This window comes from Halomonas sp. NO4, from assembly GCF_010994375.1.
Taxonomy (GTDB): domain Bacteria; phylum Pseudomonadota; class Gammaproteobacteria; order Pseudomonadales; family Halomonadaceae; genus Halomonas.
The window spans coordinates 56,410-280,338 of sequence record NZ_WHMA01000003.1 but is presented as its reverse complement, the minus strand read 5'-3'; the positions used below and the strand labels follow the sequence as shown (position 1 = coordinate 280,338).

At 67.2% G+C, this 223,929-nt stretch carries 222 protein-coding genes and 1 other RNA gene (2 of these 223 cut by a window edge); 113 read left to right on the top strand and 110 right to left on the bottom strand.

The window, feature by feature from the left end; genetic code table 11:
* Positions 1–432 carry the 3' portion of an exodeoxyribonuclease III gene (locus FEF15_RS04460; protein WP_163557941.1) on the top strand. Its footprint begins 336 nt before the window's first position, so 432 of the gene's 768 nt are visible here — the last part of the coding sequence; its start codon lies beyond the left edge, outside the window; its stop codon occupies positions 430–432.
* A gap of 260 nt (positions 433–692) precedes the next feature.
* On the opposite strand, the gene rph is transcribed toward FEF15_RS04460, so the two are convergent.
* Complete coding sequence (gene rph / locus FEF15_RS04455; RefSeq protein ID WP_163557940.1) at positions 693–1,430, bottom strand: ribonuclease PH; 738 nt, start codon at positions 1,428–1,430, stop codon at positions 693–695.
* Positions 1,431–1,594: 164 nt separating this feature from the next.
* Here rph and FEF15_RS04450 point away from each other — a divergent pair, with 164 nt between their 5' ends.
* The 6 genes from FEF15_RS04450 to thpR all read left to right on the top strand — a co-directional run bounded on the left by FEF15_RS04450 (position 1,595) and on the right by thpR (position 6,881).
* Positions 1,595–2,476: a YicC/YloC family endoribonuclease gene (locus FEF15_RS04450; protein ID WP_163557939.1), complete on the top strand. Its 882-nt coding sequence runs from the start codon at positions 1,595–1,597 to the stop codon at positions 2,474–2,476.
* Between the two features lie 122 nt (positions 2,477–2,598).
* Positions 2,599–3,231: a guanylate kinase gene (gene gmk / locus FEF15_RS04445; protein ID WP_163557938.1), complete on the top strand. Its 633-nt coding sequence runs from the start codon at positions 2,599–2,601 to the stop codon at positions 3,229–3,231.
* Between the two features lie 67 nt (positions 3,232–3,298).
* Entirely contained in the window at positions 3,299–3,559 is a 261-nt protein-coding gene (rpoZ, locus tag FEF15_RS04440; protein WP_163557937.1) for a DNA-directed RNA polymerase subunit omega, read from the top strand.
* 21 nt (positions 3,560–3,580) lie between these two features.
* Positions 3,581–5,716, top strand: a complete 2,136-nt coding sequence (locus tag FEF15_RS04435; RefSeq protein ID WP_163557936.1) for a bifunctional (p)ppGpp synthetase/guanosine-3',5'-bis(diphosphate) 3'-pyrophosphohydrolase — start codon at positions 3,581–3,583, stop codon at positions 5,714–5,716.
* 79 nt (positions 5,717–5,795) lie between these two features.
* Positions 5,796–6,185, top strand: a complete 390-nt coding sequence (locus FEF15_RS04430; RefSeq protein ID WP_163557935.1) for a RidA family protein — start codon at positions 5,796–5,798, stop codon at positions 6,183–6,185.
* Positions 6,186–6,359: 174 nt separating this feature from the next.
* The gene (gene thpR, locus FEF15_RS04425; RefSeq protein WP_163557934.1) at positions 6,360–6,881 is read left to right on the top strand and encodes an RNA 2',3'-cyclic phosphodiesterase; all 522 of its coding nucleotides are present in this window, start codon (positions 6,360–6,362) and stop codon (positions 6,879–6,881) included.
* A 70-nt stretch (positions 6,882–6,951) separates the two neighbouring features.
* Here the strand turns inward: thpR and FEF15_RS04420 are convergent, their stop codons facing one another.
* Complete coding sequence (locus tag FEF15_RS04420; protein ID WP_163557933.1) at positions 6,952–7,824, bottom strand: NAD(P)H-binding protein; 873 nt, start codon at positions 7,822–7,824, stop codon at positions 6,952–6,954.
* Between the two features lie 80 nt (positions 7,825–7,904).
* Between FEF15_RS04420 and FEF15_RS04415 the strand changes: the two genes are divergently transcribed.
* Both FEF15_RS04415 and recG read left to right on the top strand, forming a co-directional pair.
* Positions 7,905–8,825, top strand: a complete 921-nt coding sequence (locus tag FEF15_RS04415; protein WP_163557932.1) for a hydrogen peroxide-inducible genes activator — start codon at positions 7,905–7,907, stop codon at positions 8,823–8,825.
* Positions 8,822–10,903, top strand: coding sequence for an ATP-dependent DNA helicase RecG (gene recG / locus FEF15_RS04410; RefSeq protein ID WP_240454063.1), 2,082 nt, complete (start codon positions 8,822–8,824; stop codon positions 10,901–10,903). Before FEF15_RS04415 ends, recG begins: the two co-directional genes overlap by 4 nt.
* A gap of 49 nt (positions 10,904–10,952) precedes the next feature.
* Here recG and FEF15_RS04405 read toward each other — a convergent pair whose 3' ends face one another.
* The 3 genes from FEF15_RS04405 to FEF15_RS04395 all read right to left on the bottom strand — a co-directional run bounded on the left by FEF15_RS04405 (position 10,953) and on the right by FEF15_RS04395 (position 13,025).
* Positions 10,953–11,309, bottom strand: a complete 357-nt coding sequence (locus FEF15_RS04405) for a hypothetical protein (protein ID WP_163557931.1) — start codon at positions 11,307–11,309, stop codon at positions 10,953–10,955.
* A gap of 73 nt (positions 11,310–11,382) precedes the next feature.
* On the bottom strand, positions 11,383–11,661 hold the full coding sequence (locus tag FEF15_RS04400) for an HU family DNA-binding protein (RefSeq protein WP_163557930.1): 279 nt from the start codon (positions 11,659–11,661) through the stop codon (positions 11,383–11,385).
* Between the two features lie 206 nt (positions 11,662–11,867).
* Positions 11,868–13,025, bottom strand: coding sequence for an FAD-dependent oxidoreductase (locus FEF15_RS04395; RefSeq protein ID WP_163557929.1), 1,158 nt, complete (start codon positions 13,023–13,025; stop codon positions 11,868–11,870).
* Positions 13,026–13,129: 104 nt separating this feature from the next.
* Here FEF15_RS04395 and FEF15_RS04390 point away from each other — a divergent pair, with 104 nt between their 5' ends.
* From FEF15_RS04390 to phoR, 4 genes are all read left to right on the top strand, one after another.
* Positions 13,130–13,696 (top strand): chorismate lyase, encoded by a 567-nt coding sequence (locus FEF15_RS04390; RefSeq protein ID WP_240454062.1) that lies wholly within the window; start codon positions 13,130–13,132, stop codon positions 13,694–13,696.
* A 71-nt stretch (positions 13,697–13,767) separates the two neighbouring features.
* Positions 13,768–14,658 (top strand): 4-hydroxybenzoate octaprenyltransferase, encoded by an 891-nt coding sequence (gene ubiA / locus FEF15_RS04385; RefSeq protein ID WP_163557928.1) that lies wholly within the window; start codon positions 13,768–13,770, stop codon positions 14,656–14,658.
* A gap of 84 nt (positions 14,659–14,742) precedes the next feature.
* Positions 14,743–15,432 (top strand): phosphate regulon transcriptional regulator PhoB, encoded by a 690-nt coding sequence (phoB, locus tag FEF15_RS04380; protein ID WP_163557927.1) that lies wholly within the window; start codon positions 14,743–14,745, stop codon positions 15,430–15,432.
* Between the two features lies 1 nt (position 15,433).
* A complete protein-coding gene (gene phoR, locus FEF15_RS04375) occupies positions 15,434–16,777 on the top strand; it encodes a phosphate regulon sensor histidine kinase PhoR (protein ID WP_163557926.1) in 1,344 nt (447 codons plus the stop codon).
* Between the two features lie 23 nt (positions 16,778–16,800).
* Here the strand turns inward: phoR and FEF15_RS04370 are convergent, their stop codons facing one another.
* From FEF15_RS04370 to FEF15_RS04340, 7 genes are all read right to left on the bottom strand, one after another.
* Positions 16,801–17,286 carry a copper chaperone PCu(A)C gene (locus tag FEF15_RS04370; protein WP_163557925.1) on the bottom strand — a complete coding sequence of 162 codons (486 nt, stop codon included), beginning with the start codon at positions 17,284–17,286 and terminating at the stop codon, positions 16,801–16,803.
* A 79-nt stretch (positions 17,287–17,365) separates the two neighbouring features.
* Positions 17,366–18,097, bottom strand: a complete 732-nt coding sequence (gene cysZ / locus FEF15_RS04365; RefSeq protein ID WP_163557924.1) for a sulfate transporter CysZ — start codon at positions 18,095–18,097, stop codon at positions 17,366–17,368.
* A gap of 76 nt (positions 18,098–18,173) precedes the next feature.
* Complete coding sequence (gene phoU, locus FEF15_RS04360; protein WP_163557923.1) at positions 18,174–18,902, bottom strand: phosphate signaling complex protein PhoU; 729 nt, start codon at positions 18,900–18,902, stop codon at positions 18,174–18,176.
* A 40-nt stretch (positions 18,903–18,942) separates the two neighbouring features.
* Positions 18,943–19,680 (bottom strand): phosphate ABC transporter ATP-binding protein PstB, encoded by a 738-nt coding sequence (gene pstB / locus FEF15_RS04355; RefSeq protein ID WP_276208188.1) that lies wholly within the window; start codon positions 19,678–19,680, stop codon positions 18,943–18,945.
* Positions 19,681–19,804: 124 nt separating this feature from the next.
* Positions 19,805–21,376 (bottom strand): phosphate ABC transporter permease PstA, encoded by a 1,572-nt coding sequence (gene pstA, locus FEF15_RS04350; RefSeq protein WP_163557922.1) that lies wholly within the window; start codon positions 21,374–21,376, stop codon positions 19,805–19,807.
* Positions 21,373–22,503 carry an ABC transporter permease subunit gene (locus FEF15_RS04345; RefSeq protein ID WP_163557921.1) on the bottom strand — a complete coding sequence of 377 codons (1,131 nt, stop codon included), beginning with the start codon at positions 22,501–22,503 and terminating at the stop codon, positions 21,373–21,375. Before FEF15_RS04345 ends, pstA begins: the two co-directional genes overlap by 4 nt.
* Before the next feature lie 43 nt (positions 22,504–22,546).
* Positions 22,547–23,602, bottom strand: coding sequence for a phosphate ABC transporter substrate-binding protein (locus FEF15_RS04340; protein WP_163557920.1), 1,056 nt, complete (start codon positions 23,600–23,602; stop codon positions 22,547–22,549).
* On the opposite strand from FEF15_RS04340, the gene FEF15_RS04335 reads away from it, so the two are divergent.
* Positions 23,601–24,017 carry a hotdog domain-containing protein gene (locus FEF15_RS04335; RefSeq protein WP_205598471.1) on the top strand — a complete coding sequence of 139 codons (417 nt, stop codon included), beginning with the start codon at positions 23,601–23,603 and terminating at the stop codon, positions 24,015–24,017. The two genes, FEF15_RS04340 and FEF15_RS04335, sit on opposite strands and share 2 nt — an antisense overlap.
* Before the next feature lie 48 nt (positions 24,018–24,065).
* On the opposite strand, the gene FEF15_RS04330 is transcribed toward FEF15_RS04335, so the two are convergent.
* The 3 genes from FEF15_RS04330 to hexR form a co-directional block, all read right to left on the bottom strand.
* Positions 24,066–25,166 carry a TRAP transporter substrate-binding protein gene (locus FEF15_RS04330; RefSeq protein ID WP_163557918.1) on the bottom strand — a complete coding sequence of 367 codons (1,101 nt, stop codon included), beginning with the start codon at positions 25,164–25,166 and terminating at the stop codon, positions 24,066–24,068.
* Between the two features lie 127 nt (positions 25,167–25,293).
* Entirely contained in the window at positions 25,294–27,501 is a 2,208-nt protein-coding gene (uvrD, locus tag FEF15_RS04325) for a DNA helicase II (RefSeq protein ID WP_163557917.1), read from the bottom strand.
* Positions 27,502–27,768: 267 nt separating this feature from the next.
* Complete coding sequence (gene hexR, locus FEF15_RS04320) at positions 27,769–28,632, bottom strand: transcriptional regulator HexR (protein WP_163557916.1); 864 nt, start codon at positions 28,630–28,632, stop codon at positions 27,769–27,771.
* Between the two features lie 247 nt (positions 28,633–28,879).
* On the opposite strand from hexR, the gene FEF15_RS04315 reads away from it, so the two are divergent.
* On the top strand, positions 28,880–29,080 hold the full coding sequence (locus FEF15_RS04315) for a hypothetical protein (protein ID WP_163557915.1): 201 nt from the start codon (positions 28,880–28,882) through the stop codon (positions 29,078–29,080).
* Between the two features lie 70 nt (positions 29,081–29,150).
* On the opposite strand, the gene FEF15_RS04310 is transcribed toward FEF15_RS04315, so the two are convergent.
* The 5 genes from FEF15_RS04310 to FEF15_RS04285 all read right to left on the bottom strand — a co-directional run bounded on the left by FEF15_RS04310 (position 29,151) and on the right by FEF15_RS04285 (position 36,268).
* Positions 29,151–30,497 (bottom strand): sodium-dependent transporter, encoded by a 1,347-nt coding sequence (locus tag FEF15_RS04310; protein WP_163557914.1) that lies wholly within the window; start codon positions 30,495–30,497, stop codon positions 29,151–29,153.
* Positions 30,498–31,098: 601 nt separating this feature from the next.
* Positions 31,099–32,934 (bottom strand): glutamine--fructose-6-phosphate transaminase (isomerizing), encoded by a 1,836-nt coding sequence (gene glmS / locus FEF15_RS04300; RefSeq protein WP_163557913.1) that lies wholly within the window; start codon positions 32,932–32,934, stop codon positions 31,099–31,101.
* Between the two features lie 12 nt (positions 32,935–32,946).
* A complete protein-coding gene (gene glmU / locus FEF15_RS04295; RefSeq protein WP_163557912.1) occupies positions 32,947–34,314 on the bottom strand; it encodes a bifunctional UDP-N-acetylglucosamine diphosphorylase/glucosamine-1-phosphate N-acetyltransferase GlmU in 1,368 nt (455 codons plus the stop codon).
* Between the two features lie 62 nt (positions 34,315–34,376).
* On the bottom strand, positions 34,377–35,447 hold the full coding sequence (locus tag FEF15_RS04290; RefSeq protein WP_163557911.1) for an FAD:protein FMN transferase: 1,071 nt from the start codon (positions 35,445–35,447) through the stop codon (positions 34,377–34,379).
* A 20-nt stretch (positions 35,448–35,467) separates the two neighbouring features.
* A complete protein-coding gene (locus FEF15_RS04285) occupies positions 35,468–36,268 on the bottom strand; it encodes an undecaprenyl-diphosphate phosphatase (protein ID WP_163557910.1) in 801 nt (266 codons plus the stop codon).
* Positions 36,269–36,475: 207 nt separating this feature from the next.
* Here FEF15_RS04285 and FEF15_RS04280 point away from each other — a divergent pair, with 207 nt between their 5' ends.
* Positions 36,476–37,666, top strand: coding sequence for a cation diffusion facilitator family transporter (locus FEF15_RS04280; protein ID WP_163557909.1), 1,191 nt, complete (start codon positions 36,476–36,478; stop codon positions 37,664–37,666).
* Here FEF15_RS04280 and mgtE read toward each other — a convergent pair.
* From mgtE to argC, 19 genes are all read right to left on the bottom strand, one after another.
* Complete coding sequence (gene mgtE, locus FEF15_RS04275; protein WP_163557908.1) at positions 37,653–39,026, bottom strand: magnesium transporter; 1,374 nt, start codon at positions 39,024–39,026, stop codon at positions 37,653–37,655. The genes FEF15_RS04280 and mgtE overlap by 14 nt on opposite strands.
* A 176-nt stretch (positions 39,027–39,202) precedes the next feature.
* Complete coding sequence (locus tag FEF15_RS04270) at positions 39,203–39,631, bottom strand: F0F1 ATP synthase subunit epsilon (RefSeq protein WP_163557907.1); 429 nt, start codon at positions 39,629–39,631, stop codon at positions 39,203–39,205.
* 24 nt (positions 39,632–39,655) lie between these two features.
* Entirely contained in the window at positions 39,656–41,032 is a 1,377-nt protein-coding gene (atpD, locus tag FEF15_RS04265) for a F0F1 ATP synthase subunit beta (RefSeq protein WP_163557906.1), read from the bottom strand.
* Between the two features lie 71 nt (positions 41,033–41,103).
* Positions 41,104–41,988: a F0F1 ATP synthase subunit gamma gene (gene atpG, locus FEF15_RS04260; protein ID WP_163557905.1), complete on the bottom strand. Its 885-nt coding sequence runs from the start codon at positions 41,986–41,988 to the stop codon at positions 41,104–41,106.
* Between the two features lie 68 nt (positions 41,989–42,056).
* On the bottom strand, positions 42,057–43,601 hold the full coding sequence (gene atpA, locus FEF15_RS04255; RefSeq protein WP_163557904.1) for a F0F1 ATP synthase subunit alpha: 1,545 nt from the start codon (positions 43,599–43,601) through the stop codon (positions 42,057–42,059).
* A gap of 16 nt (positions 43,602–43,617) precedes the next feature.
* Entirely contained in the window at positions 43,618–44,154 is a 537-nt protein-coding gene (locus FEF15_RS04250; protein ID WP_163557903.1) for a F0F1 ATP synthase subunit delta, read from the bottom strand.
* Positions 44,155–44,165: 11 nt separating this feature from the next.
* Positions 44,166–44,636, bottom strand: a complete 471-nt coding sequence (locus FEF15_RS04245; RefSeq protein WP_163557902.1) for a F0F1 ATP synthase subunit B — start codon at positions 44,634–44,636, stop codon at positions 44,166–44,168.
* A 72-nt stretch (positions 44,637–44,708) separates the two neighbouring features.
* Entirely contained in the window at positions 44,709–44,936 is a 228-nt protein-coding gene (gene atpE, locus FEF15_RS04240; protein ID WP_163557901.1) for a F0F1 ATP synthase subunit C, read from the bottom strand.
* Between the two features lie 70 nt (positions 44,937–45,006).
* Positions 45,007–45,834, bottom strand: coding sequence for a F0F1 ATP synthase subunit A (gene atpB / locus FEF15_RS04235; RefSeq protein WP_163557900.1), 828 nt, complete (start codon positions 45,832–45,834; stop codon positions 45,007–45,009).
* Positions 45,835–45,851: 17 nt separating this feature from the next.
* Entirely contained in the window at positions 45,852–46,250 is a 399-nt protein-coding gene (locus FEF15_RS04230) for an ATP synthase subunit I (protein ID WP_163557899.1), read from the bottom strand.
* A 188-nt stretch (positions 46,251–46,438) separates the two neighbouring features.
* Positions 46,439–47,356, bottom strand: a complete 918-nt coding sequence (locus tag FEF15_RS04225) for a ParB/RepB/Spo0J family partition protein (RefSeq protein WP_163557898.1) — start codon at positions 47,354–47,356, stop codon at positions 46,439–46,441.
* 44 nt (positions 47,357–47,400) lie between these two features.
* Positions 47,401–48,171 (bottom strand): ParA family protein, encoded by a 771-nt coding sequence (locus tag FEF15_RS04220; protein WP_163557897.1) that lies wholly within the window; start codon positions 48,169–48,171, stop codon positions 47,401–47,403.
* Positions 48,172–48,200: 29 nt separating this feature from the next.
* Entirely contained in the window at positions 48,201–48,863 is a 663-nt protein-coding gene (gene rsmG, locus FEF15_RS04215; RefSeq protein WP_163557896.1) for a 16S rRNA (guanine(527)-N(7))-methyltransferase RsmG, read from the bottom strand.
* A complete protein-coding gene (gene mnmG / locus FEF15_RS04210; protein ID WP_163557895.1) occupies positions 48,860–50,755 on the bottom strand; it encodes a tRNA uridine-5-carboxymethylaminomethyl(34) synthesis enzyme MnmG in 1,896 nt (631 codons plus the stop codon). Before mnmG ends, rsmG begins: the two co-directional genes overlap by 4 nt.
* A 523-nt stretch (positions 50,756–51,278) precedes the next feature.
* A complete protein-coding gene (locus FEF15_RS04205) occupies positions 51,279–52,052 on the bottom strand; it encodes an amino acid ABC transporter ATP-binding protein (protein ID WP_163557894.1) in 774 nt (257 codons plus the stop codon).
* Positions 52,053–52,064: 12 nt separating this feature from the next.
* Positions 52,065–52,736, bottom strand: coding sequence for an amino acid ABC transporter permease (locus FEF15_RS04200; protein WP_163557893.1), 672 nt, complete (start codon positions 52,734–52,736; stop codon positions 52,065–52,067).
* Between the two features lie 114 nt (positions 52,737–52,850).
* A complete protein-coding gene (locus tag FEF15_RS04195) occupies positions 52,851–53,618 on the bottom strand; it encodes a transporter substrate-binding domain-containing protein (RefSeq protein ID WP_163557892.1) in 768 nt (255 codons plus the stop codon).
* 114 nt (positions 53,619–53,732) lie between these two features.
* Entirely contained in the window at positions 53,733–54,086 is a 354-nt protein-coding gene (gene erpA, locus FEF15_RS04190; protein WP_163557891.1) for an iron-sulfur cluster insertion protein ErpA, read from the bottom strand.
* A gap of 93 nt (positions 54,087–54,179) precedes the next feature.
* Complete coding sequence (argC, locus tag FEF15_RS04185; RefSeq protein WP_163557890.1) at positions 54,180–55,214, bottom strand: N-acetyl-gamma-glutamyl-phosphate reductase; 1,035 nt, start codon at positions 55,212–55,214, stop codon at positions 54,180–54,182.
* A gap of 143 nt (positions 55,215–55,357) precedes the next feature.
* Between argC and FEF15_RS04180 the strand changes: the two genes are divergently transcribed.
* The 8 genes from FEF15_RS04180 (at position 55,358) to FEF15_RS04145 (ending at position 63,464) form a co-directional block, all read left to right on the top strand.
* Complete coding sequence (locus tag FEF15_RS04180) at positions 55,358–57,133, top strand: chloride channel protein (protein WP_163557965.1); 1,776 nt, start codon at positions 55,358–55,360, stop codon at positions 57,131–57,133.
* 68 nt (positions 57,134–57,201) lie between these two features.
* Entirely contained in the window at positions 57,202–57,633 is a 432-nt protein-coding gene (gene hemJ, locus FEF15_RS04175) for a protoporphyrinogen oxidase HemJ (protein WP_163557889.1), read from the top strand.
* Between the two features lie 10 nt (positions 57,634–57,643).
* The gene (locus FEF15_RS04170) at positions 57,644–58,459 is read left to right on the top strand and encodes a hydroxymethylpyrimidine/phosphomethylpyrimidine kinase (RefSeq protein ID WP_163557888.1); all 816 of its coding nucleotides are present in this window, start codon (positions 57,644–57,646) and stop codon (positions 58,457–58,459) included.
* Positions 58,460–58,637: 178 nt separating this feature from the next.
* Entirely contained in the window at positions 58,638–59,921 is a 1,284-nt protein-coding gene (gene hemL / locus FEF15_RS04165) for a glutamate-1-semialdehyde 2,1-aminomutase (protein WP_163557887.1), read from the top strand.
* Between the two features lie 467 nt (positions 59,922–60,388).
* The gene (locus FEF15_RS04160) at positions 60,389–61,591 is read left to right on the top strand and encodes a hypothetical protein (RefSeq protein ID WP_163557886.1); all 1,203 of its coding nucleotides are present in this window, start codon (positions 60,389–60,391) and stop codon (positions 61,589–61,591) included.
* A 102-nt stretch (positions 61,592–61,693) separates the two neighbouring features.
* Positions 61,694–62,095, top strand: coding sequence for a hypothetical protein (locus FEF15_RS04155; protein WP_163557885.1), 402 nt, complete (start codon positions 61,694–61,696; stop codon positions 62,093–62,095).
* A gap of 14 nt (positions 62,096–62,109) precedes the next feature.
* Positions 62,110–62,802 (top strand): C39 family peptidase, encoded by a 693-nt coding sequence (locus FEF15_RS04150; RefSeq protein ID WP_163557884.1) that lies wholly within the window; start codon positions 62,110–62,112, stop codon positions 62,800–62,802.
* A 26-nt stretch (positions 62,803–62,828) separates the two neighbouring features.
* Positions 62,829–63,464, top strand: a complete 636-nt coding sequence (locus FEF15_RS04145; RefSeq protein WP_163557883.1) for a hypothetical protein — start codon at positions 62,829–62,831, stop codon at positions 63,462–63,464.
* A gap of 76 nt (positions 63,465–63,540) precedes the next feature.
* Here FEF15_RS04145 and FEF15_RS04140 read toward each other — a convergent pair whose 3' ends face one another.
* The 4 genes from FEF15_RS04140 to FEF15_RS04125 form a co-directional block, all read right to left on the bottom strand.
* Complete coding sequence (locus FEF15_RS04140) at positions 63,541–64,626, bottom strand: transporter (protein ID WP_205598470.1); 1,086 nt, start codon at positions 64,624–64,626, stop codon at positions 63,541–63,543.
* A gap of 91 nt (positions 64,627–64,717) precedes the next feature.
* Entirely contained in the window at positions 64,718–65,947 is a 1,230-nt protein-coding gene (locus FEF15_RS04135; protein ID WP_163557882.1) for a sigma-54 dependent transcriptional regulator, read from the bottom strand.
* A gap of 564 nt (positions 65,948–66,511) precedes the next feature.
* Complete coding sequence (locus FEF15_RS04130; RefSeq protein WP_163557881.1) at positions 66,512–67,867, bottom strand: sigma-54 dependent transcriptional regulator; 1,356 nt, start codon at positions 67,865–67,867, stop codon at positions 66,512–66,514.
* A 77-nt stretch (positions 67,868–67,944) separates the two neighbouring features.
* Positions 67,945–68,628 carry a LuxR C-terminal-related transcriptional regulator gene (locus tag FEF15_RS04125; protein ID WP_163557880.1) on the bottom strand — a complete coding sequence of 228 codons (684 nt, stop codon included), beginning with the start codon at positions 68,626–68,628 and terminating at the stop codon, positions 67,945–67,947.
* Positions 68,629–69,004: 376 nt separating this feature from the next.
* Between FEF15_RS04125 and FEF15_RS04120 the strand changes: the two genes are divergently transcribed.
* The 4 genes from FEF15_RS04120 (at position 69,005) to rlmJ (ending at position 72,472) form a co-directional block, all read left to right on the top strand.
* Entirely contained in the window at positions 69,005–69,619 is a 615-nt protein-coding gene (locus FEF15_RS04120) for an XTP/dITP diphosphatase (protein WP_163557964.1), read from the top strand.
* 20 nt (positions 69,620–69,639) lie between these two features.
* Complete coding sequence (hemW, locus tag FEF15_RS04115) at positions 69,640–70,821, top strand: radical SAM family heme chaperone HemW (protein ID WP_163557963.1); 1,182 nt, start codon at positions 69,640–69,642, stop codon at positions 70,819–70,821.
* Between the two features lie 37 nt (positions 70,822–70,858).
* Complete coding sequence (locus FEF15_RS04110) at positions 70,859–71,542, top strand: OmpA family protein (protein WP_163557879.1); 684 nt, start codon at positions 70,859–70,861, stop codon at positions 71,540–71,542.
* An 81-nt stretch (positions 71,543–71,623) separates the two neighbouring features.
* The gene (gene rlmJ, locus FEF15_RS04105; RefSeq protein WP_163557878.1) at positions 71,624–72,472 is read left to right on the top strand and encodes a 23S rRNA (adenine(2030)-N(6))-methyltransferase RlmJ; all 849 of its coding nucleotides are present in this window, start codon (positions 71,624–71,626) and stop codon (positions 72,470–72,472) included.
* A gap of 18 nt (positions 72,473–72,490) precedes the next feature.
* Here rlmJ and mnmE read toward each other — a convergent pair whose 3' ends face one another.
* The 4 genes from mnmE to rpmH form a co-directional block, all read right to left on the bottom strand.
* Positions 72,491–73,861: a tRNA uridine-5-carboxymethylaminomethyl(34) synthesis GTPase MnmE gene (mnmE, locus tag FEF15_RS04100; RefSeq protein ID WP_163557877.1), complete on the bottom strand. Its 1,371-nt coding sequence runs from the start codon at positions 73,859–73,861 to the stop codon at positions 72,491–72,493.
* 99 nt (positions 73,862–73,960) lie between these two features.
* Complete coding sequence (gene yidC, locus FEF15_RS04095) at positions 73,961–75,649, bottom strand: membrane protein insertase YidC (RefSeq protein WP_163557876.1); 1,689 nt, start codon at positions 75,647–75,649, stop codon at positions 73,961–73,963.
* Positions 75,650–75,766: 117 nt separating this feature from the next.
* Positions 75,767–76,138, bottom strand: coding sequence for a ribonuclease P protein component (gene rnpA, locus FEF15_RS04090; protein ID WP_163557875.1), 372 nt, complete (start codon positions 76,136–76,138; stop codon positions 75,767–75,769).
* Positions 76,139–76,151: 13 nt separating this feature from the next.
* A complete protein-coding gene (rpmH, locus tag FEF15_RS04085; RefSeq protein WP_010626003.1) occupies positions 76,152–76,286 on the bottom strand; it encodes a 50S ribosomal protein L34 in 135 nt (44 codons plus the stop codon).
* Between the two features lie 376 nt (positions 76,287–76,662).
* On the opposite strand from rpmH, the gene dnaA reads away from it, so the two are divergent.
* The 4 genes from dnaA (at position 76,663) to gyrB (ending at position 82,896) form a co-directional block, all read left to right on the top strand.
* On the top strand, positions 76,663–78,141 hold the full coding sequence (gene dnaA, locus FEF15_RS04080; RefSeq protein ID WP_163557874.1) for a chromosomal replication initiator protein DnaA: 1,479 nt from the start codon (positions 76,663–76,665) through the stop codon (positions 78,139–78,141).
* A gap of 79 nt (positions 78,142–78,220) precedes the next feature.
* Positions 78,221–79,324 carry a DNA polymerase III subunit beta gene (gene dnaN / locus FEF15_RS04075; RefSeq protein WP_163557873.1) on the top strand — a complete coding sequence of 368 codons (1,104 nt, stop codon included), beginning with the start codon at positions 78,221–78,223 and terminating at the stop codon, positions 79,322–79,324.
* A gap of 21 nt (positions 79,325–79,345) precedes the next feature.
* The gene (recF, locus tag FEF15_RS04070) at positions 79,346–80,464 is read left to right on the top strand and encodes a DNA replication/repair protein RecF (protein ID WP_163557872.1); all 1,119 of its coding nucleotides are present in this window, start codon (positions 79,346–79,348) and stop codon (positions 80,462–80,464) included.
* 11 nt (positions 80,465–80,475) lie between these two features.
* On the top strand, positions 80,476–82,896 hold the full coding sequence (gene gyrB, locus FEF15_RS04065; protein WP_163557871.1) for a DNA topoisomerase (ATP-hydrolyzing) subunit B: 2,421 nt from the start codon (positions 80,476–80,478) through the stop codon (positions 82,894–82,896).
* Positions 82,897–83,060: 164 nt separating this feature from the next.
* Here gyrB and gmhB read toward each other — a convergent pair whose 3' ends face one another.
* The 3 genes from gmhB to glyQ all read right to left on the bottom strand — a co-directional run bounded on the left by gmhB (position 83,061) and on the right by glyQ (position 86,879).
* Positions 83,061–83,615, bottom strand: coding sequence for a D-glycero-beta-D-manno-heptose 1,7-bisphosphate 7-phosphatase (gene gmhB / locus FEF15_RS04060; protein WP_163557870.1), 555 nt, complete (start codon positions 83,613–83,615; stop codon positions 83,061–83,063).
* A gap of 202 nt (positions 83,616–83,817) precedes the next feature.
* The gene (gene glyS, locus FEF15_RS04055; RefSeq protein WP_163557869.1) at positions 83,818–85,884 is read right to left on the bottom strand and encodes a glycine--tRNA ligase subunit beta; all 2,067 of its coding nucleotides are present in this window, start codon (positions 85,882–85,884) and stop codon (positions 83,818–83,820) included.
* 2 nt (positions 85,885–85,886) lie between these two features.
* Positions 85,887–86,879, bottom strand: coding sequence for a glycine--tRNA ligase subunit alpha (gene glyQ, locus FEF15_RS04050; RefSeq protein WP_163557868.1), 993 nt, complete (start codon positions 86,877–86,879; stop codon positions 85,887–85,889).
* 98 nt (positions 86,880–86,977) lie between these two features.
* Between glyQ and rfaD the strand changes: the two genes are divergently transcribed.
* On the top strand, positions 86,978–87,934 hold the full coding sequence (gene rfaD, locus FEF15_RS04045; RefSeq protein ID WP_163557867.1) for an ADP-glyceromanno-heptose 6-epimerase: 957 nt from the start codon (positions 86,978–86,980) through the stop codon (positions 87,932–87,934).
* Positions 87,927–88,979, top strand: coding sequence for a lipopolysaccharide heptosyltransferase II (gene waaF / locus FEF15_RS04040; RefSeq protein WP_163557866.1), 1,053 nt, complete (start codon positions 87,927–87,929; stop codon positions 88,977–88,979). Before rfaD ends, waaF begins: the two co-directional genes overlap by 8 nt.
* Positions 88,980–88,987: 8 nt before the next feature.
* On the opposite strand, the gene FEF15_RS04035 is transcribed toward waaF, so the two are convergent.
* Positions 88,988–90,649: a sulfatase-like hydrolase/transferase gene (locus tag FEF15_RS04035; RefSeq protein WP_240454060.1), complete on the bottom strand. Its 1,662-nt coding sequence runs from the start codon at positions 90,647–90,649 to the stop codon at positions 88,988–88,990.
* Positions 90,650–90,704: 55 nt separating this feature from the next.
* Positions 90,705–91,472, bottom strand: coding sequence for a glycosyltransferase family 2 protein (locus FEF15_RS04030; RefSeq protein WP_163557865.1), 768 nt, complete (start codon positions 91,470–91,472; stop codon positions 90,705–90,707).
* A 97-nt stretch (positions 91,473–91,569) separates the two neighbouring features.
* On the opposite strand from FEF15_RS04030, the gene FEF15_RS04025 reads away from it, so the two are divergent.
* Together FEF15_RS04025 and FEF15_RS04020 are read left to right on the top strand one after the other, a co-directional pair.
* On the top strand, positions 91,570–92,616 hold the full coding sequence (locus FEF15_RS04025) for a glycosyltransferase (RefSeq protein WP_163557864.1): 1,047 nt from the start codon (positions 91,570–91,572) through the stop codon (positions 92,614–92,616).
* Between the two features lie 27 nt (positions 92,617–92,643).
* Positions 92,644–93,615, top strand: a complete 972-nt coding sequence (locus FEF15_RS04020; RefSeq protein ID WP_163557863.1) for a glycosyl transferase family 90 — start codon at positions 92,644–92,646, stop codon at positions 93,613–93,615.
* 6 nt (positions 93,616–93,621) lie between these two features.
* On the opposite strand, the gene FEF15_RS04015 is transcribed toward FEF15_RS04020, so the two are convergent.
* Positions 93,622–94,344, bottom strand: a complete 723-nt coding sequence (locus FEF15_RS04015) for a 3-deoxy-D-manno-octulosonic acid kinase (protein WP_163557862.1) — start codon at positions 94,342–94,344, stop codon at positions 93,622–93,624.
* Between FEF15_RS04015 and FEF15_RS04010 the strand changes: the two genes are divergently transcribed.
* The 3 genes from FEF15_RS04010 to waaA are packed head-to-tail and all read left to right on the top strand — an operon-like array spanning position 94,343 to position 98,152.
* A complete protein-coding gene (locus FEF15_RS04010) occupies positions 94,343–95,440 on the top strand; it encodes a glycosyltransferase family 9 protein (protein WP_163557861.1) in 1,098 nt (365 codons plus the stop codon). The two genes, FEF15_RS04015 and FEF15_RS04010, sit on opposite strands and share 2 nt — an antisense overlap.
* Positions 95,430–96,860, top strand: a complete 1,431-nt coding sequence (gene hldE, locus FEF15_RS04005; protein WP_163557860.1) for a bifunctional D-glycero-beta-D-manno-heptose-7-phosphate kinase/D-glycero-beta-D-manno-heptose 1-phosphate adenylyltransferase HldE — start codon at positions 95,430–95,432, stop codon at positions 96,858–96,860. The genes FEF15_RS04010 and hldE overlap by 11 nt, the downstream gene beginning before the upstream one ends.
* The gene (gene waaA / locus FEF15_RS04000) at positions 96,857–98,152 is read left to right on the top strand and encodes a lipid IV(A) 3-deoxy-D-manno-octulosonic acid transferase (protein WP_163557859.1); all 1,296 of its coding nucleotides are present in this window, start codon (positions 96,857–96,859) and stop codon (positions 98,150–98,152) included. Before hldE ends, waaA begins: the two co-directional genes overlap by 4 nt.
* Before the next feature lie 12 nt (positions 98,153–98,164).
* Here the strand turns inward: waaA and rpiA are convergent, their stop codons facing one another.
* Positions 98,165–98,839, bottom strand: a complete 675-nt coding sequence (rpiA, locus tag FEF15_RS03995; RefSeq protein WP_163557858.1) for a ribose-5-phosphate isomerase RpiA — start codon at positions 98,837–98,839, stop codon at positions 98,165–98,167.
* A 164-nt stretch (positions 98,840–99,003) separates the two neighbouring features.
* Between rpiA and ilvA the strand changes: the two genes are divergently transcribed.
* Entirely contained in the window at positions 99,004–100,518 is a 1,515-nt protein-coding gene (gene ilvA / locus FEF15_RS03990; RefSeq protein WP_163557857.1) for a threonine ammonia-lyase, biosynthetic, read from the top strand.
* Between the two features lie 340 nt (positions 100,519–100,858).
* Here ilvA and FEF15_RS03985 read toward each other — a convergent pair whose 3' ends face one another.
* From FEF15_RS03985 to FEF15_RS03975, 3 genes are all read right to left on the bottom strand, one after another.
* A complete protein-coding gene (locus tag FEF15_RS03985) occupies positions 100,859–101,512 on the bottom strand; it encodes a 5-formyltetrahydrofolate cyclo-ligase (protein ID WP_163557856.1) in 654 nt (217 codons plus the stop codon).
* Positions 101,513–101,521: 9 nt separating this feature from the next.
* A non-coding RNA gene (gene ssrS / locus FEF15_RS03980) (6S RNA) lies at positions 101,522–101,706 on the bottom strand.
* 36 nt (positions 101,707–101,742) lie between these two features.
* On the bottom strand, positions 101,743–102,051 hold the full coding sequence (locus FEF15_RS03975) for a cell division protein ZapA (RefSeq protein ID WP_163557855.1): 309 nt from the start codon (positions 102,049–102,051) through the stop codon (positions 101,743–101,745).
* A gap of 206 nt (positions 102,052–102,257) precedes the next feature.
* Here FEF15_RS03975 and FEF15_RS03970 point away from each other — a divergent pair, with 206 nt between their 5' ends.
* The 4 genes from FEF15_RS03970 to FEF15_RS03955 all read left to right on the top strand — a co-directional run bounded on the left by FEF15_RS03970 (position 102,258) and on the right by FEF15_RS03955 (position 106,764).
* Complete coding sequence (locus FEF15_RS03970; RefSeq protein WP_163557854.1) at positions 102,258–102,836, top strand: UPF0149 family protein; 579 nt, start codon at positions 102,258–102,260, stop codon at positions 102,834–102,836.
* Between the two features lie 37 nt (positions 102,837–102,873).
* The gene (gene pepP, locus FEF15_RS03965) at positions 102,874–104,211 is read left to right on the top strand and encodes a Xaa-Pro aminopeptidase (RefSeq protein ID WP_163557853.1); all 1,338 of its coding nucleotides are present in this window, start codon (positions 102,874–102,876) and stop codon (positions 104,209–104,211) included.
* Positions 104,212–104,276: 65 nt separating this feature from the next.
* Positions 104,277–105,488, top strand: a complete 1,212-nt coding sequence (gene ubiH, locus FEF15_RS03960) for a 2-octaprenyl-6-methoxyphenyl hydroxylase (protein WP_163557852.1) — start codon at positions 104,277–104,279, stop codon at positions 105,486–105,488.
* A 37-nt stretch (positions 105,489–105,525) separates the two neighbouring features.
* Positions 105,526–106,764, top strand: coding sequence for a UbiH/UbiF/VisC/COQ6 family ubiquinone biosynthesis hydroxylase (locus tag FEF15_RS03955; RefSeq protein WP_163557851.1), 1,239 nt, complete (start codon positions 105,526–105,528; stop codon positions 106,762–106,764).
* An 11-nt stretch (positions 106,765–106,775) separates the two neighbouring features.
* Here the strand turns inward: FEF15_RS03955 and FEF15_RS03950 are convergent, their stop codons facing one another.
* The 3 genes from FEF15_RS03950 to gpmI form a co-directional block, all read right to left on the bottom strand.
* Positions 106,776–108,104, bottom strand: a complete 1,329-nt coding sequence (locus tag FEF15_RS03950; RefSeq protein WP_163557850.1) for a S41 family peptidase — start codon at positions 108,102–108,104, stop codon at positions 106,776–106,778.
* Between the two features lie 74 nt (positions 108,105–108,178).
* A complete protein-coding gene (locus FEF15_RS03945; protein ID WP_163557849.1) occupies positions 108,179–109,330 on the bottom strand; it encodes a peptidoglycan DD-metalloendopeptidase family protein in 1,152 nt (383 codons plus the stop codon).
* A gap of 18 nt (positions 109,331–109,348) precedes the next feature.
* Positions 109,349–110,929: a 2,3-bisphosphoglycerate-independent phosphoglycerate mutase gene (gene gpmI, locus FEF15_RS03940; protein ID WP_163557848.1), complete on the bottom strand. Its 1,581-nt coding sequence runs from the start codon at positions 110,927–110,929 to the stop codon at positions 109,349–109,351.
* A 210-nt stretch (positions 110,930–111,139) separates the two neighbouring features.
* Here gpmI and FEF15_RS03935 point away from each other — a divergent pair, with 210 nt between their 5' ends.
* From FEF15_RS03935 to FEF15_RS03920, 4 genes are read left to right on the top strand one after another with little or no spacing between them, the layout of a single operon-like run.
* Positions 111,140–111,562: a rhodanese-like domain-containing protein gene (locus FEF15_RS03935; RefSeq protein WP_163557847.1), complete on the top strand. Its 423-nt coding sequence runs from the start codon at positions 111,140–111,142 to the stop codon at positions 111,560–111,562.
* A gap of 46 nt (positions 111,563–111,608) precedes the next feature.
* Positions 111,609–112,139, top strand: a complete 531-nt coding sequence (gene secB, locus FEF15_RS03930) for a protein-export chaperone SecB (protein WP_163557846.1) — start codon at positions 111,609–111,611, stop codon at positions 112,137–112,139.
* Positions 112,140–112,152: 13 nt separating this feature from the next.
* Positions 112,153–112,884 (top strand): 16S rRNA (uracil(1498)-N(3))-methyltransferase, encoded by a 732-nt coding sequence (locus FEF15_RS03925; RefSeq protein WP_163557845.1) that lies wholly within the window; start codon positions 112,153–112,155, stop codon positions 112,882–112,884.
* 43 nt (positions 112,885–112,927) lie between these two features.
* Positions 112,928–113,677 (top strand): S1-like domain-containing RNA-binding protein, encoded by a 750-nt coding sequence (locus tag FEF15_RS03920; RefSeq protein WP_163557844.1) that lies wholly within the window; start codon positions 112,928–112,930, stop codon positions 113,675–113,677.
* 24 nt (positions 113,678–113,701) lie between these two features.
* Here FEF15_RS03920 and FEF15_RS03915 read toward each other — a convergent pair whose 3' ends face one another.
* The gene (locus FEF15_RS03915) at positions 113,702–114,247 is read right to left on the bottom strand and encodes a VOC family protein (protein ID WP_163557843.1); all 546 of its coding nucleotides are present in this window, start codon (positions 114,245–114,247) and stop codon (positions 113,702–113,704) included.
* A 147-nt stretch (positions 114,248–114,394) separates the two neighbouring features.
* Between FEF15_RS03915 and gshB the strand changes: the two genes are divergently transcribed.
* From gshB to ruvX, 4 genes are read left to right on the top strand one after another with little or no spacing between them, the layout of a single operon-like run.
* The gene (gene gshB / locus FEF15_RS03910; protein WP_163557842.1) at positions 114,395–115,366 is read left to right on the top strand and encodes a glutathione synthase; all 972 of its coding nucleotides are present in this window, start codon (positions 114,395–114,397) and stop codon (positions 115,364–115,366) included.
* A 16-nt stretch (positions 115,367–115,382) separates the two neighbouring features.
* Entirely contained in the window at positions 115,383–116,252 is an 870-nt protein-coding gene (locus FEF15_RS03905) for a TonB family protein (protein ID WP_163557841.1), read from the top strand.
* 19 nt (positions 116,253–116,271) lie between these two features.
* Positions 116,272–116,844 carry a YqgE/AlgH family protein gene (locus FEF15_RS03900; protein WP_163557840.1) on the top strand — a complete coding sequence of 191 codons (573 nt, stop codon included), beginning with the start codon at positions 116,272–116,274 and terminating at the stop codon, positions 116,842–116,844.
* The gene (gene ruvX, locus FEF15_RS03895; RefSeq protein WP_163557839.1) at positions 116,844–117,305 is read left to right on the top strand and encodes a Holliday junction resolvase RuvX; all 462 of its coding nucleotides are present in this window, start codon (positions 116,844–116,846) and stop codon (positions 117,303–117,305) included. Before FEF15_RS03900 ends, ruvX begins: the two co-directional genes overlap by 1 nt.
* Here the strand turns inward: ruvX and FEF15_RS03890 are convergent.
* A complete protein-coding gene (locus FEF15_RS03890) occupies positions 117,302–117,949 on the bottom strand; it encodes a hypothetical protein (RefSeq protein WP_163557838.1) in 648 nt (215 codons plus the stop codon). The genes ruvX and FEF15_RS03890 overlap by 4 nt on opposite strands.
* An 86-nt stretch (positions 117,950–118,035) precedes the next feature.
* Complete coding sequence (locus tag FEF15_RS03885; protein ID WP_163557837.1) at positions 118,036–119,064, bottom strand: aspartate carbamoyltransferase; 1,029 nt, start codon at positions 119,062–119,064, stop codon at positions 118,036–118,038.
* A 207-nt stretch (positions 119,065–119,271) separates the two neighbouring features.
* Between FEF15_RS03885 and FEF15_RS03880 the strand changes: the two genes are divergently transcribed.
* Positions 119,272–119,706, top strand: coding sequence for a hypothetical protein (locus FEF15_RS03880; RefSeq protein WP_163557836.1), 435 nt, complete (start codon positions 119,272–119,274; stop codon positions 119,704–119,706).
* Positions 119,707–119,814: 108 nt separating this feature from the next.
* On the opposite strand, the gene FEF15_RS03875 is transcribed toward FEF15_RS03880, so the two are convergent.
* On the bottom strand, positions 119,815–120,624 hold the full coding sequence (locus tag FEF15_RS03875; RefSeq protein ID WP_163557835.1) for a helix-turn-helix transcriptional regulator: 810 nt from the start codon (positions 120,622–120,624) through the stop codon (positions 119,815–119,817).
* A gap of 120 nt (positions 120,625–120,744) precedes the next feature.
* Here FEF15_RS03875 and FEF15_RS03870 point away from each other — a divergent pair, with 120 nt between their 5' ends.
* Together FEF15_RS03870 and FEF15_RS03865 are read left to right on the top strand one after the other, a co-directional pair.
* Positions 120,745–122,442 carry an FAD-dependent monooxygenase gene (locus FEF15_RS03870; RefSeq protein WP_163557834.1) on the top strand — a complete coding sequence of 566 codons (1,698 nt, stop codon included), beginning with the start codon at positions 120,745–120,747 and terminating at the stop codon, positions 122,440–122,442.
* Positions 122,439–122,636, top strand: a complete 198-nt coding sequence (locus tag FEF15_RS03865; protein WP_163557833.1) for a DUF2783 domain-containing protein — start codon at positions 122,439–122,441, stop codon at positions 122,634–122,636. Before FEF15_RS03870 ends, FEF15_RS03865 begins: the two co-directional genes overlap by 4 nt.
* A gap of 87 nt (positions 122,637–122,723) precedes the next feature.
* On the opposite strand, the gene FEF15_RS03860 is transcribed toward FEF15_RS03865, so the two are convergent.
* The 7 genes from FEF15_RS03860 to FEF15_RS03830 all read right to left on the bottom strand — a co-directional run bounded on the left by FEF15_RS03860 (position 122,724) and on the right by FEF15_RS03830 (position 130,199).
* Positions 122,724–123,947 (bottom strand): multidrug effflux MFS transporter, encoded by a 1,224-nt coding sequence (locus FEF15_RS03860; RefSeq protein WP_163557832.1) that lies wholly within the window; start codon positions 123,945–123,947, stop codon positions 122,724–122,726.
* A 113-nt stretch (positions 123,948–124,060) separates the two neighbouring features.
* Positions 124,061–124,705 (bottom strand): maleylacetoacetate isomerase, encoded by a 645-nt coding sequence (maiA, locus tag FEF15_RS03855; protein ID WP_163557831.1) that lies wholly within the window; start codon positions 124,703–124,705, stop codon positions 124,061–124,063.
* 18 nt (positions 124,706–124,723) lie between these two features.
* Positions 124,724–125,743 carry a fumarylacetoacetate hydrolase family protein gene (locus FEF15_RS03850; RefSeq protein WP_163557830.1) on the bottom strand — a complete coding sequence of 340 codons (1,020 nt, stop codon included), beginning with the start codon at positions 125,741–125,743 and terminating at the stop codon, positions 124,724–124,726.
* Positions 125,744–125,862: 119 nt separating this feature from the next.
* A complete protein-coding gene (gene hmgA, locus FEF15_RS03845; protein WP_163557829.1) occupies positions 125,863–127,173 on the bottom strand; it encodes a homogentisate 1,2-dioxygenase in 1,311 nt (436 codons plus the stop codon).
* 32 nt (positions 127,174–127,205) lie between these two features.
* The gene (locus FEF15_RS03840; RefSeq protein ID WP_163557828.1) at positions 127,206–127,427 is read right to left on the bottom strand and encodes a DUF2783 domain-containing protein; all 222 of its coding nucleotides are present in this window, start codon (positions 127,425–127,427) and stop codon (positions 127,206–127,208) included.
* Complete coding sequence (locus tag FEF15_RS03835; protein ID WP_163557827.1) at positions 127,414–129,153, bottom strand: FAD-dependent oxidoreductase; 1,740 nt, start codon at positions 129,151–129,153, stop codon at positions 127,414–127,416. Before FEF15_RS03835 ends, FEF15_RS03840 begins: the two co-directional genes overlap by 14 nt.
* A 77-nt stretch (positions 129,154–129,230) precedes the next feature.
* On the bottom strand, positions 129,231–130,199 hold the full coding sequence (locus tag FEF15_RS03830) for an MBL fold metallo-hydrolase (RefSeq protein WP_163557826.1): 969 nt from the start codon (positions 130,197–130,199) through the stop codon (positions 129,231–129,233).
* Positions 130,200–130,525: 326 nt separating this feature from the next.
* Between FEF15_RS03830 and FEF15_RS03825 the strand changes: the two genes are divergently transcribed.
* From FEF15_RS03825 to FEF15_RS03810, 4 genes are read left to right on the top strand one after another with little or no spacing between them, the layout of a single operon-like run.
* On the top strand, positions 130,526–131,581 hold the full coding sequence (locus FEF15_RS03825; protein WP_163557825.1) for a TRAP transporter substrate-binding protein: 1,056 nt from the start codon (positions 130,526–130,528) through the stop codon (positions 131,579–131,581).
* Positions 131,582–131,600: 19 nt separating this feature from the next.
* On the top strand, positions 131,601–132,152 hold the full coding sequence (locus FEF15_RS03820) for a TRAP transporter small permease (RefSeq protein WP_163557824.1): 552 nt from the start codon (positions 131,601–131,603) through the stop codon (positions 132,150–132,152).
* Positions 132,149–133,444 carry a TRAP transporter large permease gene (locus FEF15_RS03815; protein WP_163557823.1) on the top strand — a complete coding sequence of 432 codons (1,296 nt, stop codon included), beginning with the start codon at positions 132,149–132,151 and terminating at the stop codon, positions 133,442–133,444. Before FEF15_RS03820 ends, FEF15_RS03815 begins: the two co-directional genes overlap by 4 nt.
* Positions 133,445–133,463: 19 nt before the next feature.
* Positions 133,464–133,955, top strand: coding sequence for a MarR family winged helix-turn-helix transcriptional regulator (locus FEF15_RS03810; RefSeq protein ID WP_163557822.1), 492 nt, complete (start codon positions 133,464–133,466; stop codon positions 133,953–133,955).
* A 16-nt stretch (positions 133,956–133,971) separates the two neighbouring features.
* Here the strand turns inward: FEF15_RS03810 and FEF15_RS03805 are convergent, their stop codons facing one another.
* The 3 genes from FEF15_RS03805 to FEF15_RS03795 form a co-directional block, all read right to left on the bottom strand.
* On the bottom strand, positions 133,972–134,493 hold the full coding sequence (locus FEF15_RS03805) for a DUF1566 domain-containing protein (RefSeq protein ID WP_163557821.1): 522 nt from the start codon (positions 134,491–134,493) through the stop codon (positions 133,972–133,974).
* On the bottom strand, positions 134,490–135,335 hold the full coding sequence (locus FEF15_RS03800) for an IclR family transcriptional regulator C-terminal domain-containing protein (RefSeq protein WP_163557820.1): 846 nt from the start codon (positions 135,333–135,335) through the stop codon (positions 134,490–134,492). Before FEF15_RS03800 ends, FEF15_RS03805 begins: the two co-directional genes overlap by 4 nt.
* A 99-nt stretch (positions 135,336–135,434) precedes the next feature.
* Positions 135,435–136,223 carry an enoyl-CoA hydratase gene (locus FEF15_RS03795; protein ID WP_163557819.1) on the bottom strand — a complete coding sequence of 263 codons (789 nt, stop codon included), beginning with the start codon at positions 136,221–136,223 and terminating at the stop codon, positions 135,435–135,437.
* A gap of 106 nt (positions 136,224–136,329) precedes the next feature.
* On the opposite strand from FEF15_RS03795, the gene FEF15_RS03790 reads away from it, so the two are divergent.
* On the top strand, positions 136,330–137,553 hold the full coding sequence (locus FEF15_RS03790) for an amino acid deaminase (RefSeq protein WP_163557818.1): 1,224 nt from the start codon (positions 136,330–136,332) through the stop codon (positions 137,551–137,553).
* Positions 137,554–137,559: 6 nt separating this feature from the next.
* On the opposite strand, the gene serA is transcribed toward FEF15_RS03790, so the two are convergent.
* Positions 137,560–138,810: a phosphoglycerate dehydrogenase gene (gene serA, locus FEF15_RS03785; RefSeq protein ID WP_163557817.1), complete on the bottom strand. Its 1,251-nt coding sequence runs from the start codon at positions 138,808–138,810 to the stop codon at positions 137,560–137,562.
* Positions 138,811–139,036: 226 nt separating this feature from the next.
* Here serA and FEF15_RS03780 point away from each other — a divergent pair, with 226 nt between their 5' ends.
* From FEF15_RS03780 to djlA, 4 genes are read left to right on the top strand one after another with little or no spacing between them, the layout of a single operon-like run.
* On the top strand, positions 139,037–139,327 hold the full coding sequence (locus FEF15_RS03780; RefSeq protein WP_163557816.1) for an exodeoxyribonuclease VII small subunit: 291 nt from the start codon (positions 139,037–139,039) through the stop codon (positions 139,325–139,327).
* A complete protein-coding gene (ispA, locus tag FEF15_RS03775; protein WP_163557815.1) occupies positions 139,317–140,201 on the top strand; it encodes a (2E,6E)-farnesyl diphosphate synthase in 885 nt (294 codons plus the stop codon). The genes FEF15_RS03780 and ispA overlap by 11 nt, the downstream gene beginning before the upstream one ends.
* Before the next feature lie 15 nt (positions 140,202–140,216).
* Complete coding sequence (gene dxs, locus FEF15_RS03770) at positions 140,217–142,187, top strand: 1-deoxy-D-xylulose-5-phosphate synthase (RefSeq protein WP_163557814.1); 1,971 nt, start codon at positions 140,217–140,219, stop codon at positions 142,185–142,187.
* Positions 142,188–142,218: 31 nt separating this feature from the next.
* A complete protein-coding gene (djlA, locus tag FEF15_RS03765; RefSeq protein WP_163557813.1) occupies positions 142,219–142,980 on the top strand; it encodes a co-chaperone DjlA in 762 nt (253 codons plus the stop codon).
* 17 nt (positions 142,981–142,997) lie between these two features.
* Here the strand turns inward: djlA and FEF15_RS03760 are convergent, their stop codons facing one another.
* A complete protein-coding gene (locus tag FEF15_RS03760) occupies positions 142,998–143,669 on the bottom strand; it encodes a hemolysin III family protein (RefSeq protein WP_163557812.1) in 672 nt (223 codons plus the stop codon).
* Between the two features lie 96 nt (positions 143,670–143,765).
* On the bottom strand, positions 143,766–144,401 hold the full coding sequence (gene ribA, locus FEF15_RS03755) for a GTP cyclohydrolase II (protein ID WP_163557811.1): 636 nt from the start codon (positions 144,399–144,401) through the stop codon (positions 143,766–143,768).
* Between the two features lie 169 nt (positions 144,402–144,570).
* Here ribA and hemE point away from each other — a divergent pair, with 169 nt between their 5' ends.
* Positions 144,571–145,653 carry a uroporphyrinogen decarboxylase gene (gene hemE, locus FEF15_RS03750; protein ID WP_163557961.1) on the top strand — a complete coding sequence of 361 codons (1,083 nt, stop codon included), beginning with the start codon at positions 144,571–144,573 and terminating at the stop codon, positions 145,651–145,653.
* Complete coding sequence (locus FEF15_RS03745; protein ID WP_163557810.1) at positions 145,646–146,020, top strand: VanZ family protein; 375 nt, start codon at positions 145,646–145,648, stop codon at positions 146,018–146,020. Before hemE ends, FEF15_RS03745 begins: the two co-directional genes overlap by 8 nt.
* A gap of 69 nt (positions 146,021–146,089) precedes the next feature.
* Here FEF15_RS03745 and FEF15_RS03740 read toward each other — a convergent pair whose 3' ends face one another.
* Positions 146,090–146,614 (bottom strand): peptidylprolyl isomerase, encoded by a 525-nt coding sequence (locus tag FEF15_RS03740; RefSeq protein WP_240454069.1) that lies wholly within the window; start codon positions 146,612–146,614, stop codon positions 146,090–146,092.
* A gap of 348 nt (positions 146,615–146,962) precedes the next feature.
* Here FEF15_RS03740 and FEF15_RS03735 point away from each other — a divergent pair, with 348 nt between their 5' ends.
* The 10 genes from FEF15_RS03735 to FEF15_RS03690 all read left to right on the top strand — a co-directional run bounded on the left by FEF15_RS03735 (position 146,963) and on the right by FEF15_RS03690 (position 156,878).
* Positions 146,963–148,960: a heme lyase CcmF/NrfE family subunit gene (locus FEF15_RS03735; RefSeq protein ID WP_163557808.1), complete on the top strand. Its 1,998-nt coding sequence runs from the start codon at positions 146,963–146,965 to the stop codon at positions 148,958–148,960.
* Entirely contained in the window at positions 148,957–149,502 is a 546-nt protein-coding gene (locus FEF15_RS03730) for a DsbE family thiol:disulfide interchange protein (protein ID WP_163557807.1), read from the top strand. Before FEF15_RS03735 ends, FEF15_RS03730 begins: the two co-directional genes overlap by 4 nt.
* Positions 149,499–149,975 (top strand): cytochrome c-type biogenesis protein, encoded by a 477-nt coding sequence (locus FEF15_RS03725; protein WP_163557806.1) that lies wholly within the window; start codon positions 149,499–149,501, stop codon positions 149,973–149,975. Before FEF15_RS03730 ends, FEF15_RS03725 begins: the two co-directional genes overlap by 4 nt.
* Before the next feature lie 22 nt (positions 149,976–149,997).
* Positions 149,998–150,876 carry a c-type cytochrome biogenesis protein CcmI gene (gene ccmI / locus FEF15_RS03720; protein WP_163557805.1) on the top strand — a complete coding sequence of 293 codons (879 nt, stop codon included), beginning with the start codon at positions 149,998–150,000 and terminating at the stop codon, positions 150,874–150,876.
* 29 nt (positions 150,877–150,905) lie between these two features.
* A complete protein-coding gene (locus tag FEF15_RS03715; protein ID WP_163557804.1) occupies positions 150,906–151,670 on the top strand; it encodes a Crp/Fnr family transcriptional regulator in 765 nt (254 codons plus the stop codon).
* A 240-nt stretch (positions 151,671–151,910) separates the two neighbouring features.
* The gene (locus FEF15_RS03710) at positions 151,911–153,521 is read left to right on the top strand and encodes a cytochrome D1 domain-containing protein (protein WP_163557803.1); all 1,611 of its coding nucleotides are present in this window, start codon (positions 151,911–151,913) and stop codon (positions 153,519–153,521) included.
* 179 nt (positions 153,522–153,700) lie between these two features.
* Entirely contained in the window at positions 153,701–155,383 is a 1,683-nt protein-coding gene (locus FEF15_RS03705; protein WP_240454059.1) for a NapC/NirT family cytochrome c, read from the top strand.
* A 30-nt stretch (positions 155,384–155,413) separates the two neighbouring features.
* Positions 155,414–155,758, top strand: a complete 345-nt coding sequence (locus tag FEF15_RS03700) for a plastocyanin/azurin family copper-binding protein (RefSeq protein ID WP_163557802.1) — start codon at positions 155,414–155,416, stop codon at positions 155,756–155,758.
* A 73-nt stretch (positions 155,759–155,831) separates the two neighbouring features.
* Positions 155,832–156,380, top strand: a complete 549-nt coding sequence (locus FEF15_RS03695) for a hypothetical protein (protein WP_163557801.1) — start codon at positions 155,832–155,834, stop codon at positions 156,378–156,380.
* Between the two features lie 96 nt (positions 156,381–156,476).
* A complete protein-coding gene (locus tag FEF15_RS03690; protein WP_163557800.1) occupies positions 156,477–156,878 on the top strand; it encodes a copper-binding protein in 402 nt (133 codons plus the stop codon).
* A gap of 71 nt (positions 156,879–156,949) precedes the next feature.
* On the opposite strand, the gene FEF15_RS03685 is transcribed toward FEF15_RS03690, so the two are convergent.
* The 3 genes from FEF15_RS03685 to FEF15_RS03675 form a co-directional block, all read right to left on the bottom strand.
* The gene (locus tag FEF15_RS03685; RefSeq protein WP_163557799.1) at positions 156,950–157,330 is read right to left on the bottom strand and encodes a DUF6164 family protein; all 381 of its coding nucleotides are present in this window, start codon (positions 157,328–157,330) and stop codon (positions 156,950–156,952) included.
* A 58-nt stretch (positions 157,331–157,388) separates the two neighbouring features.
* Complete coding sequence (locus tag FEF15_RS03680) at positions 157,389–157,937, bottom strand: hypothetical protein (protein ID WP_163557798.1); 549 nt, start codon at positions 157,935–157,937, stop codon at positions 157,389–157,391.
* A gap of 113 nt (positions 157,938–158,050) precedes the next feature.
* Entirely contained in the window at positions 158,051–158,389 is a 339-nt protein-coding gene (locus FEF15_RS03675) for a hypothetical protein (RefSeq protein WP_163557797.1), read from the bottom strand.
* Positions 158,390–158,693: 304 nt separating this feature from the next.
* Between FEF15_RS03675 and FEF15_RS03670 the strand changes: the two genes are divergently transcribed.
* The 6 genes from FEF15_RS03670 (at position 158,694) to FEF15_RS03645 (ending at position 166,631) form a co-directional block, all read left to right on the top strand.
* Positions 158,694–160,835: a NosR/NirI family protein gene (locus FEF15_RS03670; protein ID WP_163557796.1), complete on the top strand. Its 2,142-nt coding sequence runs from the start codon at positions 158,694–158,696 to the stop codon at positions 160,833–160,835.
* Between the two features lie 124 nt (positions 160,836–160,959).
* Entirely contained in the window at positions 160,960–162,879 is a 1,920-nt protein-coding gene (gene nosZ / locus FEF15_RS03665) for a TAT-dependent nitrous-oxide reductase (protein WP_163557795.1), read from the top strand.
* Between the two features lie 56 nt (positions 162,880–162,935).
* Positions 162,936–164,246 carry a nitrous oxide reductase family maturation protein NosD gene (locus FEF15_RS03660; RefSeq protein WP_163557794.1) on the top strand — a complete coding sequence of 437 codons (1,311 nt, stop codon included), beginning with the start codon at positions 162,936–162,938 and terminating at the stop codon, positions 164,244–164,246.
* Positions 164,243–165,226 (top strand): ABC transporter ATP-binding protein, encoded by a 984-nt coding sequence (locus tag FEF15_RS03655; protein WP_163557793.1) that lies wholly within the window; start codon positions 164,243–164,245, stop codon positions 165,224–165,226. The genes FEF15_RS03660 and FEF15_RS03655 overlap by 4 nt, the downstream gene beginning before the upstream one ends.
* Positions 165,223–166,053, top strand: coding sequence for an ABC transporter permease subunit (locus FEF15_RS03650; RefSeq protein WP_163557792.1), 831 nt, complete (start codon positions 165,223–165,225; stop codon positions 166,051–166,053). The genes FEF15_RS03655 and FEF15_RS03650 overlap by 4 nt, the downstream gene beginning before the upstream one ends.
* 5 nt (positions 166,054–166,058) lie before the next feature.
* Positions 166,059–166,631: a nitrous oxide reductase accessory protein NosL gene (locus FEF15_RS03645; protein ID WP_163557791.1), complete on the top strand. Its 573-nt coding sequence runs from the start codon at positions 166,059–166,061 to the stop codon at positions 166,629–166,631.
* Between the two features lie 111 nt (positions 166,632–166,742).
* Here the strand turns inward: FEF15_RS03645 and FEF15_RS03640 are convergent, their stop codons facing one another.
* The 3 genes from FEF15_RS03640 to FEF15_RS03630 all read right to left on the bottom strand — a co-directional run bounded on the left by FEF15_RS03640 (position 166,743) and on the right by FEF15_RS03630 (position 168,076).
* Entirely contained in the window at positions 166,743–167,054 is a 312-nt protein-coding gene (locus tag FEF15_RS03640; RefSeq protein ID WP_163557790.1) for a c-type cytochrome, read from the bottom strand.
* A gap of 107 nt (positions 167,055–167,161) precedes the next feature.
* Positions 167,162–167,608, bottom strand: a complete 447-nt coding sequence (locus FEF15_RS03635) for an Rrf2 family transcriptional regulator (RefSeq protein ID WP_163557789.1) — start codon at positions 167,606–167,608, stop codon at positions 167,162–167,164.
* Between the two features lie 39 nt (positions 167,609–167,647).
* The gene (locus FEF15_RS03630) at positions 167,648–168,076 is read right to left on the bottom strand and encodes a DUF454 family protein (RefSeq protein ID WP_163557788.1); all 429 of its coding nucleotides are present in this window, start codon (positions 168,074–168,076) and stop codon (positions 167,648–167,650) included.
* Positions 168,077–168,157: 81 nt separating this feature from the next.
* Here FEF15_RS03630 and FEF15_RS03625 point away from each other — a divergent pair, with 81 nt between their 5' ends.
* The 5 genes from FEF15_RS03625 to FEF15_RS03605 all read left to right on the top strand — a co-directional run bounded on the left by FEF15_RS03625 (position 168,158) and on the right by FEF15_RS03605 (position 174,692).
* On the top strand, positions 168,158–169,288 hold the full coding sequence (locus tag FEF15_RS03625) for an NnrS family protein (protein ID WP_240454058.1): 1,131 nt from the start codon (positions 168,158–168,160) through the stop codon (positions 169,286–169,288).
* A gap of 112 nt (positions 169,289–169,400) precedes the next feature.
* Entirely contained in the window at positions 169,401–170,786 is a 1,386-nt protein-coding gene (gene hemN / locus FEF15_RS03620) for an oxygen-independent coproporphyrinogen III oxidase (RefSeq protein WP_163557959.1), read from the top strand.
* 437 nt (positions 170,787–171,223) lie between these two features.
* Positions 171,224–171,697, top strand: a complete 474-nt coding sequence (locus tag FEF15_RS03615) for an SCP2 sterol-binding domain-containing protein (RefSeq protein WP_163557786.1) — start codon at positions 171,224–171,226, stop codon at positions 171,695–171,697.
* 34 nt (positions 171,698–171,731) lie between these two features.
* Positions 171,732–173,843 carry an adenosylcobalamin-dependent ribonucleoside-diphosphate reductase gene (locus FEF15_RS03610; protein ID WP_163557785.1) on the top strand — a complete coding sequence of 704 codons (2,112 nt, stop codon included), beginning with the start codon at positions 171,732–171,734 and terminating at the stop codon, positions 173,841–173,843.
* Positions 173,844–173,924: 81 nt separating this feature from the next.
* A complete protein-coding gene (locus FEF15_RS03605; protein ID WP_163557784.1) occupies positions 173,925–174,692 on the top strand; it encodes a ribonucleoside-diphosphate reductase in 768 nt (255 codons plus the stop codon).
* A gap of 64 nt (positions 174,693–174,756) precedes the next feature.
* On the opposite strand, the gene FEF15_RS03600 is transcribed toward FEF15_RS03605, so the two are convergent.
* From FEF15_RS03600 to FEF15_RS03590, 3 genes are all read right to left on the bottom strand, one after another.
* Positions 174,757–175,080 (bottom strand): hypothetical protein, encoded by a 324-nt coding sequence (locus tag FEF15_RS03600; RefSeq protein ID WP_205598468.1) that lies wholly within the window; start codon positions 175,078–175,080, stop codon positions 174,757–174,759.
* Positions 175,081–175,116: 36 nt separating this feature from the next.
* Positions 175,117–175,422, bottom strand: coding sequence for a nucleotidyltransferase domain-containing protein (locus FEF15_RS03595; protein WP_163557783.1), 306 nt, complete (start codon positions 175,420–175,422; stop codon positions 175,117–175,119).
* Positions 175,423–175,497: 75 nt separating this feature from the next.
* Positions 175,498–176,259: a DeoR/GlpR family DNA-binding transcription regulator gene (locus FEF15_RS03590; protein WP_163557782.1), complete on the bottom strand. Its 762-nt coding sequence runs from the start codon at positions 176,257–176,259 to the stop codon at positions 175,498–175,500.
* A 118-nt stretch (positions 176,260–176,377) separates the two neighbouring features.
* Here FEF15_RS03590 and FEF15_RS03585 point away from each other — a divergent pair, with 118 nt between their 5' ends.
* The 6 genes from FEF15_RS03585 to cdd are packed head-to-tail and all read left to right on the top strand — an operon-like array spanning position 176,378 to position 182,176.
* Entirely contained in the window at positions 176,378–177,652 is a 1,275-nt protein-coding gene (locus FEF15_RS03585; protein WP_163557781.1) for a NupC/NupG family nucleoside CNT transporter, read from the top strand.
* A 19-nt stretch (positions 177,653–177,671) separates the two neighbouring features.
* The gene (deoC, locus tag FEF15_RS03580; RefSeq protein ID WP_163557780.1) at positions 177,672–178,448 is read left to right on the top strand and encodes a deoxyribose-phosphate aldolase; all 777 of its coding nucleotides are present in this window, start codon (positions 177,672–177,674) and stop codon (positions 178,446–178,448) included.
* Complete coding sequence (deoA, locus tag FEF15_RS03575) at positions 178,448–179,788, top strand: thymidine phosphorylase (RefSeq protein WP_163557779.1); 1,341 nt, start codon at positions 178,448–178,450, stop codon at positions 179,786–179,788. The genes deoC and deoA overlap by 1 nt, the downstream gene beginning before the upstream one ends.
* The gene (locus tag FEF15_RS03570) at positions 179,785–181,023 is read left to right on the top strand and encodes a phosphopentomutase (RefSeq protein WP_163557778.1); all 1,239 of its coding nucleotides are present in this window, start codon (positions 179,785–179,787) and stop codon (positions 181,021–181,023) included. The genes deoA and FEF15_RS03570 overlap by 4 nt, the downstream gene beginning before the upstream one ends.
* Entirely contained in the window at positions 181,023–181,760 is a 738-nt protein-coding gene (deoD, locus tag FEF15_RS03565; RefSeq protein ID WP_163557777.1) for a purine-nucleoside phosphorylase, read from the top strand. The genes FEF15_RS03570 and deoD overlap by 1 nt, the downstream gene beginning before the upstream one ends.
* Complete coding sequence (gene cdd / locus FEF15_RS03560) at positions 181,757–182,176, top strand: cytidine deaminase (protein WP_163557776.1); 420 nt, start codon at positions 181,757–181,759, stop codon at positions 182,174–182,176. Before deoD ends, cdd begins: the two co-directional genes overlap by 4 nt.
* Positions 182,177–182,264: 88 nt before the next feature.
* Here cdd and FEF15_RS03555 read toward each other — a convergent pair whose 3' ends face one another.
* The 5 genes from FEF15_RS03555 to FEF15_RS03535 form a co-directional block, all read right to left on the bottom strand.
* Positions 182,265–182,858 carry a DUF6448 family protein gene (locus tag FEF15_RS03555; RefSeq protein WP_163557775.1) on the bottom strand — a complete coding sequence of 198 codons (594 nt, stop codon included), beginning with the start codon at positions 182,856–182,858 and terminating at the stop codon, positions 182,265–182,267.
* Between the two features lie 216 nt (positions 182,859–183,074).
* Positions 183,075–184,211, bottom strand: a complete 1,137-nt coding sequence (locus FEF15_RS03550; RefSeq protein ID WP_163557774.1) for an AraC family transcriptional regulator — start codon at positions 184,209–184,211, stop codon at positions 183,075–183,077.
* Between the two features lie 30 nt (positions 184,212–184,241).
* Entirely contained in the window at positions 184,242–184,985 is a 744-nt protein-coding gene (locus FEF15_RS03545) for an anaerobic ribonucleoside-triphosphate reductase activating protein (RefSeq protein WP_163557773.1), read from the bottom strand.
* A complete protein-coding gene (locus FEF15_RS03540) occupies positions 184,982–185,902 on the bottom strand; it encodes a U32 family peptidase (RefSeq protein WP_163557772.1) in 921 nt (306 codons plus the stop codon). Before FEF15_RS03540 ends, FEF15_RS03545 begins: the two co-directional genes overlap by 4 nt.
* 9 nt (positions 185,903–185,911) lie before the next feature.
* Positions 185,912–186,907, bottom strand: coding sequence for a peptidase U32 family protein (locus FEF15_RS03535; RefSeq protein WP_163557771.1), 996 nt, complete (start codon positions 186,905–186,907; stop codon positions 185,912–185,914).
* Between the two features lie 201 nt (positions 186,908–187,108).
* Between FEF15_RS03535 and FEF15_RS03530 the strand changes: the two genes are divergently transcribed.
* Complete coding sequence (locus FEF15_RS03530) at positions 187,109–187,537, top strand: globin (protein ID WP_163557770.1); 429 nt, start codon at positions 187,109–187,111, stop codon at positions 187,535–187,537.
* 68 nt (positions 187,538–187,605) lie between these two features.
* Here FEF15_RS03530 and FEF15_RS03525 read toward each other — a convergent pair whose 3' ends face one another.
* The 4 genes from FEF15_RS03525 to ytfE all read right to left on the bottom strand — a co-directional run bounded on the left by FEF15_RS03525 (position 187,606) and on the right by ytfE (position 192,422).
* Positions 187,606–188,217, bottom strand: coding sequence for a hemerythrin domain-containing protein (locus FEF15_RS03525; RefSeq protein WP_163557769.1), 612 nt, complete (start codon positions 188,215–188,217; stop codon positions 187,606–187,608).
* A gap of 105 nt (positions 188,218–188,322) precedes the next feature.
* Positions 188,323–190,551: an EAL domain-containing protein gene (locus tag FEF15_RS03520; RefSeq protein ID WP_163557768.1), complete on the bottom strand. Its 2,229-nt coding sequence runs from the start codon at positions 190,549–190,551 to the stop codon at positions 188,323–188,325.
* Between the two features lies 1 nt (position 190,552).
* The gene (locus FEF15_RS19595; RefSeq protein WP_163557767.1) at positions 190,553–191,692 is read right to left on the bottom strand and encodes a methyl-accepting chemotaxis protein; all 1,140 of its coding nucleotides are present in this window, start codon (positions 191,690–191,692) and stop codon (positions 190,553–190,555) included.
* 73 nt (positions 191,693–191,765) lie between these two features.
* The gene (gene ytfE, locus FEF15_RS03510) at positions 191,766–192,422 is read right to left on the bottom strand and encodes an iron-sulfur cluster repair protein YtfE (RefSeq protein ID WP_163557766.1); all 657 of its coding nucleotides are present in this window, start codon (positions 192,420–192,422) and stop codon (positions 191,766–191,768) included.
* A gap of 166 nt (positions 192,423–192,588) precedes the next feature.
* Here ytfE and norR point away from each other — a divergent pair, with 166 nt between their 5' ends.
* From norR to FEF15_RS03495, 3 genes are all read left to right on the top strand, one after another.
* A complete protein-coding gene (gene norR, locus FEF15_RS03505; RefSeq protein WP_163557765.1) occupies positions 192,589–194,112 on the top strand; it encodes a nitric oxide reductase transcriptional regulator NorR in 1,524 nt (507 codons plus the stop codon).
* Positions 194,113–194,247: 135 nt separating this feature from the next.
* Positions 194,248–194,595 (top strand): hexameric tyrosine-coordinated heme protein, encoded by a 348-nt coding sequence (locus tag FEF15_RS03500; protein WP_205598467.1) that lies wholly within the window; start codon positions 194,248–194,250, stop codon positions 194,593–194,595.
* 73 nt (positions 194,596–194,668) lie between these two features.
* Positions 194,669–195,373: a succinate dehydrogenase iron-sulfur subunit gene (locus FEF15_RS03495; protein WP_163557957.1), complete on the top strand. Its 705-nt coding sequence runs from the start codon at positions 194,669–194,671 to the stop codon at positions 195,371–195,373.
* Positions 195,374–195,445: 72 nt separating this feature from the next.
* Here FEF15_RS03495 and hmpA read toward each other — a convergent pair whose 3' ends face one another.
* Both hmpA and FEF15_RS03485 read right to left on the bottom strand, forming a co-directional pair.
* Positions 195,446–196,615 (bottom strand): NO-inducible flavohemoprotein, encoded by a 1,170-nt coding sequence (gene hmpA, locus FEF15_RS03490; protein ID WP_163557764.1) that lies wholly within the window; start codon positions 196,613–196,615, stop codon positions 195,446–195,448.
* A 110-nt stretch (positions 196,616–196,725) separates the two neighbouring features.
* Entirely contained in the window at positions 196,726–197,289 is a 564-nt protein-coding gene (locus FEF15_RS03485; protein ID WP_163557763.1) for a YIP1 family protein, read from the bottom strand.
* Between the two features lie 208 nt (positions 197,290–197,497).
* On the opposite strand from FEF15_RS03485, the gene FEF15_RS03480 reads away from it, so the two are divergent.
* The gene (locus FEF15_RS03480) at positions 197,498–198,655 is read left to right on the top strand and encodes a cytochrome P450 (protein ID WP_163557762.1); all 1,158 of its coding nucleotides are present in this window, start codon (positions 197,498–197,500) and stop codon (positions 198,653–198,655) included.
* A gap of 80 nt (positions 198,656–198,735) precedes the next feature.
* Here the strand turns inward: FEF15_RS03480 and FEF15_RS03475 are convergent, their stop codons facing one another.
* The gene (locus FEF15_RS03475; protein ID WP_163557761.1) at positions 198,736–199,956 is read right to left on the bottom strand and encodes a cytochrome D1 domain-containing protein; all 1,221 of its coding nucleotides are present in this window, start codon (positions 199,954–199,956) and stop codon (positions 198,736–198,738) included.
* A gap of 27 nt (positions 199,957–199,983) precedes the next feature.
* Positions 199,984–200,334, bottom strand: a complete 351-nt coding sequence (locus FEF15_RS03470; RefSeq protein WP_163557760.1) for a cytochrome c — start codon at positions 200,332–200,334, stop codon at positions 199,984–199,986.
* 250 nt (positions 200,335–200,584) lie between these two features.
* Here FEF15_RS03470 and FEF15_RS03465 point away from each other — a divergent pair, with 250 nt between their 5' ends.
* From FEF15_RS03465 to FEF15_RS03395, 15 genes are all read left to right on the top strand, one after another.
* Complete coding sequence (locus FEF15_RS03465) at positions 200,585–201,073, top strand: Lrp/AsnC family transcriptional regulator (RefSeq protein ID WP_163557759.1); 489 nt, start codon at positions 200,585–200,587, stop codon at positions 201,071–201,073.
* Positions 201,070–201,603 (top strand): Lrp/AsnC family transcriptional regulator, encoded by a 534-nt coding sequence (locus FEF15_RS03460; RefSeq protein WP_163557758.1) that lies wholly within the window; start codon positions 201,070–201,072, stop codon positions 201,601–201,603. Before FEF15_RS03465 ends, FEF15_RS03460 begins: the two co-directional genes overlap by 4 nt.
* Positions 201,575–202,057 carry an AsnC family transcriptional regulator gene (locus FEF15_RS03455; RefSeq protein WP_163557757.1) on the top strand — a complete coding sequence of 161 codons (483 nt, stop codon included), beginning with the start codon at positions 201,575–201,577 and terminating at the stop codon, positions 202,055–202,057. Before FEF15_RS03460 ends, FEF15_RS03455 begins: the two co-directional genes overlap by 29 nt.
* Positions 202,032–202,592, top strand: coding sequence for an Lrp/AsnC family transcriptional regulator (locus FEF15_RS03450; protein WP_163557756.1), 561 nt, complete (start codon positions 202,032–202,034; stop codon positions 202,590–202,592). The genes FEF15_RS03455 and FEF15_RS03450 overlap by 26 nt, the downstream gene beginning before the upstream one ends.
* A gap of 26 nt (positions 202,593–202,618) precedes the next feature.
* Positions 202,619–203,818: a heme d1 biosynthesis radical SAM protein NirJ gene (nirJ, locus tag FEF15_RS03445; protein WP_163557755.1), complete on the top strand. Its 1,200-nt coding sequence runs from the start codon at positions 202,619–202,621 to the stop codon at positions 203,816–203,818.
* 71 nt (positions 203,819–203,889) lie between these two features.
* The gene (cobA, locus tag FEF15_RS03440; RefSeq protein ID WP_163557754.1) at positions 203,890–204,741 is read left to right on the top strand and encodes a uroporphyrinogen-III C-methyltransferase; all 852 of its coding nucleotides are present in this window, start codon (positions 203,890–203,892) and stop codon (positions 204,739–204,741) included.
* A complete protein-coding gene (locus FEF15_RS03435) occupies positions 204,738–206,279 on the top strand; it encodes a nitrite reductase (protein WP_276208187.1) in 1,542 nt (513 codons plus the stop codon). The genes cobA and FEF15_RS03435 overlap by 4 nt, the downstream gene beginning before the upstream one ends.
* Positions 206,280–206,601: 322 nt before the next feature.
* Positions 206,602–207,813 carry an NnrS family protein gene (locus FEF15_RS03430; RefSeq protein WP_163557753.1) on the top strand — a complete coding sequence of 404 codons (1,212 nt, stop codon included), beginning with the start codon at positions 206,602–206,604 and terminating at the stop codon, positions 207,811–207,813.
* Positions 207,814–207,847: 34 nt separating this feature from the next.
* A complete protein-coding gene (locus FEF15_RS03425; RefSeq protein WP_163557955.1) occupies positions 207,848–208,240 on the top strand; it encodes a SirB2 family protein in 393 nt (130 codons plus the stop codon).
* A gap of 71 nt (positions 208,241–208,311) precedes the next feature.
* Positions 208,312–208,629: a carboxymuconolactone decarboxylase family protein gene (locus FEF15_RS03420; protein WP_163557752.1), complete on the top strand. Its 318-nt coding sequence runs from the start codon at positions 208,312–208,314 to the stop codon at positions 208,627–208,629.
* A 233-nt stretch (positions 208,630–208,862) separates the two neighbouring features.
* Positions 208,863–209,315: a cytochrome c gene (locus FEF15_RS03415; RefSeq protein ID WP_163557751.1), complete on the top strand. Its 453-nt coding sequence runs from the start codon at positions 208,863–208,865 to the stop codon at positions 209,313–209,315.
* Positions 209,316–209,363: 48 nt separating this feature from the next.
* Positions 209,364–210,710: a cbb3-type cytochrome c oxidase subunit I gene (locus tag FEF15_RS03410; RefSeq protein ID WP_163557750.1), complete on the top strand. Its 1,347-nt coding sequence runs from the start codon at positions 209,364–209,366 to the stop codon at positions 210,708–210,710.
* A 55-nt stretch (positions 210,711–210,765) separates the two neighbouring features.
* Positions 210,766–211,581 (top strand): CbbQ/NirQ/NorQ/GpvN family protein, encoded by an 816-nt coding sequence (locus FEF15_RS03405; protein ID WP_163557749.1) that lies wholly within the window; start codon positions 210,766–210,768, stop codon positions 211,579–211,581.
* Positions 211,582–211,617: 36 nt separating this feature from the next.
* On the top strand, positions 211,618–213,561 hold the full coding sequence (locus FEF15_RS03400) for a VWA domain-containing protein (RefSeq protein WP_163557748.1): 1,944 nt from the start codon (positions 211,618–211,620) through the stop codon (positions 213,559–213,561).
* 12 nt (positions 213,562–213,573) lie between these two features.
* Positions 213,574–213,795: a hypothetical protein gene (locus FEF15_RS03395; RefSeq protein ID WP_163557747.1), complete on the top strand. Its 222-nt coding sequence runs from the start codon at positions 213,574–213,576 to the stop codon at positions 213,793–213,795.
* 83 nt (positions 213,796–213,878) lie between these two features.
* Here FEF15_RS03395 and iadA read toward each other — a convergent pair whose 3' ends face one another.
* From iadA to FEF15_RS03345, 10 genes are all read right to left on the bottom strand, one after another.
* Positions 213,879–215,054, bottom strand: a complete 1,176-nt coding sequence (gene iadA, locus FEF15_RS03390) for a beta-aspartyl-peptidase (protein ID WP_163557746.1) — start codon at positions 215,052–215,054, stop codon at positions 213,879–213,881.
* Entirely contained in the window at positions 215,051–217,684 is a 2,634-nt protein-coding gene (gene cphA / locus FEF15_RS03385) for a cyanophycin synthetase (RefSeq protein ID WP_163557745.1), read from the bottom strand. The genes iadA and cphA overlap by 4 nt, the downstream gene beginning before the upstream one ends.
* A complete protein-coding gene (locus FEF15_RS03380) occupies positions 217,681–218,529 on the bottom strand; it encodes a cyanophycinase (protein ID WP_163557744.1) in 849 nt (282 codons plus the stop codon). The genes cphA and FEF15_RS03380 overlap by 4 nt, the downstream gene beginning before the upstream one ends.
* A 241-nt stretch (positions 218,530–218,770) precedes the next feature.
* Positions 218,771–219,067 (bottom strand): cytochrome C oxidase subunit IV family protein, encoded by a 297-nt coding sequence (locus FEF15_RS03375; RefSeq protein ID WP_163557743.1) that lies wholly within the window; start codon positions 219,065–219,067, stop codon positions 218,771–218,773.
* A 2-nt stretch (positions 219,068–219,069) separates the two neighbouring features.
* Positions 219,070–219,657 (bottom strand): cytochrome c oxidase subunit 3 family protein, encoded by a 588-nt coding sequence (locus FEF15_RS03370; protein WP_163557742.1) that lies wholly within the window; start codon positions 219,655–219,657, stop codon positions 219,070–219,072.
* 2 nt (positions 219,658–219,659) lie between these two features.
* Positions 219,660–220,208, bottom strand: a complete 549-nt coding sequence (locus FEF15_RS03365) for a hypothetical protein (protein ID WP_163557741.1) — start codon at positions 220,206–220,208, stop codon at positions 219,660–219,662.
* 14 nt (positions 220,209–220,222) lie between these two features.
* The gene (locus FEF15_RS03360; RefSeq protein ID WP_240454057.1) at positions 220,223–220,723 is read right to left on the bottom strand and encodes a hypothetical protein; all 501 of its coding nucleotides are present in this window, start codon (positions 220,721–220,723) and stop codon (positions 220,223–220,225) included.
* A gap of 101 nt (positions 220,724–220,824) precedes the next feature.
* Positions 220,825–222,144, bottom strand: a complete 1,320-nt coding sequence (locus tag FEF15_RS03355; protein WP_163557740.1) for a nitrate/nitrite transporter — start codon at positions 222,142–222,144, stop codon at positions 220,825–220,827.
* Between the two features lie 70 nt (positions 222,145–222,214).
* Entirely contained in the window at positions 222,215–223,720 is a 1,506-nt protein-coding gene (locus FEF15_RS03350) for an MFS transporter (RefSeq protein ID WP_163557739.1), read from the bottom strand.
* Between the two features lie 47 nt (positions 223,721–223,767).
* On the bottom strand, positions 223,768–223,929 hold the end of the coding sequence (locus FEF15_RS03345; RefSeq protein WP_163557738.1) for a universal stress protein. It continues 297 nt past the right edge of the window; the window shows 162 of its 459 coding nt (coding positions 298–459); its start codon lies beyond the right edge, outside the window; it ends in the stop codon at positions 223,768–223,770.

Here is a 223,929-nt window from a genome sequence, read left to right as displayed (position 1 = left end):
AGCGACTACGCCGCCAAGCAGGCCTTCATGGCCCAGTATCAGGAATACCTCGCCAAGATGGCGCGCAAGCGACGCGAGTACATCATCTGCGGCACCTGGCATGTCGCCCACAAGACCATCGACCTGGCCAACTGGGCGGACAACCAGGCTACTCCCGGCTTCAAGCCCGAGGAGCGTGCCTGGATGGATCAGGTGTTCGGCCCCACCGGCTTCATCGACACCTTCCGCGAGATCAACCGCGACGCCGGCGAGTACACCTGGTGGCCCAAGCTCGACCAGGAAGTGCCGCGCTCCCGCCAGGAGGGCTGGCGCATCGACTACCAGATCGTGGGGCCCAACTTCCGCCGTCACGTGGTGGACGCCTGGATCGACTACGACGCCACCTTCAGCGAGTTCGCCCCGCTGATCGTGGAGTACGACCTGCCGCTGTAACGCCTCCCCTACGTCGCCGTTCCGGTCCGCCCGGGACGCAGTGCGCCGGCCTTGATAGGCCGGCGCACTGCTTTAGGGAAACACTGATTTATTGCTGCGCTCGGGCCCTTGCCAAAGACAGCTGGCCGCCGGCGATGCCGGTGCGCCGGCCCGGTCGTCTCCTCATGTAGCAGGCTACACTCCGGGAGCTGCGCTCCGGCGGCGACCAGCCTCTCATCGCTCGCGACATAAATCAGCGTTCCCCTTGCATTAGAATGATCTTAGCGGCGAATGCCCAGCGCCTCGCGCTGATGCTCGAAGAGCGCATGGCCGGCCTTCTCCGACAGGTCGAGCATGGCGCTGAGCGCCTCGCGGGAGAAGGTGCCCGCCTCGGCGGTGCCCTGCACCTCGATCAGCCCGCCCGACTCGGCCATCACAACGTTCATGTCGGTGTCGGCGCCGCTGTCCTCGGGGTAGTCCAGATCGACCACCGGCACGCCCTTGAAGAGCCCCACCGAGACGGAGCTGATCAGCTGCACGAAAGGGTCGCCCTTGATCAGCTTCTTGCGCTGCAGATAGCGTATGGCGTCGACCAGCGCCACGCAGCCGCCGGTGATCGAGGCGGTACGGGTACCGCCGTCGGCCTGGATGACGTCGCAGTCCACCGTGATGGTGTACTCGCCGAGCTTCTTGAGGTTCACCGCCGCGCGCAGCGAACGGCCGATCAGCCGCTGGATCTCCAAGGTGCGTCCGCCCTGCTTGCCGCGAGTGGCTTCACGGCCGCCGCGGGTGTGCGTGGCCCGCGGCAGCATGCCGTACTCGGCAGTTATCCAGCCCTGACCCTTGCCGCGCAGCCAGCGCGGCACCCCGGCCTCGACGCTGGCGTTGCACAGCACCTTGGTGTCGCCGAACTCCACCAACACCGAACCCTCGGCATGGCGGGTGTAGTCGCGGGTCAGGCGAATCTCGCGGGGCTGGTCGGGCGCGCGGCCACTGGGGCGCTTGACGTCGGCTGCCATAGGTCCTCTCCGAAGTAGGGTCGCAAGTCTTCCTCCCCCGGGAGCGGGGCGGGAAGCGGAAAGGGCGCCATTCTACACGGTTGGCGGCAGGAATCGGTTACACTGCGCCCTCGGATCCGTCCCTGGGCCGCCAGCGCGGCCCGCACCGCCCGAGGAGGAGGCCGATGGCCGACACTGCCAATCGCGTTCACAGCATGACCGCCTTCGCCCGCCAGACCCGCGAGGCCAGCTGGGGCAGCTTGCAGCTCGAGCTGCGCTCGGTGAATCAGCGTTATCTCGAGCCCCACTTCCGCCTGCCCGAGACGCTGCGCGACCTGGAACCCGCCTTCCGGGAGACGCTGCGCATGCGCCTGGCTCGCGGCAAGGTGGAGTGCACCCTGCGCTTCGAGCCCGAAAGCCGCGACGACACCCTCACGGTCAACCGCGAGCGCCTGGCCGAGCTGGCCGCCGCCCTCGGCGAGGTGCGCACCGCCCTGCCCCAGGCCGCCATGCCCGACGCCCTGGCGCTGCTCGACCACCCCGGGGTGCTCGAATCCCGCGGCGCCGACCTCGACGTGGTCAAGGCCGAGGCCCAGGCGCTGTTCACGGCCGCCTTGGACGAGCTGGTCGCCGCCCGGGCCCGCGAGGGCGACAAGCTCGCCGCGCTGATTCGCAGCCGCCTGGCAGGGGTGCGCGAGCAGGTGGCCGAGGTGCGCGCGCGGATGCCCGAGATCCTCGAGCGCCAGCGCGCCCAGCTGTTGGAGCGCCTGGAGGCGGCCAAGGCCGAACTCGACCCCCAGCGCCTGGAGAGCGAGCTGGTGCTGCTCGCCCAGAAAGCCGATGTCGACGAGGAGCTCGACCGTCTCGCGACCCACGTCGCCGAAGTCGACCGCCAGCTCGGCCAGCCCGGCCCCAAGGGACGCCGCCTGGACTTCCTGATGCAGGAGCTCAACCGCGAAGCCAACACCCTCTCCTCCAAGTCGGTGGTCGCCGACACCACCCGCTGTGCGGTGGAGCTCAAGGTATTGATCGAACAGATGCGCGAGCAGATCCAGAACATCGAGTAATCTTCAGCCGTGTATAATGTGCGGCCTCGCGAACCGGGCGGCGCTGGGCTGCCGGGTCGCGGACCGCCAGCCGCTTCGTCGTTGCCCAACCCGTCCCGTCGCCCAACCCGAGTTGCTTCGCCATGTCTCAAGGTACGCTTTTCATCGTTTCCGCCCCCTCCGGTGCCGGCAAGACCACCCTGGTGCGCGAGCTGATCGACAGTCTCGACGGCATTCAGGTCTCGGTGTCGCACACCACCCGCCCCCGGCGGCGCGGGGAGGTGGACGGGGTGAACTACCATTTCGTCGACACTGCGACCTTCGAGGGCATGATCGCGCGCGGCGAGTTCTTCGAGCATGCCAAGGTGTTCGACAACCACTACGGCACCGCCCGCCCCGCCGTGGAGGCGATGCTCGAGGCCGGCCAGGACGTCATCCTGGAGATCGACTGGCAGGGCGCCCGCCAGGTGCGCACCCAGATGCCCGAAGCGGTCTCGGTGTTCATCCTGCCGCCCTCGCGCGAGGAGCTGGAACGCCGCCTGGCCAGCCGCGGCACTGACGAGCACGCCGCTATCGCCCGGCGCATGCGCGACGCGGTGAGCGAGATGTCACACTTCGAAGAGTACGACTACCTGGTGATCAACGACGACTTCACCACGGCCCTGCGCGAGCTGCAGTCGCTGGTGATCAGCCGCCGGCTCGCCGTGGCCCGCATCCAGGAACGCCACGGCCCGTTGCTGGCCGCGCTCTTGTCACAGCCGCCAGCGGTCGAGTAATCTATTCTGTCCCGTGATTGTCACCCCGCCCGGCCTTGGCCGGCGCCCAGAGTTCAGGAAGGTCCACATGGCGCGAGTCACCGTCGAAGATTGTCTGGATAACGTCGAGAACCGCTTTCAGCTGGTGATGATCTCCACCCAGCGCGCGCGTCAGCTGGCCCGCGGCTCCCGCGACGCCCAGCTGCCCTGGGAGAACGACAAGCCCACCGTCATGGCCCTGCGCGAGATTGCCGAGGGGCTGGTCGACGCGAGCGTGCTCGATGAGCCCATCGAGGCGCCGGTCAGAATTCGCCGCGAAGGCGAGCCGGGCATCGCCATCGAGGAGTAACCCCCAGTTCAAGGCGTGCCCATGTTCACCATCGACGACCTGGCCGACCGACTCGGCGGCTATCTGCCCGCGGACGAAATCCAGCAGGTCAAGCGCGCCTTCTACTACGCCGAACAAGCCCACGACGGCCAGCGCCGCCGCTCCGGCGAGCCCTATGTGACCCACCCGCTGGCGGTGGCCAATATCCTCGCCAACATGCACATGGACCATCAGAGCCTGATGGCCGCCATGCTGCACGACGTCATCGAGGACACCGGCGTTTCCAAGGAAGCGCTTGCCGCGCAGTTCGGCAAGCCGGTGGCGGAACTGGTCGACGGCGTCTCCAAGCTCACCCAGATCACCTTCGAGGACAAAGCGGTCGCCCAGGCCGAGAACTTCCAGAAGATGGTGCTGGCGATGTCGCGCGACATCCGCGTGATCATCGTCAAGCTCGCCGACCGCCTGCACAACATGCGCACCCTGGGCGCGCTGCGCCCCGAGAAGAAGCGCCGCATTGCCCGCGAGACCCTGGAGATCTATGCGCGCATCGCCAGCCGCCTGGGCATCAACACCATCCGCGTGGAGCTCGAGGACCTCTCCTTCCAGGCACTGCACCCGATGCGCGCCGAGCGCATCAAGCGCGCCGTCTCCAGCGCCCGCGGCCACCGCCGCTCGGCGATCCGCCAGGTGCAGAACGCCCTGCAGAAGAGCCTCGACGACGAGGGCCTGCCCGGCACCGTGGTGGGCCGCCAGAAGCACCTGCTATCGATCTACAAGAAGATGCGCGACCAGCGCAAGTCGTTCGCCGAGATCATGGACGTGTTCGGCTTTCGCATCCTCACCGAGGACGTCGACAGCTGCTACCGCATCCTCGGCGTGGTGCACAACCTCTACAAGCCGGTGCCCGGGCGCTTCAAGGACTACATCGCCATCCCCAAGGCCAACGGCTACCAGAGCCTGCACACCACCCTGTTCGGCCGCGGCGGCATGCCCATCGAGGTGCAGATTCGCACCCGCGAGATGGAGGCCATGGCCAACAACGGCATCGCCGCCCACTGGCTCTACAAGGCCGGCCAGACCGACCACCCCATCGCCGAGGGCAGCCACGCCCGCGCTCGGGAGTGGGTCAAGGGGCTGCTCGAGATGCAGCGCCATGCCGGGGATTCGCTGGAGTTCATCGAGCACGTCAAGAACGACCTCTTCCCCGACGACATCTACGTCTTCACGCCGCGCGGCGACATCATGGAGCTACCCCAGGGCGCCACGGTGATCGACTTCGCCTACAGCGTGCACACCGACATCGGCAACAGCTGCATCGCCTGTCGCATCGACCGCCACCTGGCGCCGCTCTCCACGCGCCTGGAGAGCGGCCAGACCCTCGAGATCATCACCGCGCCCGGGGCCAAGCCCAACCTTGCCTGGCTCAACTTCGTGATCACCGCCAAGGCGCGCTCGGCGATCCGCCACGCCCTCAAGCACCAGCGCCACACCGAGGCCGTTCAGTTGGGCCGTCGCCTGCTCAACAAGGCGCTGGGCGATTTCGAGACGAGCCTGGAGGAGCTGCCGGCGGGGGTCGTGCCCGCACTGCTCGACGAGCTCGAGATGAAAAGCGAGGAGAGCCTGCTCGAATCCATCGGCCTGGGCACCCGCGTCGCCCACGTGGTGGCGCGCCGGCTGGTCGACCTGCTGCGTGGCGACACGGACGGCGCCCGCAAACCCTCGAGCCAGCCGCAGGCCCCCATCGTGATCAGCGGCGCCGAGGGGATGGTCATCAAGTTCGCTCGCTGCTGCCACCCCCTGCCCGGCGACCCGGTGATCGGCCATCTCTCGGTAGGCAAGGGCATCGTGGTGCACCGCACCGAGTGCCGCAACCTCGACGAGCTGAAGAGCGATCCCGACAAGCTGTTCGCCCTGCAGTGGTCCGACGCGCACCACGAGGACTTTCCCGTGGCCCTGCGCATCGAGATCGAGAGCCGCCGCGGACTGGTGGCGGAACTAGCGAGCCTGGTTACCGACGCCGATGCCAACATCGAGCGCATCGGCATCGAGGAGCGCGACGCGCGCCTCTCCATCGTCCATTTGACCCTGGCCGTTCGCGACCGCGTGCATCTGGCGCGCATCATCAAGCGGCTGCGCAACCTCTCCCACGTCGGCAAGATCACCCGCGTCGGCAATTGATCCCCTTTCCCGTCGCCCCGCCGCACCGCGGGGCGACACACCCTTCGTTACGGCACGATCACCCCACAAGGAGGCTCCCATGAGCAACAAGGCCGTCATCAATACCGACAAGGCACCCGCCGCCATCGGCCCCTATTCCCAGGCCGTCAAGGCTGGCAACACCGTCTACCTCTCCGGCCAGATCCCGCTCGACCCGGCCACCATGACGCTGGTGTCGGACGACTTCGAGACCCAGGCGCGCCAGGTCTTCGAGAACCTCAAGGCGGTCTGCGAGGAAGCCGCCGGTTCCCTGCAGGATATCGTCAAGCTCAACCTCTACCTGGTCGACCTGGACCACTTCGCCATCGTCAACGCGATCATGGAGCAGTTCTTCGAGGCGCCCTATCCGGCCCGCGCCGCGGTGGGGGTGAAGGCACTGCCGAAAGGCGCGCAGGTGGAGGCGGAAGCCATCATGGTTATCGGCGACTGAAAAGGCGGATTCACTACTGCGCTCGATATCCTGGCCGCCGGCGGTGCCGGTGCGCCGGCCCGGCCGTCTCCTCATGTAGCAGGCTACACTCCGGCAGCTGCGCTCCGGCGGCGACCAGGCTCTCTTCGCTCGTTACGTGAATCCATCCTTTTCAGGATTATTGGTCTTAAGGTAATGAGACTTTTTCTCGCCCTGGTGCCACCGCCGGCGCTGCGCGAACGGCTCGGCGAGCTGGCCGATCTGGCCCATGCCCACTGCGGCGGGCGGCGGGTGCCGGACGAAAGCCTGCACCTGACGCTGGCCTTTCTCGGCGAAGTGGAAAAAACCCGCGCCGAGGCACTGGCCGACTGGGTGCGCGGCCTGACCATCGCACCCGGCGAGTGGCGGTTGGATGCCTGGGGGCATTTCCGCCGCCCGGGCATCGTCTGGGTCGGCGGACAGCGCCCCGACCCGGCGCTCACCGCCCTGCACCATCGCCTCTGGGAGGCGCTGGAGCCGCGCGGCTTCGCCACCCGCCCGGGGCGCTTCGTGCCCCACATCACCCTGCTGCGCCAGGCGGCCCGACCGGACCCCGACACCCTGCCGGCCCCGGCGCTCTCCTGGGCCTATGCACGGCTCGACTTGATGCGTTCGGTCAGCGGCCACCGCGGGGTGCGCTACCACTGCCTGGCGAGTTCGGCACCCGCTCCAGGCTAGGCGCGCCAGCGGCTGGTCCACAGCAGGTCATCGCGCCATTCACTGGCGCACCAGGCAACCTGGCGTCGACTCACACCGGCTCGGGCAGAAAGCCCCCGGCCTTCATCACCTGGGTATAGCCCGCGCGGAAGTCGGGATAGCGGAAACGGTACCCCGAGGCGAGCAACCGCGCGTTGTCGCAGCGCTTGCTGGCCCGCTTGCGCAACGGCGCCTGGATCACCTCGGTGGGTTCGACCTTGAGCTGCCGGGCCATCCAGCGCATCACATCAAAGAGCGGCGCCGGCTCGCAGTCGCTGGCCAGGTAGAGCTCCTCCACCGGCTTGCCGGCCTCGCTCAGGCCGATCAGGTGGGCCAGCACGCCGGCGCAGTCGTCCCGGTGGATGCGGTTGGAGTACATGGGCGGGGCCGTGGGGGCAATGCGCCCCTCCAGGACCTGGTGGATCAGGCGATCGCGACCGGGGCCATAGATACCCGAAAAGCGCACTACGGTGCCGGGGAGAGGGCTCGCGTGCAGGGCCTGCTCGGCCTCGCGCATCAGCACCCCGGAGAAGCCGGCCGACTCGGCGGGGCTCGCCTCGTCGACCTGCTCGCCCTCCTTCTGGGCGTAGACGCTGGTAGAAGAGACGAACAGCAACCGCTCGGGGTGGCGCTCGCGGCCCTCATAGGCCGCCAGCACGGCCTTGAGACCGTCCGGGTAGGCGGCGCGGTAGGCGCTCTCCTCGAAGCGATCGGCACTCAGCACGTAGACCACGTAGTCGACATCCGGCAGCGCCGCCAGAGCGGCCGGGTCGCCGAGATCCAGCGCCAGGGGCTCAATGCCGGTACCCTTGAGGGCGGCCACGTTGCGCCGCGCCCCGATCACTCGATGACCGGCGGCGATCAGCTCGCGGCCCAGTTGCTGGCCGATATCGCCGCAACCCAGAATCAGTGTCGTCGTCTTCACCTTTCTCTCGCCCCCTGATAAAAAGTCCCTATTGGAAAGCCACTCATCTATCGATCGAGAGGATGCCCGCGGGCACCACCATGACTCTAACAGAACTCCGCTACATCGTGACACTGGCCCAGGAGCGTCATTTCGGCCGCGCCGCCGAGCGCTGCTTCGTGTCGCAGCCGACGCTGTCGGTGGCGGTCAAGAAGCTCGAGGAGGAACTCGGGGTGGCGCTGTTCGAGCGCTCCAAGTCCACCGTCCAGGTCACCCCCATGGGGGAGAAGATCGTCGAGCAGGCCCAGCGCGTGCTGGAGCAGAGCGGCGTGATCAAGGAGCTGGCCACGGCGGGCCGCGACCAGCTGGCCAGCCCTCTGCGCATCGGCGCCATCTACACCATCGGGCCCTACCTCTTTCCGCAGCTGGTACCCACGCTGGCGCGGAGTGCGCCGCAGATGTCGCTCTACATCGAGGAGGGCTTCACCGGCAACCTGCGCCGCAAGCTGCGCAGCGGTGAGCTCGACGCCATCATCGTCGCGCTGCCCTTCACCGAGACCGACGTGGTCACCAAGCCGCTCTACGAGGAAGCCTTCGAGGTGCTGCTGCCGGCCGACCACCCTTGGGCGGAGCGCAGCCACATCGACAAGGAGGATCTGCTTCAGGAGCGGCTGCTGCTGCTCGGCGAGGGGCACTGCTTCCGCGACCAGATCCTCGAGGCCTGTCCGGCCATCAGCCACAAGCTCAACAGCCCCCATAACACCCTGACCGCCGAGGGCGGCTCGCTGGAGACCATCCGCCACATGGTGGCCTCCAAGCTCGGCATCACCGTGCTGCCCCACTCGGCCATCGGCACCGGCCACTACGAGAGCGGCCTGCTCACCAGCCGCCCCTTCCGCGAGCCGGCCCCCTCGCGCACCGTGGCCATCGCCTGGCGCGCCAGCTTCCCGCGGCCCAAGGCCATCGACGCCGTCACCGACGCCATCCTGCAGTGCCACAAGGCCCTGCCCGAGACGGCATGAGCGCGCTCGACGTCCCCGTCACCGAGCTCAAGGGCGTCGGCGAGGCACTGGCCGGCAAGCTCGCCCGGCTGGGCGTGGCTCGCGTGGCCGATCTGCTCTTCCACCTGCCGCTGCGCTACCAGGACCGCACGCGTATCACCCCCATCGCCACCCTGCGCGCCGGCCTGGAGGCGGTGGTGGAGGGCGAGGTGGCGGCGAGCGAGGTGGTGCAAGGGCGTCGCCGCAGCCTGCTGGTGCGCCTGCGCGATGGCTCGGGCATCCTGAGCCTGCGCTTCTTCCACTTCTCGCCGGCCCAGCAGCAGCAGTTCCGGCCCGGTAGCCGGGTACGCGCCTTCGGCGAGGCGCGCGCCGGCGCCACCGGGCTCGAGCTCTATCACCCGGAGTACCGCCTGCTCGGCGGCGGCGCGGCGCCGGTGGAAGACCACCTGACACCGATCTATCCCACCACCGAGGGGCTGCACCAGAGCCGCCTGCGCGCCCTGGTCGAGCAGGCCCTGGAACGCCTCGATGCCGCGCCCGAGGCGCTGCCGGACTGGCTGCCCGGCCCCGTGCGCACGCGCTTCTCCCTGCCCGAGCTGCAGCACAGCCTGCTGGTGCTGCACCGCCCGCCGCCGGACGTCGACCCCGAGCAGCTGGCCAGCGGCCGTCACCCCGCCACCCGCCGCCTGGCCCTGGAAGAGCTGCTCGCCCACCACCTCAGCCTGCGCGAGGTGCGGCTGCGCATCCAGGCCGACGGCGCCCCGGCGCTCCCCTCGGGGCGTGGCCTGCAGGCGCGCTTTTTGACCCAGTTGCCCTTCTCGCTGACCAGCGCCCAGCGTCGCGTGCTCGACGAGATCGGCGCCGACCTGGCCGGCACCACCCCCATGCTGCGCCTGGTGCAGGGCGACGTGGGCTCGGGCAAGACGGTGGTCGCCGCCATGGCGGCGCTGGCCGCCATCGCCGGCGACTGCCAGGCGGCGGTGATGGCGCCCACCGAGATCCTCGCCGAGCAGCACTACCGTACCTTCCGGGCCTGGTTCGCCCCGCTCGGCATCGAGGTGGCCTGGCTGTCGGGCAAGCTCAAGGGCAAGGCGCGCCTCGACGCCAAGGCGGCCATCGCCGACGGCCGGGCGCGTCTGGTGGTGGGCACCCACGCCCTCTTCCAGGGCGACGTGCACTTCCAGTGCCTGGGGCTTGCCATCATCGACGAGCAGCACCGCTTCGGCGTGCACCAGCGCCTGGCGCTGCGCGAGAAGGGCGAGGCCGGCGGGCTCACCCCCCACCAACTGGTGATGACTGCCACCCCCATCCCGCGCACCCTGGCGATGAGCGCCTACGCCGACCTCGACGTCTCGGTGATCGACGAGCTGCCCCCCGGGCGCACCCCCGTGCAGACGGCCGTGGTGCCCGACGAGCGCCGCCCCGAGGTGGTGGCGCGCATTCGCCACGCCTGCGCCGAGGGGCGCCAGGCCTACTGGGTGTGTACCCTGATCGAGGAGTCGGAGGTGCTGGAGTGCCAGGCCGCCGAGGCGACCCGTGACGAGCTGGCCGAGGCGCTGGGGGAACTCGCCATCGGCCTAGTGCACGGACGCATGAAGGCCGCCGAGAAGGCCGAGGTGATGGCCGCTTTCCAGGCCGGCGAGCTGGACCTGCTGGTGGCCACCACGGTGATCGAGGTGGGCGTCGACGTGCCCAACGCCAGCCTGATGATCATCGAGAACCCCGAGCGGCTGGGCCTCTCCCAGCTGCATCAGCTGCGCGGCCGAGTGGGGCGCGGCGGCACCGCGAGCTACTGCGTGCTGCTCTACCACCCCCCGCTGTCGGCTCATTCCAAGGAGCGCCTGGCGGTGATGCGCGAAACCACCGACGGCTTTCGCATCGCCGAGAAGGACCTCGCACTGCGCGGCCCCGGGGAGGTGCTGGGTACCCGCCAGACGGGCCTGGCCCAGATGAAGGTCGCCGACCTGGAGCGCGATGCCGACCTGCTGGAGCGCGTCGCGCCCCTGGCCGAGGCGCTGCTCGCCAGCTGCCCCGAGGCCAGCCGGCCGCTGATTCGGCGCTGGCTGGGCGAAGAGGCCGGACGCTACGGGCAGGTTTGACAGGGGGCGAGGGGCGATGCCCCTTGAACCTTGTAGCTGGCCAAAGGCCTTACAGCTGTTTCAGGAGCTTCTGCAGCTTCTGCAGGTCGGCGGAGTCGCCCACCAGGCGCACGGTGCCGGCCATCATGCCGTCGAGAAACGCCTGCTGGGTGGGTCTACGGAGAATTCTGAGCGCCGTGGCGGCATCCGCGAAGCGCAGTTCCAGATCGAGGTCCACCGGCAGACCGCGACCGGTGTGGATGCCCCGCGGCGACATGCGATAGTGGCGGGCGATGGACAGGTCCTCGGTGGCGATGCCCCAGTCGAGGCCGCGCATTTCGGTCAGGCTCTCACGAAAGCGCGGCTTGCGCCGCAGAGCCCGCTTGAGCATCCATCCCAGCAGCCACAGCGTCAATCGCAGCTTCATGTCGAGTCCGCTTCGCAGAAGGAAAAGGCGGGCGCCGCGGCCTGCCGGCGTGCAGGCCGCGCCAGAGGACGCGTCAGCTCTTGCCGACGGCATCCTTGAGGCCCTTGCCGGGCTTGAAGGCCACCGTCTTGCTGGCCGGGATGGCCAGCGGCTGGCCGGTCTGCGGATTCTTGCCGGTGCGGGCGGCACGCTCGCGCACGGTGAAGGTTCCGAAGCCGATCAGCGACACGTCCTGCCCCTGGGCCACGGTACCGGTGATCTCGTCGAGAATGACATTGAGCACCTGGCTCGCCTTGTCCTTGGACAGATCGGCACGCTCGGCAATTGCCGCGGCGAGTTCTGGTTTACGCATACAGCCCTCCTGGATACTGGCTCTGTTGCCCGGCGATAAGCATCACCGGCGACCTTGTTGTTGAAGTGGGAGTGGTTTCTGCACCACTCGCATGACGCCTTTGGACCGCTCGCAGCCCGGCCGGGCCGCCGCGATCGGAAGGTCACCAGGCGAATGATACCGACCGGAGACGCCGCCGACGGGTGACCGTCGCGGCGATACCGAACCTAGCCTAGCAACGGCGGCGCAGCCCGCGCCAGCTCAACTTTCCGACGCACGCAGCGCCCTGTCAACGCAAAACCGATCAAACGTTCGTCTTGGTCCTCGGCCAGGGCCACCAGATCATGCCCCCCGCCCTCGATGCGCCAGCGTGCCGGCGGCACCGTCGGCGGCAACGCCACCACCGGCAGCAGCGGTGTCTTGACCAGGACCGGCCAGGCCCCGAAAGCGACCTCGGTGGGCGTGCCGGTCAGGGTCCTGGCCAGCGCCTTGGCGCTGGCTTGCAGGGGCTGCACGTACATGGCATTGACGCCGGCCACGCAGGCGACATCGCCCAGGGCATGGACACCGGGGGCCGCCGTCAGCGTCCGATCGACCTGGATGCCGGCGGGACCGACCGGCAGGCCTGCTGCCTCGGCGAGCGCCGTGCGCGGCTTGAGGCCGGTGGCCACCAGCACCAGGTCGGCCTCGAGCCGGGTGGCGTCGTCGAGCGTCACGCCGACAACACCACTGTCCGGGGTCAGGGCCGTCACGCTGCGCCCCGCGTACAGCGCCATTCCCGCCGCCTGGAAGGCCTCGCCCAGGGCGCGCCCCAGCGGCTCCGGCAGCAGCCGCGGCAGCGGCGCCGCCTCGGGCGCCACCAGCGCCACCCGGTGCCCGCCCGCCGTCAGGTCGTTGGCGAACTCGCAGCCCACCAGGCCGAAACCGACGATGACCACCCGGGCCGGCCGGTCATGCGCGGCGAGCGCCGCGTGGAAGGCGCGGTAGTCGTCAAGGTCATTGATGCGAAAGACCCGGTCGCCGAGGGCCGGCGGCATGGTGAAAGGCGTGGCAGGGCGAGCCCCGGTGGCCAGCACCAGCTCGCCCCAGGGCAGACGCTCCTCGCCGATGCGCAGGTGGCGTGCCGCCAGGTCGATGGCCTCGACCCGGGTATGGGGGCGCATCACCACGCCCAGTTCCTCGGCCACGGCAAGCGCCGAGCGCGCGGCGAGCCGCTCCGGCGGCAGGCGTTTGGCGAAGCCGGTGGAGAGCAGCGGCTTGGAATAGTCGTCGCCGCTGTCGGCGGTGATCACGGTGATCGGCCGGTGGTCGTGCAGGGCGCGCAGCTGGCGCACCAGGCCCAGGCCGGCCATGCCGGAGCCGATGATGGTCAGGGGAGCGGTCATGAACGTCTCTACTGCCTTGCGAACCGCGAAGCGGATCGTCGCGGGGAAGCGCTACAGGGGCGCATGGTACACTATGCGCCCCTTGCGTTACCTGGAGAGAGAAGGTGACCTGCCACCGCCCGCTGCCAACCGCCCCCGCCCGTCCGGCCCCTCTGACCCTGTCGTGGCGACCGCTGGCCGCCGCGCGCCCGGCCATGAGCCCCGCCTGGTGGCGCTGGGTGGCTTCGCGGGACTCCCTGACCGCCCGGCTGATCGCCGCCGGCGAGGGGCGCCGCTTCCGGGTTCGCCTGCTCGACCAGCGCCTGGGCCGACCGCGACCCGACGAGGCGCGCGCGCTGGGCCTGCCGCCCGGCCGTCGCGCCTGGCTGCGCGAGGTGGCGCTGTGCCTGGAGGAGCGCCCCTGGGTGGTGGCGCGCTCGGTGGCGCCGCTCGCCCAGCTGCGCGGAAGCCGACTGGCCCAACTGGGCGAGCGCTCGCTGGGCAGCTGGCTGTTCCGCCAACCCGACCTGGAACGCAGCCCCATCGAGGTCACCGCGATGCCGGCCCCCTTTCACCCGAGCCCAGGGCCCTGGGGGCGGCGCTCGGTGTTCCGCCACGGCCGCTTCGCCGTGCTGGTGCAGGAGTTCTTCCTCGACGCCATGGCGGATGACCTGGCGCTGCCGCCGCGCTAGGCTTGGCCCACGACCGGCAGCGCCCCGGCGCCGCCTTTCTCCCCGCCACACCGGCTTGTCACGAGGCTGAGATGGACCGCACCCTGATGCGCCCCACGGGGCTTGCCCGCTTACCCGACTTCCTGCACCTGATGCGCCTGGACCGCCCCATCGGCACCTGGCTGCTCATGTGGCCCACGCTGTGGGCGCTGTGGGTGGCCGCCGAGGGCGTGCCGGGCCGTCGTGTGCTGCTGATCTTCGTGGTCGGGGTCTACCTGATGCGCGCCGCGGGCTGCGTGGTCAACGACTACGCCGACCGCCACTTCGACGGCCACGTCAAGCGCACCAAGAACCGCCCGCTGGCCACCGGCCGCATCACCGAGGGCGAGGCCCAGGTGCTGTTCGCCACCCTGGTGATCGCCGCCTTCGTACTGGTGTGCTTCACCAACCTCTTCACGGTAATGCTCTCCCTGGTGGGGGTGGTACTGGCCTTCATCTACCCCTTCATGAAGCGCTACACCCACCTGCCCCAGCTGTTCCTGGGCGCGGCCTTCTCCTGGGCGATCCCCATGGCCTTCGGGGCGGTGCTCGGCCAGATCCCGGCCGAGGCGTGGCTGCTGTTCGCCGCCAACCTGGCCTGGACGGTGGCCTACGACACCGAGTACGCCATGGTCGACCGCGACGACGACCTCAAGATCGGCATCAAGTCCACCGCCGTGCTCTTCGGGCGTGCCGACCGGCTGATGATCGCGGTGCTGCAGGGGGTCACCCTGGCGCTGCTGGCCTGGGCCGGGTGGCGCCTGGCGCTGGGCGGCTTCTTCTGGCTGGGGCTGGCCGCCATGGCCGCCACCTTCGCGCACCAACAGGCGCTGATCCGCCACCGCGAGCGGGCCCGCTGCTTCCAGGCCTTTCTCAACAACCACTGGTCGGGGCTGCTGGTGTTCGCCGGCATCGCCCTCGCCCTGTGGCCGGCCGCGGGCTGAGGGTGCGTGGCGCGGCTGTCATCTTACTGTCATCATGACGTGATGAGATCGTCAGCGAGCCGCCACTGACCGCGAGGGCCCGGGATGACCGCCAAGACCGTTCTGATCGTCGATGACGAGGCCGCGATCCGCGAGATGATCGCCGTGGCACTGGAGATGGCCGACTACCGCGTGCTGGAGGCGGACAACGCCCAGGACGCCCATGCCATGGTCGTCGACCACCAGCCCGACCTGCTGCTGCTCGACTGGATGATGCCCGGCACCAGCGGTATCGAGCTGGCGCGGCGGCTCAAGCGCGAGGAAACCACCGCCGAGCTGCCGATCATCATGCTCACCGCCAAGAGCGAGGAGGACAACAAGATCCAGGGACTCGAGGCGGGCGCCGACGACTACATCACCAAGCCCTTCTCGCCGCGCGAACTGGTGGCGCGCCTCAAGGCCGTGCTGCGTCGCGCCACGCCGCGCGGCGTGGAGGACCCGGTGGAGGTGGAGGGATTGCGCCTCGACCCGGTCAGCCACCGCGTCAGCGCCCACGGCAAGCCCCTGGAGATCGGCCCCACCGAGTATCGTCTGCTGCAGTTCTTCATGACCCACCCCGAGCGCGCCTACACCCGCGGGCAGCTGCTCGACCAGGTGTGGGGCGGCAATGTCTACGTCGAGGAGCGTACCGTGGACGTGCACATCCGCCGCCTGCGCAAGGCGCTGGGCGAGCCCCACCAGCACCTCGTCCAGACCGTACGCGGCACCGGCTACCGGTTCTCCGCCAAGGGTTGACGTGAGACGCCCGTGGAGCCGTGAACTCTGGCGCCTCACCGGGCTGGCCGCACTCGGCGCCCTGCTCGGCTGGCCCCTCGGCGCCCCGGCGCTGGGGCTCGCCGCGGGGCTCGCGCTGTGCCTGACCTACCACCTGCGCCAGCTGCGCGCCCTGCACCGCTGGCTGACCCGCCACCCCCAGGCCGAGCCGCCCGCCGCCAGCGGCCTGTGGGGGGAGCTGTTCGACCGCCTCTACCGCTACCAGAAGGGCCAGCGCCACACCCAGCAGCGGCTGCGGGCCACGCTACGGCGCATCCAGGAGTCCTCCGAGGCGATGCGCGACAGCGTGGTGATGCTCGACTCCCACGGCGACCTGGAGTGGTGGAACAGCGCCGCGGAGCGCATGCTGGGGCTGCAGTCCGCCCACGACCGCGGCCAGCACATCACCAACCTGATCCGCGACCCGCGCTTCGTCAGCTACTTCAACGCCCGCGACTACCGCGAGCCGCTGACCCTGCCCTCGCCCATTGACGAGCGCCAGGTGCTGCAGTTCCAGCTCACCCTCTACGGCGACGACGAACGGCTGCTCATGGCCCGCGACATCACGCGCCTGCACCGCTTGGAGGAGATGCGCCGCGACTTCGTGGCCAACGTCTCCCACGAGCTGCGCACGCCCTTGACCGTGCTGGCCGGCTACCTGGAGACCTTCAGCGAACTCGGCGATGCCCTGCCCCCGCGCCTCGCGCGGGGGCTCGACCAGATGCAGAGCCAGACCACGCGCATGCAGAACCTGGTCAACGACCTGCTGCTGCTCTCGCGCCTGGAGATCGACCGCGGGGGCGGCGACCACGCGCCGCTGGATGTCGCCGCCCTGCTGGAGAGCATCCGCCACGATGCCCAGGCGCTGGCCGGCGAACGCCAGACCCTGACGGTGGCCGTCGACGAGCCCCGCCAGCTGGTGGGCAGCGAATCCGAAATCCGCAGCGCCATCTCGAACCTGGCCTTCAACGCCGTGCGCTACGCCGGCGACGGCTGCCATATCGAGTTGCGCTGGAAACCCCACCCCGACGGCGCCTGCGTGGAGGTGGCCGACGACGGCGAGGGCATCGACCCGGTGCACCTCCCGCGCCTCACCGAGCGCTTCTACCGCGTCGACAAGGGGCGCAGCACCGCCACCGGCGGCACCGGCCTGGGGCTCGCCATCGTCAAGCACGTGCTGCTGCGCCACGACGCCCGCCTCGCGATCGACTCGCGCCCCGGCCAGGGCGCGCGCTTCTGCTGCGTGTTCCCGGCAACCCGACTGCGTGCAAACGCCGCCAATGACCGCCACACCATCGAGGCCTATCCCGCCTCCCGGCAACGCTGAGGGTCCTTCTGTAGCACTGAGGGTCAGTCATCAATGTGATGCCCCTCGGCCGCCTCGCTGCCCTCCTGGGCGCTCTGCACCCACACTTCCACCTGCACCTCGCCGCGCTCGGCGAACTCCAGGGTCAGCGGGAAGCGATCACCCTCGTTCAGCGGTGCCACGAGGTTCAACAGCATCAGGTGGTGGCCGCCGCCGGGTCGCATGCGCTGGGTCATGCCGGGAGCGACCTCGAGCCGCTCGACGCGGCGCATGCGCATCACGCCGTCGTCCATCGTCATGTCGTGGATCTCGACGCTCTCGCTGGCCGGCGTACTGGCGCCCACCAGCACCGCGGGGGTGTCACCCGTCACGCTGATGTCCAGGTAGGCGGCACCGTGGGGCACGCTGGGCGGCGCCGGCGTGGCGAAGGGGTGGGCGATGCGCACGTCGTCCAGCGGGGTGTCGTGGGCCAGGGCGGGTGCCGCAACCATCAGGGCAGCGGCGCAAAACAGAGACAGGATGGGTCGCATGGGCTCTCCTCGGGATCCGCGATCGACAAGCGGCGCCGGCAGCGGGCGCCCTCGCCATCATAGCAGCCGCACGCCCGCCTCAGGGGGCGGCAAGATCGCCACTGCCGCGATAGTGGTGCTCCCACATCAGCACGGCGGCGGCCACGGCGCCGGGCAGCAGGAAGAGGTTGGCCAGGGGCAGCCAGGTAATCAGGGTGACCCAGCCGCCGTAGCTGAGCGTCGGCCACCAGCGCGCAGCGAGCCGGCGGCGCATGTCGGCGAAGCTCACCCGGTTGTTGTCCATGGGATAATCGAGGTAGGTGATGGCCATCACCCAGGCGGAGAAGAGCGCCCACAGCAGGGGCGAGGCCAGGTTGAGGCCGGGAATCCAACTGACGATGAACAGTACCGCGGCGCGGGGCAGGATATAGGCCAGCTTGACCAGTTCGCGTCCCAGGGCATCCATGGCGCTTCTGGCCAGGCCGCGGTCATCGAGCGGCTCGCGTCCGGTGGCGACGCGTTCCACCCGGGCGGCCAGAAAGCCGTAGAAGGGCGCGGCGATGAGGTGGGTGACGAGGGTGAAGGTGAAGAAGACGATCAGTACCAGGCTGATCACGAAGAGCGGCCAGATCAGCCACTCGAGCCAGCCGAGCCACCCCGGCACCATGGCCATCCAGGCCTCCAGCCAGCCGCCGAAATGGGCCAGCACATAATAGAACATGGCGGCATAGACCAGCAGGTTGACGAGGATGGGCGCGAAGACGTAGCGGCGCAGGCCGCGGGAGTAGACCAGCCGCGTGCCGCGGGTCAGGGCCGTCAAGGCGTCGTGCATGGGGCTTCCTTACAGAGACTGAACGGGCCGTCGCAGGTGGCGACGGCCCGTATTGACGGCCAAGATGCGCGCCGAATCAACCCTTGCGCGTCAGGGCGTCCTCGTCGATCTGGTCGGGGTCCATATGGCGGATGTCGAGGCCCTTGACCAGATAGATGACGTACTCGGCCAGGTTGTCGGCGTGGTCGCCCACCCGCTCCAGGGCGCGCAGGATCCACATCACGCTGAGCACCGGGCCGATGGCGCGGTTGTCCTCCATCATGAAGGTCATCAGCGAGCGCATGGCGCTGCCGTATTCGTCGTCCACCGCGTCGTCCTCGTGCACCACCTTGAGCGCCAGCTCGGTGTCGAAGCGAGCGAAGGCGGTCAGGGCGTCGCGCAGCATCTTGCGCACGTGCTCGCTGATGTGGCGCACCTCCACCAGGCCGCGCACGCCGTTGCCGCTGTCGATCAACGTCAGGGCGTTGCGGGCGATCTTGCTCGCCTCGTCGCCGATGCGCTCCAGGTCGGCGGTGGCGCGGATCACCGCCAGCACCAGGCGCAGGTCGGAGGCGGCCGGCTGGCGGCGGGCCAGCACGCGGGTGCACTCGTCGTCGATCTTGAGCTGCATCTCGTTGACCTGGTGGTCGCCGTCGCTGACCTGCTCGGCGAGGCGACTGTCGCCGTCGAGCAGGGCCTGGATCGCCTGCTGGACCTGCTGCTCGACCAGGCCGCCCATGGTCATCAGGTGGGTCTTGAGTTCCTCCAGCTCCTGGTTGAACTGGCGGGAGATGTGCTGGCTGTGGGTTTCGCTGGTGATATCCATGAGGCTCTCCTCGGGTCGCCGGATGTCGTTTCCTGACCGTTCAGGCCATGCGACCGGTGATGTAGTTCTCGGTGCGCGCCAGGCGCGGGTTGGTGAACAGGGTGTCGGTCGGGGCGTACTCCACCAGCCGGCCCTGCTGCAGGAAGGCGGTGTAGTCCGAGACCCGCGCCGCCTGCTGCATGTTGTGGGTGACCAGTATCAGCGTGAGCTGCCCCTTGAGGCTGCGGATCAGATCCTCGATCTTGAGCGTGGAGATGGGGTCGAGCGCCGAGGCCGGCTCGTCGAGGAGCAGTACCTCGGGCTCCACCGCCAGGGTGCGGGCGATCACCAGCCGCTGCTGCTGGCCGCCGGAGAGCGACCAGGCCGACTCGCGCAGGCGGTCCTTCACCTCGTGCCACAGCGCGGCGGCCGTCAGCGCCCACTCCACGATGTCATCGCGACGCCTCCGTGTCAGAACGCCGCGCAGGCGCAACCCGAACGCGACGTTGTCGTAGATCGACATGGGAAAGGGGTTGGGCGTCTGGAACACCATGCCCACTCGCCGGCGCAGGTCGTCCACCGCCACCTCGGGGGCGTGGATGTCCTGTCCCTCGAGGCGAATCCGGCCGGCGTGGCTCACCGTTTCGTCGAGGTCGTGCAACCGATTGAGCGCCCGCAGCAGGGTCGACTTGCCGCAGCCGGAGGGCCCGATGAAGGCCGTCACGCAGTGGCGCGGCACGCGCAGGGTCAGCGCCTCGAGGGCCGGGCTGTCGCCATAGGCGAGGCTCAGCCCCTCGATGTCGAAGCAGCTCGCTTCGGGCGAGAAGTCGATGACCGGGCCGCGCGACGGCCGGCTGACCGTGGCCTTGACGGTCGGCCGCCCCTCCTCCGGGATCGCTTGCGGATTCACGTTCGCCCCTCCCTCACTGACGCGACAGGGCCGCGTGGCGCGTGCGGACATGATGACGCAGAAATATTGCAGTCAGGTTAAGCACCAGGATCACCAGCACCAGCAGCAGTGCCGTGGCGAACACCAGCGGCATCGCCGCCTGGACGTCATCGCCGTGGAAGGCGCTGTCGTAGACGTGGTACCCCAGGTGCATGAACTTGCGATCAAGATGCAGGAAGGGGAAGTCGCCGTCCACCGGGATCTGCGGGGCCAGCTTGGCCACCCCCACCAGCATCAGCGGCGCCACCTCGCCGGCCGCCCGGGCCACGGCGAGGATCACCCCGGTGAGCATGGCCGGCACCGCCATGGGCAGGACCACCCGGCTGAGCATCTCCAAGCGCGTGGCGCCCAGCGCCAGGGCGCCTTCCCGCTGGTGGGCGGGGATGCGCGCCAGCCCCTCCTCGGTGGCCACGATCACCACCGGCAGGGTGAGCAGGGCGAGCGTCAGCGAGGCCCACAGCAAGCCCCCGGTGCCGAAGGTGGGCGACGGCAGGCGGTCCTCGAAGAACCAGTCGTCCAGCGTGCCGCCGATGCCGTAGACGAAGACGCCGAGGCCGAAGACGCCATAGACGATCGAGGGTACGCCGGCGAGGTTGCGCACGGCGATGCGCACCAACCTCGTCAGGCGCCCCTGGTGCGCCACCTCGTTGAGGTAGAAGGCCGCCAGCACCCCGAAGGGCGTGACCAGCAGCGACATCAGCAGCACCATCAGCACCGTGCCGAAGATCGCCGGCCACACCCCGCCGGCGCTGTTGGCCGCGCGCGGCCCCTCGGAGAGGAAGCGCCACAGCCCGCGCCCCCAGGCGACCAGCTTGCCGAGCGGCGACAGCGCATTGGGGCGTGTGGCGGCGAGGACCTCGACCAAGGGCTGGCGGAAGCGACGGCCGTCGACGCTCTCCAGCACCAGGGTGGTCTCGTCCATGGCCGCACGCAGGTGCGCCACGCGCTCGCTGGCCGCCGCCAGGGCGCGGCGCGCCGCCGTGTCCTCGGGGTCGGCCTCCAGGCGGCGCACCAGGGGGCGGATCGTCTCCCGCTCCAGGGTCTCGCGCGCCTCGCGCAGCCGTTCTAGCGCCGCCAGGCGCGCCGCGAGGCGAGCCCAGGCCGTGTCGCCGGGGGCGGCGGTTTCTGACTCCCACCCCGGCGTCTCCGGCCCCGGCTCGACGGCCACCAACCGGCCGATGAAGGTGCCCCAGCGGCGGCGCTCCAGCACCACCAGCTCGGGGGGATAGGTCTGCGCCGCGATGCGCGCCACCGGCAGCCACTCCCAGACATCGCCGTCACGGTCGCGATTGCCCGTGAAGTAGAGGCGTTCGCGCCCCTCGCTCTCGGGCAGGGGCAGCTCGCGCACGGTCCACCCGGCCAACTGGCGGCCGTCGTCGAGCTCCACCAGCGCCACGGAGGCCGGCCAGAAGTGCCCCAGGCCGCGCACCGCGAGCAGCGTTAGCAAGCTGCCCAGCAGCAGCAGCGACAGCGCCACGCTGCCGGCGGCCAGCCAGGCGCCGGCTCCTTCCCCCGCCGCCCGGCGACGCGCCCACAAGCGGCTCATCGCGGCCCTCCCAGCCGGCGATAGCGGCGGTACAGCCGGGTGCGCACCAGCTCGGCCAGGGTATTGACGAGAAAGGTGAAGGCGAACAGCGCCAGGGCCGCCAGCAGCAGCAGGCGGTAGTCCGGGCTGCCCGGCGTGGCCTCGGGCAGTTCGATGGCGATGCTCGCCGCCATGGCACGCATGCCCTCCAGGGGGCTCAGGCTCATCAGGGCGCTGTTGCCGCTGGCCAGCAGCACGATCATGGTCTCGCCCACCGCACGCCCGGCCCCGATCATCACCGCCGCGAAAACCCCCGGGGCCGCCGCCGGCAGTACCACCCGCCACAGCGCCTGCCAGCGAGTCGCCCCCAGTGCCTGGGCGCCCTCGGCCAGGCTCGCCGGCACCCCGGCCAGCGCCTCCTCGGCCAGGGCGTAGACGCTCGGCAGCACCGCAAAGCCCATGGCGAGACCGACGATCAGGGCGTTGCGCGCGGCATAGTGCAGCCCCAGCTCGGCCGCCAGCCAGGCGCGCAGGTCGCCGCCGAAGAGCAGGCCCTCGAGCCATGGCGCCAGGGCCATGGCCCCCCATCCCAGGGCGACCAGCCAGGGCAGCAGCCACAGCCCCGCCCAGGCCAGCGGCAGGCGGCGGCGCAGGCCCGCCGGCAGCCAGCGCCACAGCCCGCCGGCCAGCAGCGCCCCGGCGGGGAGTGCCAGCAGCAGCGCCGCCGCCCCGGCCAGGTGACGCTCCACCCAGGGCGCCAGCACCAGGCCGGCGACGAAGCCGATGACCACCCCCGGCAGCGCCTCCATCAGCTCCAGGGTCGGCTTGAGCCGGGCCCGCAGGCGCGGCGACATGAACAGCGCCGAGTGCATCGCCGCCCCCAGGGCCAGGGGCAGAGCGAAGAGCAGTGCCCAGAAGGCCGCCTTGAGCGTTCCCCAGGCCAGCGGCGTGAGCGTCGCCTCCACTCGGGCCAGGCTCACGCCGTCGTCGAACAGGACCGGTATGGCCTCCACCGCCAGGAAGACGCCGATAGCCAGCACCGCCAGGATCACGCCCAGGCCACCGGCCGTGATCAGGGCCGAGGCGAGACGATCACGCCGGTGGCGCCGGCGGGTACGCGGCAGCGAAGCCGAAAAACGCTCGATCATGCTGTGCAGGGTAAGACACCTTGATGACAGATGGGTGACAGGCTCACTCCGCGCCGAGCGGGGCCAGCCCCAGGCGGCGTCTCTGGCCGGCCAGCCGGTTGTCGGGCAGGGCGACGAACCCCAGCGAGGTCACGCTGGCCTGACCCGCCGGCGAGAGCACCAGGTCCAGGAAGGCGCGCTCCGGCCCGGGCAGGGTCCCCTCCGGCGGCAGGTTGAGGTAGAGATAGAGCGAGCGACTCAGCGGATAGTCGCCGTGGCGCACCGCCTCGACCGTGGGGCGCCGGAGCACCCCCTGGTCATCCACCAGGGCCAGCGCCTTCACCGAGGGGGTGAGATGGTTCAGGCCGGCATAGCCGATGGCGCTGCGCGTCTCGCCCACCGCGGCCACCACGGCCGCCGAGCCGGGGTGCTCGTTGAGCGCGCGGCGATACTCGCCGCCGCACAGGGCGCGCTGACGGAAGAGCCCATAGGTGCCCGAGGCCAGGTTGCGGCCGTGCAGTTCGATGCGTCCCGGGGGCGACTCGAACCCCAGCTGCGACCAGTGGGTGATGGCCTGTTCGGCCCCGCAGCGGCGCGTGCGCGAGAAGATGGCGTCGAGGGTTGGCCGGTCGAGCGCGGTCAGGGGGTGGTGGCGATGCACCACCACTGCCAGGGCATCGCGGGCGATCTCGATCTCCACCGGCGGGTAGCCGTGGCGGGCGATGAATGCCTCGCGCTCCACCTCGCGCATGGGGCGCGACATGGGCCCCAGGCGGGTGGTGCCGGCCGCCAGGGCCGGCGGGGCGCTGGCCGAGCCGCTGGTCTGCAGCTGCAGGCGAATGCCCGGATGGCGCTCGGTGAGCTGCTCCCCCCAGCGCAGCATCAGCCCCGCCAGGGTATCGGAGCCCATGGCACCCAGCGTGCCCACCGGTTCGATCCCCTCCGGCTCGGCGCGCACCGCCGTGGCCAGCAGCAGGCCGACGGCCAGCAGCCCCGCCAGGCTGGAGCCCGAGCGGCCTAGGCGTATAAGATGGCGCTCCGGGCGCCGGCGCTGCGGTGCAACACCCCGGCCCCGGTGGGTCTTTCTCCACAACAACAAGCCGAGCTTGCGACACCTCATGACAGACCTCGACGATGTACCCGCCCCGCAGGGGCAACTGACGCTGAAACTGCTGGCCAGCCGCCAGGATACCAACCTCTACGGCGACATTCCCGGCGGCTGGCTGGTGCGCCACATGGACCAGGCCGCGGAGCTCGCCGCCGGGCGCGAGGCCCTGGGGCGCACGGCCACCGTGGCCATCGAGGCCATGGATTTCCTGTGCCCGGTACGGGTCGGATCCACGGTCAACATCTTCACCCGCGTGCGCGACATCGGCCACAGCTCGATCAAGATCGACGTGGAAGTGTGGATCCGCTCGCCCCACGAGCGCGACCCCGACGAGCTCAACAAGGTCACCGAAGCGCGTTTCGTGATGGTGGCGCTGGACGACAACGGTCGCATTCGCTCGGTGCACCGCGGCGAGGCGCGTCAATGACAGGGGCGCCCTGAGGCGCCCCTGTGCTGCGGCCGGGTGACGCGCCGCTCAGGCGCCGACCTGCGCGCGCGCCTTGAGGTAGGCGAATTCGCCGACGTCGGTGAAGCGGCGCACCAGCTGCTGGAAGGCCATGTAGGACTCGTAGACCTTGGCCGAGTCCGCATCGTTGTCGACCTGCTCCTGGATGACGGTCTGGGAGGCCTCGTGGAGCGCCGCCATGACGTCGTCGGGGAAGCTTCGCAGCTCGACGCCGTGCTCGTCGACCAGGGTGTCCAGCGCCTGGGCGTTGCGGAAGGCGAACTCGCTGATCATCGCCAGGTTGGAGGCGCGGGCCGCCTCGGTGACCACCGCCTTGAGGTCGTCGGGCAGCTCGTTCCAGGCATCCAGGTTGACCGTCCCCTCGAGGATCGCCGAAGGCTCGTTCCAGGCCGAGGTGTAGTAGTAGTCGGCCACCTGGTGCAAGCCGAAGGCCAGGTCGTTGTAGGGGCCCACCCAGTCGGCGGCGTCCAGCACCCCGGTCTGCATGGAGGTGAAGATCTCCGAGCCGGGCATGTTGACGGTGGTGACGCCGATGCGGTTCATCGCCTCGCCGGCCAGGCCCGGCAGGCGCAGCTTGAGGCCCTGCATGTCGTCGAGCGAGTTGATCTCCTTCTTGAACCAGCCGGCCATCTGGGTACCGGTGTTGCCCACCGGGAAGGGCTTGAGGTTGTGCTTGGCGTAGACCTCGTCCCACAGCTCCTGGCCGCCGCCGTGGTAGAGCCAGGCGTTGGTTTCGGTGGTGTTCATGCCGAAGGGCACGGCGGTGAAGAACTGCGCCGCGGCCGCCTTGCCGCGCCAGTAGTAGGAGGCGGAGTGGCCCATCTCGGCGGTCCCGGCGGCCACGGCATCGAAGACCTCCAGCGGTGGCACCATCTCGCCGGCGCCGTGCACCTGCACCCGCATGCGCCCGGCGGAGAGCCGCTCGATGCGCGCGGCGAAGTCGTTGGCGCCGGTGCCCAGGGCGGGGAAGTTCGTCGGCCAGGAGGTGACCATGTTCCAGGTGATGGTCTCCTGGGCCTTGGCAGTGGCAACGAAGGGCGCGGCGGCGATACCGGCGGCCCCCAGGCCGGCGGTCTTGAGGGTGTTCTTGAGAAAGTGACGGCGTTGCATGGCGGGCATGACTCCGGGGTGAGTTATTCTGATCCGCAGCGTCGCGTGCGGCGTGTCCGCCAAAGAGTATGCGGCAAGGCCGATTTAGCCGGCAAGCCGACCCACCGACAGCGCCGTCAACGACGCCTCATAACGGCGTCAACTTGGCAAACCCCAGCACCAGCCACTTGTCCCCTTCGCCCTCGAAGCTCACCTGCACCCGGGCGCGCTGCCCCTCGCCCTCGGCATTGAGGATCACCCCCTCGCCGAACACCGGATGGCTGACGCGCTGGCCCAGGCACAGGCTCGGCAGGTCGCCGCCGCCGTTGACCGTGGTCTGCTGCGACAGACCGACAGCGGGCCGGGTCGCGGTCAGCGGCCGGGAAACCTGGCCGCGCAGGCGCACTTCCTCGAGGTATTCCTCGGGGATCTCGCGCAGAAAGCGCGACGGCCGCTGGTAGGTCTCCTTGCCGTGCAGGCGGCGGATCTCGGCGTGGGTGAGGTAGAGCTTGCGCATGGCGCGGGTCAGACCCACGTAGCAGAGCCGCCGCTCCTCCTCGAGGCGGCCGGGCTCCTCCAGCGACATCCGGTGGGGAAAGAGGCCTTCTTCCACCCCGGCGATGAACACCACCGGAAACTCCAGCCCCTTGGCCGAGTGCAGGGTCATCAGCTGCACGCCGTCCTCGAACTCGTCGGCTTCGTGATCGCCGGCATTGAGCGCCGCCTCGGCGAGAAAGGCCTCCAGCGCCACGGCACCCTCGCCCACTTCGGGCGGGTCGAGCGCCTCGCCCTGGGTGAAGGCGCGAGCGGCGTTGACCAGCTCCTCGAGGTTCTCGACGCGCGCCTGGCCCTTCTCGCCCTTCTCGTTCTGATGATGAGTAATCAGGCCGCTGCGCTCGATGATGTGGGCGACGATCTCGTGCAACGCCATGCCGGCGGTCGCGTTGTCCAGCGCCTCGACGAGGTCGGCGAACGCGGTCAGCGCCGACCCGGCACGCCCCTTGAACGCGCCTTGGGCCAGGCCGTCGTGCAGCGCCTGCCACAGCGAGACGCCGCTCTCCCGGGCGCGGCTGCGCACTTGCTCCACGGTGCGGGTACCGATGCCGCGCGCCGGTACGTTGACGATGCGCTCCAGCGAGGCGTCGTCGTCACGGTTGAGCAAGAGTCGCAGGTAGGCCAGGGCGTTCTTGATCTCCAGGCGCTCGTAGAAGCGCTGGCCGCCATAGATGCGGTAGGGCATGCCCTGGCGGATCAGTGTTTCCTCGATCACCCGCGACTGGGCATTGGAGCGGTAGAGGATGGCGACCTCGCGGCGGTTGAAGCCGGCGTCGACCTTCTCCTTGATGGTGTCGACGATAAAGCGCGCCTCGTCGAGGTCATTGAAGCCGCTGTAGACCGAGATCGGTTCACCGTGGTCGCCTTCGGTCCACAGCGCCTTGCCCAGGCGGTCAGCATTGTGGCGGATCAGGGCGTTGGCGGCATCGAGGATGAGGCTGGTGGAGCGGTAGTTCTGCTCCAGGCGCACCGTGCGGGTGCCCAGGAACTCCTGCTCGAAGCGTCGCAGGTTCTCGACCCGCGCGCCGCGCCAGCCGTAGATCGACTGGTCGTCGTCGCCGACCACGGTCATCGGCGTGGTCAGGCCGGTGAGCAACTTGAGCCAGGCGTACTGCAGGGTGTTGGTGTCCTGGAACTCGTCGACCAGCACGTGGCCGAAGCGCTCGCGGTAGTGGGCGAGCAGCGCCGGGTTGTCGCGCAAGAGCTCCAGGCTTCTCAGCAGCAGCTCGCCGAAGTCCACCAGCCCGCCGCGCTCGCAAGTGAGCTGGTAGCGCTCGTAGAGCTCGACCATCTGCCCCAGGTAGGCATCGCCGTGGGCGTCGACCTGGTGGGGGCGCAGTCCCTCCTCCTTGCAACCCGAGATGAAGGAGAGCACCTGGCGCGGCGGAAAGCGTTCGTCGTCGATCCGGTGGTCCTTCAGCAGGCGCTTGATCAGGCGCAACTGGTCGTCGGTGTCGATGATCTGGAAGTGCTGCGGCAGGCGCGCGTCCTGCCAGTGGGTGCGCAGCAGGCGGTGGGCGATGGCGTGGAAGGTGCCCACCCACACGTTGCGCAGCGAGAGCCCCAGCAGCGCCTCCAGACGGGTGCGCATCTCGCGCGCTGCCTTGTTGGTGAAGGTCACGGCAAGCACCGCGTAGGGCGAGAGCCCCTCAGCCTGCATCAGCCAGGCAATACGGTGCACCAGCACCCGGGTCTTGCCCGAACCGGCCCCGGCCAGCACCAGCAGGTTGCCCTGGGGGGCGCTCACCGCCTCGCGCTGGGCCGGGTTCAACTGATCGAGGATCGCCGTGACGTCATCCATGGGGAAGGCATCGCTGCTTGGAAAATGGGCCGACAGCTTAGCATACTGGCCCGCCCAATCATCGCGGCGAGCGGCGCCGGGAATAGGGCAGTCGCAGTTGATGGCACCCAGGGAAGAGAGGGGGAAAGTGGGAGGCCGGCTCTGCCGGCCGAAGGCACCGAAAGGGGCCCAGATGGGGCAGCGCTGCGCGCTGCTTCGCGAGCTGAAGCTCCCTCCCACACATAACTGCGATAGCCCTGTCGCCGGGAAAGCCGCGTTGCCGGGCGCCTATGGCTTGCCTTCCTGCTCCGGGAACCTAAGCGGCGTCAGGCTCTTCTTCACCGCCTTGAGCTGCTCGGCGAGCCTGGGCCCGCGGGTCTTGGCCACGCCCACGGCGAGCACGTCGACCAGCACCAGGTGGGCGATGCGCGAGCTCATGGGGGTGTAGATCTCGGTGTCCTCGTGGACGTCGATGTAGAGCGGCAGGGTCACCTCTTCAGCCAGCGGCGAGCCGCTGGGGCACAGGCCGATCACCGTGGCGCCGGCCTCGCGGGCCAGGCGCACGCTGGCCACCAGCGCACGGGTGCGACCGGTCTGGGAGATCGCCACCACCACGTCGCCCTCCTTGAGGGTCACCGCCGACATGTTCTGCATGTGCGGGTCGGCGTAGGCGGCGGTGGAGATCTGCAGGCGGAAGAACTTGTGCTGGGCGTCGAAGGCCACCGCGCCGGAGGCGCCGAAGCCGTAGAACTCCACCCGGTTGGCCATGGCCAGCGCCTGGATGGCGCGGCTCAGGGCATCGTTGTCGAGGCGGTCGCGCACCGACAGCAGGGTGCCCACGGTGGAGTCGAAGATGCTCTGGGAGAACTCGGCGACGGAATCGTCGTCGTTCATCGAGAACTGCGCGAACTGGCTGCCCGAGGCGAGCATCTGCGCCAGCTTGAGCTTGAAGTCCTGGAAGCCGTTGCAACCCAGGGCCCGGCAGAAGCGCACCACCGTCGGCTCGCTCACCTTGGCCTCGGTGGCCAAGTCGACGATGCGCATGTGGATCACTTCCTCGGGGTTGCGCAGGACGAAGCGCGCCACTTTCTGCTCGGAGCGGCGAAAGTGCTCCATGCGGCGTCTCATGTCATCGAAGAGGGCGCGGCTCACGCGAAACTCCTTGCTGGTAGCGGCAGTGGACGGGCCGAGGCAGGCAACCCCGACAGGTTCCCAGTATGCCCCATCCCGGGTCCTGTCGGGGAGTCTCCACCACCGAACGTGGAATGGCGCAGAGCGTCATCATTCTGTCAAGTAGGGTATAGTAAGAAACAGCGTGTCATGCCGAATGCCCGGCACGGGACGGCCCACGCCAAGAGAAGAGCAACAAAGAAGGAAGGAACAGTAGGGAGAGTCGAACATGCGCAATGTCGAACGCGTTACCTCCGTCAAGAGCCAGCTTCTCGACATCTACATGAGCATGGAAGTGGCGGAACATCAGCATCGTTCGCGCAGCGCCGCCCAGCGCAACCTGCGGGCCCGGCGCGGCATCGAGCTCCACCAGGAGTTCAAGCAGCTCGAGCGCGACATCGCCGACCTGGTCGACGACGAGAAACACTGAACCGGCCGCCAGCAGGCGACCGGCGCGAAAGCCGCTACCCGCCCCCGACGGCAGGGGCGGGAGGGGTGTTTTACCCCAGCAGCGAGTTGACGAACACCGCGATCACGCCCAGCGGCGCCACGTAGCGCGCCACCACGACCCACAGGGTCTCGGTGCCGCCGGACAGGCCCAGCTCCTGAGCCACGCCCTGGCGATCCAGGCACCAGGCGGCGAACAGGATGGCGCCCAGGCCGGTCAGCGGCAGCAAGATCTTGCTGGTGAAGTTATCCAACAGATCGAAGACGTTGAAGCCGAGAATCAGGACGTCGCCCAGCAGGTTGAACGACAGCAGCGCCAGGATGCCCAGGACCCAGACCCCCAGGCCGCAGACCAGGGTGGCTGACACCCGCGACAGCGGCGTGCGCTCCTCGATGAACTCCACCACCGGCTCGAGCAGCGAGATCGCCGAGGTCAGGGCGGCAAAGGTGAGCAGCAGGAAGAACATCAAACCGAGAATCGTACCCCCGGCCATGTTGCCGAAGGCGAGCGGCAGGGTAACGAAGATCAGCCCCGGGCCGGAGGCCAGATCCAGGCCGTTGGCGAAGACGATGGGGAAGATCGCCAGGCCGGCGAGCAGGGCAATGGCGGTATCCAGAATGATCACCGTGCGCGCCGTGCTCAGCAGGTTGACGTCCTCGCCCAGGTAGGAGCCATAGGCCATCATGATGCCCATGCCCAGCGACAGGGTGAAGAAGGCCTGGCCCATGGCCGCCAGCACCACCTCGCCACTCACGGCACTCCAGTTGGGGCTGAACATGAAGGCCAGCGCCTCGCCGAAATGGCCGGTGGTAATGCCGTAACCCACCAGCACGAGCATCAGCACCACCAGGGCCGGCATCAGGGTACGCACCGCGCCCTCCAGGCCCTTGGTCACGCCGCGTGCCACGATACCGATCACCAGCACCATGAAGAGGGTATGCCACAGCAGCAGCAGGCCGGGACTGCCCAGCATGCCGGTGAAGAGGGCGCCGATGCCATCGGCATCTTGACCGCTGAAATTGCCGCTGACCGAGCCCAGGGTGTAGTAGAGCGACCAGCCGCCGATCACGCTGTAGAAGGAGAGGATCAGGAAGGCGCCCAGCACGCCGCTGATACCCACCAGAATCCAGCCGGGGAAATGTCCGCCCCGCTTGGCGAGATCGGCCATGGCATTGATGGGGTTCTCCTGCCCGCGCCGGCCGATCAGCCACTCCGCCACCAGGATCGGCAGGCCAATCAGGCCGATGCACAGCAGGTAAACGAGCACGAAGGCCGCCCCGCCGCTCTCGCCCACCATGTAGGGAAATTTCCAGATGTTGCCCAGGCCGACCGCCGAGCCGGCGGCGGCGAGCACGAAGGTCATCTTCGAGGACCACTGTGCATGGGTGAGCTTCGACATGAATCACCTATTGTTGTGAATATGGTTGTTGATGTGCTTCAAGGCGATTATTACAGCAAGATTGGATGGAATATCGCCCGAATGACGGCAAATCTATCCGATCATACGCTCGATGGCCAGCCACGGTGGGCAGCCTTGCACCAATGGGGGAGGCGTCACAGGAAAGCGCTAGAAGAACGAGGTCTGACGTTCGCCGGCGAAGTCGGCCAGCGCCGGCAGCGCCAGCGCTCGGCACGGCGGGCATGCAGCGACCGAGCAAGCTGTGGGGCCTGGTGAATGTCGGGAGTATGCACAAAGAGGAAAGGGGTTTTCCCCAGTTTTATCCACAGGGCGAGACGCTCGATCCAGAGGGGAACGTCGTGCTGGTTGAGGGCCTTATCGTCGTGGCCGATGCAGCGCACCAGAGTCTCGCTGCCCGTGGAAAGCCCGTGTAATGGGCGTTTCGGGGTCGCGCGCTGGGCCTGGCGCCGGGGAGGCGTCTCCCCGGGCCATGTCGCCTAGCGCGAACGAGCCTCAAGCATTACCCGGTTGGCACTCCATGTTATCAACAATCGGTTGGTGGCCGCCTCAGCCATCCCCTTGTGGGAAAATGGCAGCGATGCTACTCGACGGTGACGGACTTGGCCAGATTGCGTGGCTGATCGACGTCGGTGCCCTTGAGGACCGCCACGTGGTAACTGAGCAGCTGCAACGGCAGAGTGTAGAGGATGGGAGCCAGCGCTTCGTGCACGTAGGGCAGGCGCAGTACACGAATGCCGGGCTCCTCGGCCAGCGCCACCTGTTCGTCGGCGAACACGAAGAGTTCGCCGCCGCGTGCGCGCACCTCCTGAAGGTTGGACTTGAGCTTGTCGAGCAGCTCATCGTTGGGCGCCACGGCAATCACCGGCATCTCGCTGTCCACCAGCGCCAGCGGCCCGTGCTTGAGCTCGCCGGCCGGGTAGGCCTCAGCATGGATATAGGAGATTTCCTTGAGCTTGAGCGCCCCCTCCAGGGCGATGGGGAAGTGGGTGCCGCGCCCCAGGAAGAGCGCATGGTGCTTCTCGGCGAAGGCCATCGACAGGGCTTCGATCTCATCATCCAGCGCCAGCACCTGCTCGACCAGACGCGGCAGGCCGCGCAGCGCCGAGACCAGTTCCGCCTGCAGCGCTGCATCGAGCCCTCGGGTGCGGCCCAGCGCCAGCGTCAGCAGCATCAGAGCGGCCAGCTGGGTGGTGAACGCCTTGGTGGAGGCGACCCCGATCTCGGGCCCGGCCTGGGTCATCAGGGTGAGGTCGGACTCGCGCACCAGGGAGCTGCCCGGCACGTTGCAGATCGCCAGGCTGGCGAGATACCCCCGTTCGCGGGCGAAGCGCAGCGCCGCCAGGGTGTCGGCGGTCTCGCCGGACTGCGACAGGGTGACGAACAGGGTGCCTTCGGGCACCACCACCTGGCGGTAGCGGTACTCCGAGGCCACCTCCACCTGCACCGGCACCCCGGCGTAGCGCTCCAGCCAGTAGCGCGCCACCAGCCCGGCGTGATAGCTGGTGCCGCAGGCGACGATGTGCACCTGCTTGACCCGCTCGAACAGCGCCCGGGCCTCGGGGCCGAAGCTCTCGACCAGCACCGCCTGGTCACCCAGGCGCCCCTCCAGCGCCGCGGCGATCACCGCCGGTTGCTCGTGGATCTCCTTGAGCATGAAGTGGCGATAGGCGCCCTTGCTGGCGGCGCCGTCGCCGTGCTCGAAGGTGGCCACCTCCCGCTCCACCGCGCGGCCGGTGGTGTCGTAGACGTCGATGCGGCCGCCGTCGGCGAGGCGCACCACGTCGCCCTCCTCCAGGTAGAGGAAGCGATCGGTGACCTGCAGCAGGGCCAGCGGGTCGGAGCCGACGAAGGCCTCGTCGATGCCCACCCCCACCACCAGCGGGCTGCCCTGGCGGGCACCGATGACCACGTCGGGCTCGTCGGCATGCACCACGGCCAGGGCATAGGCGCCCTCCAGGCGAGCGAGCGCGCGCTGCACCGCGGTGAGCAGATCGCCGCACTGACGGTAGTCACGGTCGATCAGGTGCGCCACCACCTCGGTGTCGGTCTGGGAGGTGAAACGGTAGCCGGCGGCGGCGAGCTCCTCGCGCAGCGCCTCGTGGTTCTCGATGATGCCGTTGTGGACCACGGCGAGGCGCTCCCCCGAGCAGTGGGGATGGGCGTTCTCCTCGGTGGGTCGCCCGTGGGTGGCCCAGCGGGTATGGGCGATGCCGCAGCGCCCGGCCATAGGCTCGGCGACCAGCCGGTCGGCCAGTGCCGCCACCTTGCCGACCGCGCGGCTGCGCTGCAGGCGCCCTTGGGGCGACTGCACGGCCATGCCGGCCGAGTCGTAGCCGCGGTACTCGAGGCGCTTGAGTCCCTCGAGCAGAATTCCTTCCACGTTGCGCTGGGCCACGGCCCCGACGATGCCACACATGGTGCTCTCCTTTTAATCCTGGTTGGCTTTGCTGGGCCGCGGCCAGTCGGCCTTGCTCACCTGGCGGGCCCGCGACACGGCCAGAGCATGGTCCGCCACGTCCTTGCTGATCGTCGACCCGGCGCCCACGGTGGCGCCGCGGCCGACACTCACCGGCGCCACCAAGGCGGTGTTGGAGCCGATGAAGGCGTCGTCGCCGATCTCGGTGCGGTGCTTGTTGGCGCCGTCGTAGTTGCAGGTGATGGTGCCCGCGCCCACGTTCACGCCGCGCCCCAGGCGGGCATCGCCCACGTAGCTCAGGTGGTTGATCTTGCTGCCCTCGCCCACCTCGACGTTTTTGGTCTCGACGAAGTTGCCCACCTTGGCGCCCACCGCCAGGCGCGACCCCGGCCGCAACCGGGCGAAGGGGCCGATGCGGCCGCGTCCGGCGATCACCGCGCCCTCGATGACACTGTGGGGCTCGATCACCGTCTCGGCCCCGATGTAGCTGTCGCGGATCACGCAGTGGGGGCCGACGCGCACGCCCTCGCCGAGCTCCACCTCGCCCTCGAAGACGCAGCCCACGTCGATCTCCACGTCGTGGCCGCAGCGCAGCGCACCCCGCACGTCGAGGCGCGCGGGATCGGCCAGTGCCGTACCCTCGCGCATCAGTCGCTCGGCGAGACGGGCCTGGTGGGCACGCTCGAGGCGCGCCATCTGCAGCCGGTCGTTGACGCCCTCCACCTCCAGCGCTTCCCCGGGCTGGGCAGTCGCGATGCTGACCCCCTCGGCGGCCGCCATGGCGATGATATCGGTCAGGTAGTATTCGCCCTGGGCGTTGTCGGCGGAAAGCCGGGGCAGCCAGCGGCGCAGCTGGTCGGCGGTCATCGCCATGATCCCGGTGTTGCACTCGCGCACCGCCCGTTCGCGCTCGCTGGCATCCTTGTGCTCGACGATGGCCACCGCCTCGCCGGCGGCATTGCGCAGCACCCGGCCATAGCCGCTGGGGTCCTCGAGGGTGACGGTAAGCAGTGCCAGGCGCGACTCGCTGACTTCGGCGAGCAGCGCCGCCAGGGTGTCGCGGCGGATCAGCGGCACGTCGCCGTAGAGTACCAGCACCTTGCCCTGGCCCAGCGCCTCGAGGGTCTGGGCCACGGCGTGGCCGGTGCCCTTCTGCTCGGCCTGGCGGGCAAAGTGCACCGGGTAGTCGGCCAGCGCCTCGCGCACCGCCTCGGCGCCGTGGCCGACCACCACGTGCAGGCGGTCCGCCGCCAGTTCACTTGCCGTGTCGAGCACATGGCGCACCATCGGCTTGCCGGCCAGGCGATGCAGCACCTTGGGCCGGCTCGAGCGCATCCGCGTGCCCTGTCCGGCCGCCAGAATCACCACGTCAAGGCTCATCGGGACTCCTCGTCGATTCGTTCATTGGTCGGTTCCATCCTTTGCCAGTGTACACCCGGCCATCAGCGCCGCACCTCCAGCCCCAGCGCTTCGACCCGCGCCGCACCGAAGGTGTCGACGAAGGCGGGGCTCACCCAGCTTTCCCAACGGTCGTCGCGCCGCACCAGCATCAGCACCGCCAGCGCCTCGCGGCGCGCCAGTGCCATGCCCTCCTCCTCGCCGAGCACCGTCAGCGCCGTGGCCCAGGCGTCGGCCCAGGCGTTGGAGGGGTGCGCCACGGTGACCGATGCCAGGCCATGGGTGATGGGACGGCCCGTGCGCGGGTCGAGGGTGTGGGAGTAGCGCTGCCCGTCCGCCTCAAAAAAGTTGCGGTAATCGCCGGAGGTGGCCACCGAGATGTCGTGCAGGGGCAGAATATGGGTGGCCTCCTGGCGGTCGTCGAGGGGCGCCTCGATGCCGATCCGCCAGGGTTCGCTGTCGCCGTCGCGCCATCCGGCCACCTTCAGGTCGCCGCCCAGGTTGACCAGGTAGTGCTCGAGGCCCTCGTCGGCCAGGTAGTCCGCCACCCGGTCGGTAGCGTAGCCCTTGGCCACTGCGGAGAGATCCACGAAGACATCGCGGGTGCGCCGCGCCCGCTGCCGCTCGGCATCGACCTCGAGGCTGTCGGGACCGATCTCGGCGAGGCGCTCGCGCAGGGTCGCCTCGTCCGGCACCTCGCGGGGCCGCGCCTCGGGGCCGAAGCTCCACAGGTTGACCAGCCCGCCGATGGTGACGTCGAAGGCGCCGCCGCTCGCCTCGGCCACCCCCTCGCTGATCGCCAGCACCTCGATCAACTCCGGCGAAAGCGACTGCCACTCGCCCACCGGCGCGGCGTTGAAGGCGGAGAGCTCGGAGTTGTCGCGGTAGGTGGACATGTTGGCATCGACCGCCTCCAACTCGGCCAGGATGCCCTCCTCCAGCGCCTGTACCTTCCCCACCGTGAGCGACTCGGCGAGGGTCACCTGGTAGAAGGTGCCGAAGATGGCGCCTTCCAGGCGCACCGGCGGCTCCACGGGCCGGTCGCTCTCCGAACAGCCGGCGAGCAGCACCAGCAGGACCAGCGGCCAGAACCGGAAGCGTAGCAGCATTCTCATGCGACCTCCTTGCGGCAGTCTCATGGCCAGAAGACCCACAGCAGCCAGGCGCCCAGCACCAGACGGTAGATGACGAAAGGCTGCATGCCGATACGGCGGATGAAGGCCAAGAAGTAGTGGATGCACAGGTAGGCGCTCACCCCGGAGAGCAGCGTGCCGACGCCCAGCGCCGTCCAGTCGATGGCCTGGGGCTGGCGAAACAGGCCCAGCGCCTCCAGTCCGCCGGCCAGGAGAATCACCGGAATCGACAGCAGGAAGGAGAAGCGCGCCGACGCCTCGCGGCTCAACCCGAGCAGCAGTGCCGCGGTGATGGTGATGCCGGAGCGCGAGGTGCCGGGTATCAGCGCCAATGCCTGGGCAAAGCCGATGACCAGCGCATCCCTCAGGGTGAGCTGGTACTCGCTGCGCCGGCCGCGGTGCCCCCAGTCCGCGTAGCCGAGGAGCAGCCCGAAACCGATCAGCGAGGCGACGAGCAGCAGCGGCGAACGCATGCCGAGCGCGATCACGTCGCGAAAGAGCAGCCCGAAGACGCACACCGGCACGGTGGCGAGCAGCACCCACCAGCCCAGGCGGGCATCGGCGTTGCCGCGCGCGCCGCCAAGCGACGCCAGCCAGGCCGTGGCCATGCTCCGCAGTTCCTGGCGAAAGTAGGCGACGACGGCCGCCAGGCTGCCCAGGTGCAGGGCCACGTCGAAGGCCAGCCCCTGATCGCCCCAGTCGGTGAACTTCGGCACCAGGATGAGATGAGCGGAGCTGGAGACCGGCAGGAACTCGGTCAGCCCCTGAAAGACAGCGAGAATGACGACTTGCAGCCAATCCATGTGGCAATCCCGTGACGATGAGGGTCGTCGCCGACGCAGCGGCGACCGGCGCGACGCGCAGAGGATACACGTCCGGCGCGGAGCTGTCCGCCCTGCCACGCCACGCAGGCAGCTCCCGGCCTTCAATTCGGCCGACGGGAATGCGAGAATTCCGACCGATTGGGTCCACATTCCCCCTGCCGGGGCCAGCCTTCATCGGTAGCGACCATGAGTGCGAGCGATCACGCCCAGAACGACAAGCGCGACCAGCTCCGCGATGCCAAGCGCGTCACCCTGATCGGCGCCTGGATCGACGGTGCGCTGGGGCTGGCCAAGGTCATCGTCGGCATGCTGGTGGGCTCGGCGGCATTGATCGCCGACGGCATCCACTCCTTCTCCGACCTGGTCACCGACGGTTTCGTCCTGGCGGCCACCCACTATGGCCGCCAGGATCCCGACCGCGACCACCACTACGGCCACGGCCGCATCGAGACCCTGGCCACCCTGCTGCTGGGCAGCGTGCTGATCTTCGTGGCCGGCGCCATTGCCTGGTCGAGCCTGCAGCGCCTGCTGATGGGCACGAGCCTGCCCGCCCCCGGCCTCATGGCGCTACTCCTGGCCGCCGCGGCGCTGCTCGCCAAGGAGTGGATCTTCCGCTACACCATGCGGGTGGCCAAGCGGGTCGGCTCGCGGCTGCTCGAGGCCAACGCCTGGCACTCGCGCTCCGACGTGCTCTCCACCGCCGTGGTCCTCGTCGCCCTGCTGGGCGCCCAGTTCGGCGTCGGCTGGGTGGACGCCGTCGCTGCCGTGGTGGTGGGCCTGCTGGTGGGCAAGGTGGGCTGGGACCTGCTGTGGGAGTCGGCCCGCGAACTCGTCGACACCGCCCTGCCGGAAGATGCCCAGCAGCGCATGCACGAGGTGGCGTGCAGCGTGCCGGGGGTCGACAGCGTGCACGACCTGCGCACCCGCCAGTCCGCCGGCCATGCCATGGTCGACCTGCACCTGGTGGTGGCGCCGCGCATCAGCGTGTCGGAGGCCCACGAGATCGGCAACGAGGTGAGCCGTCGGCTGCGCAACGCCTATCCGACCCTCAACGACGTCACCTTCCATGTCGACCCCGAGGACGACGAGGGCCAGGGCGATCCCAGCCGCTTCCCCGGCCTGCCGCTGCGCCCCGAGGTCCACCGGCTGCTGGCCGACCGCTGGGGCGATCTGGACGCCTGGGCCCACCTGATCGACTACCGGCTGCACTACCTGGACGAACGCATCACCGTGGTGCTCTTTTTGGACGACGACCTGACCGGGGAGCGCCTGCCGACACCGGCGACCCTGCTGGACCGGGCCGGCGATCTGCCGTGGCTGGCCGCCGTGGAAGTGTGCCAGGTGGTGCGCGACGCCCGCGCCGCTACGCCGCGCTGAGGATGGTGGTGGCGATGGAGAAGTAGATCAGCACCCCGGTGGCGTCGATGAGCGTGGTCACCAGCGGTGCCGAGGCGGTGGCCGGGTCCCAGCCCACGCGGTCGAGCACGAAGGGTAGGCACATGCCCAGGAGACTGCCGAATAGCACGATGGTGACCATGCTCAGGGCAACGATCATGGCCACCGCTTCGCCGCCGCGCATGACGCCGATGGGCGCCACCGCCAGGGCCATGGTCAGCCCCAGCGAGCCCGCCACCAGCAGTTCCCGCCCCAGCAGCTTGCCCCAGTCCTTGACGCCCACGTCGCCGGTGGCCATGCCGCGCACCATCAGGGTGGCGGCCTGGGCGCCGGCGTTGCCGCCGCTGCCGATCAGCAACGGCAGGAAGAACACCAGCGCCACCTTGGCGGCGATCACGTCCTCGAAGTAGGCGATCCCGGCGCCGGAAAAGAGGTTGGCGAACACCAGCAGCACCAGCCAGGTCACCCGCTTGCGATAGAGGCTCCACAGCGGCACCCGGCTCACCCCGTCCTCCAGGGCGCCGATGGACATCCCCTTGTGGAAGTCCTCGGTGGCCTCGGACTCGACCACGTCCATGGCGTCATCGTGGGTGACGATGCCCACCAGGCGCTCGTCGGCGTCGATCACCGGCACCGCCAGCAGGTCGTAGCGGGCCACGGCGCGGGCGACCTCCTCCTGCTCCTCGTCCACGGGAATGCTGATCACATCCTTGATCATCAGGTCGTCGACCTGGGCGCCCGGGCGGGCCACCATCAGCTGGCGCAGCGACAGCGTCCCCGCCAGTCGCCCGTCGCCATCGACGATGTAGAGCTGATAGACCGTCTCGGCATCGGGGGCGGTCTGACGCACCCGCATCATCGCCTGGGAGACCGTCATGCCGCTGGGAATGGCCACGTAGTCTGAGGTCATGATGGCCCCGGCGGTGCCCTCCTCGTAGCTGGCCAGGCGCTTGAGGTCCTCGCGCTCCTGGCGCGCCATGCGCCGCAGCAGGCCCTCGCGGCGATCCTCGTCGAGGAGGTTGAAGAGGTCGGCGCGCTCGTCCGAGCCCATCTCCTCGAGCACCTTGAGCAGCGTCTCGTCGGACATCGCCTCGGCGACGACCAGCTGTTCATCGCCCGGCAGGTAGCCGAGCACGTTGGCTCGCCGCTCGATGGGCAAACAATCGAACAGGGCAAGAACAGAGGCCAGCCCCTCCTCTTCCTCGAGCAACTCCTCGAGGATTTCGGCGAGGTCCGCGGCACGCAGCTCGGGCAGCTGCTCGTCGAGCGTCTCGTGACGCGCCTGCTCCAGGGCGGAGAGCAGTGTCTCCTTGTGTTCCTGAAGCGATTCGTTCAATGACATGGGCCTCCTCCTGCCGCCACCGCGGCCGATGCGTCGCCTCGGGCGGCGTCGAATGGCAAAGGCCGGGGCCCCTGGTGCCCGGCCGGTGGGGCCATCATAGCAGACAAGAAAACGCCCCCCGAACACTGTTCGGGGGGCGTTGACGCGGCCTTGCCACGCGCCTAGCGGCGTTGCGACTAGCCCTTGCCGGCCTTCTTGCGCAGCTGCTGGATGGTACGCAGCTGGGCCACCGCCTCGGCGAGTTCCGACGCGGCACGGCTGTAGTCGAGCTCGCCCGACTTGTCGGTGAACGCCTTCAGCGCATGCTGCCGCGCCTCCTCGGCCGACGCCTCGTCGAGATCCTTGGCACGGGCCGCGGAGTCGGCGAGCACGGTCACCACGTCGGGCTGTACTTCCAGAAAGCCGCCGGAGATGTAGTAGTTCTCCTCCTGACCGCCATCGTGGATGACGCGGATCGGCCCCGGGTGCAGCTCGGTGAGCAGCGGTGCGTGCCCGGGCAGGATGCCGAGATCGCCCATCACGCCGGACGCGACGAGCTGCTCGATCTCGCCCGAGTAGATCGACGCTTCAACGCTGACGATTTCGCACTTGAAGCTGTTCGCCATAGCGAATCCCCCTGATGGACGGGATTACTTCATCTGGTTGGCTTTCTCGACGGCCTCGTCGATGGTGCCGACCATGTAGAAGGCCTGCTCGGGCAGCTCGTCGTACTCGCCGTCGAGGATGCCCTGGAAGCCGCGGATGGTGTCCTTCAGCGACACGTACTTGCCCGGGGCGCCGGTGAACACTTCCGCGACGAAGAACGGCTGCGACAGGAAGCGCTGGATCTTGCGCGCCCGGGCCACGGCCTGCTTGTCCTCGTCGGAGAGCTCGTCCATGCCCAGAATGGCAATGATGTCCTTGAGCTCCTTGTAGCGCTGCAGCACGCCCTGCACGCCGCGGGCGGTGTTGTAGTGCTCCTCGCCCACCACCAGCGGATCGAGCTGACGCGAGGTGGAGTCGAGCGGGTCGATGGCCGGGTAGATACCCAGCTCGGCGATGGAGCGCGCCAGTACCACGGTGGCGTCGAGGTGCGAGAAGGTGGTGGCCGGGGACGGGTCGGTCAGGTCGTCCGCGGGCACGTAGACGGCCTGCACGGAGGTGATCGAGCCGGTCTTGGTGGACGTGATGCGCTCCTGGAGCACACCCATCTCCTCGGCCAGGGTCGGCTGGTAGCCCACTGCGGACGGCATGCGGCCGAGCAGTGCCGACACCTCGGTCCCCGCCAGGGTGTAGCGGTAGATGTTGTCGACGAACAGCAGCACGTCGCGGCCTTCATCGCGGAACTTCTCGGCGATGGTAAGGCCGGTCAGGGCTACGCGCAGGCGGTTGCCGGGCGGCTCGTTCATCTGACCGTAGACCAGCGACACCTTGTCCAGAACGTTGGACTCGGTCATCTCGTGGTAGAAGTCGTTACCCTCGCGGGTCCGCTCCCCCACGCCGGCGAACACCGAGTAGCCGCTGTGCTCGGTGGCGATGTTCCGGATCAGCTCCATCATGTTGACGGTCTTGCCCACGCCGGCGCCGCCGAACAGGCCGACCTTGCCGCCCTTGGCGAAGGGGCAGACCAGGTCGATGACCTTGATGCCGGTTTCCAGCAGCTCGCTGGAGACCGACTGATCGGCATAGCCCGGCGCCTTGCGGTGGATCGGCATGCGCTCCTGCTCACCGATCTCGCCGGCCTCGTCGATGGGCTCGCCGAGCACGTTCATGATGCGACCCAGGGTCTCCTTGCCCACTGGCACGGAGATGGCCGCGCCGGTATTGGATATCTCCATGCCGCGCTTGAGCCCCTCGGTGGAGCCCATGGCGATGGTGCGCACCACGCCGTCACCCAGCTGCTGCTGGGTCTCGAGAATGGTCTCGACATCCGAGACCTTCAGCGCGTCGTAGACCTTGGGCACTTCGTCCCGCGGAAACTCTACGTCAATCACCGCGCCGATGATTTGTACGATACGTCCGCTCATCTTGGTTCCTCTCAAAAACCTGGAAATGAAACCTGGTATGCCGGGCGCGCCCTGGGCGCGCTCCCCGGGCGCTATACGGCGGCAGCACCGCCGACGATTTCGGAGATTTCCTGGGTGATGGCCGCCTGGCGGGCCTTGTTGTACACCATCTCTAGATCGTCGATCAGGTTGCCCGCGTTGTCGGTGGCACTCTTCATGGCGATCATTCGCGCGGCCTGCTCGCAGGCCCCGTTCTCGACCACCGCCTGGTACACCTGCGATTCGATGAAACGAACCAGCAAGCGTTCCAGCAGCGCCTTGGCATCCGGCTCATACAGGTAGTCCCAGCTACCGGGACGCTGATTGGCTTCCGCTTCCGCATCCATGCCCATGCCGGGCGTGAGCGGCAGCAGCTGGCGAACCACCGGCTTCTGCGTCATGGTGTTGACGAACTCGTTGTACACGACGTAGAGGCGGTCGAGCTGCCCCTCGTCGTAGGCGTCGAGCATCACCTTGACGCTGCCGATCAGGTCGTCGACCTCGGGGGCTTCGCCCAGGCCGCTCTTGGCGGCGACCAGGTTGCCGCCATAGTTGCGGAAGAAGGCGCCGGCCTTGCTGCCCAGGGCGCAGAAGTCGAGCTCCGCGCCCTTGTCTCGCCATGCCTTGGCATCCTGGACCACGGACTTGAACAGGTTGACGTTCAAGCCGCCGCACAGGCCGCGGTCGGTGGACACCACGATGTAGCCGACCCGGTTCACCTCGTCGCGCTCGATCATGTAATCGTGACGATACTCGGGGTTGGCGTCGGCGATGTGGGCTGCCACGTTGCGGATCTGCTTGGCGTAAGGCTGGCTGGCCTTCATCAGGTCTTGCGCTTTACGCATCTTCGATGCAGCGACCATTTCCATGGCGCTGGTGATCTTCTGCGTATTCTTGATGCTCCCGATCTGGGTGCGTATCTCTTTTGCAGCTGCCATAGCGATCTACTCCGTTCGTGGCCCTCAGACGATGTTCCGGGCCCGCCCTTGCGGACGGGCCAGCGGCGTTACCAGCTCTGAGTGGCCTTGAACTTCTCGAGACCCTCTTTGAGTCCTTGCTGGATCTCGTCGTTGTAGTCGCCGGTCTCGTTGATCTTGTCGAGCAGCTCGGCGTGCTCGGCCTTCATGTAGTCGCGCAGGGCGCGCTCGAAGTCCAGCACCTTGGAGACGTCGATGTCGTCCAGGAAGCCCTCGTTGGCGGCGTACAGGGAGAGCGCCATCTCGGCCACCGACATCGGCGAGTACTGGTTCTGCTTCATCAGCTCGGTGACGCGCTGACCGTGCTCCAGCTGCTTGCGGGTGGCTTCATCGAGATCGGAGGCGAACTGCGAGAACGCCGCCAGCTCCCGGTACTGGGCGAGTGCCAGACGCACGCCGCCGCCGAGCTTCTTGATGATCTTGGTCTGCGCCGAACCGCCCACCCGCGACACCGACAGGCCGGCGTTGATGGCCGGACGGATGCCCGAGTTGAACAGATCGGTCTCGAGGAAGATCTGGCCGTCGGTGATGGAGATCACGTTGGTCGGCACGAACGCCGAGACGTCACCGCCCTGGGTCTCGATGATCGGCAGCGCGGTCAGCGAGCCGGTCTTGCCCTTCACTTCGCCGCCCGTGAACTTCTCGACGTAGTCGGCATTGACCCGCGCCGCACGCTCGAGCAGACGCGAGTGGAGGTAGAAGACGTCACCCGGGTAGGCTTCGCGTCCCGGCGGACGACGCAGCAGCAGCGACACCTGGCGGTACGCCACGGCCTGCTTGGACAGGTCGTCGTAGACGATCAGCGCATCTTCGCCGCGGTCGCGGAAGTACTCGCCCATGGTGCAGCCGGAGTAGGCCGCCAGGAACTGCATCGGGGCCGGGTCGGCGGCGCCGGCGGCAACCACGATGGTGTGCTCCATGGCGCCGTGCTCTTCGAGCTTGCGTACGACCTGGGCAATGGTCGACTGCTTCTGACCGATGGCCACGTAGACGCAGGTGACGCCCTTGCCCTTCTGGTTGATGATGGTGTCGACGGCGATGGCCGACTTGCCGATCTGGCGGTCGCCGATGATCAGTTCGCGCTGACCGCGGCCGATCGGCACCATGGCGTCGATGGACTTGAGACCGGTCTGGATCGGCTGGTCCACCGACTGGCGGGTGATGACGCCGGGGGCGACCTTCTCCACTGCGTCGGTGAGCTTGGCGTCCACCTCGCCCTTGCCGTCGATGGGGTTGCCCAGGGCATCCACCACGCGGCCGATCAGCTCGGGACCCACCGGCACCTCGAGGATGCGCCCGGTGCACTGGGCGGTCATGCCCTCTTCGAGCTGCAGATAGTCGCCCAGCACCACGGCGCCCACGGAATCGCGCTCGAGGTTGAGCACCATGCCGAAGATGCTGCCGGGGAATTCGATCATCTCACCGAACATCGCGTCCTCGAGGCCGTGGATCTTCACGATGCCGTCGGAGACGCTGACGATGGTGCCCTGGTTTCGGGCTTCGGAAGCGACATCCAGCTTTTCGATACGCTGCTTGATGATGTCGCTGATCTCGGAAGGATTCAGTTGCTGCATGCCATGTCCCTCAATCTCAGGCGGTAAGCGCTTCGGAGAGGCGATTCAGTCGACCGCGCACCGACCCGTCGATGACGGTGTCGCCGGCGCGCAGGATGACGCCCCCGAGAAGCGAGGAGTCCACCTGAGTGGTAATGGAGATTTCGCGGTTCAGGCGCTTCTTGAGCGCGCCGGCGAGCTTCTGCTGCTGCTTGTCGTCGAGCGCATAGGCTGAGACGACGGTGACGTCGATGCGCTGGTCATGCTCGGCGCGCAGGCGTTCGAACTGCTCGGCGATGGCGGGCAGCGCGGCGAGTCGCCCCTTGCCGCCCAGAGCCTCGAGAAAGCGCTGCGCGGCCTCGTCGAGCTTGACCTCGGCCAGCTCGACCACCAGGCCAGTCTTGCGCTCGGCAGCGACGCTCGGGCTCGACAGCAGCTTCTGGACATCGCGGACGGCGACGACCTGGCCCAGCTTGCCCAGCCACTCGGACCACGTCTCCAGCGCCTTGTGATCGCGCGCGTACTCGAACGCCGCCTTGGCGTAGGGCCGTGCGACGGTAGACAGTTCCGCCATGGATCACCTCCTCACAGTTCGGCAGCAAGCTTGTCGAGCAGCTTGCGATGCGCCTTCTCGTCGACGGAGGCTTCCAGGACGCGCTCGGCACCGGTCACCGCGAGGTGCGACACCTGGGCACGCAGCTCGTCCTTGGCACGTTGGATTTCCTGATCGATCTCGGCACGTGCGCTGGCCACCAGGCGCTGGCCCTCGGCGCGCGCCTGCTCGCGGGCTTCCTCGACGATCTGGGAAGAGCGCTTGTTGGCCTGCTCGAGGATCGAAGCCGCCTGCTCCTTGCTCTCGCGCAGCGTCTCGGCCGCCTGTTCCTGGGCGAGCTCGAGGTCACGTGACGCCCGGCTGGCCGCGTCGAGACCATCAGCGATCTTCTTCTGGCGCTCATGGAGCGCCGTGCTGATCGGCGGCCACACGTACTTGATACAGAACCAGACAAAGATCGCGAAGGCGAGCGTCTGTCCGATTAGCGTCATGTTGATATTCACGGGAATGTACCTCTGACAGGTTCGTGGCGACCGGAAACGAGAAACCGAGCGCCTCAGCGCTCGGCAGTGACGTTAACCGGCGACAACGAAGATCAGATACATCGCGATACCCACACCGATCATCGGGACGGCGTCGAGCAGGCCGGCCATGATGAAGGTCTTGGTCTGCAGCTGGTCACCCAGCTCGGGCTGACGCGCGGTGGACTCGAGCAGCTTGCCACCCAGGATGGAGAAGCCGATGCCGGTAGCCAGAGCGCCGAGACCGATGATGATAGCGGCAGCAATGTAGACCATTTCCATGATGATACTCCTGACGTTGAGTTGAGGTTCAGCGGGTTAGGGGTTAAGGGGATGGTAAGCGTTGCTCGGGTCAGTGATGCTCGTGAGCGGCGCTCAGGTACACGATGGACAGCACCGTGAAGATGAAGGCCTGCAGCGTGACCACCAGAATGTGGAAGATCGCCCAGGGCACGTCCAGCACCCAGATGGCCCAGAACGGCAGCAGGGCGATCAGGATGAAGATCACTTCACCGGCGAACATGTTGCCGAAAAGACGCAGGCCGAGACCCAGCGGCTTGACCAGCAGGCCGATGACTTCGAGCACCAGGTTGAAGGGGATCAGCGCCCAGTGGTTGAACGGGGTCAGCGAGAGCTCCTTGGCGAAGCCGCCGGCGCCCTTGACCTTGATGCTGTAGTAGATGATCAGCAGAAACACCCCCAGCGCCATGCCCAGGGTGGCATTGGGATCGGTGGTGGGCACGATCTTCATGTACTCGACGCCAAGGCGGGCGAACAGCTGCGGGAAATAGTCCACCGGAATGATCTTGAGCGTGTTCATGAACAGGATCCACACGAACAGCGTCAGCGCCAGCGGGGCGATGATGGGGTTTCTGCCATGGAAGGTGGATCGCAGCAGGTTCTCGATGAACTCGACGACCATCTCCACGCCGTTCTGCAGCCCGCCGGGCACCCCGGTGGTGGCCAGGCGACCCGCCTTGCGGAACAGCCAGATGAACAGCACGCCCATGGCGATGGACCAGCCCATGGTGTCGAGGTGCAGAGCCCAGAACCCCATTTCCCGCGCCTCGGCGGCGGAGTGGGCGAGCGACCAGCCGTTCTCGGGGTGGTAACCGAACGTCAGGTTCTGGAGATGGTGCTGGATGTAATACGCTGCCGTGTTTTCGCTACCTGCTGCCATGCCGTGGTTACCTCGATTCAGGGAGCCGGACTTCCACGTGCCAGCCAGGGGGCCAGCCAGTGCGTGAAGAGTACCGCCACATATGCGACAAAGAAGAAAATCGGGTTTGAGGGGGGCGCGGTCACGAACACCAGGGCGAACAGCGCCACCGTCAAACCGAACTTTCCCGCCTCGGCGCGGTAGAAATTCGCGACGAAGCGTCTTGCCTGCTTGCCACCGCGCACCGAGCCCATACGCCAGACGAAATACAGTGAAGGAATCAGGCACGTCAGGCCGCCGAGCAGCGCCGACTCAGCGCCAGTGCGGCCGGCTAGCGCCGCGCCGAGCCCGACCATCAGCAGCGCACTTGCCACCTGGGCCAGCAGCAGGCGGGTGGCATCCAGTCGCCGTCGCCTCGTGGCAGCAGTTCTGTGCATGCGCATCCTGTCGGACGGTGTGCCGCGGCTCAGCCGAGGTGCGTGGCCCCGGAACACTGCTCGTGCCCCTCAGGCAAACAACGGCGGATTATAGGGAAGCCCCCCCGGGGCTTCAACCAAACCCGGCCCGATTTGGCCACGAATGGCGCTCCATGCGACCAAAGGTGCAGAGATTGTCGACAGACGGCTCAACGGATGTGCTCGAGGATGCCGTCCAGCTCGTCGAGACTCGCATAGCGGATGGTCACCCGCCCCTTGCCGCTGCGTCCATGCTGGATCTTCACCGGGGCGCCGAGCAGCTCGCCGAGGCGGGTCTCCAGGCGCGACACGTCGGGGCTGGGCGGAGGGGTCGCGGCGCGCTTCGGTTCGCCGTCGAGGAGCCGCTTGACCAGCGCCTCGGTGTCGCGAACGGTGAGGTCGCGATTGACCACCTCGTGGGCGGCGTGCCGCTGCTTGGCCTCGGAGAGCGCGAGCAGAGCGCGGGCATGCCCCATGTCCAGGTCGCCGCGCTCGAGCAGCGTCTGCACCTCCGGGTCGAGTGCCAGCAGGCGCAGCAGGTTGGCGACCTGGGCACGCGACTTGCCCACGGCATCGGCGACCTGCTGCTGGGTCAGCTCGAACTCGTCAAGCAGGCGCTTGAGCGCCATGGCCTCCTCGACGGGGCTCAGGTTCTCGCGCTGGATGTTCTCGATCAGCGCCAGGGCCAGGGCCACCTCGTCGGTGACCTCGCGGATCACCGCCGGGATGGTGTTGAGCTCGGCGAGTTGGGCGGCACGCCAGCGGCGCTCGCCGGCGATGATCTCGTAGCGCGCCTCGCCGGCCGGGCGCACCACGATGGGCTGCATGACCCCCTGGGCGCGAATCGAGTCGGCGAGCTCCTCGAGGGCCTCGGGCTGGATGTCGCGGCGCGGCTGGTAACGACCGCGGGTCAGCTGGCCCAGCGGCAGGCGCTCGAGGCGCTCCTCGGCCGCGGCGGCGGGCAGCGTTGCCGGGGCCTCCTCGGCAAGCGCGTCCTCCCCCTCGGGCAGGGCAAGGCTTTCGCGGCGGCGGGCACCGGCACCGATCAAGGCATCCAGGCCTCGGCCCAGGGGACGTTTTCGCGTCATCGACATTCCCTCATCACAGCGAAGGGGTAACGCCGCACTCGCCGCTACAGCGACAGGCGGCGGATCAGCTCCTTGGCCAGCACCCGATGGGCCTGGCTCCCGCGCGAGAAACGCGCGTACTTGGTCACCGGCAGGCCGTGACTCGGCGCCTCGGCGACCCGCACGTTGCGCGGGATGGTGGTCTTCAGCAGCGCCTCGCCGAAATAGTCACGCAGCTGCTTGCTGACGTCCCGGGTCAGACTGTTGCGCGAGTCGAACATGGTGCGCAGGATGCCGTCGATGGCCAGCGCCGGGTTCACGCTGTCCTTGATCTGCTCGACGGTATCGAGCAGCGCCGAGAGCCCCTCCAGGGCGTAGAACTCGCACTGCAGCGGGATCAGCACCCCATCGGCGGCGGTCAGGGCGTTGACGGTGAGCATGTTCAGCGACGGCGGACAGTCGATCAGCACCACGTCGTACTCGCCGGCCACCGTGGCCAGGGCGTCACTCAGGCAGCGCTCGCGCCCCTCGGGCCGGTCGAGCAGTTCGACCTCGGCGGCGGTGAGGTCACCATTGCCGGGCAGCAGGGCGTAGCCGGCGGCGGGACAGTCGAGCATCACCTCGGGGGCGCCCTTCTCGGCGAGCAGCAGGTCGAGCACGCTGCCGTCCAGCGCATGCTTGTCGACACCGCTGCCCATGGTGGCATGCCCCTGGGGATCGAGGTCGACGAGCAGCACACGGCGGTCCAGGGCGGCGAGGCTCGCCGCCAGGTTGACGGCGGTGGTGGTCTTGCCCACGCCCCCTTTCTGGTTGGTTAGCGCGATGATTCGAGTCACGGGCGACATCCTTGCGTCTGGCGGCGCGCTCACCGGCGGCCGGAGTGGTCGATTCGCTCCACGATCAGCAGCTGACGGCCGCCCGTCGTGAACGGCACCGTCAGCGCCTGACGGTCCCGCAGGGCCACCCCCGCGGGCAGGTCGGCAAGTTCCTCGTCGGCCGCCGGCCCCTTCATCGCCAGCCAGCGCCCATCCGGCGCCACCAGCGAGTCGGTCAGCCGGATGAAGTCACCGAGGCTCGCGAACGCCCGGGAGATCACCTGTGGATAACCGCCGACGGGGGGCTCGAACGTCTCCACCCGCGCCTGCACCGGCGTCACGTTACCAAGCCCCAGTTCCATCACGGCCTGGCGCTGGAAGCGCACCTTCTTGCCGTTGCTGTCGAGCAGGGTCACTGGCCGCTCGGGCTCGAGGATGGCGAGCACCAGGCCCGGCAGACCGGGGCCAGCGCCCACGTCGAGCAGCGCCTCGGCGGTGACGAAAGGCGCCACGGCCGCGCTGTCGAGCAGGTGCTTGGCCACCATCTCGTCGGGTGAACGTATCGCGGTGAGGTTATAGGCGCGATTCCACTTGTGCAACAGCGCCAGCAGAGCCAGCAGCCGCTCGCGCTGGCGGCCGTCGACGACGATGCCCAGCCGGTGAAGTCCCTCGTCGAGACGCTCGCGATGCGTTGCGCTTGGCGCCTCGCTCATGCGCTGGCCACCCGACTGTCATCGAGCAGTCGCCGCTTCTTGAGGTGAATCAATAGGATGGAGACTGCCGCCGGGGTCACCCCGGCGATCCGCGCCGCTTGGGCGAGGGTCTCGGGGCGCGCCTCGCCGAGCTTTTGGCGGATCTCGTGGGAGAGCCCCTCGACCTGATCGTAATCGAGATCGGCCGGCAGGGGCGTCGCCTCGTGACGCTTGAGCTTGTCGATCTCGTCCTGCTGGCGGTCGATGTAGCCCTGGTACTTGACCTGGATCTGCACCTGCTCGGCCACGGTCTCGTCGGCAACGGGCTCGCCGACCAGGCCGGCCACATCGGCGTAGCCGAGCTCCGGGCGCTTGAGGAGATCCAGCAACCGGTACTCACGGGACAGCGCCTTGCCGGTCTTGGCCGCAACGGTGTCGGCCGCTGCGCTGCCGGGCTGCACCCAGGTCGCCTCGAGCCGCGCGTTCTCGCGCTCGATCGCCTCGCGCTTGGTGCTGAACGCGGCCCAGCGGGTGTCGTCGACCAGGCCCAGTTCGCGTCCGGTCTCGGTGAGGCGCAGGTCGGCGTTGTCCTCGCGCAGCAGCAGGCGGTACTCGGCGCGCGAGGTGAACATGCGGTAGGGCTCCTTGGTGCCCAGGGTGATCAGGTCATCCACCAGCACGCCCAGGTAGGCCTCGTCGCGGCGCGGCCACCAGGCCTCGCGCCCCCGGGCGCGCCGTGCGGCGTTGAGACCGGCCAGCAGCCCCTGGGCGCCGGCTTCCTCGTAGCCGGTGGTACCGTTGATCTGCCCGGCGAAGAACAGGTTGTGGATGAATTTCGTTTCCAGGGAGTGCTTCAGATCGCGGGGGTCGAAGAAGTCGTACTCGATGGCGTAGCCGGGCCGGGTGATATGGGCGTGCTCCAGGCCCGGGATCGAGCGCACCACCTGGAGCTGCACGTCGAAGGGCAGCGAGGTGGAGATGCCGTTGGGGTAGAGCTCGTGGGTGTCGAGCCCCTCCGGCTCGATGAACACCTGATGGCTCGCCTTGTCGGCGAAGCGGTGCACCTTGTCCTCGATCGACGGGCAGTAGCGCGGCCCCACCCCCTCGATCACCCCGGAGTACATCGGCGATCGGTCGAGGTTGGCGTGGATGATCTCGTGGGTGCGCGCGTTGGTGTGGGCGATGTGGCAGCTCACCTGGCGCGGATGCATGTCGCGCGTGCCCAGGTAGGACATCATCGGTGTGGGGGTATCGCCCGGCTGTGCCTCGAGGGCCGCGAAATCCACGCTCCTGGCATCGAGGCGTGGCGGCGTGCCGGTCTTCAGGCGATCGACCCGGAAGGGCAGCGCCCGCAGGCGTTCGGCCAGGCGGTTGGAAGGCGGATCGCCGGCGCGGCCGCCGCGGCTGTTGTCGAGCCCGATGTGGATCACCCCGCCGAGGAAGGTGCCGGTGCACAGCACCACCGTCTCGGCGAGAAAGCGCAGGCCGGTCTCGGTGACCACGCCGCGCACGGTGTCGTTGTCCACCACCAGATCCCCGGCGGCCTGCTGGAAGAGCGTCAGGTTGGGCTGGTTTTCCAGCAGGCCGCGGATGGCCGCCTTGTAGCGAACACGATCGGCTTGGGCGCGGGTGGCACGCACCGCGGGGCCCTTGCGGGCATTGAGCACGCGGAACTGGATGCCGCCCCGGTCGGTGGCTAGGCCCATGGCGCCGCCCAGCGCATCGATCTCCTTGACCAGATGACTCTTGCCGATGCCGCCGATGGCCGGGTTGCAGGACATCTGGCCCAGGGTCTCGATGTTGTGGGTCAGCAGCAGGGTCCGACAGCCCATGCGGGCAGCGGCCAGGGCGGCTTCGGTTCCCGCGTGGCCGCCGCCGATGACGATGACGTCGAAGCGGTCGGGATAATCCAAGGTGCACCTCGTTGGCGCGTTCGCGCCTGTCTTGCAATCAGGGGATGACAATCGGCCCGCCAGTATAAACCTCCTGTGGGTAAGCGTCAGGGGTTTTCCACACCGTCTCGGGCTCCTTCCCATCTTCTGGACTTAATCAATAACAATACAGATTGATTAAAGAGAAGTTCTGTTGTGGTTGTAATTACTGGTGTGGACATTTTCTGTGCATAACCCTATTTATATGTTTGGCATCAATGTCCTGCGGTGTTGACTCAATACGGGACAGAGCGCGGACGTCCTGCGCGTGGACGGTGTGCAAGCTGTGGATGAAAGGGGGAGTGGTCCACAGCCCGAGGCGCCCACCGCTTTTCCACCGTCAGGTACCGGCGTTGTCACCGTGGCTGTGAACAATGGGCGGATCCGTCGCCAGCCCTGCCGTGACGCGCGTTGGGGCGGTTGACGGAAAAAAGTTGTCCACAGGCGAAAAAAAGCCCTGTCGCGGACGACAGGGCTCGAGTGAGGCGCCAGTTCGCGGTGGCTGTCAGTGCTTGAGCACGCGGGAGAGGAAGTGGCGGGTGGGCTCGTTCTGCGGTGAATCGAAGATCTGCTCGGGGGGGCCCTGTTCGGCGATCTCGCCCTGATGGATGTAGATGACGCGATCGGCCACCTCGCGGGCAAAGCCCATCTCGTGGGTGACGATCAACATGGTCATGCCCTCGCGGGCCAGCTCGCGCATGGCATCCAGCACCTCGCCGATCATCTCCGGGTCGAGCGCCGAGGTGGGCTCGTCGAAGAGCATCAGGCGCGGCTCCATGGCCAGGGCGCGGGCCAGGGCCACGCGCTGTTGCTGGCCGCCTGAGAGCTGGCTGGGGTACTTGTGGGCCTGGTCGGCGATGTCCACGCGCTCCAGGAGGCGCTCGGCCGTCTCGGTGGCATCCGCCCGGCTCCAGCCGCGCACCTTCATCGGCGCCAGGGTCACGTTGTCGAGCACGCTCAGGTGCGGAAACAGGTTGAACTGCTGGAACACCATGCCGACTTCGGTGCGGATCTTCTGGAGCGCCTTGCCGGCCTTGCCGTGGGGCACCAGGTCGTTGCCGTCGACCTGGATATGCCCGCTCTGAAACTCCTCGAGGCCATTGATGCAGCGGATCAGGGTCGACTTGCCCGAGCCGCTGGCACCGATGATGACCACCACCTCGCCGGACGACACTTCGAGGTCGATGTCCTTGAGGACGTGCAGGCTGCCGAAGTGCTTGTTGACCTTGTCCAGGTGCACGATGGGATCGGCAGCGGAGGGGGACGTGTCGTGATTCATGTCGCGCGTTCCTTATTGTCCGACCAGGCCCTTGCGCTCCAGCTGGCGCAGCGCAAACGACAGGCTGAGGGTGATCGCCAGGTAGAGCAGGGCGACCATCAGATAGACCTCCAGGGCGGTGAAGGTGGTGGCGATGTAGACCTGGCCCTGGCGGACCAGCTCACCGACGCCGATCACCGAGAACAGAGAAGTGTCCTTGATGCTGATGATGCCCTGGTTGCCGAGCGGCGGAATCATGCGACGGAAGGCCTGGGGCCAGATGATGTAGCGGAAGGTCTGACGGCGCGACAGCCCCAGCGACAGCCCGGCCTCGCGCTGGCCGCGCTCGATGGACTGCACGCCGCCGCGCACGATCTCCGAAATGTAGGCGCCGGAGTTGACGGCGATGGCGGCGATACCCGCTACCAGGGCATTGATGGGGCCGCCGAGCAGCTGGGGCAGGCCGTAGAAGATGAACAGCACCTGCACCAGTACCGGGGTGCCGCGGAAAATCTCGATGTAGGCCACGGCGGGCAACCGCAGCCAGCGCAGGGGGCTGATGCTCAGCAGGCCGAAGAGGATGCCGATGAGAAAGCCGATGGCCAGGCCACCGAAGGAGATCAGCAGGGTGTAGGGGATCCCCGGCAAGAGATGGGGAATGGAGGCGAAGGCCGCCTGCCAGTCGAATTGGAAGGTGACGTCCACAAGGGTTCTCCCGTCAAGAGGCGTCGTGGAAGGGGCGGAGTGGCGGGGACGCGAGGACTCAACGCAGCGGGGTCGGGTCCTTAGACCCGACCCCGCGATCAGGCGGAGGCGCCGTTACTCGTCGCTGCTGCTACCGAACCACTTGGCGTGGAGTTCGTCGTAGGTGCCGTCTTCCTTCATGGCGGCGAGTGCCTCGTTGACGGGCTCAACCCACTCGCTACCGTCGGCCAGGGCGATGCCGTACTGCTGGCCCTCGTAGAGCGGACCGACCACCTTGACGCGACCCTCGCCGCGGGTCTGGGAGAAGTAGCCGACGTTGGGCGCGTCGTAGAAGACCGCATCGACGCTGCCGCCGAGCAGCGCCATGTACATGTCGCTGGACCCCGGATAGGGGGTGATGTCGGCCTCGTCGCCGAGGTTCTCTTCCAGGAAGTCGTAGCTGGTGGAACCGACCTTGGTGCCGATCTTCAGGCCCTCGAGGTCGTCGAGCTCCTCGACGTCGTCGTTGTCGGCGCGGATCAGGATCTTGAGACCGCTGTCGTAATAGGGGTCCGAGAAGTCGACGATCTCCTCGCGCTCCTCGGTGATGGTGATGCCGGCGATGGCGATGTCGACGTTGCCGGTCTGCACGGCGGGGATGATGCCGTTGAAGTCCATGGTCTGGAGGTTGTATTCGAAGCCGGCCCGCTCGGCCACTTCGGCGAGGATATCCATGTCGAAACCGATCATTTCGCCGGTTTCCGTATCCATCATCTCGAAAGGGACGAAACTGGGGTCGGTGACGACCTCAAGGACGTGATTGTCGGCGCTGGCCAGGCCGGAAAGGCCGAGGCCGACGGCGGCGGTGGAGGCAATGGCGGCGGATTTCAGATGACGTTTCATGCGTTTCCCCGTGGAAAGATTTATTGTGGAGTACGCCATAAACCATGGCGAGTTCCCGGGGAAGCGTCAAGTCAGGGCAAAGTGGCCGGCAGACGCCCGGCCAACGCTGGCCGTTTAGACCATGAAGGAGGCGCCGCAGCCGCAGGTGGTGGTCGCGTTGGGGTTCTGGACCAGGAAACGGGTGCCCGCCAGGCCCTCCTCGAAGTCCACGGTGGAGCCCACCAGGTACTGGTAGGAGAGGGGGTCGACGACCATGGCGACGTCGTCGAATTCGATCAGGGCGTCCTCTTCACCGACTTCCTCGGCAAAGTCGAAGCCGTACTGGAAACCCGAGCAGCCGCCGCCGGTCACGTAGACGCGCAGCTTGAGCGCGGGGTTGCCCTCCTCCTGGATCAGCGCGCGCAGCCGCGCTTGGGCGGCATCGGACAGCATCAGGGGGGTGGGCACGAAAGATTCTGCGCCGCTCATGGGCGAACTCCTCTGTGCCGGATGGATGGCTAATCGTGGATTATCCCCATTCCCGAGCAGCAGGGTCAACTATTTGGCGGCGCGAGCGCAGGGTCAGGGCATCAGCGCCGGGGCGGCGAGCCCGGCCCGCTCGTCGCAGCCGAACATCAGATTGAGGTTGTGGATCGCCTGGCCCGAGGCGCCCTTGACCAGGTTGTCGATCACCGCGAGCACCACCACGGTGTCGCCATCGCCGGGGCGATGCACGGCGAGACGGCACAGATTGGCGCCCTTGACGCTGCGCGTTTCCGGGTGGCTGCCCGGGGGCATGACATCGACGAAGGGCTCGGTGGCAAAACGCGATTCGAACAGCGCCTGGAGGTCACCGGCCTGCGTGGTCAGCCGGCCGTAGAGAGTGGCGTGGATGCCGCGAATCATGGGCGTGAGGTGGGGCACGAAGGTGAGCCCCACTAGGCCGCCGGCGGCATCGCCCAGCCCCTGGCGGATCTCCGGTAGATGGCGGTGACCGGAGGCACCGTAGGCCTTCATCGACTCGCTGGCCTCGGCGAGCAGCGAGGGCACCTTGGCGCCGCGACCCGCGCCGGTGACGCCGGACTTGCAGTCGGCAATGATGTGGCCGGCATCGATCAGCCCCGCCTCCAGCAGCGGCAGCAGGCCCAGCTGCACCGCGGTGGGGTAGCAGCCGGGCACGGCGATCAGCCGCGCCTGGCGGATACGCTCGCGATTGACCTCGGGCAGACCGTAGACGGCCTGGTCGAGCAGCGCGGGCGCGCCGTGGGGCTGGCCGTACCACTGGGCCCACTCCTCGGCGTCACGCAGGCGGAAATCCGCCGAGAGGTCGATCACCCGAGTGCCGCGCTCGAGCAGTTCGCCGGCCAGGGCGTGGGCCACGCCGTGGGGCGTGGCGAAGAAGACGGCATCGCAGGCGCCCAGCCGGTCGGGGTCGGGCTCGCTGAAGGCCAGGTCGTCGTAGTGGCCGCGCAGGTTGGGGTAGAGTTCGCAGACGCCCACCCCCGCTTCCGAGCGCGAGGTGATCGCCTCGACTTCGACTTCGGGGTGCTGGGCCAGCAGCCTGAGCAGTTCGACGCCGGTGTAACCGGTGCCGCCGACGATTCCGACCTTGATCACGATGCACTCCTCATCAGGTGGCCAGGGAGAGGGGGCCGGGGCGACGCACTGGGCTCGCCCCGTCGGGATATGATACACAAGTGACAGGGCCGCGACCCAGTCGGCCCGGCCACGGATCGTACAGGGAACCCGCCGTGCCGCGTATCCCGCGCTTCTCCGCCAGTTTGAGCCTGGAGCGGTTTCGTCGCCAGCTCGCCAACGTCGACGCCTTGCCGCAGCTCTGCGTGCTCGGCGTGGTCTCCGGCCTGGTGACCGGCGCCCTGATGGTGGTGTTCCGTAGCCTGCTTGCCCTGGGCGGTTGGCTGCTGTTTCCTGGCAACGATCCGGAGGCCTTCGAGGCGCTCTCGGCGCCGCTGCGCACGCTCATGCCGTTGGCGGCGGTGCTGCTCATCGGGCTGTGGATGTGGCGCATGCCGCCGGCCGGCCGGCAGATCGGTGTGCTGCATGTCATCGACCGCCTGACTTACCAGCAGGGACGCTTCCCGCTGCGCAACTGGTTCACCCAGTGGTGGGTGGGGCTGGTGTCGGTGATCGGTGGTCTCTCGGCGGGCCGCGAGGGGCCGGCGATTCACCTCGGCGCGGCCGCGTGCAGCGGCCTGGGTCAGCGCCTGCGCCTGCCTCATAACAGCCTGCGCGTGCTGGTGGCTTGCGGCACCGCCGCGGCGATCTCGGCCTCGTTCAATACGCCCATCGCCGGGGTCATCTTCGCCATGGAAGTGGTGATGATGGAGTACACCATCGTCGGTTTCATGCCGGTGATCCTCGCCTCCAGCATGGGCGCGGTGGTGGCGCAGCTGGTCTACGGCCCCGACCCGGCCATCGGCATCCCCGACCTGCACCTCAAGTCGCTGCTCGATCTGCCCTGGATCGTGGTCAGCGCTCTGGTCATCGGGCTGCTGGCGGGGCTCTTCGTGCGCGTCTCGCGGCTGGTTCGGCGGGTGGAGCACGTGCCCCTGGCACTGCGTTTCGCCGTCGCCGGCGGCGCCGTGGCGGCGGTGGCTTGGTGGTATCCCCAGGTGCAGGGCATGGGCTACGACACCCTGCAGGCGACCCTCTCCGGTTCGGTGGCGGTGGACGTGCTGCTCGCCGTAGCCATCGGGAAGCTCTTGCTCACTGCCGGCACGGTGGCGTGCGGCATCCCGGTGAGCATCATTGGCCCTATCCTGGTGATCGGCGGGGCGGCCGGAGCCCTCTGCGGCCTGGCAGGCCAGGCGCTGCTGCCGCTGGAGGCCTCGGAGCCGGCGCTCTATGCCATGCTGGGAATGGCGGCGATGATGGGTGCGGTGCTGCAGGCGCCGCTGGCGGCGCTGATGGCGCTGCTCGAGCTCACCCACAACCCCTCCATCATCATGCCCGGGATGCTGGCCGTCGTGGTGGCCGGGCTCACGGCTCGCCAGCTGTGCCGCTGCGATGGCTTCTTCATCGGTGCGACGCGCCACGGTCTGCATCCGCTGCAGCAGCCACTGATGCAGGCGCTGTCGCGCGTCTCGGTGCCGGCGGTGATGGAGCGCAACCTGGTGCGCACCCCGCGCATGGTCACGCCCGACCAGGCGCGGGCGCTGCTCGAGCGCGGGCCGGTGTGGATCCTCATCATCCGCTCCTCCGATGACAAGCCCACCCTGGCCCTCAAGGCCGCCGACCTGGCCCGGGCGCTGATGGAAGCGTCCGCTACCGACACGCCAGCGACGCAGGGCGAGCTGATCGATCTGCTGGAAATCCCCGGCCAGCGCCTGGAAATGGCGCCGATCCACCTGCAGGCGACGCTCTCGGAGGCGTTCGAGCGGCTCAACAACCAGGCCGTTGACGCCCTCTACGTCGAGCATGGCCACCGGCCGAGGCAGAAGCGGATTTCCGGTATCATCACCCGCGGTGCCATCGAGCGCTATTACCGGTTCACTGTCGAGCGCTCCAGTGAATAGTACACCTGAGATTGGCTCGCCATTAACTGGTGCGCGAGACAAATTAGCCTTCCCGTCGAGGAGCCGACATGTACCTGTGGATCAAGGCCCTGCATCTGGCCGCCGTGGTGACCTGGTTCGCCGCCCTGTTCTACCTGCCGCGTCTCTACGTCTACCACGCCCTGGCCCGGGACAGGGGCGAGACCCAGGCCATCGACTATTTCCGGGTGATGGAACGCAAGCTCTATCGCGGCATCATGACGCCGTCGATGATCGCGGTGGTGGTGCTCGGCGGCGTGCTGCTGGCGCTATCGCCGGCTTGGTTCAGCCAGGGCTGGCTGCATGTCAAGCTGTTGCTGGTGGTGGCGCTCATCGGCTATCACCATCTGTGCGGGCGCTTTCTCAAGCAGTTCGCTGAGGCGCAATGCCGCCGCTCCCACATCTTCTTCCGGGTGTTCAACGAGCTGCCGGTGATCGCCCTGCTGGCGATCCTCTTGCTGGCCGTGCTCAAGCCGTTCTGAGGAAGCCGCCATGCCATCGTCCCGAACGCTCCCCGTGGTGCTGGTGCTCGCCGGTCACGACCCGACCGGTGGCGCCGGCCTCATCGCCGACCGGGAAGCCGTGGCCGCCTGCGGCGGCTGGGCGGTGACGATCCCCACGGCACTGACGGTGCAGAGCTGTCGCGATGTGCGCCGAGTGACGCCGGTCGAGGCAGAGTCGATGATCGAGATGGCGGAGGCGCTCGACGAGTTCGCTATCGGCGCCATCAAAGTGGGCCTGCTGGCCAGTGAAGCGACCCTGAAGGCGGCCGTGGCCGTCGTGGCGCGCTTTCCCGGCGTGCCGCTGGTGGTCGATCCGGTGCTCAAGGCGGGTGGAGGAAAAGAGTTATCCACAATCGGTCTTCTCGAAGCCTTCCGCTCCCGGCTGCTGCCTCGTGTGGATATCTTGACGCCCAATCGGCTGGAGCTGGCGCGCCTGGCCGAGACGGCTGAAGATGACGCCGCGCGCGTGCAGGCGGTGCAGGCGTACGGCTGCCGAGCCGTGCTGGTTACCGGGACCGATACGCCGGCAACTGAAGTGCCGCCGGACACGGTGGAGCAGGTGCTGTTCACTGCGGAGGGAGAGCAGCGCTGGCGCTGGCCGCGCTTGCCGCACGGGTACCACGGCTCGGGTTGCACCCTGGCCGCGGGGCTGGCGGCGCGGTTGGCGGCCGGCGATGGTTTGACGCAGGCCTGCGAGCGGGCCCAGGCGCAGGCCTGGCAGGCCCTGGCCCGTGGCTGGCAACCCGGTACGGCGCAGTGGTTGCCGCAGCGGGTCAGGCCTCAGGGGGGGCTCCGTTTCCCTTGACCGGCGGCAAGGTGGCGCGGCCTTCCCCCGGCCCGGGGCTGGCCAGGCGTTGCCGGGATGCCCAGAATGGTCGGACCGACGATGGGATGTCCGACGATCACCGTTTTTTCACCACGCATGCAGAAGTTATCCAGACAATTATCCACAGCTATCAACCAGCAACCGCAATGAGGCTGCCATGACCACATCCGCACAGCTCTTCGAACAGGCCTGCCGACACATTCCCGGCGGCGTCAACTCGCCGGTGCGTGCCTTCAAGGGGCTCCATCGCCCGCCGGTCTTCATGGAGCGCGCCCAGGGAGCCTACCTCTATGACGTCGAGGGCAAGCGCTACGTCGACTACGTCGGTTCCTGGGGGCCGATGATCACCGGCCATGCCGACCCCGACGTGCTGGGCGCGGTGCGCGAGCGGCTCGACAACGGCCTCTCCTTCGGTACGCCCACGGCCATCGAGACCACCATGGCGGACCTCATCTGCGAGATGATTCCCACCATCGAGATGGTGCGCATGGTCAACTCCGGCACCGAGGCGACCATGTCGGCCATCCGCCTGGCGCGGGGCTTCACGGGACGCGACAAGATCGTCAAGTTCGAGGGCAACTACCACGGCCATACCGATTCGCTGCTGGTCAAGGCGGGCTCCGGGGCGCTCACCCACGGCGAGCCGAGCTCGCCGGGCATCCCGGCGTCGCTGGCCGAGCACACCGTCACGCTCTCCTACAACGATGCCGATGCGGTGGAGGCGTGCTTTGAGGAGATCGGCAGCGAGATCGCCTGCATCATCGTCGAGCCGGTGGCGGGCAACATGAACTGTATCCCGCCGGTGCCGGGTTTCCTCGAGACGCTCCGGCGGGTGTGCAACGAGCACGGCAGCGTGCTGATCTTCGACGAGGTGATGACCGGATTTCGTGTCGCCATGGGCGGCGCCCAGGCCCAATACGGGGTGCTGCCCGACCTGACCTGTCTGGGCAAGATCGTCGGTGGCGGCATGCCGGTGGGAGCCTTCGGCGGCAAGCGCGAGATCATGGAGCACATCTCGCCGCTGGGCCCCGTCTACCAGGCGGGTACGCTCTCCGGCAATCCGCTGGCCATGGCGGCGGGCATTGCGCTGCTGACCAAGCTGCGCGAGCCCGGCTTCCACGATGCCTTGACTCAGCGCGTCGACACCCTCTGCCAGGGCCTCCAGGAGCGCGCCGAGGCCGCCGGTGTGGCCATGATCACCCAGCGCGCTGGGGGCATGTTCGGGCTTTTCTTCACCGGGCAGAGCCGCGTGGAGAACTTCGCCCAGGCCACTGCCTGCGACGCCGACGCCTTCCGCCGCTTCTTCTCGGCGATGCTCGACGAAGGCGTCTATTTGGCACCCTCGGCCTTCGAGGCCGGCTTCATGTCCAGCGCACACATGCCGGAGGACATCCAGAAGACGCTGGATGCCTCGGAGAAGGCGTTCGCCGCTCTGAGCTGAACCTTTCCTGTTGCATGGCCAGAAACGCCAGAAGCCGGGCGACGTAGCGTGATTGTAACTGTCTGAAGCGGTCGCTCGGCGATTTTTCCCCCACCTGTTTCATCGGCGGGACAACGGATGAGATCGTTAACATCTTGTCTTGCCCGTGCCTCTTGGTATTCTTAATAAGCCTGCTAAATAAAGTGTTTCGTTTGTGATAGACCCTAGGGTTGAAATCGCCGGCAGATAGCTCGGTCAGCGAGGAGACCAACTCTACAGCTCCCGTTAACTCAATGAATTACCGGTCAGTAACGTGGTTCATCCGTTTCTGGCATGCATTGTGCTGAATGTAAATCGACAGTAAGTCAGCGTAACCATAGTGAAAGGCAGAGTAAGAGGGAACGTCCCCCCACTAGGGTTCAAGTGATCGTCAAGCTGACTTGCGTCGTCGGGAAAACGATACATGCATGTAGAAATGGAGAGTGACCATGAACAAGTACGTCCTAGCGGGAACATCTGCACTCGCATTGGTAATGGCGATTTCTACGGCACACGCCAACCCCATCAACAAGTTCAACTTCGGCGATGACCAGAAGAACTCAGTTTATTCTGAAGCCGTCGCTATTGGCGGCAAGAGCGGCAGTGCTGACGGTGGCAATGGCGGTTGGGGTGGCCATGGCACCAGCGCAGCGTCTTCTGAAGCCGAGAATGAAGTCGACGACTTCAAGGACGGCAGTAACAGCAATGGCCAGGCTGCCGATAGTGCGGCTACCGCAGGGACCGGAACCGGCGGTGCCGGTGGTGCCGGCGGGGCCGGTGGAACCTCTGGCCGTGGTGGTGACGCCAGTGCCTGGAGCGAGTCCTTCAACACCGTGACGGAAGTCATTGCCTATCAGGATCTCAAGTCCAAGGTTTCCGGGGCAAGGATCTACATCAAGGCGGGTGATGGCGACGATGGCGCTCGCGGTGGTCACGGCGGTGATGCTGCGGCCGTTCCTGTAGCTGTGGGCGTCGGCGGTGATGGCGGCAAGGGCAAAGGCGGTGATGGCGGCAAGGGCTATGCCAAGGCCGGCGACGGTGACGACGGCGGTGACGGCGTAGGCTTGGGCCTGGGTCTCGGACTGAGTGACGCTGACGGTGATGGCGGCGATGCCGACTCCCAGAACGATGACGGCTACGCTGGCAGCTACTCCGACAGCGGCAAGGCCTACGCCAAGGCCGACGACTTCAAGAATGATGACGACAACACCAACACCAATGCAGCCAGCAGCGGTGCCTCCACCAGCGGCGACGCTACATCCAACCAGACCTCTACGGGTGGTACGGGCGGTGCCGGTTCCGGAACGTCAACGGCTTCTGGTACCGGTTCCGGTACGGGCACCGGCGGTGCCGGTGGTAACGGCGGTGCTGCCACAGCGGCCGGTGGTAATGGCGGCAACGGTAACGGCGGCGGTGGCGGCGGTGGTACTGCCACCAATGGCGATACCCTTGCCCAAGCAGGCAACGGTGGCAACGGCGGTAACGGTGGTGCCGGTGGCAATGCCACCCTGGCCACCGGGGCGGCCACCATGGCGGCAGGCGCCGGTACCTTCGGCGGCATTGCCAACATGAACCTGTCCACCGGTATCTACAACTCCCAGCTGGCAGCGACCAACGTGGCCGCTCATAGCAACGTGAATATCGGCAACTGATCGTCGTTCAAGGCGACGAGCCGGAGGCGGGTCGATGCAGAGCATCGGCTCGCCTTCGGTCGATACCGAAGGGTGTTCACGTAACTCCAGGGAGTCAACGTCATGAACTGTGTTTTGAAGATCCGTTGGACGCGATATTTACCGATTGCTATCGGTCTGGGGAGTTTCCTGTGCGTATCGGGGATTAGCCTGGCAGATGAGACGGCGTCTGAACCCGAGGGTTTTGCGACGCTTCAGGAAGTGGATGGTGGTGAGTTGGAGCAACTGCGCGGTCGTGAGGGGTTCAAGGATCTCGTGTCGGTCCAGAGTATCCAGAACATGGAAGCGGCCGTCAGCGATGCCTCTTTCACCGCGGGCACCATCATCACAGGCGGTGTCAATGTCGAAGCTGGGGCAATGGATGGCTTCTCGGGTATTGGTAATTTCAACTTCCTGACAGGCAACGGCAATGCCGTGAATACCGGCGTGTCGATCAGCATCTACGCACCAGTGAATAATCCCTGACCGGGAGAAGCACTATGAAATGGACTGCGTTGGTGATGGCTGCTGCGTGGCCGCTGGTTGCCCTGCCCGCTATCGCCGGCCCCGTCACGGTGGCCGGCGGTTTCGGCTCTTTCAACGTCGAGGCACGTAGCATCAACGAGATGCGTTGGGATCAAGTGGTACCGCAGCAGTATGACTACAGCTGTGGCGCAGCCGCTGTGGCAACGCTTCTGACCTATCATTACGGTCGTGAAACGACGGAGGCGGAAGTCTTCGAATATATGATCTCTGTCGGTGATCGAGAACAGATTGAAAACCATGGTTTTTCGATGCTCGACATGAAGAACTATCTGGACAGCCAAGGCCTCGATTCCGATGGCTTCAAGGTTGATCTGGATGACTATCTCAAAATTGGTGCACCTTCCATCACATTGATCAACACCGGAGGGTATAAGCACTTCGTTGTCATCAAGGGAATGGATGAAGGCCGAGTGCTGATCGGCGATCCGGCAGTTGGTAGTGTCGTCGTACCCAAGGAGCACTTCGAAACCCTCTGGCAGGGTACGGTGCTAGGCGCCAGGGCTGATATGGCCGTTGCCAAGCAAAACTTCAACCATGAGCGAGACTGGGCCATTCGCCCAAGCGCTCCAATCGGTCAGGGGCGACGGCGGACCGACATCGGTACGGCGATGTTGTTGATGCCGGGTCCCAATGAATTGGGGAAATGAATTGGCGAACTGGCAGGAGGAGTATGATGAACGGCTATCGGCGTTTGGTAGGAACCATGCTGAGTCTAGCCATGGTGTCAGGAATGACCGCGGGGGCACAGGCTGCGGGTTTCCTTGATGAACTGGATGAGCGAACTCATCATCAGGATCTCGGAACGGCCACTTACGCAAGGGGGTTTGCCAGCCCTGTTCTGAAAGTCATCGATAGCACTGACATGGCCGAGTTGAGAGGCGGTTTCTCGATCAATGGTCTGGATCTTGATTTTGGAGCCCAGGTTCGATCCATGATCGATGACGTAATGCAGCAGACACAAATCGAGTTCAGGAATACAGGCCCCCATGTCATTTCACAGACACTGTTCGATCCTACCGGAAAGGCTCATAACGTTAATCCTTCAAGCAATAATGTCGCGAATGTAAGTCCGAATGGCATCTCATTACCGGGGATGAGCGACTTTTCCGGCATGGCACTGAACGACACGAAAGGCTTCACAGCGGTTCTACACCGCATCACCAATCAGGCCATTATCGGTGGTGTCGTGAGCAATGCAAATAACAGGAAGATCAGCAACCAGATCGATATCAACGTCTCTGTCAAAAATATGGAGGCGTTGCGCAGTTTGAGTGCACATACCCGCGTCATCAATTCGTTGTTACGTTGATAGCGAATTCGGCGTTGTGACTGACGCCCCGCATGGAGTTCCATGCGGGGCGTATTCTATGTACCAGGTAATGTCATCAGTAGGCATTGATGCCGAAAGGCACTCTCAAAGTCAATACGGTATCCGGGGCATCCTCTGAAACTCCCAGTTCCAACCCCAGGTTCATGGACGTCACCGGGCTGAGCTGATAGGACCAGCCCAATAGTAAAGAAGCCACATTGAGCGAGCGTGAGCCGAGCCTAGGGTTGTTTCCATCGCTGCTGACGAATTCGGTTTCCGTCTCTTCAATGAAATCGTTCTTGAAACCCAGCGTGAAGGAACTGCGCTCATTGATGGCATAGGCCATGCCGAAGCTGAGGCGAATGGCATCGCCGGGATCGACTTCCCCGACCCTCACGTCGTCACGTATCTGCTCATTGACATTTTCCTCAATATTGTAGAGGTAGCCTAGGTTGGCAAAGTAGACCACAGGATCGGATGGGAAGAGCATGGTTATGCTGGGCTCGATGGAATGAAAACCGGAACCCGTAGCCAGTTCCAACTCGTTCCCTTCATTATCGCGACGGATATCAAAGGGTCCTTCCCCGGTCGTTGATTTATAGCGAAGATTGCCGACGAAATAGGGCCAGCCATTTTGGGCACTATTCATTTGGTAGTGTGCCGCGATCTCGATATCACCTAGACCATTTTCAGACAGACTTCTAGTGGTGTCAGTGTTTGTTTCTTGCACTGTTGCAAATAATGTATCATCACGATAGACATAGGGAACTTTAAATTCGAGCTCCAGCCGGTCGGTGACGCCGAGACGTCCTGTCAGGGCTGTAGTCCAGGTATCACGGTCAGCGTCTTCGGCTTCGAATATGCCGATCAGCAAGGTGCTGAGTATCTCGACGCCCCGAAAGGTCAACCTGTTGGTGCTGGAGTGGGAGTACTGCAACGACGGTTCTATCACCAGCTGACCTCGAGGGGTCAGCACACCGCCAATATCCGAGATAGCCTGGACTTCGGGTTGCTCCTGCTGTCGTTGAGGTGCCTGACCCACAGGTGCCTCTCGTGCCAGCGCGGGATCGCTGCCAGAATTTTCCTGTGCATTTGCAAGACTGGCAAATGTCAGGCATAAAGATACAATTGGCAAAGGGAGGAAATGTCGAATCTGTTTCATGACGGTATTCCCTTGAATGTATGGTATTGATTGAAATTTACCTGTCTCTGTTGATATGATTGTTTATTGTAATCACCCCCCATTAAGTTTGTCAGGACGGTTTTGAATTTGGTTGGAGGTGTTGCCGTTTGTAGGAGGGCGTGTCTTTTTTTCGATTTATACAGTGTTTATCAAGTAGCCGATAAAGAGTCACTCGTGATATGCCAAGCTGTCTGGCTGCACAAGACACATTGTAGTTGCATCGAATTAAAGTTGTCTCTATAGTATGCTTTTCCGCACGCTTGCGGATCTTGTCGATATTCAAGGGTTCGTGTTTGCTTTCGTTCGGATAGGGTAGTGCCAAGTCTTCTGGGCGTATTGTTTCAGATTTACACAATATCATCGCTCGTCGCAAACGGTTGATTAGCTCTCGTATATTGCCTGGCCAGTGATAGTTGCGCATGCATTCCATGGCTTCTTCACTGATTCCAACAAAGTTTTCTGCCTGTTCGTTCATATGACGATCTAGTATGCTATTGGCAAGTGTCGGCAAATCCTCGAGACGTTCACGTAAAGAGGGGACTTTCAAGTGCAGCACGTTGATTCTATAGTAAAGGTCATCTCTGAATGTTTTATTAGCAACCGCTTCTTCCAGGTTAATATGAGTAGCAGTGATCACGCGTACATCAACGTATATATCTTCGTTACCACCTAGGCGTTGCACGGTATTGCTTTCCAGAAATCGGAGTAAGCAAACTTGCATATCGACTGGCAAGTCGCCAATTTCATCTAGGAAAAGCGTTCCTCGGCAAGTGGATTCGATGTATCCGATATGGCGCTTCCAAGCCCCAGTGAATGAACCTTTTTCATAACCAAAGAACACAGATTGCATGAGTTCATGTGGTATTGCACCGCAGTTTACCGCCGTAAAAGGGCCATTCCTGCGTGTTGAGTAATGGTGTATGGCACGAGCTGCCACCTCTTTTCCAGTACCAGTTTCGCCAGTAATGAGTACGGGAGTGTTGACCATGGCGACCTTGTAGATGGAATTGGTTAGCCTATGAATTTCCGGATTAGCACTTTCTACAGGCTGCCCCTTGACTAACATTCTTGGATGTGAATTTAACTGAAGTCTGTTATATTTTTCCCATAAAATGTGCCCAATGATGTACGTAATATCTTTTGTATCGATAGGGATAAAGATGTGTGTATAACAGTTATCAGTGATGACTTTAGTTATCGGTGCTGCTTCCCCATGATCCTCATTTGTTATTGCTATTAGCGTGGCATATTCCAGATCCTCTAAACTATTTAATATTTTAATAAAGATGTTCTCATTCAAGCCAGTCTCGATGAGAACTATGTCATAATCTTTATTCTTTTTTAGACCGTGTCTGTATATCGATATTTCTACCACATCAAGGAAGATATTTTCTTTGCACTGTCGCAGTTGGTCGGCAACACTATCTCTAATCCTGTCGGATTGGTAGACCAGTAATACATGTCCGCTCGGTATCATTACTTGGCCCCATCGACTGATTCAGGCATTGTTTGATTTAAAATAAAAATACAAAACATGCGATACATGCTGCTTGCATCATTGATGCGTCTTGCCTATTTATAACATTAGGTTGCATAGTGATGTTCTGTAAAGTTTTGTTTTATCAATAAAAAGTATGTGTTTTGCGCTAATAACCTTACATCAGCGTGCCCAGTATTGTTGGGTGATAAGCATCATAAAATATGACTGCTTCTGTTCATTTTCATGGTTTATAAACTTAGGATCATGAGGAATGTTTAGCACGTAACTTGTGCCATCGGTTGTCGTTAACAAGTTATTAGATTTGCTGCGCGAATTATATGGTCATTTATTTTTTGCTCTGGTGTCTAGTTTTGTTTGATGCTTTCATATCGCTGCCATTTCACGATTGATACGATGTTTTTCCATCAGTCGATACAGAGTGACTCTTGAGACTCCTAAATCCCGAGCCGCATTTTGTATATTGTAACGGTTTCGCCCCAGTGCCGAAATGAGGGCTTCATATTCAGCTTGGTCGCGTGCCTGTTCCAGCGTTGTAATATGACGTGAGGTATGTCGGCGCTCCAAACCGAGATCTGCAGGTCCGATCAGTCTGGTCTCGCACATTACCAAGGCACGCCTTACTCGGTTTATCAGTTCTCTTATATTTCCGGGCCAGCTATAACACTGCATCAGTCGTAATGCTTCTTGACTGAATCCTTTTACTTGGATGGATTTTTCATTGGCAAATTTGTCGAAGAAAAACCGTGCCAGTACTTCGATATCTTCTTGGCGATCTCGAAGAGCTGGTAGGTGAATCTGGAGTACGTTAAGTCGATGATACAGGTCCTCGCGGAAGCGTCCTTCCAGGACGGCTTTGTCCAAGTCGACATGTGTTGCCGCCAGTATCCGAACATCGACGGTAATTTCTTTGGTGCTGCCAACCCTTTGGATATGATGGTCCTCAAGAAAGCGTAGCAGGTTAACCTGCATGTCCAGTGGTAGATCACCTATCTCGTCGAGGAACAGAGTGCCACCCTCAGCTGCCTCGATACGCCCGATCTTGCGATGGCTGGCCCCGGTGAAGGCGCCCTTCTCGTGGCCAAAGAGTTCCGACTGTATGAGGTTGGTGGGCAGTGCACCGCAGTTGACTGCAACGAAGGGTCCATCGCACCGCTCGGAACGCTCGTGGATGGCATGGGCTGCCAACTCCTTGCCGGTTCCGGACTCACCGTTTATGAACACCGGCGCATCAACGGCTGCCACACGCCGGATGGTATCGAAAAGCTGTTTCATGCTCGGGGTGGTCCCCACCATTTCGTATTCGTCCGAATGCAGCTTTTCTTCCTGGCTTACTCTGTCCTGAAGTCGTGTCATGCGAGCGGCATGCTTGAGCAGGCAGGCCAGTTGATCCGCATTTCCCGGCAATGGGTAATAGGCGTAGAAGAATCGGCGCAGCAAGTGGTGGATATGACTATCTTCCAGCAGATCAGCTTTTAGTATGGCAACCCAGTTGATAGGTGCCATGGTGAGACACTTTTCAGTCTCACGTTCTGCATGCGTGGCACCGCCATTGATGAGGACAAGACCCACATCATACTTTGCCATCTCGATTTTCTTGATACTGTCAGAAAAAGTATTGCTGGTATCTACATTCCACCCCTGTTCTTTCAGTGTCTCAAGTATCAATGGATGACTTTTTTCCAGGTTTCCTACTGATAATAGCTGGTATTTTTCATCCATTTCCTGTCTCTCTCCATGATTTACTATCTAGGAATATCTGTAACGACTTGTCGCGAGCAGGATTATTCGTGAATCTTTTAGTGCTTTTCCGTAGTTTTTTCTTGTCTAGTTGTTGGCGGAGCGATTCCCATCAGGTTGTGTCGTGCCCAGTTCATTGCCTGAATGCGGTTGTGCACGTTTATCTTCCTGAAAATATTGTAAAGGTGGGATTTTATCGTATGTTCGCTGATGAAGAGCTGGTTGGCGATGTCGGCATTGGACGCCCCGGAACCCAGTAAGCCAATGATTTCCAGTTCTCGATGGGTGAGACCGCAGACCGGGCGATAGGCATTGCGCTGCTGTTTACGGTAGAAGTCGATCATCTGTGTCATCAAGCTGCGCGACATCCACAGATCCCCTTCCAGCATCTTGGCAATGCCCTTGCATATCATGGGGAGATCGTTGCTGCGATAGAATATGCCTTCCAGGTGCATCATGGCGAGTATGTCGGCTGCATGACTCTCGTCACGGACGTTGAAGGCTGCCATGGCGATGCGACCGTCGTCGGCGATCTTGGCCTGCCACGTTCGCATGGCATCCATGGTAAGATGGTCGACATCCAAGAGCAGTACGCAACGCTGGTACTGGCAATCCGAGAGCTTTTCGTCGGGTGGTATGATCGTCACCGGACATTCGAGTTGGTCGTGGATGTAGTCGATGAATACCTGTGACTGTGGATTACTGTCAGTCACGAGGAGTACCAGAGCATTTCCGTGGGCCATGATGACGCCTCTCCCCTGCATGACACTTTTTTCTCAAGCCTTGCGTCGGCTCCCTGACTTACCTAGTACAGTGTTGTCGCGGTGTATCTGTTTGTAAAGATAAATTGATTTATGCTATTTGAGATAATAGCGATATTGGCTGCCAGAAAGATTCTGTACCGCCGAAGTGGCGGTGATTCAGCAGCATAGAGGATCCCGTGTTTTTTAGCGGTTTATTTGTTAGACCAAAGTACTACTCTGGATAGCCTTTTTTGTGATGCCTTGTATATCGTTTCAGTAGAACGGATGACATTCTCGCTCATCGCCTTGCACAGGCTGGTGGTGAGCGCCGATGATTCGCGCATCGATCGATGCTGGCTGTCGGCAAGGAGTGGTGATGAATGCAGGAAATCGGCTGGTGCTAGCCAGCGCGAACTCAGGAAAATTGCGTGAATTCAATCAATTGTTGGTGCCGCTGGGTGTCAGGGTCCAGCCTCAAGCGGATTTCGGCGTAGGCGATGTCGAGGAGACGGGGCTGACCTTCGTGGAAAATGCCCTGCTCAAGGCGCGCGAGGCGAGCCGGGTCAGCGGCCTGCCCGCCCTTGCGGACGACTCGGGCCTGGAAGTGGATGCCTTGAACGGCCAGCCGGGCATCTACTCGGCACGCTATGCTGGCGAACCCCGCAGTGATGCGCGCAACAATGCGAAGCTCCTGGAAGCCCTGGCGGCGGTACCGGTGGCCGCGCGTCGTGCACGATACTGGTGTGTGCTGGTCCTTCTGCGGCATGCCGAGGACCCGGTGCCGCTGATCGTGCAGCGCAGCTGGAAAGGGGAGATTTCGAGCGAGCCCCGAGGCGATGGCGGCTTTGGCTACGATCCGCTGTTCTGGTTGCCGGACCAAGGCAAGACCGCGGCCCAGCTCGCGGCGGAAGAGAAGAACCGCCTGAGCCACCGCGGGCGGGCGCTCCAGGCGCTGTTGGCGGCCATGCAGGAAACAGCGAGGCTTTCATGACATTCCTCGACCGGCAAAGCCTGTCTGCCACGCTTCCCCCGCTGGCACTCTACATCCACGTGCCCTGGTGCGTGCGCAAGTGCCCCTACTGCGACTTCAACTCGCACGGCGTGGGGCATGTGTCCGAACTGCCCGAAGCCGACTACCTGGCAGCGCTCATTGCCGATCTGGAGGCCGATCTCCCGCTGGCCGCCGGCCGTCAACTGGTCAGTGTCTTCATCGGCGGGGGGACGCCGAGCCTGATGACGGCGGAATTCTATGCCCGGCTGCTCGAGGCGGTGGCAGCGCGCGTGCCGCTGGCGGCTGACGCCGAGATCACTCTGGAGGCCAATCCGGGCACGCTGGAGCGAGGCCGCTTTGCCGGCTACCGGGCGGCCGGCATCAACCGTCTTTCGCTGGGGGTACAGAGCTTCCAGGATCAGCAGCTATCGGCGCTCGGTCGCATCCACAGCGGCGATGATGCGCGGGCGGCCGTGGAGGAAGCCCGTGACGCCGGTTTCGACAACCTCAACCTCGACCTGATGCATGGCCTGCCCGGGCAGACGCCCGAGCTGGCCCTGGCGGATCTGGAGTCGGCCATTGCCCTCGCACCGAGCCATCTCTCCTGGTATCAGCTCACTCTGGAGCCTAATACCGAGTTCCACTCGCGCCCGCCAAGTCTGCCGGCGGAGGAAACGCTATGGGATATCCAGGACCTGGGGCACGAGCGCCTGCAGGCAGCGGGCTTTTCGCGCTACGAGATTTCCGCCTACACGCGCGACGACCGCCACTGTCGCCACAACCTCAACTACTGGCGCTTCGGCGACTACCTGGGGATCGGTGCCGGTGCCCATGGCAAGCTGAGCGCTCCGGGCGAGGGGAGGGCGCTGGCCATCCAGCGGCGCTGGAAGGTCCGCCAGCCGGCCAGCTACCTGCGGCGCCGTCATGACCCGCGCGGTTTTCTTGCCGGCAGTTCGCCGCTGCCCACCGAAGAGCTCCCCCTGGAATTCGCCATGAATGCGCTGCGCCTGGTCGAGGGGGTTCCCCTGGCGGACTGGGCGTCGAACACCGGGCAGGGAACCGATGCACTGTTGGCGTGTCTTAGCGCGGCCCGCGAGAAGGGACTTCTTGCGGACGATGCCGAGCGGTTTCAGGCCTCGCCGCTCGGTCTACTATTCTTGAACGAACTGCTGGCCTCGATTGGCGAGCATCGGGCCAGCTGATCCTAGGCTCGCCACCCTGACTATCCAGGAGGGATACATGTTCAAACCGATTCGTCTGGTTGCTACTTTCGCCGCAGCGGCCTTGTTGGTGGGCTGCGCCACCACCGACCCCCAAACCGGTGAAACGCAACGCAGCAAAACGGGCACCGGGGCCGCCATCGGCGCCGCCGTGGGGGCTGCCGCCGGGGCGCTCTCCGGGGATGGCAGCACCAGTCGCCGGGATCGTGCGCTGATTGGTGCCGCCGTGGGCGCGGCCGCCGGCGGGGGCATCGGCGCCTACATGGATCGCCAGGAACAACAGCTGCGCCAGAGCATGGAGGGGACCGGTATCGGCGTCGACCGTCGCGGTGACGATATCGTGCTCAACATGCCGAGCAGCGTGACCTTCGACTTCGACTCCAGCGCCCTGACAACGAGCGCCCGCAACGCCCTCAACGACGTGGCCTCGGTGTTGACCCAGTACACCGATACCCGCGTCAACATCGTCGGCCATACCGACAGCACCGGCGATGCGAGTTACAATCAGCGGCTCTCGGAGCAGCGCGCCCAGTCCGTTGGCAGCTACCTGGCCCAGGCCGGTGTGGCGCGCAACCGTCTCAATATGACCGGCTACGGCGAAAGCCAGCCGGTGGCCAGCAATGATACCGAGCAGGGCCGGGCCCAGAACCGTCGGGTGGAGATCACGCTCTCACCCATCGAGTCGCAGTTCCAGCAGCAGTAACGCGACGCCAGCCTTCCCAGTCGTGACCGGGGCCCGCCAACTGGCGGGCCCCGGTCTTGTCGCCCAGCCGGAGCCGCTGTGATGCTCTCCTATCAGCATGCCTACCACGCCGGCAACTTTGCCGACGTTCACAAGCATCTGACGCTCTTCGCCGTCATCGACCACTTGTTGCGCAAACCCGCCCCAATCACCTACTTCGACTCCCATGCCGGCCGCGGGCGCTACCCCCTGATGGCGCCCGAAACCCGTCGGCTGGGGGAGTATCGCCAGGGTGTCGCGCCACTGTGGCAGGCGCGGGATGCCCTGGCGCAGGAGCCGCTCCTGTCGGCCTGGCTGACGGCCCTGGCTGCCATGCAGCCCGATGCCGGTACGCTCAGCCACTATCCGGGGTCGCCGGCCTGGCTGAGCCATCGGTTGCGCGACCAGGACCGGCTGTGGCTCTTCGAGCTGCATCCCGGCGAGCACGGCCACCTGGCCGAGCAGCGCCTGGGAGACAACGTCACGTGGCTCCACGCCGATGGCTTGCAGGGGCTGCTCGACCGCCTGCCGGTGGTGACACCGCGGCTCTGTGTGCTGATCGACCCAAGCTACGAGCGCAAGGCGGAGTATCGCGAGGTGGTCGAAACCCTGAATGCCGCCATGGGCAAGGCGCGTCACGCCGTGATGCTGGTGTGGTACCCACTGCTACCGTCGGGACGCCATCGCGACCTGCTGGACGGGGTGCGTGAGAGCGGCCTGCGCAAGGTGTGGCGCAGCGAGTTGACCCTGCACGCGCCGGGGGAAGCGAGCCATGGCATGTACGGCAGCGGCGTGCTGGTCATCAACCCGCCCTGGGGGCTGGACGAACGCCTGGCGGGCGCCATGGCCGCGGTGACGCCACGGCTAGGCCCGGAGGCGAGCTACCGCGGCAACTGGTGGGTGGGGGAGTAGGAGCCTGTTGGCCTCGCCTCACTTGCCGATACAGAAGCTGCCGAAGATCTCGCCCAGCAGGTCATCGGCGCTGAATTCGCCGGTGATTTCGCCCAGCGCCTGCTGGGCGTCGCGAAGGTCCTCGGCAAGCAGTTCCCCGGCGCCGTAGCCGGCAAGCTGCGCTGCACCGTTGTCGAGGGCCTGGCCGGCGCGGTCCAGGGCGTCCAGGTGGCGGCGTCGGGCCGAGAAGCGGCTCTCAGGCGTGGCTGTATAGCCCATCACCGCCTTGAGATGTTCCTTCAGGTTATCCACACCCTCTCCGGTCTTCACCGAGAGCCGGATCACCGGGATGGCTGTGGACAAATCGATTCCCGGGGATTCGTGGCTGGAGTCGATCTTGTTGCGCACCAGCGTCAGGCGCGCCGGGTCGGGCAGGCGCGCCACGAACTCGGGCCAGATGGCCATGGGGTCCACGGCCTGGGTGGTGGCGGCATCCACCATCAGCAGCACCCGGTCGGCCTTCTCGATCTCTTCCCAGGCGCGGGCCACACCGATCTTCTCCACGGCGTCCGGTGTATCGCGGAGGCCGGCGGTGTCGATCACGTGCAGGGGCATGCCGTCGATATGGATGTGTTCGCGCAGCACGTCACGGGTGGTGCCCTCGACCTCGGTGACGATGGCGGTCTCCTGCTCGGTGAGGGTGTTGAGCAGGCTCGACTTGCCGGCGTTGGGGCGCCCGGCGATCACCACGTTCATGCCCTCGCGCAGCAGCGCCCCCTGGCCGGCGGCGGTACGCACTGCGGCGAGCTCCTCCTGCACCCCGGCGAGGTGCTCGGCGACCTTGCCGTCGGCGAGAAAGTCGATCTCCTCCTCGGGAAAGTCGATGGCGGCTTCCACGTACATGCGCAGCTCGATCAAGCGATTGACCAGGACCTCGACGCGGGTCGAGAACTCGCCCTGCAGCGAGCGCAGGGCATTCTCGGCAGCAGCGCGGGAGCTCGCCTCGATCAGGTCGGCGATGGCCTCGGCCTGGGCCAGGTCGAGCTTGTCGTTGAGGAAGGCGCGCTCGGAGAACTCGCCGGGACGGGCCAGGCGGGCGCCGAGTTGCACGCAGCGCTCGAGCAGGAGGTCCATGATCACCGGGCCGCCGTGGCCCTGAAGTTCCAGCACATCCTCGCCGGTGAAGGAGTGGGGGCCAGGGAAGTAGAGGGCGATGCCTTCGTCGATCACGCTTGTGTCGCCGCGGAAGGGGCCGTAGTGGGCCCGGCGCGGGGCAGGGCAGTGCCCTACCACCGTCTCGGCGATCGCCGCACAGAGTGGCCCGGAGACACGGATGATGCCCACCCCGCCACGTCCCGGCGGGGTGGCGAGGGCGGCGATGGTGTCCTGCGTGTAGAGGGGCTCGCGCATCGTTGTCTCCTCGGGCGGCAGCGCCATTGTCGGTAGCCGGGGCCGTAAACGCCAGACCCCCGCACGGGGCGGGGGTCGGCAACACGGGAAGGGGAGGGCCTACTTGGCCTTCATGCCCTTGCCGATGCTGGGGTCGCTCTCGATCTTGCGCGTGATCACGTACTGCTGGGCGATCGAGATGACGTTGTTGACCACCCAGTAGATGACCAGGCCGGCCGGGAACCACAGGAAGAAGAAGGTGAAGACCACGGGCAGCATCTTCATGATCTTCGCCTGCATGGGGTCCGGCGGGGTCGGGTTGAGCAACTGCTGCACGAACATCGAGGCGCCCATCAGGATCGGCAGGATGAAGTAGGGGTCCTTCACCGAGAGGTCCTGGATCCAGAACATGAAGGGCGCGTGGCGCAGCTCCACCGATTCCAGCAGCATCCAGTAGAGGGCGATGAACACCGGCATCTGCACCAGGATGGGAAGACAGCCGCCCAGCGGGTTGATCTTCTCCTTCTGATAGAACTTCATCATCTCCTGGGACATCTTCTGGCGATCGTCGCCGTACTGCTCCTTGAGGCGCTGCATCTCCGGGCCCAGCTTGCGCATGCGTGCCATGGACTTGTAGGCCTTGGCGGAGAGCGGCCACATGGCCAGCTTGACCAGGATGGTCAACAGGACGATGGACCAGCCCCAGTTGCCGATCAGGTCGTGGATCTGGTCGAGCAGCCAGAACAGCGGGTTGGCGATGAACCACAGCCAGCCGAAGTCCACGGTGAGCTCGAGGTGGGGCGCCACCTGCTCGAGGTAGTCCTGTACCTTGGGGCCCATGTAGAGGGTCGCGCCCAGGCGGGCTTCCTCGTCCGGGGCCAGGGTACTCACCGGTCCGGCCATGGCCGCCACGTTGCGGTTACGCGAGTCGGTGGTGGCGTAGTAGAGGTTCTGCTGGTTCTGCGGCGGTGCCCAGGCGGAGACAAAGTAGTGCTGGATGATGGCCACCCAGCCGCCCTGGGCGTCGCGGTTGGGGAAGGCGCCCTCTTGGATGTCCTCGAAGCCGACCTTCTGGTAGCGATCGTCCGGCGACGAGAAGGCGGCCCCCAGGTAGGACTGCATGCCCAGTGCCGGGCCGCTCGAGGGGTCGGGGCTGTTGTCGCGAGCCAGCTGGCCGATGAAGCGCGCCGTCACCGGCTCCTCGCCCTGGTTGGCCAGATGGTAGCTGACGTCCACGGCGTAGCTGCCGCGCTCGACGGTGAAGCGCTTGATGACCTCCACGCCGTTGATCTCGGCGGCGAGGTCGACTTCCAGGCTTTCGTCTCCTTCACTCAGCCGGTACTCGGTGGCCGCCGGGGTATAGCTGATGCGGCCGGAGTAGCCGTCGAGCTGCAGACCCGAGCGGGCCACGTAGCTGCGCGTCTCGCTGTCGGAGAGCAGCACGTAGGGATGCTCGCTGTCACGGGTCAGACGGTGCTGCGGCAGGGCCGCATAGACCACGTCGCCCCCCTGGGGGTCGATGCGCAGGTCGAGGACGTCCGTCTCCACCACGATCAGCTCGCGGCTGGTGTCGGGGCGAGCGGTCTCGCCGGGCATCTCGCCGGCTATCTCGTCCTGGGCACGGGGGGCGCTGGGAACGGCCAGCCCCTCCTCGTCGGAGGGAGCGTCCGCCGGCTCGCCGGCCGGTGCGGTGACGCTCGGCGTGTCCGGCTGCGGAGTGACCTGGCCATAGTCCTGGTTCCACTGCACCATGATCAGGTAGGCGAGCACGGCCAGAGGAATCAACAGTAGGAGTCGTTTTACGTCCATGAGGGTTCTGCCCGGTGGGTAGTGTACATGCCGCGGGAAGGGGCCTGTTGCCAGACCGATATACGCGAAAGCCTGCCCGAGGCAGGCTATCGTGGCGGAAACCGGCACCGCTTCCGATCAGGAGGTCCGCGACTTGCGAACCTCGCGTTCCAGCCGGCGCCACATGCCGTACAGCTGGCGGTGGAGCGTGGCGTTGTCCAGTTCATGAGCGCCCCGACGGGCCAGCACCACGATGTCGACGGCGGGCAGCCGGTGCTGCTGGAGTCGGATGGACTCGCGGGCGAGCCGCTTCAAGCGGTTGCGATCGACGGCGCGGCGCACGTTGCGCTTGCTGAACACCAGGCCGAGTCGCACGTGTCCCTGCTGGTTGGGGCACGCCAGGGCCAGCAGCCCCTTGCCATGAACCTTGAATGCAGCGTGATCGAAGACGTGGCGGTAGTCCCCGGCGGTCAGCAGGCGCAGCCGAGGGGGAAAACCGTGATCGGACACCGGCAATCCGCGATCAGGCGCTCAGACGCTTGCGGCCCTTGGCACGACGACGTGCCAGCACGGCACGGCCGTTCTTGGTGGCCATGCGCGCACGAAAGCCGTGCACACGCTTGCGCTTGAGAACGCTGGGTTGGAAGGTGCGTTTCATAACTCTTGATTCCCACGTGGTTAATTTGGAAGGAGCGGCTTCAAGACAGCACCCGAACGCCAACGGGCCCCCGGGAGGATTCGGTTCAAGACCGGAAATTGTAGTGACTTCGCTGCCGCGACGCAATTGTTGCGCCTTTTTCCACGGCTCGGGGTGGCGTGCGCCGCCCCGAGCCATCGGGCTCGGCCTGTGGGCAGGGCTGGGGATCAAGGCTGTGGAAAAAGTGGATAACCGATTTAAAATCAGCTTGATATATCATGGATAATGGCGTGGAAAAGACCTGATCGACCGTCGCGCCGCACTACCCCCGGTATGTGGATAACCCGTCGGGGGAAGGATACAATGGCCGGTCATTCATCAACCGGAGTGAGGTCGCGTGTCGCTGGCTCTCTGGCAACAGTGCCTGGATTACCTGCAGGACGAGCTGAACGCTCAGCAGTTCAACACTTGGATCCGCCCGCTGCAGGCGGAAGAGGGGGAATCCAACGAGCTCCGCCTGCTGGCGCCCAATCGCTTCGTGCGTGACTGGGTGGGCGACAAGTACGCCAAGCGCATCAACGAGTTGTTGCGTGATCTGGCCCCGGGAAAGCCGCCTCGCGTGGTGCTGACGGTGGGTAGCCGGCGCGCCGCGGTGGCCAAGCCGCAGCCGCGTGAGCTGGGCACGCCGGTCTCGGCCAGTCCCCGGTCGCCGCTGGGCCCGGCGGTTCAGACCCCGCCGCGGGGCGACATCGGCGACGAGCGCGAGATCGAGCAGCTCAACGAAGAGGCCCAGGCCGCCGCTGGGCGTCGCGGCGGCGGTGAGCGCGAGGTCCAGGTCGAGGGCAGCCTCAAGCACAGCAGCGGCCTCAACCCCAGCTTCACCTTCGAGACCTTCGTCGAGGGCAAGTCCAACCAGCTGGCTCGGGCGGCCTCTCGCCAGGTGTCGGAGAATCCCGGCGGTGCCTACAACCCGCTGTTCCTGTATGGCGGCGTGGGCCTGGGTAAGACGCACCTGATGCATGCCGTGGGCAATGCCCTGGCTATCCGCCGCGAGAACGCTCGGGTCGTCTACCTGCACTCCGAGCGCTTCGTGGCCGACATGGTCAAGGCGCTGCAGCTCAATGCCATCAACGACTTCAAGCGCTTCTACCGCAGCGTCGACGCCCTGCTGATCGACGACATCCAGTTCTTCGCCGGCAAGGAGCGCTCCCAGGAGGAGTTCTTCCATACCTTCAATGCCCTGCTCGAGGGCGGCCAGCAGATGATCCTCACCTCCGACCGCTACCCCAAGGAGATCAGCGGGGTCGAGGAGCGCCTCAAGTCGCGCTTCGGTTGGGGACTGACGGTGGCCATCGAGCCGCCGGAGCTGGAGACCCGGGTGGCCATCCTCATGAAGAAGGCCGACCAGGCCAAGGTCGACCTCCCCCACGATGCCGCCTTCTTCATCGCCCAGAAGATCCGCTCCAACGTGCGCGAGCTGGAGGGCGCCCTGAAGAAGGTCATCGCCGACTCCCATTTCATGGGCAAGCCGATCACCCAGGATTTCATCCGCGAGTCGCTCAAGGACCTGCTGGCGCTGCAGGACAAGCAGGTGGGCGTCGACAATATCCAGCGCACCGTGGCGGAGTACTACAAGATCAAGCTCGCCGACCTGCTCTCCAAGCGTCGCTCGCGCTCCGTGGCGCGCCCTCGGCAGGTGGCCATGGCGCTCGCCAAGGAGCTGACCAACCACAGCCTGCCGGAGATCGGCGACGCCTTTGGCGGGCGCGACCACACCACGGTGTTGCACGCCTGCCGCAAGGTCCAGGCGCTACAGGAGGAGAGCGCGGATATCCGCGAGGACTACAAGAACCTGCTGCGCCTGCTGACCAGCTAGGCTGTGTCCGAAAAAGCGCCGGGTTCGCCAACACCAACGCCAGACCTCACCCTTTCAGGAACAAGACGTGGAGCCGACCATGAAGTTTTCCATATCCCGCGAAGCTTTGCTGCGACCGCTGGCGCTGGTGGCCGGCGTGGTGGAGCGCCGTCAGACGCTGCCGGTGCTCTCCAACGTGCTGATCCAGGTCGACGCCGATCAGGTGGCGCTGACCGGCACCGACCTCGAGGTCGAGCTGATCGGTCGAACCGTGGCGTCGCAGGTCGAGGCGCCGGGGTCCGTCACCGTGCCGGCGCGCAAGCTGATGGATATCTGCAAGTCGTTGCCCGACCAGGCCGAGCTGCACTTCAGCCTCGAGGAGGGGCGGGCCGTGCTGCGCAGTGGCCGGTCGCGCTTCACGTTGTCGACCCTGCCGGTGGCCGAGTTCCCCAACATCGAAGATGCCCAGGGTGACGTCGAGCTGAGCCTGCCACGGGGCACCCTCAAGCACCTGATCGACGCCACCGGCTTCGCCATGGCGCAGCAGGACGTGCGCTACTATCTCAACGGCATGCTCCTCGAGCTGCGCAGCAACTTGGTGCGAGCCGTGGCCACCGACGGCCATCGCCTCGCCGTCTGCTCGCGCCCCACCGAGGTCACCGTGGATTCGCCGCGCAAGCTCATCGTGCCGCGCAAGGGGGTGCTGGAGCTGGTGCGCCTGCTCGACGACGGCGACGAGCCGGTCACACTGACCCTGGGCAGTACCCATGTGCGCGCCCATACCGGCGACTTCACCTTCACCTCCAAGCTCGTCGACGGCAAGTTTCCCGACTACGAGCGCGTGGTGCCCCGTGGCGGCGACAAGGTGTTCATTGCTGATCGGGCCGAGCTGCGCCAGGTGCTGTCGCGCACCTCCATCCTCTCCAACGAGAAGTACCGTGGCGTGCGGCTGCACCTCGCCGAAGGCAACCTGCAGGTGATGGCCAACAATCCCGAGCAGGAGGAGGCCGAAGAGAACGTGGCCGTGGAGTACGGCGGTGAAGGCCTGGAGATCGGTTTCAACGTCGGCTATCTGATCGACGTGCTCAACGTGGTGAGCGAGGATCGCATCCAGATGACGCTGTCCGACTCCAGCAGCAGTGCGCTGATGGAGGAGCCGGGGGGCGGCGATGCGCTCTACGTCGTCATGCCCATGCGTCTGTGAGGCGCGCTGGTCGCCCCGCTCATGCCCATTAACCACATATCCTTCAATGGGTTGAGGAATCTCGCAGTGACCGAGATGGCGCCCGGGCCGGGCATCAACCTGGTGGTCGGCGCCAACGGCAGCGGCAAGACCAGCTTTCTGGAAGGCATCCATCTGCTGGGGATGGGGCGTTCGTTCCGCACCCGGCATCTCAAGCACGTCATCGCCCACGATGCCGAGGCGATGACCCTCTTTGCCCGCCTTGATGGCGATCCGCCGCTGCCCATCGGCCTGCGTCGCACTCGCGATGCCGGGGAGCTGGAGCTGCGGCTGGGCGGCGAGCGGGTGCCGCGCCTGGCGCGCCTGACCGAGGCGCTGCCGCTGCAGCTCGTCAATCCCGATGCGTTCCGCCTGCTCGAGGGGTCCCCGGCCGGTCGGCGTGAGTTCATCGACTGGGGTGTGTTTCACGTGAAACACGACTTCTTCGATGCCTGGCGCCGGGCGCGCCGGGCGCTGAAGCATCGGAATGCGTTGCTCAGGCATGGTAGAATAGAGCCCGATTCTCTGCTGGCCTGGGAGCGGGAGCTGGCCCACTGGGGCGAGCGTCTCGATGCGCTACGGCGCGACTGGATGGCCGCTTTCCAGCCAGTTTTCGAGGCCACGTTGGCGGCCTTGCTGCCACTGCCGGAGCTGGAGCTGCGCTATTCGCGGGGCTGGGATCGTCAGCGTGACCTGCAGACGGTGCTCGCCCAGGGACGCGAGACGGATCGCCAGATGGGGTTCACCCAGCAAGGCCCCCAACGTGCCGATCTGCGCATACGCCTGGGCCGGCACCCGGCGGTGGAAGTGTTGTCGCGCGGCCAGCAGAAGCTGGTGGTGAGTGCCCTCAAGTTGGCGCAGGGGCGGCTCCTGGAGCGCGTGACGGGACGCACCTGCCTTTACCTGGTGGACGATCTGCCGGCGGAACTCGACGCCGACCACCGGCAGGTCTTCTGCCGGCTGCTGGAAACGATGGGCTGCCAGGCGTTCATCACCAGCGTAGAACACGATGCCCTGGTGGGATCCTGGTCATCCCACGCCCCGCTGACGATGTTTCACGTGGAACCATCGCCCAGCGGTCAGGGGCGGCTGGTGCCCGCCGGGCACGCACAGACTTCATGACGGAGCAGTCAATGAGCGAACAGGCTTACGACTCATCGAGCATCAAGGTTCTCAAGGGCCTGGACGCGGTACGCAAGCGCCCCGGCATGTACATCGGCGATACCGATGACGGGACCGGCCTTCACCACATGGTGTTCGAGCTGGTGGACAACTCCATCGATGAAGCTCTGGCCGGTTGGTGCAGTGAGATTCGGGTAGTCATCCATCCCGACGAGTCGATCACCGTCAGCGACAACGGGCGGGGCATTCCCACCGATATTCACAAGGAAGAGGGTGTCTCCGCCGCCGAAGTGATCATGACGGTGCTGCACGCCGGCGGCAAGTTCGACGACAACTCCTACAAGGTGTCCGGTGGTCTGCATGGCGTGGGTGTCTCGGTCGTGAACGCCCTTTCCGAAGAGCTCAAGCTGACGATCTGGCGTGCCGGGCAGGTTTACGAGCAGGTCTATCGGCACGGTGTGCCCGACGCGCCGCTGGCGGTGGTCGGCAAGACGGAGCAGAGCGGCACCCGGGTACACTTCAAGCCCTCCTCGGCGACCTTCGCCAATATCGAGTTCCACTACGATATCCTCGCCAAGCGGCTGCGCGAGCTCTCCTTCCTCAACTCGGGCGTCGCCATTCGACTGATGGATGAGCGAACCGGCAAGGAGGAGCTGTTCCACTACGAGGGCGGGCTCAAGGCCTTCGTGGACCATCTCAATACCAACAAGACGGTGCTCAACCCGGTGTTCCACTTCAACGTGGAGCGCGATGACGGGGTAGGGGTCGAGGTGGCGATGCAGTGGAGCGACTCCTTTTCCGAGAACATCTTTTGCTACACCAATAACATTCCCCAGCACGATGGCGGTACGCACCTGGCCGGCTTTCGCGCGGCGTTGACGCGCAGCCTCAACGGCTACATCGAGGCGGAAGGGCTGCTCAAGAAGGCCAAGATCAACACTTCCGGGGACGATGCGCGTGAGGGGCTGACTGCGATCATCTCGGTCAAGGTCCCCGATCCCAAGTTCTCCTCCCAGACCAAGGACAAGCTGGTCTCGTCCGAAGTGAAGACGGCGGTGGAGCAGGAGCTGGGGCGTCAGTTTGCCGATTACCTGATCGAGCGGCCCAACGAGGCCAAGGCAATCGTCAACAAGATGCTGGACGCCGCCCGGGCGCGCGAGGCGGCGCGCAAGGCACGCGACATGACCCGGCGCAAGGGAGCGCTGGATATCGCGGGCCTGCCCGGCAAGCTGGCCGATTGCCAGGAGAAGGACCCCAGCCTCTCCGAGCTCTTCCTGGTGGAGGGTGACTCTGCCGGGGGCAGCGCCAAGCAGGGTCGTGACCGGCGAACCCAGGCGATCCTGCCGCTCAAGGGCAAGATTCTCAACGTCGAGAAGGCGCGCTTCGACAAGATGCTATCCTCGGCGGAAGTGGGCACCCTGATCACCGCACTGGGCTGCGGTATCGGGCGCGAGGAGTTCAACCCCGACAAGCTGCGCTATCACTCGATCATCATCATGACCGATGCCGACGTCGACGGGTCGCACATCCGTACCCTGCTGCTGACCTTCTTCTTCCGTCAGATGTCGCAACTGATCGAGCGCGGCCATGTCTTCATCGCCCAGCCGCCGCTCTACAAGATCAAGCGCGGCAAGCAGGAGAGCTACCTGAAGGACGAGCAGGCGATGCTCGACTATCTCACCACCACGGCCATGGACGGTGCACGGCTCTACGTCAATCCGGAGGCGCCCGCGGTGGCCGGCGCGCAGCTCGAGGCGCTGGTCAACCAGTATCGTGACGTCATGAAGCGCATCGACCGCCTCTCGCGGGTCTACCCCAACGACGTGCTGCGCAAGGTGGTGCATGCGGCACCGCTGGACGGCGAGGCGAGTCTCAAGGATCGCGTTACCATGCAGCGCTGGATCGACTACCTGCAGCGGGAGATGGATGCCCTGGTGGCCTACGAGGGCGGCCCGCGCTATACCTTCCGCCTCGAGGAGGACGCCGAGCGCGGGCTCTGCCTGCCGGCCGTCACCCTCACCGCCCACGGGGTGAGCACCGATTACGTCTGGGGGATCGACTTCTTCACCAGCGCCGACTATCGCGCCATGGCGGCCCTGGGGGAAACCCTGGACGGCCTGCTCGAGGAGGGTGCCTATGTGGCTCGCGGGGAGCGGCAGAAGCCGGTGGCCAATTTCTACGACGCCCTGGAGTGGTTGATGAACGAGGCCCAGCGCGGGCTCTCCATCCAGCGCTACAAGGGTCTCGGCGAGATGAACCCCGAGCAGCTGTGGGAAACCACCATGAACCCTGACACGCGCCGCCTGCTGCGTGTCTCTATCGAAGATGCGGTGGCCGCCGACATGATGTTCAATACGCTGATGGGCGACGAGGTGGAGCCGCGCCGCGACTTTATCGAGCGCAATGCCCTGGTGGCCAACCTCGATATCTGAGCACGGAGCGGGCGTGTTTCACGTGAAACATCGTGAGTGCCCGTTGTCCTAGCCACGCCAAAACCCCGCGACTTCCGTGTCGCGGGGTTTTGCGTTGGTGACCGTCATGGCTTCTGACCGCCCTCTGCTCATCTTCTCCGTGTGACAAACGCCGGCCAGCTTGGTTACTGCGCTGCAAGCAGCCAGTCGACAAAGCCGGCCAGATCGTCGAATACCCGTGCGTTGTCGAGGCCCTCGCCCTTGGCCAGGGTGTGCTCGCCCTTTCCCGTCCGAACGAGCACGGAGTGGCAGCCAAGGGTCTCGCCGGCCTGCAGGTCGCGCAGGCTGTCGCCCACCATCCAGGCCCCTTGCAGAGAGGGGAGCCCCAGGGCATCGCGAATCTGATGCAGCAGCCCGGGCAGCGGCTTGCGACAGTCGCAACCGTCGTCCGGGCCGTGGGGGCAGACAGCGATGTGGGCGATCTCGCCACCGGCAGCTTCCACCAGGGCGTTCAGCCGCCGGTGCATTGCGGCGAGCGTGGCCGCGTCATAGTAACCGCGGGCGATGCCGGACTGGTTGGTGGCCACGGCCACCGTCCAGCCGCTGCGGCTGAGCCGTGCCATGGCCTCGATGGCACTGGGATAGGGGAGGAACTCCTCGAGCGACGTGACGTACTGGTCCGAATCGCGATTGATCACGCCGTCGCGATCAAGGATCACCAGGCGGTTGGCTGTCGGCATGGCGTGTCGGCCTGTCGGTGTGGGTCGGAGGTATCGTGCCATGTTTCACGTGAAACATCATGGCTCCTATCAGTGCATAAGCACTTTGCGGTGCACTTCAGGGGTGGGGGCAGTGTGAACCGGACGTGATGTTTCACGTGGAACACCGCACAAAAAACCGGCGGAGACACTCCGCCGGTTGGGGAACACCGCACCATGGCGGTTATTGCCGAAGCAGGGAGATATCCGCCACTTCGAGGAACAGCGCCTGGAGCGCGGCGAGCAGCGCCAGGCGGTTGGCGCGAATGGTCGGGTCGTCGGCCATCACCATCACCTCATCGAAGAAGGCGTCCACCGGTTCGCGCAGGCTCGCCAGGACGTCGAGCGCCTCCTGATAACGGCCCGCGGCGAACAGCGGCATGACACGCTCACGCTGGGTAGTGACGGCGGCATGAAGGGCCTGCTCGGCGCACTCCTGCAGGCGATCAGTCAGCACCTCGCGACCCACATCGCTCTCCTGTTTGGCCAGGATGTTGGCGACGCGCTTGTTGGCCGCGGCCAGCGCCGCGGCTTCCTCGCGGCCGGCGAAGGCGTGCACGGCATGCAGGCGACGGGCGAAATCCAGCGGTCGGGTGACGGGGCGTGCGCGTACCGCCAGATAGACCTCGGCCTCGATGCCCTCGTCCTGGGCCCAGGCGCGGAAGCGGTCGAGCATGTAGCCGAGAACCTCATCGACCAGGCCCTCGGCATAGGGCAGCTCCTGGTGCTGGGCGGCGGCGAGCTCGAGCAGCTCGCGCAGATCGAGGTCGAGCTCGCCCTTGACCAGGATGTTGAGTACCCCGATGGCTGCACGGCGCAGGGCAAAGGGGTCCTTGGTGCCGGTGGGGCGGGCACCGATACCGAAGATGCCGGTCAAGGTGTCGAGGCGGTCGGCCAGCGCCAGGGCCTGGCCGGTGCGCGTCGCCGGAATGGCGTCGGTGGCGAAGCGCGGGAGGTACTGCTCTTCCAGCGCCTGGGCAACCTCGTCGGGTTCGCCGTCATGGATGGCGTAGTAGCGTCCCATGATGCCCTGCAGTTCGGGGAACTCGAGCACCATTTCGGTAACCAGGTCGCACTTGGCGAGCTCGGCGGCGCGTCGGGCGTGACCGACGTCGCCGTCGACCTGGCCGGCGATGAAGGCGGCCACGGCGGCGCTGCGGTGAGACTTGTCGGCAAGGGTGCCGAGCTGCTGCTGGAAGAGCACGCTGGCGAGCTCGGGGATGCGGCTGGCCAGCGGGCGCCGGCGGTCGGTATCAAAGAAGAAGGCGGCATCGGCCAGGCGCGGGCGGATCACCTTCTCGTTGCCGGCGATCACCTGCTGGGGGTCGCGGCTGTCGATGTTGGCGATGGTGATGAACATCGGCTTGAGCCGGCCGGCGTCGTCGAGCAGGTGGAAGTACTTCTGATTGGCCTTCATCGAGGAGATGAGGCACTCGGGCGGCACCTCGAGGAAGCGCTCGTCGAAGCTGCCGGTCAGGGCCACGGGCCACTCCACCAGACCGCTGACCTCGGTGAGCAGCGCTTCGTCGATCACTGCGGTGGCTTCCTGCACCTCGGCCTCGGCCAGTACCTGTTCGCGAATACGTTCGCGACGCTGCGCGCGGTCGGCCAGCACCCAGGCGTCCTCCAGGGCGGCCAGGTAGTCGTCGGCGTGGGCGAGCTCGATCGCCGCCGGGGCGTGGAAGCGGTGGCCGCGGGTGGTGCGCCCGGCGGTCAAGCCAAGCAGCTCGGCGGCCACCACGTCGCCACCGTAGAGCATCACCAGCCAGTGCACGGGGCGGGAAAACTCGATGCGCGAGGCCCCCCAGCGCATGTTCTTGGGCACCGGGAGAGCCGCGACGGCGTTGTCGACAATGCCCGGCAGCAGTGCCGTGGTGGCCTCGCCCGGTTGCTGCTCGCGGTAGCCGAGCCAGGTGCCCTTGGGGGTCTCCAAGTGGATCAGCTCGTCGACACTGACGCCGCAGGAGCGCGCGAAGCCCTCGGCGGCCTTGGTGGGTTGCCCCTCCTTGAAGGCGGCGGCGAGGGCGGGGCCGCGCTTCTCCACTTCGCGGTCGGGCTGCTTGTCGGCCAGGTTGTGAACCTGCACGGCCAGGCGCCGCGGCGTGGCGTAGGCGCGCACCTCGTCGTGGGCTATGTCGGCGTCGGCGAGACCGCGCCGCAGGCCCTCGGCCAGGGCGTCGGAGAGGGTGTCGATGGCCTGGGGCGGCAGTTCCTCGACGCCCAGTTCCAGCAGAAAGGTAGTGGCGGCCATGCTCAAGCGTCTCCCTGGTCGGTCTGCGGTTCGGCGGCGAGCAGCTCACGGCGCAGCGCCTCGGGCGCCATGGGGAAGCCGGCTGCCTGGCGCGAGGCGTAGTAGGCGTGGGCCACGTCGCGGGCCATGGTGCGCACGCGCAGGATGTAGCGCTGGCGCTCGGTCACCGAGATGGCGTGGCGGGCATCGAGCAGGTTGAAGGTGTGCGAGGCCTTGAGCACCTGCTCGTAGGCGGGCAGCGGCAGGCTCGCCGCGAGCAGCTTGGTGCACTCCTGCTCCTGGTGGTCGAAGGCGGCGAACAGCGCCGGCACGTCGGCGTGCTCGAAGTTGTAGGCGGATTGTTCGCGCTCGTTCTGCAGGTAGACGTCGCCGTAGGTGACCCGGGTGCCGTCCGGGGCGACGGTCCACACCAGGTCATAGACGCTGTCGACGTCCTGCAGGTACATGGCGATGCGCTCCAGGCCGTAGGTGAGCTCCCCGGTCACTGGGTAGCACTCGAGCCCCCCGGCCTGCTGGAAGTAGGTGAACTGGGTCACCTCCATGCCGTTGAGCCACACCTCCCAGCCCAGCCCCCAGGCGCCCAGCGTCGGCGATTCCCAGTTGTCCTCGACGAAGCGGATGTCGTGGACCAGCGGGTCGAGACCGAGGCGCTCCAGCGAGCCCAGGTAGAGCGACTGCAGCTCGGCGGGGGAGGGCTTCATCACCACCTGGAACTGGTAGTAGTGCTGAAGGCGATTGGGGTTTTCGCCGTAGCGGCCGTCGGTGGGACGGCGCGAGGGCTGCACGTAGGCGGCATTCCACGACTCGGGGCCGATGGAGCGCAGGAAGGTCGCGGGGTGGAAGGTGCCGGCGCCGACCTCCATGTCCAGCGGTTGAAGCACCACGCAGCCCTGTTCGGCCCAGTACTGCTGGAGAGCCAGGATCAGGCCCTGGAAGGTCGTCACGTCCGGCGTCGTCCCCGGATTGGAGGGCGACGAGTGTGTCGAGAGCGTCATCGAAAAGCACCGTTGGCCATGAATTCACTGGGCGTCAAGTATACAATCACAGGCACATCGGTTATAGGCGCAGCCACTGCGCCGCAGCGAGGAATTCCATGATCGTAGTGACAGGCGGAGCCGGCTTCATCGGCGCCAATCTGGTCAAGGCGCTCAATGCGCGCGGCCGCGACGACGTCCTGGTGGTCGACGACCTGCGTGACGGCACCAAGTTCGTCAACCTGGCGGACTGCACGCTGGGCGACTACCTGGACAAGGACGATTTCCGCGCCCGGGTCGAGGCCGCGCTGCGCGGCGAGCCCTCGCGGCTGCCGCCCATCGAGGCGATCTTCCACGAGGGGGCCTGCTCCGACACCACCGAGTGGGACGGCCGCTTCATGCTCGACAACAATTTCGAGTACTCCAAGGTGCTGCTGCATTTCTGCCAGCGCGAGGGCATCCCCTTCCTCTACGCCTCCTCGGCGGCCACCTACGGCGGCAGCGAGGTGTTCGCGGAGGCTCCCGAGCACGAGAAGCCGCTCAACGTCTACGGCTACTCCAAGCTGCTCTTCGACCAGTACGTGCGCGCCCGCTGGGACGAGTTCGACAGCCAGGTGGTGGGCTTTCGCTACTTCAATGTCTATGGCCCCCGCGAGCAGCACAAGGGCAAGATGGCCAGCGTTGCCTACCACCACCATACCCAGATTCGCGACGGCCAGACGGTCAGGCTGTTCGGCGCCTGGGACGGCTATGAGGCCGGGATGCAGAGCCGCGACTTCGTCTACGTGGGCGACGTGGTGGACGTCAATCTCTGGTTCCTCGACCATCCCGACAAGTCCGGGCTCTTCAACCTGGGGACTGGCCGTGCCGAGCCCTTCAAGGCGATCGGCGAGGCGGTGACCGACTACTACGGGCGCGGCACCATCGAGTACATCGATTTCCCCGCGGAGCTCAAGGGGCGTTACCAGAGCTATACGCGTGCCGACATCTCGCGGCTGCGCGAGGCGGGCTACGATCGCGAGTTCCGTACCGTGGCTGAAGGGGTGCGCGACTACCTGGAGTGGCTGAATGGTTGACGTCGGCACGGCGCCGCGCATCCTCGTTGTCGGTCCCTCCTGGGTCGGTGACATGGTGATGGCGCAGAGCCTGTTCAAGACGCTCAAGACGCGTCATCCCGGCTGCTATCTGGGCGTGGTGGCCCCGGCCTGGTCGCAGCCGATCCTCGAGCGCATGCCGGAGGTGGACGAGGTGGCCAGCCTGGCCGCCGACCACGGCGAGTTCGGTTGGCGCGCGCGCCGCAGCCTGGCCCGTCAGCTGCGCGGACGCTTCGACCGGGCGATCGTGCTGCCGCGCTCCTGGAAAGCCGCCCTGGTGCCTTTCCTGGCGCGCATCCCGCGGCGTACCGGCTTCACCGGCGAGCAGCGCTACGGCCTGCTCAATGACCGCCGTGCCCTCGACAAGACGGTACTGGACCAGACCGTGAAGCGCTTCGTGGCCCTGGGGCTGCCTCCCGAGGCAGCGGCACGGGGCGACTTCGCCATCCCGCGGCCGAGGCTCAAGGTGGATGGCGACAATCAGGCGGCGCTGCGCGAGGCGCTGGGACTTTCCCGCCGCCCGGCGATCGGGCTGATGCCCGGCGCGGAATACGGCCCGGCCAAGCAGTGGCCGCTTGCGCACTTCCGCGAACTGGCCGAACGTCTCGTTGCCGACGGCTTCGAGGTGCGCGTACTGGGCGGGCCCAAGGATGCCGAGGCGGGTGAGACGATCAGCGCCGATGTGGCGGGCGTGCACAACCTGTGCGGAAAGACGCGCCTGGCCGATGCGGTCGACATGCTGGCCGACTGCCACCAGGTGGTCACCAACGACTCCGGCCTGATGCACGTGGCAGCGGCAGTGGGCACCCGAGTGCAGGCCGTCTACGGCTCCTCGTCGCCGACCTATACGCCCCCGCTCAGCGGCAACGCCGAGATCCACTATCTTGCCCTCGAGTGCTCGCCCTGCTTCGAGCGCCACTGCCCGCTCGGCCACACCCGCTGCCTGGTCGACCTCTCACCCCTGCGGCTGCTGCAGGCGATCCGCGAAGCCGAGCGGTGGGGGCACCAGCGCATCGTCAGCGGCTGAGCGCGGCGTCACTGCATTCCCGGGATGGGGTCGTCGGCGACGTCCTCCGGGGTCTCCACCACCTGCTCCTGGGGCGTGGCCGGTTCCTTCTCGGCCCCCTGGGGAGCCAGGCCCTCCCACAAGCGTTCCTGCAGGGCGGTCTCCCCACGCATGCGGGCATTGAGCGCCTCCACGCCATGTTCTTCCACGAGGGTGGGCTCGTTGGAGAGAAGGGACACCCCCAGGCCCGCCCGGTGCCAGTCGATGGTGAAGCCCATGGCCTCCAGCACCGTGGGAAAGACATCCATCATGGAGGCCTCGCGCTGGCGGCGCTCCGCCGGTACGTAGGGGCCGAGCAGCATGAAGGTGTTCTCGCGCTCACTCTCGATGAGCTGCTCCCAGGCGGAGACGCGCATGGTCAAGTGGTCGCTGGCGATGACCACCAAGGTATTGTTCAGAAGGCCTTCGTCGTCCAGGCGCGCGAGCAGGTTACGGGCCAGCCAGGCGGAGCACTCCACGGAGTAGAGGATATCCTGGTCGTCGAACTCGCCCTGGCGCTCACGACAGCGTTCGGCGGGGTAGCCGTAGGGGGCGTGGCCGGTGATGCTCAGGTTGACCAAGCCCCACGGTTCGCCGGCTTCGTTCAGCCGGCGGATCTCCTCGACCGTGAAATCGTAGAGGGAGTCGTCGTAGAGCCCCCAGTTGTTGACGTAGTCCGGGTCGTCCAGGCGGGGTTGAAGCTCGTCGCGGCCCAGTATCCGGTCGAAGCCGTGGTCGTTGTAGAAGACCCCCTTGCCGGCGAAATCGGTGCTGGCGCCGCCCAGGTAGCTCAGCCGGTAGCCGTGCTCCGAGAGCACGTCGCCCAGGCAGTCCACGCCCGGTACCACCCGGTTGAGCGGCTCGAGCTGACTGTCGTGCAGCAGCCCGGCCGGCATCAGCGGCGTGCCGCACTGGCTGGCGATCATGCCGGCCATGGTCCAGCCGGTGTTGTCGATCTGCTTGACGCCCTCGAAGACCAGGGCTTCCTCGCCGAGGGCCTCGAGGTCGGCGTAGGCATCGCCAAAGCGTTCGCGGTCGGCGTAGGTGCGCTCGATGCTTTCCAGGTAGAGCAGTAGCAGGTTGGGCGGTGACGAGGGGGCTTCGAGGACCACGGGCTCGACGTAGCGGCGGTCGAGCCAGGCGCCATCGTCGGTGACGATGGCGGCGCCGCGCTGGGAGACGCCGTAGAGCAGCGGGTTGCTGGCCAGGAGCGCCAGGGCCAGGAAGTGCTCGGCCCGGTGCCAGCGGCCATCGTGGTGCGTCAGCCAGGTGAAGCTCGCCAGCAGGGCGATCATCGACAGGGTGTAGCCGACGGCGGCCAGCGTGCGATTGACCCCGCCATGCCCTTGCATGCCGGCCTGGAGGTGAAAGAAGATCGCGCCCAGGTCGACCTCGCCGAAGCTGTCGGCCAGGTAGATGTAGAGTCCCCAGAGGGCGATGGGCAGCAGCGACCAGGGCCAGCTACGTCGCGAGGGAGGCTCCGACGCCCCCCAGCGAAAGGCGTGGGCCAGCCACAGCCAGCCCGCCGTGATCGGCGCCATCAGCCAGGCCGGCAGCAGGGCAATGGACACAACGGCGTGGCTCAACCACAGGCCGAGGACCAGTAGGGCCGCCCAGCGCAGGTGCTGTGATGTGAAGGGTATACGCATCATGTGTTCATCAGGAGGCTGACTGTAGGAGGCGCACCAAGGCGCTGTTGAGCACCGCTTACTGCCTGGGGGTGCGAGCCCCCTCATGGCGAGCATGCGCCTTCATGTGCTTCCAGAATACGCCATTGGCATTGGAGAAGGCGATGACCAGTCCGCGCCAGCCATCCAGGAAGCCCAGGCGAAAGCAGTAGGTCCTCACGAAGGCAAATAGGCTCTTGGCGAGAATCAGCGCGGGAGGCAGGCTGCGTCGGCTGTGCTCGGCGCGAATGGATGAGTAGCGGTTGACCTTCTCGAGGAACTGCGAGAGATCGCTGACCGCTTGATGCACAATGGCTCCTTCTAGCCGAACGACTCGTGTTTCCTCTCCGACCGTCACGGACTCATGCACCATGGCGTCGCTGAAGTTGCAGTAGCGTCGGTTGAACAGGCGTATCAGCCAATCGTTACCCCATCCTGAATGGCGTACCACCTTGCCGAGCAGCAGGTTGTTTCGACGAATCTCTCCGGCAACATTGCGACGGGTATCGCTGTTCCAGTCCTCCAGGGTCTGGAGCAGGGTGGCATCAGGGTGTTCGTCGGCATCCAGCGACAGCACCCAGTCATGGCGGGCGAGCGAAACGGCATGGTGCTTGGTGGGCCCGAAACCGTAGAAGGGGCCCTGATGCAGCCGTACGTTGGTATAGCCTTTCGCAATGGACAGGGTGCTGTCCGTGGAGCCGTTGTCATAGATGACCACATCATCGAAAGGCTGGAGTACCGACAGGGTTTGCTCCAAAGTGTCACCCGCATCACGGGTGATGATGACGACGCTAATGCCATGGATCATGTCGGTTTCCTGTCAAGGCGGCGGTGGCCTGGGATAGGAGCGGGGAGCATGCGCTGCTATCCTGTTGCTTTTGGAAACAATCTCGTGTGACAGCACATTGAATATCGTACACGTCAACCTGGCCAAGGGCTTCAGGGGAGGCGAACGCCAGACAGCCCTGCTGATCAAGGCCTTGGCGTCCCGCAGCAATCTACAGCAAACCCTGGTATGCCGAAAGGATTCGCCCCTGCGTGACCACCTTGCTGGAGTCGCTCACCTTGGATTTGTGGCAGCCAATCACCAGTTGGCTGGGCATCGAGCAGTGGGGCAGGTGGATATCGTGCATGCTCACGAGGCCAAGGCCGTGCACTGGGCGGCCCTGCATCGCCTCATGAAAGGCACGCCCTATATATTGACACGGCGGGTCGACACGCCGGTCAAAGACAACGCTGTCAATCGCTGGTGCTATCGCCGTGCAGCCCGACGCGTAGCCATTTCACGCGTGATACAGCGCCAGCTCGAGGCACGCGACTGGGGCGACATTAAGCTCATACCCAGCGCCTTCTCGGGGCTGGCGCGTTCCCAAGAGGCGACGCAGTGCATTCGCGCGGCCTTTCCCGGGAAGTTCCTGGTGGGTCATGCCGGCGCCCTGGTGGATCGACACAAGGGGCAGCGCGTGCTGCTGGAAGCGGCACGCATCCTGGAGTCGCAGTTTCCTGATATTCACTTCGTTTTCCTTGGTGATGGCGAGGATCGCGAAGTATTGCAGCGCGAATCGGCCGATCTCTCGAACGTCACCTGGCTGGGTTTCAAGGAAAATATCGGTGATTATTTGGCCGGCTTGGACGTCTTTGCCTTCCCATCACGCAACGAAGGACTTGGTTCGGTATTGCTGGATGTGATGGATGCTGGCGTGCCGATCGTTGCAACCGAGGTAGGAGGCATTCCCGATATCGTGCACCACGACTCGACAGGTTTGCTGGTACCACCAGGGGATGCCCTAGCACTCGCAGAGGCGCTGAAATGCCTGCACGACATGCCAGCCCTGTGCCGTCGCCTTGTAGATGCTGCCGCAGCGCAACTCGATCTTTATACACCCGCGGCGATGGCTGCCGCTTATATGACACTGTATGAACAAGCACTCAACAGCGCTGGAACGGCTTAGACTGTTGTGACGGAGTAAAGAGCGGACATGAAAAATGTAGAGCGATTGCAAAAAAATCTGCAGCGCTGGAGTTACTACGCAACTGAGGGGGTAGGACAGCTAATACCCAGAGCGCTCTATCGTCGACAGAGAGAGGCCTGCCTCGACAGACTGAATGCCTTACCGGAAGAAACGCGGAAAATGGTGAAGCATCGAGTCGCTTATTATAATAGGCTAAATACTCCTTTCAGGACAGGCTCGGAAGCAGTTCTCAATCGAGACTTTCGCGCAAGTCTGGATAAATCGACCTATCATTTCGACCTGTATCGCGTATCCCGATACTTTCCTGAAACATGCCAATTTCATTATGTCTTTGGTGATGTGACGCAAGTGCCTGATTGGCCGGCATTTGTGAAGAGTCGACCGATAGCTGGCATAGAGGAAAATGCCCGTTCGGTTCTACTAAAGCTGGACTCAATCCGCCATTATTATCGAATCCCTGACCCGCTGACCTTTGAGGAAAAAACGCCGCGGCTAGTCTGGAGAGGCGCTGCTCACCAGCCGCATCGCCGCGAGTTTCTGGCAAGACACTTCGCCAACCCGCTGTGCGATGTAGGGGCAACCGACAATAAGCCAGCGACAGAGCCGTATCGCCGGCCCTTTATGTCGCTGCAGGATCAGCTCAGGTACCGCTTTATTCTGAGCATTGAAGGCAACGATGTCGCTACCAACCTAAAATGGATCATGTCCTCAGACTCCCTTTGTTTCATGCGTAGGCCTCGCTTTGAAACCTGGTTCATGGAAGGGCTGCTGGTTCCGAATCAGCATTATGTGTGCCTGGCTGATGACTATTCGGATCTGGAAGAAAAGATTGATTACTACACACGCCATACCGATGAAGCACGTGTCATTATTGCCAACGCTAAGCGACATGTCGCTCCGTTCTATCAGCCGCAGATGGAAATGTTGATTTCCTTGTTGGTGTTCGATAAGTACCTACGTCTCTCTGGACAGCGATGAGCGGTGTTACGCAACCGTGGCGTTGTCATAGGCGGTGCGTATGATGTGTGAGATCGACTCGGGCTGCGGACAGAACCGGGATAGCGACCGTTGCAGTCTCTCCAGGTTGGCTTGTTGCCATCTTCCTGCCTTCCTCACCCGACAGCGATCCAGGTCGATCATCCACACTTTACCCCCTCGATCCACCAGCAGATTGCGCGCGTTGAGGTCGACGTGATCCAGCCCGGCGTCGTGGAAGCGGCGGATGGTGGCGCCAACGCGTTGCAGTAACTCGTCGTCGGCTTCATCGGCAAGCAGCAGGTCGGCCAGGGCACGGGCGTCGGGGATGCGCACCGTGATCAGGGCGGCCTCGTAGGTGAGGCCGTGGCGGGTCACGCCGGCGGCCACCGGTCGCGGCACGGGCAGGCCCTGGGCATGCAGGTCAGCCGTCAGCTGGAACTCCCGAAAGGCCCGGGTGCGTTCCAGGCCGGTCCAGACGTAGCGACGCTCACTCAGCCGGGCGATCATGCCGCCGCGGCGGTAGTGGCGCAGCACCCACTCTTCTGCTCCGGCGGAGAGGAACAGGCTGGCGCCGCGCCCCGGCGCTTCGCCGACCACCCGGCCTCGCTGACGCCAAGCATCGGGGTCGAAGAGGGCTGGGCCGATTTGTGGCGCTGACTCGGCGTCACATACACTGTGCGCATCATATAGAATGACGCTCTTCCCCGTTCGATATGTTGCCAAGCGCATGAAGCATCCTCTGCCTGCCGAGCCCCGCCACATCGGCATTCTTCGCCTCTCCGCCCTGGGCGATGTGTGCAATCTGGTGCCCACCGTCCGGGCGCTGCAGCGCCAGTGGCCCGAGGCGCGGATCACCTGGATCACCGGCAAGGCGGAGCACAGTCTACTGGCGGGCCTCTCCGGGGTCGAGTTCGTCGTCTACGACAAGGCCACGGGCCTGGCCGGCATGCGCGCGCTGTGGCGAGAACTCGCCGACACGCGCTTCGATGCCCTGCTGCACATGCAGCAGGCGCTGCGCGCCAGCGTGCTCTCCCTGGGGCTCAAGGCCGACGTGCGCGTGGGCTACGACAAGGCGCGCGCCAAGGATGCCCAGCACTGGTTCACCCATCGCCAGCTGGTGCCACACCCGCGCGCCCACGTGCTGGAGTCCTTCCTTGACTTCGCCCGGCTGCTCGGTGTGGAGGACCTGTCGTTGGACTGGGATCTGCCGGTGCCGGAGAGTGCGGTGACCGAGGCCGCTGCGCTCAGTGGCGAGACGCCCTACCTGCTGCTCAGTCCCTGTGCCAATCCGCGGCTGCGCAACTTCCGCAACTGGTCCGCCGAGGGCTATGCGGCGGTGATCGAGCACGCCTGGACCCAGCACGGCCTGCGCGCGCTGCTCACCGGCGGCGGCAGCACCGCGGAGCGCGAGATGGGCGAGCGCATCCAGTCGCTGTGCCGCCCCGAGGCGGTGATCGACGCCATCGGCCGGTCGTCGCTCAAGGGACTGCTGGCGCTGATCGATCGGGCGAAGGTCGTCATCGCCCCGGACTCGGGCCCGGTGCATATGGCCAACGCCCTGGGCACGCCGGTGGTCGGCCTCTACGCCACCACCAACCCGGATCGCGCCGCGCCCTATCGGTGGCGAGACTATGTGGTCAATCGCTACCCGGATGCGGTGCGTACCTATCTGCACAAGGAGCCGGAGGCGATCCCCTGGGGGCAGCGGGTGCGTCATCCCGATGCCATGTCGCTGATCAGCGCCGAGGACGTGATCGCCCAGTTGGAACGCGTGCTGGCGCGGCCGGCGCCCCGAAAGGAAACGGAGACTCCCGATGAAGCTTGACCTGACCGCGCTGGAACAGGCCCGCGTGCTGGTGGTGGGCGATGTGATGCTCGACCGCTACTGGCACGGCGGCACCTCGCGCATCTCCCCCGAGGCGCCGGTGCCCGTGGTGCGCGTGGGGGAAACCGAGGATCGCCCCGGCGGGGCCGCCAACGTGGCGCTCAACATCGCCGCCCTGGGCGGACAGGCCTCCCTGGCCGGACTGGTGGGCGACGATGCCCATGCCGACGAGCTGGCCCGGCGCTTGGAGAGCAGCGAAGTGAGCGCTCACCTCGTGCGTCGCCCCGGAGTATCGACCATCACCAAGCTGCGGGTGATGAGCCGCAACCAGCAGCTGATCCGGCTCGACTTCGAGGATGAGCTCCAGGAGGTGGATACCGGCGAGATGCTGGAGCAGGTCACTGCGGCCTTGCCCGCCGCCGATCTGGTGATCCTCTCCGATTACGGCAAGGGCACCCTCAATCGGGTCGAAGCGTTGATCGAGGCGGTGCGCGCGGCCGGCAAGCGGGTACTGATCGACCCCAAGGGCAGCGATTTCGCCAAGTATCGCGGGGCCAGCGTGATCACCCCCAACCTTACCGAGTTCGAGGCGGTGGTCGGTCCCTGCCGAAGCGATGCCGAACTGGCCGCCAAGGGCGAGGCGCTGCGTGCCGAGCTGGGCCTCGAGGCGCTGCTCATCACCCGCAGCGAGAAGGGCATGACGCTGATCCGCGAGGACCACGAACCGCTGCACCTGCCGACCCGCGCTCGCGAGGTGTTCGATGTCACCGGTGCCGGCGACACCGTGATCGGCGTGCTGGGCCTGGCGCTTGCCGCCGGCCACGCCTTCCCCGAGGCGATGACGCTGTCCAACCTCGCTGCCGGCCTGGTGGTGGCCAAGCCCGGCACCGCCACGCTCTCCATCGCCGAGCTCTACACCGCCCTGCACGGCGACAAGCTGGCCGAGTTCGGGGTGATCCAGGAGTCGGCGCTGGTCGAAGCGGTGCGTGCCGCCCAGGCCCGCGGCGAACGGGTGGTGATGACCAACGGCTGCTTCGACATCCTCCACGCCGGCCACGTGGCCTATCTGGAACATGCCCGCCGCCTCGGCGACCGGCTGATCGTGGCGGTCAACGACGACGCCTCCGTGGCCCGCCTCAAGGGACCCAAGCGACCCATCAATCCGCTGGCCCGGCGCATGCAGGTGCTGGCCGGCCTCGGCGCCGTGGACTGGGTGGTGCCCTTCGCCGAGGAGACGCCGCAACGCCTGATCGAGGCGGTGTTGCCGGACGTCCTGGTCAAGGGCGGCGACTACCAGCCCGAGGCGATCGCCGGCGGTGACGCCGTGCGCGCGGCGGGCGGCGAGGTCAAGGTGCTGGGCTTCGAGGATGGCGTCTCCACCACGGCGATGATTTCCACCATCCTCGACCGCGAGCGATGAGCGGCCGTCCCTGGGCGCGCCGCCTCTATTCGGTGGCACTCTATGCGCTCGCACCGCTGATATGGTGGCGCGTCTGGCGTGAGCATGTGCTTACTCACTCGCGCCGAGAACGGCTCGGCGGGATTCCCGCCCTGTCGCAAGGCCAGCCTCCCCTGTGGCTGCACTGCGCCTCGGTGGGCGAAGTACAGGCCGCCCGTCCGCTGATCGCGGCCCTGCGTGAACGCTACCCCCACCACCGCCTTGTCATCACCACCATGACCGCCACCGGCGCCGAGCGCGTGCGGGCTCTGGCCGAAGAGCCGGTGGGAGCGGGGGATGGGGGCGAAGTGAGCCATCACTTCGTGCCGCTGGACTATCCCGGCGCGGCGCGGCGCTTCGTGACGCGGCTGCGCCCGCAGCTGGCCATCGTTTTCGAGACGGAGCTATGGCCCAACCTGCTGGCGGCCTGCGACCGCGCCGGGGTGCCGGTGGCGGTGGTCAACGGGCGCCTTTCGCCCCGTGCCTTCCGCGGCTATCGCCGTATCCGGCCGTTGATGGTCGAGGCGCTCGCCCACGTCGACTGGCTGGCGGCCAAGTCCCACGCCGATGCCGAGCGCTTCCTCGCGCTGGGCATGCCGGCGGCACGCACCGACGTGGTGGGGTCGCTGAAGTACGACCTGGCGATCCCGGAAGCGACCATGGCCGCGAGCCAGCGGCTGAGCCAGGTCCTGGGCGCCCGGCCGGTGTGGATCGCCGGCTCCACGCATCCCGGCGAGGAGGAGCACCTGCTCGCCGCGCATGCGCGACTGCGCCAGCACTATCCTTCCGCCCTGCTGATCCTGGTGCCGCGCCACCCCCAGCGCTTCGACGCCGTGGCGGCGCTGTGCCGCGATCACGGTTTGGCCCTGGCACGCCGCTCGCAGGGAGAGTCGCCGGATGCGCGCACTGCCGTCTACCTGGGCGACACCATGGGGGAATTGCTCACCCTCTACGGCGCCGCGGACCTCGCCTTCGTGGGTGGCAGCCTGGTGAGCGTTGGCGGCCACAACCTGCTGGAGCCCGCCGCCATGGGCGTGCCGGTGTTGACCGGCCCACAGCTCGCCAACTTCGCCGATATCGCCGAGACCCTGCGTGAGGCAGGGGCCCTGGTGGAGGTGGCCGACGGTGAAACATTGGCGGACACCCTGCGTCACCTGTTCGACGACGAGCCGGAGCGTCACCGCCTGGCCGCGGCCGGTCAGGCGGTGGTGGCGGCCAACCGCGGCGCGCTCGAGCACACCCTGGAAGGCCTGGCGAGGCTGCTTGCCAAGTGAGCGTGCGCTCGCTTACTGCGGCGTGAGGCGCTCCACGCCGCCGTCGGTGCCCAACAGCAGCACGTCGGCCCCGCGCGCGGCGAACAGGCCGTTGGTGACCACGCCGACGATGGCGTTGAGGCGCGCTTCCATGCCCACCGGGTCGTCGATGGGGAAGTCGTAGCAGTCGATGATCTGGTTGCCGTTGTCGGTGACCACGCCTTCGCGATACACCGGGTCGGCGCCCAGCTTGACCAACTCGCGGGCCACGTAGGAGCGCGCCATGGGGATGACCTCCACCGGCAGCGGAAACTCCCCCAGGCGCGCGACGCGCTTGGAGGCGTCGGCGATGCAGATGAAGCGTTCGGCGCAGGCGGCGACGATCTTCTCGCGGGTGAGCGCCCCGCCACCGCCCTTGATCAGGTGTAGGTGAGCGTTCACTTCGTCGGCGCCATCGATGTAAAAGGGCACGGTGCCCACGCTGTTGAGCTCGAAGACCTCGATGCCGTGGCCGCGCAGGCGCTCGGCGCTGGCCTCGGAGCTGGCCACGGCGCCGGCGAAGTCGTCGCGTAGGGCGGCCAGGCGGTCGATGAAACGGTTGGCCGTGGAGCCGGTGCCGATGCCGAGCACGCTGTCGCGCTCGAGTCGCGGGCGGATCTCGTCGAGGGCGGCAGCGGCCACGGCGTCCTTCAGTTCGTCTTGGGTCATGTCGTGCTCGCTGTGGGTGGGTGGCGGATGCGGCGCCATTATAGGCCAGAAGCCGCTGTCCTGCCGGGCGCCGTCTGGACGCCGGGGCCGCCGGGATGCTACCAATAGGGGTTTTCCGCGAGTCGCTCAAGCGACGTTCTGCGCTACCTCTCTGGGACATCAGGATGCTCGAAGCCACCGTCAAGAAGATTCTCCAGGCCCGGGTCTACGAAGCCGCCCGGGAAACGCCGATCTCTCCGGCCCCCTTCCTGTCACGGCGCTTTCGCAACCAGATCCTGATCAAGCGCGAGGACCTGCAGCCGGTCCACTCCTTCAAGATCCGCGGCGCCTACAACAAGATGGCTCAGCTCACCGACGAGCAGAAGGCCAAGGGGGTGATCGCCGCTTCGGCGGGCAACCATGCCCAGGGCCTGGCCATGGCGGCCAAGCAGATGGGCGTCAAGGCGGTCATCGTCATGCCGCGCATCACCCCGGAGATCAAGGTCCAGGCGGTGCGCGCCCGCGGCGCCAAGGTGGTGCTCAAGGGCGACGCCTTCTCGGCGGCCGCCGAGCATGCCCAGGAGCTGATCCGCGAGCACGGCTATACCTACATCCCGCCCTTCGACGACATCGACGTCATCGCCGGGCAGGGCACCATCGGCATGGAGATCCTGCATCAGCACGCCGGCGACCTGGACGCCATCTTCGTGCCGGTGGGGGGCGGTGGCTTGATCGCCGGGGTGGCCACCTACGTCAAGTACCTGCGCCCCGACATCAAGGTGATCGGCGTCGAGGCGGAGGACAGCGCCTGCCTCAAGGCAGCGCTGGCCGCCGGCGAGCGGGTGTTGCTCGACCAGGTCGGCGTCTTCGCCGAAGGCGTGGCGGTGGCGCAGATCGGCGAGGTGACCTTCCCGATCATCCAGGAGCTCGTCGACGACGTCATCACCGTCACCACCGACGAAATGTGCGCGGCGGTCAAGGACATCTTCGAAGATACCCGCGCCGTGTCCGAGACGTCCGGGGCGCTGTCACTGGCCGGCCTCAAGAAGTACATCCAGCAGACCGGCGTCGAGGGGCAGACGCTGCTGTGCATCAACTCCGGCGCCAACACCAACTTCGATCGCCTTCAGCACATCGCCGAGCGCACCGAGCTCGGCGAGCAGCGCGAGGCGATCCTCGCCGTGACCATTCCCGAGCGCCCCGGCAGCTTCAAGAAATTCTGCAAGACCATCGGCAAGCGCATGGTCACCGAGTTCAACTATCGCTACGCCGACCCGGAGGCGGCGCACATCTTCGTCGGGGTGCAGGTCAAGCCCGGCGGCGACGACCGCCAGGCGGTGATCGCCAAGCTGCACGATGCCGGCTATCCCGTTGAGGACCTCACCGACAACGAGCTGGCCAAGCTGCATATCCGCCACCTCGGGGGCGGGCGCCCCAAGACGCAGTTCGACGAAGAGGTCTACCGCTTCGAGTTCCCTGAGCGCCCCGGGGCGCTGATGAATTTCCTCACCCACCTGCCCCAGGACTGGAACATCTCGCTGTTCCACTACCGCAACCACGGGGCCGCCTACGGCCGCGTGCTGGTGGGCATGCAGGTCCCCAACGGCGATCGCGAACACGTCGAGGAGTACTTCGACGCCATCGGCTATCGCTATTGGAAGGAAACCGACAACGCCGCCTATCGCCTCTTCATGGCCTGAGATATGGAGTGTGAACGCTGACTCACGCCAAAGGCCAGAAATGGCGGGTATTTCGTTGATTGCTTGCGGTTCGGAGACGGTTGTCAGGGCCCGTTCCCGCCCCCTATAGTCGTGGCTGCTCCGGGCGTTGCCCCGGGCGCTTTCAGTCTCGACGGTCACTCAGGGAGTCGGAAATGCGGCGAAAACCCGATCTGGTCATGGCACTGGTGCTGGCCTTCGGCATCGGGGTCGTGGTGACGGGCTATGCCCAGGCACTGGTGGGCAGCTGACCCGGCAAGCAGTGCCATGACCAGAAACGCAGGACGAACGGGCCGCTGCATCACGCAGCGGCCCGTTCGCATTATTGCCTGGCGGGCGAGGCGGGCCGCACCACCCGGGCGTCGCTGACGATGGCGTCGAGCGGCACGTCCCAGGGTGCGGTCGGCAAGCGTTCCACCCGCTGGCAGTCGTGGGCCAGGCCGATCAGGGTCGGGCGCGGCCCGGCGCGTCGGGTGAAGGCCAGGCTACGGTCGTAGAAGCCGCCGCCCATGCCCAGGCGCTGGCCGTCACCGTCGAAGCCCACCAGGGGCAGCAGGATCAGGTCCAGTGCCCAGGTCGGCCGCCGTCGGGCGCGGTGGGCGCCGTGGCGCGTCTCGGGTTCGAGGATGCCGAAGCGGTTGCGCACCATGGGCGTGCGGGCGTGATAGTGCACGAACCACAGCGTGTTGGGCGTCAGCGGCTTGAGCACCGGCAGGTAGACGCGGACGCCACGGCGGGTCAGCCAGGGAATCAGGGGTTGCGGGTCGATTTCGCCGTCGTTGGGCAGGTAGAGCGCCACCCGACGGGCCCGGCGCACTTCGGGGAGTTGGCGCAGTCGCCGACAGAGGGCCTGGGCAGCCCGGCGCTGCTGGCGCGTGTCGAGCGCGCGGCGACGGCGGCGCAGCGTCTGACGCAGCTGGCGACGCCCGCCGGGGGAATCGGCGTCGATCGCGGAAATCGGAAACGGTTGCTGCATGATGCGGAGGGGTTCCCCAGAGTGCCGCTGTCGTTGTGGCCCTTGAACCCTTGGTTCAAGGTGGGTGGCCGCAGCCGAACCGTCAGGCTTTCCGTCGCACGGACATGCACACGGGTCCGGCTAGCTGTTGGCCGCCCTGGGTATTGCGCATAGGCTCGAGGGACGATAACGACTGGCCAACACCCCAGGGAACGTCTTCATCGTAACAGAGCACATCACGGCGTCCAATGTCATTCCGCGGCGGGTCGGCCATTGCTGGCCAGGGCCTGCTCCAGACGCTCGCTCAGGCGGTCCAGGGTGCGCTCCCCGTCGCGCCGCTCCTCCAGCGTCTCGAGCAGCTCGTGGGTGATATTGAGGGCGGCCATGATGGCGATGCGCTCGTTGCCGAGCAGCGAATTCTGGGCATGGATGCCGTGCATGGCGCGGTCGAGGTAGCGGGCGGCACGGTCGAGCTTGTGCTCCTCGCCCGGCTCGCAGGCGATGGTGTAGTGGCGACCCAGCAGGGTGATCTCGGCGGTCGGCCGGGAGGCGTCGCTCATGGCAGGCTCCGGTGTCGGGCAGGTTCCGCAGTGTCGGGCGCGATGTCGAGCGCAGTGTCGAGAGAGTGGCGCGATGCGGTACCATCCCGAGTATCAGGACGGGGCAGTCGACCACAAGCCACTATAAGAGAGCCCGTCACGCCCGGTCAACGCGCCGGCCAGCCCGGCGCGGCCTCCCTGCCATCGATGCCAATCAGGAACCCGTCATGTCCTCTATCGACGACCGTCCGGACTTCTCGACCATCGCCGACCTCTTCCTGCTCCACTGCAGCCTGCAATCGCCGGCCTTCCTCGACGGCCGCCTGTGCGCCGCCCTGGCGCTCAGCGACCTTGGTGCCGACGCCTGGCTCGAGAGCGTCTGCCTGAGCCTCGGGGTCGAACAGCCCCGCGACCGCGACAGTGCCGAGACGCTGCTCTCCTGGCGCCGCCACACCCTCGAGGCCCTGGCCGACAGCTCGCTGGACTACGAGCCGCTGCTGCCCGATGACCTCTACTCGCTGGCCGAGCGCGCCCGCGGGCTGCGCGAATGGACCCAGGGCTTCCTGGAAGTGCTCGACGAGGTGGGTGAGGCGCCGCGCGAGCGCTGGTCGGCGGCGCTGGCCGAGGCCGTCGAGGATCTCGCCGCCCTGGCCACCCTGGAGACCGACCTCGACGACAGCGCCGAGAACGAGAACGACCTCTTCGCCCTCACCGAGCACGCGCGCATGGCGGCCATGCTGCTCTACACAGAGCAGCACCCCGGCCAGCCCCAGGTCGAGGGCACCGAGGCCCCCACCCGCCACTGAAGCCACCCTCCCATTTCCGCGACCCACAGGAGACGCCATGCCGCCCGAGACCCTGCCCCGTCCCGCGCCGATTGGCAACGCCGAGTACCGCGAGCGTCGCACGGCGCTGATGGCCGAGCTGCCGCCCGACAGTGCCGTGCTGCTCCCGGGTGCTTCGCTGGTCACGCGCTCCCGCGACAGCGAGTTCCCCTTCCGCCAGGCGAGCGACTTCCACTACCTCACCGGCTTTCCCGAGCCCGACGCCCTGCTGGTGCTGCTCCCCGGCCGTTCCGAGGGCGAGAGCGTGCTGTTCTGCCAGGACCGCAACCCCGCGCTGGAGACCTGGACCGGCATTCGCCTGGGTGCCGAAGGAGCGGTGCGTGAGCACGGCGTCGATGACGCCTACGAGAACAGCGAGCGCGAATCCTGCCTCGACGCCCTGCTCGACGGACGCACCACCCTCTACCTGCTGCTCGACGACCCCGACTCGCTGACCTTGGCCCAGGCGGTGCGCGGCCGCCTGGCCGCCCGGGCGCGTCGCGGTGCCCGTCCGCCGCTGGCCTTCGCCGATCTGGCCCCGCGGCTCCACGCGCGGCGGCTGATCAAGAGTGCGGCGGAGCTCGCGCTGCTGCGCCACGCCGGCGCCGTCTCCGCCCGTGCCCATCAGCGGGCCATGGCCGCGGCCCGGCCGGGGCTGGCCGAATTCCAGCTGCAGGCCGAGCTGGAGCACGAGTTCCGCTGGCAGGGCGGCAGCGGCCCCGCCTACGCCAGCATCGTCGGTGGCGGTGCCAATGCCTGTGTGCTGCACTACGTCGAGAATCGCGCAGCGCTGCACGACGGTGACCTGGTGTTGATCGATGCCGGCGCCGAGTTCGACCTCTACGCCGGCGACATCACCCGTACCTTTCCGGTGAACGGCCGTTTCAGCGAGGCGCAGCGCGCCCTCTACGAGGTGGTGCTCGAGGCCCAGCAGCGCGCCCTGGACGCCGTGCGTCCCGGCACCACCCTGGCGGCGATCCACGACGGCGTGGTGCGCGACCTCACCGCCGGGCTGATCCGCCTGGGGCTGCTCGAGGGCGAGGTGGTCGCGCGCCTCGACGACGAGAGCGTGAAGCGTTTCTATCCGCACTCCACCTCCCACTGGCTGGGGCTGGACGTGCACGACGTGGGCGACTACCGGCGCGATGGCGAGCCGCGTCCCCTGGCGCCGGGCATGGTGCTCACCGTCGAGCCGGGGCTCTACATTCCCGCCGACGACGATATCCCGGCGCCCTTCCGCGGCATCGGCATTCGCATCGAGGACGACGTCGCCGTGACCGCCGAGGGTCGCGAGGTGCTCACCGCCGATGTGCCCAAGCAGGTGGACGAGATCGAGGCCTTGATGGCCAATCGCTGACCAGCCGGGGTGCGGCCGGTGCGACTCTATTATGTAATTACGTTACGCAATACGGAGGGCCGGAGATGGCCGAGGGGGAAACGCAACGGGTGGATATCGCCATCGTGGGGGGCGGGCTGGTCGGCGCCAGTCTCGCCTGTGCGCTGGCACCGCTGATCGACCGTTACGCCTTGCGCGTGGCGGTGATCGAGGCGGCCCCCCTGGGCGAGACAGCGAAGCAGGCCTGGCAGCCGAGCTTCGATGCCCGCGCCAGTGCCATCGCCGAGGGTTCTGCCCAGCGCTTTCGCAGCCTGGGGCTGTGGAAGGCCATGGCCGAACAGGCGGCACCGATCCGACGCATCCACGTCAGCGAGCGGGGGCGGCTGGGCGCCACCCGCCTCGGCGCCGAGGAGCTCGGTGCCGAGGCGCTGGGTCACGTAGTGCCCAACGCCTGGATGGGCCGCGTGTTGCACCGTCGCCTGGGCGAGCTGCCCCTGGCTTGGCACTGCCCGGCGCGTGTCGAGGCAATCACGCCACAGCCCGAGGGCTATCGACTCGCGCTCTCCGACGGGGGCGTGCTCGAGGCCGGCCTGACCGTGCTCGCCGACGGCGGCCGCTCGGGCCTCAAGGCGCGGCTGGGCATCGCCAGCCAGGAGTCGCCCTACGATCAGGTGGCGCTGATCGCCAATGTGGCGGTGAGCCGTCCCCACCAGGGGACGGCCTACGAGCGCTTTACCCGCGAAGGCCCGATTGCCCTGCTGCCGCTGCCGGGCCAGCAGATGGCACTGGTGTGGACCCACGCCACGGGTTGCGAGCGCGCGCGGCTGGCGCTCGCCGACGGCGACTTCCTGGCGGCGCTGCAGGCCGCCTTCGGTGACCGTGCAGGCCGTTTCCGGCAGGTGGGCAGTCGCCACGCCTACCCGCTCAGCCTGGTCACCGCCCGGGAGACGATCCGCCCCGGGCTGGCGGTGCTCGGCAACGCCGCCCACGCCCTGCATCCGGTGGCCGGCCAGGGCTTCAACCTGGCCCTGCGCGGGGTGACCGACCTGGTGGATGCCCTGGGTGAGGCGCTGGCGGCGGGCGAGGCGCCCGGGGCGCTGGCCACCCTGCAGGCCTTCGAGGCGCGCCGCGCCGGCGACCGCGACGCGGTCACCCGCTTCAGCGACGGCCTGGTGCGGCTGTTCGATATCGACAGCCCGTTGCTCTCGCACGCCCGCGCGGCGGCGCTTGTGGGCCTCAATCTGGCCGGCCCGCTGCGCCGTGGCCTGGCGCGCCGCGCCATGGGGGTGGAGCGCTGAGATGGCCCAACAATCGCAAGACAGCGGAGCGCAAGGGATGGCCGAGGAAAAAGGACAGGACAGCGAGGCGATCATTGTCGGTGGGGGGATGGTTGGCGCGGCCCTGGCGGCCCTGCTCGGCGAGGCCGGGGTGGCGGTGACGCTGCTCGATGCGCGACCGGCGCCGCTGGACCGCCTGGCGGTGGGGCGCGGCCAGCCGGCGCGGCGGGTGAGCGCCATCACCCCGGTGTCCCAGCGCCTGCTCGAACGGCTCGGGGCCTGGCCCTGGATGGCCGCCCGCCGCGTGACGCCCTATCGCGGCATGCGGGTGTGGGACGCCGAGGGCAGCGGCGAGGTGTGCTTTTCCGCCGACCAGGCCGGCGTGCCGGCGCTGGGACATATCGTCGAGAACGACGTGGTGCTGGCCGCCCTGGAAGCCCGCCTGGCGGCGCTGCCCAGCGTGCGGGTGCGGCTCGGCGCGCGGGTGGCGACAATGCGCGAGACGCCCCACGGCCGCGAGGTGGCACTGGAGAGTGGCGAGCGGCTCGCCGCGCGCCTGGTAGTGGCCGCCGACGGCGCCCGCTCGCCGCTGCGCGAGCAGGCGGGCATCGGGGTGACGGCCCGCGATACCGGCCACGTGGCGGTAGTCACTACGGTGCGCACGGCGCGCCCGCACGGCGGGGTGGCGCGCCAGACCTTCCTGGCCACCGGACCGCTGGCCTTCCTGCCGCTGACCGTCGACGGCGACGACCGCTACTGCTCGATCGTCTGGTCGACTGCCTCCGCCGAGGCCGAGCGGCTGGTCGCCCTGTCGCCGACAGCGCTCGGCGAGGCCTTGACCGATGCCTTCGCCGGCGAGCTGGGCGCGGTGAGCGTGGTGGACGGGGCGCTGGCCGTGCCGCTCACCCAGCGCCATGCTGAGCGCTACGTGGCGCCCGGTTTCGCCCTGGTGGGGGATGCCGCCCACAGCATCCACCCGCTGGCCGGCCAGGGGGTGAACCTGGGGCTGATGGATGCGGCGGTGCTCGCCGAGGAGCTGCTTGCCGCGCGGGGGCGCGGCATGGCGATGGGCGAGACGCCCGTGCTCGAGCGCTACGCGCGGCGCCGACGCGGCGACAACGCCGCCATGCTGGCGCTGATGGACGGCTTCCGACTGCTGTTCGGCACCCGCCATCCGGCGCTGACGCTGGCGCGCAACCTGGGCCTGTCCGGCGTCGACCGCCTGGTACCCATCAAGCGGCTGCTGATGCGCCAGGCGATCGGCGAGCGCGGGCGGCTGCCTCGGTCGTGTCGCTGAGGCGGGTGCCGCTAGTCGCCGCGGGTGCGCTGGCCCACCACGTTGAGCGCCTTGAGCAGGTTCAGCGCCTCGGCGAGCTGGTAGTCCTCGCGTAGCCGCTCGCTCATCTCGCGGCTCTCGCGGGGTGTGTCCCGGGCACGCAGGTGGCCCTCCAGGTCGGCCTCGCGCACGCCGATGTCCGGCCCCTCGGCGACCTCCAGCCGGCCGCGCACCACCGTGACGTCGGGGGCGATGCCCTGGGCCTGGATGGAGCGCCCCTCGGGGGTGAAGTAGAGCGCCGTGGTGAGCTTGAGGCCCTCGCCGTTGCCCAGCGGCATGATCTGCTGCACCGAGCCCTTGCCGAAGCTCTCGGTCCCCATCACCACGGCGCGTCGCTGGTCCTGCAGTGCGCCGGCGACGATCTCCGCCGCCGAGGCGCTGCCGCCGTTGATCAAGACCACCAGGGGCACCTCCGGAGCGGCCGTCTCGCGGCTGGCGGAGAAGCGCATTTCCGTGTCGGGCAGGCGCCCTTCCGTATAGACGATCAGCCCCTCCTCGAGGAAGGCGTCGGCCACCTCGACGGCGGCCTGCAGCACCCCGCCGGGGTTGTTGCGCAGGTCGAGGACCAGGCCGTCGAGCGGCTGCTCGGACGACAGGTCGTCAAGGGCCTCGAGCACCTGCTCGCCGGTGCGGTTCTGAAACTGACTCACCCGCAGGTAGCCGAAGCCGGCTTCGAGCAGCTCGTGCTTGACGCTCTCGGTGCGGATGATCTCGCGGGTGATGGTGACGCGGCGCGGCGCCTCCTCGCCGCGGCGCAGGATGGTCAGGGTGATGTCGCTGCCCGGTTCGCCGCGCATCACGTTGACCGCCTCCTGCAGCGACAGCGACTCGGTGGGGGTGTCGTCGATGCGCAGGATGACATCGCGCGACTGCAGGCCGGCGCGGGAGGCCGGGGTGTCGTCGATGGGCGCGATGATAGTGAGCTGGCCATCCTGCATGCCCACCTCGATGCCCACGCCGCCGAATTCGCCCTGGGTCGACTCGCGCAGGCTCTGGAACTCCTCGTCGTCCAGGTAGGCGGAGTGCGGATCCAGCTCGCTCAACATGCCACGCATGGCGTTGCGCAGCAGGGTGCGGTCGTCGATCTCCTCGACATAGGCGCGCTTGATGCGCTCGAACACCTCGGCGAAGGTCTGGACGTCCTCCACCGGCAGGGCGTCCACCGTGGGTGCCTCGTCCGGCAGCGCCTCGTCCGGCAGCGTCTGGGCAGCCAGCGGCAGGGGAGCGAAAAGGAGCAGCAGCGCCAGGGGCAGCGGCGCCGTGCGGCAGGCGCGGGGAGCGCGGGCGAAACGTGACAGCATGCAAACTCCGCAAAGTCAGGAGGCGAGGCAGCCCAGCATAGCCCGTGCTCATGGGCTTGTGAAAGAGTGCGTCCTCAGCGGCGGGCGATCCACGCCTGGGGGTCGATGGGGTCGCCGCCGCGGCGCACCTCGAAGTAGAGCGCGGGCTGGCGCTGGCCGCCGCTCACCCCTACCGCGCCGAGCACCTCGCCGCGCGACAGCGCCGCGCCCACGCTCGCCTCGAAGTGCTGCAGGTGGGCGTAGAGCGTCATCACCTGGTCGCCGTGGTCGAGAATCAAGAGGTTACCGAAGCCGCGCATCCAGTCGGCGAACACCACCCGGCCGGGGTGCACGGCGGTGACCGGCGTGCCTTCGCCGGCCTGGATCAGCAGGCCGTTGCGGTGCACCCCATCGCCCTGGCGATAGCGCGCCGCCAGGCGGCCCTGTACCGGCCAGGGCAGCTCTCCCCGGGTCTGCTCGATGGCGGTGGAGGGCGGCGGCTGGTCGAGACGCGCCAGTTCCTCGCGGATGGCTTCGAGGCGCTGTTCAGCCGCTTCGCGGTCGCTTGCCAGCTCGGCGAGGCGTGCCCGTTCGCTGCCGTGGCGCGCCTTCAGCTCGGCGAGCAGCTGCTCGCGCTCGGCCACCTGCTCGGCCAGCTCGGCGCTGCGCGCGGCCAGCGTCTCGGCCAGGGCGTCGAGGCGCTGGCGCTGCTCGTGACGTTGGCGCTGGTTGGTGGCGAGGGCGTCGTCGAGCTCGGCAATGGCATCCAGGCGGGCATGGCGCGCCCGCGCCAGGTGGTTGAGGTAGGTCTGCAGGCGATCCAGGCGTGCCGGGTCATCCTGGTTGAGCAGCAGCTTGAGCTGTGGCGTCAGCCCCACCCGGTAGAGGGCATCGAGCTGGGCGTGGAGGGCCTCGACCTGGGCGTCGCGCTCCGCGTGCAGGTCGTCGCGGGCCGCCTCCAGTTCGGCCAGCATCGCGTCGACCTCGCGCCGCTCGGCCTGGATGGCGTCGAGGCGGCGGTGGGTGTCGGCCAGCGCCGTCTCCACCTCGCGCAGCCCCCGGGAGGCCTCGTCCTGGGCCTCCCGGGTGGCGGCAAGGCGTCGGCTGGCGTCTTCGATCGCCGTACCGATGGCGTCGAGGCGCTCACGCGCCTCGCGTTCGCTGGGCTGGGCGGCGAGCCAACCCGGCGCCAGGGCGAGCGCGAGGGCGACGACGGTCAGAGCGAGGCGGGTGCGCCCTCGGTTCATGGGCAAGGCGCTGCGTGCTCAGGATGCCGGCTCGACCAGCACCCGTCCGGTCATCTCCTCGGGGACCGGCTGCGCCATCAGGCTGAGCAGGGTCGGGGCGATGTCGCACAGGCGCCCCCCGTCGAGCAGGCGCAGCGGCTGTGGCCCCACGTAGATCAGCGGCACCGCGAAGGTGGTGTGGGCCGTCTGGGGCGCGCCGGTCTCGGGGTGGACCATCTGCTCGGCGTTGCCGTGGTCGGCGGTGACCAGGCAGGCGCCACCGGCGCGCTCGATGGCTTCCACGACCCGGGCCACGCAGGCATCCACCGTCTCGATGGCTGTCACGGCGGCGTCGAAGTCGCCAGTATGGCCGACCATGTCGCCGTTGGCGTAGTTACACACCACCAGGTCGAAGGTGCCGGCGTCGATGGCCTCGACCAGCCGGTCGGTGACTTCGACGGCGCTCATCTCCGGTTTCTCGTCGTAGGTGCGCACCTCCTTGGGTGAGGGCACCAGGATGCGGGTTTCGCCGCGGTACTCTTCTTCGCGCCCACCGGAGAAGAAGAAGGTGACGTGGGCGTACTTCTCGGTTTCGGCGATGCGCAGCTGGGTCAGGCCACGGCTCTCCATCACCTCGCCGAGGGTGTTGTGCAGCGCCACGGGCGGAAAGGCGGCGGGGGCGGGGATGTCCGCGGCGTACTGGGTCAGCGTGGTCAGGCTGCCGCCGGCAAGCGCGGGGCGCTTGCGGCGTTCGAAACCGGAAAAGTCGTCCTCGACGAAGGCGCGGGTCAACTCTCGGGCGCGGTCGGCGCGGAAGTTCATGAAGAAGGCGGCGTCGCCGTCGTCGATGGTGACCGGCCCGCCCTCGCCGTGGATGGCGGTGGCGGCGACGAATTCGTCGGTTTCGCCACGGTCGTAGGCGGCTTCGAGGCCGCCTACGGCGCTCTGTGCAGTGTGCTCGCCCACGCCTTCGGTGAGCAGGCGGTAGGCCTTCTCGATGCGCTCCCAGCGGTTGTCGCGATCCATGGCGTAGTAGCGCCCGATCAGCGAGACCACGCCGCCGTTGCCGGCGCCGACCAGCTCGGTCAGTCGCGACTCGGTGCGCTCCAGCGAGGCACCGGCGCTCTTGGGGGCGGTGTCGCGACCGTCGAGGAAGGCGTGCACGTAGATTCGCGTGGCGCCACGCCGTGCGGCCAGCTCGGCCATGGCCAGGATGTGGTCCTCGTGGCTGTGCACGCCGCCCGGCGAGAGCAGGCCGAGCAGGTGCACCCCCTTGCCCGCTGCCACGGCGGCGTCGATGGGAGCGGTGAGCGCAGCGATGGCGTCGAGGCCGCCCTCTTCCACCGCTTTGGTGATGCGCGTGAAGTCCTGGTAGACGATGCGCCCGGCGCCGAGGTTCATGTGGCCGACCTCGGAGTTGCCCATCTGGCCGTCGGGCAGGCCCACGTGGCGGCCGTCGGTGTGGATCAGGGTGTGGGCGCGCTCGGCCCACAGGCGGTCGAGGGTGGGCTTGTGGGCGGCGGCAACGGCGTTGCTCTCGCGGTCGGGGTTGTGGCCGTAGCCGTCGAGGATGATCAGCGCCACGGGGCGCGGAGCGGCAGAAGCGGAAGGAGTCGTCATGTCGGGAAGGCCTCGTTATAGTCTCGGCACGACCCGCTATCGGTCTCGGCGACGGGGTCGCGACTTGCATCGGCTTGCGGCATCATAACGCACGGCGGGCTTCGACGTCATGGCGACGGCCGAGCCTGCCGCGAGGCGCGCGCCCTTCGTGTATACTGGCCGCCGCCAACATTGCCCAACCGTGTATCCGACCCAGAGTGTCCCGGACCCATGATCGATCAGCTGTTCGAGTTCGTACAGAATCACCCGCTGCTGGTAGCCGCCTTCCTGATGGTACTGCTGGCGTGGATCTTCTACGAGGCCCGTAACGCCTCCTCCAGTGGCGTGACCGCCAGCCAGGCAACGCAGCTGATCAACCGCGAGGACGCGGTGGTGGTGGATACCCGCGAGGCCGGCGATTTCAAGGCCGGCCACATTGCCGGGGCGCGCAATATCCCGCAGAGCCGCATCGACAGCCGCATGAACGAGCTCGACAAGGTCAAGGAGAAGCCGATCGTCGTGGTCTGCAAGAGCGGCCAGAGTTCCGGCGTCACCGTGGCCAAGCTCACCAAGGCCGGCTTCTCGCGGGTCTTCAAGCTCAAGGGCGGCATGATGCAGTGGCAGGCCGACGGCCTGCCGGTGGTCAAGAAATAGCTTTCCAAGAAATAGCTTCATTCCAGCGACGCAAAGGACCATTCCCATGGCGGAAGAGAACAGCCAGAACGGCGGCGACAACCAGGCCGCCGGCCAGCAGAACCCGAACCAGCAGCAGCTGCAGTTCGCCGTGCAGCGCGTCTACGTCAAGGACATCTCCTTCGAGGCGCCCAACTCCCCGACGGTGTTCCAGCAGCCGTTCAAGCCCAAGGTGGGCGTGGATCTCAATACCTCGAGCCAGAAAGTCAGCGACGACCTCTACGAGGTCACGGTCAAGGTGACCGCCCAGGTGACCCACAGCGAGGAGGGCACCACCTCTTTCCTCGCCGAGATCGAACAGGCCGGCCTGTTCCGCATCAGCGGGATCGAGGGCGCCCAGCTCGACCACACCCTGGGCGCCTTCTGCCCCAACATGCTCTTCCCCTACGCCCGCGAGTGCATCGACAACCTGGTCAACCGCGGCGGCTTCCCCCCGCTGATGCTGTCGCCGGTGAACTTCGAGGCGATCTACGCTCAGAAGAAGAAGCGCGCCGCCGAGCAGGCCCAGCAGGGCACCGGCGAGCAGACCACTCAGTAACGGCGGTCGAGACGTGGCCACGCGTGCGCCGCGCATCCATGTCGCCGCCGACTTTCGCGTCGGCGGCGACGTCGTTCTGCCGGAAGGCGCCGCCCGCCACGTGGCGCGGGTGCTGCGTCTGGGCTCCGGGGCGCCGCTGACCCTGTTCGACGGCGCCGGCCGGGAGGCATGCGCGGTGCTCGTCGAAGCCTCGCGCAAGCAAGTGGTGGCGCGCGTGGATGCCATCGAGGCGGGCCGCGGGGAATCGCCGCTCGCCGTGCACCTGGGCCAGGCGATCGCCAAGGGCGACCGCATGGACTTCGCCATCCAGAAGGCCGTGGAGCTGGGCGTGGCCGCCATCACGCCGCTGTACACGGCCCACGGCGAGGTGCGCCTCAAGGGCGAACGCGCCGCCAAGAAGCTCGCCCACTGGCAGGCGGTGGCGGCGAGCGCCTGCGAGCAGTGCGGGCGTGCCACCCTGCCGCCCGTGCATCCGCCCATGGGGCTCGCCGACTGGCTGGCGGGACGCGACGAGGCCCTGCGCCTGGTGCTGCATCCCGGCACCACCGGCGCGTTCGAGCGCAGCGAGGCCCCCGGGGATGCCGCCCTGCTGATCGGCCCCGAAGGCGGCCTGGCCGAGGAGGAGGTCGCCGCGGCCCTTGCCGCCGGCTTCGCTCCGCTCGCCCTCGGCCCGCGCATCCTGCGCACCGAGACCGCTCCGCTGGTGGCCCTCTCGCTGCTGCAGCACCGTTTCGGCGACCTCTGAGCGTTTTCGCTCCCCTTACTTTACTGCTGATGGAGCCGCTGCCATGTCCGATTCACGCGATCGCCGGTCTTCCCGTCCTCCCACGGCCGGTGCGCGCCGCTCGCGGGCGCCCAAGGCGGCGGTGGGCGAGGTGGCCTATCTCGAGGTGGTCACGGTCAACGACACCGGCGCCTTCCTCGACTGGGGGCACCCCCGCGACCTGCTGCTGCCCTTCGGCGAGCAGCTCTTTCGCCCCACGCCGGGCAAGCGCGTGCTGGTGCACATCTATGAGGATCAGCAGGGGCGGCCGGTGGCTTCGCAGAAACTCGACCGTTTCATGCAGGATGTGGCGGTGGGCCTGGTCCCGGGCGACGAGGTGGAGTTGGTCGTCGCCGAGGCGACCGATCTCGGTTTCAAGTCGGTGGTCAACCACCGCTTCTGGGGACTGCTCTACCGCGATGACGTGACCCGCCCGCTGCGTCGCGGCCAGCGCCTGGCCGGCTTCGTCAAGCGCGTGCGCGACGACGGCCGGCTGGATCTCTCGCTGCTGCCGCCGGGGCCGGCGCGCCTCGACGCGGTGGGCGAGCGGGTGCTCCAGGCGCTGCGAGCGAGTGGCGGCTACCTGCCGCTCTCGGACAAGAGCCCTGCCGATGAGATCAAGGCGCGCCTGGGGGTGAGCAAGAGCGCCTTCAAGCAGGCCATCGGGCGGCTCTACAAGCAGCAGCGGATCACCATCGAGGCGAGCGGTATCCGCCTCACGCCCGGCGGCGACGCCCGGGGCGGGTCCCAGGTGTCAAGCGACAACAACGACTAGCCGCCGAGGGGGAGGGTAACCGGCTCAGGGCGTCGACTTGAACTCTGCCTCATGCAGCCAGGCGGCGTGCTTGGGTGCCTTCTTGGTCCGTGACCACTCCTCCACCATGGCCGGCGCGACCTCCTTGAGCTGTCGCATCTGCTCCGGCGTGCCCTTCTCGTAGGTCAGCTCCAGGCGGTGCCCGTTGGGGTCGAAGAAGTAGATCGAGCGGATGATGCCGTGCTCGGTGGGGCCGATCACCTCCACTCCCTTGCTTTCCAGTTCCGCCTTGGCGGCCAGCAGGGCGGCCTCGTCGGCAACGCGGAAGGCGATGTGCTGCACCCAGGCCGGGGTGTTGGGGTCGCGGCCCATGGGCGGCGAGGTGGGAATCTCGAAGAACGCCAGGATATTGCCGTTGCCGGCATCCAGGAAGAGGTGCATGTAGGGGTCGGGCTCCTTGGTGGAGGGCACCTTGTCTTCGGCGATGGCGACCAGGAACTCCATGTTGAGCTTGTCCTGGTACCACTCGACGGTCTCCTTGGCATCGTTGCAGCGGTAGGCGACGTGGTGGATCTGCTGGATATCGATCATGGCGGACCTCTGGGCAATTAGTTTCATATGAAACTAAAAAGTAAGCGTGACCGGCCGGCCTGTCAAGGCGAATGAGCCGCCTGCCTTGGTGTCGTCCGGGGCCTCGGGCATACTGCGCCTATCCACTGACGCGACCGGACAGCGACCATGAGCGAACGCGCCCTCCAGGTGGGGGTGGTGATGGACCCCATCGCCGACCTCGCCTACAAGAAGGACACTACCCTGGCCATGCTGTGGGCGGCCCAGGCGCGCGGCTGGACGCTGCACTACCTGGAGCCGGAGGATCTCTTTCTGCGCGATGGCCGGGCCTTCGGGCGTATGAGCGAACTCGAGGCGTTTCGCGACCCGACGTGCTGGTATGCCCTGGGCGAGTCGGCGGTGCGGCCCCTGGCGGAACTCGACGTCATCCTGATGCGCCAGGACCCGCCGGTGGACAGCCACTTCCTCAACGCCGTGCACCTCCTGGGCTTCGCCGAGCGTGAGGGGGTGCTGGTGGTCAACCCCACCCGGGCCTTGCTGGAGTGCAACGAGAAGCTCTTCGCCCAGCAGTTCCCGCAGTGCTGCACGCCGACCCTGGTCTCCTGCAACGATGCGGTACTGCGCGCTTTCCACGCCGAGCACCGTGACGTCATCTTCAAGCCGCTGGACGGCATGGGCGGCAGCGGCATCTTTCACGTCCCACCCGAGGGGCGCAACCTGGGCGCCATCATAGAGACGCTCACCGAGCGCGGCCGCCGCCAGATCATGGCCCAGCGCTACATCCCCGAAATCCGCGACGGCGACACGCGCATCCTGCTGGTGGATGGCGAACCGGTGCCCTTTGGCTTGGCCCGCGTGCCCATGGCGGGCGAGACGCGCGGCAACCTGGCCGCCGGCGGCCAGGGCCTGAGCCGCGAGCTCACCGACCGAGACCACTGGCTGATCGCCCAGGTGCAGCCGATGATCCGCGACAAGGGCCTGCTGTTCGTCGGCCTCGACGTCATCGGTGACTACATCACCGAGATCAACGTGACGAGCCCCACCTGCGTGCGCGAGATCGACGACCAGCGCGGCACCGACATCGCCGGGCTGCTCATGGATGCCATCGTGCGGCGTCTGGCCAGGCGACGCCGAGCCTAGACGGAGGAGACTCGGCATGCCGGCGGCGCTCAGCGATCCCATCCATTACGCCCCGGTCACGCGGCCCTATCGTCGCTGGCTGGCGGTGTCGGCTGCCCTGCTGGTGCACCTGGCCGTGCTGGGAACGGTGTCGGGACTGCCCTTCACCCCATCGCCGCCTCCCGCCACCAGCGTGGAGGTGGTGCTGGTGACGCGCACCGCGCCGTCTCCGGTGGAGGCCGAGGCCATCGCCGCGCGCGACCAGCGCGCCGCCGGCGATGCCCGATCCCAGGCGCCAGCCGAGTCCCGGGCGGTGCCGCCGGCCCAGCAGCGGCGACGCGAGGCGGCGGAGCCTGCAGTCGACCCGGCCTCGCCGGCCGAGCCGCGCCAGCGCGCCACCGAGGTCGCCGCCCAGCCCCGCGAGAGTGCCCCGCTGTCGGCCAGTTCGCCATCGACGCCGCGAGTGAGCTCGCCCTCGGCGGCGGGGCGCGACCTGCTGGCGCAGAGCACCCAGAGTCGTCGCCGGCCAGGCCCTGTCGCGGAGATGGTCGGCCCCGGCGACGAGGGCGCCCGCCAGGCGGCGAAGCAGGCCGCCGAGGCGCGCTACATCGATGACTGGACGCGCCGCATCGAGGCCTACGGCAATCGCGTCCCGCGTGCGCCTCGCGACCTGCACGGCCAGCTGCGCATCCGCGTGGTGATCGGCCGCGATGGCGAGCTCCGTCAGGCAGAGGTGGTACAATCCTCAGGACATGTCGAACTCGACCAGGCGGCACTGGAGACCGTGCACCGCGCCGCCCCCTATCGCCCCTTCGACAGCGGCATGGGCGCGCTGGACAGCCTCTCCATCACCCGCGTCTGGCGGTTCGGCCAAGGCAATCACTACGGCGTGCGGCCGAGTCCCTGACCCGCCGCCTGGGAGTCCCATGCAATCCGTGCAAAACTTAGGCTTGAAACACCATTTCCTGCTGGCGATGCCGCACTTGGAAGACCCCAACTTCGCCGGCACCCTCAGCTACCTGTGCGACCATGACGAGAACGGCACCATGGGCGTGATCGTCAACCGGCCGCTGGACATCACCCTGGATGCGCTCTTCGAGCAGCTGGAGCTGGGGGGTGAGGAGAGCCCGCACCGCAACGCGCCGGTCTACTACGGCGGGCCGACTCACAAGGATCGTGGCTTCATCCTGCATCGTGGCGCGAGCGATCCCTGGGATTCCAGCATCCAGGTGGCCGACGACATCGCGCTGACTACCTCCATGGACATGCTCCAGGCGCTGGCCGAGGGGCGCGGCCCCGAGCAGTTCCTGATCTGCCTGGGCTGCGCCGGCTGGGAGGCGGGCCAGCTCGAGCACGAGCTCAAGGAGAACGCCTGGCTCACCGTGGAAGGGCGCTCCGAGATCCTCTTCGAGGTACCGGCCGAGCAGCGCCTCTCCGCCGCCGCCGGCATTCTCGGCGTCGATCTGAGCCTGATGACCCGCGAGGCCGGGCACAGCTGATGGCCAGCGCGGGGCAGCGCCTGGTGCTGGCATTCGACTTCGGCACCCGGCGTATCGGCGTGGCGGTGGGCAACGAGCTGGTGGGGCGCGCCCGCGAACTCGAGCCGCTGCCCGCCCGCGACGGCATCCCCGACTGGGCGCAGGTGGCGTGTCTCGTCGAGGAGTGGCAGCCGGGGCTTTTCGTGGTGGGGTTGCCGCTGCACGCCGACGGCAGCGAATCGGACATGAGCCGGCGCGCCCGCAAGTTCGGCAAGCGCCTGTTCGGCCGTTACGGCGTCCCCTGCGAGTGGATCGACGAGCACGGCTCGACCCGCGAGGCCAAGACCATCGCCCGCGAGGCGGGGCATCGCGGCAACTATCGCGACCAGGGGGTCGACGGCATCGCCGCGGTGCTGATCCTGGAAAGTTGGTTCGCCCGCGGCGAGGGGTTGCCCGTCCCCCGTGACGGCATGCCCGGTTAGGTCGCGGCGGCACCGTCGTCGCGGTGCGCCTGGACGATATCGCCGACCGAGATGCAGGTGAACTTCTCGATGAAGAAAGCCAGAGTGGCCGGGCAGGAGAAGCGCTCCTCGAAGCGCTCCTGCCGGTCGGGGTAGCGGCGCACCACGCTGGCGCGGTACTCGTTGCCGGCCTTGGTGAGCGTCAGCGACGCCTTGCGGTCTGCCTCCTGCTTCTCCACCACCAGCCGGTCTCGGCTGGCCAGCAGCTCGCCCAGCACGCGGCCGTCCTCGCGCTCCTCCGGGGTGGCCCAGACTTCCTGGTCACGCTCGCCGTAGCGGTAGAGCAACAGCGCCGGCAGCACCGAGAAGATCGTCCCCGTGAGCAGCCAGGTGAGCCCCACGCCGGAGGGCGACAGGCCGAAGATCGCCAGTACCTGGATGACGATACCGGCCACCAGCAGCACGGCGAGCGGCCGCCACTGGCGGGGGTTGAGGTAACCTCGGCCCAGGGTGTGACCCCAGAGCCCGACCACCGCCACGGCGCCCACGGCCACCTGAGCCAGGTTCACCAGGGAGCCGGCGCCCAGCAACAGGGCGATGATGCCGATGCCGACCAGCAGGGTGTAGAAGCCGCACAGCAGGAGATAGGCGCGTTGCAGGGTCATGGCGGATGTGCCTCCGTCAGCGTCAGGTTATCTGTCTTGTCGTCAACTTCCCCAGCATAGGCGATGATCGGCCGGCTGCCCGTTTCTCAGAGCGCGGCGTCGTCAACGCCCAGGCGCTTGGGTACGAACCAACGCACCGGCCGCAGGTCCTGCTCGATCAGCGACTCCACCTGGAGCAGGGTGGCGAAGATCGCCATGCGCACCGGGATGCCGTTGTCGGTCTGGCGGAAGATCGCCAGGCGCGGGTCGCCGTTGAGGTCGACGTCGAGGTCGTTGGCGTCGGGACGGCTGTCGCGGGGCAGCGGGTGCATCACCAGGGTGTCGCGGCCGCAGCGACCGTCCAGGAAGGCGCGATCCACGGTGAAGTCGCGCGACAGGCTGAAGCCCTCGCTCATCTCCGCGGTGAAGCGCTCCTTCTGGATGCGCGTGGTGTAGACCACGTCGACGTCCGAATAGTCGTCGGCGAGGCTGTCGCGCTGCTCGACGCGGTGCCCGCGCGAGGCCACCAGGTCGACCAGGTGGCTCGGCATCTCCAGCCCCGGCGGGGCCACCAGGGTCAGACGCATGGGCGCGTAGAGCGACAGCAGCTTGATCAGCGAGTGCACGGTGCGGCCGTACTTGAGGTCGCCGGTGAGCAGCACATGGGCGTCGGCGAGCTGCTTGCCCAGGCGGGTGAACTCCTTGTCGATGGTGTAGAGGTCGAGCAGTGCCTGGCTGGGGTGCTCGCCCGGACCGTCGCCGCCATTGATCACCGGTACGTGGGTGGCGGCGGCGAATTCCGCCACCGAGCCCTGCTCGGGGTGGCGCATCACGATGGCGTCGCAGTAGCCGCTCATCACCCGGCTGGTGTCGTAGAGCGACTCGCCCTTGGCCATGGAGGAGAAGGTGAAGCCGGTGGTGTCGCAGACGCTGCCGCCCAGGCGACAGAAGGCGGCGTTGAAGCTCACCCGGGTGCGGGTGCTGGCTTCGAAGAAGAGGTTGCCGAGCACCGCGCCCTCCAGCACCCGGGTGACCTGGCGCCGCTGGGCAATGGGCTCCATGCGCGCGGCAACGCGCAGCAGGTGGTCGACGTGGTCGCGGGAGAGGGAGTCAACGGAGAGCAGGTGCGGGGGCATGGCGGCCTCGGTCTGGGACGGTGGATAGGGGCTAGTGTAACCGGCCCCGCCGCCTCACTTCAGCCTACGGGCATGGAATTCTGCGGTGTGGCAGCCGGCGTGCGTGTTTGATTTCAATTGAAACTATTTTGACCCCAGTCAAGGCAGCCAGCCTCCTACGGGCCGATACTGGTACCGACATCTAGATCACCTGACGGGAGCAACACCATGGCCGCTGCACAGACCACCCGCGCCTCCTCCTGGTGGGAACGCCTGACCGAACGCTGCTATGCCTCATCCACGGCTCAACTGGTACGTGGCGTCCAGCATGAAGCGGGTTCTACCTATCATGCACTTCTGAATGACTTGGAGAGTCCCCTCGAGCCTGGCTTCGAGCGCGAGATGGCGAGACAATTGGCGGCGGGTCAGCCGACCGGCTTCGTACCGGCCAGGGCGCTGATGCCGGTGATGATGCAGCGCTTCGGCCTCGACGAGGCAAGCTTCACCGGCGACAGTGGTTTGGCGGCGATGCACAAGACCTGCAACGCCTGTCCGGTGGTCGGTCAGTGCTGGCGTGCCATGCGTCGTGACGCCGACACCGAGGAGTGCCGTGCCTTCTGTCCCAACGCCGAGGCTTTCGACCGCCAGGCCGCTCTAGCCTAAGGCAGGCGCCGCCAGACCAGGGCATCCACCCGGCAGCGGCCCCCGATATCGATGATATCGGGGGCCGCTTGCGTTGTGCGCTCTGCCGACCAGCTCAAGGCGCGTCGCTCAGTCGGTGCGCCGACATAGTGCCACCAGCCGCGCCTTGGAGGGTACGCCGAGCTTGGCATAGGCGCGCTTGCGGTAGGTCTCGGCGGTGGACACGGCAACCTCCAGCTCTCGAGCGGCCGTCTTGAGGGTATGGCCACGCAGAAGGTACAGGCAGAGCTGACGCTCGCGCTCGGAGAGCGGGGCGAGCACGGCGCTCTCCTCGTCGCTGGCGAGCTGTGAGGCCGGGCGGGGATAGCCCTGCGGATGGGGCAGGTAGTGGCGGTAATGGCGCCGGATCAGGCCGGCCAGCAGCGGCGCCAGGGCGTTGAGGCCGGCCAGGTCGGCGCGGGTGAAGGGGCCAGCCTGGCTGCCCCGATAGAGATTGAGGTAGTAGGCGCCGGCCTCACCGGGAATGGCCAGCGAAACCTTGTCGACCAGGTCGGGGAAGGCGAAGAGGTGGCTGCGGTAGGCCGACGGCATGGCCTCGGCCTGCATGGGGGTCAGCTCGGCCTCGCCGATGTCGTCCCCGGCGTCTACCAGCCGGCGCAGGCGCTGGTAGTTGGGGTCCTGGCGGAACAGACCGCCGGCGTAGAGTTCGGCCAGGCGGTCGGCGACCCGCGGCTGACGTTCGTTGGCCGCCAGCAGGCAGTCCACCGCGTCATTGCCGGCGTAGGCGAAGATCATGCACTGCTCGATGTCCACGGCCCGACGCAACAGGGCGAGCAGCTGCTCGTCGAAGCCCGCCTCGCCCAGGCTCGCCACACAGCTCGCCAGGGCCGGCATCAGCTCGGGCCAGTCGAGGGCGGCTTCGGCGCCGGGATCGTGCATGGTGGAACTCCTGATTGCGGGCGTCAGAGGCTTGTCCCGGCTTCTGCGGGACAGCCAGAGGTGCGCCGGCGGGGTAGGCTAGGGACAGACTCGACAACAACCCCCAACAGGAGAGCCCCCATGCGACCCGCCGGCAAGGGCGAACACGACTCGCTCTACTTCGATTATCCCCATTTCCCCTTCGTGCGTCCTGCCGAGCTGGAGGGCCAGACCCTGCGCCACCGTGTGGCCATCGTGGGTGCTGGCCCGGTCGGCGTGACCGCCGCCCTGGAACTCGCCCGCCACGGCATTGCCTCGGTGGTGCTCGATGACAAGGCCACCGTCAACGATGGCTCCCGCGCCATCTGCCTCTCGCGTCACAGCCTCGAGATTCTCCAGCAGCTCGGCGTCGGTACACCCTTCGTGGAGAAAGGCCTGAGTTGGACCCAAGGGCGCACCTACTTCCGTGACCGCGAGATATACCGCTTTCGGATGCCCCACTCGGACCAGGAGCGCTTCTATCCGATGGTTAACCTGCAGCAGCAGTACATCGAGCAGTTCCTAATCGACAAGGCGGCGGAGAGCGACCTCATCGAGCTGCGCTGGCAGAGCGTCGTGACCGGGGTGAATCAGGACGAGGAGGGCGTGATCCTGACGGTCACCACCCCCGAGGGCGACTACCGGCTGCAGTGCGACTATCTGCTGGCCGCCGACGGGGCGCGCAGCGTGGTGCGCAAGGCCTTCGATCTCCCGCTGCACGGCGAGGCCTACGAGGGACGCTATGTGATCGCCGATGTGCGTCTCAACTCCAACTTTCCCACCGAGCGGCGCGCCTTCTTCCACTCCCGGGCGATGCCCGACACCACCATCCTGGTGCACAAGCAGCCCGACGATATCTGGCGCATCGATTACCAACTGGGGCCCGACGAGGATCCCGAGCAGGCGGTGGAGGAAGCCAATACCCGCGCCAAGGTCGCCCTGATCCTCAACGAGGTGCTGCACGAGGGCGACGACTGGGAGCTGGAGTGGTGGAGCCTCTACAAAGCTTACACCCTGGCGCTGGACGATTATCGTCATGGGCGCGTGCTGTTCATCGGTGACAGCGCCCACCTGGTACCCATCTTCGGTGTGCGCGGCCTTAACAACGGCCTAGCGGACGCCGCTAACGCCGGCTGGAAGCTGGCCTGGGTGCTCAAGGGGCAGGCGCCGGATCGGCTGCTCGACAGCTACAGCCCGGAGCGTCGTGGGGCGACCCTGGACGTTTTCGCCAACGCTGGCAAGAGCACCCGCTTCATGACTCCGCCCAGCTGCGGTTACCGGCTGATGCGCAATGCCGCCCTGGCGCTGGCCGTCCACAACGACTACGCCAGCCCCTTCGCCGACCCTCGCCAGGTCACCCCTTATACCTACGCCGAGAGCCCGCTGACTCAGGCCGACGATGCCGCCTTCGATGCCGGGCCGGTCCCCGGCGCACCGCTGATCAACCGCCGCCTGGGCGATGACGACTTCCTGCTCGACCACCTGGGGACGGGATTCACTCTGCTGCACTTCAGCGAGGATGGTCGTGTCGAGTCAGCGCTGGCGGAGCACATCGAGGCGCTTCGGGCGCGCGGCGTCGATATCACCTTGTTGCGGGTGGCGCGCTCGCCGGCAGGTGAGAACACCCTGGTCGATGTGGACGGCAGTCTCTTCGCCGGCTACGGCGCGGCGCCGGGCACGGTCTATCTGGCGCGCCCCGACCGTCATGTGGCGGCGCGCTGGAAGACCCTCGAAATCCACGCCCTCGATGCCGCCCTGACCCTTGCCCAGGGCTGGGTCCTGGAAGGAGAACAATCATGAGTAACGCAACACTGCCCTTTGCCGACCTGGAACAGGTCTATGAGCGCCTGGCGACTACCCTGGACGAGCTTCCCGCCGCCGAGGAGAGCCACTTTCTCGCCCAGCTGGCCCTGGCGCTGGCCCACCGAGTGCCCGATGTCGACCAGGTAATGGCCGCCATCGAAGAGGCCCGAGAGGGAGCTTTCGCCGAATAGAGTGACCTCTTCCCGACAATCGATCCAACCGGCGCATAGGTGCCGGTTTGTTGGTTTACCACTGCAAAGCTGGGCGAAGGGGGCTGACTATCCCTGCCCACAGCGCTTCTGGGGGATTGCAGTTGCCCTGCCTGGATACCTGATCAGCCCGAGGTAGGCTGCCAGCGACACCAGCCCACCCAGCGCAATGGCGATGGCCATGGTGCGTGAGGTGCCGTCATGGAACTGGCCCACCAGGGCGCCGCCCAGGGCGGCGAGGGTCATCTGCAGAAAACCGAAGAGCGACGAGGCCGAGCCGGCGCACTGGGGATTGGGTGCCAGCGCCCCGGCCATGCTCTGCGGCATCACGATCCCGAAGCCGACCAGAAAGAGGATGTGCGGCCCAATGACGGCCCAGGGCTGATGAATACCGACCACGGCGAGCGTCGCCATGGTGGTGCCGGCCAGGGCACACATCAGGGTGGCGATCATCAAGAGGCGATCGCGACCCAGCCGGTGGCTGTAGCGACCGCTGACAATCGTGCCCGAGAAGAACCCCGCCACGATCAGCGTGAAGCCGATGCCGTACTGGAACGGCGTGAGTCCCATGTACTCGATGAGCACGAAGGAGGAGCCGGAGAGGAAGGCGAACAGCCCGGAAAAGCCGCTGGCATTGACCAGCGTGTAGCCGACAAAGGCGCGCTGTTTCAGCAGCAGGCGGTAATTGCGCAGAATGGCGATGGGACTGACCGACTGCCGGTTCTTGACTGCCAGGGGTTCCGGCATGAGAAACGCCAGCACCAGCAGCATCGCGGCGGCATAGAGCGTCAGCAGCAGGAATACCGACTCCCAGCCGAAGAACAGCAGCAGCCCCGCGCCGACGATGGGCGCCAGTGCCGGGGCCATCGCCATGGTGCTGGCCATGTAGGAGAGCACCCGGCCGGCCTCGATGGGGCCGTAGATATCGCGCACCGCCGCGCGCCCCAGCACCGGACCGGCGGCCCCGCCGAAGGCTTGCAGGAAGCGACCCACCAGCAGCCACTCGATGCTGCGGGCGAAGGCGCACAAGAGGCTCGCCAGCAGGAACAGCGTGATACCGGCGATCATCACCGGCTTGCGCCCGAAGCGGTCGGAGACCGGCCCGCAGAACAGCTGGGCCAGGGCGAAGCCCGCCATGTAGAGGCTCAGGGTCAGCTGCACCTGGTCGGGGCCGGTATCGAGGGCCTCGGCCATGGCCGGCATGGCTGGCAGGTACATGTCGGTGGCCAGCGGGCCCAGTGCGGTCAGCGCCGCCAGTACCGCCACGGTAGCGGGGGAGGTCAATCTCAGCACAGCGCTCTCCTGAACGAAACTTTCCGGAAGCCAATGACAAGCGGGCGAGGCCCCGTCCAGGCCTCGCCCGCTTCATTAGCCTGCGTATTATAGGGCAGCAGGCGTCGACTTGCTCACCCGGCGTCGGGCTGTGCCTCGGGCGCGGCTTGCTGGAAAGCAAGCTGTGCACGGCAGTTGGCGGTAATGCGCCGGATTCTGGGGTAGGCCGAGAGATCGCATTCGAAGCGCTCGGCGTTGAACACCTGCGGCACCAGGCAGATATCGGCCAGGGTCGGGGTGTCGCCGTGGCAGAACTCGCCGCTGCCCGCCTCGCGGGAGAGCATCGTCTCCAGGGCGTCGAAACCTTGGGCAATCCAGTGGCGATACCAGGCCAGCTTGGCGTCGTCGTCTACCTTGAGCTCGCGCACCAGGTACTTGAGCACCTTGAGGTTGTTGAGCGGGTGGATCTCGCAGGCGACCACCTGGGCCAGCGCGCGTACCCGGGCACGCCCCTCGGCGTCGGCCGGCAGCAGGGGCGGTTCGGGATGCGTCTCGTCCAGGTACTCGCAGATCGCCAGCGACTGGTTGAGCACCAGGCCATCGTCGGTCACCAGGCTAGGCACCAGGCCCTGGGGGTTGCGCGCCAGGTTGGCCTCGGTGCGCTGCTCGCCCTTGACCAGGTTGACCGGGGCCTGCTGGTAATCGAGGCTCTTGAGGTTCAAGGCGATGCGTACCCGGTAGGCCGCCGACGAGCGGAAGTAACCGTACAGCGTCGTCATGGTTGCGCCTCCGCTGGCTCACTTGGGCTCGTACTTCACGACCTGCTGATCGATGGCGCCGAAGATGCTCTGGCCGTTGCGGTCGAACATCTCGATTCGCACCCGGTCGCCGAAGCGCATGAACGGCGTCTTGCTGTCGCCGTGCAGGATCTTCTCCACCATGCGCACCTCGGCCAGGCAGCTGTAGCCCACGCCGCCATCGGCAACGGGCTTTCCGGGGCCGCCGTCGGGATCGGGGTTGGAGACGGTGCCCGAACCGATGATGGCGCCGGCGCCCAGGTAGCGGGTCCTGGCGGCGTGGGCCACCAGCTGTGGGAAGCTGAAGATCATGTCGGGGCCGGCCTCCGGCTCACCGAATTTCTCACCGTTGAGGTGCACGGTGAGCGGCAGGTGAACCTTGCCCTCCTGCCAGGCTTCGCCCAGTTCGTCCGGCGTCACCGCGATGGGTGAAAAAGCCGACGCCGGCTTGGCCTGGAAGAAGCCAAAGCCCTTGGCCAGCTCGCCGGGGATCAGGCCGCGCAGGCTGACGTCGTTGACCAGCATCACCAGCTTGATGTGCTTGGCCGCTTGTTCGGGGGTGACCGCCATGGGCACCTCGTCAGTCACCACGGCGATCTCGCCCTCGAAGTCGATGCCGTGCTCCTCGCTGATCGCCTCGATGTCTTCCGTGGGCGCCAGGAACTTGTCGCCGCCGCCCTGGTACATCAGGGGGTCGCTCCAGAAGCTCTCGGGCAGTTCGGCACCACGCGCCTGGCGGACCAGCTTGACGTGATTCAGGTAGGCGGAACCGTCGGCCCAGTGGTAGGTGCGCGGCAGCGGCGAGTGCAGCGCACTCGGGTCCAGGTCGAAGGCGCCCTCGGCGCTGCCGTCGTTCAGCTCGGCGTAGCGGGCTTCCAGCTTGGGGCTGACGGCATCCCAGGCCTCGATGGCCTGCTGCAGAGTGGTGGCGATATCCGCGGCGCTGACGCCGCGGGTGAGGTCGCGGGAGACGACGATCAGTTCGCCGTCGCGGCCTTTCTTGAGAGTGGCGAGTTTCATGGTGTTGTGAATCCTTTTCGTCAAGGGGGGGCAAACGTCGTTGGGGGAGGCCGGCTCTGCCGGGCGAACTTTTCGATAACCCCTCGCGCGCTAAAGCGCCCTCCCACGCGGTTGTGCCGCTACGGCTGGTTGGGGTCGAAGTGCGAGCATAGCGTCGACCAGACGTCCACATAGTCGCGCTGTCGGTATTCCGCGGCGAGTGCGGCTTTGGTGGGGTGATAGACGTAGCGACTCTCGAACATGAAGGCCAGGGTATCACTCAAGTATTGTGGCTTGAGCTCGGCGTTGGAGGCCTTCTCGAAGGTCTCGGCGTCGGGGCCGTGGGGCGACATGCAGTTGTGCAGGCTGGCGCCGCCGGGCAGGAAGCCCTCGGCCTTGGCGTCGTACTCGCCGTGGATCAGCCCCATGAACTCGCTCATCAGGTTGCGATGGAACCAGGGTGGCCGGAAGGTGTTCTCGGCCACCATCCAGCGCGGCGGGAAGATGACGAAGTCCAGGTTGGCCATGCCCGGCGTGTCCGAGGCCGACGTCAGCACGGTGAAGATCGACGGGTCGGGGTGGTCGAAGCTCACCGTGTTGATGGTATTGAAGTTGGCCAGATCGTACTTGTAGGGCGTGTAGTTGCCGTGCCATGCCACCACATCCAGGGGGGAGTGGTCGAGGCGCGTCTCCCAGAAGCGTCCGGAGAACTTGGCCACCAGCGAGAAATCCCCTTCGACATCCTCGTAGGCGGCGACGGGGCTGAGAAAGTCACGCGGGTTGGCCAGGCCGTTGGCGCCGATGGGGCCCAGGCCGGGCAGCTCCACCGGGCTGCCATAGTTCTCGCAGACGTAGCCACGCGCGGCGTCCACCCCGTCTGCCCGGCGGACCTGAAACTTGACCCCGCGCGGGATCACGGCGATCTCGCCATTGGCGACGTCGATCTCGCCAAATTCGGTCCGCAGCCGCAGCGCGCCCAACTGGGGGACGAAGAGCATCTCGCCATCCGCCGTGTAGAAGAAGCGGTCGGTCATGTCCTGGTTGAGGGTATAGACATGCACGCCCACGCCGGTCTGAGCGCCGGCATCGCCGTTGACGGCGATGGTCAGCAGGCCGTCGATGAAGTCGGTGGGCTCGTTGGGCAGCGGCGCCGGGTCCCAGCGCATCTGGTTGGGGTCGGCGGCGGGCTTGTCCAGCGGCGAGGTGTGAACCTGACGATTCTCCAGCGGCTGATAGGCGCTCTGCACCACCGACGGGCGGATACGATAGAGCCAGCTCCTCAGGTTCTGGTGGCGCGGCGCGGTGAAGGCCGAGCCGGTCAGCTGCTCGGCATAGAGCCCGTAGGCGCACTTCTGCGGCGAGTTCTGGCCCTGGGGCAGGGAGCCGGGCAGCGCCTCGGTGGCGAAGTGGTTGCGAAAGCCGCTCTGGTACTCGAGTGTCTCGGTCGTCATGGGGGGTATCCTCTGGTAATCGGCGTCTCGGGTTAGCCGGCCTGGCGCGGCGGCTGGGGCTCGGCCGCCTCGCTGGCGATGGCCAGGGCCTCCTCGAGGACCTGTTGGTCGCCGATATGGTTGGCCAGCAGCAGGATCAGCCGAGCGTTGATGCGCTCGCTCTCCGCCTCGCTGCGCTCGCGGTGCACCTCGGTCAGCGCGGCGTAGAAGGCGTCCGGGTCGGTGAAGTGAGGGTCTAGCTCAAGCCGTGGCATGGCGGTCTCCCTGGTTGTCACGCGGAGTGTCGGAGGAAAGCGGGGCGAGCCGGGTGCCCAGCGCGCGCTGCAGCGCCTCGTCGATCCCTTGGGCCGAAATCTCTACCCAGCGGGCGGTGACGTGCTGGTCGGGACGAATCAGGTAGCCGCTGCCGGCGGCAAGGCCGTAGCGTTCGCCGATCAGGGTCTCGGCATCCTCGACCAGCGTACTGCGGGGCAGCTCGGTCAGGGCGTGGGGCGCTGGGCCGACGATCAGCAGGTCGAGATCGTCGCGCTCGTCCAGCAACCGGCCCAGGTCGGTGGCCAGCGTCTCGGCGCGGGCGCTGTCGACGCGGCCGTCGAGGAGCAGCACGAAACGGTTGCCGAGCTGGTTGAGCAGCCAGGCGTCCTTGCCCGCGAGCCGCACCGGGGCGTCCTTGGCGGGACTGCCGGGTCGCAGCTCGCGGGGGAAGCCCTCGGCGTCCGGGCCATTGAGCGGCGAGCCGTCGTAGCGACACGGCATCGACAGGCGGCCACTGTTGACCAGACGGCGGGCGAAGGGGTAGTGCTCGGCGAGCTCCAGGGTGGTGTCGCGGAACAGCCGGCTGATGCGACTCTTGGGGGTGATGAAGTCGGTGGCCCGGGTCGAGTTGAGGATATTCTCGGCGGCGCCGTGCTGGCGCTCGGTGTTGTAGGTGGCAAGCAGCGCCTCGGGGGCACGGCCCTTGAGCACGCGGGCCAGCTTCCACGCCAGGTTCTCGGTGCTCTGCAGGGCGCCGTTGGCGCCGCGGGCGCCAAAGGGCGAGACCTGGTGGGCGGCGTCGCCGACGAAGAACACCCGGTTGTGGATAAAATTGTCCATCTTGCGGCAGCGGAAGGTGTAGACGCTGGCCCACTCCAGCTCGAACTCCACGTCCTCGCCGAGCATCGCCTGCACGCGCGGGCGAATGTTCTCCTCCTTCTTCTCCTCCTCCGGGTCGGTATCCCAGCCCAACTGGAAGTCGATGCGCCAGACGTTGTCCGGCTGCTTGTGCAGCAGCACCGACTGGCCCGGGTGGAAGGGCGGGTCGAACCAGAACCAGCGCTCGGTGGGGAATTCGGCCTTCATGATCACGTCGGCGATCAGGAAGTGATCCTGGAAGATCTGGCCCTTGCTCTCTAGGCCCAGCATGTCGCGGATCTTGCTGTTGGCGCCATCGGCCACCAGCAGGTAGTCGCAGCTGAGGCGGTACTCGCCGTCCTGGGTGCTCACCGTGACCTGGCTGTGGTCCGGCTGGCTGTCTACCGCGGTGACCTTGTGCTTCCAGCGCAGATCGATACGCTCGGCCAGTGCGTCGGCGCGGTCGACCAGGTACTCCTCGAAGTAGTACTGCTGCAGGTTGATGAAGGCCGGCATGCGGTGGCCCTCTTCCGGCAGCAGATTGAAATCGTAGACTTCCCGCTCCTGGAAGAAGACCCGGCCGTGCTGCCAGGTCACCCCCTTGTCGATCATCGGCTGGCCCGCCCCCAGGCGGTCGAGGATTTCCAGGGTGCGCTTGGCGAAGCAGATGGCCCGTGAGCCCACGCTCACGGTGTTGTTGTCATCCAGCACGAGGCAGTCGAGGCCCTGCTGGGCCAGGTCGATGGCGGCGGCGAGGCCCGTAGGGCCGGCGCCGACGATCACCACCGGGCAGTGACGGATGTCGTCGCGGTCGAGTTCCGGCGGGCGTCGATAGGGGTAGACGGGATTGTTGTAGGTCGTTGGCATGCGGTGCTCCCATGGGGCCGCCGGGTGCTCGGCGCCCGGCGGCGGGTCACGGTCCGAAGGAGGGTCCCGGGGGATGCTTACTGGTTCTCGACGACGTCCTGCAGCGAGTGCCACATCTCGGTGTCGCGCTCGGCGGTCCAGATGCGCGGGTCGGGGTGCTCGCCGCCGGCCTCGTCATAGCAGCGAGTGATGTCGAACGGCAGGCAGTGGTCGAAGATCACCCAGTGGCCGTACTTGGGCTTGAGTTTGGCGTAGGTCTCGGCGTAGCACTCGGAGAGCGGTTTGCCGGCGGCCTTGCCGGCCTTGACGCTCTCGTACATGTCGGCGAGGAAGTCGCGGGTGCCCTGGATAGCCTCCTGGCACTGGGCGGGGTTGGTGAGCGCCTCGCCGCGGCCCGGCACCAGCTTCTCGGCGCCCAGGGCCTGGACCCGGTCCAGGGTGGTCGGCCAGTCCTCGTGGTAGGCGTCGCCGGTGTAGGGGGTGGCGCCATACTCCACCAGGTCGCCGGAGAAGAGCACCTTCTCCTCGGGCAGCCAGACCACGGTGTCGCCCTTGGTGTGGCCGCGGCCGAGGTGGATGAGGCGCACCTCACGCTTGCCCATGAACAGCGTCAGCTCCGTCTGGAACACGATGTTTGGCCAGGTCAGGCCGGGTACCGAGTCCACCCCCTTGAACAGTCGCGGGAAGCGGCCGACTTCGGACTCGTAGTCTTGCTGGCCGCGCTCGACGATCAGGTCGTAGGTATTCTGGCTGGCGTAGATGTTCTCGGCGTCGTAGGCGGAGGCGCCGAGCACGCGCACGGCGTGGTAGTGGGTCATCACCACGTGCTTGATCGGCTTGTCGGTGACCTCGCGAATGCGGCGGATCACGTCCTGGGCCATGATCGGCGTGGCCTGGGTGTCGATGACCATCACGCTGTCGTCGCCGATGACGACGCCGGTGTTGGGGTCACCCTCGGCGGTGTAGGCGTAGAGGCCCTCGGCCAGCTGGGTGAAGCTGACCTGCTTCTCTTCGGTATCGGCGTGCGAGGCAAATTTCTTGCTCATGGTTCCTCCGGTGTCGTCAGGGGTATCGCGCGAATCGATCATAGTTTCTCGTGAAACCGTATGTCCAGCGAGGCGCGATCGCGAGAAAGGACCGTACTGAACGAGAATGGCAAAAAATTGCTTGAGATCATCTATTTCTGGGCGAATTGCTACCTAAGTCTAATTCTGTTTTCCCGTGAATTTAGTTGCGAAGGAGAATAATCGCCGGCATGGTGAGAGCGTCACCCAACCTGGTTGGATGCTCGCTACCCGCCAGCGCCGCGAGGGCCCAGCCAACAACAATGTGCGTGAATCGCCATCACCTGTGACGACATGAGGAGCACACAATGAACAATGCAACCCGCCTGATGATTGGCGCCGCGGCAGCAGCCAGTATTGGCCTTGCCAGCCCGGCGCTGGCCCAGACCACCATCAACGTGAGCAGCTGGGGTGGGCCCAACCATGGCATCAATACCATCGTCTGGCCCACCTGGAAGGCGTGGATCGAGGAGGCAACCGAGGGTCGGGTGACGCTTCAGGTCACCGAGGATCTGGGGCCGCCCGCGTCCCAGATGGCGCTGGTTGCCGACGGGGTCGCCGATGCTAGCTGGATCTTCCACGGTCACATGCCGGGCCGTTTCGAGCTGACCAAGCTGCCGGAATTCCCCACCTTCGAGGCGTTCTCCTCCGAGGCTGCGTCATCCGCCTACTGGGAAACCTTCGAGGCGCATCTCGCCCAGGCGGGCGAGCATCGCGGCCTCGAAGTCATGGCCGTCGGGGTGCACGGCCCGGGGCAGATCTTCACCGCCGACAAGGTGGAAACCTTCGACGAGCTCGAGGGTCAGCGGGTGCGCACCGGCGGCGGTCTGATGAGCGACCTGGCGGATGCCATCGGCGTGACCGGCGTGGCGCTGCCGCCGACTGGCGTCTACGAGGCGGCCTCGCAGGGGGTTATCGACGGGGCCATGCTGACCCTCGAGGGGCTGCGCAGTTTCCGCGTGGCCGAGGTGTTGCCGTACACCCTGACGGTGGAAGGTGGGTTCTATCGCGGCAGCTTCGCCATCGTCATGAATCCCATGGTCTGGGACCGTGTCTCGGCGGAGGATCGCGAGGCCATCGAGAGCGTATCGGGTGAGCAGCTGTCACGCCTGTTCGGCTACATGATGGATGCCTCCGACGAGCGCGGCGTCGAATTCGCCGAGGAGCTCGGCAACACCTTCACCCAGGCCTCCGAAGAAGACATTGCCATGCTCAAGGGTGTCACCGACGAGCTGATCGAGGCGTGGGCCGACAAGGTCAGCCGCGGCGAGCTGGATGCCCGCGAGGCGCTGAGCTTCTTCCGTGAGCAGCTCACCGAGGCCGCCGAGGGCGAGAGCATCGAATCGCGCGTGGTGCAGCAGTAATTCCCATCTGGAGCCGATCATGACAAGCCTGTCGACTCGTTGGCAGCACGTCGGCCGGGTCATGCAGATGGGGCTCGAGGGGGTGGCGGGCGCCACCCTCTTTGCCATGATGCTGCTGACCACGGCGGACGTTGCCGGCCGTTTCTTCTTCAATTCGCCGATTCTCGGTGCCGTCGAGCTGACCCAACTGATGCTCGCCGCGGTAGTGTTCCTGTCGCTGCCGGTGGTGTGCTGGCGCGAGGAGCACGTCAGCGTCGACTTGCTCGATGCCATTTTTCCCTCGCGGCTGATCTGGATTCGCCAGATGCTCGTCAACCTGATCGTCGCCGTCGCCCTGTGGGTCATGGCGGGCAGGGTCTGGGCCCTGGGCGAGCGGGCCTTCCAGTGGGGAGACGTGACCGAGTTCCTGCGCATCCAGACCGGTTACCTGATCTACCTGATCGCAATCATGCTGGCGGTGTCGGCCGCCCTCACCCTGTTGCGGGCCGTGTGCTACCTGCTGGAGGGGATCGGCAAGGTCGAGCGGGGAGGCCCCCTTAGTCCCGAGAAAGGTCCGGGAGGCGATCAATGATTGAAGCATTCTACGGCTTTGCGGCGCTGCTGCTGCTGGCCTTCCTGCGCGTGCCGCTGGCCTTTGCCATGGGCATCGTCGGCTTTGTCGGCTTCTACTACCTGACCGGCAACTGGATGGCCGCCGAGTCCATGGCGGCGCGGCGGGTGATCGACACGACCATGGACTATGGCCTGTCGGTGATTCCGCTGTTCATCCTCATGGGCAACCTGGTTTCCCATGCGGGGCTCTCGGACGCGTTGTTTCGCGCCTCCAACGGCTTTCTCGGTCATCGCAAGGGCGGCCAGGCCATGGCCACCATCGTCGCCTGCGGTGGCTTCAGCGCCATCTGCGGCTCGAGCCTGGCCACCTGCGCGACCATGGGCCGCGTGGCCATGCCGCAGATGCGCAAGTACGGTTACAAGGACTCGCTGGCTTCGGCGTCGATCGCCGCCGGCGGCACCCTGGGCATCCTGATTCCACCCAGCGTGATGCTGGTGATCTACGGCATCCTCACCGAGACCAGCATCCGTGAGTTGTTTGCGGCGGGCTTCATTCCCGGGATGCTGGGCATCGTGCTCTACTTGGGCGCGGTGAAGTGGGTCATGTGGCGCGACCCCGACGCCGGCCCCGCCGGTGAGGTGGTGCCCTGGAGCGAACGGATCGCCGCACTGAAGAGTGTGGGCAGCACCTTGGCGCTGTTCGTGCTGGTGATCGGCGGCATCTACCTCGGCATCTTTACCCCCACCGAGGCCGCGGGCATTGGTGCCATGGGCGCCTTCGTCATCGCCCTGGTGCGTCGCGCGCTGACGCCGCAGGTGCTGATGGACGTGCTGATGGACACCGTGCGCACCACCGCCATGCTCTTCGCCGTGGTGCTCACTGCGCTGATATTTGCCAACTTCATCAACCGCGCCGGGCTGCCGGGCGAGCTGCTGACGTTCGTCAATGGCCTGGAGATGGCGCCTTTTATGGTGATCCTGGTGATCATCGCGATCTACGTGCTGCTGGGCTGCGTGTTCGAGAGCATGTCGATGCTGCTGCTCACCGTGCCGGTGTTCTTCCCGGTGGTGGCGGGGCTGGGCTACGACCTGGTGTGGTTCGGGATTCTGGTGGTGATCGTGATCGAGATCAGCCTGATCACCCCGCCGGTAGGGATGAACGTCTTCGTGCTGCGGGCGGTGCTGCCGGACGTGAGCACCGGCACCATCTTCCGCGGGGTGACGCCCTTCTGGGTGGCGGGCACGGCGCGCGCGTTGCTGGTGCTGATCTTCCCGGGTATCGTGCTGTTCCTGCCGCAACTGCTCTATTAGAGCCTTGGGGAGAGTGATCATGAAACGTGAGGGAGCACAGGGCGAGGGCCCGGCCTTGGGTCAGCCGGCCAAGCAGGAGCTGGATCTCAACCAGTTCCTGCCCTATCGGCTCAATAGCCTGGCCGACCGCATCAGCCAGGCCCTGGCGCAGCTCTACGAGGAGCGCTATCAGCTCAATATCGCCCAGTGGCGGGTGCTGGCCTGGCTCAGCCACTGCGATGAACTCTCGGCCAAGCAGATCTGCGAGGCGACGCGCATGGACAAGGCGCGCGTCTCGCGGGCGGTGCAGGCCCTGGAGGAGCGCGGGCTGATCAGTCGCCGTCCCTCGCCGCGCGACCAGCGGCTCCACGAGCTGCGCCTCACCGAGCCGGGTCAGGCGCTGCTTGCCGAGCTCCTGCCCGAGGCCCAGGCCTGGGAAGCGGAGCTGGTCGCGACCCTCACCGCCGGGGAGTACCGCGACCTCCTGAACATCATGCGCAAGCTCGAGCGTCAGCTCGAACGGCTGGGCTGAGCGACTGAGTTGAGCGTCAGTGCTCGTTTCGGGGGGCAGGGCATGTGGTGGCCCCCGTCGCCTTGAGGTCCATCACCAGGCGCACGTGGAAGTCGCCGGCCATGTTGCAGCGGGTGCGGCCTTCGCCGGCGAAGTCGACGAAGCAGTCCTGCTGGGAGTGGCCGCCGGCGCTCGCCTGGTTCCAGTACCAGCCGGATGGCGTGTCGGGAAAGGCGGCGGTGTCGATGGCGACGCCCGCCGTGCTCGGCGCTTGCATCAGTGAGCGCAGCTCGAAGAAGCGAGGTAGCCGCCAGGGGCAGCCGGCGCTGGCTTGTGCCTCGGCGTAGGTTTCGGCCTCGGCCAGCGTGACGCCGGCCGCCTCGCCCTGACAGCGTCCCTCGGCGACGGTCTGGCCCAGGCTGCAGCGCTGCCACACCAGGTCCTCGGCGCTGTCCACCACCACGCCCTCGACGGGAAAGCGAAAGCGCTCCGTTTCGCTGCCGATCGCCAGCGGCGCCGCCAGGGCCAGTGAGAGCAGGGCAACGCGACAGGTTGTCATGCCTCGGCCATCGACTCGCGGGCGGCGGGGACCTGGCCGCCCAGACGGGCGGTGATCTCGGCAGCGGTGTCGCGCACCAGCTCGCCCAGCTCGCTGAGGCGCGCTTCGGGAATGCGCGCCATGGGCCCGGAGACCGAGATCGCCGCCAGCGGGGTAGCGTGCTCGTCGTGGATGCAGGCGGCCACGCAGTGCAGGCCCACGGCGTGCTCTTCGCGGTCGCAGGCATAGCCCAGGCGGCGCACCTCGGCGAGGTCGGCGCGCAGCGACTCGGCGCTGTGCAGGGTGTTGGCGGTGACCCGGGCCAGGCCGCGCTCGGCGAGGATGCGCTCGAACTCGTCGTCGGGCAGCCAGGCCATCAGTGCCTTGCCCACCCCCGAGGCGTGCAGCGGCGCCCGGGAGCCGAGTCTTGTGATCATGCGCATCATCTGCGGCGACTCGCTCTGCGCCAGGAACACCGCCGTGCCGCCGTCGCGGATGCCCAGGTTGGCGGTCTCGCCGGTCTGGGCGGTCAAGCGGCGCAGGTAGGGGCGGCTGGTGGCCACGAAGTCGCGCGCCTCGAGAAAGCTGTTGCCGATGCGGAAGGTCTTGACGTCCACTTTCCACACCCCGAGCTCGCTATCCTGGGCGATGAAGCCCTGGCTCTGCAGCGCCTGCAGCAGTCGGTGGGTGGTCGAGGGGGCCAGGTCGACCGCCTCGGCCAGCTCGGAGAGCGCCAGTCCGCCCGGTGTCGCGGCCAGGCGCTCGAGCAGGGTCAGCCCGCGCACCAGCGACTGGCTGTGGCCGCTGGCGCTCTTGCCGGGGCCGGGCGGGCGCCCGACCGTTCTGCGTTTGCCTTCACTCACCCGTGACTCTCCTCGTGCGGGGAAACCTCATGCCCACAGGATACCCACTTGGACAGGCGCTGTCTCGACTGCGGAAATGCCTTCCATTCCCTTGCCGGCTCAGCGGTGCCGCCATTGCGGGGCGCGCTTGGCGATGAAGGCGTCGATGCCCTCGGTCACGTCCTCGGCCATCATGTTGGCGGCCATGGTGTCGCCGGCAAGGCCGTAGGCTTCATCCAGGGGCAGTTGCAGCTGGCGCTGAAACAGCGCCTTGCCGGTACGCAGCGCCACGGCGCTCTTGGCGGCGATGGCCGCGGTGAGCTCGCCGAGGACATCGTCGAGGGCGTCGTCGTCGGCCACGCGGTTGACCAGTCCCCAGTCCAGGGCCTGGTCGGCATCGATGAACTCGCCGGTGAAGAGCATCTCCAGGGCGCGCTTGCGGCCGATGGTGCGCGACAGCGCCACCGCCGGCGTCGAGCAGAACAGCCCGACATTGATGCCGGAGACGGCAAAGCGCGCCGAGCGGGCGGCCACCGCCAGGTCGCAGCTGGCCACCAGCTGGCAGCCCGCGGCGGTGGCCAGGCCCTGCACCCGGGCGATCACCGGCACCGGCAGGGCGACGAGGCGCTGCATCACCTCGCCGCAGCGGGCGAACAGCGTGCGGTAGTAGGCCTCGTCGGGAGTGGCGCGCATTTCCTTGAGGTCGTGGCCGGCACAGAAGGCGCGCCCTTCGGCGGCGAGCACCACGCAGCGTACGCGCTCGTCCGCGGCGAGCCGGTCGAGCTCGCTGCCCAGCGCCTCGAGCATCGCCTCGGAGAGGGCATTGAACTGGCCGGGGCGGTTCATCGTCAGGGTGGTCACGCCGGCGTCGTCGTGGCGGCGCAGCGGACGGTCGTCGTCGGATGCCATGGGGTCTCCTCGCAGGTGACGGTTTCGGCCGACCAGCCTAGCGCGTCATGACCGCCATTCGGTACGCTTGCGACCAAAGACGATGGCGTTTCACGGGGAGGTCAGCATGGCCGATTTCGCGGAGACGGAGCTGCACAAGGGGATGCCGGAGTTCGGCCCCGACCTGCTCGCGGACGTCAGCCTGCCCGCGGCGGTGATCCACGAGGCGCCGCTTGCCCACAACCTGGCGTGGATGCAGCGCTTCGCCAGCGACCACGGCGCGCGCCTCGCCCCTCACGGCAAGACCACCATGACGCTGGCGCTCTTCCATCGCCAGCTGGCGGCGGGGGCCTGGGGCATTACCCTGGCCACCGCGCCTCAGTGCCGAGCGGCCTTCGCCCACGGCATCAAGCGGCTGCTGATGGCCAACCAACTAGTCGGCGAGGCCAACATGGCGATCGTCGCCCGGCTGATCGAGGCGGGCGCCGAGTTCTACTGCGTGGTGGACAGCGCCGCCAACGTCGACCACCTGGGGCGTTACTTCGCCGCCTGCGGCCTGCGCCTGCCGGTACTGGTCGAACTGGGCATCGACGGCGGACGCTGCGGCTGCCGCGACCAGGACGCCGTGCTGGCGCTCGCCGAGCGGGTGGCCAGCGAGCCAGCGCTGGTGCTCTCGGGCCTGGAGGGCTACGAGGGGGTGGTGCAGGGCGACGACCCCGCGCGTGACGTGCGCGACTACGCCTGGCATCTGGTGGAGGCGGCCCAGACGCTCGACCACGACGGCCTGATCGAGGCGCCCGCGCCGCTGATCACCGCCTCCGGTTCGGCGTGGTACGACCTGATCGCCGCGGTCTTCCAGGAGGCGCGGCTCGGCCCCCATTTCGTGCCGGTGCTGCGCCCCGGCTGCTACGTGGTGCACGACCACGGCCTCTACCGCCGCGCCCAGCAGGGCGTGCTGGGGCGTCGCCCGGAACTCGAGCGGGGGCTCAAGCCGGCGCTCGAGGTGTTCGCCCAGGTGGTCTCCCTCCCCGAGCCGGGCCTGGCCATCGTCGGCCTGGGCAAGCGCGATATCGGCGTCGACCAGCTGCCCGAACCGCAGCGCCGCTATCGCGAGGGCGGCCGGGCCGACCGCCCCCTGCCGGTCGACGGCTGGCGGGTCACCCGGCTGATGGACCAGCACGCCTTCGTGGCGCTGCCGAGCGACCCGGACGGCGACAACGGCGAGGTGCGCGTCGGCGACATCGTCGCCTTCGGCACCTCCCACCCCTGCCTCACCTTCGACAAGTGGCGCCGCCTTTGCCGGGTCGACGAGCGGCTGCAGGTTGTCGAAGTGCTGGAGACCTGGTTCTAGCCGCCCCTATGCCTCGTAGTTGGTCTCCGAGTAGAGCACCCGCACGCGCAGGGTGTGCGCTACGTGGCGCAGGGCGTCCAGCGCCCGGGGGCCGTAGGCCTTGTCCACGTCGATGACCACGTAGCCGACCTTGTCGTTGGTCTGCAGGTACTGGCCGGAGATGTTGATGTCGTTCTCCGAGAGCACGCGGTTGATCTCGGAGAGCACGCCCGGCACGTTGTCGTGGATGTGCAGCAGGCGGTGCTTGTCGGGGTGGGCCGGCAGGGCCACTTCCGGGAAGTTGACCGAGGTGACGGTGGTGCCGTTGTCGGAGTAGGTGATCAGCTTCTCGGAGACCTCGATGCCAATGTTCTCCTGCGCCTCGAGGGTGGAGCCGCCGATGTGCGGGGTGAGGATGACGTTGGGCAGGCCGCGCAGGGGGCTGACGAACTCCTCGGCGTTGCCCTTGGGCTCCACCGGGAAGACGTCGATGGCGGCGCCGGCTAGGCGGCCGGCCTCGATGGCCTCGGCCAGGTCCTCGATCACCACCACGCTGCCGCGGGAGGCGTTGATCAGGATGCCCCCCTGCTTCATCAGCGAAAGCTGCTCCTTGCCGATCATCCACTTGGTGGAGGGCACCTCGGGGACGTGCAGGCTCACCACGTCGGCGCGTGCCAGCAGTTCCTCGAGGCTCGCAACCTGGGTGGCGTTGCCCATGCCGAGCTTGGTCACCACGTCGTAGTAGAGGACGTTGAAGCCGAGCGACTCGGCGAGCACCGAGAGCTGGGCACCGATATTGCCGTAGCCGACGATGCCCAGCGTCTTGCCGCGTGCCTCGTGGGAGTTCTTGGCGCTCTTCAGCCAGCCGCCCTGGTGAGCGCGGGCGGTCTTCTCGGGGATGCCGCGCAGCAGCATGATCGCCTCGGCCAGCACCAGCTCCGCCACCGAACGGGTGTTGGAGTAGGGCGCATTGAACACCGGGATGCCGCGCGAGAGCGCCGCCCCCAGGTCGACCTGATTGGTGCCGATGCAGAAGCAGCCCACCGCCACCAGCTTCTCGGCGGCGGCGAAGACGCGTTCGGTGAGCTGGGTGCGCGAGCGGATGCCGATGAAGTGGACGTCGCGGATCTTGTCGATCAGCGAGGCCTCGTCCAGCGAGGTCGGCAGGTGCTCGATGTTGGTGTAACCGGCGTTCAGGAAATTGTCCACTGCGCTCTGGTGGACGCCCTCGAGCAGCAGGATCTTGATCTTGCTCTTGTCCAGGGACGTTTTGGCCATGGTCGAATCAACCCCTTGATGGTGCGAGCCGTCGGCGACCTGGCCGACGGAATCGGGCGGGAGACAGGGCGCACATGGTAGCACAGCGGGCCGCCACGAAGATGAAAATGCTGCGCCGCGCGCATGAGGGCGCTGCACGTTGGGCAGACGACCCCCGGGGGAGAGCGTGTATACTGTCGCCCTTTGATCGACATCGACAGCCGACAGCGGTGACGGGCGATACCCCATGACAGACCACGACAAGCAGTCCACCGGGCCCACGGCAGGCGAGGCGACGGACGCCGATTTCGCCGGCACGGTCGAGCGGCTAGAGCGGCTGGTCGAGCAGCTGGAGTCCGGCGAGCTGTCGCTGGAAGGGTCGCTTTCCGCCTTCGAGGAGGGCGTGCGCCTGACCCGCGATGCCCAGCGCCGCCTCGACGAGGCCGAGCTGCGCGTGCGCACCCTGACCGAGCGCGCCGACGGCGGCGTCGACCTCGAGCCGTTCGGTCCCCCGGCGGAGGACGACGGTGAACGCTGACTCGCTGTCTGTCCGGCTGGCCGCCGACCGCGCCCGGGTGGATGCCTGCCTGGCGCGGCTGTTCGAGGCGCGCCAGGCCCCGGCGCCCCGCCTCGACGCCGCCATGCGCCACGGCCTGCTGGTGGGCGGCAAGCGCCTGCGCCCGGTGCTGGTGTACCTCGCCGGACGCGCCCTGGGTGCCGCCGACGAGGCGCTCGACGCCCCCGCCGCCGCCGTGGAGCTGATCCACGCCTACTCGCTGGTGCACGACGACTTGCCGGCCATGGACGACGACGACCTGCGCCGCGGCCAGCCCACGGTGCATAGGGCCTATGACGAGGCCACGGCAATCCTGGCCGGCGACGCCCTGCAGTGCCTCGCCTTCGAGGTGCTGGCCGACGCCGGCCATCCGCGCCTGCCGGCGCAGGTGCGTGTCCTGGCCGAGGCCGCCGGCCGCGACGGCATGGTGGGCGGCCAGGCGCTGGACCTCGCCGCGGTGGGCGGCCACCCTGACGTCGAGGCGCTGGCCAGCGTGCACGCCCACAAGACCGGGGCGCTGATCCGCGCCGCGGTGCGGCTGGGGGCGTTGACCGCGGTCGCGGCGAGCGACCCCCGCGTGGCGGCCCTGGACCGCTACGCCGCGGCCATCGGCCTGGCCTTCCAGATCCATGACGACGTGCTCGACGTGGCCGGTGATACCGGCACCCTGGGCAAGGCCTCCGGGGCCGATGCGGCGCGCCACAAGCCCACCTACCCGAGCCTGCTGGGGCTCGAGGGCGCTCGCGCCCGGGCCGTGGAGCTGGTCGAGGAGGCCGTCGCCACCCTGGCCACTCTGGGCGATGCCGCCGCCCCGCTGGCGGAACTGGCCCGCTACATGATCGAACGTGACCACTGACTCCACAGGGCATCCATGAAGCTCTACGACGACATCCCCGCCGAGCGCCCGCACACGCCGCTGCTCGACACCCTGGATACCCCGGCGGCGCTGCGCGCGATGACCACCGCCCAGCTGCTCCAGGTGGCCGACGAGCTGCGCGCCTACCTGCTCTACAGCGTCGGCGTTTCGGGCGGCCACTTCGGCGCCGGGCTGGGCGTGGTCGAGCTCACCGTCGCCCTGCACCATGCCTTCGAGACGCCCCACGACCGGTTGGTGTGGGACGTGGGTCACCAGGCCTATCCGCACAAGATCCTCACCGGGCGTCGCGAGGCGATGACCACCATTCGCCAGCACGGCGGCCTGGCGGCCTTCCCGCGGCGCGCCGAATCGGAGTACGACACCTTCGGGGTGGGCCACTCCAGCACCTCGATTTCGGCGGCCCTGGGCATGGCGCTGGCCGCGCGTACCCGCGACGAGAAGCGCCGCGTCTGCGCGGTGATCGGCGACGGCGCGCTCACCGCGGGCATGGCCTTCGAGGCGCTCGCCCATGCCGGCCACGTCGACGCCAACCTGCTGGTGGTGCTCAACGACAACGAGATGTCGATCTCCGAGAACGTCGGCGGCATCGCCAGCTACCTGGCCAACATCCTCTCCAGCAAGCCCTACCTCGCCATGCGCGAGGAGAGCAAGAAGGTGCTGGCCCACCTGCCCGGCGCCCTGGAGCTGGCCCGGCGCACCGAGGAGCACATGAAGGGCATGGTCAGCCCGGCCACGCTCTTCGAGGAGATGGGGTTCAACTACATCGGGCCCATCGACGGCCACGACCTGCCCACCCTGGCCCAGACGCTGCGCAATATCCGCGACCTGGAGGGGCCGCAGTTCCTGCACGTCAAGACCTGCAAGGGGCGCGGCTTTCTGCCCGCTGAGGCCGACCCCATCGGCTATCACGCCATCACCAAGCTGGAAAAGAGCGAGCCGGCCAAGCAGGGTGCCACCCCGCCGCCGCTCAAGCCTGAGGCCGCGCAGGAGGCCAAGCCGAAGCCGCGCAACGATTCCATGCGCCCGAAACCGCGCAAGTATTGCAACGTCTTCGGCGACTGGCTGTGCGACATGGCCGCCGCCGATGCGCGGCTGATCGGCATCACCCCGGCGATGCGCGAGGGTTCCGACCTGGTGCGCTTCTCCCGGGAGTACCCGGAGCGCTACTTCGATGTGGCCATCGCCGAGCAGCACGCGGTGACGCTGGCCGCGGGCCTCGCTTGCGAGGCGATGAAGCCGGTGGTGGCGATCTACTCCACCTTCCTGCAGCGCGGCTACGACCAGCTGATCCACGACGTGGCGGTGCAGGGGCTCGACGTCACCTTCGCCCTCGACCGCGCCGGCCTGGTCGGCGAGGACGGCCCCACCCACCACGGCGCCCTGGATCTCAGCTACCTGCGCTGCGTGCCGGGGATGGTGGTGCTGGCGCCGGCCGACGAGGCGGAGTGCCGCGCCATGCTCAGTGCCGCCTATCACCATCCCGGCCCGGCGGCGGTGCGCTACCCTCGAGGTACCGGCCCGGGGGTGGCGATTCCCGAGCACTTGGAGGCGCTTCCGATCGGCCGGGCCGAGTGGCGGCGCGAGGGCGGCAAGGGTGGCCCGCGGGTGGCCCTGCTCGCCTTCGGCAGCCTCAACGGCCCGGCCGCCGAGGTCGCCGAGCGCCTCGATGCCAGCCATCTCAACATGCGCTCGGTGAAGCCGCTCGACCGGGAAGCGGTGCTCGCCGCCGCCGACGGCCACGACCTGCTGGTGACGCTGGAGGAGAACGTGGTGGCCGGCGGCGCCGGCAGCGCAGTGGGCGAGTTGCTGGCCGCCGAGGGCGTGCAGGTGGCGCTGCTCCACCTCGGCCTGCCCGACGCCTTCGTCGAGCACGGCAAGCCGGCGGAGCTGCTGGCCGACTGCGGCCTGGACGCCGACGGCATCGAGGCGTCGATTCGCGCCCGCCTGGCCGGCGGCGCGCGCTGAGCCTTTCACTTGTCCGCATAGCGAGGCTGTCATGCTGTTTCTCATGTTGCTGGGTGCGCTGCTGGGGCTGGTCATCGCCGGCCCGCTGGGGTTGCTGGTCGGCGGTGGCCTGGGCTGGTGGTTGGGGCGCCGGCTACGCCGGACCCTGGTCGATGCCCGGCACCAGGCGCAGTCGCGCTTCTTGAACTCGGCGTTCTCGGTGATGGGCTGCCTGTGCCAGGCGGACGGTCAGGTCTCGGACGACGAACTCGACGTGGCGGAGACGCTGTTCGACCGGCTCCACCTGCAGGGCGAGCAGCGCGACCTGGCTCGAGCGGCCTTCCAGCGGGGTCGCGCCTCTGATTTCGATCTGGAGGGCGAGCTCGCCGAGGTGAGCCGCTTCACCCGCGGCCAGCCGGCCCTGCGCCAGGTCTTCCTGCAGGTGCAGCTGTCGGCGATCGCCGCCGATGGCGAGCTGCACCCCGCCGAGCACGAGATGATCCTGCGGGTGGCCCAGGGGCTGGGGTGCAGCGAAGCGGAAGTCGCCCAGATCGAGGCCATGCTGCACGGAGCGAAGGCCCAGTCGACCGGGGCCAGCGAAGCCGCCCTGGCCGACGCCTACCGGGTGCTCGGCGTCGAGCGGGATGCCAGCGATGCAGAGATCAAGAAGGCCTATCGCCGCCTGATGAGCCAGAACCACCCCGACAAGCTGGCCGGCAAGGGCCTGCCCGAGAGCATGCGCGAGGTCGCCCAGCAGCGTACCAGCGAGATCGGCAACGCCTACGAGCGCATCCGCCAGGCCCGTGCCGCCTGAGACGGCCGCGGCTCGCCTCAGGCTGGGTAGGGCAGCACGGCGGTGTAGATGGCGAAGTAGTGGCAGGTGCTGCCGCCGAGCACGAACAGGTGCCAGATGGCGTGGTTGAAGGGGATCGCCCGCACGGCATAGAAGAGCACGCCCAGGGTGTAAGTGATCCCCCCGGCCACCAGCAGGGCGATACCCACGGGGGAGAGCCGGGCCGCCAGCTCGTCGCCGGCCACCACGACCAGCCAGCCCATCACCAGGTAGATGCCGACGCGCAGGGCGCCGAAGCGCTGTGGCCAGGCGAGCTTGCAAGCGATGCCGCACAGCGCCAGCCCCCACACGGCGGCCAGCAGGCTCCAGCCGACCGGGCCGCGCAGGTTGACGAGCAGGAAGGGCGTGTAGGTGCCGGCGATCAGCAGGTAGATGGCGCAGTGGTCGAACAGCTGGAACAGCCGCCGGAGATCGGGGCGGCGAAAGCTGTGGTAGAGGGTGGAGGCGGTGTAGAGCAGCACCAGGGTGGTGCCGTAGAGGCTGATGCCGACCAGTTTCCAGGGATCGACCTGTGCGGCGAGGCTCGCCAGCACCAGCAGTACCACCATGCCGGCGAGGCTCAGGCCGGCGCCGATGCCGTGGCTGACGCTGTGCAGCAGCTCCTCTGCCCGCGAGAAATCGTGCCCCGCCGCGCTGTCGCACTTGCCCATGCCCGAACTCCTTCGGCCGTCGTCCCCGGATTGGCGCGCCGTCACGCGCCCAATTCCTTATCGACACGCTGAACTGAGAACGGTTCCTGTCACGGGTCAGGGCTTGCGCTCGATGTCCACGTCGCTGGCCTGGGTGAAGTCGCCCAGCGCCATCATGTGGCCGAGCTTGCCGGCCTTGGTGGAGAGGTACTGCTCGTTGTGCGGGTTGAGGCCGGTGGTGAGCGGCACGCGTTCGGTCACGCTGACGCCGGCGTCGGTCAGGGCGGCGACCTTGCGCGGGTTGTTGGTCATCAGGCGCAGGGCGGCGACGCCCAGGTGCGCGAGCATGGGCACGCAGAGGTCGTAGCGGCGCAGGTCGGCGCCGAAGCCGAGCTGCTCGTTGGCCTCCACGGTGTCGGCGCCCTGGTCCTGCAGGTGGTAGGCGCGGATCTTGTTGAGCAGGCCGATGCCGCGCCCCTCCTGGCGCAGGTAGAGCAGCACCCCGCGCCCTTCGTCGGCGATGCGCTTGAGCGCCTCCTGCAGCTGGTAGCCGCAGTCGCAGCGCATGGAGAAGAGGGCGTCGCCGGTCAGGCACTCCGAGTGCACCCGCCCCAGCACCGCCTCGCCGTCGGCCACGTCGCCGAGCGTCAGGGCGATATGGTCCTTGCCGGTGGCCTCGTCCTCGAAGCCATGCATGGTGAACGTCGCCCAGGGAGTGGGCAGCCGGGAGGCGGCGATGAATCGAATCGTCACGGGGTACCTCGGTGAAAGACCACGGCGCTGCCGGAGACAGACCCGCCATTCTAGCAGGAACGCCGGCCGGGCTCACGGCCCGCGCAAGGCGCCGACCTTGGCCTCGGTCAAGCCGGGCGCCGAACGATGCGCTACAATGTCGCGACATTTCCTGTGGATGACCGCCTGCATGGAACTCAAGAACGACCGCTTTCTGCGCGCTCTGGCGCGTCAACCCGTTGACCGCACGCCGGTCTGGATGATGCGCCAGGCCGGCCGCTACCTGCCGGAGTATCGTGCCACCCGGGCCGAGGCCGGCAGCTTCATGGATCTGTGTCGCAACCACGACCTGGCCTGCGAGGTCACCCTGCAGCCGCTGGAGCGCTACCCGCTGGATGCCGCCATTCTCTTCTCGGACATCCTGACGATTCCCGATGCCATGGGGCTGGGGCTCTACTTCGAGACCGGCGAAGGACCCAAGTTTCGCAAACCAGTGCGCACGGCCGAGGATGTCGCCGCGCTCAGTGCGCCCGACGCCGAGCGCGACCTGGACTACGTGATGCGTGCGGTGTCGACCATCCGCCGCGAGCTGAACGGCCGGGTGCCGCTGATCGGCTTCTCCGGCAGCCCCTGGACGCTCGCCACCTACATGGTCGAGGGCGCCTCGAGCAAGGACTTCCGCCACGTCAAGAGCATGCTCTACGACACGCCGAGCGTGATGCACGACCTGCTCGATACCCTGGCCACGGCGGTCACCGACTACCTCAATGCCCAGATTCGCGCCGGGGCCCAGGCGGTACAGATCTTCGACACCTGGGGCGGGGCGCTCTCCACCCCGGCCTACCTGGAGTTCTCGCTGCGCTACATGGAGCAGATCGTCGCCGGGCTGATCCGCGAGCAGGACGGCAGGCGCGTGCCGGTGATCCTGTTCACCAAGAACGGCGGCCAGTGGCTGGAGGACATCGCCCTGGCCGGCCCCGACGCCGTGGGGCTGGACTGGACCACCGAGCTGGCCGATGCCCGCGAGCGGGTGGGCCACAAGGTGGCGCTGCAGGGCAACCTCGACCCCAACGTGCTCTTCGCCCGGCCGGCGGCGATCCGTGCCGAGGTGGCGCGCATCCTCGACAGCTACGGCCACGGGCCGGGGCATGTCTTCAACCTGGGCCACGGCATCAGCCAGTTCACCGACCCGGATAACGTCACCGCCTTCATGGAGGCGCTGCACGAGCTGAGTCCCCATTTCCATCGCGCCATCCAGCACGCCAGTGTCTGAGTCGGACCGGCTTGTCCGCTGGCACGACCGGCGCCGCCTCTGGGCGGCGCTGGCCGTGCTCGCCGCCCTGGTCATTGCCCTGGGCAGCCTCGCGCCCGGCAGCGAGATGCCCAGTCGCCTGCCCTGGGACAAGGCCAACCACTTCATCGGCTACTCGGGGCTTGCCGGGCTCGCCGCCCTGGCCGGCCTGCGCCTGCCGCTGGCATTCCTCGCCGCGTTGCTCTTCGGCACGCTCATCGAGTTCGCCCAGGTGTGGGTGCCGGGACGCAGTGGCGGCGACGTGGCCGATATCCTCGCCAACGCCCTGGGAGCCGGTGTCGCGGTGCTGCTGCTGGGGGGCCTGCGGCGCTACCTCAGGCTGTCCTAGCGTCCGCCTCAACAACCATCGGCGCCCCGCCACCTTCGGGAGGCGGGGCGACGTCGTTGGGGCGCCCGTTCAATGGATCTCGGCGCGCTCGATCACCACTGTCTCGTCCGGCACGTCCTGGAAGGGGCCACGATTGCCCGTGGGCAGCGTCTCGATTGCCTCGACCACCTCCATGCCCTCGACCACGCGGCCGAACACCGCATAGCCCCAGGTCTGGCCGGAGGCCTTGCTCTGGTGATCGAGGAAGGCGTTGTCGGCGACGTTGATGAAGAACTGGGCGGTGGCGGAGTGGGGGGTGCCGGTGCGCGCCATGGCCAGGGTGCCGCGATCGTTGGAGAGGCCGTTGTCGGCCTCGTTGGTGATGGGGTCGCGGGTCGGCTTCTGGCGGAAGTCGGAGTCGAAACCGCCGCCCTGGATCATGAACCCCTCGATCACGCGGTGGAAGAGGGTGCCGTCGTAGTGCCCCTCCTGCACGTAGGTGAGGAAGTTGTTGACGCTCTGCGGGGCCTCGGCCTGGAACAGCTCGATGGCGATCTCGCCGTGGCTGGTGTGCAGGGTGACGTCGGCGGCGTCGCTGTCGGCGCCGGCCGTCAGCGGCAGGGCGGCGGCCACGAGCAGGGGCAGCAGGGTAGGTTTCAGCACGGTCGGGCTCCTTGGCGGTGGTGAGGGGGTCAGCTTACGGCCTGGGCGTCGGCTTGTCAGGCGTGGGAGCGGCCCTCTCCAGGCGCCCTGCGGGGCGCCGCCGGGTGACTTTGACCTGGGTCACAAGGGGCGCGGGAAAAGAGGTATCCAGTATGGATTTTATCGCCCGTTCGCCGGACCATCGCGGTATGCCGGTCGAGTCGCCCGCCTGTCGCGGGCGCTCGCCCCCGACGATTCCCGACCCGATGCGTCCGGTCGCGGCGCCCAACGGCGCCGATGCCGGCAGGAGGTGGTCCATCCATGGTGGCCGAACTCGGCAACTTTGCCCTGATCCTGGCGCTGTGCCTGGCGGTGCTGCAGGGCGTGCTGCCCCTGCTGGGTGCCCAGTGCGGCGATCGCCGGCTGATGCGCTCGGGGCGTTTCCTGGCCACCGGCCAGTTCGTCTTTCTGGCCGCCAGCTATGCGATGCTGACCTGGGCCTTCGTGGTCAGCGACTTCTCGGTGCGCTACGTGGCGAGCCAGTCGAGCCTCTCCCAGCCGCTGCTCTACCGCCTCACGGCGGTGTGGGGCGGCCACGAGGGCTCCATGCTGCTCTGGGCGCTGATCCTGGGCGGCTGGGGCCTGGCCGTGGCGGTCTTCAGTCGCGCCCTGCCGCGGGAGATGCTGGCCCGGGTGCTGGGCGTGCTGGGGCTGGTCTCGGTGGGCTTCATCGCCTTCACGCTGTTCACCTCCAACCCCTTCGGTCGCATCGTGCCCGGCCCCGCCGACGGCCGCGGCATGAACCCGCTGCTCCAGGACCCGGGCATGATCCTGCACCCGCCGCTGCTCTACATGGGCTACGTGGGCACGGCAGTGGTGTTCGCCCTGGCCATCGCGGCGCTGCTCGGCGGCCGCCTCGACGCCGCCTGGGCGCGCTGGTCGCGGCCCTGGACCACGGTGGCCTGGGTGTTCCTCACCCTGGGCATCGCCGTGGGCGCCTGGTGGGCCTACTACGAGCTGGGCTGGGGCGGCTGGTGGTTCTGGGACCCGGTGGAGAACGCCTCCTTCCTGCCCTGGCTGACCGCCACCGCGCTGATCCACTCCCTGGCGGTGACCGAGAAGCGCGGCGGCTTCAAGGTGTGGACGCTGATGCTCGCCATCCTCACCTTCGCGCTCACCGTGCTGGGCACCTTCATCGTACGCTCCGGGGTGATCACCTCGGTGCACGCCTTTGCCACCGACCCGCAACGCGGCGTCTTCCTGCTCGGCCTGCTGGCGCTGACCCTGCTCGGCGCGCTGTCGCTCTACGCCTGGCGCGCCCCCAAGGTGGGGCTGGGCGGCGCCTTCGGCGCCTACTCGCGGGAGTCGCTGCTGCTCGCCAACAATGTCCTGCTGACGGTGGCCTGCGCAGTGGTGTTCATCGGCACCCTCTACCCCCTGGTGCTCAGCGCCCTGGGGCTGGGCAAGATCTCGGTGGGCCCGCCCTTCTTCGATACCGTCTTCACTCCCTTGATGCTGCCGCTGCTGCTGCTGGTCGGCCTCGGCCCCACGGTGGCCTGGAAGCAGGCGAGCCCCGCGACCACCCTGCGCGAGCTGCGCGGCGTGGCCGCCGTCAGCGTGGTGCTGGGCGGGCTCTGGCCGCTGGCCATGGGCACCTGGCACCCGCTCACCTCGCTCGCGCTGATGCTCGCCGTGTGGATCGTCGCCACCGCGCTGCTCGACATTCGCAAGCGGCTGGGCAGTGGGCGCCAGCCGCTCGACACGCGGATCAGGCGCGTCACCCGGCCAGCCTTCCTGGGCATGCACCTGGCCCATGTGGGACTCGCGCTGGTGGTGGTGGCCATCGCCATGGTCAAGAGCTACGAGGTGGAGCGCGACGTGCGCCTGGCGCCCGGCGAGAGAGCCACGGTCGCCGGTTATGACTTCCGCATGGAGAGCGTCTCCCTGGTCGCGGGCTCCAACTACGAGGCCGACCAGGCGACGCTGACGGTGACCCGCGACGGCCGGCCGGTGGCCACGCTCGTGCCCCAGCGGCGCTACTACGACACCCAGCCCGACAACCCCATGAATCAGGCCTCGCTGCATCGCGCGGCGACGCGCGATATCTACGTCTCGCTGGGCGAGCGCCTGGAGGGCGAGGCCTGGAGCCTGCGGCTCTACTACAAGCCCTACATGGCCTGGATGTGGAGCGGCGCGCTGCTGATGGCGCTGGGCGGCCTGCTGGCCGCTGCCGACAAGCGCTACCGACTGCGCCGGCGCGCACCGGCCGCTGCCGACGCACCCCTCGGTCGCGCGGTTGGCGAGGGGGTGGGCGCATGAAGTGGCGACTGCTCCTGCCCCTGGCGGCGGTCATGGCCCTGCTCGGCGTGCTGCTGGTCGGCCTGGGCCTGAATTCCCGCGAGTTGCCCTCGCCGCTGGTGGGTCAGCCGGCGCCGGCCTTCACCCTCACCGCGCTGGAGGACCCGGAGCGCGTGCTCACCGAGGCGGACTTCATCGGCGAGGTGGCGCTGGTCAACGTCTGGGCCACCTGGTGCAGTACCTGCCGCGCCGAAAAGCCGCTGCTCATGGAGCTCGCGGGCCGCGGCATTCCCATCCACGGCATTAACTACCGCGACGAGCGCGCCGCGGCGAGGCGCTACCTCGCGATCAGCGACAACCCCTACCGCACCATCGCCTTCGACCCCGAGGGCGACGCCGGCCTGGAGTGGGGCGTCTACGCCACGCCGGAGACCTACCTGCTCGATGCGAAGGGGGTGATCCGCTACAAGCGCACCGGGCCGCTGAGCCGTGAGCTGATACGCGACGAGGTGCTGCCCTTGATCGATGAGCTGCGTGCCGAGCAGCGGGAGGGGACGTCATGACACGACTGGCTTGGCGGGGCGGCCTGCTGCTGGCGGCCTGGCTGCTGCCTGCGGGCCTGGCCCTGGCGCTGGCCATCGGCGCCCCCGGCGAATTTGCCAGCGACGCCGAGCGCACGCAGTACGAGACACTGATCCGCGAGCTGCGCTGCACGGTGTGCCAGGGCGAGACGATCCACGAATCCAATGCGGCGCTGGCCGGCGACATGCGCGAGCGGGTCTACGAGATGACCCGCGACGGCCAGAGCGCCGCGGCGATCGTCGACTTCATGGTGTCGCGCTACGGCGACTACGTGCGCTATCGCCCGCCGCTGCAGGCCAACACCGCCCTGCTATGGGCCAGCCCCCTGCTGCTGCTGCTGGCCGGCGGCGGCGTATGGTGGCGGGTGGTGCGCCAGCGACGCGCGACCACCGCGCCGCCGACGTTCACGGCCGAGGAGCGCGCGGCGCTCGAGCGGCTGAGGCGCGGCGACTGACCCTAAGCGTAGGAGGTACGCGATGAACGGGCTGTTCCTGATCTTGGCGCTGGCGCTGTGCCTTCTGGCGCTGACCTTCGTGGCCTATCCGCTGCTGCGCCCCTCGCCCCGGGAGGGCGGCGAGACGCCAGCGGCCGTCAACCGCGCGGTGCACCGCGACCGGGTCCGCGAGCTCGACCAGGACCTGGCGGCCGGCCTGCTGACCCCGGCGCAGTACGAACTGGCCCTGGCCGACCTGGAGCGCGAGCTGCTCGACAGTGGTGCCCTGGCCGAGGGCGGTGCGGCGGCGCCGCGCCCCCGGTCGCGGCGCCTGGCCACCCTTGCCGCCGCACTGAGCCTGGCAGGGCTGCCCTTCGCCGCCATGGGGCTCTACCTCGGGGTGGGCCATGCCGAGGCGGTCTTCGCCATCGCCGAACCCGCGTCGCGCGAGGCACCGCCGGTGTCGGCCGAGGGGCGCCAGCGCGAGTTCCAGATGCTCGCCCAGCAGCTGCAGGGGCGTCTGGCCGACGCGCCGGATGACCTGGAGAGCTGGGTGCTGCTGGGCCAGACCCAGGTGTACCTGGATGACCCGGCCGCGGCGGAGCGCGCCTTCCGCGAGGCCATGCGCCATGGCGGCGACCGCGACCCGGACCTGCTCACCCGCTATGCCGACGTGGTGGCCGAGCGGCAGGGCGGGCTGGCCGGCGAGCCGGCGACGCTCATCGAGCAGGCGCTCGCCCTCGATCCCGACCACCCGCAGGGGCTGTGGATGGCCGGGACCCTGGCCTTCGAACAGCAGGAGCCGGGCGCCGCCCGGCAGCACTGGGAGCGCCTGCTCGAGGTGCTGCCCGCCGAGTCCCGCGAGGCCGAGATCATCCGCGGCAACCTGGCCCAGGTCGCCGCGGCGAACGGCGAAGGCTGAGAGTACAACACCAAGTCTGGGAGGTGGACATGACCACGCCGCTGAGCAGAGACGCCCTGCAGGCTGTCCGTCAGGTACCCCTGTTCACGGGGCTGGCCGACGATACCCTGGCCCTGCTGACGGCGGGCGCCCTGGAGCGCAGCTACCCGCGCGGCACCCTGCTGTTCAGCGAGGGACAGCCGGCAGACCGTTTCTACGTGGTGCTCAGCGGCTGGGTGAAGCTGTTCCGCGAAAGCCCCGACGGCAACGAGTGCATGGTGGGGCTCTTCACCCGCGGCGAGTCCTTCGCCGAGGCCGCCATGTTCGACCGCCTGGGGTTCCCCGTGCATGCCGCCGTGGCCGAGGATGCCCGTCTGCTGATCTTCACCGCCGATCACTTCCTCACCACCCTGGAGCAGAACCATGGCCTGGCGCTCAACCTGCTGGCCAACCTCTCCAGCATGCTGCGCTACCTGGTGCGTCAGCTCGATCAATTGACCAACCAGCCCACCTACCAGCGCCTGGCGGCCTTCATCCTCTCGCTGTGCCCCTGCGATGCCGGCCAGGCCACCGTGCGCCTGCCCTGCGACAAGCTGCTGATCGCAGGGCGGCTGGGCATGAAGCCGGAGAGCTTCTCGCGCGCCATGGCGCGGCTCAAGGAGGTCGGCGTGCGCTGCGAGCGCAACTGCGTGCGGGTCGAGGACATCGACGCCTTGCGCGACTTTGCCGACGGCGGCGAGGGGCGCGAGCGCGCCGCCACCACGCTCAACGGCACGCCCGTCCGCTCGGTCGCTTCCGCCCATGCCGCGCGCTGAGCGCGGCGCCGTCGAGGCGCATCCGGGTCAAGGCAGGGCGGGCCGCTTCGATGATTTATTTGGTGCCACCTCTGACATAAGTCAACTCCAGAATGCATCTATTGACAGTGGTCAAGTGAGGGCGGGCGACAAGGTGCTACTACTAACGCAGGTGGAGGGTGGCAATGGCTCCGGCGAGATCGGCCGGGGCGGGCACCCGCCAGCCACTACCCCAAGGGGAAACCAAGCGAGGCACGTGTTATGTACAAGAGAGCTTTGAGCAAGGGGATCTTCGCCCTCAGCTTCCCGCTGGCGGCCATGGCGGGCGCCGCCCAGGCCGCGGCACCGGAGCTGAGCGAGGAGGAAATGGAGCGCGCCAGTGACATCTACTTCCAGCGCTGTGCGGGCTGTCACGGCACCACCCGTGGCGGCGCCACCGGCCCCGACCTGCTGCCCGAGAATACCCAGGAGCTGGGCCAGCGTCGCCTGGAGAGCATCATCACGCTGGGTACCGAAGGCGGCATGAACAACTTCGACGGCATGCTCTCCAAGGAAGAGATCACGCTGATTTCGAAGTACATCCAGAACGAGCCGGTCGAGCCGCCGGAGATGTCGCTGGCCGACATGAAGGAGCGCTGGAAAGTCTTCGTCGAGCCCGAGGATCTGCCCACCGAACCCCAGCACGATCTCAACTGGGAAAACTTCATGGTCACCATCCTGCGTGACCGTGGCGCCATGGGCATCATCGATGCCGACACCAAGGAGCTGGTCACCGAGGTCGAGACCGGCTATGCCGTGCACGTGGCCAAGGAGAGCTCCGACGGCCGCTTCTGGTACGTCCAGGGTCGTGACGGCCGTCTCTCCAAGATCGACCTGTGGATGGACCCGCCCCAGGTCACCGCCGAGGTGTTCATCGGCTATGACGCCCGCGACGTGGCCGTTTCCCACTACGGCGAGTGGAAGGACAAGTACGTCATCGGTGGCGCCTACTGGCCGCCGCACGCCGTGATCACCGATGCCGACACCATGGAGCCGCTCAAGGTCATCTCCACCCGTAGCTACGACACGGAAGGCAACTTCCGCAACGAGGCTCGCGTGGCGGCGCTCTATAACACTCCGCATGCGCCGACCTTCCTGGTCAACGTCAAGGAGTCCGGTCAGGTCTGGCAGGTCGACTACAGCGACCTCGACAACCTGCGCGTCGACATGATGGAGACCGCCGAGTACCTGCACGACGGCTTCTTCGACCCGACCGGTCGCTACTTCCAGATCGCGGCCAACATGAGCAACAAGATGGTGTTCATCGACACCGAGACGCGCAAGAAGATCAGCATGCTGGAAACCGGCGTCAAGCCCCACCCGGGCCCGGGCGCCAACTGGAATGACCCTGAGTGCGGTCCGGTGGCCGGTACCACCCACCTCGGTGAAGGCCTGATGACCTTCTGGGGCAACGATCCCGAAGGTCATCCCGACCAGGCCTGGCAGATCTGCGATCAGATCGAGACCGACGGCCCGGGGCTCTTCGTGCGTACCCACCCGGAGTCCAACAATGTCTGGATCGACCAAGCCATGCACCCCGAGCCCGACGTCAACCAGTGGGTCATGGTCATGAACAAGGAGACGCGTGAGCTGACGCCGATCCACGTGGCCGATCGTCCCGCCGAGCACGATGCCGTGGCGGTACACATGGAGTACGACCAGACCGGCACCGAGGTATGGGTCTCCATCTGGGCCCGCGGCGAAGGTCACCAGGACGACGGCGCCATCATCGTCTACGACGACAAGACGCTGGAAGAGAAGGCGCGCGTCGAAGGGCTGAACACGCCGACCGGCAAGTTCAACGTCTACAACCGCAAGAACCACGTCGGCTGATCGCCGGCCGACCCCGCCGGGGCGCCTACGGGCGCTCCGGCCTCTTCTTCAGCCGTTTCCCTCGCGCCAGGCGCCGGCGGGGAGCGGCTGGGCAAGGGGCCGGATACCACCACACAACAAGGCGGCAGGGCAGGCAACGACAGTGACAACTCGTGTCATGACATATTCGGGAGACTGACATGCAAGGGGAGCGTCCACGCAACTGGCGCAAGATCACGATCATGGGAGCGTCGATCAGCGCTGCCGTGGTTTTCTTCGTGGCGGGCATCTTGTTCTGGGGCGGCTTCAACACCGTGATGGAAGCCACCAACAACCTGACCTTCTGCAGCTCGACCTGCCACGAGATGAGCTGGGTCTACGAGGAGTACCAGGACCGGCCGCACTACGAGAACGCCACCGGGGTCGGCGCCGAGTGCTCCGACTGCCACGTGCCCGACGCCTGGGGGCCCAAGATGATCCGCAAGATCAAGGCCAGTCGCGAGGTGTGGCACTGGATGCTGGGCACCATCGACACCAAGGAGAAGTTCGAAGAGAAGCGGCTCCATCTGGCCGAGAACGTCTGGCGATCGATGCTCAAGACCGACTCCCGGGAATGTCGTAACTGTCACGACTGGTCGAACATGGACCTCGAGGTGCAGGCCCAGCGCGCCAGCCGCCAGCACGCCCGCGCCTTCGAGCAGGGCCAGACCTGTATCGAGTGCCACCAGGGCATCGCCCACGAGCTGCCCGAGAACTGGGACGAATCCCCGGTGTGGGCGAGCCGCTTCGAATACGACACCGAGGCGGACGAGGACGCGACGGGCGACGAGCCCGATCTCGAGACGGCATTGGAAGAAGAGGATCTCGGTGAGGCCACCACGGTCAGCGAGAACATCGCGTCAACCCTCGATTGGGAGGCCGTCGAGGCCGTCGATCTGACGCTCTTCCTGCCCGGTCAGGCGTCCATCGAGTGGATCCGCGACGGCAGCGAGCACGGCGGCGGACGTGCCGTCGAGTTCGGCGACCGCTGCATCTGGTGCCACCAGGGGGAAGAGCAGGACATTGGCGCCCTGGCCACCTCTGCCGAGAAGATCGAGACCTTCGATCTCGGTGACAAGCGCGGCCATGTGCCGATGAGCGTCAAGGCCGCCTTCGATGACGACTACCTCTACATGCAGTTCCAGTGGGAGGAAGGCGAGCACGCCCCGCTGCCCTTCGTCGACGGCGGCATGATGGACCCGGACAACCCCTTCAAGCTGACCGTGAGCCTCTCCGACGGCCGCGTCGAGCTGGCCGAACAGGGCGGCTGCTGGGCCAGCTGCCACCACGACTCGCGCAACATGCCCGATGCGCCCGAGCCTGACGCCCTGGCCACCAGCGACCTGGTCGATCGGCTCGACCTCGCCGACGGCGTGACCAAGTACCTCGGCGAGAGCCGCACCGACATCGAGGTCCGCGGACGCCGTGGGGCGGCACGCGGCGGCTGGGACAAGCTCAAGGAGGAGCAGGAGATCCAGGAGCTTCTCGACGGCGGCGTCTACCTCGACCTGGCCCGCTACCGGAGTGGCGACGCCACTACCGAGACCGGTTATGTTCTAGATGAGCGCCACTTCAGCGACAGCCAGTCCGTGGTGTTCAGTGCCGAGGAGCAGGACGGCGTCTGGACTGCCCACCTGACCCGGGCGCTGACGACCGGTTCGGTGGGGGACAAGCCGCTCAACCTGGACAACCTGTACAGCCTCAACGTGGCACTGCACGACGACTTTGCCGACTCGCGCTTCCACCACGTCTCCTGGCAGTACGGCCTGGCTTTCGGGGCCGAGAACCCCGACGAGACCTTCGGCGCCGACATGGTGGAGATCAACGCCACGCGCGTCGAGTGACGTGCCACACCGGGGAAGGGAGGAGCTTGAATGCGATACCCGCGACTGATACTTGGCGCCGCCACCCTGGCCACCCTGCTCGCGGGCGGGGCGGCCCTGGCCGGCGACTCGGTGGTCGAAGTGGAAATGCTCGACTACGAGTACCATCCCACTGAGCTCGAGGTCGAAGCCGGCACGACGGTGCGCTGGGTCAATGCCGAGACGCGCACCAGTCACGATATCTACTTCGCTGACGAGGACATTGGCTCACCGCGGCTCTTTCCGGAGGAGAGCTGGGAGCGCACTTTCGAGGAGCCCGGCACCTACCCCTACCACTGCCGTCCCCACGAGAACCGGGACATGCAAGGCGTGGTCACAGTAGTGCCGGCCGAGTGAGGCAACTTCACTAACCCTGCGAAGCGGCGGTCGGCGATGGCCGGCTGCCGCTTCCCGATCGAGAGGAACGGGAATGGCACGACTGATTCGCCCCGTGGCCTGGCTGGGCGGCTGCCTCGCGGCACTCGCCTTCACCACTGCACTGGCCGCACAAGGGCCCTCGGGTTACCGCAGCGCCGAGTTCGGCATGTCCCACGAGGAAGTGATGACGGCCCTCGACAGCGACGACGCCGTGGTCAATCTCTCCGTCGCCGAGACCGACGAGGGAGACCGCATCATCGACGGCCAACTGCAGGCCGAAGATGCGCCGGTCACCGACCTGCGCTACGTCTTCCCCGCAGGCAGTGACGGGCTGGCGCTGGTGCTGACCTTCCATCCCGAAGTGACCCAGCGCGCGGCGATCGTCGAACGGCTGGAAGCGCGCCACGGCGACCCCTGGGAGCAGGAGATGGCCGACTGGTGGTTCGACCAGTTGAAGGAGAGCATGCCCGAGCCGCCCCAGAGCCTCACGGTGTGGGGCGGCAGCGGCGATGAGGCAACGCAGCGCGGGCGCTTCGTCCGGCTGTGGACCTTCGACGACTACCTGTCGGTGGAGTACCTCGACACCCAGCGGTTCGAGTGAGACGCTGCGAGAATCCGGAGCATGGCCGCCCGTGAGGGCGGCTTTCCTGTGCGCACCCGGTGAGGAGAGCGCGCCTTGCGAAGCGAGGAGAGAGCGATGAAACCAAGTCTCGTGCTGGCCGGGTTGGCGATGGCCTGGCTGGCTGTCGGCGCCCACCCGGTTCAGGCCAGCGAGCCGCACGGCCACGCCGCGGAATCGGCCGAAGCGGCAGCGGGGCCCCATACGGTGCACGGTATCTTTCTCGGCTATGACGAAAAGACCCACCGGGTGACCATCGCCCATGAAGCGACCCCCGACGTGATGATGGCCATGCGCATGCGCCTGGCCCTGCCGGAGAGCGAACCGGCGCCGAGCCTGTCGCCAGGCGACAAGGTCCGCTTCCAGATGTTCAGCCGGGTCGAGACCGGGCGCACCTGGCATGCCCGAGAGCTCGAACCGCTGCCGGACGACACAGAGTTGGCCCTGCCACAGGCGCTGCGCGACAAGATAGGCCACTGAGGGACGCTCCACGGATCGCAGCACGCCAGCCTCGTTCCCGGCCCCGCGGGGTCCTCGTTCGCCGTGCAGCCTCAGCCCCTGTTGAAGGGTTCGATCAACCCCAGGAAGGGTAGCAGGGTGAGGGCCAGAACGGCCGCCACGGCCAGGGCGATCAGCAGCATCTGCACGGGATGCTGCAGCAGACGGCGCCACAGGGTGGGCTGCTCCCCGCGGGCGAGGCGCGCCGCCTGCTCCTGGCGCAGGCGCTGGCGGCGTTCTGTCTGGTAGCGCTCGATCAGCTCGCGCGCGGCCGCTTCCTGGCTCGCGTGGCGCAGCCAGATGGCGGCCACCCCCAGGCGCCAGAAGCCGGCGTGGGTCTCGTAGGTCTCGAAGCCGTGCTCGGCGAGCAGCCTCCGGATATCCTCGGCCTCGTCATCGGGCACGTTGCCCAGGTGAAACAGCAGTACCGTCATTCCCGCTCCATTCCCCACACTTGCGCCACCCCTCGGGCCAGCGCCGTGGGCGTTGCTCTCAATCCGCCTCGCGGCACAGCCCTTCGGCCCGGGCGATGGCGCGGTCGGCGCCGTCCAGAGCGAAGGTCATGAACCAGTGGTTCTCCTCGGCGAGGGTGAAACGCAGCCGCAGCGTCTCGCCGTGGCGCATCTCCTCCATCAGCAGAGCCTGCTGCGCCAGGTAGAAGTGCGCATAGAAGCCGCTGTCGCCACGTTCGGTAAGAAATTCGGCCATGCCGCTGTGGATGGTTTCATGATCGACGCGCAGGTCGGCGGGGACCAGATTGACGGCGCGATCCGCCGCCTGGCGTTCGTCCAGGTCGACGCGCACCTCGAGCCAAGGCAGGTCACAGAGCCCGGCGGTGAAGTTGAGGCTGAGGATGGCGTCACTGTAGCTGTCGGCTTCCAGGGCGCGGAAGTGGCGCTCCTCGCCGAGGCTCAGAAGCGCGGATTGCCAGGCGCCATGGCGCTGGATGTCGCTCGTGTTGAAGGTGGTGGCCAGGGCCCAGGGAGCGGCCAGCAGGCCGGTCAGCAGGCAAGCGAGGGTGGCGGGCAGGGAAGGCGGCATGGCACGGCTCGGGACTCGGGCAGCACGGAAAACGGCATGGTAGCACCCGCCGCGCCGGTCGGCGACGCGGTGCTGCCGGCGTGCCCGCCAGCCGCACGACCCAAGCGGCCGGGTCAATCGAAGTCGCGGCTGGGCAGCAGCCAGTCCTCCGAGGGCGAATGGCCGGCCTGCTCGGCCTGTTGATACTGCTCGACCATGATCTCGGCGATCGCCGCCAGGCAGGCATCCAGGCTGGGGTGGTCGTCGCCGCTCTCGAAGGCGGGCTCCGGCTGCAGCGGGGTCTGGATGTAGTGGCTCTGCTCGGCGCTGTAGCGCTGATTGGCCAGCTGCCGGTAGACGCGGACGCGGATGGTGGTGGGAATCTCGCCGAGACAGAAGGCGGTTTCGGTCACCAGGTGGCGCTGCTGGGTGACGAGCGAATGGCGAAGGGGACTGGGTTGCTCCGAGCTCATGGCGACTCCTGGCCAGCAAAAGGGAGGATCAAGCGCGAGACTAGCACCCCGTCGCCGGGGCGAGAAGCACTCGCCGTCGAGGGGCTTCTTCCTGGCATAAACGCCCTGGTCACGCAGGATTGCCGAGCAGACGCAGGATGGCGGGTCGGGGTTGATACAGGTCAGGGTTTCTGCCGACTCCTGTGCTAACGTGTAGATGCTTTCTAAATACTTCTTTTGCCATCGCCGCCACTCGTTTCTAGACTGCCTTTCTTAGATAGCCGAGTGGCCTCCTGGCGAGAGACGAGCGCACGGAGACGAGTGGATGAGGGTGTTGCACACCTGGCTGTGGGTGTTGGTACTGCTAGTGGCGGTGGTGCTGTCACCGCTGGCGCAGGCGCAGGAGGACTGGCTGCCCGAGGTGTTTCCCGAGGCGGATGCCCTGGGCGAGCCGCTGGAGGAGGTCGCGGCGCAGAGCGTGCTGCGCGACGGCGAGCCGGTCGGCTACGTCTTCGAGACCAACGACATCGCGCCGATCCCCGCCTATTCGGGCAAGCCGGTCAACATGCGCGTGGGCATGGACCGTGAGGGGCGGATCACCGGCGTGCAGGTGCTGGAGCACTCCGAGCCGATCATGCTGGTAGGCATCCCCGAGTCGGTGCTCGACGACTTCGTCGCCCAGTACCAGGGCAAGGAGGTGCAGCAGAAGGTGCGGGTGGGCCTGTCGCGCCGCGAGCGCGAGGGCTACGAGAGCGTGGATGCGGTTTCCGGCGCCACCGTCACCGTGGTGGTGATGGGCGAGGGGATCATGCGCTCGGCACGCCAGGTGGCGCGCGAGGTGGGCATCCTGAGCGGCGGCGTCACCGAGCCGGCCAGCGTGCGCCACGATCACTTCGAGCAAGCGAGCTGGAGCGAGCTGCGCGAGGAAGGTGCCATCGGCAACCTGCACCTGACCCGCGGCGAGGTCGACGAGGCCTTCGAGGGCACGGAGGCCGAAGACGTCGACAGCGTTCCCGAGGGAGCCGAGGACGAGACCTTCATCGACCTCTACTTCGCCTACCTCAACGTGCCCACCATCGGGCGCAATCTGCTCGGCGAGCGCCAGTACGACGACCTGATGGAAGCGCTGGGCGAAGACGAGCACGCCCTGGCGATCATGGCCGACGGCCGCTACTCCTTCAAGGGCTCTGGCTTCGTGCGCGGCGGCATCTACGACCGCATCCTGATCCACCAGGGCGGACGCGCCAATCAGTTCCATGACAGCGACATGCGCCGCCTGTGGGGCATCGAGGCCGAGGGGGTGCCGAGCCTGCCCGAGCGCGACATCTTCATCCTGCGAGAGGATACCGGCTTCGATCCGGGCCAGCCCTGGGAGCTGGAGCTGCTGGTGCGCCGCCAGGTCGGGGCGCTGGATACCGAGTTCGCCAGCTTCTCGTCGGAAGTGCAGGTGCCCGAGCGTTTCCTCGACTTCCCCGAGCCGGTGGCGGACGACCTGGCCGAGGCGGAGGCACGCCCGCTGTGGATGTCGGTGTGGGAAGACCGGATCATGCACATCGTGGTGCTGGGAGCGGGGCTGGGTGTGCTCACCTTCATCCTGCTGTTCCAGGACTGGCTAGTGCGCCGTCCGCGCCTGCTGCACGTGCTGCGCTACGGGTTTCTGGTCTACACGGTGGTATTCATTGGCTGGTACGCCCTGGCGCAGCTTTCGGTGGTCAATATCCTCACCTTCACCAACGCGCTGTTCACCGATTTCCAGTGGTCCACCTTCCTGATGGATCCCATGATGTTCATCCTGTGGAGCTTCGTGGCGGTGTCGCTGCTGCTGTGGGGGCGCGGCGTCTACTGCGGCTGGCTGTGCCCCTTCGGCGCCATGCAGGAGCTGATCAGCGCCGTGGCCCGCAAGCTCAAGGTGCCCCAGTTCTCGGTTCCCTTCATGCTGCATGAGCGGCTCTGGGCGCTGAAGTACATCATCCTGCTCGGCCTGTTTGCCGTCTCCCTGCAGTCGCTGGGCCAGGCCGAGGTATATGCCGAGGTGGAGCCCTTCAAGACGGCGGTGCTGCTCAAGTTCCAGCGCGAGTGGGGCTTCGTGCTTTATGCGGTGGCGCTGCTGGTGATCAGCGCCTTCAACCACAAGTTCTTCTGCCGCTACTTCTGTCCCCTGGGCGCCGGCCTGGCGATCCCCGCGCGCATCCGCCTGTTCGACTGGCTGCGGCGCCACAAGGAGTGCGGCAAACCGTGCCAGATCTGCGCCCACGAGTGCGAGATCGGGGCGATCCATCCCGATGGGCACATCAATCCCAACGAGTGCCACTACTGCCTGGACTGTCAGGTGACCTACTACAACGATCGCAAGTGTCCGCCCATGGTGGTGCAGCGCAAGAAGCGCGAGAAGGCCGCGCGCCTGAGCAGCCGGGCGGCGGACGCCCAGCGCATTCCCGCCACGGAGGTGTCGGGGAACGAGACCTGAAGGCCTGGACCTGAAGGCGCAGCAATCGGTGGGGTGTCGCGGCGAACGGGCCCCCTGCCGGACAACGCCGAACCTAGCGTCGGCATCGAGAACGTCTCTCGAATAATGAAACGGAGGTAGTGTCATGAGTGACCAGCATCACGACGACAAGCCGACCGCGGCGCCGGGCGCCACGGTCAACCAGGGACGTCGTCGCTTCCTCGCGGGCAGCGCCATGGTCGGTGCCGCCAGCGTGGCCGGCGTGAGCGGCGTGGCAGGGGTCGGTGCCCTGACCCGCAGCCAGCCGGCCCAGGCGGCAACCAACGGCGCCGATATCAGCGTGCCTCCCGGCGAGCTCGACGAGTACTACGGCTTCTGGAGTGGCGGCCACAGCGGCGAGGTGCGCGTCTACGGCGTGCCCTCCATGCGCGAGATCATGCGCATTCCGGTCTTCAACCACTGCTCCGCGTCCGGCTGGGGGATGACCAACGAGTCCAAGCGCATCCTGGGTGACAGCCACCGCTTCACCAACGGCGATGCCCACCACCCCCACGTCAGCTACACCGACGGTAGCCACGATGGCCGCTACCTGTTCATCAACGACAAGGCCAACACCCGGGTAGCGCGCATCCGTCTGGATGTGTTCAAGACCGACAAGGTGATCACCATCCCCAACGTCCAGGCCATCCACGGTCTGCGCCTGCAGAAGGTGCCGCGCACCAACTACGTATTCTGCAACGGCGAGTACATGATCCCGCAGCCCAACGACGGCCGTGACCTCAACGACCCGTCCAAGTACTACACCATGTGGAATGCCATCGATGCCGACACCATGGAGGTGAAGTGGCAGGTGATGGTCGACGGCAACCTGGACAACATGGATGCCGACTACACCGGCAAGTATGCTGCGGCGACCTGCTACAACTCCGAAGGCGCCATGGACCTGGCCGGCAAGATGCGCGCCGACCGCGACTGGGTGGTGGTGTTCAACATCGAGAACGTCGAGAAGGCGGTGGCCGACGGCAACTTCATGACCATCGGCGACTCCGAGGTGCCGGTGGTGGACGGCCGCAAGAGTTCCGGTCTCAACGTCACCCGCTACGTGCCGGTGCCCAAGAACCCGCACGGCCTCAACACCTCCACCGACGGCAAGTACTTCATCGCCGCCGGCAAGCTCTCGCCCACCGTCTCCATGATCGAGATCGCGCGTCTGGATGACCTGTTCGCGGGCAACCTGGCCGACGAGCGCGACGTGATCGCCGCCGAGCCGGAAATAGGCCTGGGGCCGCTGCACACCACCTACGACGGCCGCGGCAACGCCTACACCACGGTGTTCATCGACAGCCAGGTGGTGAAGTGGAACATGGACGCCGCCGTGCGCAACTACAACGGCGAGGACGTGGACTACATCATCCAGAAGCTCGACGTGCACTACCAGCCGGGCCACAATCACGCGACCCTGGCCGAGTCCAAGGATGCCGATGGCAAGTATCTGTTCTCGCTGAATAAGTTCTCCAAGGACCGCTACCTGCCGGTGGGCCCGCTGCACCCCGAGAACGATCAGATGATCGACATCTCCGGCGACGAAATGGTACTGCTGCACGACACGCCCACCTTCGCCGAGCCCCACGATGCGGTGATCATCCGTCGCGACCAGATCACCACCAAGCAGATCTGGGACCGCGACGATTCCTTCTTCGCCGAGACCGTGGCCAGGGCCCAGGAAGACGGCATCAACCTGGAGACCGACAACCAGGTGATCCGCGACGGCAACCAGGTGCGCGTCTACATGACCTCGGTGGCGCCCAACTTCGGTATCCAGGAGTTCACCGTCAAGCAGGGTGACGAGGTCACCGTGACCATCACCAACATGGACAAGGTCGAGGACCTCAGCCATGGCTTCTGCGTGGTCGACCATGGCGTGAGCATGGAGATCAGCCCGCAGCAGACCTCATCGATCACCTTCACGGCCGACAAGCCCGGGGTGTTCTGGTACTACTGCAACTGGTTCTGCCATGCCCTGCACATGGAGATGACCGGGCGTATGCTCGTCGAGCCGGCATAATGCCGGAGGGGCCGGCCGCGCCGGCCCCGTTCTCTCTTTATCGCGTTGAGATCCCCATGCGATTCATTGGCTTATTGCTTGCCTTCCTGTTTCTGGATTTCGCCGAGCTCAAGGCGGCGGAACACCAGGTCGCCCCCCAGGGGCGGCCACTGCAGGCGGTGCTCGACGCCGCCGAACCGGGCGACAGCGTGCGCCTGGCCGCCGGAGTCTATCCCGGCAATTTCGTAATCACCGAAGCGATCACGCTCAGCGGTGCAGACGGCGCCATCCTCGACGGCCAGGGCCATGGCAGCGTGCTCACCGTCGAGGCCGCTGGCGCGCGCGTCAGCGGGCTGCACATCCGCAACGATGGCGCCAACATCACCGACATGGATAGCAGCATCTTCGTGGCCGAGAGCGCCACGGGGGCGGTGATCGAGAACAACCGCATCGAGGCGCGCGGCTTTGGTATCTGGCTCGACGCCGTGGCTGACGTGCGCGTTGCGGGCAACCGCATCAGCGGCGATACCGCGCTGCGCTCCCAGAACCGCGGCAACGGCCTGCAGCTCTACAACGTGACCGGTGCCGAGATCATCGACAACGAGGTATGGCAGGCCCGCGACGGCATCTACATCGACGTCAGCAACGGCAACCGGCTGATCGGCAACCTGCTGCGCGACCAGCGCTACGGCGTGCACTACATGTTCTCCCAGGACAATGTGGTGCGCGACAACGTGACCCGCAACAACCGCCTCGGCTATGCGCTCATGCAGTCGCGCAACCTCGAGGTGGTGGGCAACCGCTCCGTGCGCGACCAGAACTACGGCTTTCTGATGAACTACATCGTCGACTCGGTGATCGCCGAGAACGTCTCCATCGAGGCGCAGCGCGGCGTCACCCCGGGGGCGGCGACGGGCGACGGCCATGCCATCAGCGGCGCCGAAGGCAAGGCGCTGTTCGTCTACAATTCCCTGTTCAACGACATCCGCGACAACCTCTTCGCGCGCACCGAAGTCGGCATCCACCTGACCGCGGGCTCCGAGGACAACGACTTCCACGGCAACGCCTTCGTCGGCAATCAGACCCAAGTGAAATACGTGGCGGTGCGCGAGCAGGAGTGGTCCCATGAGGGGCGCGGCAACTACTGGAGCGACTACCTGGGCTGGGACCTCGACGGCGACGGCCTCGGCGACGTGCCCTACGAGCCCAACGATTCGGTGGATCGGCTGATCTGGACCTACCCGCTGGCCAAGATTCTCATGAACAGCCCGGCGGTGCAGGTACTGCGCTGGGTGCAGCGCGAGTTTCCGGTGCTGCGTCCGCCCGGCGTCAAGGACAGCCACCCCCTGATGAGCCTACCGGACTGGATGGCGGAGACCCTGCAATGACTCAACCCGTGATCGCGATGGCCGCCGTCAGCAAGCGCTTCGGCGCCCTCACCGCCCTCGACGAGGTCAGTCTGACCCTGGGCGAGGGCGAGGTGCTGGGCCTGATGGGCCACAACGGCGCCGGCAAGTCCACCTCGATGAAACTCATCCTCGGCCTGATCCGCCCCACGGCGGGCCACCTCGAGGTGTTCGGCCGCGACCCCAGTGGCGCCGAGGCCAACGCCCTGCGCCAGCGCCTGGGCTATCTGCCCGAGAACGTGCAGTTCTACGAGCAGCTCAGCGGCGCCGAGGTGCTGCGCTATTTCGCGCGGCTCAAGCGCGTCGACCGGCGCCGCGTCGAGACGCTGCTCGAGCGCGTGGGCCTGACCCACGCGATGCACCGCCGGGTGAAGACCTACTCCAAGGGCATGCGCCAGCGCCTGGGGCTGGCCCAGGCGCTGCTCGGCGAGCCGCGCCTGCTGCTGCTCGACGAGCCCACCGTGGGCCTCGACCCCATGGCCACCCGCGACTTCTACACCATGGTCGACGAGCTGCGCGGCAAGGGCGTCAGCGTGGTGCTCTGCTCCCACGTGCTGCCCGGCGTGGAACGTCACATCGACCGAGCGGCGATCCTCGGTCAGGGGCGGCTGCTCGCCGCCGGTACCATCGACGAGCTGCGCGAGGTGGCCGACCTGCCGCTGGTGGTGCGCCTGCGCACCAGCCAGCCGGCGGAGACTCTGGCCCGCCAGCTGCATGCCTTCGGCGTGGTCGTCACGCCGGGCGGCGGCGGGCGCCTCGTCCTGGCCGTTCCCGCACGTGCCAAGGTCGAGGTGCTGCGCAGCCTGATGGCCGACGGCGCCGTGGAGGACATCGACCTGGAACCGCCGACGCTGGAATCCCTGTATGCCCACTTCGATGCCGCCCTGCATCCCCAGGACGCCGCATCGATGGCGGAAGCCAGCGAGCCGGCACCTGCCCGCCCCGAGGAGGCCAACGCATGAACCATCTCGTCACCGTGGCCGGCAAGGAGTTCCGCGACGGCCTGCGCAACCGCTGGGTGCTGGCCATCACCCTGGTGTTCGGCCTGCTGGCCATCGGCCTGGCCTACTTCGGCGCCGCGGCGTCCGGCCAGGTGGGCTTCACCGGCGTCGCCACCACCATCGTCAGCCTGTCGAGCCTGGCGGTATTCCTGATTCCGCTGATCGCCCTGCTCCTCGCCTACGACAGCGTCGTCGGCGAGGAGGAGCAGGGCACGCTGCTGCTGCTGCTCACCTACCCCATCAGCCGGGTGGAGATCCTGGCCGGCAAGTTCCTGGGCCATGCGGCGATCCTCGGCGTCTCCACCCTGGTGGGCTTCGGCGTGGCGGGCCTGATCATCGCCGCCCTGGGCGGGCACGACAACCTGGGCGAGCTGCTCGCTGCCCTGGCGCTGTTCATCCTCTCCGCCACCCTGCTGGGCTGGGCCTTCATCGGCTTTGCCTACCTGATCAGCGTGAGCGTGGCGGAGAAGTCGCGGGCGGCGGGCATCGCCCTGATGGTATGGTTCGCCTTCGTGCTGGTCTTCGACCTGCTGCTGCTGGGGCTGCTGGTGGGCACCGGCGGCGAGGTGAGCCAGGGGCTCTTCCACGTCTTGTTGCTGCTCAACCCGGCCGACATCTTCCGCATTCTCAACCTCACCTTCTTCGAGGCGGCCAAGACCCAGGCGGGGCTCGCCTCCATCGGTGCCGATGCCGCCTTCCATCCGGCGCTGCTGCTCGGTGCCCTGAGCCTGTGGGTCGCGGCACCGCTGGGCGCGGCGCTGTGGATCTTCCGCCGGCGGGAGGCCTGAGTTCGATGACTGACACCATCACCAGCGCGCCCCGATTGACGCGTCGCCGGTTCATCCTCGTGGTCGGCGGCGTCTCGCTGGCTGCCTTGGCCGGCTGCGGCGGCGAGGAGGAGACGAGCGTGGCCTGTGCGCCCGAGCCCATCGCGGACGGCGACGAGTGTGCCGTGTGCGGCATGTTCATCACCGGCTCGCCCGGGCCCAAGGCGCAGGCCTGCCTGCGCGACGGACGGCTGCTCAAGTTCTGCTCCACTTCAGACCTGTTCGTGTGGTTGCTGCAGCCGGACTCGCCGCCGCAGCTGCGCCAGGCCTACGTGCACGACATGGGGCAGACGCAGTGGGAGGCCCCGGCCGACGACGCCTACATTGCCGCCGATACCGCGATCTACGTCACCGAGCAGCCGCTGCGGGGCGCCATGGGGCCGACTCTTGCCGCCTTCGCCAGCGCAGCGGACGCCGAGGCCTTCATGACCGAGCATGGCGGGCGCCAGCTGGCCTTCGCCGAGGTCGACGTGGCGACCGTCAACCAGCTGGCGCGCACGCAGATGGAGCGCGGCTCGCACAGGTCTGACAGCATGTAGTCGCTCGACCCGGCCCCCAGGCGTATCGCCGCTTGTCGGCGGGCGCCACGCGAAGCGCCCCGGCCGGGTAACCGGCCGGGGCGCTTGTCGAGCGAGGCGTGTCGGTGGGGATTACTGGGAGTCTTCCACCATGTAGTCCACGGCGGCCTTCACCTGCTCGTCGCTGAGCTGGGCCTGACCGCCCTTGGCGGGCATGGCGTTGAAGCCGTTGATGGAGTGGTCGTAGAGGGTTTCCATCCCCTTCTCGATGCGCGGCGCCCAGGCCTCCGTGTCACCCTTGATGGGCGCGCCGGCAGCGCCGGTCATGTGGCAGGCCATGCAGGCCTGGTTGTAGACGGCTTCGCCATCCGGCTCCTCTTGAGCCATTGCAGTGAAAGCGAGGGTGGAAGCGCCGACGAAAAGTGCGGCAGACAGCAGTTTCATGGTCGTTCTCCTGGTCATTGCTATGCACGGAAAGTCTCGCCAAGGGGCCGACAGGCCCGACTCGGAGCGGGCTTTCATCCTATGTCAAGCGCATGGCTTGACAAACCTTACTTCTCCGCTGTGGGAATCTGCATCAGCTTGGCCAGCTGGGGCTGTCGCTTGCCCAGCATGTCGGCCAGGGTATAGCGGTCGAGCACCTCGAGAAAAGCCGTCAGCGCCTCGTTGAGGATCGGCTTGAGCCGACAGGCCGGGGTGATGATGCAGTCGCTGTGGTCGCGGAAGCACTCGACGAGCGACAGCTCGTGCTCCATGTCGCGAACCAGCGCGCCGAGCGAGATATCCTCGGCGGCCCGGTTGAGCAGCAGGCCACCGTTCTTGCCACGGATGGCGGTGATGTAGCCCTTGTGGCTGAGTTCCTGCACCACCTTCATCAGGTGGTTGCGCGACACCCCGAAGGTTTCGGCGATCTCGGTGATGGTCGCGCGCTCATCGCCCTTGACGGCGAGGTAGATCAGCACACGCAGCGAATAGTCGGTGAAACGGGTCAGATGCATGGGTTTATGGCTCGGCAGTCCCTTGATGCGCGTCAAGGCTCATGAATCGGGGCCTGAAATTCTATCACCGACCCCTGAAATGACGGCGCCCGTTGGCGGTGCGGCATCGGGTCGCGTCAGCACGAAGGTGGCGACACCGGCGAACAGCAGCCCCAGGGCGGCCAGGCCCCAGGCGGGCATGCCCATGTGCCACAGCAGCAGCCAGCTCAGCAGCAGCAGGCCCACCGCCAGGGGCTTGCTGCCCCGGGGAACGGCGCGCGCCTCTTGCCAGGCGACCAGCAGCGGCCCCAGGCGCGGATGCAGCCACAGCCAGCGGTCGAGCCGGGGCGACGCCTTGGGTGCTGCCCAGGCTGCCACCAGCAAGAAGGGCGTGGTGGGCAGCAGCGGCAGAAGCAGGCCGAGGGCGCCGAGGCCGATACTGGTGACGGTCAGGGCATACCAGGCAAGCCGGGGTATCCGGGCAGTCATGGCGTCTCACCGATTGGCAGCAGGACACATAAATAGTATTTTACATGCATGCTTGATAGCAATGCAAAGCCGACGCGCGACGTGACGGTGCGACTCCCGGCGTGGCGGTGGTTCTTTCCCCTGGCGGCGCTGCATGCGGCACTCATGGTGCCGCTGTCGCTGTTGTCGCTCTACCACCAGTGGGAAGTGTTCCCGCAGCTCGCGTCACCGGCGGCCCATGCCCGCGAGCTGGTGTTCGGTTTTGCCCTGGCGGTGGTCGCCGGCTATCTGCTCGGCCCGCTGCCGCGTCGCCGGCTGGCCTGGCTGGTGGCCCTGTGGGGGCTGGGGCGCCTGGGCGTACTGGTCTGGCCGCTGATGTATGTCGCCACCCTGGCCGATGCGGTGTTTGCGCTCTGGGTGGCGGGGCTGCTGGTGCCACGCTTCATGGCCGCCAAGAAGTGGCGCAACCGGATTCTGTCGCCGCTGCTGGGCCTGATCTGCCTGCTCGGCGTGGTGACCCTCACCTGGCGCTACCTGGGCGACCTGCCCACCACGGCACCGCTGATGCACCAGAGCGTGCTGTGGCTGGTGCTGCTGATGACCTTCATGGGCGGGCGCATCATCGCCCCGGCGGTGAATGGTTACCTGATGCGGCAGTTCGGTCAGTCCGGGGCCGGCGTGCAGCCGCGCATCGAGGCGGCCTTGATCGTGCTGCTGGGGCTGGCGCCCTTCCTCATGCTGTGGCCGCGCCTGCAGCCGCTGGCCGCCGTGCTCGCCCTGGCGGCTGGTGCGCTGGTGCTGTGGCGACTCTACCGATGGGCGCCCGGCCAGTGTCGCGGGCGCCCCGACCTGCTGGCGCTGATGGCCGGTTACGCCTGGCTGGGGGTGGGGCTGCTGCTGATGGCGCGCACCTGGTGGCTGCCCGCCCACGATAGCGCCCCGCTGCACGCCTTCACCATCGGCGCCCTGGGCACCCTGGCCAGCGCCATCATGCTGCGCCAGGCGATCCTGCGCGCCAAGGGGCGCCCCGAGCGCGAGTGGTCTCTGCTGCCGCTGGTGGCGCTGTTCGCCACGGCGGCGACGCTGCGTCTGTGGGCGCTGGAGACGGGCAGCGTCTGGCTGGGCGTGCTGTGGGGCGCGGCGGCGGCCTGGAGCCTCGCCTGGCTGCTGGTGGCCTGGCGACTCAGGCACTGGCTGGCCCGCCAGCCGGTGCCGCACACCGCCGGGAATTGACCCGAGGCAAGAGAGACGCGCCCTGTCGAGACGACACGGGGCGCCAATGGCATACTGGCGGCATGCGGCCATGGCCAGCCATGCCCACCCCTTCAAGAGGCTGTTTCCGATCATGCAAGACGAGCTGCTGTTCAACCGTCCCCTGGTGGAGAAGTACGACCGCCCGGGGCCGCGTTATACGTCCTATCCCACGGCACCGCAGTTCCACACGGCCTTCGCTGAGGACGACTACCGCGCCGCCGCCGAGCGCAGCAACCGGGTCGCCTCGCCCAAGCCGCTGTCGGTCTACGTGCACATCCCCTTCTGCAAGAGCCTGTGCTACTACTGCGCCTGCAACAAGATCATCACCCACAACACCGACCGCGCCGCCGAGTACCTGGCCTGGCTCGAGCGCGAGATCGAGGTTCAGGGAGCGCTGTTCGACGACTCGCGGCGCATGACCCAGCTGCACCTGGGCGGCGGCACCCCGACCTATCTGACCAACGAGCAGCTCGGCGAGCTGATGGCGGCACTCGACGCGGCCTTCCACTTCGCCGAGCCCGCCGAGCGCGAGTTCTCCCTAGAGGTGGATCCGCGCACGGTCTCGCCTATCCAGATCCATGAGCTCCACGCCCTGGGCTTCAACCGCCTGAGCTTCGGCGTCCAGGACTTCGACCCCGAAGTGCAGAAGGCAGTCAACCGCGAGCAGAGCGAGGCGCAGGTGGTGGAGCTGGTCGAGGCGGCCCGCGAGGCGGGCTTCCAGTCGGTGAGCGTCGATCTCATCTACGGCCTTCCGCTGCAGACGGTGGCGAGCTTCGACGCCACTCTCGACAAGATCATCGCCCTGCGCCCCGACCGCATCGCCACCTACAGCTACGCCCACCTGCCGGAGCTGTTCAAGGCGCAGCGCCTGATCCGCCCCGAGGACATGCCGCCGCCGGAGCGCAAGCTCGAGCTGCTGGAGCTGACCATCCGGCGCTTGACCGCAGCCGGCTACGTCTACATCGGCATGGATCACTTCGCCCTGCCCGAGGACGAGCTCAGCCGGGCCCGCGAGAACGGCACCCTGCAGCGCAACTTCCAGGGCTACTCCACCCATGCCGACTGCGACATCGTGGGCCTGGGCATCACCGCCATCGGCAAGGTCGGCGACACCTACAGCCAGAACGTCAAGGAGACCGCCCAGTACCAGCACCGCCTGGCGAGCGGCCGGCTGCCGGTGATGCGCGGCTACCGCCTCAACGACGACGACCGCCTGCGCCGCGACGTGATCAACGCCCTGATGTGCCACGGCCGGGTCGACTTTGCCGACATCGAGGGTCGCCACGGCATCGATTTTCGCGACTACTTCGCCGATGCCCTGACGCAGTTGACCGAGATGGCCGACGACGGCCTGATTGTCATCGACGATGATCGCCTCGAGGTGCGCCCGGCCGGCCGGCTGATGATGCGCAACCTGGCCATGGCCTTCGATGCCTACCTCAAGCCGGCGGAGAACCGCTTCTCGCGCACGGTGTAAGCGCTCCCCCGGCTGACCGCCGTCGTCGGCAAGGCTCGAGCCGGCCGACGGCGGCAGTACCCCCGGCCACACTGTGATGCCGGTGCTACCTGGCCGATCCGGGTGGTCATTCCCGTCTCATGCTTTCGTCTTACGCAACGCCTCCGTCTTCTGGCCTCGCGGCATCGCCGCGGGCCGCTGCCGTGCGCCCTGCGGGTGGATCAAGGGCAGGGCGGAAAGGCAAGCGCTCGATACAAAAAATATCCAGATATGGTGCTTGAACCCGAGAATTGGACTATATATGGTGTGCAGGCCCCGGTCGGGGCAGTGGGGTGCGCTTGACGCATATCAGTGCGCAGCGTGGCCAGGGCGCCTAGGATGAACGGTTCGCCGGCCCGTGCGAGAAGGGGCCGACGGTTCATGGTCCAATGACGAGACGCCGACCAAGGAGAGTGTCCATGTTGCCGCTATCGCTGCCGCGCCCCCCCGCTCCGACCCGCCTGATTCGTGCCATCGACCCGCGGGTGCCGCTGCCGGTCAAATGCCGGGTGGTCGAGCCGCTGCTCAATCGCACCTTCGCCGAGCCCCTGGCGGAGGGCGAGTTCGACGCCCTGGAAGGGCGGCGCATCACCCTTCACGTGGAGGACATGGGCGTGATGCTCACGCTCTCCCTCGCCGATGGTCGCCTGGTGCTGTGCCGCGAGGCCGGCGAGGCGACCATTCGTGGCGGCTGGCGGGAGTTCTTGTGCCTGGCCACGCGCCGCGAGGATCCAGATGCGCTGTTCTTCCAGCGCCGGCTGTTGATCGAGGGCGACACCGAGCTGGGGTTGATGGTCAAGAACCTGCTGGACAGCCGCGAAGAGGGCCTGGCCCAAGGGCGGCTGGGTGAGTGGCTGGCGCGCCTGGAGCGGCTGGCGCGACACGACGACTGAATCGACGATTTCGAGCTTGCGGAGACCCTTTGACATGAGCACTTCCACCAAGGCCGTCAAGACATCCAACGCGGTGCCCCTGCAGGTGCCGTCCCGTGACATCTGGGACTCCAAGTACCGTCTCAAGGACCGTCATGGGCGGCCGGTGGACAAGGACGTGGCGGCAACCTGGGACCGGGTGGCGCGGGCCCTGGCCGCCGTGGAAGGCGACAAGGCCGAAGAGTGGCTGCCCAAGTTCCGCTGGGCGCTGGAGAACGGGGCCATCCCGGCCGGGCGCATCATGTCCAATGCCGGTGCCGAGGACTACAAGCCGGCGGTGAGCCTGATCAACTGCACGGTGTCGCGCACCATCCGCGACTCCATGCACGACATCCTCGACTCCGTGGTGGATGCCGGCATGACCCTCAAGGCGGGCTGCGGCATCGGCTATGAGTTCTCCACCCTGCGCCACAAGGGCGCCTTCGTGTTCGGCGCCGGTGCCGGTACCAACGGCCCCCTGGCGTTCATGGATATCTACGACAAGATGTGCTTCACGGTGGCCTCCGCCGGCGGGCGCCGCGGCGCCCAGATGGGCACCTTCGACGTCGGCCATCCCGATGTCCGCCAGTTCATCGAGGCCAAGCGCGAGGCCGGTCGGCTGCGCCAGTTCAACCTCTCGCTGCTGATCACCGACGAGTTCATGGAGGCGGTGAAGACCGACGCCGACTGGCCGCTCGCCTTCCCGCTGCACGCCGGCGAGAAGGAGGACGTCGAACCCTCCGAGCTCATCTACCGCGACTGGCCGGTGATCGAGGAGGGCTACACCGTCGACGACGAGGGGCGCGTGGCCTGCCGCATCGTCGAGGTGATCAAGGCGCGCGAGCTGTGGGACACCATCATGCGTTCCACCTACGACTACGCCGAGCCGGGCTTCATCCTGATCGACCAGGTCAACCGCATGAACAACAACTGGTTCTGCGAGGAGATCCGCGCCACCAACCCCTGCGGCGAGCAGCCGCTGCCGCCGGAGGGCGCCTGCCTGCTCGGCTCGGTGAACCTGACCCGCTTCGTCATCGATCCCTTCGGCAAGAAGCCGCGCTTCGACTGGGAGCGTTATCGCAAGGTGGTGGCGATCTTCACCCGCATGCTCGACAACGTGGTGGAGATCAGCGGCCTGCCGCTCGACGGCCAGCGCCGCGAGATCGAGGCCAAGCGCCGCCACGGCATGGGCTTTCTCGGCCTGGGCTCCACCCTGACCATGCTCAAGATCCCCTACGGCTCGGCCGAGTCGTTGGCCTTCACCGAGGAGGTGAGCCGCAACCTGGCCATCGAGGGCTGGAAGCAGGCGCTCGAACTCTCCCGCGAGAAGGGCATGGCCCCGGTCCTCGCCGAGGACTTCGCGATCACGCCCAAGATGCTGCGCGAGCGCCCCGAGCTCAAGAAGGACGGCTACGAGGTGGGCGACAAGGTGCCCGGCCGTCTCCTGCATGCGCGCTACAGCCGCTACATGCAGAAGGTCGCCGAGGTGGAGCCGGAACTGGTGGCGGCGCTGGCCGAGCACGGCGCGCGCTTCACCCACCACAGCTCCATCGCGCCGACCGGGACCATCTCGCTGTCGCTGGGCAACAACGCCTCCAACGGCATCGAGCCGTCGTTCTCGCACCGCTACTTCCGCAACGTCATCCAGTCGGGCAAGAAGACCAAGGAGCAGGTCGAGGTGGTCTCCTTCGAGCTGGCCGCCTACCGCCACTTCATCGCCGCCGACGCCGTGGAGAGCGATCTGCCCGACTACTTCATCACCGCCGACGCGGTGACCCCGGAGCAGCACGTGGCGGTCCAGGCCGCCGCCCAGGCCTGGGTCGACTCGGCGATCTCCAAGACGGTCAACGTGCCCACGGAGTTTCCCTTCGAGCAGTTCAAGGGCCTCTACCTGGACGCCTACGAGAGCAAGCTCAAGGGCTGCACCACCTTCCGCTTCAACCCCGAGGCTTTCCAGGGCGTGCTGGTGCGCGAGGACGACCTCAAGAACACCACCTACGTCTTCGAGCTGGAGAACGGCGAGACCGTGGAGCTCGCCGGCGACGAGAAGGTGATCTACGACGGCGAGGAGCACAACGCGGCGAACCTCTATGACGCGCTGAAGGAGGGGACCTATGGCAAGTGGTAAGCCACGTCCTACTGCGATCGTGACGGCGGTGGGTCGCCGTCACCCGAGCGTCAACGAACAACCGTTTCAAGGAGCCTCGTGATGGCCGTCGAAATCAACTCCAAGATCGTCTCCTACAGCGTCAAGAAGGCCGTGGAGGAAGCGCCGCTGGCCGATGAGAACCCGCTCACGGTGCGCATTCCCTCGCGTCCTGAGGGCACCCTCGAGGCCGTCTCCGAGAAGATCTCCTACGTCGGTGCCGAGGGGCGCAAGAAGGTCTACCTGCTGGTGTCGTTCATGCCCGTGGAGGGCGTGCTCGACGGCAAGCGGGTGGTGATCGAGCGCCCGGTGGAGTTCTTCTTTCCCTCCGGCCAGCTCTCCAGCGAGCACCAGTGGATCACCGCCACCATGCGCAGCCTGTCGCTGGCCGCGCGTGGCGGCTACGTCACCCAGGCGGTGGCCGACCTGCGCAAGGTGGCCTGGGACAAGGGCCTGGTGCGCTGCGGCATGAACCGCTGGGGCAAGCCGATGTTCCACGACTCCGAGGTCGCGGCCATCGCCTGGTCGATCCAGCAGATCCTCTACCGGCGCGGCTTCCTCGACCAGGACGGCAACCAGGTGCCGGTGGAGGAGCTGGTGCGCCGCTACGCTCACCGCCTGACCCACGGCCACGCCTGGCAGCCCTCGGCCGAGGAAGAGGAGGACGCCCTCGGCGGTGCCGTTTCCACCATCGGTGGAAGCGAGGCGGGCGACGGCAAGGGCGACGGCCCCACCGTGGTCGGCCACTGCCCGGAGTGCCGCGGCGAGCTGATCATGATGGACGGCTGCCCCACCTGCTATGCGGGCTGCGGCTGGTCCAAGTGCGGCTGACGCCGCACCTCGTTAGGCAAGATTGCTCGGGGCCGCGCTATGCGGCCCCGAGGCGTTGGTAAAGTCAGGAGATCGGTTCGAGAGGGGGCAGGGACAGTTTCTGTTCGATGCGCTGCAGCAGTGCGATGAGATCGCCGACCGAGTCGGTGGCCAGATTCAGCAGGGCGGCATTCTTGTCGTGATCATCGGGATAGTCGTGGGCAAAGCGGTTACGAATGGCGCGAAGCTGCTGCCACTGCTCAGTGCTTTCCGAAGCGCAGCACGAACTGGTCCAGATCCTGAATGGCTTCGTCGTCGAGCCGTGCCAGTCGCTCCCCTGAGAGTGGGAGGTTTGGCTGAAGCGAGGCGATGGCGTGATAGAGGTGATGGACATGCCGTTGGCATTCACGCCAGGCATCGTCCAAGCGCTGCCGGGAAACTGCGGTCATAGCGGGACCCCGCTGCGCTCTGCCACGGCGAAGATGGGTGGATGCTCGCCGCGTCCCGGATAGTCGATCAGCAGGTCGATCTTCTGCTCGCCGAGCACACCCTGCACCTGGACCTGGAAGGCAATCTCGGCGCGCACAATGTCGTCGACATCGGTCATGTCGGTTTCTATCAGCAGGTCGATATCGCCGCCACGGGCATCGTCATTGGCACGGGAGCCGAAGAGTCGTACCTTGGCCGACTGGCCAAAGCAGTCCAGGGCGGCTCTGCGAATGATTTCGCGCTCTTGGTATGTCAGGCGCATCTCGTTGATCCCACGAATTTTCTCTTTCCATCTTAGCACAGTGGCCCAAGATTCAGGCCGTGTTGGGGGGGTCAGTCACGCTGCGGTGATTCGCGGCCCCGGTGCGCCCTTAGGCAGCTCCAGTCGCGTGTTCCCCTCGGTGATCACCACGTCGAAGTCGGCCAGGGCGGCGAAGTAGGCGGGGCGGATCACCCCGAGCTTGCTCTCGTCCACCACTAGCAGGCGCTGGTCGGCGCTGGCAATGGCGCCCTGCTTGGGGGCGACCTCGTGAAAGTGGAAGCAGCTCACCCCGCGCTCGGCGTGCACCCCGGCCGCCGAGAGGAAGGCGCGGTTGATGCCCAGGCGGCGGATGGCCTCCCCCATGCCATCGTCGGCGAAGGTCTGCGAGCTGCCGTGGTAGAGCCCGCCGAGCAGCACCAGGCGCACGCCCGGCAGGCTGCTCACTGCGTTGGCCACGTTCAGAGCGTAGGTCACCACGGTGAGCTCGCCCTTGTCGGCGAGCAGGCCGGCGAGCGGCATCAGGGTGGTACCGCAGTCGATGAACAGGGTATCGCCGGGTTCGATGAAATCGGCGGCCCGCTGACAGAGGCGCCGCTTGGCGCCGTAGTGGCTGTCCTGCTGTGCGGCCAGGTCGTAGGCCGGGGCATAGCGCGGGTCGTCGGCACGTACCAAGTGGCCGCCCATCAGCATGAGCGACCCGTCGCTAGCTGCCAGGTCGCGGCGAACGGTCATCTCCGAGACCCCGCACAGGCGGGCGGCCTCGGCGAGACGCAGGCTGCCGCCCCGGGACAGGGCATCGGTGAGGCGGGTCAGGCGCTGGGCGCGGCGAGGGTTCATGGCGGTTGTCCGGAAAGTCATGGCAGAAAATGTTAGAAAAATAACACTGCCTGTTATATTTTTCACGTGCATTCATCGACCACGCCCCCACGGGCCACAATCATCGGACAGGTGCTCCATGACGCTTCTCATGAGCCTGGTGGGGATGGTGACGCTGATCGCCATCGCCCTGATCTTCTCTTACGACCGCCGCGCCATCCGCCTGAGGACCGTCGTCGGTGCCTTCGCCATCCAGGCCGGGATCGGCGCCTTCGTGCTCTACGTGCCCGCCGGCCAGGCGGTCCTCAAGTCCGTTTCCGACGCCGTTAGCCAGGTGGTGCTCTATGCCAACGACGGCATCGACTTCCTCTTCGCCGGGTTGGCCGATGTCGATAACGTCGGCTTCGTCTTCGCCATCAAGGTGCTGCCGGTGATCATCTTCTTCTCCTCGTTGATCGCCGTGCTCTACTACATTGGCATCATGCAGTGGGTGATCCGTATCCTGGGCGGGGCGCTGCAGAAGGCGCTGGGTACCTCGCGTACCGAGTCGCTCTCGGCCACGGCCAACATCTTCGTCGGCCAGACCGAGGCACCCTTGGTGGTACGCCCCTTCATCGCCCGCATGAGCCACTCGCAGCTCTTCGCCGTGATGTGCGGCGGGCTCGCCTCGGTGGCCGGCTCGGTGCTCGCCGGCTACGCTGCCATGGGGGTGCCCATGGAGTACCTGGTGGCCGCCTCCTTCATGGCCGCGCCCGGGGGGCTGCTGTTCGCCAAGCTGATCATGCCCGAGACCCGCGAGCCCGAGGACAGCGTCTCCAAGGTCGAGGAGGAGCTCGAGGAGGATGAGGACCGGCCGACCAACGTGATCGACGCCGCGGCGGCCGGCGCCTCTTCGGGCCTCAAGCTGGCGGCCAACATCGGCGCCATGCTGCTCGCCTTCATCGGCCTGATCGCCCTGATCAACGGCATGCTGGGGGGCATCGGTGGCTGGTTCGGGATGGAGTCGCTGAGCCTGGAGTGGCTGCTCGGCTGGCTCTTCGCCCCGCTGGCCTTCCTGCTCGGCGTGCCCTGGGAGGAGGCGACGCTCGCCGGCTCCTTCATCGGCCAGAAGCTGGTGGTCAACGAGTTCGTCGCCTACATCAATCTGGCCCCCTACCTCGACGGCGAGCAGGTGGTGGCCGCCACCGGCGAGGTGATGAGTGCCCACACCATGGCGATCCTCTCCTTCGCCCTGTGCGGCTTCGCCAACCTATCCTCCATCGCCATCCTGCTCGGCGGGCTGGGCAGCATCGCCCCGAGCCGGCGCCACGACATCGCCCGCTTCGGCCTCAAGGCGGTGCTGGCCGGTACCCTCTCCAACCTGATGTCGGCCACCCTTGCCGGGTTCTTCCTGGCGCTGGGCGCGCTCGGCTGACACACACCAAGGTGACACCATGATCGAACTGCAACGGGCCGCTCGCCAAGCCCTGGCCCTGATGGACCTGACGAGCCTCAACGACGACGACAGCGACGCCACCATCGAGGCGCTCTGTCAGCGTGCCAAGACGCCGGTGGGCACACCGGCGGCGGTGTGCGTCTATCCCGCCTTCGTGGTGACCGCGCGGCGCGCCCTCACCGCCCACCAGTTGGGTGGCACCGTCAAGGTCGCCACGGTGACCAACTTCCCCCACGGCGGCGACGACGTCATGGCCGCCGCTCGGGAAACCCGCGCCGCGGCGGCCTCCGGTGCCGATGAGGTGGACGTGGTCTTCCCCTATCGCGTGCTGATCGCGGGCGACGAGGAGACGGGCCGCGAGCTGGTGGCGTGCTGTCGCCAGGCGTGCGGTGGGGCGACCCTCAAGGTGATTCTCGAGACCGGCGAACTCGCCGAGCCGGCATTGATCCGCCGCGCGGCGGAGCTCGCCATCGAGGGCGGCGCCGATTTCCTCAAGACCTCCACCGGCAAGGTGGCGGTCAACGCCACCCTTGAGGCGGCCGAGATCCTGCTCGAGACGATCAGGGCCAGCGGCAAGGAGATCGGCTTCAAGGCCGCCGGTGGGGTGCGCACCGCCGAGGATGCCCAGGCCTATCTCGCGCTGGCCGAGCGCATCATGGGGCGGGCCTGGATCACCCCGGCGCACTTCCGCTTCGGCGCCTCGGGGCTGCTCGACGACCTGCTGACCAACCTCGGTGTGATGCCGGCCCCGGGCGGGTCGGCGGGAGGCTACTGATGGCGGTCCGAGCTCTTCCCCAGGAGCTGATCCGCGCCAAGCGCGACGGCCGGGCGCTGGATGCCGCGGCCATCCAGGCGCTGGTGGCGGGCATCAGTGACGGCTCGCTCAGTGATGCCCAGGTCGGGGCGCTGGCCATGGCGGTGTTTCTCAACGGCATGAGCGAGGCCGAGACGGTGGCGCTCACCGAGGCGATCCGCGACTCCGGCGAGGTGCTCGCCTGGTCCGGCCTCGACCTGCCCGGGCCGGTGCTCGACAAGCACTCCACCGGCGGGGTGGGCGATCTGGTGTCGCTGGTGCTGGGGCCCTGGGTCGCCGCCTGTGGCGGCCATGTGCCCATGATCTCGGGCCGCGGTCTCGGCCACACGGGGGGCACCCTGGACAAGCTCGAGGCGATCCCCGGCTACTCGGTCACCCCGGACCTCGCCACCTTCCGCCGCCTGGTCAAGGAGGTGGGCGTGGCCATCGTCGGTCAGAGCGGCGAGCTCGCTCCGGCCGACAAGCGTCTCTACGCGGTGCGCGACGTTACCGCCACCGTGGAGTCGCTGCCGCTGATCGTCTCCTCCATCCTCGGCAAGAAGCTCGCCTGCGGGCTCGACGCCCTGGTGATGGACGTCAAGACCGGCAGTGGCGCCTTTATGCCCACTCACGCGGCAGCAGTGGAGCTGGCCGAGGCGATCGCCACCGTGGCGAGCCGCGCCGGCACGCCCACCACGGCGCTGGTCACCGATATGAGCCAGCCGCTCGCCCCCTGCGCCGGCAACGCCGTGGAGGTGCGCGAGGCGCTTCGCCTGCTCACCGGCGAGGGCGACGACGGCCGGCTGCTCACGGTCACCCGCGAGTTGGCGGCCGAGCTGCTGCTCGCCGGCGGCCTGGCCGCGGATCGCGACGCCGCCCTGGCCCGGCTCGATGATCGACTGGCCTCCGGCGCGGCCGCCGAGCGCTTCGCGCGCATGGTGGCGGGGCTCGGCGGGCCTGCCGATCTGCTCGAGCGGCCCGACCGCCACCTGCCCGCTGCGCCGGTCCGGCTGGCCGTGCCTGCCGAGCGGGCCGGTATCGTCCAGCGGCTGGACACCCGCGCCCTGGGGCTTGCCGTGGTGGAACTGGGCGGGGGGCGGCGCAGCCCCGGCGAGGCCATCGATCCCGCCGTGGGGCTTACCGAGATCGCCGCCCTGGGCGAGGCGGTCGACGCCGAGCGCCCGCTGGCAGTGGTGCATGCCGCCAGCCGCGCGGACGCCGAACAGGCCGCCCGGGCGGTGCGCGCCGCCGTGACGGTTGGCGAGGGCGAAATGACTGAGCCGACCCTGATTCAGGACGTGATTCGTCGGGAGGTGCCATGACCCGCGCCATCGTGCTGGTCCTCGACTCCTTCGGCATCGGCGCCGCGCCGGATGCCGCGCGCTTCGGCGATGCCGGTGCCGATACCTTGGGGCATATCGCCGCCGCCTGTGCGCGCGGTGACTGCGACGACCGCGGCCGCCATGGGCCGCTGCATCTGCCCAACCTGGCCCGGCTGGGGCTCTTCCACGCCCACCGCGAGGCGACCGGCGCCTGGGCCGCGGGCGTCACGCAACCGGACGAGGTGGCGGGCGCCTGGGGCCATGCGCGAGAGATCTCCTCGGGCAAGGACACCCCCTCCGGCCACTGGGAGATCGCCGGCGTGCCGGTGCGCTTCGACTGGGGCTACTTCCTCGATAAGCAGGCGAGCTTCCCTCCTGAGTTGCTCGAGGCGCTGGTGAGCGAGGCCGACCTGCCCGGCGTGCTCGGCAACTGCCACGCCTCGGGCACCGAAGTGATCGCCCGGCTCGGCGAGGAACACGTCGCCAGCGGCAAGCCCATCGTCTACACCTCGGCGGACTCGGTGTTCCAGATCGCCGCCCACGAGGAGGCCTTCGGCCTGGAGCGCCTCTACCGGGTCTGCGAGTCGGCGCGGCGCCTGCTCGAGCCCTACAACATCGGCCGGGTGATCGCGCGGCCCTTCACCGGGTCGAGTGCGGCGGACTTCGCGCGCACGGCGAACCGTCGCGACTACAGCGTCGAGCCGCCGTCGCCCACGGTGCTGCAAAAGCTCTTTGAGGCCGGCGGCGAGGTGATCGCCATCGGCAAGATCGCCGACATCTACGCCCACTGCGGCGTCTCTCGCACGCTGAAGGCGAGCGGCCACGACGCCCTGATGGACGCCACCCTGGCGGCGCTGGAGGCGGCCGGCGAGCGGTCGCTGGTGATGACCAACTTCGTCGACTTCGACATGGTCTACGGCCATCGCCGCGACGTGGCCGGCTACGCCGCCGCCCTGGAGCACTTCGACGCCCGCTTGCCCGAGCTGCTGACCCGGCTCGGCGACGACGATCTGCTGATCCTTACCGCCGATCACGGCTGCGACCCCAGCTGGCACGGTACCGATCACACCCGCGAAGTGGTGCCGGTGCTGGCGAGCGGCGCCGGCCTGGTGCCGGGCTCGCTGGGCGCGCGGGCGACCTTCGCCGATATCGGCCAGAGCCTGGCCGCCCATTTCGGCCTGTCGCCGTTCGTGGACGGCACCTCGTTCCTCACCGTCACCCCAGGAGACTGTTGATGGCCACGCCACATATCGAGGCGGCGCGCGGCGACTTCGCCGACACCGTGCTGATGCCCGGCGACCCGCTGCGCGCCCGCTACATCGCCGAGACCTACCTGGACGACGTGCGCCAGGTGAACGGCGTGCGCAACATGGAGGGCTACACCGGCACCTACCGGGGACGACCGATCTCGGTGATGGGCCACGGCATGGGGATTCCCTCAGTCTCCATCTACGCCCACGAGCTGATCGCCGACTACGGCGTGACCACGCTGATCCGTGTCGGCTCCTGCGGGGCGGTGCGCGACGACGTGGCGCTGCGCGACGTGGTGATCGGTCTCGGCGCTTGCACCGACTCCGGCGTCAACCGCACCCGCTTCGCCGGCATGGACTTCGCCGCCATCGCCGACTTCGCCCTGACTCGCCACGCCGTGGACGCCGCTGCGACGCTGGGCGTGCCGGTCAAGGTGGGCAACCTCTTCTCGGCGGACCTCTTCTACGATCCGCGCTCCGAGACGGCGGTGCTGCTCAAGCGCTACGGCATCGTCGGCGTGGAGATGGAGGCCGTCGGCCTCTACAGTGTGGCCGCCGAGCATGGCGCCCGGGCGGCGACGATCTGCACGGTCTCCGACCACATCCTGCGCGGTGAGTCGCTGTCGAGCGCCGACCGCCAGAGCACCTTCGACGAGATGATGCGCGTGGCGCTGGACGCCGTGCTTCGCGACGACGCCGCAAAACGGGGAGAGCGGGCATGAGCGAGACAACCGTCAACGCCGTGGATACGGGCATCGTCGGCGAGCTGATCGCCGTGCGCGATCGTGCCTATGCCCCCTACTCGAAGCATCCCGTGGGGGCGCTGGTGGAGAGCGAGAGCGGCGCGCGCTACGTGGGTGCCAACGTGGAAGTGGCTCATTACAAAGGGCTCTGCGCCGAGGCCTCGGCAATTGCCGCCATGGTCAGCGCGGGCGAGCGGCGGCTGCGCGACGTCTATGTGATCGGCCCCGGCGAGCACCTCTGCACGCCCTGCGGCGACTGCCGCCAGCGCATCCGCGAGTTCGCCACACCCGAGACGCGCATCCACGTGGTCGACGCCCAGGGCCGGCTGCTCAAGCGCTACACCTTGGACGAGCTGCTGCCCGACGCCTTCGGGCCGGAGAACCTTCCCGTCTAGCTGGCCGTCACGTACCGGGGCGAGTCGTGTTCTCGCCCCGGCACGTGGTCATCCCAGCGCCGGCAGGAGCCGCTGCGAGGCAGACCGATCAGTGGTCGTGCGCCGAGGCTTTGCCGGCGATCGCGTTGTGGGCATCCTCCAGATAGTGGACGTACTGCACGTAGTGTTCCACGTAGTCACGCCCGGCCGCCACGCTGTCGTCGGCGGCCTGACGGCCCCCCAGCGTCGCTTCGAACTGCTCCCGGGCCGTCTGCTCGAACTTGGCGCTGATCCTGGCGAGCAGCTCGTCGATGCTGCCGCTCTCCAGGGCCGCGTCGGCGGCCGCGACGGCCGGGTCGATCTCGCCGGCGGGTTTGATGCCGGTGAAAGGGGCGCCTTCGGAGGCGCGGTGGATTTCCACCAGGGTGGCGAAGAACTGCCGGTCGGCCAGTTCCCGGGCGTCGTCGCCGAGCTGGCGCACCTCGAGCGTTTTGTCGAAGGCGTCCGACAGCGCTGCCTCGTCGGCGGCCGGTACCCATTTGAGCAGCGGCGTGATGTCACCCGCAGCCAGGGCCGCCTGGGCCTCAGAGATCACCGGGCCGTCCATGGCGTCGCAGTGGGCGAACGCCGGGGTCGCCAGCGGCAAGGCAAGGGCGGAGGTAGTGACGATAGCCAGCAGGTGCTTGCGAAAGGTAGGTCTCATGGGGTCTTGCTCCGAAGTCGTGGATGGGTCAGCCGGCTTCGCTTGCCGACTGTGCCTCCATGCTAGGGAGCCGCGGCGTCAGGGTCGTTCGGCAACGCGGACTCGTACGCGTTCGGTAGTTTGGCGAATGCCAACAATATCAGTGTGTTAAGGGTTCGCTCGTCGTGTGTCGAAAATCGAACGCCGAAAACGCTTGCTGCATTGGGCGGGATACGGCTAGGACCGGGTGCGATAAGCGCTTGGGGTCATGCCGGTGGCCTTCTTGAAGGCCGTGTTGAAGACCGACTTGGAGTTGAAGCCCGAGTCGTACATCACCTGCAGGATGGTCGTGCTGGCCCCGGCCGTTTGCAGTCGTCGGCAGGCCTCGGCGATACGGTAGTCGCTGACGAACTCGAAGAAGTTCTTCCCCAGCCCCCGGTTGATGGTCCGCGACAGCTCGCGGGGGGCGACGCTCAGTTGGTGCGCAAGCTGCTCCACGGAAAGGTTGGCATCGAGGTAGGGTCTGGTCGTCGTCATGTGCGCCTCGAGTTGCTGGAGCAGCTTCCTGTCCACCGCGATGACGGGCGTGGCGTGGCCGTCGTTGTCGCCTTGTGCGAGCTGCGCTTCTTCGGCACTCAGCCCCGAGAAGATGGCGGGCTGGCGCAGGGCATGGATGATCAGGTAGTTGATGAACGAAAAGCCGGTAATGGCACCGACGGTCGAGACCCATTGGGCGCTGGCACTGCTCTTGAAGACATGGGCGGAGAGGCAGTAGAGCAGGCTGATGGTCCAGACGAAGGAGTAGCCGATCAGCAGCGTGCGCAGCCAGGCCAGCTGCTTGTTCTCGAGATTGGAGAAGAGCTGGCGCACCGTGGTGCCGAAGCGATTGAGAGCGCGAATGGTGGCCCACAGGTAGCCGAGTACGACCAGGTGAATGGCGGCAGCCAGCAGGGGAGACGTCAGCACGCCGGGGTGATCGCGATTCACCAGGATCTGCAGCTTCACGTCGCTGGGTTGCAGGTAGTACTCCACCAGGAAGATGGCCGACACTATCCAGAACAGCAGGGTGTGGACGACGTGCCAGGGCACGAGGCGGAAGTCGCGGTACATCAGCGACTGAGCATAGAGATAGAGCAGACCCGCCTGCAGCAGGCCGATCAGGGTGCCCAGGTAGGCCAGATTGGGGTGCTGCAGGGCGAGGCCGGTAGCGTAGAGGAAGACCTCGCCGAGACCGGCCGCGAAGGTGATCACGCTGGCGGCCAGCAGGCGGTTGCTGACCAGGCGGAAAGTTTCCGGAAGCAGCAGGAAAGCGGCCAAGGCCAATGATTGTACGATGCTGGTGGCCAGCAAGATATCGACCAGGGTCAGGTACATCTCGGTTGCCTGCCTCCCGTACGCTGTCGACTAACCGCGCAGTTCGAGGCTCTCGAAATAGGGCTTGAGCCGCCGCACCAGTACTTCCACGCTCTCCCGTGAGGGGGCGTCGGGCACCGCCTGGCGGTAGTCGGGGTGGCGGCACTGGGCGGTGCGCGCCAGCTGGATGGCATAGCGGCGCACCCCGCAGTCGGCCAGCGTCAGCGCCAGGCGCTCCAGGCTCTCCAGGTCGAAGTCGCGCCAGTGCACCGTGGTGCGGCACTCATAGGGCGTGTCGCCGTCGAGCAGCAGCCCCAGGCTGCGCACGTGGTGCTGCCAGACCCGCTCGCGGCCGGCGATGCGGTCGAAGTCGCGGCCGCGCCCCTTGGTGTCGAGCGCCACCCAGTCGAGCCGCGGCAGCAGCCGTTCCAGGCGCTCGGGGTAGGGGCCGGCGGTGTGCAGCCCCACGGCCAGGCCCAGCTCGCGGCAGGCGTCGGCGGCCGCGACCAGTTCCGGATGCAGGGTGGGCTCGCCGCCGCTGAACACCACGGCGTCGATCTCGCCGCGCCGCGCCTCGAGGAAGGTGTGTATCGCCTCCCACTCACCGGGGCTGGCACGGCGCGCCTCGGCCATGGGGCCGCTGTCGCAGTAGTTGCAGGCCAGCGGGCAGCCCTGCAGGAAGACCACCGCCGCCCGGCGGCCGGGAAAGGCGGTGTCGCTGTCGGCGGCCAGCCCCGCCACGGGCAGGCGGATGGCCGCTGCCGTGGCGTCGACCAGGCGCAGCACGGCGTTCATGACGGCCTCACCGCCCGGGTGTTGTCCATGCCGGGGCGGCCGTGCCAGTAGCCGTCGCAGATCTCGGCCTCGACCAGGGCCAGCGGGTCGGCGGCGGGCAGCTCGCCGCGCCGCGCGGCGTCGAAGGCGGCGACCACCTCGGCCATGCCCTCGGCGCGCGGGCTGAGGCGGGCCACGCCGACGCCCATCTCGGCCATGTCGCCCACCTCGTGGCGCAGGTCCTGGCAGGCACCGGAGAGCGTCTGGATGCCGTTCAGCGTGAAGACCTCCTCTGACTCCTGGGAGCGCAGCGCCAGCCCCTCGGGGTACTTCTGGCACACGAACTGGCAGCGGTCCTTGGGCTTCTGGTGGCGCCGGGCGGTGAAGCAGCGCGACGACCAGGCCAGCGGCAGGTGGCCGTAGGCGAACACCTCGCAGGGCTGCTCGAGCCCCTCGGCGCGGCAGTCGGCGAGCAGTCGGGCGAGATCACTCCGCGACATCTCCACCGGGGCGTGCCAGCGCTGCATGCCGGCGCGCGCCATCACGCCGATCGCCGCGGGGTTGTAGAGGTTGAGCGCGGCCCCGGCGACGAAGGGCACCCCGGCGGCGGCCAGGCGCTGCACGGCGCTCTGGTCGTTGGCCTCGACCACGAACTCGCCGTTGTCGCACAGCTTGCGCAAATCGCGCAGGTCGGCTTCGGACTCGATCAGCGTCTGGCTCGCGAGCACCACCTGCTTGCCGCTCTCGGCCAGCTCGCGGCCGATGCCCAGCCAGTCGTCGAGCTTCATGTCGCGGCGTCGCGAGCAGACGGATTCGCCCAGATAAACGATCTCCACCGGCCAGTCGGCGGCCTCGCAGTAGAAGTCGGCGTAGCGCTCGCGGGTCCAGTAGAAGAGCACCGGGCCCAGCGACAGCGACAGGGTCTCGGGGGGGGACATGGCTCTCTCCTATTTCCAGCGGCGCTCGTAGGCGCCCAGGGTGGTGGTGGCGCCCTCGGAGACTTCGCCGAGGCCGGCCATCCAGGCGGGGTCGGGATGGAAGCGCTCGGGCGTCTTCGCCAGGCGGTCCAGCGCCTGGCGCCAGATGCCGGCTACCTTGGAGACGTAGGCAGGGCTGCGCTGGCGACCCTCGATCTTCACTGCGCTGATGCCAAGCTCGCGAAGTTCCGGCAGCAGTTCCAGGGTGTTGAGGCTGGTGGGCTCCTCGATGGCGTGGTAGGTCTCGCCGCCCACCTCGAAGCGCCCCTTGCACAGGGTGGGATAGCCGGCGCGCTCGCCCTCGCCGTAGCGGTCGATCAGTACGCCGTTGAGGCGCGACTCGAGCCCTTCGGGGGTCTCCTCCCAGCGGACGTGGGCCGCCGGCGAGCAAACGCCGCGGGTGTTGGGCGACTCGCCGGTGAGGTAGGACGACAGGTAGCAGCGCCCCTCGGCCATGATGCACAGGCTGCCGAAGGCGAACACCTCGAGTTCCACCGGGGTCTGCTTGGCCAGGTCGCGTACCTGGGTGATGGAGAGCACCCGCGGCAGCACGGCGCGCTTGATGCCGAAGTGGTCGTGGTAGAAACGCAGCGCCTCATGGCTGGTGGCCGAGCCCTGCACCGAGAGATGGCGGGCCATATCGGGATGGCGGCGGGCGGCGTAGTCGAGCAGCCCCATGTCGGCCAGGATCAATGCATCGACGCCCAGGTCCGCGGCCTGGTCCACGGCGCGGGTCCACTGTGCCCAGCCGTCGGGCTGCGGGTAGGTGTTGATGGCACAGAACACCCGCTTGCCGCGGGCGTGGGCATAGTCGATGCCCTCGCGGGCGCGCTTGTCGGTGAAGTTCAGGCCGGCGAACTGGCGGGCATTGGTGGCGTTCTGGAAGCCGAAATAGACAGCATCGGCTCCCTCGTCCACGGCCCGCTTCAGGGCGGGCAGGTTGCCGGCCGGGCAGACGAGCTCCATGTCGCTCTCCTTGCAGTCTTTAAACCCGACCATGCTAGTCGACTACCGCGGCCGCGCCTTTGATGCGGATCATGGCGAGGTGGCATTCGTGGATGGCGTGATGCAGGTCATGTCGGGGGCCATGAGGAGGAGGCCCGGCGAGACCCCGCGCGCGTGCATGGCCTAGCCTGGGTAAAGGCATGCCCACCAGGCGGGGAGGTCATGGATATTGAAGGCCTGTTCGATGCGAGTTATGTGCGGGTGCTGAGCCGGGAGGTCGAGGGACAGTCGTTTTTCGAGGCCTTCTATGAGCGCTTCCTCGTGGCCTCCCCGGAGGTCGCGGCGAAGTTCCGCGACACCGACATGGCGCGTCAGCGGGCCATGCTCAAGAAGGCCTTCTACCACCTGCTGGCGTTCTACGCGTCGAGCCATGCCGACTACTACCTTCAGGAGGTGGCGATCAGCCACAGTCGTGCACACCTTGATATCCCCCCGGCGCTCTACGATCTCTGGCTCGAGACCCTGATTGACACGGCTCGTGACTTCGACGAGCAGTTCAATGACGACGTCGAGCTGGCCTGGCGGCTGGTGATGACGCCGGGCATCGTCTATATGACCTTCCATTATGACCGGGATGGTCCCTCCGGTTAGGCCGTGATACCGAGACCTCCCTGGGCGATGCCCAAGTAGGCTGATCCTGTGGTCATTTGATAGCCAGGTTAAGAAGAGTGGGCCGGCCTGGCGTCGCACAGCGGGCAGAAGTCAGCCTTCTCGCCGTGGCCCAGGCGCAGCCCGGTGCCGTGATCGGCGATCTGACGATAGAGCAGTTGGAAACTGGGACTACCCTCGGCCGGGCTGGTGAGGGGGAGGGCGAGCTCATCGAGTTCCGCAGTAGACAGGTAGCGCTCGATCAGCGGATAGGCATGGTGGTTTTCACTGTACAGGTGGTGGTGGTAGAGCTCGCTGAAGGCTTGGGCCAGTCCAAGCCGGCTCTCATCGAGTTCGATTCCAGGTGACTCGTCCGCCAGCCGTCGGAATGTCGCTTCGAGCTCGCTGCCATAGCGATCGATGCGGCGATGCTCTTCGGACAACACCGCGAGCAGCTCGCCGTGGTGTGGGTCGCAGCTCGTCATGCGGTCGAACAGGATGTTTTCCATCGGATAGTGCCACTCCTCCGGCTGACGGGTCAGGTAGTGGCAGAGCCTGGCCATCAGCCGATAGTCGGGGATGTCCCCGCTGGCGGCAATGCTCAATTGGCGATCGAGGATGCACAGCAGTGCCTGGTAGCGATGATGATCGGCGTGCAGGCGTTCGAGGACGATGGCTTTCATGGTGACCTCCTTGACGCACACGGGGAGGGGCCCCGTTCGGTGCGTCGCCGTGTGGTGCCGACAGGCGATCTGCCGGCACGGATCGAGAGGCCGCTTCCCGCTGCATCAGGAGGCGGGGACTGGCAGCCCCTGGCGTTGTCTCAGTAGCGGCTCGAGTTCTTCGGCGGGCATGGGGCGGGCGTAGTAGAAGCCCTGTACGGTATGGCAGCCGGCACCTGCCAGCCAGTCGACCTGAGCGCGCTGCTCGACTCCTTCGGTAATCACGTGGATGTCCAGCTTGCCGGCCAGTGAGATCACCGCCGAGACGATGGCTTGGTCGGCCGGTTCGCTCATGACGCGAGTGATGAAGGATTTGTCGATCTTCAGGGTGTCCAGCGGCAAGTCGCGCAGGTAGCGCAGGCTCGAATAGCCGGTGCCGAAGTCATCCATCGCCATCCTTACCCCCAGCGCCCGCAGCGACTTCAGCATGGGGAGCATGCGTTCGATCTGCTCCATCATGACCGTTTCGGTGATCTCGATTTGCAGTAGGCCAGGATCCAGGGCGTGGCGCGTCAGTGCTTCACGGATCAGAGGCGTGGTACGCAGGGGGTCGCACTCCTTGACCGATAGATTGATCGATACCGGCAGACTCAGGCCCTGACGCTGCCATTGGGCAGCCTGGGCAATGGCGTGATCGATCACCCAGGCGCCGAGCGGCAGGATCAGATCCGACTCCTCTGCGGCGGGAATGAAACGATCCGGCGCTATCATGCCGTCTCTCGGGTGGTGCCAGCGAACCAGCGCCTCGGCACCGACGATGCGGCCGTCACGGGTGTCGATGATGGGCTGATAGTGAAGCGCCAGCTGATCTTCTTCCAGCGCCTGGCGCAGATCGTTCTCGATGGAGAGCCTGGCTTCGGCGTGGCGGCTGAGATCGGCCGAGAAGAGCGATACCCGATTGCGACCGGCCTCCTTGGACTGGTACATGGCCGCATCGGCGTGCTTGAGCAGCGTCTGGCTGTCGTGGCCGTGCTCGGGATAGAGGCTGATGCCGATGCTGGTCGACACGTACAGGCGGTGCTCGCCGATGGCGAAGCAGGGCTCGAGAGCGACCAGGATCTTGTCGGCGACGGTATGCGCGTCCATCGGATCCTTGAGGTCATCGAGCAGGACGACGAATTCGTCGCCGCCGAAGCGGGCGATGGTGTCGTTGCCGCGCAGGCAGCGTTTCAGGCGGCGCGCGACCTGGCGCAGCAGCTCGTCGCCGGTATCGTGGCCCAGGCTGTCGTTGATGAGCTTGAAGCGGTCCAGGTCGAGAAACAGTACGCCAATGCGCTCGCGTCTTCCGTGCTCGGTTACCTGGGTGAGCTGCTGATGCAGTTGATAGCGGTTGGCAAGCCCGGTCAATGGATCGTGATTGGCCTGATGCCGCAGGTGTTGCTCGGCCCGTTTGCGCTCGGTGATGTCATGCAGGATACCGATGTAGTGGGTGTTGTCTCCGGTTCGGTTCTCGACCGGCGAGACGAACAGTTCCACCCAGCGCTGCTCGCCCTGAGGCAAGGTGAATGCGAGCACCGTATAGCCCTCGCTGTGGGATCGTACGGCACGGCGGATATGCTCCATGCAGCCCGACTCCCAGTTTCCGTCGTGTTGGCACAGGCAGGGCACGATGCTGTCGTCGCTGCTGGCAAGCCCCGTCAGCCGCCGGAAGGCGGCGTTGGCATAGATCACGGGGAAGCCGCTTTGCTGGATGTCGACGATGAAAATGCCGTTGGTGCTCGAGTCCATGGCGCGTTCGCGCAGCCGGCTGCGCGCCTCGGCGCGGGCCTGGGCCTGCTTCTCGGCATCGATGTAGCTGTCCATGGCCAGACAGATATCGAAGGTCACGATCTTGAACAGCGCATCGATTCCCTCGGCGGCGTTCAAGCCTTGGCGCTGGCATTCGTCGAGCAGCGTGGGCAGCAGACTGGCGAGGTACTTGCGATAGGCGCCGATGTACCACTTGGGTGCCAGGCCGATGCGCTGGTGGACCAGACCGACGTTGAGCCGGTTGCGCACGTAGTCGTCGCTTGCCTGGCCGTCGAACAGGCGCTGGAAATAGCGTCCGTGAGCGGTACGCAGGCGTGTCATGACGGCCGGGTCGGTGAGCAGCGAGCGCGTGTCATCGAACTCGAGGAGGTGCTCGTAGAAAGCATCGGCGTGGCGAGTCCAGGCGTTCTGGAGAGGTGCTTCGAGAGCCTGCAGGCGCCGGGCGTCATCGGCGCCGAACTCGAGAAAGGCGAGCCGTTCGCCGATTTCGTCGGTGTCGATGCCGATGGTTTGCGCCAGGGTTTCGACCGACTGGGGAGCGTTCATGTCACGCGCCTTCCGGCAGTGGATCGTGGACCAGGCTGGCCGGCCTCGCTTCGGACGAAGACAGGCTGGTCTGGCGCGTGTCCGGCCGATACTTGCGCATGATGTAGCGCAGCCGCTTCATGACGTCCAGATTGGCGGATTCCATCTTCGCCAGGGCGTCCATCGCCTCGTCCATGCGCCCTTCCTGGTGATGGGTCACGGCCTCGATGGCGCGCTGGTGCACTTCGCGGTGAGGGGCCTCCAGCGCCTGGAAATCGTGGTCGCTGTAGAAGCGCTGGCTGCCGGTACCGTCGTAGTACCAACGCCCCAAGGCACACTGGGTCTCGTCGGGTAGGTCCTCTGCGCGCTTGTCCGACAGGCCCATGAAGATGCGATAGACCTCCAGCTTGATTTCCAGCTCCTCCAGGTTGGCCAGCTCGACTTCGCTGAGCATGGCGGAGAAGGCCAGCGCCTGGCTGCTCTCGCCGCTCAGGCCCAGCAGCTGTTCGGTGCGTTGCATGACGCGGCTGGCCTCGGCGCTCAAGCGCTCGGCCTTGCGGGCGTTGTCGTCCATCACGCCATCGACCTGGTCGGCCTGGCTCAGGATGCTGCCGTTGAGCCCGCCGATCTCGTCGGTGGCGTCGTTGGTCCGCGAGGCGAGCTGACGCACTTCGGTGGCCACCACGGCGAAGCCCCGCCCGGCATCGCCGGCTCGGGCTGCCTCGATGCTGGCGTTGAAGGCCAGCAGCGTGGTCTGCATGGAGATCTCGTCGATGACGCTGACGAAGTTGTCGATGCGACCGGCGTCGCCGCGCAGCGAAGTCACCTGCCCGGCGGCCTGGCCGATGCGTGCATTGAGCGCGCGCAGTTCATCGACCATGGCGTGCAAGGCATCTTGGCTGCGCTGCGATTCGCTGGTGGTGAAGTCGGTGACTTGCTGGTTGCCCAGAAGCAGCTTGGAAAGATCCGAGAAGGATTCGCGCAGGGCCACCACGGAGTCGCCGAACCCGGTGAGGTTGGTGAACAGGTGCTGGTGGAGCCGCTGCTCGGCTTCCAGGGCGTCGACACGCGCCTGAAGGTGGTCGCGCTCGACGCGCAGTGCGTCGGCGGCAACGCTGTTGGTATGCTGATGCGACGGAGCGTTACGTCGAAAGAGTCGCATGAAGTCTCCGGGTCGGTCAGGGGAAAGCCGCCCGCCATGGCAAGGGCGGCACGTGGAGCCGAACGGCGGTGATTCAGCCAGCACGCTCGAAGAGCAGATTGTTCTCCAAGTGGATGTGCTGCATCAGGTCGTCACGGAACTCGCGCAGCCCGGTGTAGAGGGCGCGCCAGGTGGTGCAGGCGCCCTTCGGCGGGGTGATATCGTCGGTCAGCGTCGCCAGCTGTTCGAGGTGTTCGCCGTGGTCGTCGTGCTCGTGGCGCATCACTGCGATGGGCCCCTGGGCCTGTGCACCCAGGCCCCGGCGCAGCATCGGGAAGAGGATCTGCTCCTCCTTCTGCATATGGCTCTCCATCTCCTGATGGATCACGGAGAGCAGGTCGGCCAGGCCGTTGGGGCAGGTGTCGCGCTCGCCGTGGACCTGCTCGACGCGACGGGCCATGCGCACAAGCTCTGGCAGCTGCTGGCGGTGGACGTCGTGGTAGCGGGTCAGGATATGGTCGATCAGTTCGTCGTTGCTGGCCGACTGCCAGTCGCGCTCGACGCTGGTCCCGGCCGGCAGCGCCTCGAGCTCGTCAACCAGTGCCTGGGGTGCCAGGCCGATTCGCTCGGCGGCTTCGCGCAGGCTGATGCGGCCACCGCAGCAGAAGTCGATGTTGTGGTTGCGGAACACCCGGGTGGCACCGGGCAGAGTCAGGGCGGTGCGGCCAACGGTCTGTTCGATCAGGGTCATGGCAGGAGCTCCTGGGTCAGGTGCGTGACAGGGAAACATTGCATCCTTAACGAGCAAGCGGCGTGCCAGTTTCCAGCGGCCTGTTTCATAGGGCACCGAGGTCATGATGGTGAAAAATACCCGAATCGATTAGGGTAGATAGAACCCTTTGACGGTGGATATCACCATGCTCGACGAGACTCTGCTGGCCGATCTGGTCGCCGACCTGCCCAGCGCGGTGCGCCTGCAGCGCCTGGTGCGTACCCTGCGCGAGGAGTTTCGCTGCGGCGCCGTCTGTCTGCTGCGTCTGGAGGAGGGCACCCTGGTGCCGCTGGCCGTGGATGGCCTGGTGCGCGAGGCGCTGGGAAGGCGCTTCGAGGTGGCCCAGCATCCACGCCTTGCCACTATCCTCGCCAGTCGGCGCACCACCCTTTTCCCACCCGATGCCAGCTTGCCTGACCCCTACGATGGTCTGGTGGAGCAGCAGCCCGGTCAGCCGCTGCATGTCCACGACTGCATGGGCATCAGCCTGCACGTGGAGGGCGAGCCCTGGGGAGCACTGACCCTGGATGCGCTGGAGGCGGGGACCTTCGATGCCGCCGACCGGTCTGCCCTGGAACGCTATGCGCTGCGGGTCGAGGCGGCGGTGCGGGTCAGCCGCCTGGAAAGTGACCTGCGCGCCCTGCGCATGGCCCAGCAGGATAGCGGCCTGCCGCTAGCGGCGCCCGAGGCACGCGATATCCTCGGCCACAGCGCGGTGCTGCAGCGGCTGCTGCGCGAGCTCGATGTGGTGGCGGGGGCCGATCTGCCGGTGCTGCTCAGCGGCGAGACCGGTGTCGGCAAGGAGCTCTTCGCCCACCGCCTGCACCGCCGCTCTGCCCGCCACGCTGCGCCGATGGTGCAGGTCAACTGCGCCGCCCTGCCCGAGTCGCTGGCCGAGAGCGAGCTGTTCGGCCATGTGAAGGGGGCCTTCTCCGGCGCCACCGCCGAACGCGCTGGGCGCTTCGAGGCGGCCGACGGTGGCACCCTGTTTCTCGACGAGGTGGGCGAGCTGTCACTGCCGGTCCAGGCCAAGCTGTTACGCGCGCTTCAGGAGGGCGAGGTACAGCGTCTAGGCGAGGACGTCCCGCGCCGTGTCGATGTGCGCATCATCGCCGCTACCAATCGGCGCCTGGCCGAGGCGGTGCGCGATGGCAGCTTCCGCGCCGACCTCTATCACCGGTTGTCGGTCTATCCCGTAGCCATACCGCCGCTGCGCGATCGGGGCAGCGATGTGCTGGTGCTGGCCGGCCACTTCCTGGAGATCAATCGCACCCGGCTCGGGGTGCGCAGCCTTCGCCTCTCGCCGGAAGCCGAGGCGGTGCTGCTGGCCTATGCCTGGCCGGGCAACGTGCGCGAGCTGGAGCACGTGATCAGCCGGGCGGCGATCAAGGCCCTGAGCCGAGGCGCTCGGCGCGACGAGATCATTACCCTGGAGCCGACTTGGCTCGACCTGCCCGTCCTCGAGGAAGGCGGCAGCGCACCGGAAGCGTCGGAGAGCTCAGAAGAGGTCGCCGCATCGAGCCTGCGCGAGTGCGTGGAGCGGGCCCAGCGTCGAGCGATCCGCGAAGCCCTGGCGGCCTGCGACGGTCGCTGGGCGGCGGCGGCTCGGCGCCTTGAGCTAGATCCCAGCAACCTGCACAAGCTGGCCCGGCGGCTGGGGCTCAAGTAGGCCTCGGGCTGGAGGGGGCTTGGCGGGCTCGCCTTGACGCCGTTGCGCCCTTGGCTACCTTTAAAGATGTATTTTTTATACATCTTAATGGCGGGCCCCGCAGTCCCGCAGTGCAAGACAACGCAGGAGGCCATCATGTCGACGCCCCATCGAGAGTATTCCCCGCTAGGCAAGGTCACGGGTGCCCTGCTGCTGGCCGCCACGCTGGGATTGGGCAGTGTGGCCATGGCGGATGAGCACGAGGAGAATGGTTCCCCCGATGCCTGGCTGCCTAGCCTCATGACCGAAACACCTCAGGAGGGCTTCGCCCTGGCAGTGACGCTCTCCCAGAAAGGGGTCGCCACCACCCAGCCGGATGCCGAGGTGCGCAAGGCGCAGCGCCCCGAATATGCCGAGGATCCGGACAGCCTGATCGCGGTCTCCCATGTCATCGCCACGCACTTCCAGACCATTGCCGCGGCTAACGACTATTGGCGGGAGTGATGCGGGTGACTGAGTTCTGGTGGCCGGCAGCTGGCCTGCTGGGCAGCGTGATTCGAGGAGGAGAGCAGCCATGATCAAGGTGCGGCTCTATCGCTACCACCCCGAGAAGGATGACCGGCCACGCCTCGAAACGCTGGAAGTGGAGGAGCGCTACCGCAAAGCGATGGTGCTTGACGTCCTCGAGCATCTGAAGCAGCGGGATGTCACCCTGGCCTATCGGCGTTCCTGCCGGGAAGGGGTGTGCGGTTCCGATGGCATGAACATCAACGGCAAGAACGGCCTGGCCTGCGTTACCCCGGTGGAAGAAGTGCTGGGAAGTGCCGATATCCTGACCGTGCGTCCGCTGCCGGGCATGCCGGTGATTCGCGACCTGGTCGTCGATCAGACGCTGTTTTTCCGTCAGTTCGAGAAGATTCGTCCCTGGCTGATCAACGACCAGCCGCCCACCGCCACCGAGCGACGCCAGAGCCCGACGGATCGCGAGAAGCTCGATGGCCTCTACGAATGCATCCTGTGCGCCTGCTGCAGCTCGGCCTGTCCCTCCTGGTGGTGGAATCCCGACAAGTACATCGGCCCGGCCGGCCTGCTGCAGGCCTACCGCTTCCTGATCGACAGCCGCGACACCGCCACCGATGAACGCCTGGCGGCTCTCGATGATCCCTTCAGCGTGTTCCGCTGCCGACAGATCGCCAACTGCACCTGGGTCTGTCCCAAGGGGCTCAACCCGATGCGGGCCATCGGCCATATCAAGGCGTTGCTGCTGGCGCGCGGCAGCTGAGACCCATCTCCAGCACCGAAACAGCACGACGACGCCCCGGCATGGCCGGGGCGTCGTGTTCCGCGGCTGGGTTCAGGCGGCGTCGAGGGGACGCGAGGGGCCGAAGTGCTCGTAGTGGCGACGCTCGCCCGGCACGCCCAGCTCGGCGAGTGCCTGGTCCACGGCGGTCATGAAGCCCTGGGGACCCACGAAGTAGCAGCACGCCCCCTCGGGCAGCAGTCTCTCGAGCAGCGCGCGGTCGACTCGCCCCACGTGATCGGCGGCGTCACCGTGCTCGTGAACGGTCACTGTGAGGAGTCGCTCCGGATGTGCTTCGGCCAGTGCCGCGACTTCGTCGCGGAAGGCGTGGTGCTCGGCATCCAGGGCGGCGTGCAGGTAGACCACCTGGCGCCCCTCGGCCAGGGCATGGCGGGCCATCGGCAGCATTGGCGTCTGGCCAACGCCGCCACTGGCCAGCAGCAGCGGCTCGTCGCCATCGGCCAGGGTAAGATCGCCGGCGGGCGGCAGCAGCTCCAGGGTGTCGCCGACGGCCAGGGTGTCGTGCAGGTGACGGCTGGCGCGGCCCTCCGGCTCGCGCTTCACCGAGATCCGGTAGTGGCTGCCGTTCGGCACGTCCGAGAGGCTGTAGTGCCGATAGACCGGCTCGCCGTCGATGGTCAGCTTCACGCCGATGAACTGGCCCGGTTGGTGACCGGCCACCGGGCCGCCGTCCTCGGGCTCCAGTACGAAGGAGCGGATCATCGCGCTCTCCTGGCGGGTCTCGGCGATGCGGAAGCGGCGCGTGCCGCGCCAGCCACCGGGGCGCTGCTCGAACTCCCGGTAGCGATGGTCCTCCAGCTCGATGAGCAGGCCGGCGAGTTCCTCGTAGAGGCCGCTCCAGGCCGCGGCGATTTCCGGCGTCACCGCCTCGCCCAGCACCTCGCCGATGGCGGCCATCAGGCACTCGCCGACGATGGGGTACTGGTCGGGCTGAATACCCAGGGAGACGTGCTTGCTGACCACGGTGGCCAGCACGCCACGCGCCTGCTGGGGATCCTGGCGCAGCCCTACATAAGCCAGTACCGCCCCGGCCAGGGCACGCGGCTGGCCGCCATCCTGCTGGTGGGCCTGGTTGAACAGCGGTTTCACTTCCGGGTAGCGCGTGAACATCAGCGGGTAGAAGCGCTGGGTGATGGCGTCGAGATGCTCGGCCACCACGGGGGCGGTGGCCTCGATCAGGCGTTCCTGGTCGTGGGTCAACATGGGGTGAACCTCAGGGGAATTATAAGATGTAAATCAGATGCATCTTATGGGTGGCGCCTTGGCTCGCCAACCCCTGAGGGTGCGACACTTTGTCGTGCTGCGATCTCTTGCTAGTAGGCCCAGACGATCGCCATCAACAGCCCCCAGGCGAGTACGCCGGCGGCCATGACGGTATAGGTGGCCGACATGGCCACCACGTCGTTGTCGCCCCGTTCGCAGAGGCCCTGCAGCCCGTGGTAGATGAGGCTGCACGAGATGCCCAGCGCCGCCAGCACGACCACCACGTTGAACAGCAGGCTGGGGATCAGCAGCGCCAGCGAGGCGGTCCACAGTGGCAGTGGCGCCAGGGCGGCCAGCAGGTAGGCGTCGTGGTAGCTGATCGACATCTCTTCGCTGTTGACCACGGCGTGGATCAGCCAGCCCATCACGAAGAAGGTGAGCAGCTCGGCGAGGAACAGGATGGTAGTGATGTAGCGCCACGGCCGCTCACCGAACCCTGCCACGAAGGCATCCCCATAATGGGTGCCGGCGTAGTAGAGCAGCACCGGCGGCAGCAGTGACAGGGGTACCACCACTAGCCAGGCCAGGGACGGTATCGAGATCTGGCGCCGCTGGAGCTCCTTCCAGCCCAGAGTCCGGGTGAACGGCAGCTGCAGGAGGGTTGTGACGTTCATGGGTCGCCTCCGGTTCGTGCGCCATGGAATATAGCGTCTTCTTATAAGAACTAGTGCCCTCACCCCCGGCCTGTCAACGCGCACGCTCGCCGGTGGTCCTGACGGAGCGGCAATGGCCTGATTTTGTGGTAAGTGACATGCATCAATACGGCTTTGGTCGACTTCTGGTTCCCTGTGACTCTCCGCCGATACCGCTTGAGGAGAGACCATGAGCGAGACCCCGCACCCTGACTGGAACCCGCGTGACGAGGCCGTGCAGCGCGACCAGATCGCCGCCTACGATGCCATGCGAAGCCGCTGCCCGGTGGCTTACAGCGATTACCTGCAGTGGTCGCTGTTTCGCCACGCCGATGTAAAACGCGTCCTCGAGGACCACGACACCTTCAGCAACGCGGCGAGCCGGCACCTGTCGGTGCCCAACGCCATGGACCCGCCCGAGCACACCCGCTTCCGACGTCTTATCGAGCCCTATTTCGGCCCCGCGCCGATGGCGGCGTTCGCGCCGCGCTGCCGCGAGATCGCCGAGGACTTGGTGGCGCGCCTGCCGGAATCGGGCGAGATCGAGGCCATGGCCGAGCTGGGCCAGAATTTCGCCCTCGAGATCCAGTGCGCCTTCATGGGCTGGCCGGCGAGTCTGCACGAGCCGCTGCGCGACTGGGTGCATCGTCAGCAGGCCGCCACTCTGGCCGGCGATCGCCAGGCACTGGTGGAGCTGGCGCTGGAGTTCGACGGGGTGATTCGCGACCTGCTGGAGTCCCGCCGCGCCGCTGGCGACACGGCCCCCGACGACGTCACCACCCGCATCATGAACGAAACCGTGGAGGGGCGAGCGCTAACCGACGAGGAGATCGTCAGCATCCTGCGCAACTGGACGGTGGGCGAATTGGGCACCATTTCGGCGAGCATCGGTATTCTGATGCGCTACCTCGCCGCCCATCCCGAACTGCAGGCGCGGCTGCGTGGCGAGCCCGAACGGCTGCCGGCCGCCATCGACGAGATCCTGCGCCTCGATGCACCGCTGATGTCCAACCGTCGCGTCACCACGCGGCCGGTGACGATCGGCGGACGACACATCCCTGCTGGTGAGCGGCTGACGCTCCTGTGGGGTTCGGCCAACCGCGACGAGGCGGTGTTCGGCGACCCCGACGAATTGCGCCTCGACCGCGACCCCCAGGACAACCTGCTCTACGGTGCCGGCATCCACGTCTGTCCCGGTGCGCCGCTGGCGCGCCTGGAGCTCAAGCTGTTCATGGAGGCGCTGCTCGCCGGCACCACGGAGCTGGCGCTGGTGCCCGACAAGCCGGCGGTGCGTGCTCGCTTCCCCGCCGGCGGGTATTCGACGGTGCCGCTGCAGGTGACGCGCTGAGGCCGAGGAGCGTCACGCAGCGGCGATCCCAACGCCAGGGCCCGAGTCATCGACCCGGGCCCTGGCGTTTGCAGGCGCGCTTACAAACCGATGCGGTGCGCCCGGTGGGTGAAGAAGACGCCGCTGGGCGATTCCGCCTCCAGAGTCGCCAGCTTCTCGAAGGTGCGGGTGTCGTAGACGGTGACGGTGTCGCTGTCGCGGGCCGAGATCCAGATGTGCTCGCCGCGCGGGGTGAACTCCTTGTGCAGCACCGACTCGCCCGGCGCGAGGGTCTCGATCACCTCATGGGTCTGGGTATCGATGACCTGCACCACGCTGTTGTCGGGGTGGGCGAAGGTAACCCACACCTGACGCTCGTCGGGGCGGCTCATCACGAAGATCGGCTGGCCTTGGACGGGGATGCGACCGGTGAGCGACCAGTCGTCGGTGTCGGCAATGAGCACTTCGTGGCGACCCACCGCCGGAAAGAACGCCTGGTCGCCGGCCATGGCCCAGCCCTCCAGGTGGGGCATCTTGTAGACCGGCAGGCGTTCTTCGCCGCGGCCGTAGTCGGGCAGGATGCGCGTGACGCCCGCCTCGGGATGCCACAGGTCGAGCAGCGCCATGCCGTCCTCGCCGAACAGGCCCGCGATGTAGTAGCGGCCGTTGGCGGTGATCAGGGCGTCGTAGGGCTGGCTGCCGATGTCGCGGTACTTGGTCACTTCCGGTTCGTCGCCGCTCATGTCCAGTACCCAGATCTGGTTCGCCTCGAAGAGGCTGAATACGAAGCGGTTGCCGGGGGCGTCCACCACGCCCACCACCTTGGCCTGGGCGGTGTCGCCGTCGGCCGTCTGGTAGTCGGCGGGCACGTCGGCGACCAGCTCCAGGGTCTCGGCGTCGAACACCTTGACGCCGCCGGGCTCGTAGTTGCCCACCGCGACGTAGCGGCCGTCCTGGGAGATGGCGCCGCCGATGCTGTTGCCGGACTGGATGACTCGCCCGTCGATCTCGCCGGTGAGCAGGTCGAGGCGGGTCAGCCCGCCGTCGCGGCCGAACACGAAGGCGTGACGGGCATCGCGGCTGAACTTCACCGAAGCGTGGGAGAGATCGCCGAAGCCATCGACGCGTTCGAGTACGCGCTTGTCGGTGGTGTCGGCCAGCGCCACGCTGCCGGTGGCGCGCTCGATTACCACGCCCAAATCGCCGGTGGCGCGACGTTCGGGAACGTCATTGGCCGGCGTTTCGGCGGTAGCCGACGTGGCGGTCAGCAGCGCCAGGCTGGTGGCCGCCAGCAGCGTCTTTAGCGGAGCGGGAAGCGGCATCGGGGCTCTCCTAGTCCAGTGGCAGGATCAGTCCTGTCCATTCAGCGATTCGAGGGGCGTGTCGTTCTGCAAGTGGTCGGCGAGCCAGCGGGCGTCTTCCTCGCTGATCAGCGCCTTCCAGCCCGGCATGGCGGTGCCGGGAATGCCGTGCAGGATGAGGTGACTCAGCGCCTCCACCGTGTAGTGGTTCATCCGGCTCTGCGGCAGGGCGGGTCCCAGCCCCCCGCGCAAGGTCATGCCGTGGCAGGAGCCGCAATCCTGATAGAGCAGCGTCTCCAGTTCGGCCTGGCGTTCGGCGTCGGGGACCTGTGGTTCCGCCTGGACCGCCAGCGGGGCCAGAAGGGCGCAGAGCAGCAGGGTCGGGGCCGGCAGGTGCATGGAAAGCCTCGCGATGCAGGGTGGACGGGGCGCCGCGGGGCGCTGGGTCGAGTGTCCCGCCGGACCGCTGGCGTTGCTTTGACCGGTGTCAATGGCGGCGGCCTTTACCGTGTCCTGCCGCCATAAAAGCGGCATGGCAGATGCCTCTTTTGACCTGCGTCAACGGCAGTTGTGATCGTGGCTTCGCCGCTGGATGTGGCATGTAAGATACCCCTTAGCTGCATGATCCCACTAGACCCGGTGACTGCCCATGGTCGTACTCGACGCCCTCGATCGCCGCCTCATCGATACTTACCAGCGCGACCTGCCGCTGTGCGAGCGACCGTTCGCGGCCATGGCCGAGCGGCTCGGGGTGAGCGAGGCGGCGGTGCTCGCCCGCCTCGAGCGCCTGGAGGCCGAGGGCGTGCTGAGCCGAGTCGGACCGGTGTTCGACCACGCCCGGGCCGGTGCCAGCCTGCTCGCCGCGGTGGCCGTCCCGGATGCCGAGCGCGACGCGGTCGCGGCGGTGATCAACGCCTGTCCCGGCGTCAATCACAACTATGCACGCGAAGATCCGGCCCGCGAGCAGCCCTACAACCTCTGGTTCGTGATGACCGCGGCCGACGAGGCCGCGCTCACCGCCCGTCTCGAGGCGCTGGAAGCCGAGCTGGGTCAGGCCGTGCTGTGCCTGCCCATGCTCGAGGCGTTCCACATCGACCTGAGCTTTTCCATTCCCTGGCATGAGCTGGAGGGGGCATGACGGCAACGCCATCGTCGATTCACAGCGCCGCCGAGCAGCGCCTGCGCGCCCTGCTGGAGCAGGGGTTGCCGCTCACCGCGCGCCCTTGGCAGCGCCTCGCCGAGCAGTGCGGGCTGACCGAGGCCGAGGTGCTCGACTGCGTCGCGCGCTGGCAGCGCGAGGGCCTGATCAAGCGCCTGGGCCTGGTGGTGCGCCACCGCGCCCTGGGCATCGCCGCCAACGCCATGGTGGTGTGGGACGTAGACGACGAGGCCGTGGGCGAGCTGGGGCGTCAGCTCGCCGACGAGCCCGCCGTCACGCTCTGCTATCGCCGCCCGCGGCGCCCCGGCTGGCCCTACAACCTCTTCTGCATGATCCACGGTACCCGTCGCGCGCAGGTCGAGGCGCAGCTCGCCGAGATCGTTGCCCGCCAGGGCCTCGAGGCCATTCCCCACTGCGTGCTGTTCAGCCACCGGTTGTACAAGCAGTGCGGCGGCCGCTTCACCCCAGAGGACACGAGCCATGAACGCCGCGCCCGCCATCCGCTCTGAGCCGGCCACGCTGGATGCCGCCGACCGGGGCATCGTCAACCGCCTCCAGGAGGGCCTGCCGCTGGTGGCCGCGCCCTATGCCGCCGTCGCCGCCGAGCTCGGCCTCTCCGAGGGCGAACTGCTCTACCGCCTCGAACGTCTGCTGGAGAGCGGCGTGCTGAGCCGCTTCGGGCCGATGTACCACGCCGAGCGGCTGGGCGGCGGCCTGACCCTGGCCGCGCTGGCGGTACCCGAACCCGACTACGCACGGGTCACCGAACGCGTCAACGCCTTTCCCGAGGTGGCCCACAACTACCGACGCGAGCATCGCCTCAACATGTGGTTCGTGCTCGCCACCGAGACCCCGGAACGCATCGGCGAGGTGATTGCCGCCATCGAGACGGCCACCGGCCTGCCCGTCTACAACATGCCCAAGCAGGAGGAATTCCATGTCCGTCTCCACCTGCCCGTCTGAGCCCGGAGCGAGCTCTGCTGACCGTCCTGACGGGCTGGATGCCCTCGATCGCGCCATCGTGGTGGCCACCCAGGCCGGCCTGCCGCTGGTGCCCGACCCCTGGACGGCGGTCGGCAAGCCGCTGGGCCTCGACGGCGACGCAGTCCGTGAGCGCCTGGCGCGCATGCAGGACGCCGGCATCATCCGCCGCGTGGCCGCGGTGCCCAACCACTACCGCCTGGGCTACGTGGCCAACGGCATGACGGTGTGGGACGTGGATGACGCCCAGGTCGATCGCCTGGGTCGCGAGGTGGCCCGGGTGCCCGGCGTCAGCCACTGCTACCGCCGGCCGCGCCACCTGCCGGCGTGGCCCTACAACCTCTTCGTCATGCTACACGGGCGCACCCGTGACGAGGTGGAGCGCCAGGCCGAGCAACTGCGTCAGCGGCTCGGCGATGCCTGCCGCGACCACCGCATCCTCTACAGCTCGCGCATTCTCAAGAAGACCGGCCTGCGCCTGGCCGGCCGCTCCGACCGGCAGGATCCGCCGCGCTAGGCGCTGCCGCTTCCGAGGAGAGTCCCATGTTCCGAGTCACCCGCTACATCAAGTCCCTGGTCGAGCCGACCCCGGTGCCGCCGGCCCGCAAGCCACCCGGTCCGGTGGTGATCTGGAACCTGATCCGGCGCTGCAACCTCACCTGCAAGCACTGCTACACCACCTCGGCGGACATCGACTTCGCCGGCGAGCTCTCCACGGACGAAGCCTGGGCGGTGCTCGACGACCTGCAGCGATTCCGCGTGCCGGCGCTGATCCTCTCGGGCGGCGAGCCGCTGATGCGCCCCGACATCTTCGAGCTGTCGCGCCGTGCCCGGTCACTGGGTATCTACACCGGGCTTTCCACCAACGGCACCCTGATCACCGAGGCCAACATCGATGCGATCGCCGACGTCGGCTACGACTACGTGGGCATCAGCATCGATGGCCTGGAGGCCACCCACGACGTCATCCGCCAGCGCCAGGGGGCGTTCCGCGAGTCGATGCACGCCGTCGAGCTGTGCAAGGAGCGCGGCATCAAGGTGGGCCTGCGCTTCACCCTGACCCGCGAGAACTACGAACAGCTCGGCGATATCCTGGCGCTGCTGGACGAGCACGACGTCGACAAGTTCTACCTCTCGCACTTGAACTACGGCGGCCGCGGGCGGCGCCACAGCAAGCAGGACGCCTGGCACCAGATGACCCGTGACGCCATGACCCGGCTTTTCGACCACTGCCGCAGCGAGCTCGAGCGCGGTATCGAGCGCGAATACGTCACCGGCAACAACGACGCCGACGGCCCCTTCCTGCTGATATGGGCGCGCGAGCACTTTCCCGAGCAGGCCGAGGCCCTGGCGCAGCGTCTGCGCAACTGGGGCGGCAACGCCTCCGGCGAGCACATCGCCAATATCGACAACCTGGGCAACGTCCACCCCGATACCTTCTGGTGGGATCACGACCTGGGCAACGTCCGCGACACGCCCTTCTCGGCGATCTGGCGCGACACCACCGACCCCTTGATGCAGGGCTTCCGCCAGCGCCCGCGGCCGCTCAAGGGGCGTTGTGCCGAGTGCCGTTACCTGGCGATCTGCAACGGCAATACCCGCGTGCGCGCCTGGAAGGTGACCGGTGACCCCTGGGAGGAGGATCCCGGCTGCTACCTCTCCAACGAGGAGATCGGTGTCGCCGAGGAGAGCGTGCGCCGCGTGGCGGCGCCCTACGACGCCATCCAGGCCACCGAACTCTGACACCGACACCAGAACGACCCACAACACAAAGACCGAAAGACCGCGTTGACGCTTCGGGGGAGAGGCCGATCATGACGACACATCGCCAATCGCGACACCTGAGTTTCGACCTCGACGAGGCGCCCCTGGCGCCCGGCGAGGTCGCCATCGTCGGCGCCGGGCCGGGCGATCCGGGGCTTCTGACCCTGCGTGCCCTGTCGCTGCTGCAGCAGGCCGACTGCCTGGTCTTCGACCGCCTGGTCTCCCAGGAGGTGCTGGCGCTGGCACGCCCCGGCGTGCGCCGCTTCTATGTGGGCAAGGCGGCCAGTCTCCACGCCCTGCCCCAGGAGGAGACCAATGCCTTGCTGGTGCGCCTGGCCCGCGACGGCCAGCGGGTGCTGCGTCTTAAGGGCGGCGACCCCTATATCTTCGGGCGCGGCGGCGAGGAGGCCGAGTACCTCATTGCGCATGGCATCGGCTTTCGCGTGGTGCCGGGGATTACATCGGCGTCGGGCTGTTCCACCTACTCGGGGTTTCCGCTCACCCATCGCGACTTCGCCCAGAGCGTCACCTTCGTCACCGGCCACGCCAAGGCGGACGGCGAGCTGGCCCTGGACTGGTCGGCCCTGGCGGTGCCCAACCACACCGTAGTGTTCTACATGGGGCTGGCCAACGCCGAACTGATCAGTCGCGAGCTGCAGCGCCACGGCCTGCCCGCCTCCCATCCGGTGGCCCTGGTGGAGCGCGGCACCACCCCCGAGCAGCGTCACGTGCTGGCCACCCTGGGCGATGTCGTCGAGGTGATCGAGCGCGAAGCGTTCCGTCCCCCAACGCTGATCGTGGTGGGCGAAGTGGTGCGCCTGGCCGACGCCCTGGCGCCGGCGATGACCCACCTGACCCGACACACCCTGGAGGAACCGGCCATGGGGAGACTGGCACTGTGAAGCTGCGCACCACCGTAACGACCCTGCTGGCCGGGGCCCTGTGGGGGCTCGGCGTGATTGCCCTCCCGGCGGCGGCCGAGGAGCCCGACCCGCACATGCTGTACAACCAGCACTGCTCGGCGTGCCATGGCGTCGGCCGCCTGGGCGGCATTGGCCCGGCACTGCTGCCCGAGAACCTCTCGCGGCTCAAGCCGGCTGCCGCCGAGGACGTGATTCGCGACGGCCGCCCGGCCACCCAGATGCCGGCCTTCGGTGCGCTGCTCGATGATGCCGAGGTCGCCGCACTGGCCGAGTGGATCTACGAGCCGCCCGCGAAGGAGCCGACCTGGACGGATGCCGACATCCGCGCCAGCCATATCCTCAACCACCCCCACGGCAGCCTGCCCGACGCGCCGGTGTTCGAGGTCGAGGATCTCAAGAACCTCTTCATCGTGGTGGAGACGGGCGATCACCACGTCAGCCTGCTCGACGGCGACACCTTCGAGCGCATCGAGCGCTTTCCCAGCCGCTATGCGCTGCACGGCGGGCCCAAGTACACCCCGGACGGCCGCTACGTCTACTTCGGTTCCCGCGATGGCTGGATCACCAAGTACGACATCTACAACCTCGAGGTCACCGCCGAGGTGCGCGCCGGCATCAACATGCGCAACATCGCCGTCTCCGCCGACGGCCGCTACGTGATGGCCGCCAACTACCTGCCGCATACCCTGGTGCTGTTCGACGCCCGTGACCTCGAGCTGATCGCCACCCTGCCCGTCGAGGCCAAGAACGGCGACACCTCGCGGGTCAGCGCCGTCTACACGGCGCCGCCGCGCAACAGTTTCGTCGCCGCCCTCAAGGACATTCCCGAGGTGTGGGAGATCCGCTGGCCGGAGACGCTCGCCGAGGGCGACGAGCCGCTGGTGGGCGACTTCGCCCTCCACCGCATGGCCGCGCCGGACTACATGGATGACTTCTTCTTCGACCAGTCGTACCGCTACCTGGTGGGCGCCTCCCGCGGCGACGGCGGCGGTGGCCTGGTGTTCGACATGGACCAAGAGGAGAAAGTGGCCGACCTGCCGCTGGAGGGCATGCCGCATCTGGGCGCCGGCACCACCTGGGAGCTGGACGGGCGCCGGGTGATGGCGATCCCGCACATCGACAAGGGGCTGGTGTCGGTGTTCGACATGAGCGACTGGTCGTTGATCACTCACATCGAGACCGACGGGCCGGGCTTCTTCATGCGCAGCCACGCCAACTCGCCCTACGTCTGGGTGGACGTCTTCTTCGGCCCCAACCATGACCGCATTCACGTGATCGACAAGCAGACCCTGGAGATCGCCGAGACGCTGATTCCCGAGCCCGGCAAGACCGCCGCCCACGTGGAGTTCGACCGCGACGGCGAGACCCTGCTGCTGAGCATCTGGGACGACGACGGCGCGCTGCTGCGCATCGACGCCGAGACCCTGGAGGAGCTCGACCGCATGCCGATGAAGAAGCCCTCGGGCAAGTACAACATCTGGAACAAGACGCAGTACGAGGAGGGCACCAGTCACTGAGCCCTTTCTCACGAGCCCGGGCAACAGGCCCAAGGCTATCGCAGTTAATGGCACCCACGGTAGGGAGGGGCTAAGTGGGAGGCCGGCTTTGCCGGGCGAAGGCGCCGAAAGGCGCCTAGATCGGGCAGCGCTGCGCACTGCGGAAAGGAGGTCATTTGCCAGGCAGGGCAAATGTAAGCGCCCAGGTAAGGGTTCGCAGCGCCTCCTTTAGGCCCGTCCCCGGATCAGCCTGAGCGGCTTTCTCTTGATGCGCGTCATGGCCTTGACGCGGGCTTTTCCGCACAATGGCCATATCCAAGCGTTTTACTCGGGTATCGCGATCATGTCGTCTTCTTCCTCTTCCGTGAGTCCCTTGTCACTGACGCGCCACCCGGTGGCGCGTCTGGCCTTCCGCCCCTTCTTCCTGCTGGCGGCGCTGTTCAGCGTGCTCTCCCTGGTGGTGTGGTTCGCCTTCTGGCACGGCGACATCCTGCTGCGCCCCCACGGCGGGCTGATGTGGTGGCACCAGCACGAGATGCTCTTCGGCTTCGCCACCGCCGTGGTGACCGGCTTTCTGCTCACTGCGGTGCAGAACTGGACCGGGCGGCGCAGCCTGCACGGCGGGCCGCTGCTGGGCCTGGTGGCGCTGTGGCTCGCCGCGCGGGGACTGATCGCCTTTCCGGCGGGGCTGCCGGGGTGGCTGATTGTCACCGTCGACGTGGCCTTCCTGCCGGTGGTGGGCATCGTGATGGCGCGCCTGGTGATCGCCGCTCAGCGCTGGCGCAACCTGATCTTCCTGCCGGCACTGGGGCTTCTGACCCTGGCCAATCTCGGCATGCACCTGGGCGTGCTCAACGGCGAGGCGGCGCTGATTCGCCAGTCGGCCTACCTGGCTGTGCTTCTGGTCACTCTGCTGATGGTGGTGGTGGGCGGCCGGGTGATCGCCATGTTCACCGCCAACCGCCTGGGTCTGACCCGCCGGCCGCCGATCGCGGCGCTCGAGTACGCGAGCCTCGGCAGCGTCATGGCGGTGGTGCTGGCGATGCTGCTGGCGATGCTGGGCCTGGCCCTGCCGGCGCCCCTGCTGGCGAGCCTGATGGGGCTGGCCGCCCTGGCCAATGCCGTGCGCCTGGCGCGCTGGGGCGGCCAGCACAGCTGGCGCGAACCGCTGCTGTGGGGGCTGCATGCGAGCTATGCCTTCATCCCCGTGGGGCTGGCGATGTGGGCCCTGTCGCTGTTCGGCGCCTTCCGCACCGACGTGGCGGTGCACGCCCTGACCATCGGCGGCATGGGGACCATGATGCTGGCGATGATGGCGCGCGTCTCGCTGGGGCACACCGCGCGCCAGATCCGCACTCTGCCGGGCATCGGCGTGGCGCTGGGGCTGATGGTGGCGGCCGCGCTGCTGCGCTCGCCGGTGCTGGCGCTGTTCCCGCAGATCACCCACTGGACCTACAACCTGGGCATCATCTTCTGGTGCCTGGCCTACGGCGTCTTCCTGTTCCACTATACGGGGCCGCTGCTGGCGCCCCGCCCCGATGGCGAGGACGGCTAGCCCCAGCCGTGGTCGCAGCCAGGAGGCCGACGTGATCGAGCACTACGCCCTGATCAAGCACCTGCACATGACCACCGCGGCGCTGAGCCTGGGGTTCTTCCTGGTGCGGGCGGCCTGGTCGGTGCGCGAATCCTCGCTGCTGCAGCGGCGCTGGGTGAAGGTGCTGCCGCACCTCAACGACAGCCTGCTGCTTGTCCTCGGCGTGCTGCTCGCGGTGATGCTGGGGATGTGGCCCCACCAGCACCCCTGGCTCGCCGCCAAACTCGTCGCCCTGCTGGCCTACATCGGTCTGGGCACGCTGGCGATCAAGCGCGGCCGCACCCCCGCCCGGCGTGCGCTGGCGGCGCTGGCGGCGCTGGCGACCTTCGCCTACATGCTCGGTGCCGCCATCCACCACCACCCGCTCTCCTGGCTGGCGCTGCTGTAAGCTGGCTGACGCGCGCCGGGCGGCTATACTGAGGTCGCGTCGAATCGTCACTGGTCAGGAAGGATGAACCCATGAGCGATCACCAACTCCCCAGCGGTGCCGGCAAGGTGGCCGAGGATTACCCCGAGGTCTGGGACGCATTCCAGGCGCTGGGTAAGCGCTGCGCCGAGAGCGGGCCGCTGGATGCGCGCACCCGCCGGCTGGTCAAGCTAGCCCTGGCGGTGGGCACCGGCTCCGAAGGGGCGGTCCACTCCCACGTGCGACGCGGCCTGCGCGAGGGCATCGAGCCCGAAGCCCTGCGCCAGGTGGCGCTGCTGGCCATCCCCACCCTGGGGCTGCCGGCCAGTGTCGCCGCCCTGACCTGGATCGATGACATCCCCGAGGGCTGAGGCCGCCGGCCGTCGTGCCCCCGGCCTGCGACATCGTGTCGCGAGCCGTCAGGTGGCGCCATGGTCGCTACCCTGGCGCTTCCTTCCCCCAATTTGATCAAGGTCAATGCCCCTCTGGTGCGGCTCCTGCTACTCTAAACATGCATAACAGATGCATGTTTAATAAAGGGGTGGGACCGGTCGCCTTCGGCCGCGGGTCCCGCAAATGCCAAGCAAGCAAGGGGGGATGGCCCATGACCGAAGGCCTCACCAAGGCAGCGGCCCGCAATATCTTCTATGGCGGCTCGCTGTTTTTCTTCCTGTTGTTTACCGCGCTGACGGCGCACAGCCATTGGTACATGGTGAACACGTCCACCGACAGCGAGGGTCTGACCGACTCCGTCGAGCTCGGCAAGCACGTCTGGGAAGAGAATATGTGCATCAACTGCCACAGCATCATGGGCGAGGGGGCCTACTTCGCGCCCGAGCTGGCCAACGTCTGGGAGCGCTATGGCGGTCACGACAACCCGGAAGGGGCGCGCATGGCGCTGACGGCCTGGATGCGTGCCCAGCCGACCGGGGCGGAAGGGCGTCGCCAGATGCCGTACTTCGACCTCAGCGACGAAGAGATGAACGCGCTGATCGACTTCCTCAAGTGGACCGACTCCATCGACGATCAGGATTGGCCACCGCACCCCGCGGGCTGAAGCGGCGTGACGTGAGTCCGGGTTGATGACGCAAGGAGAACGATACCGATGAAATACGAAACCCAGAAGGTGGCCCAGCCATTCTTCATGGTGGCCATGGCGCTGTTCGCCCTACAGATCGTCTTCGGTCTGCTGGCGGCCACCGTCTATATCGCCCCCAACTTCATGGCCGACCTGATGCCCTTCAACATCATGCGGGTCAGCCATACCAACCTGCTGATCGTGTGGTTGCTGCTCGGCTTCATGGGCGCGACCTACTACCTGATGCCCGAAGAGGCCGAGCAGGAGATTCACAGCCCCGGCCTCGCCTACCTGCAGCTGGGCATCTTCGCCTTTGCCGGTGCGGCGGCCCTGGTGGGCTATCAGTTCGGCATCCATGAAGGCCGCGAGTTTCTCGAGCAGCCGTTCTGGATCAAGGTGCTGATCACCATCTCCTACCTGATGTTCCTGTTCAACACCAGCATGACCCTGCTCAAGGGGCGCAAGACGGCCATCAACCTGGTCCTGATGCTGGGTCTGTGGCTCGCGGCGGTGTTCTGGCTGTTCGCCTTCTACAACCCCTCCAACCTGGCGGTGGACAAGCTCTACTGGTGGTGGGTCGTGCACCTCTGGGTCGAGGGCGTGTGGGAGCTGATCATGGCCTCGCTGCTCGGCTACCTGCTGATCAAGATGTCCGGCGTCGACCGCGAGGTCATCGAGAAGTGGCTCTACGTCATCGTCGGCCTGTCGCTGTTCTCGGGCCTGCTGGGCACCGGCCACCACTACTACTGGATCGGCGCGCCGAGCTACTGGCAGCCCATCGGCAGCATCTTCTCCACCCTCGAGGTGATCCCCTTCTTCGCCATGGTGGTGTTCGCCTTCTACATGTTCTGGAAGGGCAGCCGTAACCATCCCAACAAGGCCGCCATGCTGTGGGCCCTGGGTTGCCCGACCATCGCCTTCTTCGGCGCCGGCGTGTGGGGCTTCATGCACACCCTGTCGTTCATCAACTACTACACCCACGGCACCCAGGTCACCGCGGCCCACGGCCACCTGGCCTTCTACGGTGCCTACGTGATGTTGATCCTGGGCATCATCACCTATGCGATGCCGCAGCTGCGCCGCGTGCAGCCGTACAACCAGGTGCTGAACATGTGGGGCTTCTGGATCATGACCTCGGCGATGTGTTTCATGACCTTCACCCTGACCTTTGCCGGTGTCGTGCAGACGCACCTGCAGCGAGTGCTGGGCATGAACTACATGGAGGTGCAGAGCCAGCTCGACCTCTTCTACGTCATGCGCCTCGGCTCCGGTGTGGCCGTGACCCTGGCCGCCGTGATGCTGCTCTATTCGTTCTTCGGCCCGTCGCGCGAGCAGGTGCCGGCCACCAGCAAGCCGCTGACCGCCGCCGAGTGATCGAATGTCGGCGGGGCGTGCGCGCCCCGTCGACCCTTTCCCCTGGAGTGACCCCATGTCCCATACCGCGACCGCTTCCGCTCAAGCCTTCGAGCAGGAACTGCCCTACTACGAACCGGTCGGCAACGAGTGTGCCCTGTTCGAGCAGGCGTACCGCCAGCGGCTGCCGCTGCTGCTCAAGGGGCCGACCGGCTGCGGCAAGACCCGCTTCGTCAGCCACATGGCCGCCAAGCTCGGCCGACCGCTGTTCACCGTGTCGTGCCACGACGACCTGACCGCCGCCGACCTCACCGGTCGCTACCTGCTGCAGGGCGGGGAGACGCGCTGGGTCGACGGCCCGCTCACTCGCGCCGTGCGCGAGGGCGGCATTTGCTACCTCGACGAGGTGGTCGAGGCGCGCAAGGACGTCACGGTAGTGCTGCACCCGCTCACCGATGACCGCCGCCTGCTGCCGCTGGAGCGTACCGGCGAGCTGCTCGAGGCGCCGGACGATTTCATGCTGGTGGTCTCCTACAACCCCGGCTATCAGCACATTCTCAAGTCGCTCAAACCGAGCACCCGCCAGCGCTTCGTGGCCATGTCGTTCGACTTCCCGCCGCCCAAGGCGGAGTGCGAGATTGTCGCCCGCGAGAGCGGCCTCGCCTACGACCGCTGCGCCGCCCTGGTCAACCTGGCCTCGCGGCTGCGCGCCATGAAGGGCCAGGACCTGGAAGAGGGCGTCTCCACGCGCCTGCTGGTCTACTGCGCCACCCTGATCGCCGCCGGCATGCCGATTCTGGAGGCCACCTGCGCGACCCTGGTGGAACCCCTCACCGACGATCAGGACGTGCAGGACGGCTTGCTGGAAGCCATCAAGGCCACCTTCGGCTGAGCGCCGGTGCTCAGCCGGAACGAGTAGGAGCCCGCCATGCTGGATTTTCTCGAGGTCGAGGAGTTCGTCGGCCGCCACTGGCACCGCTGGGCCTCCAGCGCGACCAGCTACCCGGACCACCCCGAAGCGGCGGTGCGACTGGATGACCTGCGCACCCTGCTCGGGGTTTTCTTTCGCAGCGGCGGCGGAGAGTCCGGCGTCGAGGTGGCCGCCATCGCCCGGCGCAACTCCCGGCACCGGCTGTCGCTGCGCCAGCGTCTGGGCCTCGACGAGGAGGCGCTCGACCAGGCACGCCGCGACGAGGAGCACCTGCTGCTGCCGCCGCGTATCGCTCTTTTCCCCGAGGCGGCCCTGAACCGCGACCTCTACCTCTGGCTCACCGCCTACCTGGCGACCGGCGAGCGCGCCGAGGGCGCCGCCGACCCGCTGCAGAACGACCTGCTGGTGCTGCGCACGGCGCGTCGTACCACCCGGGCCGTGCTCGAGCGCTTCCCGGGTCTGGCCGAGCGCCATGCCCGACTCTGTCAGGCACTGCTCGCGGTGCGCCCGCAACGCAAGCGCCTGCCGCCCATGGAGGCGGCGCTGGAGGCGGTGCTGCTTGCCCAACTCGGTGCGCCGGTGCCCGACGACGGCTGGGCCGGCGCCATGCAGCGTGCCGTGACCGACGACACCCTGTCCCTTGACGATTTCCAGACCCCGCGCGGCTACCGGCCGCCGCTGCCGGTGCCGCTGTGGGGGCAGGTGGTGACGCTGGGCACCCGCGACGGCGCCCGCGAGGACGTCGCCGATGATGCGGATATCCCCCTGCGGCGCAGCCAGCCGCAGGATGACGGCGGCAAGCGCCAGGCCGACCGCCGCGAGCAGGACCAGGCCAACCGCGACGATCCGCTGATGCTCAACGCCTCGGAGAAGATGCTCTCCTGGGCCGAGATGGTGAACCTCAACCGCCACGTCGAGGACGAGGAGGAGGAGACCGCCCGGGAGGCCGCCGACCAGATGGAAGAGATCGTGCTCAGCCCCAACCGCAAGCAGGCGGCTTCGCGGCTCAAGCTCGATCTCGATCTGGCGCCCGACGAGGCGACCGGCGGCCGCCTGGCCGGCCGACACACCTATCCCGAGTGGCACCACCGCAAGCAGGTCTACCTGCCCGATCACTGCGTCGTCCACAGCGACGTGCAGAGCGAGGAGGGCGAGGACTGGGAGCCCGACGAGGCGACCCGGCGCCGCATTCGCCGCGTGCGCCGCGAGTTCGAGGCGCTGCGTCCGCGGCGCGAGATTCTGCGCGGCCAGCTTGACGGCAGCGAGCTCGACATGGACGCGGTGATCCGCTCGCGCTGCGACCTGGCGGCCACCGGCGAGGCCAGCGACCGGATCTACCTGTCGGCGCGCGAGCAGGCCCGCGACCTGGCCGTGTCGATCCTCATCGACGTCTCGCTCTCCACCGAGGCGTGGCTGGAGGATCGCCGCGTGCTCGACGTCGAGAAGGAGGCGCTGCTGGTACTGGGGCACGGCCTGGCCGGCTGCGGCGACGACTACGCCATCCACTGCTTCACCTCGCACCGCCGCCACAAGGTGTGGGTCAACACCCTCAAGGGCTTCGAGGAGCGCATGAGCGAGCGCGTCGCCCGGCGCATCGCCGCGCTGCGGCCCGGTCACTACACGCGCATGGGGCCGGCGATCCGCCACGTCACCCAGGAGCTGGCCAAGCGGCCCAACCGCCATCGCCTGCTGCTGGTGCTCACCGACGGCAAGCCCAACGACACCGACTACTACGAGGGGCGCTACGGCATCGAGGACACCCGCAAGGCGGTACTGGAGGCGCGCCAGCAGGAGGTCAAGGTATTCGGCGTCACCGTCGACAGCGAAGGCCACCAGTATGTGCCCCACCTCTTCGGGCGGGGCAGCTACGCCATCCTCAACCGCCCCGAGCACCTGTCGCTGGCGCTGCCGGATATCTACCGCCAGATCATCGGATCCTGAGGAGGCGAGATCATGTCGAATCCCCGTCTTGCCATTGCCGTGGTCACCGGCCTCGCCATCGGGCTGGCGGTGGTGCTGCCGCTCGCCTGGCTGATCAACAACCGCGACTGGGGGGTGGGCCTGATGCTGCTCGTGCCCCTCATCGTTTACGGCCTGATGCGCCTGGCCCGCGTCCTCGAGGCGTGGGCCAGGGCGAAGCCGCCGTCATCCGGACGCGAGAGGTCTCAGGAGTAGCCGATTCGCGGTTGCGCCAAGTGAAGGGCAGTGTTTCACGCAAGCCCGATCGTGGCGGCCCGTGTCGTGGCATCGCCAGGACGCTACGGTGAGACGCCCCTGGCGTAGAGACGCCTACCGGCCACGAAGGTTTGTTGCGGCTGGAGGTCGCCGTCGAGCAGGGTCACGTCGGCGTCATGGCCGACGGCCAGGCGGCCCTTGCGGTCATGCAGCCCCAGCACCCGCGCCACGTTTCCCGAGATCAGGCCCAGAGCCTGGTCGAGTGGCAGCACCGCCTCGCGGACCAGGCGTTGCCAGTCCGCGATCAGGGTGGTGTTGCCCGCCACCCGCATGCCGATATAGGCGCCCCGGGCATCGAACTCGGGCAGGCTGCCGTTGCAGTCGGAGCTCATGGTGATGCGCTCGACCGGGACGCCGCGCTGGAGCAGCCACGACACCGCGCCGAAGCCACTCAGGTCGTCCTCGTCGGCGTCGTCGAAGGCGGTCACATCCACGCTGGCGGCGAAGGCCAGCGCATAATCGGCGGCCTCCTCGAGCAGGGCGCGATGGCGGTTCACGTGGGTGGGGATCACCTGCTCGGCGGGAATCTCGGTCTCAGCGAGCAGCCGGCGCAGCGGCTCGAGCCCCCGCTGTCCGTCGCCGACATGGAAGTGGCAGATGCCGCGCTTGCCGGCCAGCATGCCGCCGACGCGTGCCTCGCTGACCAGCCGCGCGATCTCGTCCCGGCTGGGCTGGCTGGAGCGATGATCCGAGATCGCAAGCTCGCCCAAACCAATGACCTCGGGAATCCAGGCGAGGTCGCGCTGCACGTCGCCGGTGAGGGTCGGTGGCGGCACGCGATACGACCCCGTGTACATATAGGCTGCGATGCCCTCGGCCTTGAGCCCGCGCACCTTGGCGAGAAGATCCGCCGGGGAGCGGCTGATGCTGTCGGTACCCAGCACCCCCACCACGGTGGCGATGCCCATGGCGGCGATCTCCCGAGCGGTGATTTCGGGGCAACGGCTGCCGCAGCCCCCCTCGCCGCCGCCACCGGTTACGTGGACGTGCTGGTCGATAAAGGCGGGAACGGCGACGAGATCACGCGCCTCCACGACCTGGACTGGCCAGCCCCCCGGGACCTCGAGATCGCGCCCCAGCGCTGCGATGCGACCGTCGGCGATCAGTATCTCGGTGGCCTCGAGGGGCGTTGGAGCGAAAATGCGGCCGACGCGGAGCAGGGTCAGTAGTGGGGCGTCCCGAGCATCGAGAGGCATCATGGCGGCTCCCCGGTGAGGTCCGTCGCCGCCGGGGGCGCGAAGCGGCGGCCCTTCAGGCGCTCGATAGCGCCCTCGATATCGTCGATCAGCAACACCAGTAGGTCACCTTCACTGGCTTCATCGAAGGCCCGGTCGACGGCCTGGGCCTCCTCCAGGACGGTCTCGACCCGGCAGCCCCCCATCGACTCGGCACCGTCACGCAGCAGGCCAGCGGCTTCACCGATGGCCCGGCCGCGGGCGTCGGTCTCGTAGATGAAAACCACCTCGTGCATCCGGGCGAGCAGCCTACCGAGGCTGACGAGGTCCTCGTCGCGGCGATTGCCGGGCGCGCTGGCCACGCTGAGGCGTCGTCGCGCCGGGATACAGCTCACCAGCTCGCTGAGGGCCTCGAGTGCCGGCACGTTGTGCCCGTAGTCGATCAGCACCTTCATGCCGTCGGCATCGATGAGGTTGGTGCGTCCGGGGTTCTGACCGGGGGTGGGATGGAAGGTCTGCAGGCCCATCTGGATATCGGCGATGGAGAGCCCCAGGGCATAGGCGGCCGAGCTGGCGGCCAGGGCATTGGCGACATTGAAGCGGGCGTGTCCCTCGAAGGTGATCGGCACGTCCACCACCGGGATCACCTCGGCCTCGACATGGCCCTGACGCATCACGATGCGCTCATCGTGGACCGTGAAGGCCACCCCGTGGTCGCGAACATGTTGGCGGATGGGGCGTGAATCGGGGTCCAGGGTGAAGAAGATGATATCGCCCCGGGCCCACTCCTGGCCGGCCAGCACCCGGGGGTCATCGGCATTGAGCACGGCCGTACCGCCCCGGCGCACGGCGTCGATCACCACGGTCTTGCAGCGCGCCAGTTCGTCGAGGGTGTGGATATCGTGCTCGCCCAGATGGTCGCTGGCGATATTGAGCAGCACCCCGACGTCGCACTCGTCGAACCCGAGGCCACGGCGCATGATGCCGCCGCGGGCCACTTCGAGCACGGCGCATTCGACCGTGGGTTCGCGCAGCACGACGGCTGCCGCCTGGGGGCCACTGTAGTCGCCGCGCATGATGACATGGTTGTCGATCTCGATGGCGCCGGTACAGGCCATGCCCACATTGCGTCCCGCCTGGCGCAGCAGGTGCGAGAGCAGGCGCACCGTGGTTGTCTTGCCGTTGGTCCCGGTCACCGCCACGATGGGAATGCGGGCATCGGTTTCGCTGTCCGGAAACAGCATGTCGATCACAGGCTGGCCGACATCGCGTCCCTCCCCGTGGGTGGGCGACAGGTGCATGCGAAAACCGGGCCCGGCATTGACCTCGACCACGGCGGCGGACTGCTCCTCCAGTGGCCGGGTCAGGGTCTCGGCCAGCAGGTCGATGCCGATGATGTCGAGCCCGACCAGGCGCGCGATCCGCTCCGCCGCGTAGCGTACCTCCGGGTGGACGTCGTCGGTCACGTCCGTGGCCGTGCCCCCGGTGCTCAGGTTCGCCGTGGGCTTCAGGTAGACGATCTCGTTGTTCGCAATCACGCTGTGCAGGGTCAGGTTCTGCTGGTCGATCAGCCGCTGCGACTGCTCGTCCAGTTGTATCTGCGTGAGCAGATTCTCGTGCCCGACACCGCGACGCGGGTCCTGGTTTTCCCTGTCGACCAGGGCCTGCAGTGTGGCGATCCCATCGCCGATCACATGGGCCGGGCGCCGCCGGGCCGCGGCCACCAGTTTGTTGTCGATGACCAGCAGGCGATGGTCCTCGCCCCGGATGTACTGCTCGACGATCACCGCGGGGTTGCGGTGGGCGGCGATGTCGAAGGCCTCGCGCAGCGCCGGCTCATCATCGATGTTGGTGCTCACGCCGCGGCCGTGGTTGCCGATCAGCGGCTTGACCGCGACGGGGTAGCCGATGTCGCGCGCGGCGTCGAGGGCTTCATCGATGGAGGCGCAGACACGGCCGTGGGGAACCGGAATGCCGGCATCGCCGAGCACCTGCTTCGTCCAGGCCTTGTCGTCGGCAATACCGTAGCCGATCAGATCCGTATGACCGGTCACCGTTGCCTGAATCCGTTGCTGGCGGTGGCCGTGACCCAGTTGGATGTAGCTGTTCTCGTCACTCAAGCGGATATGGGGGATGCCACGCCGCTCGGCGGCTGCAACGATCGAGGCGGTGGAGGGCCCCAGTACGTGGGCGTCGCGTACTGCCTTGAGGCGGGCGATGATCGCCGGCATGTCGATCTCGCCGCCATGAAACAGCCGAGTGACCAGCTCGACGGCTTCGACCCCGGCCGCCAGGCCGCAGGCTTCGTCCCGGTAGCGGTAGACGACGTTGTAGATCCCCGGCTCGTAGCTGTCGATGGTCTTGCCGTAGCCGACCGAAAAACCGATCAGGTTCTGGAGCTCGATCGCCACATGCTCGACGACGTGGCCGGCCCAGGTGCCGCGTTCCAGTCGCTCCACGAAACCGCCGGGTCGGCCGACCGAGCATCGGTGCTCCTGCAGGGTGGGCAATATCCCGAGGAGGCGTTCGACGATGCCGGGAACCCTGTCGCTGGGTCGTTCCTCGAGGTCTCCGATGTCCAGGCGCAGGAAGATGGCCGGGTAGCGGCTGTAGTAGTTCGGCCCGCGCAGGGCCCGGTGCTCGAGGATGTTCATCGGCAAGCCTCCAGCAGGGCGTCGAGCTCCTCGGCGACGAGATAGCGACGCGCCTCGATATCATATCCATGGCCGCTGACCATCGCATGCAGGATTATGTTCTCGATGGCTACCGGCTCCCCCATCGATAAATCGGCGATGTTGGAACTCGCCAGGTCGCGACTGTCGATGAGGATGACATGGCCCGTGCCGATGGCTTCGAGAACCCGGTTCTGATGAATGATCACCGCGGCATCCTCGCCCAGCCCCACGCCCAGGTACTCCGGGTTGGTTGCCCCGACCTCCATCAGGCGCGTGAAGCGTCCGCGCTCGAGGAAGTGGCTGTCGATGATCAAGCCTTCGACGAGTCCGAGGCCGAAGGTCATGTTGACGGCGCCCTTGCGCAGGGCATCGGCGGCCGTGCCGTTGTAGATCATGGTGCCCGGCATGGCCGCCGCGCCGGCACTGGTTCCGGCCACTACCGCGCCCTCCTTCAAGCGGTGGCGGATCGCGGTCAGGGTCGCCGAGCCGCCCAGCACGTTGGTCAGGCGGAGCTGATCCCCGCCGGTGAAGAAGATGACGCCGCTCTGCTCGATCAGGCGGACGGTGTCGGCCTCGGCCGCCTGGCGGCGGTCACGGATGGCCAGGGAATGGACGCGGCTGGCGCCCAGGCGAGAGAAGGCCGCTTCGTAGTCGGGCAGCACCTCGTCGGGAATGCTGCTCGCCGTGGCGATGACGGCGACCTCGTCATGGCCCTGGGGTGCCAGGGCAAAGACCTGTCTCAGGATCTCGAGATCGGAGGTCCTGTCCTCGGCTCCGCCGATGGCCACGATGCGGCCAGGTGCCACGGTGCGTTGGGAAGCCATAACCTGTTCGTCGCCCAGCGACGCTTTTGAGCAAACGCAGAAGCCACGTCCGCGTGAGTCAGGTGCCGAATGGCATAATGCTTGCCACCTACACTTTTACTTATAACAGTCATCCCGGCGCGGGGCACGTTATCGCTGCCGCTTGCGTCATCATGGGAGGCGAATCGATACCGCTGCTTGCCAGGTGTTGCCACCGGCAGGCTTGAGCCACAGAAGTGGTGCCTTGGGGCTGAACTCGGCCTCAGACCAGGCCCAGCCGCGGCGCCGCGTAGCCGGCGCCGATCAGCGCCAGGGTGAAGATCACTAGCCCCACGAAGGTGCCCTTCCAGGCTGGGGTGGCGGCGCGCAGGTTGAGATAGACCATCAGCAAGCGCTGGGCCTTGAAGCCGGTGACGATCAGTACCAGTGCGGCCGACCACAGCGGCAGCGGTGCCCAGCTGCCCTGGTCGAGGCGTGCCGAGAGCATGGCGATGAGCGTCAGCCCCATCAGCGTCAACCAGGTGGCGAGCAGGCGGCGGGTGCCGGGCAGTGCGGTCATGGTCACCTCAGCAGATAGATCAGCGGGTAGAGCAGGATCCAGATCAGGTCCACCATGTGCCAGAAGGCGGCGGCGGTTTCCACGTTGTCGACGCTGGTGCGCCAGGTCACCAGCGCCAGCAGCCCCAGGCCAAACAGCACGTGGGCGAAATGGAAGGCGGTCAGGCCGTAGTAGAAGCCGAAGAATAGATGGGTGTCGGGGGTGATGCCGGCAGCGAACTTGTCGGCGTACTCGACCACCTTGACCACCCCGAACAGCACGCCCAGCGCCATGCTCGCCGCCAGCCACTGGCGGGCGCGGCGCCGCCGGTCGCCGCTGATGGCCTCCACGGCCAGCGCCACGCACAGGCCGCTGGTCAGCAGCACCAGGGTGTTGAGCCCGCCCATCAGCGGGTCGAGCGACTGCTGGGCGGCATTGAAGGCGGCCACGTCCGTGGCGCGCTGCCAAGCGTAGAGAGCGAAGAAAGCCGTGAAGACCAGCATCTCGCTGAGTATCAGCACCCACATCAGCGGGTTGCCGGGCAGCGCCGAGAGCGGCCCCCAGCCGGGGTTGGGCAATGCCGCTACTCCCGGGTGGTCGCGGGATGACATGCTCAGCCCTCCCGCTGGAACTCGTGGCAGGCCGCCTCGCTGCTGAGCTTCCAGCCCGCCCAGGCGAAGAGCGCCGCCAGCAGGGTGGCCAGCATGATGAGGGCGCCGAGCATGCCGGTGAGCCCGGCACCGGGGGTGCCGGACGTCACCGCTGCGCTGGTGGCGGTTTCTGGCAGCAGGCTAAAGGTCAGGGGTGTCAGGGCCGCCCCGCCCAGCACGGCGACGAAGCCCGCTGCCAGCAGGATGAGAAAGGCGCGGCGTGCCCAGGAACGGCGCTGCAGCAGGGCGATGGCCAGTCCCAAGGTGAGCAGGGCCCCGGCCAGCAGCAGCCCGGCCAGGGCCTGGCTGCGCTCGAGCAGCCAGGCGACACCGCCGGTCAGCCCGCCGCTGCCGGGTTCGACGGCCAGCAGCACGGCGAGGCGATCGCCGGGCAGCAGGGCCAGGCCGAGCAGGGCGATCGTCAGGGCGGCGAAGGCGATGAAGCCCCAGGCGATGCCGGTGATGGCGATCGAACGGCCGGGGAGAACGGGTGTCAGGGTCGATGCGTTCATGATACGCCTCCGCGTTAATCGCTCAGGCTGACGGAGGCACCGCCGAGCCACAGGCTTCTGGGCGCGTCGATGGCACGGCCGTTCATCAGGCGGTGAATGCCCACCCCGCAGCGTCCCACCATCCAGATCAGGCAGGCCGTGAAGAAGCCATAGCCCAGCGCCCAGGGCGCCCAGGCCGGCAGGCTGAGCCAGCCGAGCAGCTGCCAGGCGATCAGGCAGAGCGCGGCACCGGCGATGCCCAGCCAGAAGGTGCGAATCTGGAATTGCAGGTGGCTGGCCACCCAGTCGGCGGCGTGGCGACGGCGCAGGTGGGCCAGGAGCACGCCCAGGGGCGCCGTGACCACGGCCATGATGCTGCCCAGAAAGAGCATGTAGACCACCGCCGCGAGCTTCTTGCCGCGTTCATCGGTGGCAGGGATATCGGAAGTCAGAGGCGCGGATGGCGAGGGCATGGCCACCTCCAGGTCGCAGGGTTGCCGGTCGGGCGCAACCTCGCCGGCGGCGAGGAGCGTCATTGCTGTCGACACTATGCCGCAGGGTGTTGCCTCTGTCCTTGTCACGGATCAATACCCGAGCCGAGGGCTCGGGTATTGGGGGCGGGCAAATTGTCGCAAGCTCAGGATCGCTCGAGCGATTCGCTACTGGCAGCAGGCCGGTCGTGCATCAGCGATTCGCCGATGACGGTGGCCTGGTGGTAGGCGTCGCGGGTCAGCATCGGCACACGCCGTTCGGTCCACCACATCCATACGATGGAAACCAGCGTCACGCCGAAGCAGAGCATCCACACCGTGGTGGCCACGCCGGTGAGATCGACCAGGGCACCGAACATGATCGGCAGCAGAAAGCCGCCCAGCCCGCCGGCCAGGCCGACAATGCCGGAAACCAGGCCGAGATTCTCGTGATAGTCGTTGGAAAGGTACTTGAACACCGAGGCCTTGCCGATGCCCCAGGCGATGCCCACCACGAAGAGTGCGGTGGTGAACAACCACACCGGAATGCCGAAGCCGAACTCCACCATGCCCTCGCCGCCGGCCGTCGTCACGCGGTACTGGGTCTCCGGATAGGACATGATGAAAAGGGCCACCAGGCTCGCCCACATGCACGCCCAGGTAACGGTGTGGGCGCCGAAGCGGTCGGAGAGCCAGCCGCCGAAGGCACGAATCACGCCGGAGGGCAGCACGAAGATGGTGGCGATCAGCGCGGCGAGCTGGATTCCCAGGCCGTATTCATTCATGTAGTACCGGGTCAGCCACAGCGAGACGCCCACGTAGCCGCCGAACACCACCGAATAGTACTGGCAATACTTCCACACCTTGGGATCGTTGAGCACCTTGACCTGCTCACGGAGGGAAACGCGATCGGCATTGCGGTGCGTCGGGTTGGAGTAGGTGAAGAACCAGAAGACGATCGCCGTGATCAGCATGATGGCGGCGTAGAGGTTGGGCACCGCCTGCCAGCCGAGCACCACGATCACCGTGGGGGCGATGAACTTGGTCACCGCGGCTCCTGCGTTGCCGGCGCCGAAGATGCCCATGGCCAGCCCCTGGCGCTCCTTCTCGAACCACTTGGCGGTGTAGGTGATGCCCACCGAGAAGGAGCCGCCGGCCAGGCCGATGAGGGCGCCGAGGATGAGCAACTGCCAGTATTGGGTGGCGAACTGCACCATCCAGATGGCCGGCACGATGAGCACCAGGATGATGAAGAAGACCGGGCGGCCGCCGTAGCGGTCGGTCATGGCCCCCAGAGGCAAGCGGGTGAGCGAGCCCGTGAGGATGGGCACTGCGGTGAGGATGCCGAACTGCGTGCCGTTGAGACCGAGTTCCTCGGCGATGGGTACGCCGATCTCGCCGAACATCGTCCACACCATGAAACACATGGTGAAGGCGAAGGTGTTGGCAGCGAGCACCGAATACTGCTTGAAGCGCTGCGAAGCCATGCTTTCTCCTTTGCGGTTGGAGGGACATCGTGCGACGACCGCCACAGCGGCCATCGCACGTCGGATCGCGTCATCCGCCCTGCTGGAGTTTGAGCTGAGCCTGCTCCTGCTGCTCGATCATGCGGTCGACGGAGGAGACGTAGTACTCCTCGTCGAAGGCCCCTTCCGGCTCCTTGAGCCACACCAGGCAGATCAGCCAGCTAAGGAAGGCCCCGGTGGCGATGATGTAGAAGAACTGGGTGGGCGTGACGAAGGTGAAGATGGTCAGGTAGACCACCGCTCCCACGTTGCCGTAGGCGCCGGCCATGCCCGAGATCTGGCCGGTGATGCGGCGCTTGATCGAAGGAATGATGCCGAAGGTCGCCCCTTCCGCTCCCTGTACGAAGAAGGAGGTGAAGATGGTGATGGCGATGGCGATGATCAGCGGCCAGCTGGCATCGAGCAGGCCCATCAGCACGAAGCCGATGCCGATGCCGAACATGTAGCTGAGCATCACGAAGCGGCGGTTGCCCAGGCGGTCGGAGACCAGCCCGCCCATGGGGCGCGCCACCAGGTTGACGAAGGCGAACGAGGCGGCGATCAGGCCGGCGGCGGCAGCGCTGAGGCCCCAGGTCTGCTCGAAGAACATCGGCAGCATGGAGACCACAGCCAGCTCGGCACCGAAGTTGGCGAAGTAGGTGCTGTTGAGCGCGGCCACGCTATTGAAGGAGTATCGGTCGTCTTCCGGTACGCCCTTCTTGAGAAGCGGCACGTTGACGCGCAGGATCTGCACGATCTGGTAGGCGACCACGGCGACGATGGCCAGGTAAGCGATGACCGCACCGGTGGTGGAGAGGTAGCCCAGGTTCTGGATGCGCCACACCAGGATGCCCAGCACGCCGACCAGCGGGATGGTCCACAGGATCAGCTTGATCATGTCGCCCCAACTGCTCACCTCCATGGCCAGTGCCTTGCGCGGCTTGCGGTGCGCCTTGGCATCGGGGCCGTCGGTGATGGCGAACCAGTAGTAGACGCCGTAGACGGCCATGACGACGGCGCTCTGGGCGATGGCCCAGCGCCAGCCGTCGGCGCCGCCGTACCAGGTGATGGCGATGGTCGGCAGGGTCATGGCGGCGGCGGCGGAGCCGAAGTTGCCCCAGCCGGCGTAGAAGCCCTCGGCGAAGCCGATGTGCTTGGGCTTGAACCACAGCGCCGTCATGTGGATGCCCACCACGAAACTGGCGCCCACGGAGCTCAGCACCAGGCGGGCGATCAGCAGCTGAGTCATGGTATCGCCGAAGGCGAACACCAGGGCGGGGATCGACATGCTCACCATTAGCACCGAGAAGACCCGGCGCGGGCCGAAGCGGTCGAGCGCCATGCCGACGATGATGCGCGCCGGAATGGTCAGTGCCACGTTGCAGATGGCGAACAGCTTGAGGTCGTCCGCCGTCAGCCAGTCCACGCTCTTGAGCATGCTGCTGGCCAGCGGCGCCATGTTGAACCAGACGTAGAAGGTGATGAAGAAGGCGATCCAGGTCAGGTGCAGGGCCCGGATCTCGGGGGTGCGAAACTTGAATAGGTCGGCGACTTTCATGGTCGTGTCATCCTGATCTCGCGGAGGAAGGAGCCTGGAACCCGGTTTCAGGGGCTGGGAAAGATCAGCAGAGGACACTCCACTCGCCGGGCGAGGAAGGAGCTGACGCTGCCGAAGGTCATGTAGTCGAGCTCGTCGACGAAGTAGCTCAGCGACTGGGCGATGATGCCGCCGTCGGGCTTGTTGCTGTGGCGAGCGATGACCAACAG

Coding starts and splice junctions, on each gene's coding strand:
- rph (WP_163557940.1), bottom strand. CDS start 1,430: ATGGCAGCCGACGTCAAGCGCCCCAGTGGCCGCGCGCCCGACCAGCCC.
- FEF15_RS04450 (WP_163557939.1), top strand. CDS start 1,595: ATGGCCGACACTGCCAATCGCGTTCACAGCATGACCGCCTTCGCCCGC.
- gmk (WP_163557938.1), top strand. CDS start 2,599: ATGTCTCAAGGTACGCTTTTCATCGTTTCCGCCCCCTCCGGTGCCGGC.
- rpoZ (WP_163557937.1), top strand. CDS start 3,299: ATGGCGCGAGTCACCGTCGAAGATTGTCTGGATAACGTCGAGAACCGC.
- FEF15_RS04435 (WP_163557936.1), top strand. CDS start 3,581: ATGTTCACCATCGACGACCTGGCCGACCGACTCGGCGGCTATCTGCCC.
- FEF15_RS04430 (WP_163557935.1), top strand. CDS start 5,796: ATGAGCAACAAGGCCGTCATCAATACCGACAAGGCACCCGCCGCCATC.
- thpR (WP_163557934.1), top strand. CDS start 6,360: ATGAGACTTTTTCTCGCCCTGGTGCCACCGCCGGCGCTGCGCGAACGG.
- FEF15_RS04415 (WP_163557932.1), top strand. CDS start 7,905: ATGACTCTAACAGAACTCCGCTACATCGTGACACTGGCCCAGGAGCGT.
- recG (WP_240454063.1), top strand. CDS start 8,822: ATGAGCGCGCTCGACGTCCCCGTCACCGAGCTCAAGGGCGTCGGCGAG.
- FEF15_RS04405 (WP_163557931.1), bottom strand. CDS start 11,309: ATGAAGCTGCGATTGACGCTGTGGCTGCTGGGATGGATGCTCAAGCGG.
- FEF15_RS04400 (WP_163557930.1), bottom strand. CDS start 11,661: ATGCGTAAACCAGAACTCGCCGCGGCAATTGCCGAGCGTGCCGATCTG.
- FEF15_RS04395 (WP_163557929.1), bottom strand. CDS start 13,025: ATGACCGCTCCCCTGACCATCATCGGCTCCGGCATGGCCGGCCTGGGC.
- ubiA (WP_163557928.1), top strand. CDS start 13,768: ATGGACCGCACCCTGATGCGCCCCACGGGGCTTGCCCGCTTACCCGAC.
- phoB (WP_163557927.1), top strand. CDS start 14,743: ATGACCGCCAAGACCGTTCTGATCGTCGATGACGAGGCCGCGATCCGC.
- FEF15_RS04370 (WP_163557925.1), bottom strand. CDS start 17,286: ATGCGACCCATCCTGTCTCTGTTTTGCGCCGCTGCCCTGATGGTTGCG.
- cysZ (WP_163557924.1), bottom strand. CDS start 18,097: ATGCACGACGCCTTGACGGCCCTGACCCGCGGCACGCGGCTGGTCTAC.
- phoU (WP_163557923.1), bottom strand. CDS start 18,902: ATGGATATCACCAGCGAAACCCACAGCCAGCACATCTCCCGCCAGTTC.
- pstA (WP_163557922.1), bottom strand. CDS start 21,376: ATGAGCCGCTTGTGGGCGCGTCGCCGGGCGGCGGGGGAAGGAGCCGGC.
- FEF15_RS04345 (WP_163557921.1), bottom strand. CDS start 22,503: ATGATCGAGCGTTTTTCGGCTTCGCTGCCGCGTACCCGCCGGCGCCAC.
- FEF15_RS04335 (WP_205598471.1), top strand. CDS start 23,601: ATGACAGACCTCGACGATGTACCCGCCCCGCAGGGGCAACTGACGCTG.
- FEF15_RS04340 (WP_163557920.1), bottom strand. CDS start 23,602: ATGAGGTGTCGCAAGCTCGGCTTGTTGTTGTGGAGAAAGACCCACCGG.
- FEF15_RS04330 (WP_163557918.1), bottom strand. CDS start 25,166: ATGCAACGCCGTCACTTTCTCAAGAACACCCTCAAGACCGCCGGCCTG.
- uvrD (WP_163557917.1), bottom strand. CDS start 27,501: ATGGATGACGTCACGGCGATCCTCGATCAGTTGAACCCGGCCCAGCGC.
- FEF15_RS04315 (WP_163557915.1), top strand. CDS start 28,880: ATGCGCAATGTCGAACGCGTTACCTCCGTCAAGAGCCAGCTTCTCGAC.
- FEF15_RS04310 (WP_163557914.1), bottom strand. CDS start 30,497: ATGTCGAAGCTCACCCATGCACAGTGGTCCTCGAAGATGACCTTCGTG.
- glmS (WP_163557913.1), bottom strand. CDS start 32,934: ATGTGTGGCATCGTCGGGGCCGTGGCCCAGCGCAACGTGGAAGGAATT.
- glmU (WP_163557912.1), bottom strand. CDS start 34,314: ATGAGCCTTGACGTGGTGATTCTGGCGGCCGGACAGGGCACGCGGATG.
- FEF15_RS04290 (WP_163557911.1), bottom strand. CDS start 35,447: ATGAGAATGCTGCTACGCTTCCGGTTCTGGCCGCTGGTCCTGCTGGTG.
- FEF15_RS04285 (WP_163557910.1), bottom strand. CDS start 36,268: ATGGATTGGCTGCAAGTCGTCATTCTCGCTGTCTTTCAGGGGCTGACC.
- FEF15_RS04280 (WP_163557909.1), top strand. CDS start 36,476: ATGAGTGCGAGCGATCACGCCCAGAACGACAAGCGCGACCAGCTCCGC.
- mgtE (WP_163557908.1), bottom strand. CDS start 39,026: ATGTCATTGAACGAATCGCTTCAGGAACACAAGGAGACACTGCTCTCC.
- FEF15_RS04270 (WP_163557907.1), bottom strand. CDS start 39,631: ATGGCGAACAGCTTCAAGTGCGAAATCGTCAGCGTTGAAGCGTCGATC.
- atpD (WP_163557906.1), bottom strand. CDS start 41,032: ATGAGCGGACGTATCGTACAAATCATCGGCGCGGTGATTGACGTAGAG.
- atpG (WP_163557905.1), bottom strand. CDS start 41,988: ATGGCAGCTGCAAAAGAGATACGCACCCAGATCGGGAGCATCAAGAAT.
- atpA (WP_163557904.1), bottom strand. CDS start 43,601: ATGCAGCAACTGAATCCTTCCGAGATCAGCGACATCATCAAGCAGCGT.
- FEF15_RS04250 (WP_163557903.1), bottom strand. CDS start 44,154: ATGGCGGAACTGTCTACCGTCGCACGGCCCTACGCCAAGGCGGCGTTC.
- atpE (WP_163557901.1), bottom strand. CDS start 44,936: ATGGAAATGGTCTACATTGCTGCCGCTATCATCATCGGTCTCGGCGCT.
- atpB (WP_163557900.1), bottom strand. CDS start 45,834: ATGGCAGCAGGTAGCGAAAACACGGCAGCGTATTACATCCAGCACCAT.
- FEF15_RS04230 (WP_163557899.1), bottom strand. CDS start 46,250: ATGCACAGAACTGCTGCCACGAGGCGACGGCGACTGGATGCCACCCGC.
- FEF15_RS04225 (WP_163557898.1), bottom strand. CDS start 47,356: ATGACGCGAAAACGTCCCCTGGGCCGAGGCCTGGATGCCTTGATCGGT.
- rsmG (WP_163557896.1), bottom strand. CDS start 48,863: ATGAGCGAGGCGCCAAGCGCAACGCATCGCGAGCGTCTCGACGAGGGA.
- FEF15_RS04205 (WP_163557894.1), bottom strand. CDS start 52,052: ATGAATCACGACACGTCCCCCTCCGCTGCCGATCCCATCGTGCACCTG.
- FEF15_RS04195 (WP_163557892.1), bottom strand. CDS start 53,618: ATGAAACGTCATCTGAAATCCGCCGCCATTGCCTCCACCGCCGCCGTC.
- erpA (WP_163557891.1), bottom strand. CDS start 54,086: ATGAGCGGCGCAGAATCTTTCGTGCCCACCCCCCTGATGCTGTCCGAT.
- hemJ (WP_163557889.1), top strand. CDS start 57,202: ATGTACCTGTGGATCAAGGCCCTGCATCTGGCCGCCGTGGTGACCTGG.
- FEF15_RS04170 (WP_163557888.1), top strand. CDS start 57,644: ATGCCATCGTCCCGAACGCTCCCCGTGGTGCTGGTGCTCGCCGGTCAC.
- hemL (WP_163557887.1), top strand. CDS start 58,638: ATGACCACATCCGCACAGCTCTTCGAACAGGCCTGCCGACACATTCCC.
- FEF15_RS04160 (WP_163557886.1), top strand. CDS start 60,389: ATGAACAAGTACGTCCTAGCGGGAACATCTGCACTCGCATTGGTAATG.
- FEF15_RS04155 (WP_163557885.1), top strand. CDS start 61,694: ATGAACTGTGTTTTGAAGATCCGTTGGACGCGATATTTACCGATTGCT.
- FEF15_RS04150 (WP_163557884.1), top strand. CDS start 62,110: ATGAAATGGACTGCGTTGGTGATGGCTGCTGCGTGGCCGCTGGTTGCC.
- FEF15_RS04145 (WP_163557883.1), top strand. CDS start 62,829: ATGAACGGCTATCGGCGTTTGGTAGGAACCATGCTGAGTCTAGCCATG.
- FEF15_RS04140 (WP_205598470.1), bottom strand. CDS start 64,626: ATGAAACAGATTCGACATTTCCTCCCTTTGCCAATTGTATCTTTATGC.
- FEF15_RS04130 (WP_163557881.1), bottom strand. CDS start 67,867: ATGGATGAAAAATACCAGCTATTATCAGTAGGAAACCTGGAAAAAAGT.
- FEF15_RS04125 (WP_163557880.1), bottom strand. CDS start 68,628: ATGGCCCACGGAAATGCTCTGGTACTCCTCGTGACTGACAGTAATCCA.
- FEF15_RS04120 (WP_163557964.1), top strand. CDS start 69,005: ATGAATGCAGGAAATCGGCTGGTGCTAGCCAGCGCGAACTCAGGAAAA.
- FEF15_RS04110 (WP_163557879.1), top strand. CDS start 70,859: ATGTTCAAACCGATTCGTCTGGTTGCTACTTTCGCCGCAGCGGCCTTG.
- rlmJ (WP_163557878.1), top strand. CDS start 71,624: ATGCTCTCCTATCAGCATGCCTACCACGCCGGCAACTTTGCCGACGTT.
- mnmE (WP_163557877.1), bottom strand. CDS start 73,861: ATGCGCGAGCCCCTCTACACGCAGGACACCATCGCCGCCCTCGCCACC.
- yidC (WP_163557876.1), bottom strand. CDS start 75,649: ATGGACGTAAAACGACTCCTACTGTTGATTCCTCTGGCCGTGCTCGCC.
- rpmH (WP_010626003.1), bottom strand. CDS start 76,286: ATGAAACGCACCTTCCAACCCAGCGTTCTCAAGCGCAAGCGTGTGCAC.
- dnaN (WP_163557873.1), top strand. CDS start 78,221: ATGAAGTTTTCCATATCCCGCGAAGCTTTGCTGCGACCGCTGGCGCTG.
- recF (WP_163557872.1), top strand. CDS start 79,346: ATGCCCATTAACCACATATCCTTCAATGGGTTGAGGAATCTCGCAGTG.
- gyrB (WP_163557871.1), top strand. CDS start 80,476: ATGAGCGAACAGGCTTACGACTCATCGAGCATCAAGGTTCTCAAGGGC.
- gmhB (WP_163557870.1), bottom strand. CDS start 83,615: ATGCCGACAGCCAACCGCCTGGTGATCCTTGATCGCGACGGCGTGATC.
- glyS (WP_163557869.1), bottom strand. CDS start 85,884: ATGGCCGCCACTACCTTTCTGCTGGAACTGGGCGTCGAGGAACTGCCG.
- glyQ (WP_163557868.1), bottom strand. CDS start 86,879: ATGACGCTCTCGACACACTCGTCGCCCTCCAATCCGGGGACGACGCCG.
- rfaD (WP_163557867.1), top strand. CDS start 86,978: ATGATCGTAGTGACAGGCGGAGCCGGCTTCATCGGCGCCAATCTGGTC.
- waaF (WP_163557866.1), top strand. CDS start 87,927: ATGGTTGACGTCGGCACGGCGCCGCGCATCCTCGTTGTCGGTCCCTCC.
- FEF15_RS04035 (WP_240454060.1), bottom strand. CDS start 90,649: ATGATGCGTATACCCTTCACATCACAGCACCTGCGCTGGGCGGCCCTA.
- FEF15_RS04030 (WP_163557865.1), bottom strand. CDS start 91,472: ATGATCCATGGCATTAGCGTCGTCATCATCACCCGTGATGCGGGTGAC.
- FEF15_RS04020 (WP_163557863.1), top strand. CDS start 92,644: ATGAAAAATGTAGAGCGATTGCAAAAAAATCTGCAGCGCTGGAGTTAC.
- FEF15_RS04010 (WP_163557861.1), top strand. CDS start 94,343: ATGAAGCATCCTCTGCCTGCCGAGCCCCGCCACATCGGCATTCTTCGC.
- FEF15_RS04015 (WP_163557862.1), bottom strand. CDS start 94,344: ATGCGCTTGGCAACATATCGAACGGGGAAGAGCGTCATTCTATATGAT.
- hldE (WP_163557860.1), top strand. CDS start 95,430: ATGAAGCTTGACCTGACCGCGCTGGAACAGGCCCGCGTGCTGGTGGTG.
- waaA (WP_163557859.1), top strand. CDS start 96,857: ATGAGCGGCCGTCCCTGGGCGCGCCGCCTCTATTCGGTGGCACTCTAT.
- rpiA (WP_163557858.1), bottom strand. CDS start 98,839: ATGACCCAAGACGAACTGAAGGACGCCGTGGCCGCTGCCGCCCTCGAC.
- ilvA (WP_163557857.1), top strand. CDS start 99,004: ATGCTCGAAGCCACCGTCAAGAAGATTCTCCAGGCCCGGGTCTACGAA.
- FEF15_RS03985 (WP_163557856.1), bottom strand. CDS start 101,512: ATGCAGCAACCGTTTCCGATTTCCGCGATCGACGCCGATTCCCCCGGC.
- FEF15_RS03975 (WP_163557855.1), bottom strand. CDS start 102,051: ATGAGCGACGCCTCCCGGCCGACCGCCGAGATCACCCTGCTGGGTCGC.
- FEF15_RS03970 (WP_163557854.1), top strand. CDS start 102,258: ATGTCCTCTATCGACGACCGTCCGGACTTCTCGACCATCGCCGACCTC.
- pepP (WP_163557853.1), top strand. CDS start 102,874: ATGCCGCCCGAGACCCTGCCCCGTCCCGCGCCGATTGGCAACGCCGAG.
- ubiH (WP_163557852.1), top strand. CDS start 104,277: ATGGCCGAGGGGGAAACGCAACGGGTGGATATCGCCATCGTGGGGGGC.
- FEF15_RS03955 (WP_163557851.1), top strand. CDS start 105,526: ATGGCCGAGGAAAAAGGACAGGACAGCGAGGCGATCATTGTCGGTGGG.
- FEF15_RS03950 (WP_163557850.1), bottom strand. CDS start 108,104: ATGCTGTCACGTTTCGCCCGCGCTCCCCGCGCCTGCCGCACGGCGCCG.
- FEF15_RS03945 (WP_163557849.1), bottom strand. CDS start 109,330: ATGAACCGAGGGCGCACCCGCCTCGCTCTGACCGTCGTCGCCCTCGCG.
- gpmI (WP_163557848.1), bottom strand. CDS start 110,929: ATGACGACTCCTTCCGCTTCTGCCGCTCCGCGCCCCGTGGCGCTGATC.
- FEF15_RS03935 (WP_163557847.1), top strand. CDS start 111,140: ATGATCGATCAGCTGTTCGAGTTCGTACAGAATCACCCGCTGCTGGTA.
- secB (WP_163557846.1), top strand. CDS start 111,609: ATGGCGGAAGAGAACAGCCAGAACGGCGGCGACAACCAGGCCGCCGGC.
- FEF15_RS03920 (WP_163557844.1), top strand. CDS start 112,928: ATGTCCGATTCACGCGATCGCCGGTCTTCCCGTCCTCCCACGGCCGGT.
- FEF15_RS03915 (WP_163557843.1), bottom strand. CDS start 114,247: ATGATCGATATCCAGCAGATCCACCACGTCGCCTACCGCTGCAACGAT.
- gshB (WP_163557842.1), top strand. CDS start 114,395: ATGAGCGAACGCGCCCTCCAGGTGGGGGTGGTGATGGACCCCATCGCC.
- FEF15_RS03905 (WP_163557841.1), top strand. CDS start 115,383: ATGCCGGCGGCGCTCAGCGATCCCATCCATTACGCCCCGGTCACGCGG.
- FEF15_RS03900 (WP_163557840.1), top strand. CDS start 116,272: ATGCAATCCGTGCAAAACTTAGGCTTGAAACACCATTTCCTGCTGGCG.
- ruvX (WP_163557839.1), top strand. CDS start 116,844: ATGGCCAGCGCGGGGCAGCGCCTGGTGCTGGCATTCGACTTCGGCACC.
- FEF15_RS03890 (WP_163557838.1), bottom strand. CDS start 117,949: ATGACCCTGCAACGCGCCTATCTCCTGCTGTGCGGCTTCTACACCCTG.
- FEF15_RS03885 (WP_163557837.1), bottom strand. CDS start 119,064: ATGCCCCCGCACCTGCTCTCCGTTGACTCCCTCTCCCGCGACCACGTC.
- FEF15_RS03880 (WP_163557836.1), top strand. CDS start 119,272: ATGGCCGCTGCACAGACCACCCGCGCCTCCTCCTGGTGGGAACGCCTG.
- FEF15_RS03875 (WP_163557835.1), bottom strand. CDS start 120,624: ATGCACGATCCCGGCGCCGAAGCCGCCCTCGACTGGCCCGAGCTGATG.
- FEF15_RS03870 (WP_163557834.1), top strand. CDS start 120,745: ATGCGACCCGCCGGCAAGGGCGAACACGACTCGCTCTACTTCGATTAT.
- FEF15_RS03865 (WP_163557833.1), top strand. CDS start 122,439: ATGAGTAACGCAACACTGCCCTTTGCCGACCTGGAACAGGTCTATGAG.
- maiA (WP_163557831.1), bottom strand. CDS start 124,705: ATGACGACGCTGTACGGTTACTTCCGCTCGTCGGCGGCCTACCGGGTA.
- FEF15_RS03850 (WP_163557830.1), bottom strand. CDS start 125,743: ATGAAACTCGCCACTCTCAAGAAAGGCCGCGACGGCGAACTGATCGTC.
- hmgA (WP_163557829.1), bottom strand. CDS start 127,173: ATGACGACCGAGACACTCGAGTACCAGAGCGGCTTTCGCAACCACTTC.
- FEF15_RS03840 (WP_163557828.1), bottom strand. CDS start 127,427: ATGCCACGGCTTGAGCTAGACCCTCACTTCACCGACCCGGACGCCTTC.
- FEF15_RS03835 (WP_163557827.1), bottom strand. CDS start 129,153: ATGCCAACGACCTACAACAATCCCGTCTACCCCTATCGACGCCCGCCG.
- FEF15_RS03830 (WP_163557826.1), bottom strand. CDS start 130,199: ATGAGCAAGAAATTTGCCTCGCACGCCGATACCGAAGAGAAGCAGGTC.
- FEF15_RS03825 (WP_163557825.1), top strand. CDS start 130,526: ATGAACAATGCAACCCGCCTGATGATTGGCGCCGCGGCAGCAGCCAGT.
- FEF15_RS03820 (WP_163557824.1), top strand. CDS start 131,601: ATGACAAGCCTGTCGACTCGTTGGCAGCACGTCGGCCGGGTCATGCAG.
- FEF15_RS03815 (WP_163557823.1), top strand. CDS start 132,149: ATGATTGAAGCATTCTACGGCTTTGCGGCGCTGCTGCTGCTGGCCTTC.
- FEF15_RS03810 (WP_163557822.1), top strand. CDS start 133,464: ATGAAACGTGAGGGAGCACAGGGCGAGGGCCCGGCCTTGGGTCAGCCG.
- FEF15_RS03805 (WP_163557821.1), bottom strand. CDS start 134,493: ATGACAACCTGTCGCGTTGCCCTGCTCTCACTGGCCCTGGCGGCGCCG.
- FEF15_RS03795 (WP_163557819.1), bottom strand. CDS start 136,223: ATGGCATCCGACGACGACCGTCCGCTGCGCCGCCACGACGACGCCGGC.
- FEF15_RS03790 (WP_163557818.1), top strand. CDS start 136,330: ATGGCCGATTTCGCGGAGACGGAGCTGCACAAGGGGATGCCGGAGTTC.
- serA (WP_163557817.1), bottom strand. CDS start 138,810: ATGGCCAAAACGTCCCTGGACAAGAGCAAGATCAAGATCCTGCTGCTC.
- FEF15_RS03780 (WP_163557816.1), top strand. CDS start 139,037: ATGACAGACCACGACAAGCAGTCCACCGGGCCCACGGCAGGCGAGGCG.
- dxs (WP_163557814.1), top strand. CDS start 140,217: ATGAAGCTCTACGACGACATCCCCGCCGAGCGCCCGCACACGCCGCTG.
- djlA (WP_163557813.1), top strand. CDS start 142,219: ATGCTGTTTCTCATGTTGCTGGGTGCGCTGCTGGGGCTGGTCATCGCC.
- FEF15_RS03760 (WP_163557812.1), bottom strand. CDS start 143,669: ATGGGCAAGTGCGACAGCGCGGCGGGGCACGATTTCTCGCGGGCAGAG.
- hemE (WP_163557961.1), top strand. CDS start 144,571: ATGGAACTCAAGAACGACCGCTTTCTGCGCGCTCTGGCGCGTCAACCC.
- FEF15_RS03735 (WP_163557808.1), top strand. CDS start 146,963: ATGGTGGCCGAACTCGGCAACTTTGCCCTGATCCTGGCGCTGTGCCTG.
- FEF15_RS03730 (WP_163557807.1), top strand. CDS start 148,957: ATGAAGTGGCGACTGCTCCTGCCCCTGGCGGCGGTCATGGCCCTGCTC.
- FEF15_RS03725 (WP_163557806.1), top strand. CDS start 149,499: ATGACACGACTGGCTTGGCGGGGCGGCCTGCTGCTGGCGGCCTGGCTG.
- ccmI (WP_163557805.1), top strand. CDS start 149,998: ATGAACGGGCTGTTCCTGATCTTGGCGCTGGCGCTGTGCCTTCTGGCG.
- FEF15_RS03715 (WP_163557804.1), top strand. CDS start 150,906: ATGACCACGCCGCTGAGCAGAGACGCCCTGCAGGCTGTCCGTCAGGTA.
- FEF15_RS03710 (WP_163557803.1), top strand. CDS start 151,911: ATGTACAAGAGAGCTTTGAGCAAGGGGATCTTCGCCCTCAGCTTCCCG.
- FEF15_RS03705 (WP_240454059.1), top strand. CDS start 153,701: ATGCAAGGGGAGCGTCCACGCAACTGGCGCAAGATCACGATCATGGGA.
- FEF15_RS03700 (WP_163557802.1), top strand. CDS start 155,414: ATGCGATACCCGCGACTGATACTTGGCGCCGCCACCCTGGCCACCCTG.
- FEF15_RS03695 (WP_163557801.1), top strand. CDS start 155,832: ATGGCACGACTGATTCGCCCCGTGGCCTGGCTGGGCGGCTGCCTCGCG.
- FEF15_RS03690 (WP_163557800.1), top strand. CDS start 156,477: ATGAAACCAAGTCTCGTGCTGGCCGGGTTGGCGATGGCCTGGCTGGCT.
- FEF15_RS03685 (WP_163557799.1), bottom strand. CDS start 157,330: ATGACGGTACTGCTGTTTCACCTGGGCAACGTGCCCGATGACGAGGCC.
- FEF15_RS03680 (WP_163557798.1), bottom strand. CDS start 157,937: ATGCCGCCTTCCCTGCCCGCCACCCTCGCTTGCCTGCTGACCGGCCTG.
- FEF15_RS03675 (WP_163557797.1), bottom strand. CDS start 158,389: ATGAGCTCGGAGCAACCCAGTCCCCTTCGCCATTCGCTCGTCACCCAG.
- FEF15_RS03670 (WP_163557796.1), top strand. CDS start 158,694: ATGAGGGTGTTGCACACCTGGCTGTGGGTGTTGGTACTGCTAGTGGCG.
- nosZ (WP_163557795.1), top strand. CDS start 160,960: ATGAGTGACCAGCATCACGACGACAAGCCGACCGCGGCGCCGGGCGCC.
- FEF15_RS03660 (WP_163557794.1), top strand. CDS start 162,936: ATGCGATTCATTGGCTTATTGCTTGCCTTCCTGTTTCTGGATTTCGCC.
- FEF15_RS03655 (WP_163557793.1), top strand. CDS start 164,243: ATGACTCAACCCGTGATCGCGATGGCCGCCGTCAGCAAGCGCTTCGGC.
- FEF15_RS03650 (WP_163557792.1), top strand. CDS start 165,223: ATGAACCATCTCGTCACCGTGGCCGGCAAGGAGTTCCGCGACGGCCTG.
- FEF15_RS03645 (WP_163557791.1), top strand. CDS start 166,059: ATGACTGACACCATCACCAGCGCGCCCCGATTGACGCGTCGCCGGTTC.
- FEF15_RS03640 (WP_163557790.1), bottom strand. CDS start 167,054: ATGAAACTGCTGTCTGCCGCACTTTTCGTCGGCGCTTCCACCCTCGCT.
- FEF15_RS03635 (WP_163557789.1), bottom strand. CDS start 167,608: ATGCATCTGACCCGTTTCACCGACTATTCGCTGCGTGTGCTGATCTAC.
- FEF15_RS03630 (WP_163557788.1), bottom strand. CDS start 168,076: ATGACTGCCCGGATACCCCGGCTTGCCTGGTATGCCCTGACCGTCACC.
- hemN (WP_163557959.1), top strand. CDS start 169,401: ATGCAAGACGAGCTGCTGTTCAACCGTCCCCTGGTGGAGAAGTACGAC.
- FEF15_RS03615 (WP_163557786.1), top strand. CDS start 171,224: ATGTTGCCGCTATCGCTGCCGCGCCCCCCCGCTCCGACCCGCCTGATT.
- FEF15_RS03610 (WP_163557785.1), top strand. CDS start 171,732: ATGAGCACTTCCACCAAGGCCGTCAAGACATCCAACGCGGTGCCCCTG.
- FEF15_RS03605 (WP_163557784.1), top strand. CDS start 173,925: ATGGCCGTCGAAATCAACTCCAAGATCGTCTCCTACAGCGTCAAGAAG.
- FEF15_RS03595 (WP_163557783.1), bottom strand. CDS start 175,422: ATGCGCCTGACATACCAAGAGCGCGAAATCATTCGCAGAGCCGCCCTG.
- FEF15_RS03590 (WP_163557782.1), bottom strand. CDS start 176,259: ATGAACCCTCGCCGCGCCCAGCGCCTGACCCGCCTCACCGATGCCCTG.
- FEF15_RS03585 (WP_163557781.1), top strand. CDS start 176,378: ATGACGCTTCTCATGAGCCTGGTGGGGATGGTGACGCTGATCGCCATC.
- deoC (WP_163557780.1), top strand. CDS start 177,672: ATGATCGAACTGCAACGGGCCGCTCGCCAAGCCCTGGCCCTGATGGAC.
- deoA (WP_163557779.1), top strand. CDS start 178,448: ATGGCGGTCCGAGCTCTTCCCCAGGAGCTGATCCGCGCCAAGCGCGAC.
- FEF15_RS03570 (WP_163557778.1), top strand. CDS start 179,785: ATGACCCGCGCCATCGTGCTGGTCCTCGACTCCTTCGGCATCGGCGCC.
- deoD (WP_163557777.1), top strand. CDS start 181,023: ATGGCCACGCCACATATCGAGGCGGCGCGCGGCGACTTCGCCGACACC.
- cdd (WP_163557776.1), top strand. CDS start 181,757: ATGAGCGAGACAACCGTCAACGCCGTGGATACGGGCATCGTCGGCGAG.
- FEF15_RS03555 (WP_163557775.1), bottom strand. CDS start 182,858: ATGAGACCTACCTTTCGCAAGCACCTGCTGGCTATCGTCACTACCTCC.
- FEF15_RS03550 (WP_163557774.1), bottom strand. CDS start 184,211: ATGTACCTGACCCTGGTCGATATCTTGCTGGCCACCAGCATCGTACAA.
- FEF15_RS03545 (WP_163557773.1), bottom strand. CDS start 184,985: ATGAACGCCGTGCTGCGCCTGGTCGACGCCACGGCAGCGGCCATCCGC.
- FEF15_RS03540 (WP_163557772.1), bottom strand. CDS start 185,902: ATGTCCCCCCCCGAGACCCTGTCGCTGTCGCTGGGCCCGGTGCTCTTC.
- FEF15_RS03535 (WP_163557771.1), bottom strand. CDS start 186,907: ATGGAGCTCGTCTGCCCGGCCGGCAACCTGCCCGCCCTGAAGCGGGCC.
- FEF15_RS03530 (WP_163557770.1), top strand. CDS start 187,109: ATGGATATTGAAGGCCTGTTCGATGCGAGTTATGTGCGGGTGCTGAGC.
- FEF15_RS03525 (WP_163557769.1), bottom strand. CDS start 188,217: ATGAAAGCCATCGTCCTCGAACGCCTGCACGCCGATCATCATCGCTAC.
- FEF15_RS03520 (WP_163557768.1), bottom strand. CDS start 190,551: ATGAACGCTCCCCAGTCGGTCGAAACCCTGGCGCAAACCATCGGCATC.
- FEF15_RS19595 (WP_163557767.1), bottom strand. CDS start 191,692: ATGCGACTCTTTCGACGTAACGCTCCGTCGCATCAGCATACCAACAGC.
- ytfE (WP_163557766.1), bottom strand. CDS start 192,422: ATGACCCTGATCGAACAGACCGTTGGCCGCACCGCCCTGACTCTGCCC.
- norR (WP_163557765.1), top strand. CDS start 192,589: ATGCTCGACGAGACTCTGCTGGCCGATCTGGTCGCCGACCTGCCCAGC.
- FEF15_RS03500 (WP_205598467.1), top strand. CDS start 194,248: ATGTCGACGCCCCATCGAGAGTATTCCCCGCTAGGCAAGGTCACGGGT.
- hmpA (WP_163557764.1), bottom strand. CDS start 196,615: ATGTTGACCCACGACCAGGAACGCCTGATCGAGGCCACCGCCCCCGTG.
- FEF15_RS03485 (WP_163557763.1), bottom strand. CDS start 197,289: ATGAACGTCACAACCCTCCTGCAGCTGCCGTTCACCCGGACTCTGGGC.
- FEF15_RS03480 (WP_163557762.1), top strand. CDS start 197,498: ATGAGCGAGACCCCGCACCCTGACTGGAACCCGCGTGACGAGGCCGTG.
- FEF15_RS03475 (WP_163557761.1), bottom strand. CDS start 199,956: ATGCCGCTTCCCGCTCCGCTAAAGACGCTGCTGGCGGCCACCAGCCTG.
- FEF15_RS03470 (WP_163557760.1), bottom strand. CDS start 200,334: ATGCACCTGCCGGCCCCGACCCTGCTGCTCTGCGCCCTTCTGGCCCCG.
- FEF15_RS03465 (WP_163557759.1), top strand. CDS start 200,585: ATGGTCGTACTCGACGCCCTCGATCGCCGCCTCATCGATACTTACCAG.
- FEF15_RS03460 (WP_163557758.1), top strand. CDS start 201,070: ATGACGGCAACGCCATCGTCGATTCACAGCGCCGCCGAGCAGCGCCTG.
- FEF15_RS03455 (WP_163557757.1), top strand. CDS start 201,575: ATGAACGCCGCGCCCGCCATCCGCTCTGAGCCGGCCACGCTGGATGCC.
- FEF15_RS03450 (WP_163557756.1), top strand. CDS start 202,032: ATGTCCGTCTCCACCTGCCCGTCTGAGCCCGGAGCGAGCTCTGCTGAC.
- nirJ (WP_163557755.1), top strand. CDS start 202,619: ATGTTCCGAGTCACCCGCTACATCAAGTCCCTGGTCGAGCCGACCCCG.
- cobA (WP_163557754.1), top strand. CDS start 203,890: ATGACGACACATCGCCAATCGCGACACCTGAGTTTCGACCTCGACGAG.
- FEF15_RS03430 (WP_163557753.1), top strand. CDS start 206,602: ATGTCGTCTTCTTCCTCTTCCGTGAGTCCCTTGTCACTGACGCGCCAC.
- FEF15_RS03420 (WP_163557752.1), top strand. CDS start 208,312: ATGAGCGATCACCAACTCCCCAGCGGTGCCGGCAAGGTGGCCGAGGAT.
- FEF15_RS03415 (WP_163557751.1), top strand. CDS start 208,863: ATGACCGAAGGCCTCACCAAGGCAGCGGCCCGCAATATCTTCTATGGC.
- FEF15_RS03410 (WP_163557750.1), top strand. CDS start 209,364: ATGAAATACGAAACCCAGAAGGTGGCCCAGCCATTCTTCATGGTGGCC.
- FEF15_RS03405 (WP_163557749.1), top strand. CDS start 210,766: ATGTCCCATACCGCGACCGCTTCCGCTCAAGCCTTCGAGCAGGAACTG.
- FEF15_RS03400 (WP_163557748.1), top strand. CDS start 211,618: ATGCTGGATTTTCTCGAGGTCGAGGAGTTCGTCGGCCGCCACTGGCAC.
- FEF15_RS03395 (WP_163557747.1), top strand. CDS start 213,574: ATGTCGAATCCCCGTCTTGCCATTGCCGTGGTCACCGGCCTCGCCATC.
- iadA (WP_163557746.1), bottom strand. CDS start 215,054: ATGATGCCTCTCGATGCTCGGGACGCCCCACTACTGACCCTGCTCCGC.
- cphA (WP_163557745.1), bottom strand. CDS start 217,684: ATGAACATCCTCGAGCACCGGGCCCTGCGCGGGCCGAACTACTACAGC.
- FEF15_RS03380 (WP_163557744.1), bottom strand. CDS start 218,529: ATGGCTTCCCAACGCACCGTGGCACCTGGCCGCATCGTGGCCATCGGC.
- FEF15_RS03375 (WP_163557743.1), bottom strand. CDS start 219,067: ATGACCGCACTGCCCGGCACCCGCCGCCTGCTCGCCACCTGGTTGACG.
- FEF15_RS03370 (WP_163557742.1), bottom strand. CDS start 219,657: ATGTCATCCCGCGACCACCCGGGAGTAGCGGCATTGCCCAACCCCGGC.
- FEF15_RS03365 (WP_163557741.1), bottom strand. CDS start 220,208: ATGAACGCATCGACCCTGACACCCGTTCTCCCCGGCCGTTCGATCGCC.
- FEF15_RS03360 (WP_240454057.1), bottom strand. CDS start 220,723: ATGACGCTCCTCGCCGCCGGCGAGGTTGCGCCCGACCGGCAACCCTGC.
- FEF15_RS03355 (WP_163557740.1), bottom strand. CDS start 222,144: ATGGCTTCGCAGCGCTTCAAGCAGTATTCGGTGCTCGCTGCCAACACC.
- FEF15_RS03350 (WP_163557739.1), bottom strand. CDS start 223,720: ATGAAAGTCGCCGACCTATTCAAGTTTCGCACCCCCGAGATCCGGGCC.